General features: G+C 74.2%; 171 protein-coding genes and 1 riboswitch. Of the genes, 64 read left to right on the top strand and 107 right to left on the bottom strand.

The window, feature by feature from the left end:
* The first annotated feature begins 163 nt into the window (after positions 1-163).
* Positions 164-1,078, top strand: coding sequence for a DNA-3-methyladenine glycosylase 2 family protein (locus AB0F68_RS18325; RefSeq protein WP_357339398.1), 915 nt, complete (start codon positions 164-166; stop codon positions 1,076-1,078).
* Here AB0F68_RS18325 and AB0F68_RS18330 read toward each other — a convergent pair.
* Positions 1,072-1,626 carry a DUF1990 domain-containing protein gene (locus AB0F68_RS18330; protein ID WP_357339400.1) on the bottom strand — a complete coding sequence of 185 codons (555 nt, stop codon included), beginning with the start codon at positions 1,624-1,626 and terminating at the stop codon, positions 1,072-1,074. The two genes, AB0F68_RS18325 and AB0F68_RS18330, sit on opposite strands and share 7 nt — an antisense overlap.
* A gap of 67 nt (positions 1,627-1,693) precedes the next feature.
* Here AB0F68_RS18330 and AB0F68_RS18335 point away from each other — a divergent pair, with 67 nt between their 5' ends.
* The gene (locus tag AB0F68_RS18335) at positions 1,694-2,206 is read left to right on the top strand and encodes a GNAT family N-acetyltransferase (RefSeq protein ID WP_357339405.1); all 513 of its coding nucleotides are present in this window, start codon (positions 1,694-1,696) and stop codon (positions 2,204-2,206) included.
* Here AB0F68_RS18335 and AB0F68_RS18340 read toward each other — a convergent pair.
* Together AB0F68_RS18340 and AB0F68_RS18345 are read right to left on the bottom strand one after the other, a co-directional pair.
* Positions 2,181-2,603: an SRPBCC family protein gene (locus AB0F68_RS18340; RefSeq protein WP_357339410.1), complete on the bottom strand. Its 423-nt coding sequence runs from the start codon at positions 2,601-2,603 to the stop codon at positions 2,181-2,183. The genes AB0F68_RS18335 and AB0F68_RS18340 overlap by 26 nt on opposite strands.
* A 70-nt stretch (positions 2,604-2,673) precedes the next feature.
* Complete coding sequence (locus tag AB0F68_RS18345; protein WP_357339412.1) at positions 2,674-2,886, bottom strand: hypothetical protein; 213 nt, start codon at positions 2,884-2,886, stop codon at positions 2,674-2,676.
* Positions 2,887-3,021: 135 nt separating this feature from the next.
* Here AB0F68_RS18345 and AB0F68_RS18350 point away from each other — a divergent pair, with 135 nt between their 5' ends.
* Positions 3,022-4,134: an ATP-dependent DNA ligase gene (locus tag AB0F68_RS18350; protein WP_357339414.1), complete on the top strand. Its 1,113-nt coding sequence runs from the start codon at positions 3,022-3,024 to the stop codon at positions 4,132-4,134.
* Between the two features lie 34 nt (positions 4,135-4,168).
* Positions 4,169-5,755, top strand: coding sequence for an alpha/beta hydrolase (locus tag AB0F68_RS18355; protein WP_357339417.1), 1,587 nt, complete (start codon positions 4,169-4,171; stop codon positions 5,753-5,755).
* Between the two features lie 16 nt (positions 5,756-5,771).
* Here AB0F68_RS18355 and AB0F68_RS18360 read toward each other — a convergent pair whose 3' ends face one another.
* Positions 5,772-7,049, bottom strand: coding sequence for a YncE family protein (locus tag AB0F68_RS18360; RefSeq protein ID WP_357339419.1), 1,278 nt, complete (start codon positions 7,047-7,049; stop codon positions 5,772-5,774).
* A gap of 172 nt (positions 7,050-7,221) precedes the next feature.
* On the opposite strand from AB0F68_RS18360, the gene AB0F68_RS18365 reads away from it, so the two are divergent.
* Entirely contained in the window at positions 7,222-8,370 is a 1,149-nt protein-coding gene (locus AB0F68_RS18365) for a helix-turn-helix domain-containing protein (RefSeq protein WP_357339421.1), read from the top strand.
* Between the two features lie 13 nt (positions 8,371-8,383).
* Here the strand turns inward: AB0F68_RS18365 and AB0F68_RS18370 are convergent, their stop codons facing one another.
* Positions 8,384-8,887, bottom strand: a complete 504-nt coding sequence (locus AB0F68_RS18370; protein ID WP_357339423.1) for a potassium channel family protein — start codon at positions 8,885-8,887, stop codon at positions 8,384-8,386.
* A gap of 73 nt (positions 8,888-8,960) precedes the next feature.
* On the opposite strand from AB0F68_RS18370, the gene AB0F68_RS18375 reads away from it, so the two are divergent.
* Both AB0F68_RS18375 and AB0F68_RS18380 read left to right on the top strand, forming a co-directional pair.
* Entirely contained in the window at positions 8,961-9,413 is a 453-nt protein-coding gene (locus AB0F68_RS18375; protein ID WP_357339425.1) for a GNAT family N-acetyltransferase, read from the top strand.
* 17 nt (positions 9,414-9,430) lie between these two features.
* Complete coding sequence (locus tag AB0F68_RS18380; protein WP_357339427.1) at positions 9,431-9,940, top strand: hypothetical protein; 510 nt, start codon at positions 9,431-9,433, stop codon at positions 9,938-9,940.
* 23 nt (positions 9,941-9,963) lie between these two features.
* Here AB0F68_RS18380 and AB0F68_RS18385 read toward each other — a convergent pair whose 3' ends face one another.
* The 5 genes from AB0F68_RS18385 to ligD all read right to left on the bottom strand — a co-directional run bounded on the left by AB0F68_RS18385 (position 9,964) and on the right by ligD (position 18,747).
* Positions 9,964-10,680 (bottom strand): ABC transporter ATP-binding protein, encoded by a 717-nt coding sequence (locus AB0F68_RS18385; protein WP_357339429.1) that lies wholly within the window; start codon positions 10,678-10,680, stop codon positions 9,964-9,966.
* Complete coding sequence (locus tag AB0F68_RS18390; protein ID WP_357339432.1) at positions 10,680-11,720, bottom strand: ABC transporter ATP-binding protein; 1,041 nt, start codon at positions 11,718-11,720, stop codon at positions 10,680-10,682. Before AB0F68_RS18390 ends, AB0F68_RS18385 begins: the two co-directional genes overlap by 1 nt.
* A gap of 1 nt (position 11,721) precedes the next feature.
* Positions 11,722-14,451, bottom strand: coding sequence for an FtsX-like permease family protein (locus AB0F68_RS18395; protein ID WP_357339434.1), 2,730 nt, complete (start codon positions 14,449-14,451; stop codon positions 11,722-11,724).
* On the bottom strand, positions 14,448-17,630 hold the full coding sequence (locus tag AB0F68_RS18400) for an FtsX-like permease family protein (protein ID WP_357339436.1): 3,183 nt from the start codon (positions 17,628-17,630) through the stop codon (positions 14,448-14,450). The genes AB0F68_RS18395 and AB0F68_RS18400 overlap by 4 nt, the downstream gene beginning before the upstream one ends.
* A gap of 88 nt (positions 17,631-17,718) precedes the next feature.
* Positions 17,719-18,747, bottom strand: a complete 1,029-nt coding sequence (ligD, locus tag AB0F68_RS18405; RefSeq protein WP_357339438.1) for a non-homologous end-joining DNA ligase — start codon at positions 18,745-18,747, stop codon at positions 17,719-17,721.
* A gap of 226 nt (positions 18,748-18,973) precedes the next feature.
* On the opposite strand from ligD, the gene AB0F68_RS18410 reads away from it, so the two are divergent.
* From AB0F68_RS18410 to AB0F68_RS18420, 3 genes are all read left to right on the top strand, one after another.
* Complete coding sequence (locus AB0F68_RS18410) at positions 18,974-20,149, top strand: transposase (protein ID WP_357339440.1); 1,176 nt, start codon at positions 18,974-18,976, stop codon at positions 20,147-20,149.
* Positions 20,150-20,229: 80 nt separating this feature from the next.
* Entirely contained in the window at positions 20,230-20,640 is a 411-nt protein-coding gene (gene msrB / locus AB0F68_RS18415; RefSeq protein WP_357339450.1) for a peptide-methionine (R)-S-oxide reductase MsrB, read from the top strand.
* Positions 20,641-20,676: 36 nt separating this feature from the next.
* Positions 20,677-21,048: a hypothetical protein gene (locus AB0F68_RS18420; protein WP_357339455.1), complete on the top strand. Its 372-nt coding sequence runs from the start codon at positions 20,677-20,679 to the stop codon at positions 21,046-21,048.
* Between the two features lie 7 nt (positions 21,049-21,055).
* Here the strand turns inward: AB0F68_RS18420 and AB0F68_RS18425 are convergent, their stop codons facing one another.
* A complete protein-coding gene (locus AB0F68_RS18425) occupies positions 21,056-21,331 on the bottom strand; it encodes an isoamylase early set domain-containing protein (RefSeq protein WP_357339462.1) in 276 nt (91 codons plus the stop codon).
* Positions 21,332-21,487: 156 nt separating this feature from the next.
* Between AB0F68_RS18425 and AB0F68_RS18430 the strand changes: the two genes are divergently transcribed.
* Together AB0F68_RS18430 and AB0F68_RS18435 are read left to right on the top strand one after the other, a co-directional pair.
* Positions 21,488-21,748 carry a Prokaryotic metallothionein gene (locus AB0F68_RS18430; protein WP_357339464.1) on the top strand — a complete coding sequence of 87 codons (261 nt, stop codon included), beginning with the start codon at positions 21,488-21,490 and terminating at the stop codon, positions 21,746-21,748.
* Between the two features lie 31 nt (positions 21,749-21,779).
* Positions 21,780-22,229 carry a GNAT family N-acetyltransferase gene (locus tag AB0F68_RS18435; protein WP_357339466.1) on the top strand — a complete coding sequence of 150 codons (450 nt, stop codon included), beginning with the start codon at positions 21,780-21,782 and terminating at the stop codon, positions 22,227-22,229.
* Between the two features lie 62 nt (positions 22,230-22,291).
* On the opposite strand, the gene hemQ is transcribed toward AB0F68_RS18435, so the two are convergent.
* Genes hemQ through hemE form a run of 3 tightly spaced genes read right to left on the bottom strand, consistent with a single transcriptional unit; the run spans position 22,292 to position 25,504 of the window.
* Positions 22,292-22,993, bottom strand: coding sequence for a hydrogen peroxide-dependent heme synthase (hemQ, locus tag AB0F68_RS18440; protein WP_357339468.1), 702 nt, complete (start codon positions 22,991-22,993; stop codon positions 22,292-22,294).
* Entirely contained in the window at positions 22,990-24,399 is a 1,410-nt protein-coding gene (hemG, locus tag AB0F68_RS18445) for a protoporphyrinogen oxidase (RefSeq protein WP_357339470.1), read from the bottom strand. The genes hemQ and hemG overlap by 4 nt, the downstream gene beginning before the upstream one ends.
* 13 nt (positions 24,400-24,412) lie before the next feature.
* On the bottom strand, positions 24,413-25,504 hold the full coding sequence (gene hemE / locus AB0F68_RS18450) for a uroporphyrinogen decarboxylase (protein WP_357339472.1): 1,092 nt from the start codon (positions 25,502-25,504) through the stop codon (positions 24,413-24,415).
* 158 nt (positions 25,505-25,662) lie between these two features.
* Between hemE and AB0F68_RS18455 the strand changes: the two genes are divergently transcribed.
* A complete protein-coding gene (locus AB0F68_RS18455) occupies positions 25,663-26,235 on the top strand; it encodes a DUF3000 domain-containing protein (protein WP_357339474.1) in 573 nt (190 codons plus the stop codon).
* A gap of 121 nt (positions 26,236-26,356) precedes the next feature.
* Here AB0F68_RS18455 and AB0F68_RS18460 read toward each other — a convergent pair whose 3' ends face one another.
* Both AB0F68_RS18460 and AB0F68_RS18465 read right to left on the bottom strand, forming a co-directional pair.
* Positions 26,357-27,352 (bottom strand): hypothetical protein, encoded by a 996-nt coding sequence (locus AB0F68_RS18460; protein WP_357339476.1) that lies wholly within the window; start codon positions 27,350-27,352, stop codon positions 26,357-26,359.
* Positions 27,353-27,477: 125 nt separating this feature from the next.
* Entirely contained in the window at positions 27,478-28,983 is a 1,506-nt protein-coding gene (locus AB0F68_RS18465) for a trypsin-like peptidase domain-containing protein (protein WP_357339478.1), read from the bottom strand.
* Positions 28,984-29,209: 226 nt separating this feature from the next.
* Between AB0F68_RS18465 and AB0F68_RS18470 the strand changes: the two genes are divergently transcribed.
* From AB0F68_RS18470 to AB0F68_RS18490, 5 genes are all read left to right on the top strand, one after another.
* A complete protein-coding gene (locus AB0F68_RS18470; RefSeq protein ID WP_357339485.1) occupies positions 29,210-30,532 on the top strand; it encodes an HRDC domain-containing protein in 1,323 nt (440 codons plus the stop codon).
* A 19-nt stretch (positions 30,533-30,551) separates the two neighbouring features.
* On the top strand, positions 30,552-30,680 hold the full coding sequence (locus AB0F68_RS18475; RefSeq protein ID WP_357339488.1) for a hypothetical protein: 129 nt from the start codon (positions 30,552-30,554) through the stop codon (positions 30,678-30,680).
* Positions 30,681-30,718: 38 nt separating this feature from the next.
* Positions 30,719-31,942, top strand: a complete 1,224-nt coding sequence (locus tag AB0F68_RS18480; protein ID WP_357339490.1) for a thiolase family protein — start codon at positions 30,719-30,721, stop codon at positions 31,940-31,942.
* Positions 31,939-34,002 carry a 3-hydroxyacyl-CoA dehydrogenase NAD-binding domain-containing protein gene (locus AB0F68_RS18485; RefSeq protein ID WP_357339491.1) on the top strand — a complete coding sequence of 688 codons (2,064 nt, stop codon included), beginning with the start codon at positions 31,939-31,941 and terminating at the stop codon, positions 34,000-34,002. The genes AB0F68_RS18480 and AB0F68_RS18485 overlap by 4 nt, the downstream gene beginning before the upstream one ends.
* A gap of 243 nt (positions 34,003-34,245) precedes the next feature.
* Entirely contained in the window at positions 34,246-35,148 is a 903-nt protein-coding gene (locus tag AB0F68_RS18490) for a hypothetical protein (RefSeq protein WP_357339493.1), read from the top strand.
* A gap of 62 nt (positions 35,149-35,210) precedes the next feature.
* Here AB0F68_RS18490 and AB0F68_RS18495 read toward each other — a convergent pair whose 3' ends face one another.
* The 4 genes from AB0F68_RS18495 to AB0F68_RS18510 all read right to left on the bottom strand — a co-directional run bounded on the left by AB0F68_RS18495 (position 35,211) and on the right by AB0F68_RS18510 (position 40,353).
* Positions 35,211-35,597, bottom strand: coding sequence for a VOC family protein (locus AB0F68_RS18495; protein ID WP_357339495.1), 387 nt, complete (start codon positions 35,595-35,597; stop codon positions 35,211-35,213).
* A 204-nt stretch (positions 35,598-35,801) separates the two neighbouring features.
* On the bottom strand, positions 35,802-38,342 hold the full coding sequence (locus AB0F68_RS18500) for a malectin domain-containing carbohydrate-binding protein (RefSeq protein WP_357339497.1): 2,541 nt from the start codon (positions 38,340-38,342) through the stop codon (positions 35,802-35,804).
* A gap of 185 nt (positions 38,343-38,527) precedes the next feature.
* Positions 38,528-39,688, bottom strand: a complete 1,161-nt coding sequence (locus AB0F68_RS18505) for a HAMP domain-containing sensor histidine kinase (protein WP_357339508.1) — start codon at positions 39,686-39,688, stop codon at positions 38,528-38,530.
* Positions 39,685-40,353 (bottom strand): response regulator transcription factor, encoded by a 669-nt coding sequence (locus AB0F68_RS18510; RefSeq protein ID WP_357339510.1) that lies wholly within the window; start codon positions 40,351-40,353, stop codon positions 39,685-39,687. The genes AB0F68_RS18505 and AB0F68_RS18510 overlap by 4 nt, the downstream gene beginning before the upstream one ends.
* 159 nt (positions 40,354-40,512) lie before the next feature.
* Here AB0F68_RS18510 and AB0F68_RS18515 point away from each other — a divergent pair, with 159 nt between their 5' ends.
* Entirely contained in the window at positions 40,513-41,760 is a 1,248-nt protein-coding gene (locus AB0F68_RS18515) for a peptidase C39 family protein (RefSeq protein WP_357339512.1), read from the top strand.
* A 1-nt stretch (position 41,761) separates the two neighbouring features.
* Here AB0F68_RS18515 and AB0F68_RS18520 read toward each other — a convergent pair whose 3' ends face one another.
* Both AB0F68_RS18520 and AB0F68_RS18525 read right to left on the bottom strand, forming a co-directional pair.
* The gene (locus tag AB0F68_RS18520) at positions 41,762-43,051 is read right to left on the bottom strand and encodes a PQQ-binding-like beta-propeller repeat protein (protein ID WP_357339517.1); all 1,290 of its coding nucleotides are present in this window, start codon (positions 43,049-43,051) and stop codon (positions 41,762-41,764) included.
* Positions 43,048-44,331 (bottom strand): PQQ-binding-like beta-propeller repeat protein, encoded by a 1,284-nt coding sequence (locus AB0F68_RS18525; RefSeq protein WP_357339520.1) that lies wholly within the window; start codon positions 44,329-44,331, stop codon positions 43,048-43,050. The genes AB0F68_RS18520 and AB0F68_RS18525 overlap by 4 nt, the downstream gene beginning before the upstream one ends.
* Positions 44,332-44,472: 141 nt before the next feature.
* Here AB0F68_RS18525 and AB0F68_RS18530 point away from each other — a divergent pair, with 141 nt between their 5' ends.
* A complete protein-coding gene (locus AB0F68_RS18530) occupies positions 44,473-46,266 on the top strand; it encodes a hypothetical protein (RefSeq protein WP_357339826.1) in 1,794 nt (597 codons plus the stop codon).
* A gap of 82 nt (positions 46,267-46,348) precedes the next feature.
* Here AB0F68_RS18530 and AB0F68_RS18535 read toward each other — a convergent pair whose 3' ends face one another.
* From AB0F68_RS18535 to AB0F68_RS18545, 3 genes are all read right to left on the bottom strand, one after another.
* The gene (locus AB0F68_RS18535) at positions 46,349-46,678 is read right to left on the bottom strand and encodes a nucleoside triphosphate pyrophosphohydrolase family protein (protein ID WP_357339527.1); all 330 of its coding nucleotides are present in this window, start codon (positions 46,676-46,678) and stop codon (positions 46,349-46,351) included.
* Between the two features lie 237 nt (positions 46,679-46,915).
* Positions 46,916-48,703, bottom strand: a complete 1,788-nt coding sequence (locus AB0F68_RS18540; protein ID WP_357339529.1) for a hypothetical protein — start codon at positions 48,701-48,703, stop codon at positions 46,916-46,918.
* Positions 48,661-50,469, bottom strand: a complete 1,809-nt coding sequence (locus AB0F68_RS18545; RefSeq protein ID WP_357339531.1) for a hypothetical protein — start codon at positions 50,467-50,469, stop codon at positions 48,661-48,663. The genes AB0F68_RS18540 and AB0F68_RS18545 overlap by 43 nt, the downstream gene beginning before the upstream one ends.
* 240 nt (positions 50,470-50,709) lie before the next feature.
* Here AB0F68_RS18545 and AB0F68_RS18550 point away from each other — a divergent pair, with 240 nt between their 5' ends.
* Positions 50,710-51,900: a hypothetical protein gene (locus AB0F68_RS18550; RefSeq protein ID WP_357339533.1), complete on the top strand. Its 1,191-nt coding sequence runs from the start codon at positions 50,710-50,712 to the stop codon at positions 51,898-51,900.
* A 273-nt stretch (positions 51,901-52,173) separates the two neighbouring features.
* Here the strand turns inward: AB0F68_RS18550 and AB0F68_RS18555 are convergent, their stop codons facing one another.
* The 6 genes from AB0F68_RS18555 to AB0F68_RS18580 all read right to left on the bottom strand — a co-directional run bounded on the left by AB0F68_RS18555 (position 52,174) and on the right by AB0F68_RS18580 (position 60,382).
* The gene (locus AB0F68_RS18555; RefSeq protein ID WP_357339535.1) at positions 52,174-52,722 is read right to left on the bottom strand and encodes a hypothetical protein; all 549 of its coding nucleotides are present in this window, start codon (positions 52,720-52,722) and stop codon (positions 52,174-52,176) included.
* A gap of 190 nt (positions 52,723-52,912) precedes the next feature.
* Entirely contained in the window at positions 52,913-53,608 is a 696-nt protein-coding gene (locus AB0F68_RS18560; RefSeq protein WP_357339538.1) for a hypothetical protein, read from the bottom strand.
* A 254-nt stretch (positions 53,609-53,862) separates the two neighbouring features.
* Entirely contained in the window at positions 53,863-55,806 is a 1,944-nt protein-coding gene (gene dxs, locus AB0F68_RS18565; RefSeq protein WP_357339541.1) for a 1-deoxy-D-xylulose-5-phosphate synthase, read from the bottom strand.
* Between the two features lie 70 nt (positions 55,807-55,876).
* Positions 55,877-57,070, bottom strand: coding sequence for an anhydro-N-acetylmuramic acid kinase (locus AB0F68_RS18570; protein WP_357339543.1), 1,194 nt, complete (start codon positions 57,068-57,070; stop codon positions 55,877-55,879).
* A gap of 13 nt (positions 57,071-57,083) precedes the next feature.
* Positions 57,084-58,322 carry a TRAM domain-containing protein gene (locus AB0F68_RS18575; RefSeq protein ID WP_357339546.1) on the bottom strand — a complete coding sequence of 413 codons (1,239 nt, stop codon included), beginning with the start codon at positions 58,320-58,322 and terminating at the stop codon, positions 57,084-57,086.
* A complete protein-coding gene (locus AB0F68_RS18580; protein ID WP_357339548.1) occupies positions 58,319-60,382 on the bottom strand; it encodes an APC family permease in 2,064 nt (687 codons plus the stop codon). The genes AB0F68_RS18575 and AB0F68_RS18580 overlap by 4 nt, the downstream gene beginning before the upstream one ends.
* 158 nt (positions 60,383-60,540) lie before the next feature.
* Here AB0F68_RS18580 and AB0F68_RS18585 point away from each other — a divergent pair, with 158 nt between their 5' ends.
* Together AB0F68_RS18585 and AB0F68_RS18590 are read left to right on the top strand one after the other, a co-directional pair.
* A complete protein-coding gene (locus AB0F68_RS18585) occupies positions 60,541-61,206 on the top strand; it encodes a TrkA family potassium uptake protein (RefSeq protein WP_357339550.1) in 666 nt (221 codons plus the stop codon).
* A 2-nt stretch (positions 61,207-61,208) separates the two neighbouring features.
* Positions 61,209-61,898, top strand: a complete 690-nt coding sequence (locus AB0F68_RS18590) for a TrkA family potassium uptake protein (protein ID WP_154225344.1) — start codon at positions 61,209-61,211, stop codon at positions 61,896-61,898.
* A 19-nt stretch (positions 61,899-61,917) separates the two neighbouring features.
* Here the strand turns inward: AB0F68_RS18590 and AB0F68_RS18595 are convergent, their stop codons facing one another.
* The 4 genes from AB0F68_RS18595 to dut all read right to left on the bottom strand — a co-directional run bounded on the left by AB0F68_RS18595 (position 61,918) and on the right by dut (position 64,350).
* Positions 61,918-62,592 (bottom strand): DUF3159 domain-containing protein, encoded by a 675-nt coding sequence (locus AB0F68_RS18595; RefSeq protein WP_357339552.1) that lies wholly within the window; start codon positions 62,590-62,592, stop codon positions 61,918-61,920.
* Positions 62,589-62,969 (bottom strand): OB-fold nucleic acid binding domain-containing protein, encoded by a 381-nt coding sequence (locus tag AB0F68_RS18600; protein WP_357339555.1) that lies wholly within the window; start codon positions 62,967-62,969, stop codon positions 62,589-62,591. The genes AB0F68_RS18595 and AB0F68_RS18600 overlap by 4 nt, the downstream gene beginning before the upstream one ends.
* Positions 62,970-63,173: 204 nt before the next feature.
* Positions 63,174-63,827 (bottom strand): DUF3710 domain-containing protein, encoded by a 654-nt coding sequence (locus tag AB0F68_RS18605; RefSeq protein WP_357339557.1) that lies wholly within the window; start codon positions 63,825-63,827, stop codon positions 63,174-63,176.
* A gap of 25 nt (positions 63,828-63,852) precedes the next feature.
* Positions 63,853-64,350, bottom strand: coding sequence for a dUTP diphosphatase (gene dut / locus AB0F68_RS18610; RefSeq protein ID WP_357339828.1), 498 nt, complete (start codon positions 64,348-64,350; stop codon positions 63,853-63,855).
* Positions 64,351-64,436: 86 nt separating this feature from the next.
* Between dut and AB0F68_RS18615 the strand changes: the two genes are divergently transcribed.
* A complete protein-coding gene (locus AB0F68_RS18615; protein ID WP_357339559.1) occupies positions 64,437-64,928 on the top strand; it encodes a DUF3093 domain-containing protein in 492 nt (163 codons plus the stop codon).
* Positions 64,929-64,955: 27 nt separating this feature from the next.
* Here the strand turns inward: AB0F68_RS18615 and AB0F68_RS18620 are convergent, their stop codons facing one another.
* Together AB0F68_RS18620 and AB0F68_RS18625 are read right to left on the bottom strand one after the other, a co-directional pair.
* Positions 64,956-65,744, bottom strand: a complete 789-nt coding sequence (locus tag AB0F68_RS18620; protein ID WP_357339830.1) for a hypothetical protein — start codon at positions 65,742-65,744, stop codon at positions 64,956-64,958.
* 213 nt (positions 65,745-65,957) lie between these two features.
* Positions 65,958-66,254 carry a DUF4193 domain-containing protein gene (locus AB0F68_RS18625; RefSeq protein ID WP_091269374.1) on the bottom strand — a complete coding sequence of 99 codons (297 nt, stop codon included), beginning with the start codon at positions 66,252-66,254 and terminating at the stop codon, positions 65,958-65,960.
* A gap of 436 nt (positions 66,255-66,690) precedes the next feature.
* On the opposite strand from AB0F68_RS18625, the gene AB0F68_RS18630 reads away from it, so the two are divergent.
* Positions 66,691-67,200, top strand: a complete 510-nt coding sequence (locus tag AB0F68_RS18630; protein WP_357339833.1) for a LytR C-terminal domain-containing protein — start codon at positions 66,691-66,693, stop codon at positions 67,198-67,200.
* Positions 67,201-67,302: 102 nt separating this feature from the next.
* Here the strand turns inward: AB0F68_RS18630 and AB0F68_RS18635 are convergent, their stop codons facing one another.
* Entirely contained in the window at positions 67,303-68,124 is an 822-nt protein-coding gene (locus AB0F68_RS18635) for an inositol monophosphatase family protein (protein ID WP_357339561.1), read from the bottom strand.
* Between the two features lie 287 nt (positions 68,125-68,411).
* On the opposite strand from AB0F68_RS18635, the gene AB0F68_RS18640 reads away from it, so the two are divergent.
* Positions 68,412-70,022 (top strand): RNA polymerase sigma factor, encoded by a 1,611-nt coding sequence (locus AB0F68_RS18640; RefSeq protein WP_357339564.1) that lies wholly within the window; start codon positions 68,412-68,414, stop codon positions 70,020-70,022.
* Between the two features lie 246 nt (positions 70,023-70,268).
* Positions 70,269-70,502, top strand: coding sequence for a hypothetical protein (locus AB0F68_RS18645; RefSeq protein WP_013284786.1), 234 nt, complete (start codon positions 70,269-70,271; stop codon positions 70,500-70,502).
* A gap of 179 nt (positions 70,503-70,681) precedes the next feature.
* Here AB0F68_RS18645 and AB0F68_RS18650 read toward each other — a convergent pair whose 3' ends face one another.
* From AB0F68_RS18650 to AB0F68_RS18660, 3 genes are all read right to left on the bottom strand, one after another.
* Positions 70,682-72,415 (bottom strand): DEAD/DEAH box helicase, encoded by a 1,734-nt coding sequence (locus AB0F68_RS18650; RefSeq protein ID WP_357339566.1) that lies wholly within the window; start codon positions 72,413-72,415, stop codon positions 70,682-70,684.
* A 179-nt stretch (positions 72,416-72,594) separates the two neighbouring features.
* Positions 72,595-73,236, bottom strand: coding sequence for a TRIC cation channel family protein (locus AB0F68_RS18655; protein ID WP_357339568.1), 642 nt, complete (start codon positions 73,234-73,236; stop codon positions 72,595-72,597).
* 40 nt (positions 73,237-73,276) lie between these two features.
* Positions 73,277-73,495, bottom strand: coding sequence for a DUF3039 domain-containing protein (locus tag AB0F68_RS18660; protein WP_107074832.1), 219 nt, complete (start codon positions 73,493-73,495; stop codon positions 73,277-73,279).
* 88 nt (positions 73,496-73,583) lie between these two features.
* Here AB0F68_RS18660 and AB0F68_RS18665 point away from each other — a divergent pair, with 88 nt between their 5' ends.
* Complete coding sequence (locus AB0F68_RS18665; protein ID WP_357339571.1) at positions 73,584-74,519, top strand: pseudouridine-5'-phosphate glycosidase; 936 nt, start codon at positions 73,584-73,586, stop codon at positions 74,517-74,519.
* Positions 74,516-75,412 carry a PfkB family carbohydrate kinase gene (locus AB0F68_RS18670; protein ID WP_357339573.1) on the top strand — a complete coding sequence of 299 codons (897 nt, stop codon included), beginning with the start codon at positions 74,516-74,518 and terminating at the stop codon, positions 75,410-75,412. The genes AB0F68_RS18665 and AB0F68_RS18670 overlap by 4 nt, the downstream gene beginning before the upstream one ends.
* Before the next feature lie 36 nt (positions 75,413-75,448).
* Here AB0F68_RS18670 and AB0F68_RS18675 read toward each other — a convergent pair whose 3' ends face one another.
* Positions 75,449-75,805, bottom strand: coding sequence for a DUF3099 domain-containing protein (locus AB0F68_RS18675; protein ID WP_357339835.1), 357 nt, complete (start codon positions 75,803-75,805; stop codon positions 75,449-75,451).
* Positions 75,806-75,912: 107 nt separating this feature from the next.
* Between AB0F68_RS18675 and AB0F68_RS18680 the strand changes: the two genes are divergently transcribed.
* Complete coding sequence (locus AB0F68_RS18680) at positions 75,913-76,224, top strand: hypothetical protein (RefSeq protein ID WP_244167872.1); 312 nt, start codon at positions 75,913-75,915, stop codon at positions 76,222-76,224.
* A complete protein-coding gene (locus AB0F68_RS18685) occupies positions 76,214-76,525 on the top strand; it encodes a hypothetical protein (protein WP_357339576.1) in 312 nt (103 codons plus the stop codon). The genes AB0F68_RS18680 and AB0F68_RS18685 overlap by 11 nt, the downstream gene beginning before the upstream one ends.
* Before the next feature lie 3 nt (positions 76,526-76,528).
* Here the strand turns inward: AB0F68_RS18685 and AB0F68_RS18690 are convergent, their stop codons facing one another.
* From AB0F68_RS18690 to AB0F68_RS18705, 4 genes are all read right to left on the bottom strand, one after another.
* Positions 76,529-77,761 carry a low temperature requirement protein A gene (locus tag AB0F68_RS18690; protein WP_357339578.1) on the bottom strand — a complete coding sequence of 411 codons (1,233 nt, stop codon included), beginning with the start codon at positions 77,759-77,761 and terminating at the stop codon, positions 76,529-76,531.
* A 72-nt stretch (positions 77,762-77,833) separates the two neighbouring features.
* A complete protein-coding gene (locus AB0F68_RS18695) occupies positions 77,834-79,033 on the bottom strand; it encodes a low temperature requirement protein A (protein ID WP_357339580.1) in 1,200 nt (399 codons plus the stop codon).
* Positions 79,034-79,095: 62 nt separating this feature from the next.
* Positions 79,096-79,671 (bottom strand): HhH-GPD-type base excision DNA repair protein, encoded by a 576-nt coding sequence (locus tag AB0F68_RS18700; protein ID WP_357339582.1) that lies wholly within the window; start codon positions 79,669-79,671, stop codon positions 79,096-79,098.
* A 111-nt stretch (positions 79,672-79,782) separates the two neighbouring features.
* Positions 79,783-81,006, bottom strand: coding sequence for a S8 family peptidase (locus AB0F68_RS18705; protein ID WP_357339584.1), 1,224 nt, complete (start codon positions 81,004-81,006; stop codon positions 79,783-79,785).
* A gap of 185 nt (positions 81,007-81,191) precedes the next feature.
* On the opposite strand from AB0F68_RS18705, the gene AB0F68_RS18710 reads away from it, so the two are divergent.
* Together AB0F68_RS18710 and dtd are read left to right on the top strand one after the other, a co-directional pair.
* Positions 81,192-82,676, top strand: coding sequence for a methyltransferase (locus tag AB0F68_RS18710; protein WP_357339587.1), 1,485 nt, complete (start codon positions 81,192-81,194; stop codon positions 82,674-82,676).
* The gene (gene dtd, locus AB0F68_RS18715; protein WP_357339590.1) at positions 82,676-83,098 is read left to right on the top strand and encodes a D-aminoacyl-tRNA deacylase; all 423 of its coding nucleotides are present in this window, start codon (positions 82,676-82,678) and stop codon (positions 83,096-83,098) included. The genes AB0F68_RS18710 and dtd overlap by 1 nt, the downstream gene beginning before the upstream one ends.
* A gap of 97 nt (positions 83,099-83,195) precedes the next feature.
* On the opposite strand, the gene AB0F68_RS18720 is transcribed toward dtd, so the two are convergent.
* Positions 83,196-83,984: a sporulation protein gene (locus AB0F68_RS18720; RefSeq protein ID WP_357339837.1), complete on the bottom strand. Its 789-nt coding sequence runs from the start codon at positions 83,982-83,984 to the stop codon at positions 83,196-83,198.
* 225 nt (positions 83,985-84,209) lie between these two features.
* On the opposite strand from AB0F68_RS18720, the gene sigB reads away from it, so the two are divergent.
* Together sigB and AB0F68_RS18730 are read left to right on the top strand one after the other, a co-directional pair.
* A complete protein-coding gene (sigB, locus tag AB0F68_RS18725; protein ID WP_357339592.1) occupies positions 84,210-85,196 on the top strand; it encodes an RNA polymerase sigma factor SigB in 987 nt (328 codons plus the stop codon).
* A gap of 82 nt (positions 85,197-85,278) precedes the next feature.
* Entirely contained in the window at positions 85,279-85,686 is a 408-nt protein-coding gene (locus tag AB0F68_RS18730; protein WP_357339594.1) for a VOC family protein, read from the top strand.
* 3 nt (positions 85,687-85,689) lie between these two features.
* On the opposite strand, the gene AB0F68_RS18735 is transcribed toward AB0F68_RS18730, so the two are convergent.
* The 3 genes from AB0F68_RS18735 to AB0F68_RS18745 are packed head-to-tail and all read right to left on the bottom strand — an operon-like array spanning position 85,690 to position 90,336.
* Positions 85,690-88,245 carry a GNAT family N-acetyltransferase gene (locus tag AB0F68_RS18735; RefSeq protein ID WP_357339596.1) on the bottom strand — a complete coding sequence of 852 codons (2,556 nt, stop codon included), beginning with the start codon at positions 88,243-88,245 and terminating at the stop codon, positions 85,690-85,692.
* A 3-nt stretch (positions 88,246-88,248) separates the two neighbouring features.
* A complete protein-coding gene (locus tag AB0F68_RS18740; protein ID WP_357339599.1) occupies positions 88,249-89,430 on the bottom strand; it encodes an acetoin utilization protein AcuC in 1,182 nt (393 codons plus the stop codon).
* Positions 89,431-89,478: 48 nt separating this feature from the next.
* Positions 89,479-90,336: a sulfurtransferase gene (locus AB0F68_RS18745; protein WP_357339602.1), complete on the bottom strand. Its 858-nt coding sequence runs from the start codon at positions 90,334-90,336 to the stop codon at positions 89,479-89,481.
* A 98-nt stretch (positions 90,337-90,434) separates the two neighbouring features.
* On the opposite strand from AB0F68_RS18745, the gene AB0F68_RS18750 reads away from it, so the two are divergent.
* Positions 90,435-91,121, top strand: coding sequence for a metal-dependent transcriptional regulator (locus tag AB0F68_RS18750; RefSeq protein WP_357339604.1), 687 nt, complete (start codon positions 90,435-90,437; stop codon positions 91,119-91,121).
* A 21-nt stretch (positions 91,122-91,142) separates the two neighbouring features.
* Here AB0F68_RS18750 and AB0F68_RS18755 read toward each other — a convergent pair whose 3' ends face one another.
* The 4 genes from AB0F68_RS18755 to AB0F68_RS18770 all read right to left on the bottom strand — a co-directional run bounded on the left by AB0F68_RS18755 (position 91,143) and on the right by AB0F68_RS18770 (position 93,666).
* Positions 91,143-91,691 (bottom strand): hypothetical protein, encoded by a 549-nt coding sequence (locus AB0F68_RS18755; protein WP_357339606.1) that lies wholly within the window; start codon positions 91,689-91,691, stop codon positions 91,143-91,145.
* An 86-nt stretch (positions 91,692-91,777) separates the two neighbouring features.
* A complete protein-coding gene (locus AB0F68_RS18760; protein WP_357339608.1) occupies positions 91,778-92,020 on the bottom strand; it encodes a DUF5522 domain-containing protein in 243 nt (80 codons plus the stop codon).
* A 30-nt stretch (positions 92,021-92,050) separates the two neighbouring features.
* Positions 92,051-93,028 carry an asparaginase gene (locus AB0F68_RS18765; protein ID WP_357339610.1) on the bottom strand — a complete coding sequence of 326 codons (978 nt, stop codon included), beginning with the start codon at positions 93,026-93,028 and terminating at the stop codon, positions 92,051-92,053.
* Positions 93,025-93,666 carry a methyltransferase domain-containing protein gene (locus AB0F68_RS18770; protein ID WP_357339613.1) on the bottom strand — a complete coding sequence of 214 codons (642 nt, stop codon included), beginning with the start codon at positions 93,664-93,666 and terminating at the stop codon, positions 93,025-93,027. The genes AB0F68_RS18765 and AB0F68_RS18770 overlap by 4 nt, the downstream gene beginning before the upstream one ends.
* Positions 93,667-93,798: 132 nt before the next feature.
* Here AB0F68_RS18770 and AB0F68_RS18775 point away from each other — a divergent pair, with 132 nt between their 5' ends.
* The 3 genes from AB0F68_RS18775 (at position 93,799) to AB0F68_RS18785 (ending at position 96,745) form a co-directional block, all read left to right on the top strand.
* Positions 93,799-95,055, top strand: coding sequence for an MFS transporter (locus tag AB0F68_RS18775; RefSeq protein WP_357339615.1), 1,257 nt, complete (start codon positions 93,799-93,801; stop codon positions 95,053-95,055).
* 95 nt (positions 95,056-95,150) lie between these two features.
* Positions 95,151-95,492 carry a YciI family protein gene (locus tag AB0F68_RS18780; RefSeq protein ID WP_357339618.1) on the top strand — a complete coding sequence of 114 codons (342 nt, stop codon included), beginning with the start codon at positions 95,151-95,153 and terminating at the stop codon, positions 95,490-95,492.
* A gap of 65 nt (positions 95,493-95,557) precedes the next feature.
* Positions 95,558-96,745, top strand: coding sequence for a DUF6596 domain-containing protein (locus tag AB0F68_RS18785; protein WP_357339839.1), 1,188 nt, complete (start codon positions 95,558-95,560; stop codon positions 96,743-96,745).
* Positions 96,746-96,776: 31 nt separating this feature from the next.
* Here AB0F68_RS18785 and AB0F68_RS18790 read toward each other — a convergent pair whose 3' ends face one another.
* The 4 genes from AB0F68_RS18790 to nrdR form a co-directional block, all read right to left on the bottom strand.
* Positions 96,777-97,514 (bottom strand): nucleotidyltransferase domain-containing protein, encoded by a 738-nt coding sequence (locus AB0F68_RS18790; protein ID WP_357339842.1) that lies wholly within the window; start codon positions 97,512-97,514, stop codon positions 96,777-96,779.
* Between the two features lie 115 nt (positions 97,515-97,629).
* Positions 97,630-98,565 (bottom strand): DUF2332 domain-containing protein, encoded by a 936-nt coding sequence (locus tag AB0F68_RS18795; RefSeq protein WP_357339620.1) that lies wholly within the window; start codon positions 98,563-98,565, stop codon positions 97,630-97,632.
* A gap of 119 nt (positions 98,566-98,684) precedes the next feature.
* Positions 98,685-101,543, bottom strand: coding sequence for a vitamin B12-dependent ribonucleotide reductase (locus tag AB0F68_RS18800; protein ID WP_357339622.1), 2,859 nt, complete (start codon positions 101,541-101,543; stop codon positions 98,685-98,687).
* A gap of 66 nt (positions 101,544-101,609) precedes the next feature.
* Positions 101,610-102,104: a transcriptional regulator NrdR gene (nrdR, locus tag AB0F68_RS18805; RefSeq protein ID WP_357339625.1), complete on the bottom strand. Its 495-nt coding sequence runs from the start codon at positions 102,102-102,104 to the stop codon at positions 101,610-101,612.
* 544 nt (positions 102,105-102,648) lie between these two features.
* On the opposite strand from nrdR, the gene lexA reads away from it, so the two are divergent.
* Positions 102,649-103,431: a transcriptional repressor LexA gene (gene lexA, locus AB0F68_RS18810; protein ID WP_357339627.1), complete on the top strand. Its 783-nt coding sequence runs from the start codon at positions 102,649-102,651 to the stop codon at positions 103,429-103,431.
* Positions 103,432-103,487: 56 nt separating this feature from the next.
* Here lexA and AB0F68_RS18815 read toward each other — a convergent pair whose 3' ends face one another.
* Both AB0F68_RS18815 and hflX read right to left on the bottom strand, forming a co-directional pair.
* Positions 103,488-105,080, bottom strand: coding sequence for a hypothetical protein (locus tag AB0F68_RS18815; RefSeq protein WP_357339629.1), 1,593 nt, complete (start codon positions 105,078-105,080; stop codon positions 103,488-103,490).
* A gap of 50 nt (positions 105,081-105,130) precedes the next feature.
* Positions 105,131-106,651 (bottom strand): GTPase HflX, encoded by a 1,521-nt coding sequence (hflX, locus tag AB0F68_RS18820; RefSeq protein ID WP_357339631.1) that lies wholly within the window; start codon positions 106,649-106,651, stop codon positions 105,131-105,133.
* Positions 106,652-106,790: 139 nt separating this feature from the next.
* Here hflX and AB0F68_RS18825 point away from each other — a divergent pair, with 139 nt between their 5' ends.
* Positions 106,791-108,263, top strand: a complete 1,473-nt coding sequence (locus AB0F68_RS18825; protein WP_357339633.1) for an NAD-dependent malic enzyme — start codon at positions 106,791-106,793, stop codon at positions 108,261-108,263.
* A gap of 126 nt (positions 108,264-108,389) precedes the next feature.
* Here the strand turns inward: AB0F68_RS18825 and dapF are convergent, their stop codons facing one another.
* From dapF to AB0F68_RS18840, 3 genes are all read right to left on the bottom strand, one after another.
* The gene (dapF, locus tag AB0F68_RS18830) at positions 108,390-109,235 is read right to left on the bottom strand and encodes a diaminopimelate epimerase (RefSeq protein WP_357339636.1); all 846 of its coding nucleotides are present in this window, start codon (positions 109,233-109,235) and stop codon (positions 108,390-108,392) included.
* 7 nt (positions 109,236-109,242) lie between these two features.
* Positions 109,243-110,154, bottom strand: a complete 912-nt coding sequence (gene miaA, locus AB0F68_RS18835) for a tRNA (adenosine(37)-N6)-dimethylallyltransferase MiaA (protein ID WP_357339638.1) — start codon at positions 110,152-110,154, stop codon at positions 109,243-109,245.
* A 102-nt stretch (positions 110,155-110,256) separates the two neighbouring features.
* Positions 110,257-110,976: a class III extradiol dioxygenase subunit B-like domain-containing protein gene (locus tag AB0F68_RS18840; protein WP_357339640.1), complete on the bottom strand. Its 720-nt coding sequence runs from the start codon at positions 110,974-110,976 to the stop codon at positions 110,257-110,259.
* Between the two features lie 203 nt (positions 110,977-111,179).
* Between AB0F68_RS18840 and AB0F68_RS18845 the strand changes: the two genes are divergently transcribed.
* Positions 111,180-112,388: a DUF349 domain-containing protein gene (locus tag AB0F68_RS18845; RefSeq protein WP_357339642.1), complete on the top strand. Its 1,209-nt coding sequence runs from the start codon at positions 111,180-111,182 to the stop codon at positions 112,386-112,388.
* Positions 112,389-112,733: 345 nt separating this feature from the next.
* A complete protein-coding gene (locus AB0F68_RS18850) occupies positions 112,734-114,350 on the top strand; it encodes a cellulase family glycosylhydrolase (RefSeq protein ID WP_357339645.1) in 1,617 nt (538 codons plus the stop codon).
* Positions 114,351-114,400: 50 nt separating this feature from the next.
* Here AB0F68_RS18850 and miaB read toward each other — a convergent pair whose 3' ends face one another.
* The 3 genes from miaB to selD all read right to left on the bottom strand — a co-directional run bounded on the left by miaB (position 114,401) and on the right by selD (position 117,736).
* Positions 114,401-115,900, bottom strand: a complete 1,500-nt coding sequence (gene miaB, locus AB0F68_RS18855) for a tRNA (N6-isopentenyl adenosine(37)-C2)-methylthiotransferase MiaB (RefSeq protein ID WP_357339647.1) — start codon at positions 115,898-115,900, stop codon at positions 114,401-114,403.
* 130 nt (positions 115,901-116,030) lie between these two features.
* A complete protein-coding gene (locus tag AB0F68_RS18860; RefSeq protein ID WP_357339649.1) occupies positions 116,031-116,510 on the bottom strand; it encodes a hypothetical protein in 480 nt (159 codons plus the stop codon).
* Positions 116,511-116,746: 236 nt separating this feature from the next.
* Entirely contained in the window at positions 116,747-117,736 is a 990-nt protein-coding gene (selD, locus tag AB0F68_RS18865) for a selenide, water dikinase SelD (protein ID WP_357339655.1), read from the bottom strand.
* 197 nt (positions 117,737-117,933) lie between these two features.
* Here selD and AB0F68_RS18870 point away from each other — a divergent pair, with 197 nt between their 5' ends.
* The 4 genes from AB0F68_RS18870 (at position 117,934) to AB0F68_RS18885 (ending at position 121,253) form a co-directional block, all read left to right on the top strand.
* A complete protein-coding gene (locus tag AB0F68_RS18870) occupies positions 117,934-118,689 on the top strand; it encodes an amino acid ABC transporter ATP-binding protein (RefSeq protein ID WP_357339657.1) in 756 nt (251 codons plus the stop codon).
* A 56-nt stretch (positions 118,690-118,745) separates the two neighbouring features.
* Positions 118,746-119,612, top strand: a complete 867-nt coding sequence (locus AB0F68_RS18875; protein WP_357339659.1) for a glutamate ABC transporter substrate-binding protein — start codon at positions 118,746-118,748, stop codon at positions 119,610-119,612.
* A gap of 79 nt (positions 119,613-119,691) precedes the next feature.
* Positions 119,692-120,366 carry an amino acid ABC transporter permease gene (locus AB0F68_RS18880; protein WP_357339661.1) on the top strand — a complete coding sequence of 225 codons (675 nt, stop codon included), beginning with the start codon at positions 119,692-119,694 and terminating at the stop codon, positions 120,364-120,366.
* Positions 120,366-121,253 (top strand): amino acid ABC transporter permease, encoded by an 888-nt coding sequence (locus AB0F68_RS18885; protein ID WP_357339663.1) that lies wholly within the window; start codon positions 120,366-120,368, stop codon positions 121,251-121,253. Before AB0F68_RS18880 ends, AB0F68_RS18885 begins: the two co-directional genes overlap by 1 nt.
* A 68-nt stretch (positions 121,254-121,321) precedes the next feature.
* On the opposite strand, the gene rny is transcribed toward AB0F68_RS18885, so the two are convergent.
* The 8 genes from rny to AB0F68_RS18925 form a co-directional block, all read right to left on the bottom strand.
* Positions 121,322-123,088, bottom strand: coding sequence for a ribonuclease Y (gene rny / locus AB0F68_RS18890; protein WP_357339670.1), 1,767 nt, complete (start codon positions 123,086-123,088; stop codon positions 121,322-121,324).
* Between the two features lie 823 nt (positions 123,089-123,911).
* The gene (locus AB0F68_RS18895) at positions 123,912-124,616 is read right to left on the bottom strand and encodes a 3-keto-5-aminohexanoate cleavage protein (protein WP_357339685.1); all 705 of its coding nucleotides are present in this window, start codon (positions 124,614-124,616) and stop codon (positions 123,912-123,914) included.
* A gap of 73 nt (positions 124,617-124,689) precedes the next feature.
* Complete coding sequence (locus tag AB0F68_RS18900) at positions 124,690-125,388, bottom strand: regulatory protein RecX (RefSeq protein WP_357339699.1); 699 nt, start codon at positions 125,386-125,388, stop codon at positions 124,690-124,692.
* Between the two features lie 14 nt (positions 125,389-125,402).
* The gene (gene recA, locus AB0F68_RS18905; RefSeq protein ID WP_091269420.1) at positions 125,403-126,449 is read right to left on the bottom strand and encodes a recombinase RecA; all 1,047 of its coding nucleotides are present in this window, start codon (positions 126,447-126,449) and stop codon (positions 125,403-125,405) included.
* Positions 126,450-126,633: 184 nt separating this feature from the next.
* Entirely contained in the window at positions 126,634-126,834 is a 201-nt protein-coding gene (locus tag AB0F68_RS18910) for a DUF3046 domain-containing protein (protein WP_357339716.1), read from the bottom strand.
* A gap of 3 nt (positions 126,835-126,837) precedes the next feature.
* Positions 126,838-128,181: an MFS transporter gene (locus tag AB0F68_RS18915; RefSeq protein WP_357339719.1), complete on the bottom strand. Its 1,344-nt coding sequence runs from the start codon at positions 128,179-128,181 to the stop codon at positions 126,838-126,840.
* Between the two features lie 71 nt (positions 128,182-128,252).
* On the bottom strand, positions 128,253-129,395 hold the full coding sequence (locus AB0F68_RS18920; protein WP_357339721.1) for an acyl-CoA dehydrogenase family protein: 1,143 nt from the start codon (positions 129,393-129,395) through the stop codon (positions 128,253-128,255).
* A gap of 49 nt (positions 129,396-129,444) precedes the next feature.
* On the bottom strand, positions 129,445-130,161 hold the full coding sequence (locus AB0F68_RS18925) for a GNAT family N-acetyltransferase (protein ID WP_357339723.1): 717 nt from the start codon (positions 130,159-130,161) through the stop codon (positions 129,445-129,447).
* Positions 130,162-130,254: 93 nt separating this feature from the next.
* On the opposite strand from AB0F68_RS18925, the gene AB0F68_RS18930 reads away from it, so the two are divergent.
* Positions 130,255-130,908 carry a 4a-hydroxytetrahydrobiopterin dehydratase gene (locus AB0F68_RS18930; RefSeq protein WP_357339725.1) on the top strand — a complete coding sequence of 218 codons (654 nt, stop codon included), beginning with the start codon at positions 130,255-130,257 and terminating at the stop codon, positions 130,906-130,908.
* Between the two features lie 6 nt (positions 130,909-130,914).
* Here AB0F68_RS18930 and AB0F68_RS18935 read toward each other — a convergent pair whose 3' ends face one another.
* Genes AB0F68_RS18935 through AB0F68_RS18945 form a run of 3 tightly spaced genes read right to left on the bottom strand, consistent with a single transcriptional unit; the run spans position 130,915 to position 133,181 of the window.
* Positions 130,915-131,613, bottom strand: coding sequence for a UdgX family uracil-DNA binding protein (locus AB0F68_RS18935; protein ID WP_357339727.1), 699 nt, complete (start codon positions 131,611-131,613; stop codon positions 130,915-130,917).
* A gap of 54 nt (positions 131,614-131,667) precedes the next feature.
* Positions 131,668-131,790, bottom strand: coding sequence for a hypothetical protein (locus AB0F68_RS18940; RefSeq protein WP_357339729.1), 123 nt, complete (start codon positions 131,788-131,790; stop codon positions 131,668-131,670).
* 53 nt (positions 131,791-131,843) lie between these two features.
* Entirely contained in the window at positions 131,844-133,181 is a 1,338-nt protein-coding gene (locus tag AB0F68_RS18945) for an aminotransferase class I/II-fold pyridoxal phosphate-dependent enzyme (protein ID WP_357339731.1), read from the bottom strand.
* A 38-nt stretch (positions 133,182-133,219) separates the two neighbouring features.
* Here AB0F68_RS18945 and AB0F68_RS18950 point away from each other — a divergent pair, with 38 nt between their 5' ends.
* On the top strand, positions 133,220-134,467 hold the full coding sequence (locus AB0F68_RS18950; protein ID WP_357339734.1) for a bifunctional pyridoxamine 5'-phosphate oxidase family protein/GNAT family N-acetyltransferase: 1,248 nt from the start codon (positions 133,220-133,222) through the stop codon (positions 134,465-134,467).
* On the top strand, positions 134,464-135,132 hold the full coding sequence (gene leuE / locus AB0F68_RS18955) for a leucine efflux protein LeuE (RefSeq protein ID WP_357339736.1): 669 nt from the start codon (positions 134,464-134,466) through the stop codon (positions 135,130-135,132). Before AB0F68_RS18950 ends, leuE begins: the two co-directional genes overlap by 4 nt.
* A gap of 41 nt (positions 135,133-135,173) precedes the next feature.
* On the opposite strand, the gene AB0F68_RS18960 is transcribed toward leuE, so the two are convergent.
* The 10 genes from AB0F68_RS18960 to AB0F68_RS19005 form a co-directional block, all read right to left on the bottom strand.
* A complete protein-coding gene (locus tag AB0F68_RS18960) occupies positions 135,174-136,103 on the bottom strand; it encodes a sporulation protein (protein ID WP_357339738.1) in 930 nt (309 codons plus the stop codon).
* A gap of 119 nt (positions 136,104-136,222) precedes the next feature.
* Positions 136,223-137,287 (bottom strand): hemolysin family protein, encoded by a 1,065-nt coding sequence (locus AB0F68_RS18965; RefSeq protein WP_357339740.1) that lies wholly within the window; start codon positions 137,285-137,287, stop codon positions 136,223-136,225.
* Entirely contained in the window at positions 137,284-138,636 is a 1,353-nt protein-coding gene (locus AB0F68_RS18970; RefSeq protein ID WP_357339742.1) for a hemolysin family protein, read from the bottom strand. The genes AB0F68_RS18965 and AB0F68_RS18970 overlap by 4 nt, the downstream gene beginning before the upstream one ends.
* Before the next feature lie 161 nt (positions 138,637-138,797).
* Entirely contained in the window at positions 138,798-139,130 is a 333-nt protein-coding gene (gene mnhG, locus AB0F68_RS18975) for a monovalent cation/H(+) antiporter subunit G (protein ID WP_357339745.1), read from the bottom strand.
* A 34-nt stretch (positions 139,131-139,164) separates the two neighbouring features.
* A complete protein-coding gene (locus AB0F68_RS18980; RefSeq protein WP_357339747.1) occupies positions 139,165-139,428 on the bottom strand; it encodes a monovalent cation/H+ antiporter complex subunit F in 264 nt (87 codons plus the stop codon).
* A complete protein-coding gene (locus AB0F68_RS18985) occupies positions 139,425-140,081 on the bottom strand; it encodes a Na+/H+ antiporter subunit E (RefSeq protein WP_357339749.1) in 657 nt (218 codons plus the stop codon). Before AB0F68_RS18985 ends, AB0F68_RS18980 begins: the two co-directional genes overlap by 4 nt.
* The gene (locus tag AB0F68_RS18990) at positions 140,078-141,583 is read right to left on the bottom strand and encodes a Na+/H+ antiporter subunit D (RefSeq protein ID WP_357339751.1); all 1,506 of its coding nucleotides are present in this window, start codon (positions 141,581-141,583) and stop codon (positions 140,078-140,080) included. The genes AB0F68_RS18985 and AB0F68_RS18990 overlap by 4 nt, the downstream gene beginning before the upstream one ends.
* A 55-nt stretch (positions 141,584-141,638) precedes the next feature.
* Complete coding sequence (locus tag AB0F68_RS18995) at positions 141,639-142,121, bottom strand: Na(+)/H(+) antiporter subunit C (RefSeq protein WP_357339753.1); 483 nt, start codon at positions 142,119-142,121, stop codon at positions 141,639-141,641.
* Between the two features lie 55 nt (positions 142,122-142,176).
* Complete coding sequence (locus AB0F68_RS19000; protein ID WP_357339755.1) at positions 142,177-145,011, bottom strand: Na+/H+ antiporter subunit A; 2,835 nt, start codon at positions 145,009-145,011, stop codon at positions 142,177-142,179.
* Between the two features lie 115 nt (positions 145,012-145,126).
* On the bottom strand, positions 145,127-145,495 hold the full coding sequence (locus AB0F68_RS19005; protein WP_357339757.1) for a hypothetical protein: 369 nt from the start codon (positions 145,493-145,495) through the stop codon (positions 145,127-145,129).
* 171 nt (positions 145,496-145,666) lie between these two features.
* Between AB0F68_RS19005 and AB0F68_RS19010 the strand changes: the two genes are divergently transcribed.
* The 5 genes from AB0F68_RS19010 (at position 145,667) to AB0F68_RS19030 (ending at position 156,433) form a co-directional block, all read left to right on the top strand.
* On the top strand, positions 145,667-150,271 hold the full coding sequence (locus AB0F68_RS19010) for an ATP-dependent helicase (protein ID WP_357339759.1): 4,605 nt from the start codon (positions 145,667-145,669) through the stop codon (positions 150,269-150,271).
* A gap of 188 nt (positions 150,272-150,459) precedes the next feature.
* The gene (locus AB0F68_RS19015) at positions 150,460-150,993 is read left to right on the top strand and encodes a GNAT family N-acetyltransferase (protein ID WP_357339761.1); all 534 of its coding nucleotides are present in this window, start codon (positions 150,460-150,462) and stop codon (positions 150,991-150,993) included.
* The gene (locus AB0F68_RS19020) at positions 150,990-151,796 is read left to right on the top strand and encodes an SAM-dependent chlorinase/fluorinase (protein WP_357339763.1); all 807 of its coding nucleotides are present in this window, start codon (positions 150,990-150,992) and stop codon (positions 151,794-151,796) included. The genes AB0F68_RS19015 and AB0F68_RS19020 overlap by 4 nt, the downstream gene beginning before the upstream one ends.
* A gap of 46 nt (positions 151,797-151,842) precedes the next feature.
* Positions 151,843-152,640 (top strand): DNA-formamidopyrimidine glycosylase family protein, encoded by a 798-nt coding sequence (locus AB0F68_RS19025; RefSeq protein WP_357339765.1) that lies wholly within the window; start codon positions 151,843-151,845, stop codon positions 152,638-152,640.
* A gap of 181 nt (positions 152,641-152,821) precedes the next feature.
* Positions 152,822-156,433 (top strand): multicopper oxidase domain-containing protein, encoded by a 3,612-nt coding sequence (locus AB0F68_RS19030; RefSeq protein WP_357339767.1) that lies wholly within the window; start codon positions 152,822-152,824, stop codon positions 156,431-156,433.
* 86 nt (positions 156,434-156,519) lie between these two features.
* Here the strand turns inward: AB0F68_RS19030 and AB0F68_RS19035 are convergent, their stop codons facing one another.
* From AB0F68_RS19035 to AB0F68_RS19065, 7 genes are all read right to left on the bottom strand, one after another.
* Positions 156,520-157,299, bottom strand: coding sequence for a hypothetical protein (locus AB0F68_RS19035; RefSeq protein WP_357339769.1), 780 nt, complete (start codon positions 157,297-157,299; stop codon positions 156,520-156,522).
* 16 nt (positions 157,300-157,315) lie between these two features.
* Positions 157,316-158,167 carry a PspA/IM30 family protein gene (locus tag AB0F68_RS19040; RefSeq protein ID WP_357339771.1) on the bottom strand — a complete coding sequence of 284 codons (852 nt, stop codon included), beginning with the start codon at positions 158,165-158,167 and terminating at the stop codon, positions 157,316-157,318.
* Positions 158,168-158,333: 166 nt separating this feature from the next.
* Complete coding sequence (locus tag AB0F68_RS19045; RefSeq protein ID WP_357339773.1) at positions 158,334-158,783, bottom strand: helix-turn-helix transcriptional regulator; 450 nt, start codon at positions 158,781-158,783, stop codon at positions 158,334-158,336.
* A 226-nt stretch (positions 158,784-159,009) separates the two neighbouring features.
* Positions 159,010-159,582: a CinA family protein gene (locus tag AB0F68_RS19050; RefSeq protein WP_357339844.1), complete on the bottom strand. Its 573-nt coding sequence runs from the start codon at positions 159,580-159,582 to the stop codon at positions 159,010-159,012.
* A 98-nt stretch (positions 159,583-159,680) separates the two neighbouring features.
* Entirely contained in the window at positions 159,681-160,262 is a 582-nt protein-coding gene (pgsA, locus tag AB0F68_RS19055) for a CDP-diacylglycerol--glycerol-3-phosphate 3-phosphatidyltransferase (protein ID WP_357339775.1), read from the bottom strand.
* A gap of 47 nt (positions 160,263-160,309) precedes the next feature.
* On the bottom strand, positions 160,310-161,860 hold the full coding sequence (rimO, locus tag AB0F68_RS19060; protein ID WP_357339777.1) for a 30S ribosomal protein S12 methylthiotransferase RimO: 1,551 nt from the start codon (positions 161,858-161,860) through the stop codon (positions 160,310-160,312).
* 76 nt (positions 161,861-161,936) lie between these two features.
* On the bottom strand, positions 161,937-162,860 hold the full coding sequence (locus AB0F68_RS19065; RefSeq protein ID WP_357339846.1) for an ornithine cyclodeaminase family protein: 924 nt from the start codon (positions 162,858-162,860) through the stop codon (positions 161,937-161,939).
* 96 nt (positions 162,861-162,956) lie between these two features.
* Positions 162,957-163,020, top strand: a riboswitch (guanidine-III (ykkC-III) riboswitch).
* A gap of 54 nt (positions 163,021-163,074) precedes the next feature.
* Here AB0F68_RS19065 and AB0F68_RS19070 point away from each other — a divergent pair.
* A complete protein-coding gene (locus AB0F68_RS19070) occupies positions 163,075-163,389 on the top strand; it encodes an SMR family transporter (RefSeq protein ID WP_357339779.1) in 315 nt (104 codons plus the stop codon).
* Positions 163,390-163,483: 94 nt separating this feature from the next.
* Positions 163,484-163,729: a hypothetical protein gene (locus tag AB0F68_RS19075; protein WP_357339781.1), complete on the top strand. Its 246-nt coding sequence runs from the start codon at positions 163,484-163,486 to the stop codon at positions 163,727-163,729.
* Positions 163,730-163,802: 73 nt separating this feature from the next.
* On the opposite strand, the gene AB0F68_RS19080 is transcribed toward AB0F68_RS19075, so the two are convergent.
* Complete coding sequence (locus AB0F68_RS19080) at positions 163,803-165,230, bottom strand: MFS transporter (RefSeq protein WP_357339783.1); 1,428 nt, start codon at positions 165,228-165,230, stop codon at positions 163,803-163,805.
* 132 nt (positions 165,231-165,362) lie between these two features.
* On the opposite strand from AB0F68_RS19080, the gene AB0F68_RS19085 reads away from it, so the two are divergent.
* On the top strand, positions 165,363-165,959 hold the full coding sequence (locus AB0F68_RS19085) for a TetR/AcrR family transcriptional regulator (RefSeq protein WP_357339786.1): 597 nt from the start codon (positions 165,363-165,365) through the stop codon (positions 165,957-165,959).
* A 24-nt stretch (positions 165,960-165,983) separates the two neighbouring features.
* Here AB0F68_RS19085 and AB0F68_RS19090 read toward each other — a convergent pair whose 3' ends face one another.
* Complete coding sequence (locus tag AB0F68_RS19090; RefSeq protein WP_357339788.1) at positions 165,984-168,428, bottom strand: DNA translocase FtsK 4TM domain-containing protein; 2,445 nt, start codon at positions 168,426-168,428, stop codon at positions 165,984-165,986.
* A gap of 113 nt (positions 168,429-168,541) precedes the next feature.
* On the opposite strand from AB0F68_RS19090, the gene AB0F68_RS19095 reads away from it, so the two are divergent.
* Both AB0F68_RS19095 and AB0F68_RS19100 read left to right on the top strand, forming a co-directional pair.
* Complete coding sequence (locus AB0F68_RS19095; RefSeq protein WP_357339791.1) at positions 168,542-169,021, top strand: YbjN domain-containing protein; 480 nt, start codon at positions 168,542-168,544, stop codon at positions 169,019-169,021.
* The gene (locus AB0F68_RS19100; RefSeq protein ID WP_357339792.1) at positions 169,018-170,598 is read left to right on the top strand and encodes a YbjN domain-containing protein; all 1,581 of its coding nucleotides are present in this window, start codon (positions 169,018-169,020) and stop codon (positions 170,596-170,598) included. Before AB0F68_RS19095 ends, AB0F68_RS19100 begins: the two co-directional genes overlap by 4 nt.
* Positions 170,599-170,686: 88 nt before the next feature.
* Here the strand turns inward: AB0F68_RS19100 and AB0F68_RS19105 are convergent, their stop codons facing one another.
* From AB0F68_RS19105 to AB0F68_RS19130, 6 genes are all read right to left on the bottom strand, one after another.
* Positions 170,687-172,249 carry a S1 family peptidase gene (locus tag AB0F68_RS19105; protein WP_357339794.1) on the bottom strand — a complete coding sequence of 521 codons (1,563 nt, stop codon included), beginning with the start codon at positions 172,247-172,249 and terminating at the stop codon, positions 170,687-170,689.
* A gap of 184 nt (positions 172,250-172,433) precedes the next feature.
* Complete coding sequence (locus tag AB0F68_RS19110; RefSeq protein ID WP_357339796.1) at positions 172,434-174,122, bottom strand: ribonuclease J; 1,689 nt, start codon at positions 174,120-174,122, stop codon at positions 172,434-172,436.
* A gap of 51 nt (positions 174,123-174,173) precedes the next feature.
* Positions 174,174-175,100 (bottom strand): 4-hydroxy-tetrahydrodipicolinate synthase, encoded by a 927-nt coding sequence (gene dapA / locus AB0F68_RS19115; RefSeq protein WP_357339798.1) that lies wholly within the window; start codon positions 175,098-175,100, stop codon positions 174,174-174,176.
* Positions 175,101-175,152: 52 nt separating this feature from the next.
* The gene (gene thyX / locus AB0F68_RS19120; RefSeq protein WP_357339848.1) at positions 175,153-175,890 is read right to left on the bottom strand and encodes an FAD-dependent thymidylate synthase; all 738 of its coding nucleotides are present in this window, start codon (positions 175,888-175,890) and stop codon (positions 175,153-175,155) included.
* Between the two features lie 140 nt (positions 175,891-176,030).
* Positions 176,031-176,744, bottom strand: a complete 714-nt coding sequence (locus tag AB0F68_RS19125; RefSeq protein WP_357339800.1) for a DUF2752 domain-containing protein — start codon at positions 176,742-176,744, stop codon at positions 176,031-176,033.
* A 4-nt stretch (positions 176,745-176,748) separates the two neighbouring features.
* On the bottom strand, positions 176,749-177,978 hold the full coding sequence (locus AB0F68_RS19130; RefSeq protein ID WP_357339802.1) for a crosslink repair DNA glycosylase YcaQ family protein: 1,230 nt from the start codon (positions 177,976-177,978) through the stop codon (positions 176,749-176,751).
* Between the two features lie 78 nt (positions 177,979-178,056).
* Here AB0F68_RS19130 and AB0F68_RS19135 point away from each other — a divergent pair, with 78 nt between their 5' ends.
* Positions 178,057-178,608: a GNAT family N-acetyltransferase gene (locus AB0F68_RS19135; protein ID WP_357339805.1), complete on the top strand. Its 552-nt coding sequence runs from the start codon at positions 178,057-178,059 to the stop codon at positions 178,606-178,608.
* On the opposite strand, the gene AB0F68_RS19140 is transcribed toward AB0F68_RS19135, so the two are convergent.
* On the bottom strand, positions 178,507-179,817 hold the full coding sequence (locus tag AB0F68_RS19140; RefSeq protein WP_357339807.1) for a glycosyltransferase family 87 protein: 1,311 nt from the start codon (positions 179,815-179,817) through the stop codon (positions 178,507-178,509). The two genes, AB0F68_RS19135 and AB0F68_RS19140, sit on opposite strands and share 102 nt — an antisense overlap.
* 35 nt (positions 179,818-179,852) lie before the next feature.
* Here AB0F68_RS19140 and AB0F68_RS19145 point away from each other — a divergent pair, with 35 nt between their 5' ends.
* The 3 genes from AB0F68_RS19145 to AB0F68_RS19155 all read left to right on the top strand — a co-directional run bounded on the left by AB0F68_RS19145 (position 179,853) and on the right by AB0F68_RS19155 (position 181,890).
* A complete protein-coding gene (locus AB0F68_RS19145) occupies positions 179,853-180,431 on the top strand; it encodes a GNAT family N-acetyltransferase (protein ID WP_357339809.1) in 579 nt (192 codons plus the stop codon).
* Between the two features lie 36 nt (positions 180,432-180,467).
* A complete protein-coding gene (locus AB0F68_RS19150; RefSeq protein WP_357339811.1) occupies positions 180,468-181,424 on the top strand; it encodes a sigma-70 family RNA polymerase sigma factor in 957 nt (318 codons plus the stop codon).
* An 85-nt stretch (positions 181,425-181,509) separates the two neighbouring features.
* Positions 181,510-181,890 (top strand): VOC family protein, encoded by a 381-nt coding sequence (locus AB0F68_RS19155; RefSeq protein WP_357339814.1) that lies wholly within the window; start codon positions 181,510-181,512, stop codon positions 181,888-181,890.
* A gap of 280 nt (positions 181,891-182,170) precedes the next feature.
* Here the strand turns inward: AB0F68_RS19155 and AB0F68_RS19160 are convergent, their stop codons facing one another.
* The 4 genes from AB0F68_RS19160 to AB0F68_RS19175 all read right to left on the bottom strand — a co-directional run bounded on the left by AB0F68_RS19160 (position 182,171) and on the right by AB0F68_RS19175 (position 186,068).
* Positions 182,171-182,659, bottom strand: coding sequence for a GNAT family N-acetyltransferase (locus AB0F68_RS19160; RefSeq protein ID WP_357339816.1), 489 nt, complete (start codon positions 182,657-182,659; stop codon positions 182,171-182,173).
* A 164-nt stretch (positions 182,660-182,823) separates the two neighbouring features.
* Positions 182,824-183,759 carry an AraC family transcriptional regulator gene (locus AB0F68_RS19165; protein WP_357339818.1) on the bottom strand — a complete coding sequence of 312 codons (936 nt, stop codon included), beginning with the start codon at positions 183,757-183,759 and terminating at the stop codon, positions 182,824-182,826.
* A 113-nt stretch (positions 183,760-183,872) separates the two neighbouring features.
* On the bottom strand, positions 183,873-184,646 hold the full coding sequence (dapB, locus tag AB0F68_RS19170; RefSeq protein ID WP_357339820.1) for a 4-hydroxy-tetrahydrodipicolinate reductase: 774 nt from the start codon (positions 184,644-184,646) through the stop codon (positions 183,873-183,875).
* A 72-nt stretch (positions 184,647-184,718) separates the two neighbouring features.
* The gene (locus AB0F68_RS19175; protein ID WP_357339823.1) at positions 184,719-186,068 is read right to left on the bottom strand and encodes a pitrilysin family protein; all 1,350 of its coding nucleotides are present in this window, start codon (positions 186,066-186,068) and stop codon (positions 184,719-184,721) included.
* Positions 186,069-186,301 lie beyond the last annotated feature (233 nt).

Below are 186,301 nucleotides of genomic sequence, written 5' to 3' on the forward strand. Positions count from 1 at the left end.
GCGCGGGCGGGGGGGGGGGGCGCCCCCCCCGGGCGGCCCCCGGGCCCGGCCCCCCCCCCCCCCCCCCCCCCGCCCCCGCCCCCCCCCCCCCGCCCCCCCCCCCCGCCGCTCCCCTCGCGGCGGTGTGCGTGGTCACCGGGGGCGCGCGTGGCAGAGTGAGCGGGTGACCTCCCCCGCCGCCCGCCGGACGCTGCGCCCTCCGGCCGGCTACCGACTGGCCGCCTCGGTCCGCGCCCTCACCTTCAGCCCCTACGACCCGTGCGCCCGGATCGCCGCCGGCAGCTTCTGGTGGGCCACCCGCACGCCGGCCGGTCCGGCCACCCTCGCGCTGCGCCCGGACGCCGGCGAACTGGTCGCCGAGGGCTACGGCCCCGGTGCGGACTGGGTGGTCGAGCGGGCCGACGCGGTGGCCGGGCTCCGCGACGACCTGACCGGGTTCGCCGCGCTGGCCGGCGCGCACCCGCTGGTGGCCCGGCTGGCCCGCGAGCACCACGGGCTGCGGATGCCCGCCACCGGCCAGGTCTTTCCCCGGCTGCTGCGCGCCGTCTTCGAGCAGAAGGTCACCGGCAAGGAGGCGTACCGGGCGTACGCGGCGACCGTGCGGCACTTCCGGGAGCCCGCGCCGGGGCCGCTGCAACCGCTGCTGCTGCCGCCCGAGGCGGCCGCGGTGGCGGCCACGCCGTACTGGGTCTTCCACCCGTTCGGGGTGGAGCAGCGGCGGGCCGACACGCTGCGCCGGGCGGCCGCCGTCGCGGACCGGCTGGAACGCTGCGCCGACTCCGCCGAGGCCACCCGCCGGCTCACGGCGATCGCCGGCATCGGGCCGTGGACCGCCGCTGAGGTGGTCCGGATCGCGTACGGGGACCCGGACGCGGTCAGCGTCGGCGACTACCACGTCCCCAACACGGTGGCCTGGGCGCTGGCCGGGGAGCCGCGCGGCGACGACGCCCGGATGCTGGCCCTGCTGGAGCCGTTCCGGGGTCACCGCGGGCGGGTCTGCGTGCTGTTCGAGGCCGCCGGCATCCAGGCGCCGAAGTACGGGCCGCGCGCCCCGATCCGCTCCTTCGCCGGCTACTGAACCCGGTCGGCCGGCGAGGCCGGCCGGTGACCCGCGCAGAGCCGCCGCAGGGTCCGCCCCAGCCACCACGCGTACGCCTTCTGGAAGGCCAGGGTGAGGGGACCGGCGGCGCGGACGTACCAGCGGGCCGGCCGGCTGAACGCGGTCACCTCGAACCAGAGCTCGCCGGCCGTGCGGGTGATCAGGAACGCCTCCTCGCCGACCTCCGGGTGCCCGGGCAGGGTGCCGTAGCCGAACCCGGCCCGGTCCGGCTCGTCCACCGCCCAGACCACCTCGGTCGGGCCCCAGATCCGCAGCGGGCCGACCCCGAGCCCCGGGGTGACCCGCACACCCGCGGCGGCGCGCGGCGCGTCGGTGCGCATGACGACGCCCGCGGCCCGGTGCAGCCGCCAGCCGAGCACCGCGTCCGCCGCGACCCGGAAGCCGTCGTCCGGCAGCCGGACCCGGTGGCGCAGGTGGTGGTAGCCGGCCGGCAGGCGTCCGTCGCGGGTCGCCCCCACCTCGGGGTACGTCAGCTCGGGCACCTCGGCCTCCTCCTCGCGGGACACCGCCAGGGTACGGCCGGCATGGTGGCCCGCCCGACATCGGTCCGGCGGGCTGTGGTGGGCTTGCCGGGTGACCGAGGAGCTGACCGTCGCCCCGGCCGGTGTCGCGGACGCCGGCGAGATCCTCACCGTGCAGCGCGCCGCGTACCTGGTGGAGGCGCAGCGCTACCGGGACCTGTTCCTGCCGCCGCTGACCGAGACCCTGGACGAGGTCCGCGCCGCCCTGGCCGGCCCGGCCGTGGTGCTCGCCGCCCGGCTCGGACCCCGCCTCGTGGGCTCGGTCCGCGCCCGGATCGACGGCGACACCGCCCGTCTGGGCCGGCTCGCGGTCGCCCCCGACCAGCAGGGGCGCGGCATCGGCGGCCTGCTGCTGGGCGCCGTGGAGGCCGCCTGCGCCGGCCGGGTGACCCGGTTCGCCCTGTTCACCGGCGCGGAGAGCGCCGAGAACCTGGGCCTGTACGCGCGGCGCGGTTACCGGGTGGTGGCGCACCGGCCGGACGAGAACGGCAACCGCCTGGCGGTGCTGGAGAAGACCGTGGCGGGCGAGCCCGGCGCGGTCAGCCCTGCTCGCAGCGGCGCCTGAGCCCGTCGGCCTCCTGCCGGAGGTAGCGGCGGATGGTGCGGCCGGCGAGCAGCCCGACCAGCCCGGCGAGGGGGCCGGTCTGCGCCATCACCAGCTCGGCGCGGACCCGGCCGTCGGCCAGCGGCACCAGCCGGTGCTCGCCGCGGCTGTGCACACCCGGGCTGTCGGACTCCCAGACGAAGACGTGCGGCGCATCGAACTCGGTGACCCGCCAGACCGCCGGGCGCAGCCGGGGCTGCGCCAGCCGGGCCGTCGCGCCGAGGGTGAGCGGCCCGGGCTCCAGCCGCCGGGCGGCGGTGACCGAGGGCGTCCACTCCGGCCAGCGCTCCACGTCGGTCTGCACGGCCCAGACCCGGTCGGCGTCGGCGGCGATCTCCACGGACTCGACGAATCGCATGGCCCTCCCTCCCCCGGATGCCCGGGGTCAGGTTACGCCGATGATCGACGGCCGGTGATCCCGCCGGCGGTCAGGCCGCCTCGCGCAGGTCGGCCAGGCCGACCGGGGCGTACCGGCGGAGCAGCCCCTCCAGCTCGGCCACCGAGGCCACCTCGCCGACCACGTTCGCGCCGCCGCCGTGCTCGGCCGGGTAGCGGTGCACCAGCCGGTAGCGGTAGCGCCCCCGGATCAGTTCCACGCTGACCCGCCAGCGCCCGCAGCATCCGCAGCTCCACTCCGGCACGCCGCGAACCTAGCTCTGACCTGCGGTTTCACCATCCGGTCGCGGGTGACGAACGGGCCGGGGACGGGACACGCCGCCAAGCACCGCCGGTGATCTGCCTCACGACCGTCGGTGGGGTCTGATTGACTGGTCGCCGTGGACCTGCCGATCAATCCGCCGGTCGAGCCGATGCTGGCCAAGAGCGTGCCCCAACTACCCACCGATCCCGGCCTGACCTACGAACCCAAGTGGGACGGCTTCCGCTGCATCGTCTTCCGCGACGGCGACGAGGTCGAGCTGGCCAGTCGCGGCGGCAAGACGATGACCCGCTACTTCCCCGAGGTGGTCGAACAGGCGCGCCGCCAGCTCCCGGAGCGGTGCGCGGTCGACGGCGAGCTGATCGTGATCCGCCGGGACGGCCCCGACGGCAAGCCGCGGCTCGACTTCGAGCTGCTGGCCCAGCGGATCCACCCGGCCGCCTCCCGGGTGAAGCTGCTCGCCGAGACGACCCCCGCCGACTTCGTCGCCTTCGACCTGCTCGCCCTCGATGACGAGCTGCTGACCGACCAGCCCTACCCGGAGCGCCGGGCCCGCCTGGAGAAGGCGCTGGCCAAGGTCCGGCCGCCGGTGCACGTCACCCAGGTGACCACCGACCCGGCGACGGCCCGGCGCTGGTTCGACGTGTTCGAGGGGGCCGGGCTGGACGGGCTCATCGTCAAGCCCGCCGACCTGCCCTACGAGCCGGGTAAGCGGCTGATGTTCAAGGTCAAGCACGCCCGCACCGCCGACGCGGTGGTGGCCGGCTTCCGCTGGCACAAGTCCGGCCCGGTGGTCGGCTCGCTGCTGCTCGGCCTCTACGACGAGGCCGGGGTGCTGCACCACATCGGCGTCAGCTCGTCGTTCAGCGCGGCCCGGCGCAAGGAGCTGCTGGACGAGCTGGAGCCCTACCGGGAGGTCGGCGGCGACCACCCGTGGGTGCACGGCGACCACGAGCGGGGGCAGCGGATCCCGGGCGGGGTGAGCCGGTGGACCGGCGGCAAGAACCTCGAGTGGGAGCCGCTGCGCCCGGAGCTGGTGGTCGAGGTGGGCTACGACGCCATGGAGGGCGATCGGCTGCGGCACACCGCCCAGTTCGTCCGCTGGCGCCCCGACCGCGATCCCCGCTCCTGCACCTACGAGCAGCTGGAACGCCCGATCCGCTACGACGTCGACCAGGTGCTGCGCGGCGACCCGGCGGCGACCGTCGGCGACGGGACGGACCGGGCGTAGCCTGGCGGTCCACACGATCATGGAGGGCTCCCACGTGACCCGCTTCTCCGACCGGATCCGCCGGCGGCCCACGCTGGCCGGGTTCGTCGCGGCGCTGGTGCTCACCGCCGGCTGCACGCTGCCGGCGTTCGCCCCGCGGGCCGAGAGCCAGGGCGAGGCGGCCGCCCCGGGCGCCGCGCCGACCTGGCGCCCCTGCCCGGAGGTGCCGGACGAGCTGGTCGGGCGGGGCGCGGCGGGCATGCGTTACGACTGCGCCCGGATCGCCGTACCGCGCAACTGGGGCACCGGGGCGGCGACCGGCGCGACCGCCGGGCCGGGCGCCGGGGAGACCTTCGAGATCGCGCTGATCCGGATCCGGTCGAACAAGCAGCACGACCGGATCGGGTCGCTGGTGGTGAATCCGGGCGGCCCCGGGGCGTCCGGCGTGGACACCGCGGTCTACCTCTCCTTCGGTCCGGGGTTCGGCGGGCTGCCGGCCGAGGTGACCGACCGGTTCGACGTCGTCGGCTTCGACCCGCGCGGGGTGGCCCGGTCCAGCCCGGTGAAGTGCATCGGCGACGCCGACCTCGACGCCAGCTTCGGCTACGACCCCGACCCGGAGAGCCAGGCGTCCTTCGACGGCTTCGTCGACCTCAACCGGCGGATCGGCCAGCGGTGCGGCGCGAAGTACGGCGACCAGCTGCCGCTCTACGGCACCGAGCAGGCCGCGCGGGACATGGACGCCGTGCGCGCGGCCGTCGGCGACGAGAAGCTGACGTATCTCGGCTACTCCTACGGCACCCTGCTCGGCGCCACGTACGCCCAGCTCTACCCGCAGCGGGTGCGGGCGCTGGTGCTCGACGGCGCGGTGGACCCGCGGCAGCAGCTCATGGCCGGCTCGGAGAGCCAGGCGAAGGGCTTCGAGCGGGCGTTCGACAACTTCTCCCGCTGGTGCGCGGCGAACGCCGGGCGCTGCCCGATCGCGCCGGACGCCCGGGCCGCGGTGACCACGGCCATCGACAAGGCCCGGGTCTCCCCGGTTCGCGGCCGGGACGGCCGGGAGGCCACCGCCGGCTGGGTGTTCTACGCGATCATCTCCTCCCTCTACACCGAGCAGGGTTGGCAGGAGCTGGCCCGGGCCATCGACGCCCTGCAGGGCGGCGACCCGACCGGCGTGTTCAAGCTCGCCGACGCCTACGCGGGCCGCGAGGACGACGGGCACTACTCCAACCTGTTCGACGCGAACATGGCGGTGAACTGCGCCGACGAGAGCGAGAAGCCGACCCGGGAGCGGATCCGGTCGCTCCAGTCGCAGTGGCGGCAGAAGTACCCGCTGTTCGGCCCGGCGCTGGCGGTCGGGATGCTCGGCTGCGTGGAGTGGCCCGGCGGGCGCGACCCGTACCCGACCGGGAAGGCGGCCGGCGCGCCGCCCATCCTGGTGGTCGGCACCACCGGCGACCCGGCCACGCCCTACGAGCAGACCGCCGCGCTGGCCTCGATGCTCGGCGTCGGCCGGGTGCTCACCTGGGAGGGCGAGGGGCACACGGCCTACCCGCAGACCGCCTGCGTGACCGCGGCCGTCGACGCCTACCTGCTCTCGCTCACCGTCCCCCGGGAGGGGCTGCGCTGCCCCGCCCGGTGACGGCGTGCGGGGGGGGTCAGCCGGCCGCCGGGGGCGTCCAGTCGAGCGGGAGGTGCCCGATGCGGACCCGCTGCGGGTGGTCGCCGACCGGCACGCTGGCCACCTTCTGCCCGGTGGCGAAGTCGATCGCGGTGACCCGGTCGGCGCCGGACTCGGAGATCACGCAGTCCCGGCCGTCCCCGCTGACCGTGGCCCAGTACGGCTTGCTGGCCGGCACCAGGGTGCCCTCGCGCAGGGTGGCCCGGTCGACCACGGTGGCGTAGTCGTCCATGGTGCCGGCGACGCAGAGCTTGGCGCCGTCCGGGCTGACCGACAGGCCGTGGTGGCGCGAGTCGTTCACCCAGGTGGTGCGGTCCTCGCTGGTGGCGGGGTTCGTCGGCAGGGTGGCGACCCGGGTGATCCGGTCGGCGGCGACGTCGTACTCGACCAGGCCGTTGAAGAACGAGACCTGGAAGTAGAGCCGGCTCCCGTCCGGGGTGAAGACCGCCGGGCGGACCGCGTCGGAGAGGTCACGGCGGCCGGCGGCGTCCAGCCGCGACCGCATGTCGATCACCTTGACCACGCCGAAGGTGGTGGTGTCGGCGACGGTGATCCGCCGGTCCCCCTTGGTCCAGTCCAGCCAGGGGGCGTCCAGGTCGGTGTTCACCTCGCCGATGGACATGTTCCACAGCAGGCGGCCGCCGTCGGTGAAGATGTTCTCGTGCGGCTTGTCCCCGGTGGGGAACGAGCCGACCTGCTGACCGGTGCGGATGTCGAGCACGTGCACGGTGTTGCCGGTCGAGGCGGAGACCGCCACCCGGCTGCCGTCCGGCGAGACGGCCATGTGGTCGGCGCGGTAGCCGGAGACCGGGAACCGCCAGCGGATCCGACCGGTGGCCAGGTCGACGGAGACCACGTCGGCGAAGCTGGGCCGGGACACCACGAGGGCCGTCCCGTCGGGGGTGGTGTACATGTCGTCGACGAACTGGTCGTGCCCCTCCCCCGGCCCCTGCCGAATGCCGAGGAAGAACGCCAGCCGGATCGGGTTCAGGTAGATCTCGCGCAGCCGCTCGTCGCGGTCGGGGATGACGTTGATCCGGCCGAGCCGGACGTAGTCCCCGCGGGACCGGATGACGTCGGCCGTCCCGTCCCAGTTGTTGCCGACGAACATCACCTCCTGCAGGCCGGCGGCAGCCGCGGCGGGGCGGGGAGCCGCCGCCACCGGGGCGGGTACGGCCACGGCGAGGGCGGCCAGCGCGGCGAGCACGGCGCGGCGGCCGCGGGGGCGGAGCGGACGGGGCGGGGCGGGAGTCATGGACGCCTCCTGAGGACCGGTTGCGGCATCGATGTTTCTCGGTGCGCCGAACGGTGTTACCTTGCGGTAACAATCAGGAGAACAACCCGCCGGCCGACCCTGATAGGGACCGGACGCCAACACCCGGCCGGTCGGGTTGTGCCCCGACGACAACGGGAGGCTGCGGGAGCCGATGACCCGGACCGGAAGCGCCCCCTCCTTCCCGGTAGTGCTGCGCGACCTGGCCGCCGACCCGGTCGCCGTCGAGGAGGTGGTCGAGGCCGCCCGCGCGCACTCGCCCGAGGTGGCCCGGCTTCCCCCGGCGGAGGTACGCCGCCAGGTCGTGCTCCTGCTCACCAGCGGGCTCGGCGCGCTGGAGCGGCGGGAGGACCCGGGTGAGCGCGACTTCGCCGAGGCGCGCCGGCTGGGCGCCGACCGGGCCGCGCAGGGCGTCTCCGTGGCCGGGCTGCTGTGCGGCGTGCAGGCCGGCCGGGACCGGGCGGTGGAGCTGGTGGTCCGGCACGGGCGGGCGGCCGGGATCCCCGACGAGGTGCTGCTGGAAGGGCTGCTCACCATCGGCCGGTACGCCGCAGCGGTGGAGCGTGCCGTGGTCGACGGTCACCGGGCGGCCGAGCGCGAGCTGGCTCCCACCGGCGCGCCGGCCCGCGCCCGGCTGCTGCGCCGGCTGCTGCTCGGCGGGCCGGCGGGCGCCTCGCCGGCCGAGCTGGCCCGGTTCGGGTTACACCCCGACGGGCGCTATCACTGCCTGGTCGCCGAGCAGCCCGACCCGGTCCGGGCGCACGCCCTGCACCGGCAGTTCTCCGGCTACGGCGGCGTGCTCGGCACGGTCGAGGACCGGCTGGCCGGCCTCACCCCCCGACTGCCGGCCGCAGCGCCGGCCGACCTGCTGATGGTGGTCGCCCCCGCCCAGCCACTGGACCGGGCCCCGGCCATGTACGCGCTCTGCCTGGCCGCGCTGGGGACCGCGGCGCACCGGCGGCTGCGCGGGCTGCACCTGCTGACGGACCTCGCCGTCCAGACCGCGCTGGCCGCCCAGCCGGCCCTCGCCGAGCTGCTCCGGGGCGCCCTGCTCGGCGGCCTCGACCCGGCCGACGAGTTCCACCGGGAGCTGGCCACGACCGCGCTGGCCTGGCTGGACCACGGCCAGCGGCTGGACCAGACCGCCGTGGCGCTGCACGTGCACCCGAACACCGTGCGCTACCGGCTGCGCCGGCTGCGGGAACTCACCGGTGGGCCGCCGGTCGAGGAGGGGGCGCGGTGCCCGGTGCGGGACACCGTCCGGTGGTGGTGGGCGCTGCGTACCTGGCTGGACCCGGGCTGACCACGCGACGGCGTCAGCGCCGCCGGCGGCGCCGGTGCCGCCGTTCCCAGGGCGGGGCCGGGCTGCCCGGCCCGCTGACCGGCTCGGCGCGCTCCGGCTCGGGCAGGTCGATGCCCTGCCGAGCGGCCATCTCCTCCACCAGCGCGCGCAGCCGCCGTACGTCCGCCTTCAGCTCCTCCTGCTCGGCGTGCTCGAAGGCGTCGTCGTCGACGATCAGCCGGCTGGCGAAGTGGGCGGTGATCAGCGGGATGACCAGCAGCACCATGGTGGAGATGAGCAGCGCGGCGAGGAACCGGCCGGCGAAGGAGGTCGGGGAGATGTCGCCGTAGCCGACGGTGGAGGCGGTCACCACGGCCCACCAGACCGAGTCGGCGGCGCTCTTGTGCTCGGCATGGCTGTACAGCACGCCGGCCACCACGATCATCAGCAGGTACGAGATGATCAGCGTGCGCGGCGAGTTGGCGAACCAGACCAGGCCCCGGTAGATCCAGCGGAACGGCAACAGCAGGGCGTCCATGGCGCACATGCTGCCCGGTGCGGGCAACCGGGACGACCACATCGTCCGGCGTGACTGTGCGAGGCTGCCCGGCGTGACCGATGTGACCTTCCGGGAGGCCGTCCGGGCCGACCTGCCCGCCGTCATCGCCCTGCTCGCCGACGACGTGCTGGGCAAGGCCCGCGACTTCACAGAGGTGGACGAGGCGTACGAGCGGGCGTTCGCCGCCATCGACGCCGACCCGCGCAACCACCTGATCGTCGCCGAGACCGGCGGTGAGCTGGTCGGCTGCCTCCAGATCACGTACATCCCGGGGCTGGGCCGGCACGGCGCCGAGCGGTCGCTGGTCGAGTCGGTCCGGGTCCGCTCCGACCTGCGCGGCCGGGGGCTGGGCCGGGAGATGATGATCTGGGCGATCGACCGGGCCCGGGAGCGGGGCTGCGCGCTGGTGCAGCTCACCACCGACAAGAGCCGCGCCGACGCGCACCGCTTCTACCGCAACCTCGGCTTCGTGGCCAGCCACGAGGGCATGAAGCTGCCCCTCTGACAATTAGACTGGCGGCGATGGCCGCACCCCGTGCTCCGCTGTCCCGCCGACGGCGGGCCGGGGTCGCCCTGCTCGGCGCCGGCCTGCTCGCCGTCCTCGCCGCGCCCACGCTGCCGGCCTGGCGCACTGTCTACCCGGACGGGGTCGACCTGCGGCCCGGGGGGCAGCTGACGTGGGTCGTGCTGCCGTGGGCGCTGGTGTCCGGCCTCGTCGCCGTGGTCTCGCTGGTCCGGGCCGGCCCGTCCCGGTGGCCGTGGCGCGACGCCAGCCGAGGGCTCCTGGTCTCGACCGTGCTCGCCGGCGGGGTCGTCACCGCCGCCCTGTGGTATTTCTCCGCCACCGACCCGTACGCCGAGGAGGACGGGATGGTGTCGACCGGCCCGGGCGCGGCGACGCTGCTGGCCCTGCTCGGCTGCCTGCTCATCCCGCTCGCCGGATCGCTGCCGGACGACCCTCCCGCACCCGTCCCGGTCGATCATGAGGTTGACGGCACGACACGCCGGAGCGGACTGCCGCCAACTTCATGATCGACGGGGTGCCGCCCCGGGGGTCAGTCGGTTACCAGGCGGCCGTCTCGGAGGGTGAGGGTGCGGTCGGCCATGTCGATAAGGGCCGGGTCGTGGGTGGCCACCAGGGCGGTCATGCCGCGGGCGTGCACCACGGCGCGGAGCAGGTCCATGATGGACCGCCCGGTCTCCGAGTCGAGCTGGCCGGTCGGCTCGTCGGCGATCAGCAGGTCCGGCTCGTTCGCCAGCGCCCGGGCCACCGCCACCCGCTGCTGCTGGCCGCCGGAGAGCTCGTACGGGCGCTGCGCGGCGTGCCCGCCCAGCCCGACCAGCTCCAGCAGCACGGCCACCCGCTGCTCCCGCTCCGCGGCGGGCACCTTGGCCAGCCGCAGCGGCACCCCGACGTTCTCCGCCGCCGACAGGATCGGCACCAGGCCGAAGGTCTGGAAGATGAACCCGACGGTGCCCCGGCGCAGCGCCAGCAGCTCCCGCTCGCCGGCGGCCGTCACCTCGTGCCCGGCCACCCGGACCCGCCCGCTGTCCGGCCGGTCCAGCCCGCCGACCAGGTTCAGCAGGGTGGTCTTGCCGGCCCCGGAGCGGCCCCGGACCGCGACCAGCTCACCCCGGCCGGCCGAGAAGGAGACGTCCCGCACGGCGTGGACGGCGTGCTCGCCCTTGCCGAAGGTGCGGCTCACCCCCTCGACCCGGACCACCTCGTCGACGGCGACGCGGGCCGGCGGCACGGTCAGCTGGTCGGTCATCACTCACTCTCCTCGGCGTGCGCCCGGTCGCCCGGCCGCACCTCGACGTGGTCGGGTTCCAGGTTGAGCCGGACCCGGTCGCGCAGGGACAGGGCGTCCACGAAGGACGCCGGCAGCTGCATCCGACCGGTCCGGTCGAGCACCGCGTACTCCTCGCTGACCAGCTCGGTGCTGCCGTCGGCGGCGGTCCGGGCGGTGCGGCGTACCTCGGAGGAGGTCCGGCCGTCGCGGATCGCGACGGTGCGGCGGACCTGGCCGGCCACGGCGTGGTCGTGGGTGACCACCACGATGGTGACGCCCAGCTCGGCGTTGATGGTGCGCAGCGCGGCGAACACCTCGGCGCCGGTGGCCTCGTCCAGCTCGCCGGTCGGCTCGTCGGCGAAGAGCACCTCCGGGTCGTTGGCCACCGCCACGGCCACCGCGCAGCGCTGCTGCTCGCCGCCGCTCAGCTGGCCCGGCCGGCGGTCCGCGCAGTAGCCGACCCCGACCAGGTCGAGCAGCTCGCGGGCCCGTTCCCGGCGGGCCCGCCGGGAACGGCCGCCGGCCAGCTTCATCGGCAGCTCGACGTTCTCCAGCGCGGTCAGGTACGGCAGCAGGTTCCGGCCGGTCTGCTGCCAGACGAAGCCGACCATCTGTCGGCGGTAGGCGAGCCGGCGCCGGTTCGACAGGGCGAGCAGGTCGTAGTCGGCGACCCGGGCGATGCCGGCGGTCGGGGTGTCCAGCCCGGAGAGGATGTTCAGCAGGGTCGACTTGCCGGACCCGGAAGCGCCGACGATCGCCACCAGCTCGCCCCGGTCGATGACCAGGTCGAGGCCCTGGAGGGCGACCACCTCCACCCCCTCGGTCTTGAAGATGCGGACCAGGCCGTCGCAGACGATGTGCCCGCGCAGCCGGTCCCGGCCGCCGGCCCGTTCGGCGGCGCGCTCCGCCGCGCGCTGCTGAAGGGCGGCCAGGTCCGGTACGGCGGACGCTGGCTGTCCGGGGTCGCTGCGCGGCGTCAGACGCGCCGAACCCGGATGGCCATAGTCGGTCGCGGTCATCTCAGCTCTCCTCTCCGAGCCGGAGCACCTCGCCGAGGCGCATCCGACGGTTGTTCACAGCCTCGACGGCGACCGCGAAGGCGAAGGCCAGTACGGCGAGGCCCAGCACCCCGGCAACCAGGCCGGGTTCGAAACGTGCCCGCACCGCCACCCCGCCGGTGAACGCGGGCAGGCCGAGCACCGGGGTGAGCAGCACCGGCAGCAGCGCGCCGACCACCGCGCCGGTGAGCACGGAGACCAGCACCAGCGGGGTCAGCTCCACCAGCAGCAGCCCGCGCCACTGCCGGCGGGACAAACCCATGGTGCGCAGCCGGGACAGCACCTGCCCGCGGCCCCGCGCCCCGGCCAGCACGGCGAAGGCGAGCGCGAGCAGGCCGAGCACGCCGCCACCGATCCCACCGATGGCGAAGCCGAAGACCAGCAGCCCGTTCACCCCGCTGCCGCCCAGCTCGGCGCGGACCGCCGACCGGGTGGTGACCACGGCCTCGCGGGGCCGCTCCCCGCCGGTCAGCGCCCCGGCGCGCTGGTAGCGCTCCTGCCCCTCGGCGACCACCCGGGCCACCGCGGCCGGGTCGACCCGGTCCCCCGCGAGCAGGAAGCCGGTGGGGACGATCGGGTGCGGGGCGTCCGCCGGCAGCGCAGGCCAGGGCAGCACCACGAACCGCGTCACGTCCCGGTCGACCAGCGGGAACTCGCCGACGGTGGCGGCGGTGCGCACCGGCAGCCGGTTGCCCTGCACGTCCAGCCAGGCGGGGCGCCGGCCGGCCGGATCGGCCAGCCCGGCGTCGGTGAACTCGTCGGCCAGCGCCGGGGAGACCAGCGCCGGCAGCGGTGCGGTGCCGGCACCGGTGGCGCGCAGCGGGTCGGGGACCGTCACCGGGACGCCCGCGCGCCGGGCCACCTCGGCGAACCGGGCGGTGTCGACCAGCAGCACCCGGGTCTCGCCGACCCCGCCGAACCGGCCGGCCTGGTCGGCGTACGGGCGCTGGCCGGTCTCCACCAGCAGCGGGGTGACGGCGCGGACGCCGGGCAGCGCGGCGAGCGCGTCGGTGGTGTCCGGGGCGAACCGCTCCCCCTCGACCAGGACGTCCCCGGGCACGGCGCGGACGGCGGCCCGGTCGCGGCCGTTCTCGATGCCGGCCGCGACCACCCCGCAGAACGCGGCGGTCGCCACGGCCAGCACCACCACGATCAGCGGGCCGGTGGCGGCGGCCCGGCCGGCGCGGGCGGTGCCGAGGAACGCGACGCTGCCCCGCGCCCGGGCGGCGGCCCGGCTGAGCAGCCGCAGCGGCCACGGGTACGCGCGCAGCGCCACCAGCGCCGCGGCGACGGCCAGCAGCACCGGCACCGAGACCAGCAGCGGGTCCACCGTCCCGTCCAGGGTGAGCCCGCGCCGGCGGAGCAGGAACGCCCCGAGCAGGGCGACCGCGAGCACGGTCACCTCGGCGGTGAGCCGCACGGCCGGGGACCGGCCGCCGACCAGGTCGCTCCGGCCGCCCCCGCCCCGGCCGGCGGTGAGCGCGGTCACCGGCGTCACCAGGGTGGCCAGCAGCGTGGCGAGCAGCACCCAGCGCAGCTCGACCCCGTCGCCGGGGAGCAGCCCGCCGAGCAGCCAGCCCACGCCGGCCGCGAGGGGCAGCACCAGCAGCGACTCGGCGAGCCCGCGGCCCAGCACCGTGCCGGTCGCCCCGCCCCGGGCGCGCAGCAGCGCGTACTCGCCCTGGCGGCGGCGCGCGGCGAGTCGGGCGGCGAGCAGGATCAGGCCGGCCAGCGTGGCGAGCAGCCCGGCCGCGATGACGGCGAGCAGCGTACGGGCGGCGGCGAGCGACTCGGCGAAGCGGCGCAGCGGGATGTCCACGCCCTGGGTCAGGGTGAGCCCGGCGGGACGGGTCCGCTCCAGCGCGGCGAGCCCGTCGACCAGGGCGGTGAGCTGCCCGGGGCTGATCCGGTCGGGGGCCACCCGGTAGCGCCAGGCGAAGCTGACCGGCCAGCCGGAGGTGGCGGCCGCGTCGAAGCCGGCCGCGGACGTGTACCCGACGGACAGGAACGGTTCCCCGTCCCCCTCGGGTGCGGCGAGCCGCAGCAGCGACGGCAGCGCGTCCCAGATCCCGGCCTTCGGGTCGGCCGGCCGGAACACCCCGACCAGGGCCACCGTCCGCTGCCGCACAGGCTTGTCGTCCTGGTCGAGGATGGACAGGTCGAAGGTGCTGCCGGCGCGGATGCCGAGCGGGCCGGCCACGGTCTCGGCGAGGGCCACCTCGATGGCGTCGCCGGCGCCGAGGCCTTCGGCCGGCCAGCGCCCGTCGACCAGGGTGGCCGCCTCGGGCAGCCCGGTCATGGTGCGCAGGCTGAGGTCGATCAGGCCCTTGCCGGTGCTGAGGGTCGGCCCGGTCAACCGGGAGAAACCGGTCTGCGCCGAGTACCACCGCTCGCCGACGGTCCGCCGCACGGCCGGGGGCATCCGCGCCTCGACGGTGGCCAGCTCGGCAGCGCGGCCAGCGGCGATCCGGGAGGCGGTCCGGGGCAGCACCGTCGGCTCGGTGGTGTACGTCAGGTCGCGCCGGGCCACCGGCTGGGCGGCCACGTACTCCCGCAGCCCCTGCGCGGTGAGCCGGTCGGCGACCCGGGGCACCGCCGTGATCAGCAGCGCGGTGACCAGGGTCAGGACGGCGAGCAGCAGGAAGTGCCCCCCGTACGCCCGGACCCGCCGCGGCGCACCTGACGGACTCATCGTTCTCCCCCGATCCGGAGCTGTGCGGCGGCCACCCGACGACGGATGCCGGTGGTGATGAGGGCGGCGAAGGCCAGCGCGGCCGCCAGCAGCCCGACGGCGGTCAGCCCGACCGGTGACCACGGCACCGTGAACACCGCCTCGGGCACCGGCCGGCCGGCGGCCGGGGTGAGGATCACCAGCGGCACCATGGTGGCCGCCACGCCGGCCCCGACCAGCAGCCCGACGCCGACGCCGATGCCGGCCAGGAAGGCCTGCTCGGCGAGGAGGGCGCGGGCCAACAGCCGGGCGTTGGCGCCGAGCGTGTGCAGCACGGCGAACTCGGCGAGCCGGTGCCGGGTGGTGGCCCAGACGTCCACGCCGAGGCCGACCAGGGCGAGCAGCACCGAGCCGAGCGCGGCCGCGAGCAGCCCCGTGCGGGCGCCCCGCCAGTACGGGTCCCGGGCGGCCTCGGCGGCCACCTGCCGCCGGTCGAGCAGGGTGGTCCCCGGCAGCTCCGCGAGGGTGCCCGCCGCGGCGGCGTGGCCCCCGGTGTCGGTGCGCAGCCACCACTCGGCCACCGGCCGGATCGTGCCCTGCTGGCGGAGCAGCAGGTTGGTGGCGGCGGGCAGGTCCAGCAGCACCCCGTCGGCGGCGGTGCCGGGGACGGCGGTCACCTGGCCGACCACCTTGACCGGCAGCGACACCCCGGACAGCGCCAGGGTCACGGTGTCGCCGGTGTGGACGTTCAGCGCGGCGGCGGCACCGGGGGTGACCAGGGCGGGCACCGGCGGGTCGTCCCCGGCGGGCACCACGGCGAACCGGGACGAGGGCTGGCGGGCGAACTGCAGGGCCCCGGCCGGCAGGTCGATCGAGTGGGTGGCCTCGACGCCGGTCGCGGCGACCTGGGCCGGACCGCGTGGCCCCTCCGCGGTGGTGACCCGCCAGTCGCCGTCGACCGGCAGTGGCAGCGGCGCACCGCCGGCGTCGGTGAGCCGGAGCCCGTCGACCTGCAGCCCGTAGGAGAAGCCGACCGCCGCGCCGCCGTCGGCCTCGAAGCCGGCCAGCCGCAGCGGGGCACCGCCGGTCCCGGGTAGCGGCACGGTGAAGCGCGCCCGGCGGCCGTCACCCTCGGTGACCGCCAGCGGCACCCGCCACGCGGCGCCGGAGTCGGTGGTGAGCAGCGCGGACACGGCCATCTGCGGGATCCCGAACGCGTCCTCGACCGGGGTGCGGACGGTGCCGGTGAGGGTGTGCGCGCCAGCCGGCAGCACCACCCCGGCGGGGGCGGCCCGCCCCTTGACCAGCCGGTCCAGCAGCGCGGCGGTGGACGCCCCGCCGGCCGCGTCGTCGAGGGTGAGCACCCCGGTCGCGGCGGCGGCGTCGAGGCTCACCACGCTGGCCGGCCGGTCGTCGCGGCCGAGCCGGACCTCGTCCCGCCAGGCCGGCAGCACCCGGTCCAACCCGGCCGTGGCGGCCAGCAGGGCGGCCCGGTCCGCGGGCGCGGTGCCGTTCCGCTCGACCAGCCGGAGGTCGGCGCCGACGGTGTGCCGGGCCTGGTCGCGCTGCGACCGTTCCCACGAGGCGACCAGCGACCAGGCCAGGGTGCTGCCGCCGACCGCGAGGGCGAGCAGCAGCACCGGACCGGCGTGCGGACGCCGGCCGGCCTGCCACATGCCGAACATGGTGGCCGTCCACGGCCGCCGGTCGACGAAGCGTTCGGCGACCCGGGTGGCCGGAGGCAGCAGCCGCAGCGCGATCACCGCGCCGGCCAGCACGCCGATGGTCGGCGCGGCGGCGAGCAGCGGGTCGATGCCGAGCCGCCCGCCGGCTCCGGCGAGCGGCGACGAGTACTGCCGCAACTGGGTCCAGGCGAGCACGGCCAGCGCGACCAGCGCCAGGTCGATGCTGGCCCGCTGCACGGCCGCGCCCCGGGTGGGACGGGACCGGGCCGCCATGTCGGCGACGTAGGTGCCGGCCCGGCGCAGCGCGGGCAGCACCATGGCGAGCAGGCAGCCGATCGCGGCGGCGACCGCGACGACCCAGATCCGGGCCACCCCGCCGTCCGCCAGCCGCAGGTCCCCGCCGAGCCGGTGCACGGCCTGCCCGGTCAGCGCCGGGGCGAGCAGCACGGCCGGTGCCACCACCAGCGTCGCCTCGCGGACGGCGAGCCCGGCGAGCTGGCCGCGCGCGGCGCCACGGGCGCGCAGCAGCGCCGTCTGCCCCCGGCGGTCCTCGTTGAGCAGCGCGGCGACCAGCACCAGCGCGTAGCCGCCGAGCACCACGATCAGCAGCAGCGGGGTGAGCAGGGCGGACCGGCCGACCAGGTCGGCCCGGCCGAGCCGGTCGACCAGCCGGTCCAGGTGGCTCACGGTCTGCGCGGAGGAGCCGAGGCCGGTGGCCTCGGGGATCTCCTCGGCGACGGTGGCGAGGGCCGCCGTGACCCCGGTCAGCCGGCTCGGCTCGACCACGGCCAGGTCGGGGGCGACCAGCCAGGCGGCCGAGGTCGAGCCCGGAAAGGTGCGCGCGAAGTCGGCCGGGTCCAGCGCGAACGGCCCGTACGAAGCGGCCGCGGAGTCGCCCTGGCTCTCGCCCACGCCCGGGGCGAGCCGCCAGTACGCGTCGGCCGGATCGCGGGGCCGCCAGGTGCCGGCCAGCACCACGGCCCCGGCCCGCTCGGCGCTGCGGTCGTAGAGCGGCACCCGCTCACCGACCCGCAGGCCGAGCTGGCCGGCGATCTTCTCGGGGAGGGTGACCTGCAACGGCGTCGCGCCCGGCGCCGGCCACGACCCGCCGGTCAGCTCGGCGTGCGCCGCCAGGTCGGTCAGCGTGCCGAGGGTGGCGAACATCGGGTCGTCGTCGGTGCGCGCCGGCCCGAGGTCCCCGGTCAACTCCCGCCCCGTGCCGTAGCGGGCCGCGGCAACGGTGACCGGCACGCCGCCCAGGCCGTCGGCGAACTGGGCGCGGACCGCCCTGTCCCGGTCGGCGTACGCGGTGGCGTCCCGCCCGCCGGAGCCGCTGACCAGCAGGCTGCGCTCCTCGGCGGGGGCGGCGTCGAGCACCGCCCGGGCGCCCGCGTCGACCGCCCGGCGGTTGTAGTCGGAGAGCCCGGTGACCAACGCGACCGCGACCAGGGCCGCGACCGCGGCGGCGAGCAGCAGTCCCCGAGCCTCGACCGCCCGCCTCCACACCAGCTTCATCCGATGCCCTCCCCTGGCCCCGGCGGGCCGATGACCAGGAAGAGGCGTCAGGGGGCGGGAAAGGTTCGCGCGCGTTACGTGATCGTTATCAGCTGCGGGGCCGGTCGCGGTCCTTGGAGGGCTGGACCCGCTTCGGCTCGCCGGGCATCTTCGGGTACTCCGGCGGATAGGGCATGTCCCCCTGCCCGGCGGCGGCGTCCCGCTCGGCCCACTCCAGCAGCGGGGTGATGTCCCACGGGGCGTCGTCGATGCCGGCGTGCGGGTCGCCCCGCTCGGCGAACCGGGCCGGCACGCTGCCCAGGTGGAAGTCGTCCGGGTCGACCTCGGTCAGCTCGTCCCACTCGACCGGGGTGGAGACGGTGGCCCGCGCGTTGGCCCGCAGCGAGTACGCGCAGGCGATGGTGCGGTCGCGGGCCATCTGGTTGAAGTCGACGAAGACCCGGGTGCCCCGCTCCTCCTTCCACCAGGCGGTGGTGACCAGTTCGGGGCGGCGCCGTTCCAGCTCCCGGGCCAGCGCGATGGTGGCCCGCCGCACCTCGACGAACGTCCAGCGCGGCTGGATGCGCAGGTAGACGTGCACGCCCCGGCCGCCGGAGGTCTTCGGCCAGCCGGCCACCCCCAGCTCGTCCAGCAGCCCGCGCAGCTCACCGGCGGCGGTGACCGCGTGGGTGAAGTCGGTGCCGGGCTGCGGGTCCAGGTCGATGCGCAGCTCGTCGGGGCGGTCGACGTCGGCGGCGCGCACCGGCCACGGGTGGAAGACCACCGTGCCCATCTGCGCGGCCCAGGCCACGTGCGCCAGGTCGGCCGGGCAGAGCTCGGCGGCCTTCCGGCCGCTGGGGAAGCTGATCTCCGCGGTCGCCACCCACGGGGGTACGCCCCGGGCCGGCACCCGCTTCTGGAAGAACGCCTCGCCCTCGATGCCCTCCGGAAAGCGCTGCAGGGTGGTGGGCCGGTCGCGCAGGGCGCGCATGATCCCCTCGCCGACCGACAGGTAGTAGTGGAAGACGTCCGCCTTGGTGAAGCCGCGCTGCGGGAAGATCACCCGGTCGGGGCTGCTCAGCCGTACGGTGTGCCCGGCGACCTCGATCTCCTCGACTGCGGCCTTGCTGCCAGCCATTTGTGTCACGCGGAGGTCCTGCCGTCCTCAGGCGGTGGGACCTCCGCGCTTCCTCCCTTCCCCTGATTGATAGGGCATTCGCATATAGTTTGAATGTGGCCGATGAGGTGCAGGCTCCGTCGGAGCGTACGACCTCGGTCACTACGTTCGGCTCAATGTCCGTCGCGACGGATCGCCGACATTTGGGCAGCCAACATGAAGGGCCGTGGTGCAAGGAGCAGCCGTCATGATGCGGACCTACCGCTTCCTGCTCCGTCCTACGGCACGTCAGGCGGCCGCTCTGGCCGCCTGCGTCGAGGACCATCGGCAGCTCTACAACGCCGCCCTTGCCGAGCGGCGCGAGGCGTACCGGCGCGCCCGTGTAAACGTTCGCTATGGCGACCAGTCCGCACAGCTCAAGGACATCCGCCGCGCGGACCCCGACCAGGGCCGCTGGTCGTTCTCCTCTCAACAGGCCACCCTGCGCCGCCTGGACAAGGCGTTCACCGCCTTCTTCCGGCGGATCAAGGCCGGCCAGAGGTCGGGATATCCGCGGTTCAAGGGTGCCGGCCGGTTCGACAGTGTGCAGTGGCCGAAGGACGGCGACGGCTGCCGCTGGGACTCCGCTCCCGAGTCGGGGCAGACGCGGGTGTACCTGCAGGGCGTGGGTCACATACGCGTGCATGCTCACCGCAGGGTCGACGGCCGAGTGAAGACGATCAGCATCAAGCGAGAGGGTCGACGCTGGCACGTCGCGCTGTCCTGCGCCGATGTACCGACGAAACCACTGACGGCCATCGGATCGGCGGTCGGAATCGACATGGGTGTGGCGTCGTTTCTCACCACCAGCGACGGTCGTAAGGCGGACAATCCCCGCTACCTCGCGGCGTCTGCCGATCGGCTGGCACAAGCGCAACGCACCCTGGCTCGGCGCAGGCGTGGCTCTAACCGGCGCCGAAAGGCCCGTGAGGGGGTCGCAGCACTGCAGGCCAAGCTGAGCCGGCAGCGACGCGATCATGCACACAAGATCGCGCTGTGGCTGGTGAGACATTACGACTTCATTGCGCACGAAGATCTGCGCATCTCCAACATGACCTGTTCGGCACGCGGCACGATCGACGTCCCAGGCGTCAACGTGGCCGCTAAGGCCGGACTGAACCGTTCGATTCTCGACGCGAGTTGGGGAATGTTTCTCGCGATCTTGTCTGCCAAGGCTGAAAGCGCCGGACGGACGATCATCGCAGTGAACCCCCGCAACACCTCTCGCACGTGCCCGCGCTGTAGGCACTGCGCGAAGGAAAACCGCGTCACCCAAGCCGACTTCCGATGTGTGCGCTGCGAGTTCGCCGCACACGCGGACGTGGTCGGCGCCAGCAACGTACTCCGGGCAAGGCTTGCCCGTCAGGCCGCGAGTTCGGCCTGAGAAGCTGATGCTCCCGAGCATCAGAGGAGTCACTGGGCGACCCTATGCGATGCCACCGACGGCCGACGTACCGTTGACCGGTGAGTCTTTCCGACAATGAAGTGCCCCGCACCGAGGACGAGTGGCGGGTTCGGCTGAGCCCGGAGGAGTTCCGGGTGCTCCGCGAGGCCGGCACCGAACGGCCCTGGACCGGCGAGTACGTCGACACCAAGACCCCCGGCGTCTACCACTGCCGCGCCTGCGGGTTGGAGCTGTTCCGCAGCGAGGACAAGTTCGATTCGCACTGCGGCTGGCCGAGCTTCGACGACGCGATCCCCGGCGCGGTCAAGGAGATCCCCGACAACACCCTCGGCATGCGGCGGGTCGAGATCCGCTGCGCCCGCTGCGACAGCCACCTGGGGCACGTCTTCGAGGGCGAGGGCTTCACCCCGAAGGACACCCGGCACTGCGTGAACTCGATTTCCGTCCGGCTGGAGCCGAAGGGCGCCTGAGCGCGGCCCTTGCCCGGCCACGCTACTGCTGGAGTCATGCCCCACTTCGACGTACGGCGGCTCGCCGCCGTGGACATGCACGGTTCGGCCGGCTCGCCGGTCCGGCGACGGGTGATCCTGGTGGAGTTCGTCGTCGGCCTGGTGGGCTGCGTCGCTCTGGGACTCTGGGCGGCGCGCGGGGGCGGTCCGGTCCGGGCCGCCCTCGGCGGCTACCTGGCGCTGGTCGGTTTGAACTACGCCCCGCTCGCCCTGCACGCGGTGAGCCTGAGCCGCCGGGGTGCGCTGGAGCGGGAACTGGACGGCGTCGACGTGCCCGCCGAGCTGCGGTACTACACGCCGCGTCAACTCTGGATCTTCGTCCCGCTGGTGCCGGTCGTGCTCGCCGCCCGGCAGGCCCGCCGGCGCTGATCGGCCGTCAGAGCCGCAGGGTGCCGCCCCGTTCGTCGACCTGGTCGGCGGACTCATCGTCCAGCCACACCCCGCCGGTGGCCAGGTAGCGGAAGCGGTACTCGCCCGGGCCGAGCCGGACCGTCACCGTCCGGGTGCCGTCCCGGCGGGCGACCAGTTCGTGCCGGCCGGGCTGCCAGTCGTTGAAGCAGCCGACCACGCTGACCGTGCCGGGTGGGGTGTCCCGGGGGAGGCAGAAGGTGACCCGGATCTGGTTGCCGAAGAGCTTGTTGCGCTTGATCAAGGGGGTTCCTCCGAGGTTCGAGGCGGTCACCGGGTCTAACGCGCGACACGCCGGGGGCGACTCGCCGTCGAGCCGGATCAGGTTAGCCGGTTTCGGTTGCCGGGGCGTGTCCGCTCGTCGACCCTGGGATGACGGTCCATTTTCGGGGGGTTTCGTATGGCTACCTGTGAGGTCTGCGGCAACGACTACTGGATGGCGTTCGAGGTGCGCACGGTCAACGGGGCCACGCACACCTTCGACTCCTTCGAGTGCGCCATCCACAAGATGGCGCCGATCTGCGAGCACTGCCAGATCAAGATCGTCGGGCACGGCGTGGAGGTCTCCGGCCGCTTCTTCTGCGGCGCGCACTGCGCCCGGGCGGTCGAGGGCGAACAGGGCGCCGAGGTCCGCGACGCGGTGGGTGCCCGCCCCGCCTGAGCACGTCCGGGGGCCGGCCTACCATCGCGGGATGCCCATCGAGTCCCACCTGGCCGGCTTCGCGGAGCTGGACGCGCGCACGTTCCACGACCTGCTCCGGCTGCGCATCGACGTGTTCGTGGTCGAGCAGTCCTGCCCGTACCCGGAGCTGGACGGCCGGGACGTCGAACCCGGCACCCGGCACCTCTGGCTGACCCGGGACGGCGACGTGGTGGCGTACCTGCGGATCCTGGCCGACCCGGACGGCACGGCGCGGATCGGCCGGGTGGTGGTGGCGCCGACGGCCCGCGGCGCGGGCCTGGCCGGCGCGCTGATGACCGAGGCCCTCGCCGTGGTGGGCGACCGGCCGTGCGTGCTGGAGGCGCAGACCCACCTGGTCGACTTCTACGCCGGCCACGGCTTCGCGGTCAGCGGCCCCGGCTACGTCGAGGACGGCATCCCGCACACCCCCATGCGCCGGGAGACCCGGCCCGCCGCCTGAGCGGACGTCGGTGGAGACGGTGGCCGGACCGGGGTCGCGCGCGCGGCCCCGGCCGGCGCGGGTCAGACCAGGCAGGTGACGAAGTCGGCGATCGAGCGGCGGCGGCCGGTGTAGAAGGGGATCTCCTCGCGGACGTGCCGGCGGGCCCCGGAAGCCCGGAGGTCGCGCATCAGGTCGACGATCCGGTGCAGCTCGTCGGCCTCGAAGGCGAGCATCCACTCGTAGTCACCCAGGGCGAACGAGGCCACCGTGTTGGCCCGCACGTCCGGGTAGCCGCGGGCCAACTTGCCGTGCTCGGCCAGCAGCTCACGCCGCTCGGCGTCGGGCAGCAGGTACCACTCGTAGGACCGGACGAACGGGTAGACGCAGAGGTAGGCGCGGGCCTCCTCGTTGGCCAGGAACGCCGGGATGTGGCTCTTGTTGAACTCGGCCGGCCGGTGCAGCGCCATCTGCGACCAGACCGGGGTCAGTGCCCGGCCCAGCGTGGTGCGCCGGAACCGCAGGTAGGCGTCCTGGAGCGCGTCGCTGGAGGACGAGTGCCACCAGATCATCAGGTCCGCGTCGGCGCGCAGGCCGGCCACGTCGTAGGTGCCGCGGATGGTGACGTCCTTGCCGGCCAGTTCCTCGAAGAGGGACTCGACCTCGTCGACGACGTTCTCGCGCAGCGACGGGAGGGGGCTGGTGGCCCGGTACACCGACCACATGGTGTAGCGGATGGTCTCGTTGAGCTCCCGCAGCCGGGCCGCGTTGGTCTGCTCCGTCATGCTGCCGATCCTCCCAGTGCAGTGATGATCTCTTCGGCCGCCGTCTCGCCGGAGCGGACGCAGACCGGGATGCCGACGCCGTCGTAACCGGCCCCGGCCAGGGCCAGCGTCGGGTGGGCGGCGCGCAGCGCCGCCCGGGCCGCCGCCACCCGGCCGAGGTGGCCGGGGGTGTACTGCGGCAGGGCCCCGCCCCACCGCTGCACGTGCCGGGCCACCGGGGCGGGCAGCGGCGCGCCGAGCACCTTCGACAGCTCCCGGTGCACGGTGGCGACCAGGTCGTCGTCGGTGAGCTGGAGCGCGGTCTCGTCGCCGTACCGGCCGACCGAGGCGCGCACCAGGGCGAGCCCGTCCGGCCGGCGCAGGTGGCCCCACTTGGTGGTGAAGAAGGTGGACGCCTTGATCAGCAGTCCCTCGCCGGCCGGCACCAGGAAGCCGGAGAGCTCCGGCAGCTCCGGCTCGGGCAGGGCCATGGTGACCAGCGCGACGCTGGCGTAGTCCAGCCCGCCGACGGTCGCCGCCACCTCGGGGGCCGGGCCGGCGAGCAGCCGGGCGGCCGGGCGGGCCGGCACGGCGAGCAGCACCGCGTCGGCCTCGACGAACTCTGGTTCGCGGGTGGGCCCGACGGTGAGGCGCCAGCCGGTCGGGGTGCGGTGCAGCTCGCGGACCGCGGCGTCCCGGCGGATCGTCGCCCCGCTCTCCCGGGCCGCCGCCTCGACCAGCGTGCTCAGCCCGCCGGCCAGGGTGCCGAAGACAGGGGCGCCCGGAGCGCGGGGCGCGGCGGCCTGCGCGGCGCGGACCGCACCGACCAGGGTGTGCTCGACCCGGGCCGCCCGGGCCAGCGCCGGCATGGTGGTGACCAGCGAGAGGTCGTCGGCCCGGCCGGCGTAGACGCCGCCGAGCATCGGGTCGACCAACCGGTCCACCACCTCGTCGCCGAGCCGGTCGCGGACCAGCGCGCCCACCGACACGTCGGCGTCCGGCGGGAGCAGCGGCGCGCCGCCGTCCCGGTCGGCCGCCGCGGTCGGGTGCGCCACCGCCGCCACCCTGTCCAGATCCCCGGGTACGCCCACCAGGGTGCCGCCCGGGACCGGGCGCAGCCCGCCGTCGACCACCAGCGCGGCCTGCCCGACGGTGGGGTGCACGATCGCCCCGGTCAGGCCGAGCCGGCCGAGCAGGGTCACCACGGCCGACTCCCCGCCGGCCGGGTCGCGCATCAGGAACGACTCGGCGCCGAACTCGACCGGCCCGCCGGCCAGCTCACCGGTGCGCAGCTTGCCGCCGAGGCGGCCGGACTGCTCGTACACGGTGATCTCGGTGCCGGCGGGGGCGCGGTCGCGCAACCGGACGGCGGCGGCCAGCCCGGTGATCCCGCCACCGACGATCGCCACCCGCCACGGTCGCGCCATGGTCGTCCCTCCCTTACGCCGCCGGCCGCGCGGACAGCTCGTGCACCAGCGCGACCACCCGGGTCAGCACCTCGGGGTCGGTTTCCGGCAGCACGCCGTGACCGAGGTTGAACACGTGACCGGGGGTGGCCCGCCCCTCGTCGAGGATCCGGCGCACCTCGGCCTCCACCACCGGCCAGGGGGCCAGCAGCACGGCCGGGTCGAGGTTGCCCTGCACGGCCCGGTCCGGGCCGATCCGGCGGGTCGCGACGTCCAGCGGGGTACGCCAGTCCACGCCGACCACGTCGGCGCCGGCCTCGCCCATCGCGCCGAGCAGCTCCGCGGTGCCCACCCCGAAGTGGATCCGGGGCACGCCCGCGTCGGCCAGGCCGGCGAGCACGTGCGCCGAGTGCGGCAGCACGTAGCGGCGGTAGTCGGCCTCGGAGAGCGCCCCGGCCCAGGAGTCGAAGAGCTGCACCGCGGAGACCCCGGCGTCGACCTGCACCCGCAGGAACGCCAGCGTCACCTCGGCCAGCCGGGCGCAGAGCGCGTGCCACAGGTCCGGGTCGCCGTACATCAGCGCCTTCGTCTTGGCGTGGGTCCGCGACGGGCCGCCCTCGACCAGGTAGCTGGCCAGGGTGAACGGCGCGCCCGCGAAGCCGATCAGCGGGGTGTCGCCCAGCTCAGCGACGAGCAGCCGCACGGCCTCGTCCACGTAGGACACCTCGTCGCGGCCGATCGGGTTGATCCGCGCGACGTCGGCGGCGGTGCGGACCGGCTCGGCCACGACCGGGCCGGTGCCGGGCACGATGTCCAGGTCGACCCCGGCGGCGGCCACCGGCACCACGATGTCGCTGAACAGGATGGCCGCGTCGACGCCGTGCCGGCGGACCGGCTGGAGGGTGATCTCCCGGACCAGCTCGGGGCGGCGGCACGAGTCCAGCATCGGCACGTTGGCCCGGATGTCGCGGTACTCCGGCAGCGACCGGCCGGCCTGGCGCATGAACCAGACCGGGGTGTGCGGGCCCGGCTCGCGCCGGCAGGCGCGGACGAAGGGCGAGTCGGCCGGCCCGCCGCGGCGGGGTTCTCCGTCTCGGGCGGCAGTGCCCGTGGTGTCGGTGGTCATCGCGGCAATCGTGCCACGCGCCCGGGCGGCCCCCGCCGCCACCGTCACCTTTTGTGACCGGCCACCCTCGGGTGCCCGGCGCGGCCCGGCGCATGATCATGAACGTCCGCCCGGCGCGCCGTCACACCGTGCCGGACGGCGCGGCATAGGCTGCCGTCATGGCCCCCCCGATCGCGCTCCCGGAAACCTTCGCCCGCGCGGTCGCGGGGCTGCGATCGGTGACATGCCGCCCGGAGATCGTGCTGGAGGAGGTCGGCGCCCCGCAGCGCCTGGCCCCGTACGCGTTCGCGCTCTCCGCCGCGGTGCTGCGTGACGGCGACGAGGTGGCCGCCGGCCGGCTCATCCTGCTGCACGACCCGGCCGGGCACGAGGCGTGGCAGGGCACCCTGCGGCTGGTCACGTACGTGACCGCCGAGCTGGAGGTCGACCTGGCCAGCGACCCGATGCTGCCCGGCGTGGGCTGGACCTGGCTGACCGACGCACTCGACGCGCAGAAGGCCCGCTACCGGGCGATCGGCGGCACCGTCACCCAGACGCTCTCCACCCGGTTCGGCGAGCTGGCCGGGCCGCCCGCCGCGGGCGACATCGAGATCCGCGCCTCCTGGACGCCGCTCGCCGCCGACCTGGCCCCGCACCTGCTCGGCTGGTGCACGCTGCTGGCGTCGACCGCCGGCCTGCCCCCACCCGGCGTGACCGCGCTCCCCACCCGCCGCCCCGCCGGCGCCGCCTGAGCTTCCGGCCTTCCCGGGCGAGTTGCCGTTCGCGCTGACCGGCAACCGGCCAGGAATCGGGTGACCCCGGCACGGCGACGGGCCGCCCCGAGCGCTCGGAGCGGCCCGTTCGTGAGCCGGGTCAGACGTAGTCCTCGGCCTCGTCGCAGACCTTGTCCAGCCCCTTGTTCGCGGCGTCGAAGGCCGCCTTGTCGCCGCGGGACGCCGCCGCGATGGCCGCGGTCAGCTTGTCCAGGCAGCTCGCGATGACCTTCTTCTGCCGGGCCTGCTCGTCCCGGTCGTTCTTGGTGCCGGTCAGGTCCTGCTCGGTGTCGGCGAGCTTGTCCCGGACCGTCTGGAGGTCGCCCTTGAGCTTGTCGATCTCCTGCCGGTTCGCCGTGATCGTGCCGTCGCGCTGGCTGACCTGCTGCTCGGCCTTGTCCAGCTTGCCGTTGGTGGTGACGTAGAGGCCGGTCATCACGCCGCCGAGGACGAGGAGCAGCCCGGCGACGATGCCCAGGATCAGGGCGGCCCGCCCCTTGCCACCGCCCGCTGCCGGCGCCCCGTACGGCGGGACCGGGCCGGGCGGCGCCGACATCGGGTAGCCCGGCGGGGCCGACATCGGCTGCGGGTAGCCCGGCACGGAGCCGGCGCCGGAGACCGGCGGGACCGAGGTCGGCGGGGCCGACATGGGCTGCGGGTAGCCCGGTGCGGAGCCGGCGCCCGAGACCGGCGGGACCGAGGTCGGCGGGGCCGACATGGGCTGCGGGTAGCCCGGCGCGGAGACCGGCGCGCCCGGCGGCGGGACCGGGGCGGCGCCCGGCGCGTACTGCCCGGGCATCGGCGTGGTGGGCTGCGGCAGGGTGGGCTGGGGCTGGGCCGCGCCGTACTGCGGAGGCTCGGGCTGGGCGGGCCGGTACTGCGCGGGCTCGTGCTGGGCCGCGCCGTACTGCGGGGGCTCCGGCGGGGCGGGGCGGTACTGCTGGGTCTCCGGCTGGGCCGGCTCGTACTGCTGGGGCTCCGGCTGGGCCGGCTCGTACTGCTGGGGTGCGGGCTGGCCCCCGTACGGGCTGCCGTACACGGTGCCCCCCGGCGGCTGGGGCGGGTAGCCGCCCGCTCCGGTCGGTGGCTGGGACATGTCTCTTCCTCCAGGTTTGCTGGTCCCCCGCGGGGTGGCCCGTAGGGCCGGGGTCTGCGGTCGGCGTGGTCGGGCCTACGCCTCGACGGTGCGGGACGGGGTCAAGCCCACCGGCGGCGCGCCGGTCAGCAGAGCTTGAACCGGTCGCACGCGGTCTTGATCGGCACCGCCAGGCCGATGCCCTCGGCGTCCCGGGCCTTGGCCGTGGCGATCCCGACCACCTCCTTGGACCCGTTGATCACCGGCCCGCCCGAGTTGCCGGGGTTGATCGGCGCGTCGAACTGGATCACCGGACCGGAGCCGCCCTCGTCCTTGCGGAACGCGCTCACCACGCCGGTGGTGACGCTGTCCTGGAGGCCGAGCGGCGCGCCGACCACCACGATCTGCTGTCCGGACTTGACCGGCGTGCGCGCCGCGACCAGGCCGGTGAACTTGGCCGTGGTGCGCAGGTGGGCGAGGTCCTTGTCCTTGTCGACCTCGACGATCGTCGCCTCGAACCGCTGGTCCGTGCGCTCCAGGAAGACCTTGCGGTCGCCGGCCGCGTAGACCGCCTCCACCACGTGGAAGTTGGTGAGCAGCGTGGTGCCGCCCCCGGCGGGAGCCTTGCCGATGGCGAAGGCCGTGCCGGTGAACTGGCCGGCCCGCACCCGGAACACGCTGGGCAGCACGGCGCTCGCCACGGCCTCCGGGTTGAACGTGGCGCCGGCCTGCTTCTCCAGCACCCCCGCCCGCTCCTCCAGGCCGTCGAGCCGGCCGGCGTCCGCACCCTGCGCCTCGGCCAGCCGCCGGTCGGTGGCGGCGAGCCGGTCGTCCAGCCGGTGGACCTGATACGCCTGCACGCCCGCGACCAGGGCCAGGATCCCGGCCAGGACGAGCGCCACCACCGGCAGCCTGCGCCCCCGCCCGGACCCGCCGGGGTGACCGGTGGGCTGTCCCGGCAACGCCGGCCCGGCGGCGGGCTGCCCGGGGTAGGCCGGCCCGGACGTGGGCTGCCCGGGATAGGCCGGGCCGGAAGTGGGCTGGCTCGGGAACGACGGACCTGACGTCGGCTGGCCCGGGTAGGCCGGGCCCGACGCCGGTGGCGGATAGGCCGGGCCGGACGCCGGTGCCGGATAGGCCGGGCCCGACGCCGGTGCCGGGTAGGCCGCGCCGGGAGTCTGCTGAGTCGTATAGCCGGCGGAGGCCGGCTGGCCCAGATGTGTGGGCGGAGCGACGGAGTTCGGGGCCGGGTGGTCGGTGCCGCCGGGCTGGCCGGGGAACTGTCCGGGGGCGGTCGGCTGTGCGGGCGGCCAGCCGCCGGGGGTGCGCGGGGTGGGTGCGGCGCCGCCACCCCACTGGCCGCTGTTCGGCGGCGGCGACCAGGCCGCCGAGGCGCCCGGCTGGTCGGCGCCCGCGCCGGGTCCGGCCGGCGCGCTGCCCGGGGGCGACGGGAAGCCCTCGGCGGGCGCGCCCGGCAGGTTCGGGGTCGGATAGCCGGACGGCTGACCGGGGACGGTGGCGTGGCCGGTCGGCGGGACGATGCGCGGCGGCAGCGGCCCCGGCCGGTCGCCTCGGGCCCGCGCCTGCGCGGCCGTCTCGTCGCCGCCGCCCTGCCCCGGCACACCGTCACCGGCCCCGTAAGCGCCCGTCATGATCGCCCTGTCCTCCCCCGTGACCGCCCCACCGACCCCCACCGACGGCCTCCCGGCCGTCCGCGGCTCATGGACCGTACCTGCGTGAAAGGGGTTTGTCTTCCCCGTTGTCCGACCCTGCCACCCCGGCGCAACCCGACCCTGTCACGACATCTTCGGGACACCCCGCCGACACGCGCCCGACCGGCTGCGCACACCGGATCGCCCGGCGCACTAGGGTTGTCAGGTGACCGACGAACCACCCCTGCGCCGTCGGGCCGCCGAAAGCCGTACGGGAGAGGCCTCGCCGCATCCGCCCTCGGCCGCGCCGGAGCCGGCGGACGCGGGGACCGAACCCACCGCCGGCGGGCCCGTTCCCCTGACCGCCCCGCGCGACGGCACGCCCGCCCCGGCGGCCACCGCGCGCGAGCTCGACGAGGTCGTGGCCCGTTTCGCGGCCGGCACCGGCCCGGTGGCCCTGGACGCCGAGCGCGCCTCGGGCTACCGCTACAGCCAGCGCGCCTACCTGGTGCAGCTGCGCCGGGCGGGCTCCGGCACGGCGCTGATCGACCCGCTGCCGCTGCCCGACCTCACCGCCCTCGACTCGGTGATCGCCGGGGCCGAGTGGGTGCTGCACGCCGCCAGCCAGGATCTCGCCTGCCTGGCCGAGGTGGGGCTGCGCCCGCGCCGCCTGTTCGACACCGAGCTGGCCGCCCGGCTGGCCGGCTTCGAGCGGGTAGGCCTGGCCGCGCTGACCGAGCAGGTGCTCGGTTACAGCCTGGAGAAGCACCACTCCGCGGCGGACTGGTCGAGCCGGCCGCTGCCGGAGTCCTGGCTCACGTACGCGGCGCTGGACGTGGAGCTGCTGGTCGACCTGCGCGACGCGCTCGACGAGGAGCTGGAGAAGCAGGGCAAGTCGGCGTGGGCGGCGGAGGAGTTCGCCGCGCTGGTCCGCAACGGCGCGCGCCCGCCTCGCGTACGGGCCGAGCCCTGGCGCCGCACCTCGGGCATCCACCGGGTGCGCGGCGCGCGGGCCCAGGCCCGCGTCCGCTCGCTGTGGTACGCGCGGGACCAGATCGCCGCACGACGGGACGCCGCCCCGGGCCGGGTGCTGCCGGACTCGGCCATCGTGGCCGCCGCCGAGCTGGACCCGAAGGACGAGAAGACCCTGCTCACCCTCCCCGGTTTCGGGGGCCGCTCGGTGCGCCGGTTGGCGCGTACCTGGCTGGCGGCCCTGGACGACGCCCGCCAGCTGCCGGATGACGCCCTGCCGGTGAATCCGGTGGTGGAGGGGCCGCCCCCGCCGCACCGGTGGGCGGAGCGGGACCCGGTGGCGGCCGGCCGGCTGGCCCGCTGCCGGGAGGTCGTGGTCGGCACGGCCGGCGCGCACAACCTGCCGCCGGAGAACCTGATCGCCCCGGACTACGTACGCCGCCTGGCCTGGCAGCCCCCCGAGGAGATCACCGACGACACGGTCGCCGAAACCCTCCGCACCTTCGGCGCGAGGGAGTGGCAGATCACCCTCCTCCTCCCGGCCCTGACGGAGGCCCTCCACCTCCCGGCGTCCTGACCGGACCCCAGCGTCGATCATGAAGTTGGCGGCAGTTCTGGAGATCGACATCGCCGTCAACTTCATGATCGACAGGGCGACCGCGCTCGCGGCGGGTGTGGGGTTGGCCACATGGGGGGTGGTGTCGCCGTTGGTTACTGGCGAGTAGCATCCGGGGAAACGCCAGTGCCGGCTAGGAGGCTCCAAGTGCCCCGTGAAGTTCGGGATGTCGTCTTCGTCGACGGCGTCCGCACCCCGTTCGGCAAGGCGGGTGGCATGTACGCCAACACCCGCGCCGACGACCTGGTGATCCGCTGCATCCGCGAGCTGATGCGGCGCAACCCGCAGTTGCCGCCGGAGAAGGTGGAGGAGGTCGCCATCGCGGCCACCACCCAGATCGGCGACCAGGGCCTGACCATCGGCCGCACCGCCGCCCTGCTGGCCGGCCTGCCCAAGACGGTGCCCGGCTTCGCCATCGACCGGATGTGCGCCGGCGCGATGACCGCGGTCACCACCGTGGCCAGCGGCATCGCCGTGGGGGCGTACGACGTCGCCATCGCCGGTGGCGTCGAGCACATGGGCCGCCACCCGATGGGCGAGGGCGTCGACCCCAACCCGCGGATCATCGCGGAGAAGCTGGTCGACCCGTCCGCGCTGGTCATGGGCGCCACCGCGGAGAACCTGCACGACCGGGTCCCGCACATCACCAAGCAGCGCACCGACGCCTTCGCGCTCGCCTCGCAGCAGAAGACCGCCAAGGCGTACGCCAACGGCAAGCTCCAGGGCGACCTGGTGCCGGTGGCGATCCGCGACCCGGAGGCCGGCTGGGGCCTGGCCACCACCGACGAGGCTCCCCGGGAGACCTCGCTGGAGAAGCTCGCCACCCTCAAGACCCCGTTCCGCCCGCACGGCAAGGTCACCGCGGGCAACGCGGCGGGCCTGAACGACGGCGCCACCGCGGCCCTGCTGGTCGCCGAGGAGACCGCCCGCGAGCTGGGCCTGCCGATCGGCATGCGGCTGGTGTCCTTCGGCTTCGTCGGCGTCGAGCCCGAGGTGATGGGCGTCGGCCCGATCCCGTCGACGGAGAAGGCGCTGCGCATCGCCGGCCTGAGCATCGACGACATCGGCCTGTTCGAGTTGAACGAGGCGTTCGCGGTGCAGGTGCTGGCCTTCCTCGACCACTTCGGCATCGCCGACGACGACCCGCGGGTCAACCCGTGGGGCGGTGCGATCGCCATCGGTCACCCGCTCGCCTCCTCCGGCGTCCGGCTGATGACCCAGCTCGCCCGGCAGTTCGCCGAGCACCCCGAGGTCCGCTACGGCCTCACCGCCATGTGCATCGGCATCGGCATGGGCGGCACCGTGATCTGGGAGAACCCACACTGGACGGAGTCCAGCAAGTCCGCGCAGGGGGAGGGTGGAGACAAGTGAGCCTCGCCGCACCGAACGAGGTCGTCACCAAGGCGCTGCTGCGCCAGGTGAACGTACCGGGGCTGGACCGGCCCGCCGCCCTCATCACCCTCGACAACGGCTTCGACCACACCAAGCCGAACACCTTCGGGCCGGCCGGTCTGACCAGCCTGGACGAGGCGATCACCGCCGCGCTCGCGGCGAAGCCGGCGTTCATCGCGGTCACCGGCAAGCCGTACATCTTCTGCGTCGGCGCGGACATCGTCGGCCTGCCGGCGCTGGAGAACCGCGAGCAGGCGCTGGAGATCGGCCGGCTCGGCCACCGGGTCTTCGCCCGGCTCAAGGACAGCGAGATCCCGACCTTCGCCTTCGTCAACGGCGCGGCGATGGGCGGCGGCCTGGAGCTGGCCCTGCACTGCCACTACCGGACCCTGTCGGCGGGCGCGGCGGCTCTGGCGCTGCCCGAGGTCTCGCTCGGCCTGGTCCCCGGCTGGGGCGGCACCCAACTCCTGCCGAACCTGATCGGCATCCCCGCGGCGACGCAGGTGATCTTGCAGAACCCGCTGATGCAGAACAAGATGCTCAAGCCGAAGCAGGCCGCGGAGATGGGCATCGCGGACGTGCTGCTGGAGCCGGCCGACTTCCTGGAGCGGTCGCTGGAGTGGGCCGCCGGCGTCGTCTCCGGCGAGGTCACCGTGACCCGGCCAGAGGTCGACAAGGACATGTGGGCGGGCGTGCTCTACTTCGCCCGGCAGACCCTCGACCAGCGGCTGCACGGAGCGGTCCCGGCCGCCTACAAGGCGCTGGACCTGCTGGAGACCGCCAAGGACGCCGACTTCGCGGCCGGCACCGCGGCCGAGGACGAGGCCCTGGCCGACCTGGTCTTCTCCGAGGAGCTGCGCAGCGGCCTGTACGCCTTCGACCTGGTGCAGCGGCGGGCCAAGCGGCCGGCCGGCGCGCCGGACAAGGGCCTGGCCCGCCCGGTCACCAAGGTGGGCATCGTGGGCGCCGGCCTGATGGCCAGCCAGCTCGCCCTGCTCTTCGCCCGCCGACTCCAGGTGCCGGTCGTCATGACCGACCTGGACCAGTCCCGGGTGGACAAGGGCGTCGGCTACGTGCACACCCAGATCGAGAAGGCCGTCAGCAAGGGCCGGATGGACAAGGGCACCGCGGCCAAGCTGTACGGCCTGGTCAGCGGCTCGGTCGACAAGTCCGTCTTCGCCGACGCCGACTTCGTCATCGAGGCGGTCTTCGAGGACCTGAACGTCAAGAAGCAGGTCTGGGCCGAACTGGAGAAGATCGTCAAGCCGGAGGCGGTGCTCGCCACCAACACCTCCAGCCTGTCGATCAGCGAGATGGCCGCCGACCTGGAGCACCCGGAGCGGGTGGTCGGCTTCCACTTCTTCAACCCGGTCGCCGTGCTGCCGCTGCTGGAGATCGTCCGCGGCGAGCGGACCGACGACGCGACCCTGGCCACCGCGTTCGCGGTCGGCAAGCAGCTGAAGAAGTCGAGCGTGCTGGTCAAGGACGCCCCGGCGTTCGTGGTCAACCGGCTGCTGACCCGCTTCCTCGGCACCGTCTTCGCCGCCGTCGACCAGGGCACCCCGCTGGACGTGGCGAACAGCGCGCTGGACCCGCTGGGCCTGCCGATGCGCCCGCTCGCCCTGCTCCAGCTGGTCGGCCCGGCCGTGGCCTACCACGTGGGCGGCACCCTGCACGCCGCCTTCCCGGACCGGTTCGGGGTCAGCGAGAACCTCAAGCGGATCGCCGACTCGGGCCAGCCGATCGTGGTCGACGACCAGGTCAACGAGGAGGTCGCCAAGCTGCTCGTGGTCGGCGACCAGCCGCTCACCGCCGAGCAGGTCCGGCAGAACGCGCTGGACGCGCTGGCCCAGGAGATCCGGCTCATGCTCGACGAGGGCGTCGTCGCCGAGGCGCAGGACATCGACCTGTGCATGATCCTCGGCGCCGGCTGGCCGTTCCACCTGGGCGGCGTCACGCCGTACCTGGACCGGACCGGCACCGCCGAGCGGGTCACCGGCCGGCGGTTCCTGCCGCGCGGGGTCGCCAGCCTCCGCTGACAGCCACCGCCGCTCCCCCACGATCGCGGTGGCCGGCCGTCCCTCGCGGACGGTCCGGCCACCGCGATCGGCGTTTCCCCGCCGGTCACCGGCCGGACACCCTGCGCATACTTCCCCGACATCGCCCGGGCGTCCCGGTCACGAGCCGGTTCCGGTTTCGTCACGTCGGCAGCGGCCGGACACCGCCGTGTCGGTGCGGCTCGCTACGATCACGCGTCCGGATTTAACTCAGGAGCTGACACCATGTCCCAGCCGCCGTCCAGTCCCTACCCCGGTTCCTACCCCCCGCCCCACCAGCAGCCCGGTGGCTACCAGCCCCCGCAGCAGCCCCAGTACGGCGGCGGCTACCCACCGGCTCCGCAGCAGCAGCCCCAGTACGGCGGCGGCTACCCGGAGAGCAACCAGCCCGGCCAGCAGTACGGCGGCGGCTACCCGGAGAGCAACCAGCCCGGCCAGCAGTACGGGGGCGGCTACCCCAGCGCGGCGCAGCCCGGCCAGCAGTACGGCGGCTACCCGGAGACCGGCCAGCCCGGCTACGGCGCCCCGGCCCCGCTGCCGCCGAAGAAGAAGTCGAGCGCCGGCAAGATCGTGCTGATCGTGCTGGCCGTCGTGCTGGTGCTCTGCGTCGGCGGTGGCGCCGCCATCTGGTTCGCCGCCAAGGACGAGGTCGGCGAGGTGGTCACGGCCACCAAGACCCGCCTGGTCGAGCCCACCACGCTGGCCGGCCGGGCGAAGGTGGACCAGCCGGAGCTCCAGTCGGCCGCGGTCCAGATGAAGTCGGAGATCAGCAAGGACGTCCCGAACGCGACCAGCACGGTCGGCGCGTTCTACGGCGATCCGGCGAAGAAGGACCTGGTCATGATCGCCGGCGCGTCCGGCGTCATCGCCGACCCGCAGAAGGAGATGGCGGACGCCATCACGGCGATCACCCCCGAGCTGGGCGCCAAGGAGTTCAAGACGGTCGACGCCGGCCCGCTGGGCGGCGAGGCCAAGTGCGGCGACGGGAAGGCCGAGGACGTGCCGGTGGCCGTCTGCATGTGGGCCGACAAGGGCAGCCTCGGCATGGTGGTGGTCTACTTCAAGTCCGCCGCCGAGATCCAGTCGGAGTTCGTCACCATGCGCGGCGAGATCGAGAAGCAGGGCTGACCTCCCGCAGACCCGGTGGACCGGGCCCCCGCCCTGCGGCGGGGGCCCGGTCCCGTTTCGGATCAGGCCGAGGCGGCGCGCTCCGCCGGGCTGCGGCAGACGCAGAACTCATTCCCCTCGGGGTCGGCGAGCACCACCCAGCCGGTGCCGTCCGGCCGGCGGCGGTCGTCGACCAGGGTGGCCCCGAGGTCGCGCAGCCGCGCCACCTCCTCGTCCCGGGTCCCCTCGGCCGCGTGCACGTCGAGGTGGAACGCGCCCTTGCCGTGCCGCTCCCCCACCGAGACGAAGAGCAGGTCGGGGCCGTGGCCGCCGGGCGCGGCGAGGACCGCCTCCGGGTCGCCCGGGTGGTCGTCGTCGTTCAGCTTCCGGTCGAGAACCCGGGCCCACCAGCTGGCCAGGGTGAACGGGTCGTCGCTCTCGACGGTGACGCAGTGGATCTGTGCACTCACGGTGCTTTCCTCCTGGATCGGAGTGCGCCCCGCCGGAGTGAGGGAGTCAGCGGCGACTGCGGGGCGCGGGACGGTTCATGGTGAACATCGACCACACCCCCTTCCACGTCTCGGGCTGACGCCGTTGATCATGTCACCAACCGGCGGCGGGAACAAGCCCGGCCCGGCCCCGAGAGCGGGACCGGGCCGGACGAGTACCCAAGGTCACGGACCGACGAAGACCGCCTTCGCCCGCCAGTCGACGCCGTCCACGGCGGGGCCGCTGCGCACGGTGAACGCCGCGACCGGCGCACCGCCCGCCCAGTCCGTGGCCGACAGCTCGCCGGTGCTCCGGTTGACCTTGTAGAGGGTGCTGCCGGCCAGGAAGACCGACCCGGCGTCGGCGAAGCCGCTCGCCCCGGCGACGGTGAACCTCTCCGCGCCCACCACGCCGCTGTCCGGGGTGAACCAGCGCCAGAACAGGCCGCCCTGCCCGGCGAGGGTGTAGTAGAGCCGGCCGCCGCTGTAGAACATGCCGGTGACGTTGGGGATCTCCGGATAGAAGGTGTTGGTCACCCCGGCGTACGTCTGGCCGGCCGGGCCGGAGTCCGTCTCCACCGCGTCCCAGTAGGCGTCGTGGTACGGGTCGACCGCCGAGGCGGCGCCGAAGGTGGACCCGTTGAAGGTGCGCCGCCACAGCGACCCGTTCATCCCGTAGAAGAGCGTGCCGCCGACCCAGAACGCGCCCCGCGCGGTGGACCACGCGGTGCCGTCCGGGACGGCCACCGGGCCGACCGCGCCGACGGTGGTGACCCCGTCGTACGACCGGACCTGCACCTCGTCGCCGGTGCCGGCGGGCGGGGCGTCGGTCTTGACGATCTCGATGCCGTCGACCAGCGGATTCTCCACCACGTGCCGGAACTCGAGGTCGATCGAGCCGTCGCTGACCACGGTGAACGCCCGCATGGTGCCCACGTTGTGCCCGACGCTGGCGGAGAGGTCGAGGTCGTCCAGGACGGTGGCGCCCTCCAGGGCCAGGTCGAAGACCCGGGAACCGGCCGCGGCGGTGCCGTCGTACCGGTTGGCCAGGTAGAGCCGGACCTGAACCTCGGTGCCCGCCGGCACCGGGAACTGCCAGCTCAGCTCCGGGTCGCCGGCCGGGTCCCAGCGCTCGTCGCTGTAGAGGGCGGCCGGGGTGCCGGCCGGCACGGTGGCGTCCACGCCGCCCACCGGCGCGAAGCCGGCCGTGCTGCTGCCGGCGTTGTGGTACGGGCTGGGGTTGCCGCCGTCGTCGGCCGCCCAGTCCGGTCCACTGTCCGTCGAGGCGACCAGCGGGCCGCCGGCGTTGACCCGGTGCAGCACGTTCGTCGGCGCCGGCACACCGGCCTGGTACACGTGCCCCGGGAGGGTGGCCGTGGTGGTCGGGTGCGGCGCCGCGCCGCCGGTCAGCGGGAAGAACGCGATCCGCTCCCGGCGGTACTGGAAGTTGCCGATCCACGAGGTGTCCGAGCCGACCCAGAGGCCGGCCGGGGTGACCAGCATCTCCGAGGCGCCGATGCCGCGGGGGTGCCGGCCCGGGTTCCAGGACAGTGGCAGGCCGGTACGCGGGTCGAGGGCCGCGATGCTGGCCCGGCCGACCGCGCCGGCCTGGGCCGAGTCGCCGCCGAAGCTGTTGTTCAGCCAGCGGAAGTGACCGCCGACGTAGACCGCCTGCTCGCTGATGCCGACCGAGAGGTAGGTGTCGCCGCCGGTGTAGTCGACCCAGGTGGGCTGGAGGCCCGCGCCGGTGGCGCCGGCCTCCCAGCGGGCGGCGGCGTCGCAGAGCGTGCCACCGTTCGGCGCGCCGGTGGTCACCACCACGAAGTAGCTGCCGTCCGGGGCGAAGGCGAGGTCCCGCATGTACGAGTCGAACGCCCACCAGGCGCAGCGCGGGGTGTACCGGCTGGTGTTCCAGTCGGCCACGGTGGCCGACGTGGGGCCCAGGTCGAGTTTGACGATCTGGTCGTGCAGCACCCCGTCGGCCTTCTTGAAGTTGCCGATCACCACGAGTTTCGTGCCGTCCGGGGACACGGCCAGCTTCTCGGCCCCGACGCCGCCGTTCGCGCCGCTGACCCCGTCGTAGTTGTGGTGCTCGGTGAGCGCGGTGGTGAGGTAGCCGTCCAGCGCGCCGGTGCTCGCGTTGAGCGAGGCGAGGCCGCCGCGCGGGTTGGCGTTGCCGGCCGTGGTGAAGATGCCGCCCACCAGCAGCCGCCCGCCGACCAGGGCGACGTCGTTGACCAGCCCGTTGAACGCCGGAGGGGCGAAGCTGGTGACCAGAGCCCCGGTGGCGACGTTGAGCAGGGCCACCTTGCGCCGGGTCACGCCGTTGACGGTGTTGAACTTGCCGGCGACGAAGACCGTCCCGGCGGTGGGCCCGGCGACCACCGCATACACCTCGTTGTCGACGGTCGGCGCGAAGGCGGTGTCCACCGTGCCGGTGGCCTTGTCGAAGGCGAGCAGGTAGTTGCGGGTGATGTCGGCGTCGGACCCACGGTTCTGCACCCGGGTGAACGAGCCGGCCACGATGATCTTCGTGCCGGCGTCGTGGATCGCGTTGGCCTTTCCGTCCATGATGTCCGGCGAGGCGGTGGAGGGGGTCGCCTTGACCAGGGTGGTGTGGTCGGGCGCGGCGGCGGCGGGGCCGGCCGGGGCCAGTCCGGCGGCGGTGAGCGCGACGGCGGCGAGGGCCACGAGGACACGGCGTGTGCGGGCCGAGGGGTGGGTCACGGGCAGCTCCGGAGGCTCATGTGGACAGGCGTGTCGCAGCACTCACCCTGGGCCACCCGTCACACCCCGTCCAGCACCGGCCACGCTTTCTGCCCGACCACCGCTGCGCTCCCCCCGACCACCCGGAGCGGCCGGACGGGACAGCCGGGCCCGGCCGCACGAACAGGTGACCGCCGATCGGCCCCTCAGGTGGCCGCGGGGGCGTCGGCCGACGGCAGGGTGACGGTGACCTCCAGGCCGCCGCCCGGCTGGGCGACCGCCTTCACCGTGCCGCCGTGCGCGTCGCAGACCGCGCGCACGATGGACAGTCCGAGGCCGGAGCCGCGGGCACCGGTGCGTTCCTGCCCGCCGCGACGGAACGGCTCGAACAGCCCCGGCACGTCAGCCGGGGCGACCTCGAACCCGGTGTTGCCGACCACCAGCCAGGACCGCTGCCCGTCGGTGCCGGTCCGCACCCAGAGCCGGCCGTGCAGGTGGTTGTAGCGGACCGCGTTCTCCACCAGGTTGCCGGCGAGCCGGTCGAGCAGGCCCGGGTCGCCGACCACCGGTGCGGAGCGCAGGGAGGTGTGCACCTTCAGGCCGATCCGCTCCACCTCGCGGGCCATCGCGGAGAGCGCGTTGGCGGTGCCGACGGCGAGGTCGAACTCGGTGCGCCGGGCCAGCCGGCCGCCGGTCTGCGCCTCGCTGCGGGCCAGCACCAGCAGCGCGTCGACCAGCCCGTTGGCGCGTTCCGAGGCGTCCCGGACCACGCTGGCCATCCGGCGGTATTCGGCGAGGTCCGCCTCGTCGTCGCTGAGCGTCACGTCGATCTCGGTACGCATCACCGCGAGCGGCGTCCGCAGCTCGTGCGAGGCGTTGGCCACGAACCGCCGCTGCGCCTCGAAGGCGGCGCTGATCCGGTCCAGCATGGCGTCGAAGGTCTCGGCCAGCTCGGCCACCTCGTCGTCCGCGCCGGACCAGCCGATCCGCTCGTCGAGGGTGGTCTCGCCGAGCCGGCGCGCGGTGGCAGTGACCTGGTGCAGCGGGCGCAGCGCCCGGCCGGCCACCGCGTACGCCCCGGCGACCCCGACCATGCCGATCGCCGCCAGCGCCACCAGGCCCTTCACCAGCAGCTCCCGCGAGGCGGCGTCGATCAGTTGCCGCTGCCAGTGCCCGGCGTCGAGGGTGCGGCCGTCGGCGAGCACCACCGTGGAGCCGGGCAGCAGCTCGTCGGTGGGGCGCAGCGCGTCCCGGACCAGCAGCCAGGCCAGCAGCACCAGGAGCGCGCCGGCCCCGACCAGCAGCACGCCGTTGAGCAGGGTGAGCCGCAGCCGCAGGGTGGGCCGCAGCCGGGACCGGCCGGTCACGCGGAGGCCTCGCCGATTCGGTAGCCCGCGCCGACCACCGTCTCGATCAGCGGTGGGTCGCCGAGCTTCTTGCGCAGCGTCATCACGGTGACCCGGACGATGGTGGTGAACGGGTCGGTGTTGGCGTCCCAGACCCGCTCCAGCAGCTCCTCGCTGGAGACCACCGCGCCGCGCGCCTTGAGCAGCTCGGCCAGCACGCCGAACTCCTTGTTGGTGAGGTCGACCGGCTCGCCCCCGCGGGTGACCACCCGGCGGGCCGGGTCGAGCACCAGGTCGGCCAGCTCCAGCACCGGCGGGGCGGCCGGGGTGGCCCGCCGTCCCAGCGCCTGCACCCGGGCGACCAGCTCGTCGAAGGCGAACGGCTTGGGCAGGTAGTCGTCGGCGCCGAGCTGCAACCCCTCCACCCGGTCGGCCACCGTGCCGCTCGCGGTCAGCATCAGCACCCGGGTCAGCGCGCCGGAGGCGGCCAGGTCGGCGCAGATCCGGTCGCCGTGCACGCCGGGCAGGTCCCGGTCCAGGATCACCACGTCGTAGCGGGTGACGAAGGCGGCCTCGTGCCCGGCGTCGCCGTCGTAGGCGACGTCCACGGCCATCCCGCGCTTGCGCAGCCCGCGCGCGATCGCGTCGGCGAGGTTCCGCTCGTCCTCGACCACCAGTACCCGCATCCCGGCCTCCCACCTCGTGACCTCCCACAACCTAGTGCGGGCCGCCAAGCGTCCCGCGCCGGCCGTCATTGCAAAAAATCTTCGGGTACGCGATGCTCGCCGGCAGGTAGCGACAACCGCCCCGGCCACCGGCCCGGGTCCGAGCCGACGGGAGCCCGCATGACCGCTGTCGACCCTGGCCGGGACGTGACGTACCACCGCTTCCGCTTCCCGGCGGACCTGCACCTGGGCACCGCGGACGGTCTGGCCGGCGGCCCGGACGGGCTGGTGCTCGCCGCGCCGGCCGACCGGGTCGAGCACACCGACCCGCACTCCGGCGACACCGCCGGCTACGACGCGGCGACCTGGACCTCTCCGGTGGTGCCGGTCGACTTCGCGGTCGCCGAACTGGTCCCCTCCTGGACCGCCGACGCCCCGCCCGGCTGCTGGCTCCGGGTGGAGTTGCGCGGCTGGGCCGGTGGAGTCGCCACCACCGGCTGGTACGACCTGGGCCGGTGGGCCGCCGACGAGACGACCATCCACCGCTCCTCGGTGCCGGGCCAGGCCGACGAGGCGGCCCGGGTCGCGGCCGACACCCTGCGCGTGACGGGCGCGACGGTCACCGGCTGGCAGGCCCGGATCACCCTGCTCCGGCGCCCCGACGCCCCGGCCGGGCCGGTGCTGCGCACGCTCGGCGTGGTCGCCTCGGCCGGCGACACGCCCGGCCCGCCGGCCACCCGGACAGGCGCGCCGGGGGCTGCGGACGGCGGGCCGACCACCGCGCCGGCCCCGGTCGACGGGACGCCCGGCCACGCGCTCGGGCGGGTGCTGGACGTGCCCCGCTACGCGCAGCGGCTGCACGCCGGCGGGGAGACCCGCTGGGGCGGCGGCGGTGACTCCTGGTGCAGCCCCACCTGCGTGTCGATGGTGCTCGACTACTGGGGCGCCGGCCCCACCCCCGACCGGTACGCCTGGGTCACCCCGCCCGGTCCCCGGCCGGTGGTGGTGCACGCCGCCCGGCACTGCTACGACCACGCCTACTCCGGGGCCGGGAACTGGGCGTTCAACGCCGCGTACGCGGGGCTGCACGGGGTGGACGCCTTCGTCACCCGGCTGCGCTCGCTGGCCGAGGCGGAACGGTTCGTGGCCGTCGGCATCCCGCTGATCGTCTCGGCCGCCTTCCAGCGGGGGCAGGTGCCCGGGCTGGACTACGACACCCGGGGGCACCTGATCGTGCTGGTCGGTTTCACCGCCGACGGCGACCCGGTGCTCAACGACCCGTACGCCCCGGACGACGAGGGGGTCCGCCGGACGGTGCCCCGGGCGGCGTTCGAGGCGGCTTGGCAGCGCGGCAGCGGCGGGGTCGTCTACGTGGTGCGACCGGAGTCGGTGCCGCTGCCGCCGGCACCCGCGCAGGCCAACTGGTGACTCACCGGCCCACCGGCCAGATCGTCAGCCCGCCCGACGGGCGCAGGCAGACCAGTGCCGTGCCCGAGTCGGCGCACTCGTCCCAAGAGCCCGGAAGCACCGCCCGGATCCGGACCTCCCCGGCCGCGACATCCAGCGCGCCGACCAGCGTCCGGTCGCCGGGCATGCGGCGCAGCCCGAGCAGCCGGGTCGGGTCCCTCACGATGCCGGTGGTACGCCACCGGCCGAGCCGGGCGAGGGCGCGCCCGGTGGCCGGGTCGAGCACCGACAGCTCCAGCTCCAGCCCGACGCCGGGCTCGGCGCCGAGTAGCCGGTCGCCGACCGGCGCCATCCCGATCCACTGGTCGTCCACCCAGCTCGGCCGCCCGGTGGCCGGGTCGAGAGCCCGTACCCCGCCGACCTGGTCGCGGATGCACACCATCCCGGCGCACTCGACGAACCAGACCCCGGCGCGGGGCTCCACCGGTACGTCCCAGCGCCGGTCTAGCCGGTCCAGCCCGTACGCGGTGACCGTGCCCGGCGCGCCGTCGACCAGCAGCAGGTCGGCCAGCACCTGGGTGAACCGGTAGGAGACCCGGTCCGCGGCCGGCGGCACCCGGCCGGCGTGCACCAGGGCGCCGGAGTCGGCGTCGTGCACCTCCACCCGGCCGTCCGGGGTGATCAGCACGATCTGGGTCACCCCCCGATCGTCCTCCCGGTACCCCACCCCGTTGCCGGGCAGCGGCAACGACCAGCGCACCGCGCCCGAGACCGGGTCGACGGCCAGCACGGTGCCGGTCCCGGCCGCGCGTGGGGTCTCGAACAGCACCCCGCCGGACCGGGTCGACACCGGGTAGCCCGACTGCCGCCAGCGCACCGCGCCGGTGGCCGGGTCGAGCAGGGTCGAGACCGTGTCGCCGGCCCCGGCCGGGCTGCTCGTCACCAGCAGCCCGCCGGCCACCGTGCCCAGCCCGAGCAGGTGGTCGCCGACCGGCAGGGTGAACCGCCAGAGCGGCTCCCCGCCGGGCAGCCGGTGCCCGGTGACCACCCGGCCGCCCCGGCCGATCGTGCCCGGACCGTCGGCCACCATGAGCCGGCCCGCCAGGACCAGGAAGATGGCGCCCTGCGGGGCGGGCACCCGGATCCCCACCGGCTGCCGGGCCGGCCCGGCGGCGCCCGCCAGGGTCAGCAGGGCGAGGCAACAGGCGGCCACCGCCCGGGCCACCCGGCCCGGCGGCCGGACCGGCGAGGTCTCCGGCTCGTCGGCCTCCTCGCCGTGCCGCATCTCCCCCAGCTCGATGACCGGGCTCACGACAGCCGCCACAGCCCGAAGTCGCCGTCGGTGCGGCGGCAGACGAGCAGCTTCGCGCCCATCCGGCAGTCGCCGACGGCGCCGATCATCACCTGGCGGACCTCGGCGCGGCCGCCGGCCGGGTCCAGCTCGGCGAGGAGCAGGCGGCTGTTGCTCACCCGCCGGACGCCGAACAGCCGGCCGTCGAACTCGTCCTGCGGGATCACGTCCCACTCGCCGAGGTCGGCCACCAGCCGGCCGGTGGCCTCCTCGACCACCGCCAGGGCGGTTCCGGTGCCCGTGGTCATGCCCACGGCGACCAGGAGCCGGCCGCCGGCGGCCAACAGCGTCCCCGTCCACCGGTCGTCGGTCCACCGCACGGCGCCGGTGGCGGGGTCGAGCGCCCACATCCCGCCGGTCTGCCCGGTGGCGCAGAGCAGGCTGCCGCACCGCTCCGCGAAGCCGACCAGCGGGAGATCGGCCGTCCAGCGGCGCTGGAGGGTGTCGAGGTCGTAACCCGTGACGGTGCCACCGGCGTCCCCGATCACCAACAGCATCCCGGCGGCGAGCAGGGTCCGCTGCCGGGTGGGCAGGTCGCCGGGGCGCAGGTCGCGGGCGACCAGCCGGGCGCCGGTGACGGCGTCGTAGACGGCGGTCTCGCCTGCGGCCGGCAGGTAGACCAGCCGGTCCACGCCGGCCGGGCCGAAGCTGAGTTCGAGGTTGTCCGGTGTGCCCGGGACCGACCACAGGGTCCGGCCGTCGCGCACCGCCACCCGGCGGATCGGCTGCCGGTCCGCCACCTCGGGGACCTGCATCAGAAGCGCCTCGCCGGCCGGGAAGCCCACCCCGGGCTGGCGCCAGCTCACCCGGCCGGTGTGCGCGTCGAAGCCCATCGACTCCCACCCCGAGTCGCCGGCGGTCCGCCCGACCAGGAGCACGGTGCCGTCCTGCTCCCACACCGAGGCGGCGACGCCCGCCCCGGGCAGCGCGGTCCGCCAGAGTGTCCGGGGTGGACCCCCGGCCACCCGGTACGCGACGAGTCGGCGGCGGCCGTCGGCGTGCTGCGGGTCGAGCGGCTGCACCACGTACACCCGGTCGCCGGAGACGAAGGCGGTGGCCGCGGGGCCGCCCACCAGGGTGCGCGCGGCGGCACGCGGCGGCGGAGCCGCGGCGGCCAGCGTGACCAACGCCACCAGCAGCACCGCGACGGTCCGGAACGGACGGCCGGCGGCCCGCGGACGCCGGGTCGAGGGCTCCGGCACGGCGTCGTCGCGCACCTCACCCAGATCGATGACGGTCACGACGACCCCCTCCCCGCGCCGCCGCCCCGGCGGTCCCGGCCGAGACCGGTACGAGACGTGCCGCCTGTACGATGGCCCGTCGTGGCTGTGCCGGTGGTCGACCCTTCGCTGAACTCCTCGCGCGTCGAGGCCGAGCCCGTCGTGGCGGCTCCGCCACGCCGGCCCCGCCGCCGGCCGGCCCGCGCCGACGTGCTGGCCATCGGAGCCTATGCGGTGCTCGGCGTTCTCGTCTGCCTCAACTATTGGGGCGATGTGCAACACCGGGTCTCCTCGCACCTGCCGACCGACCACAGCTGGTTCGAGTGGCTCTTCGCACACGGCGCGTACTCGTTGCGTCACCTGGAGAACCCGCTCTTCACCGCCCGGCAGAACGCGCCGGACGGGGTGAACATGATGGCGAACACCTCGCTGCTCGGGGTCACCCTGCCGCTGGCGCCGCTCACCCTGCTGCTCGGCCCGCAGGTGATGTACGCGCTCTACCTCGGCGCGGCCCTGTCGGCGACCGCGGCCACCTCCTACTGGGTGCTGTCCCGGCACCTGGTCCGCTCGCGCGGGGCGGCCTTCGTGGGCGGCGCCTTCCTCGGCTTCGCCCCGGGCATCGTGCACCACGCCAACGGGCAGCCGAACTTCGTCTCGAACTTCCTGCTCCCGCTGATCGTGGCCCGGGTGCTGCGGCTCGGCGAGCCGGGCCGCTGGCGGTGCAACGGGATCGCGCTGGGCCTGCTGGTGGCGTACCAGATCTTCATCAACGAGGAGATGCTGCTGCTCACCGCGCTGGCCTGCCTGGTCGTCGTGGCGGCGTACGTGGTGCAGCGGCCGCGGGCGGCGCGCGAGCGGGCCGGCGCCTTCCTCGCCGCCGTCGGGGTGGGCGGCGGGCTGGCCCTGCTGCTGACCGCCTACCCGATCTGGTTCCAGTTCAACGGGCCGCAGTCCTACCGGGGTCTGCAGGGCGGGGTCTTCCACGACTGGGGCGAGGACCTGATGGCCTTCGTGACCTTCGCCCGGGACACCGTTGCCGGGGACGAGGCGGTGGAGAAAACCATCGGGCTGACCGAGCAGAACACCTGGTTCGGCTGGCCGCTGGTGCTGGTCGCGCTGGTCGCCCTGGTGCTGCTGGTGCGCCGCTCATTGCCCGCCCGGATCGTGGCGGTGCTGGTGGTGCTCTTCTCGGTCGCCGCGATCGGCCCGAAGGTGCGCTTCGACGGGGTGGAGACCGCCGTCGACGGCCCCTGGGCGTACGTGCCGGACGACCTGCCGCTGGTCGAGATGATGATGCCGACCCGGCTGAGCCTGGTGGTGGTCGCCGCGGTCGGCGTGCTGCTCGCGCTGGCCTGGGACGCCCTGTCGGGGCGCGGCCGCCCGCCGGTACCCGCCCAGCGCACCGGATCGTCCGATCCGGCCCCGCCGCGCCGCCGCTGGCTGCGCCTCGTCGGGTACGCCGCCATCGTGGCCGCGCTGCTCCCGCTGCTCCCCCGCCCGCTGCCGGCCCAGCGGATCGACCCGCCGCCGCACTTCATCACCGCCGGCGGCTGGCGGCCCTACGTGCCGGACGGCCGGACCCTGGTGCCGGTGCCGATCCCGAGCAACGTGCACGGCCTGCCCACGCTGCGCTGGAGCGCGCTGACCCGGCAGGAGTTCCCCATCCCCGGCGGCTACTTCATCGGCCCGAACGAGGTGGGCGAGGGGGTCTTCGGCGCGCCGAACCGGCCCACCAGCACGCTGATCTACTCCACCATGGACGCGGACAGGGTGCCGCCGCTCACCGACGAGAACCGCCGCCAGGCCCTCGACGACCTGCGCTTCTGGAAGGCGTCGGTGGTGGTGCTCGGCGCGAACCCCCGCGAGGGCGTGCTCCGTGAGTTGATGACCCAGTTGCTGGGCCCGCCGCAGCGCGTCGACGACGTGTGGGTCTGGGACGTCCGCGACCGCGTCTGACCAACTCTCCGGGCCCGCGCCGCCGGGTCCTGTCGGGTACCGCGGCGACCGGAGGCGGGGTGACTCCATTGCGCCTACCGGCTCAGCGGTTGTCGCCGCTGCCACCCAGCACGCCACGGCCCTGGCGGCTGGCGAGCTTGGCCAGGTTGGCCGTCGCGATGTCGTCCAGCGACAGGTCGAGGTAGTCGGCGAGCACCGCCACGTACCAGAGCACGTCACCGAGTTCCTTGGCGATGTCGGCCCGGTCGATCCGCGACTCCTCGCTGTCGAGGTCGCGGACCCACTTCTTGAACTTCTCGGCGATCTCCCCCGACTCACCGACCAGCCCGAGCACCAGGTGGAGCAGCTCGTTCCTCTTGTCACGCGGAGCGGCGGTACGGAGGGCGCCACGCTGATACTCATCCAGGTCCATGACGGGCCAGTATGGTCGAACCGGCCCCCGGCGTGAATCGCCTACGCCATCAAGTTCGTAGCGTCCTCCAACCCGTGACGACCCGGGCCGCCCGCGACCGCCGGCTCCGGTCGTGGCGTGCTTTCGACCATGACAACCCGGCCACCGAGAGCGCCCGTCGTGTCGCGGAGGGTCGACCGACGCCGGCCCTCTACCGAGGAGGGCGGCCCTGTCAACCGTCCGCGGCGAGGGAGCAGGTCAGCCGGTCAGGGGGCGGACGTCCCAGAGGTGGGCGCCGGGGACGTCGCGGCCGGGGCCGACCAGGGCGTCCACGGTGGCACGGACCGGGTCGCCCGGGGTCGAGTCGGCCTGCACCAGCACCGCCGCCCGCCAGTGCCGCAGGTCCGCGACGGCCTGGCGGCGTTCCGCGTCCCCGATCGGTGGCACCTGGCCGGTCTCGGCGGCCCGGCGCAGCAGCAGTGAGGTGGGCCGGTCGGGCGCGCCCCAGTGCGCGCTCGGGTCGCTGGCGGAGCGGGGGCCGATGAAGTAGCCGCCCGGCGCGTCGAAGGCCAGCCCGGTCCGCGCCGACCAGAAGGTGGCCGGGCTGACCCCGGACCCGGTGACCGGCGGAACCGGCACCAGCGTCCGCCCGGGCGGCACGTACGCCCGCCAGCCGCCGTCGGTCACGAAGGCCGGCACCGGCATGGCCGGCACGGTGCGGATCGGCGTCGGGGTGAGCGGCAGCAGCGCGGCGGCGACCGCTCCGGCCCACGGCGCCCAGGTGCGGACCGCGCGGTGCCGGACCCGGTCCAGAGCCAGGGCCAGCAGCACCCCGAGCACCGGTACGCAGACCAGCGCGAACCGGGCCGGCACCACCAGGTCGAGCAGCGGCACCCCGGCGAGCAGCCGGTACGGCCCGGGCAGCCCGGTGTCGTGCCGGTTCACCACCACGGTGGTGCCGAGGGAGAGCAGCGCGAAGAGCAGCCCGCAGGCGGCCAGGGCCCGGACCAGGGGCCGTCGCCACAGCCGGACCACCACCAGCACCGCCAGCGGGGGCAGGAACGGCCCGAAGAACGAGTTCTCCTCGGTGGCGTTCGGGGAGAGCAGCCCGGCGTGATAGCCGTCCCCGGCGACGGTCTGCCGGGCGGCGCCGGCGTACGAGGCCAGGTCCAGCCGGTAGCCCCGGGCGTAGAACGGCATCCCGCTGTAGTGGCCGGGGCCGTGGAACTGGACCCAGAGCGGGTACGCCAGCAGCACCCCGGCGACCAGCGCGCCGATACCGAGCCGGCGCGCCACCACGGGCGCCAACCGGCGCGCCCCGGCCCGGTCCGCAAGCGCGTACGCCCCGGCGAACACCCCGGCCGCGAGGGCCAGGAAGACCAGCACCTCCTCGCCGAGGAAGACCTGGTAGGTGACGGCCAGCCCGAGCAGCACCCCGTCCCGGCGGACCCGGTCGGTGGCCGGCCGGAACACCAGCCCGAGGATCACCGGGACCAGGAACTGAGCGGCCATGTGCAGGTGCGCCCCGGCCTGCGACACCAGGCCGGGGGCGAAGCCGCAGAACAGTCCGCCCACCGCCGCGGCGGCCCGGGACCGGACCAGCCGGCGGGCGAGCAGCGCGTACCAGGCGGTGGCGGTGCCCGCGAGGCAGAGCACCACGGCGACGAGGAAGGCCACCTGGGAGCCGAACAGCGCGGTGACCGGGGTGAGCGGCACGCCCAGCCCGAGCACCGAGGTGTTGGCCATCAGGTTGACCCCGTCCGGCACGTTCAGCGCGGTGCTGTGCAGCGGGTTCTGCCCGCCGGTCACCGCCCGGGCGGCCCGGGCCAGCATCCACTCGAAGAGCATCTGGTCGCCGGCCTGGTGGAACAGCCGGTCCGGCCGGCGCCACTGCCCGGCGGTGAGCAGCACGGCCAGGCCCAGATAGCCGGCGACCACGAGCGCGTCGACCGGGCGCGGCCGCCACCGGCGCCGCGGCGCGGGCTCGGGGCGGTCCGGGCCGGTCAGGCCGACTGGCTGGTCAGTGTCCGGACGTCCCACAACCACACGTCCAGCTCCTGCCGGGCGGGCCCGACCAGCTGCTCCACGCTCCGGCGCAGCGGCTCGGCGTTCTGCTCGTTCAGCGGCAGCACCACGATCGCGGCCCGCCAGTGTCGCAGCTCGTCGAGGAAGCGGCGGCGCTGTCGGTCGTCGAGTTTCGGCGTACGCCCGGTGGCCTCGACCTCGGCGAGCAGCTCGCCGATGCCGCTGGGCCGGCCACCGAAGCGGCCCGGGTCGCCGGTGACCCCGTTGCGGGGGGCGAGGAAGTAGCCACCGGGGATCTTGAAGGCCAGGTCGGTGCTGGCCGCCCAGCGCATCGGGTCGGTGTTGCCCATGGCCGGCACAGGCACGGACACCAGCGTCTGGTCCGGCCCGACGTACTGCCGCCACCGGTCGGCGGTGATGAACTTCGGCACCGCCGGGCGGGTGGTGACCCGCAACGGCATCGGCGCGATGGGCAGCAGCGCGAACACCAGGCCGGCGGCGGTCAGGGTACGCACGGTGCGCCGCTCCACGACCCGCCACGCCGCCGCCCGCTCGACGGCCAGGGCCAGCAGCACCCCGAGGACCACGGTGGTGATCAGGCCGAACCGGGTCGGCACCACGGCGTCCAGCAGCGGCAGCTTGACCAGCAGCTCCCACGGGCCGGTGACCAGGTCCCGGTCCCACCAGGAGACCCGCTCGCCGAGGGAGAGCACGGCGAAGAACAGCCCGGTCGCCGCCAGCGCCCGGACGACGACCTCCCGGCGCAGCCACACCACGATGCCGACCGCGAGGAGCGACAGGCTCCAGCCGAAGAAGGCGTTCTCCTCGGAGTAGTTCGGGGCGAGGTTGACGTTGGCCCGCTCGTTGCCGCCGAGGGTGGTCGAGCCGGGGGTGAAGAACGCGGCGATGTCGTTGCCGTAGTCGCGGACCGTGTCGCTGAGCCCGTGGTAGGCCATCGGCCCGGCGAACTGCACCCAGAGCGGGTACGCCAGCAGCGCCCCGGCGAGCACCGCGCAGACCGCCAGCCCGACGCCGAGCGGTCGCCAGGCGGTGGCCCACCGCTCGCGCTGCTGCACCACCACGGCGAACAGGAACACCCCGCAGGCCAGCGCCGTGAAGAGCAGGATCTCCTCGTTGACGAACGCCTGCACGGCGACCAGCAGGGCGAGCAGCGCGCCGTCGCGGACCGGCCGGGCGGATCGGGTCAGCACCAGCACCCGCCAGACGATGAACGGCAGCAGGAACTGGCTGATGATGTTCGGATGCCAGTTGGCGTGCGACAGCATGGCCGGTGAGAACCCGCAGAACCAGCCGCCCACGGCGGCGGCCAGCCGGTTGCGCACCAGGTGTCGGGAGAGCACCCGGTACCAGGCGGCGGCCGTGCCGGCGAGACCGAGCGTGACCAGGGTGACGAAGGAGACCGCCGGTCCGAACAGGAGGGTCACCGGCACCATCGGGATGCCGAGGGCCAGGATGGCGGTGTTCGCCATCAGGTTGACCCCGTCCGGATAGTTGAACTGGTCGGTGTAGAACGGGTACTCGCCGTGCAGCACGACCCGCACCGAGTGGGCCAGGAAGAACTGCACCTGCGCCGGGTCGCTGCTGTAGAGCGCGGCCACCCGGCCGGCCGGATCGGCCCAGATCCCGCTGGTCACCCAGAGCGCGGCGAGCAGGAACACCCCGTACACGGCAAGGTGCTGCCGGCGCGGCGTCCACCGCCACCGCCGCCGGGCGGCCGGCGCGGCGCTCTCCGGGTCGCCCGTGGTGACCGGGGGTTCGTCCACCATGACGGAGAGCGGTCCGCCTGAGGCATCGGCGTCCGGCGTCGAGGCGCCACGGGGCTCGGCAGGCGTCACAGTCGGCGGAGTCTACCGGAGCCGGAAATTGGCGTACGAGTCGCACGTCCCACCGTCCTCTGTGGTCATCATCCGAAAGGGTGAGGCGGGCGCGGCCGGGTGACCGGACGTCTCGTACCATGTGGGCTTCCGGACACGACCGGTGAAGACGGGATTCAGGGGGCGTACAGGGTGGTTTCAGTCCGCCGACGCGGCACGACGGCCACCGCGCTGCTGGCGCTGCTGCTGGCCGGCTGCGGACCGGTCGCCGAGCGGCAGCCGGCGACGCTGCCGGTCGGCTACGACAGTCTGGACGGCACCCTGAAGGTCTGGCCGGCGCGGGGCAACCTGGCCCGCGACGCCGCCGCGACCGCCGGCATCACCGCCGCCGTGCGCGACTGGCGCTCACCGATCGACGACCGGGCCCACCTCTCCTCCTCCGGCATCCTCTTTTCCGGCGAGGTCGCCGGGTCACCGCTCGCCCTGGTCGCCGCCGACGTGCCCGGTGAGGCCGCCTCCTGGCTGCTGCAACTCGACGGGGACGGGGACGGGGAACGCTGGCGGGTGGCCCACGCCACCGAGTACACCGACCCCGGCTACCTGGTTTACTCCGACGTGCTGCCGGTCCAGCAGCCCACCGGCCGCCGCTACCTCACCTCCGCCCGCGTCGAGCGGCTGCTCGGCCCCGACGGCAAGGCGCTCCCCGCGGTCGACGGCATCACCGAGCCGGTCGCCGTGCCCGCCTGCCAGGCCGTGGCGGTGACCGCGACGCTGCGGGCCACCCGCTCGCTGCCGCGCGGCCGGGCCGCGGACCGCGTCCTCGACCTGGGTACGGCGACTCTGGCGCCTCGTTATCCCTTGGTGCGCGACGAGACGGGCTCGGGGAAGCGGGCGCTGACCGGGCTGGACACGTGCGTGCTCGGCGGGGAGCGGGGGCCGTTCGGGAGCGTGCCGCGGCGGATCGGGGACCGTGCGGCTCCTCGGTCGGCGCCGGAGTCGTGGCCGATGGCGAAGATCGCGGTGCGGTCGCTGGGGTCGGTGGCTCTTGGTGGTGGCGAGCCGGGTGAGTTGGAGCAGCTCACCTGGGAGAGCGCCACCGGGACGATGACTGCCGTGGTCTACCGGCCGGCTGGCGGTGGGGCGCCGGTGGTCTCTCCTGCCGACCGGTCCACGACTTTGCAGGCGTATTACCTGCCGGTGCCGGGGCAGCCGCTTGCCGTGCTGAGCTGGCGGACGCGGGATGCGTCGTTCGCCGCGCCGCCTGGGACGACGCGGCTGGTGGACCGGCCCGGCCTTGTGGTGGTGGCGCAGCCGGATCGGAAGCAGACGTTCAGCCTGGCTGGTACGGAGAAGACCTGGTACCGGTCCGTGGGCGGGCGCTGAGTCCGCTTTTCCTTGCGGGTGGTGGGGTTCGGGGCAGCCCGACCCGTCCCGGGCGGTCAGGCTTGATCCCTGCGCGGGCCCGACTGCCCCGAACCCCGCGCTGGTGCCGGTCCGTACGTGGGTTGCGGCTTCCTTCACCCGCTGGCGATCTTGGTGCCAAATGGCCCCTATAGGGGCCGTTTGCTTCCAAGATCTCCTCCAGGCCTGTCTAGACGAGGCGGTGGAGGCGGATTTTCGGGGCGCTCGTTTGTCAGGTGGGTCGCGGCGTGTCGTTCAGCTCTGCGGAGGATTCAGCCAGCTTTCGAGATCGTAGGCGACCGCGCAGTACTCGTCGTTGCGATCGGTGATGGGCTCGTACAGCTCGCCGTCGTTACCTAGCTTCATCGTCAGTTCAAGCTCGAAGCTCGCGGCCATCCCGGCGATGGAACGGCCGCCGGCGCGCTGTAGTGGGACGTCCAGTCCGTACGAGGTGCCGCTGTCGGCCAAGCTGACGTAGATTCGACAGCTTTCATCGGCCCGGAGCATGAAGCCGGTGAACCAGAAGACGTCTTTGACCGAGGGGAGAATCGGGCCGCGCTGCATGAGCTGGAAAACCGTCAACAGCTCCTGCTCGGATGCGATTCGGATCGAGGGCGCCGCGAGCCCTTCGGCGGCAAGCGTGACCAGCCGGTTGCCGTGGACATCCCGCGGTAGGGCCACGTCCCGCTTCAGCCGGTCGATGTCGTCGATGGAAATAGATCGCAGATGGGCGAGAACCCTGTCGACCTCGAATGGATTTCCGCCGTCGTGGTGCAGGGCCTCGTGCGACACCTCGAAAGCCACACCGGACCCCATTGCCAGGTCGTCGGTGAGAGCGACTCGGGATCGTTTCTCGTCAACTCGGACGACTCCTCGGAGCCGGGGTCGGGGAACAGAGGCGGAACCTAGAGGAGGTAGCAGCAGCGGCAGCACAGCACCGAGGAGAAGCCGGTGTGCATGGTCCACGTCCTCCAGGTTCCTCACCACGCCGTCCTCAGCTGACTCTGACGCGATTGACCGCGTTCGGGCATTTGCTCTTGCCTTTACAGTAACCGGTGATCACTCCGATGTACGCACCGTCCGGGCTGACGTAACGACCGTCCGACGTGCGAGTAGCCATCTGGACGCCGAAGACCACTGTCTCCCGGACGCCGAGGTTGCTGTCCACCAGGAGAGCCGTGTAGTTGCTCTGCGCATTTGGGCCGTGCGCCTTCAAGGCGGCCTTGAAGGGGTCGATGGAGGTGAGATTGTGCCTGACGTTGTAGTGCCGGTAACCGAGATCAGCGTTGCCCAGGCGCAGCGGGACGTAGGTGGCGTTCCAGTCCCGACCACCCCAGACGACGCTCCACCACTTTCCGTCGTTGCCGCCACCCGGGTCCAGGTCCGGCAGCGATCCGGCTGTGTGGTCGCCGCCGAACTCCTCGCTCGACAGCACGTCGGAGACGGACCCGTCGTCAGCTCGCACCCGGAACTTGTCCGGAAGCTTCATGTCGGGCATGGAGACAACTTCCTCTTCCGATATTCCTGCCGCCGACGAATACTCCTCGATGGAGGCCCAATGCAGCGTCTCCACTTCGGAATCTGCAGGTGCGGCAGCCGCGCCTGTGGCGGCTGAGCCCGTCATCGCCAGTGCCACCACCGTGACCCCGAACAGCGATCGCAGGCTTCGACGCTGCTGCACGGCTTTCATAAGCGGAATGCCTCCCCTTCATTGGCGACCCTTGTCACCTGATGATCACGATAGGTAAGGCAAGTTCCCACCACAGCCCCGGTTCGCATGGCCATGCTCACAGCGCCGACTCACATCGATTCACGCCTTGGTCATATTCGACGAGCATGACCGGGCTTGAAGCGGGAACCGCGGGCTGTCGCAAGCGAGCAGGGCATGAGACGCCGAACGGGCGGCCCTGCATACAGCAGGGCCGCCCGTTGGCGTAGCTGAGATCAGTTCTTCGCGGTGGCCTCGTCGGCCGCCGGCTCGACGGACTGCGCGTCCAGCCCCGAGATCCACCCGGTGACGTCCCGAGCCACGTCCTGCGCAGTCAGCCCGAGGTCGGCCAGGATCTGCGCCCGAGTCCCGTGCGGGTGCCAGTCCGCCGGCACCCCCAGGTCCTTCACCGGCACCCGGACATCAGCGTCCCGCATCGCCTGAGCAAGGGCGGAACCCACGCCCCCGACCCGGACGCCGTCCTCGACGGTGACCACGAGCCGGTGCCCGGCCGCCAGCTCGACCAGCTCGGCCGGCACGGGCCGCACCCACCGCGGGTCGACCACGGTCACCCCGTACCCCTGCTCGGCGACCCGGGTCGCGACCTCCATGCCGAGGCCGGCGAAGGAGCCGACCGCGACGAGCAGCACGTCGGTACGCGCCGACTCGGCCAGCACGTCGACCGGGCCGACCCGGCGCACGGCCGGCAGGTCGGCGGCGACGGTGCCGGTCGGGAAGCGCAGGATGGTCGGGCCGTCGTCCACGGCGATCGCCTCGCGCAGCTCCTCGCGGAGGGTGGCCGAGTCGCGGGGCGCGGCGATCCGCAGGCCGGGCACCACGCCGAAGACCGACATGTCCCAGATGCCGTAGTGACTGGGCCCGTCGGGGCCGGTGATGCCGGCCCGGTCCAGCACGAAGGTGACCGGCAGCTTGTGCATGGCCACGTCCAGCAGGACCTGGTCGAAGGCCCGGTTGAGGAAGGTGGCGTAGACGGCGACCACGGGGTGCAGGCCGCCCAGGGCCAGGCCGGCGGCCGAGGTGGCGGCGTGCTGCTCGGCGATGCCCACGTCGTACACCCGGTTGGGGTACTTGCGGGCCAGGGTGGCGATGCCGGTGGGCTCGGCCATGGCGGCGGTGATGCCGACCACGTCGGGGCGGTCGTCGGCGATGGCGACCAGCTCGTCGGCGAAGACGTTGGTCCACTTCACCGAGGGGACGGCGAGCAGCTTGCCGGTCTCGGCGTCGAACGCGCCGGGGCCGTGCAGGCAGTCCGCCTCGTCCTCCTCGGCCGGGCGGTAGCCGTAGCCCTTGCGGGTGACCGCGTGCACTATCACCGGGCCGCCGAAGTTCTTGGCGGCGCGCAGCGCCGACTCGACCGCGGCGACGTCGTGGCCGTCGACCGGGCCGACGTACTTGATGCCGAGGTCCTCGAACATGGCCTGCGGGGCGACGGCGTCCTTGATGCCCTTCTTGACCGCGTGCAGCACCTCGTACATCGGCTTGCCGACCAGCGGGGTGGAGCCGAGGGCGTCCTTGACGGTGTCGAGCACCTTCTCGTAGCTCGGGTTGAGCCGCAGCGACGACAGGTGGTCGGCGAGGCCGCCGATGGTCGGCGAGTAGGACCGGCCGTTGTCGTTGACCACGATCACCAGCGGGTTGCCCGCGGTGGCGATGTTGTTCAGCGCCTCCCAGCACATGCCGCCGGTGAGCGCGCCGTCGCCGACCACGGCCACCACGCTGCGCTTCTCGCCGCGCAGCGCGTACGCCTTGGCGAGGCCGTCGGCGTAGGAGAGGGCGGTGGAGGCGTGCGAGTTCTCAATGAGGTCGTGCTCGCTCTCCGCCTGGCTCGGGTAGCCGGAGAGGCCACCGCGCTGGCGGAGCTTGTCGAAGCCCTCCTGCCGGCCGGTGACGATCTTGTGTACGTAGGCCTGGTGGCCGGTGTCGAACAGGAGGCGGTCGCGCGGCGAGTCGAAGACCCGGTGCATGGCCAGGGTGATCTCGACCACACCCAGGTTGGGGCCAACGTGCCCACCGGTGCGGGAGACCTTGGCGATCAGGAAGTCCCGGATCTCGGCGGCGAGGATGTCCAGCTGCTCGGCCGTCATCCGCTTCACGTCCTGCGGGCCGCGGACGGTGCCCAGCAGCCGACCGTGGTTGGCCGTGCCCTCTTCAACGCTCATGACCGAAGAGTCTATCGGCCACCCGACAGCCCGCAGCCCGGCCGTGGATCTTCGCAGGTCAGACCCCCGATCAGGGGGTGACGACCAGCCGGCGCGGCGGATCGGCCTGCGTCGCGGTGAATGGCGGGCCGGACGGGGTCCAGGAGCCCAGCACGGCCGCCCGGGACGCCCCGGTGACCGAGGGGATGGCTCCGGGCAGCCCGTGCCAGGAGAGCCAGCCCAGCAGGGCGAACGCGTACGCCTCCTTGGCCTGCGCCGGCACCCCCAGCTCGTCGGTGGTGCGCAGCCGCCAGCGCCCCTCCCCGAGCGCGGCGAGCCGGGCCCGCAGGGTGGGGTTGCGCACGCCCCCGCCGGCGGCGATGACCTCGGTCACCCCGTGCCGGTCACAGGCGTCGGCGACGGTTCGGGCGGTCAGCTCGGTGAGCGTGGCGAGCACGTCGTCGGAAGCCACCGGCTCGCCCAGGGCGGCCAGCCGGTCGTCCAGGTAGCCGCCGTGGAACAGCTCCTTGCCGGTGGACTTGGGCGGGGCTGCGGCGTAGTAGGGCTCCGCGAGCAGCAGCGCCAGCAGCCCCTGGTGCACCCGGCCGGCCGCCGCCCGGGCCCCGTCCAGGTCGCACGGGCGGTCCAGGAAGCGCCGGGCCGCGGCGTCCAGCAGGGCGTTCGCCGGGCCCACGTCGTACCCGAGGACCGGCGCCCCGGGGGCGACCAGGGTGAGGTTCGCGATGCCACCCAAATTGAGCGCCGCACGCGGCGCTGTGCCGCCCGAGCCGATCGCCGTCCGCGGCCCGCCGGCCGCGTCGAGCAGCAGCGCGTCGAAGGCCGGGACCAGCGGCGCGCCCTGGCCGCCGGCCGCCACGTCCGCCGAACGCAGGTCGTGCAACACGGGTACGCCCACCCGGGCGGCCACCCGGGCCGGCGCGCCGAGCTGGAGGGTGCCCCGCACCCGGCCCGCCTCGACCCAGTGGAAGACGGTCTGCCCGGGCGAGACCACCGCGTCGGCCACACCCCCGGCCAGCTCGACGCCGAGCGCCGCCGCCTCGGCGAAGACCTCGCCGAGGCGGTTGTCCAGCCGGCAGACCGCCTCGATGGTGGTGGCCGCCGGCGGCAGCAGCGCGCCGATCTCGGCCCGCAGGTCGTCCGGGTAGTCGAGGCTGCGGTGCCCGAGCGGACGCAGCCGCAGCGTCTCGCCCTCCCGGGTGAACTCGGCCGCCACCACGTCCACCCCGTCGTAGGAGGTGCCCGACATCAGCCCGACGATCTTCATCGGGCCAGGCTAGTCACTCTTCCGGTGGCAGGAACAGCCCGACCAGCTCGACATGCTGGGTCATCGGAAACAGGTCGAAGCCGCGCAGCGCGGCGAGCCGCCACCCGGCCCCGGTGAAGGTGCGCACGTCGCGGGCGAAGGCGGCCGGGTCGCAGGCCACGTACGCGACGGCGCGCGGGCCGGCGGCGACGATGTCCCGCACCACCGGGGCGCCCGCGCCGGAGCGCGGCGGGTCGAGCACCACCAGGTCGACCGGGCCGGTGACCCGGCGGCGGGCCAGCGCGGTCTCCACCCGGGCGGCGACCACCTCGACCCGGGGCAGGTCGGCCAGGTTGGCCCGGGCCGCGTCCACCCCGTCCTGGCTGGACTCGACCAGGGTGACCCGGGCGTCGCCGACCCGGCCGGCGAGGGCCGCGGCGAACAGCCCGGCGCCGCCGTAGAGGTCCCAGGCGGTCTCGCCAGGGCGCGGGTCGAGCAGGTCGAGGACCGCCCCGACCAGGGTGTCCGCCGCGGCCGGGTGCACCTGCCAGAAGCCGGACGCGGGCAACGTCCAGTCCCGGCCGGCGGCCACCTCGCGGACCTCGGCCGAGCCGCTCACCGGGGTGGGGACCCCCTCGGCGAAGGCCACCACGCTGACGTCGCCGCCGGTGGAGGCGACCGTCTCGACCGCGTCGGCGTCCGCCCAGCGGGCCCCGTTGGGCGCCAGCACCGGCAGGTCCTGGATGGCCGGGTGGGCGATCAGGCAGCGGTCGATCGGCACCACCTCGTGCGAGCGGTGCTTGAGCAGGCCGGCCCGGCCGGCGGCGTCGACCGCGTAGCGGACCCGGGAGCGCCAGCCCAGCGGCCCGCCGGGCAGCGGCTCGACCCGGACGCCGAGCGCGTCGATCTGGTCGTCGGTGAGCCCGCCCAGCCGGGTGAGCTGCTCGCGCACCACGGTGGCCTTCCAGTCGAGCTGGGCGGCCGGGGTGACGTGCTGGAGGTCGCAGCCCCCGCACCGGCCGGGCTTCGCGTACGGGCAGGGCTGCTCGACCCGGTCCGGCGACGCGGTCAGGATCTCCACGGCGTCGGCCCGGGCGAAGCCCCGGTGCAGCTCGGTCACCTCGGCCACCACCCGCTCGCCGGGCAGCGCGTGCCGGACGAAGACCACCTGGCCGTCGACCCGGGCCACGCAGTGCCCGCCCGGGGCGACCGCGTCCACGGTCAGCTCGACCCGCTCGGCCTCCTCCAGCCCGGTACGGGCGGGCGCGGTCACGGGCGCTCCCCCGAACCGCTCTCGCCGGGCGGCGCGGAGACCACCGGCGGGACGCTGGGCGGCAGGGTGCTGCGCGGCACCACCCGGGGGCCGCGCGCCGGGCCACGGGTGAGCGTGGCGTCCAGCCGGTCCAGGTTCTTGCTGGCCGTCGAGGCGAGCTGCCAGGGCACGCTGGTGACCATCACGCCCGGCTCGAAGAGCAGCCGCCCCTTGAGCCGCAACGCGCTCTGGTTGTGCAGGAGGTTCTCCCACCAGCGGCCCACCACGTACTCCGGGATGAAGACGGTGACCACGTCGCGGGGCGACTCCCGGCGGGTCGAGGCGACGAAGTTGAGGATCGGCCGGGTGATCTCCCGGTACGGGGAGTCGATCACGGTCAGCGGCACCGGCAGCTCGCGCCGCTCCCACTCGGCCTGGAGGTCCCGGGTGTCCTTGTCGTCCACGTTCACCGTCACCGCGGTGAGCGTGTCCGGCCGGGTGGCCCGGGCGTACGCGATGGCCCGCAGCGTGGGCTGGTGCAGCTTGCTGACCAGCACGATGGCGTGGTTGCGGGCGGGCAGCACGGCCCGCTGCTCGGTCGGCTCCAGCTCGGCGGCGATCCGGTCGTAGTGCCGGCGGATGGCCAGCATGAGCAGGTAGATCACCGCCATCGCGGCGATCGCGATCCAGGCGCCGAGCAGGAACTTGGTGACCAGCACGATGACCAGCACCACCCCGGTCAGCACCATGCCGAACGCGTTGATCGCCCGGGAGCGGATCATCCGGGCGCGTGCCTCCGGGTCCCGCTCGGTGCGCAGGTGCCGGTTCCAGTGCCGGATCATGCCGGCCTGGGACAGGGTGAACGAGACGAACACCCCGACGATGTAGAGCTGGATGAGCCGGGTCACCTCGGCCTGGAAGCCGATGATCAGCACCACCGCGAAGACGGCCAGGAAGACGATGCCGTTGGAGAAGGCCAGCCGGTCGCCCCGGGTGTGCAGCTGGCGGGGCAGATAGCGGTCCTGGGCCAGGATCGAGCCGAGCACCGGGAAGCCGTTGAAGGCGGTGTTCGCGGCCAGGAACAGGATCAGCGCGGTCATCCCGGCGACCACGTAGAGCAGCACCGAACCGTCGCCGAACACGGTCTGGCCGAGCTGGGTGGTGACGGTCTTCTGCACGTAGCCGTCCGGCCCGGAGACGATCTGCGCCGGGTCCTCGACGAACTGTAGGCGGGTCAGCTTGGCCAGCCAGATGATGCCGACCAGCATGCTGACCGCGATGGTGCCGAGCAGCAGCAGGGTGGTGGCCGCGTTCTTCGACTTCGGGGTCTTGAACGCCGGCACGCCGTTGGAGATCGCCTCGACGCCGGTGAGCGCGGCGCAGCCCGAGGAGAAGGTGCGCAGCAGCAGGAAGATCAACGCGAAGCCGGTCACGCTGTGCTCGGCGTGGATCTCCAGCCCGGCGCTGGGCGCCCGCAGGTCGTGGCCGAGGATGAAGATCCGGACCAGGCCGGTCAGCAGCATGCCGCCGATGACGATCACGAAGCCGTAGGTGGGGACGGCGAACGCGGTGCCCGACTCGCGCAGGCCGCGCAGGTTCATGGCGGTGAGCAGCACCACCGCGCTGACCGCGATGAGGACCTTGTGGGTGGCCACGAACGGCACCACCGAGCCGAGGTTCGCCACGCCGGAGGAGACCGACACCGCCACGGTGAGCACGTAGTCGACCAGCAGGGCGCTGGCCACCGCGAGCCCGGCCCGCGGTCCGAGGTTGACCGTGGCCACCTCGTAGTCGCCGCCGCCCGAGGGGTAGGCGTGCACGTTCTGCCGGTAGCTGGCCACCACGGTGAGCATCACCACGACGACCGCGAGCGCGATCCACGGGGAGAAGACGAAGGCCGACGCGCCCGCGATGGAGAGCGTCAGGAGGATCTCGTCGGGGGCGTAGGCGACGCTGGAGAGAGCGTCGGAGGCGAAGACCGGCAGCGCGATGCGCTTCGGCAGGAGGGTGTGCTGGAGACGGTCGGACCGGAACGGTCGACCGACGAGGAGTCGCTTCAGCAGCGAGGTGGGTCGGGCCACAACCGCCAAGAGTACGACCACCCCGCGCCGGGCGGTGGGGGTGGCTGATCGTCTCGCGCACGCCCGCGGGGTACCGTTCGGTCGCCCGCTGGCGGCGGGGACGTGGCAGGCTCGCAGACGACGAGCCAGCGGGCGGCACCGGAGGAGGAGCGGACACCGTGCATGTCGTGATCATGGGCTGCGGCCGGGTCGGGTCGACCCTGGCCCACAGCCTGGAGTCCCGGGGGCACTCGGTGGCGGTGATCGACCAGGACGCGGACGCGTTCCGCCGTCTCGGGCCGGACTTCGCCGGCATCACGGTCACCGGCGCCGGCTTCGACGGCGAGGTGCTGCGGCAGGCCGGCATCGAGCGCGCCGACGCCTTCGCCGCGGTCTCCAGCGGCGACAACTCCAACATCATCTCGGCCCGGCTGGCCCGGGAGACCTTCGGCGTGTCCCGGGTGGCCGCCCGGATCTACGACCAGCGCCGCGCCCAGGTCTACGAGCGCCTCGGCATTCCCACCGTGGCCACCGTCCGGTGGACCGCCGACCGGATGCTGCGCCACCTGGTCCCCGAGGGCAACGTGGAGATCTTCCGTGACCCGACCAGCACCGTCTCGATCATCGAGGTGCCGGTGCACAAGGACTGGATCGGCCGGTCGCTGCGGCAACTGGAGGAGTCCACCGGCGCCCGGGTGGCCTACCTGATCCGGTTCGGGATCGGCACGCTGCCCACCGCCTCCACCGTGGTGCAGGAGGGCGACCAGGTCTTCATGTTGGTGACCGACGACATCACCGCCGCGGTCACCTCGGTGGCGGCGGCGCCGCCCGAAGGGGGGCAGTGAGCATGCGCATCGCCATCGCCGGCGCGGGCAACGTGGGGCGGTCGATCGCCCAGGAGCTGATCGACAACGGCCACCAGGTGATGCTGATCGAGCGGCAGCCCAAGATGCTCCGCCCCGACCGGGTGCCGGCCGCCGACTGGGTGCTCGCCGACGCCTGCGAGCTGGCCAGCCTGGAGGAGGCCAACGTGGCCGGCTGCGAGGTGGTCGTGGCCGCTACCGGCGACGACAAGGTCAACCTGGTGGTGTCGCTGCTGGCCAAGACCGAGTTCGCGGTGCCCCGCGTGGTGGCCCGGGTCAACCGGGCGGAGAACGAGTGGCTCTTCACCGAGCAGTGGGGCGTCGACGTCGCGGTGAGCAAGCCGCGGGTGATGGCCGCGCTGGTCGAGGAGGCGGTCACGGTTGGCGACCTGGTCCGGCTGATGACGTTCCGGCAGGGCGAGGCGAACCTGGTCGAGATCACCCTGCCGCCCACCGCGCCCTACGTCGGGCAGCCGATCCACGCGGTGCCGATCCCCCGGGACGCCGCCCTGGTGGCGATCCTGCGCGGCAAGCGGGTGCTGGTGCCGAGCCCGGACGACCCGATCGAGGCCGGCGACGAGCTGATCTTCGTGTGCACGGCCGCGGTGGAGGACGAGGTCCGGGCCGTGATCCTCGGCCCGGACAGCGTCGAGCGCAACCGCGAACGCCCCTGACCGACCGCTGCTCGGGGGCTCAGGCCCCCGGCAGCGGCGCCGGCGCGTTCTCCCGGGTCACCCGGCGCACCACCCAGACGGTGATCAGCAGCAGCAGCGCGTAGGGCGGGTAGCCCAGGGCCAGCCGGGCCACGCCCAGCGCGGTGTCCTGGTGGGCCAGGTAGAGCCCGGCCTGCACGCCGACCTTGGCCAGCCACACCACGCCCCAGAGCACGGTGAGCTGGGTGAACGTGCGCACCAGCTTCGGGTCGTCCCGCCACTCGGAGCGACCCTTGGCCACCAGCACCGACCAGATCCAGCCGACCAACGGCTGCCGGATCGCCGCCGAGAGCAGCAGGGCCAGGCCGTAGCCGATGCCGTAGAGGATGCCGGGGAGGTAGAAGTCGCGCTCGTTGCCGGTGCGCCAGGCGATGGCCGCGCCGATGGCGACGCCGAACAGGCCGTTGACCGCGTGCCGCACCGGCCGGCGCTGGGCCAGCCGCAGGCCGGCGATCAGCAGCGCCACCGCCACCGAGGCGATCACCGCGGGACGCAGGTCGCCCACCACGTTGGCGATCACGAAGACCACCACGGGGATGCTCGACTCGACCAGACCCCGCCAGCCGCCGAGCTGGTCGGCCATCTGCTCGGCGATGCTGGGCAGCGGCGCGTCCTCCGGTCCGAGTTCCGGCTCGGTGTGCTGTCCCGTCGTCACTTCGGCGACTCCAGCTCGTAGTACGGGTTGTAGATCACCTTGCGGTCGTCCCGTACGGCCACCCGGCCGCGGGCGGTGAGGTGCCGGCCCGGCTCGATACCGGCGATGTGCCGCCGGCCCAGCCAGACCAGGGTGACCACGTCGCTGCCGTCGTAGAGGTCGGCCTCCAGCGTGGGCAGGTTGGTCCGGGGCGTGTAGACCACCGTGCGCAGCCGCCCGGCCACCGAGACCACCTGGCCCCGCATGCACTGGCGGGCGGGCATCCCGCCGGACTCGGCGCTCTCCCGCTGCAGCTCCTGCGCCTCGATCTCGGCCTCGCTCGCGGTGAGCCGCTGCAGGAGCCGCCGCAGCGACACCCGGCTCTCGTCGGTCGTCATGACCTCCGCGTCACCCTCTCCACGCCCGCCGGCTCGCGCCGGCTCCTGGGTGGCCCCGGGTTGCCGGAACCGTCCCGCCAGCGTACGCCGATCCGACCCGTCGGCGGGACCGGCGTCGGCAGGCGTACCGCCGCCGGGACCGGACAGCGGCGGGCCCGGCACCGCCGACGTCACGCCGACGGGACCGGGCCCGGATCGCGGTGCTCAGGCCTCCCGCTGCTGCGGCGCGCCCTCCTGCTCGGCCTGCTGCTCGGCCATCTCGCGGGGCAGCCGCAGCGGCAGCGGCTCGCGGACCGGCTTGGCCTCCTGGCCGCGGTCGACGACCAGGCCGTCCAGGCAGGCCGCGAGAGGGCCGGCGGCGACCGGGTTGGTGGCGGCCTCGCCCTGGTAGACCCCGCGCACCATCCAGCGCGGCCCGTCAATGCCGACGAAGCGCAGGTCGGTGATGCCGTCCGGGGTGCGGACGCGGGCGCGCAGCTCGGTGCCGTACTCCCCCTCGACCTCCTGGGCGGCCGCGCCGTCGTTGAACAGCGACTGCCGGATCTCCTCGCGCACCTCGTCCCAGATGCCCTCGGAGCGGGGCGCGGCGAAGACGCCGAGCTGCAGGGCGTTCTGGCCGTGCACCAGCACCACCTGCTGGATCACGCCCTGCGGGTCGGCCTGCACCCGCACCTCGACCTCCGGCACCGCCGGGATCTGCAGGCTGCCCAGGTCGAGCCGGGGCGCGTCGGGCGCCTCCGCCGCGTCGTAGGGGCCGCGGGCCGGCGACTGCGGGGTCTCCTCGGCGTCGAGGACCCCGGCGTCCCGCTCGTCACGCGCGTGCCGCGCGCCCTCGGCCCGCTTACGGGAGAAGATCACTGCGCCCACCCTCCGCTGTTCGCACTCACCCTGCCACCTCTTCCGTCCGCCCACCCGCCGGAGCCGGGACCAGCCCGGCGTGCCCGCCGGTGGAGCCGTGCCCGCCGCTCCCGCGCCGGGACGCGGGCAGCTCGACCGCCGGCTGGAACTCGGCCCGGGCGACCCGCTGGACCACGAGCTGCGCGATCCGGTCGCCCCGGCTGATCTTCGCCGGTGTCTCCCGATCATGATTGATCAGGTTGACCAGGATCTCACCCCGGTAGCCGGCGTCGACCGTACCGGGCGCGTTGAGCACCGTCACGCCGAGCCTGGCCGCCAGCCCCGATCGGGGGTGCACCAGCCCGACGTACCCCTCCGGCAGCGCGATCGCCACGCCGGTCGGCACCAGGGCCCGCCCGCCGGGGGGCAGCTCCACGTCCGCGGCGGCCACCAGGTCCGCGCCGGCGTCGCCGGGATGGGCGTACGCCGGCAGTGGCAGCTCCGGATCGAGCTGCCGTACGGGCACGGGTACGACGTCTGTCACAGTCATCCTCTTCCGTCCGGTCCTTGCGGGGGTGACCCTGCCATCCTGCCGGTTCACCGGTCCCCCGCGCGCCGTACCCTCGGACTGTGCGTCAGTCGTCATCCTCGGCCGCCCCCGTCACCGCCGCTCCGGAGTACTCGGAGCGCCTCGGGCTGCCCTGGTGGGCCTGGCCGATCGGCCTGGCCGCCGCCGGGCTGCTCGCCGCCGAGCTGTGGATGGGCGCGACCGGCGTCCGCGCCTGGCTGCCGTTCGTGCTGCTGATCCCGGCGGCGGTGGCCACGCTCTGGTGGCTGGGCCGGATCCGGGTCACGGTCCGCGCCGGCGAGCTGCGGGTCGACGACGCGCACCTACCGGTGCGCCACATCGCGGACGCGGTGCCGTTGGACACGGCCGGCCGGGGCGAGGTGCTGGGCGTCGGCGCCGACCCGCTCGCCTTCGTGGTGCAGCGGCCCTGGGTCGGCGGCGCGGTGCAGGTGGTGCTGGACGATCCCGACGACCCCACCCCGTTCTGGGTGATCAGCTCCCGCCGCCCGGTCGAGCTGGCCGCGGCCCTGATCGCCGCCCGCGACGCCGCCTGACCCGCTCCGACCGGGGGTTGTCCGGGGTCAGGGGTTCTTGCGGGGCAGCGCGCGGGCCTGGAAGTGGAGGTCCTTGCGGAGCTGGTCGCCGAGGGTACGGGTGGCCCGCCGGTTGAGGTAGCCGGCCACGGCGGCGCCGGTCAGGAACGGCCCGAGCGTGGTGAGGTTGCGCCCGAAGCGCCGCAGCAGGCTGTCGCGCAGCTCGCGGCGGGCGGCGGTGCCCAGCACCGCGCTGACCCCGACCCCCGGCATCATCGGGTTGATTCCCCGCTGGGTGGCCCAGGAGTGCATCAGGGCCACCGCCCGCTGGGCGCCACCGGGGGGCAGTGGCACCCGGTGGACCTGGTGCAGCTCGCCGATCAGCTTCAGTTCGACGGCCACCACGGCGACCGTCTCGGCGGCCAGCAGCACCGGCGCGGAGAGCAGGGTCGGCGTGACCGCCCACTCCACCGCGGCCACCCCGCCTCCGGCCGCGCCGACCCCGGCGGTCGTCCGGGCTGCGTTGCGGATGAGCCGCTCCGCGAGCGCCTCGTCGTCCAGACCGGGGAAGTGCTTGCGGAGGGTCGCCAGGTCGCGAATCGGCACGCGCGGGGCGACCTCGGCAACGGTGTCCGTCATCCAGCGGATCGCCGCCTTCGGCTTGTACAGGTCGGCGATGCCGCGGGCGCGGGTCTGGGCCACCAGCCGGGTGAGCAGTTGCCGGCGGCGGGCGGGGCCGATGTCGTCCTCGGTCAGCGCCGCGACGGTCGCGCCGAGCTGCTCGGCGTCGGCGTCGGGTTCCTCCGGCCGGCCGGCATCGGCGCCCCCGCCGGGCAGGATCACGTTCTTCTCGGTCGGTCGGTCCGCGCCGGTTCCCTCGACGCCCGGCCCCCCGGCCCGTTCGCTGCGCTCGCTCACCCGTCCGCCCTCCTGCCCCGCGCGGCGTGACAGCCGCCCGTACGAGTCAAGCAGCTTCCCGCCACCAGCGCATGGCGGCTCGATAAGCGGCGGCCCCGTCGAGGAGGCCGCCGCCGGTGTCTCGGTTCGGGGTCAGACGCACTCGCGGCAGATCAGCTCGCCGTTGCGCTCGACCGCCAGCTGGCTGCGGTGGTGGACCAGGAAGCAGCGGGCACACCTGAACTCGTCCTGCTGCATCGGTAGCACCTTGACCGTGAGCTCCTCGTCGGCCAGGTCGGCGCCGGGCAGCTCGAAGCTCTCGGCCACCTCGGCCTCGTCGACGTCCACGGCGCCCGACTGTGTGTCGACGCGCCGGGCCTTGAGCTCTTCCAGGCTGTCCTCGCCGAGGTCGACCTCGTCGCGACGCGGGGCGTCGTAGTCGGTGGCCATCGGTTTCACTCTCCCATATCGATATGGTCGCTTCCGGTTGTAACGCCGGACGACGCTGTTTCGGTTCCGCTGGCCGGCCACCAAATGTGTCGGTCACCCGACCCGACCGTCGTGGGCCGGGACCGCCAGGAAGGAACTCCCCAGCGAGCGCGGAACCTTACCCCCCCTTTGGGCGAGGCATGTATACCGCCCTCGCGGCAGAGATGTACGCCCCTGCGCCCGAAGTTGTTCCCAATGTGACTCAGGCGACACGAAGATAGGGGTAGTAGTACCCGTTCCTCTGGTGGCGCGCCGGTATGTCGGACTGTTTCCACGCGACAGCCGGACAAGCGTTAACCTCAGCGGCGTACTCGACCGCCGGCGGGGCGGACCGACCGCCGGCGGCCGCCGCCACCCAATCACCGTCCGGGGAGCGCCCAGAATGAGTTTTGCGCGAGTGCGGGCACTCGTTGTCGTCGGACTGCTGGCGGTCACCGCCCTGGTCTTCGTCGTGGTCGCGGTGGTGCGCGACACCCAGAGCTCGGCGGGCATCGCCGAGGACTGCCCCGAGGGCTGGCCGGTGGCCGACGTGCGCCTGCGCGAGCAGAAGGACGTCAAGATCAACGTCTACAACGGCACCGACGAGGTGGGGCTGGCCGGCGGCGTCGCGGACGACTTCCGCAACCGCAACTTCCAGGTCAAGAAGGAGGGCAACGCCCCCAAGACCGACCAGGTGGCGGTGCTGCGCTACGGCCCCAAGGGCGTCGGCTCCGCACACCTGCTGCGGGCCTACTTCCTCAACAACGCCAAGCTGGAACCCGACCTGAAGCGCAAGGACGACACGGTCGACGTGATCCTCGGCAACGGTTTCCAGCAGTTGGCCACCACCACCGAGGTCAACCAGTCCCTCGGCGACCTCGGCTCGCCGGAGGCGCCGGCCGGCACCTGCGCGGGGCCGGTCAAGTAACGGCCGATCGGCCGACCCGTTCTCGTGAAAAGAGTGGCCCTCCCCCGGCGGGGCGGCCACTCTTTCCGTATCCACCCGGCTCGTATCCGCCCGGCGGACCGGTCACGGGCCGCCGGAGGCGTCCAGGGCGGTGAGCCGGGTGTCCAGCGGCTCGTGGAGCGCGGGCGGCGCGGCGAGCACCAGGTCCGGGCCGGGCGGCCGGCCCGACAGCCCGGTCACCAGCAGCCCGGCCTCCCGGGCGACCAGCCCGCCCGCGGCGAGGTCCCAGGCGGCCAGCCCCTTCTCGTAGTAGGCGTCCACCCGGCCCTCGGCGGCCAGGCAGAGGTCGAGCGCGGCGGCGCCCATCCGGCGGATGTCCCGCACCTGCGGGATCAGCTCGGCCACCACCCGGGCCTGGTGCGCCCGGCGCCCGGCGTCGTAGCCGAACCCGGTGGCGACCAGCGCCTGCCCCAGGTCGGTCTCGGCGGAGCAGCGCAGCCGCTGCCCGTCCCGCCAGGCGCCGCCGCCCGCGGTGGCGGTCCACTCCTCGCCGGTGGCCACGTTGCGCACCACCCCGGCGACCACCTCGCCGGCCACCTCGGCGGCCAGGGAGACCGCGCAGTACGGCAGCCCGTAGAGATAGTTGACGGTGCCGTCGATCGGGTCGACGATCCAGCGCACCCCGCCCTCGGCGGCCGGGCCGGTCTCCCCCGCGCCGTACTCCTCGCCCAGCACCGCGTCGCCGGGGCGCAGCGTCCGCAGCGCCGCCACCACCTGCCGTTCCACCGCCCGGTCGGCGGCGGTGACCACGTCGGTGACCGTGCTCTTGGTCGCGGCCACCGAGACCCCCTCGGCCCGCATCCGGTGCGCGGTGGCCGCGGCGTCCCGGGCCACCTCGACGGCGATCGTGAGCAGTTCCTGCGGCGTGGGCGCCGAGGCGATCATGTTCGTCCCCTTCCGGCACGATCCGGACCGGCCGGTTCGCGCGCGGGTATCATCCTTACAAAGTCCACAACTGCGCCTAATCGGTGGTCCGTACGGCCGGTCCACCGTGCGGCGCAGGATGATCGCCGCAGACGGCGTTACAATTCACCCTGCCCCACGCGCCACGGACCGCCAGCGACCGGTCGGACCGGGACACGGGGGTCCCTCAACGACATCGCCCGGCACGGCGTTCCGTGCTGCGCCGGACGACCCGGCCGTGCTCGCTCTTCGCCTCCGGAAGGTCATTCGTGACAGAACCCCGCCAGACCGGCGCCGACGTTCGCTCGCTCACCGACACCCTGATCGCCCACGCGCAGAGCGCCGGCGGCCAGCTCACGTCGGCCCAGCTCGCGCGCACCGTCGAGTCCGCTGAGGTGACCCCGGCCCAGGCCAAGAAGATCCTCCGTGCGCTCTCCGAGGCGGGCGTGACGGTGGTCGTGGACGGCTCCGCGAGCACCCGCCGCCGGGTCGCCGCCGCCCGGTCCGCCACTCCGGCCTCCCGGGCCACCACGGCCAAGACCACCAAGAAGGCCGCCGCGCCCGCCCCGAAGCAGGCGCCGGCCGCCGAGGAGGCCCCGGCCCCCGCCCCGCGGAAGGCGACGGCGCGCAAGGCCGCCGGCACCACCGCCGAGGTGGCCGCCAAGGCCGCCGCCCCGGCGAAGGCCACCAAGACGACCCGGGCCACCAAGGCCACCGTGGCCGCCAAGAACGCCGCCGCGAAGCCGGCCAAGGACGCCCCGAAGGGCGAGGGCGCCGAGGGCGAGATCGATCCGGAGGAACTGGCCGCCGAGATCGAGGACGTGGTGGTCGAGGAGCCGGCCGAGCTGACCCAGGCCGCCGAGGCCGACGCGGCCAGCTCCGCCACGGACAACGACTTCGAGTGGGACGACGAAGAGTCCGAGGCGCTCAAGCAGGCGCGCCGGGACGCCGAGTTGACCGCCTCCGCCGACTCCGTCCGGGCCTACCTGAAGCAGATCGGCAAGGTGCCGCTGCTCAACGCCGAGCAGGAGGTCGAGCTCGCCAAGCGGATCGAGGCCGGCCTCTACGCCGCCGAGCGGCTGCGCGCCGCCGACGAGGGCGAGGAGAAGCTCACCCGCGACATGCAGCGCGACCTGATGTGGATCTCCCGGGACGGCGAGCGGGCCAAGAACCACCTGCTGGAGGCGAACCTCCGGCTGGTCGTCTCGCTGGCCAAGCGCTACACCGGTCGTGGCATGGCCTTCCTCGACCTCATCCAGGAGGGCAACCTCGGCCTGATCCGCGCGGTCGAGAAGTTCGACTACACCAAGGGCTACAAGTTCTCCACCTACGCCACCTGGTGGATCCGCCAGGCCATCACCCGCGCCATGGCCGACCAGGCCCGCACCATCCGCATCCCGGTGCACATGGTCGAGGTGATCAACAAGCTCGGTCGGATCCAGCGCGAGCTGCTCCAGGACCTGGGCCGCGAGCCCACCCCGGAGGAGCTGGCGAAGGAGATGGACATCACACCGGAGAAGGTGCTGGAGATCCAGCAGTACGCCCGGGAGCCCATCTCGCTCGACCAGACCATCGGTGACGAGGGTGACAGCCAGCTCGGTGACTTCATCGAGGACTCCGAGGCGGTCGTCGCGGTCGACGCGGTGTCGTTCTCGCTGCTCCAGGACCAGCTCCAGCAGGTCCTCCAGACGCTGTCCGAGCGCGAGGCGGGCGTGGTACGCCTGCGCTTCGGCCTCACCGACGGCCAGCCGCGGACCCTGGACGAGATCGGCCAGGTCTACGGCGTGACCCGGGAGCGCATCCGGCAGATCGAATCCAAGACCATGTCCAAGTTGCGGCACCCCTCGCGTTCCCAGGTGCTCCGCGACTACCTGGACTGACCGTCACGCGTCAACCACGCCGTGTCGGTTTGATCACCAGCCGTAGAACACTCTCCGGTGACCTGACGGTTGCCGGTTTGTGATCGTTGACGTGGCACCCTTGGTGCACGGCACACTGTCTTCCACGCCAGGTGTGACCTCCGTCCCCGACGGGCACACAGGGAAGGCAGGGCCCGAGAAGGGTGTTGCACGATAGGTGAGCAACCGAAGAGAGTGTTCATCGGTGACGACCAGAGGAGGAAGGCGATGACCCCGACCCTCACGCCGCCGCCCGAGACGGTGAGCCCCCCGGCCGCCGATGAACGGTGCGACCGCTGCAATGCTGCCGGCAAGCTCCGGATCACTCTGGCGGGTGGGAGCGAGCTGGTGTTCTGTGGGCACCACGCGAACAAGTACGCGGAGGATCTCGTGAAGATCACCGTGCGCTACGCGTCGGACCCGGAGTTCAGCTGGCGTGGCGCCGATCTGATGGCGAACTGAGTACGAGGAATCCGCAACTAGACATAAGCCGGCCGGAGGTCCCCAGGGACCTCCGGCCGGCTTTTGCGCACCCCCACCCACCCCACCCCAAACCCCGTCGATCATGAGGTTGGCGGCAGTTTTGGAGATCCACTTCGCCGCCAACCTCATCATCACCCGGGGCCGGGTGAGGGGGCGGGTCAGAGGGTCTGGACGGTGGCGATGCGCTCTTCCAGCTGCTCGATGGTGGCCTGGGCGCTGGGCGGGCCGCCGCAGAGCCGGCGCAGCTCGGCGTGGATTTTGCCGTGCGGCTGGCCGGTGCGGTGGTGGCGGGCGGCCACCAGGGCGTTCAGTTGCCGCCGGAGGGCCACCCGGCGCTGGGCCGCACTCATCGGGGGCGGGGCCGCCGCCGGGGCCGCAGCGGCCGGCTCAGCGGTCCGCTGGGCGGCCCGGCGTCGCTGCGCGGCGAGCTGCTCGGCCTGCCGCTTGGTCAGCAGCATCGAGACCTGGTCGGCGGTGAGCAGCCCGGGCAGGCCGAGGTATTCCTCCTCCTCGGGCGTGCCCGCCTGGGCGGCGGTGCCGAACGAGGCGCCGTCGAAGATCACCTGGTCCAGCTCGGCGGTGGCGGAGAGCGCGGCGAACCGCTTCTCCAGCTCGCCGCTGGCCTGGTCGTCCCGCTGGGCACGCTCCAGCAGGTCGTCGTCGAGGCCGTCGGAGTCCTTCGGCTTGCCCAGCACGTGGTCCCGCTCGGCCTCCATCTCGCTGGCCAGCCCGAGCAGGTGCGGCACGCTGGGCAGGAAGACCGAGGCGGTCTCCCCGGGCCGGCGGGCCCGGACGAACCGGCCGATCGCCTGCGCGAAATAGAGCGGGGTGCTGGCGCTCGTCGCGTAGACCCCGACGGCCAGCCGGGGGATGTCCACGCCCTCGGACACCATCCGGACCGCGACCAGCCAGCGCTGCTCGGAGGCCGCGAACGTCGCGATCCGCGCGGACGCGCCCTGGTCGTCGGAGAGCACCACGACGGCCTTCTCACCGGTCACCTGCTCCAGCAGCTTGGCGTAGGAGCGGGCCACCTGCTGGTCGCTGGCGATCACCAGACCACCGGCGTCGGGCATGCCGTTGTTGCGCAGCACGGTCAGCCGGGCGTCGGCGGCGCGCAGCACCTGCGGCATCCAGTCGCCGGCCGGGTCCAGCGCGGTCCGCCAGGCCTGCGCGATGAGGTCCTGGGTCATCGGCTCGCCCAGCCGGGCGGCCAGTTCCTCGCCGGCGTTGGTGCGCCACCGGGTCTCCCCCGAGTACGCCAGGAAGAGCACCGGCCGGACCACGCCCTCGCGCAGCGCGTCGGAGTAGCCGTAGACCGAGTCGGCGCGGGAGCGGAGCAGCCCGTCCCCGCCCCGCTCGTAGCTGACGAACGGGATCGGGTTGTCGTCGGAGCGGAACGGCGTGCCGGTGAGCATCAGCCGGCGCACCGCGGGCTCGAAGGCCGCCTTGACGCCGTCGCCCCAGGTCCGGGAGTCGCCGGCGTGGTGGATCTCGTCGAGGATGACGAGGGTGCGCCGGGTCATGGTGCGCCGCCGGTGCACCTGGGGCGCCATGCCGACCTGGGCGTAGGTGACGACCGCGCCGTGGAAGTCGGCCGCGGAGTGCAGGTCGGCGTTGCGGAAGGCGGCGTCGAGCTGGATGCCGACCCGGGCGGCGGACTCGGCCCACTGGGTCTTCAGGTGCTCGGTCGGGGCGACCACGGTGACCGCCTCGACGGTGCCGTCGTTCAGGAGCTCGGCGGCGATCCGCAGGGCGAAGGTGGTCTTGCCGGCGCCGGGCGTGGCGACCGCCGTGAAGTCCTCGGTCCGGCGGCGCAGGTACTCCACCATCGCCTTGCGTTGCCAGGCACGCAGGGGTGGGAACGTGTCGAGCCCCGGCAACCGCGGTGCCACGCGTAGCTCCTCTCCGACCGCACGACGGCGGACCCCGGCCGAGGGCCACGGGTTACGCCGCCCATGAAAACGCCCTCGCGCATCCGGTGCCGCGAAGGCCGACTCAGCATAACCAGCGGGGCCGTTCCGCCCCACTCGACGCCACGCTGGTCACATCCGCCCACCCCGCCGTGCGGGGCTCAGACCTGCGGCCCCCGGACGCCGGTGCGGGGCGTCGGCACCGGGGCGGACCAGCGCCGCCGCAGTGCCACCAGGCGCAGCCCGAAGACGAAGACGGCCGCGGCGGTCAGCGGCATCGCGGTCGCCGCCCCGTACGCCGACAGCAGCGCCACCGCGATCGACCCGGCGAGCGCGGCCACGGCGTAGATCTCCCGGCGCAGCACCACCGGGATCTCGCCGGTCAGCAGGTCGCGGCCCAGCCCGCCGCCGATCGCGGTGAGCATGCCGATCATGCAGGCGCCGACGGCCGGCACGTGGGCGTCGAGGGCCTTGAGCGTGCCGGTGACGGTGAACAGGGCGAGACCGGCCGCGTCGAGCACCAGCACGGTGGTGCGCAGCCGGGCGAACTGGGGATGCAGCCAGAAGATGGCGGCGGCGGTGACCGCCGCGGTGACCGCGTACCGCCAGTCGGCGAAGGCCAGCGGCGGCACCTCGTCGATGACCAGGTCGCGGAAGATCCCGCCGCCGAGGGCGGCGACGACGCCGACGAAGACCACCCCGAAGAGGTCGAGCCGTTTTGCCACCGCCGCGGAGGCGCCGGAGGCAGCGAAGACCGCCACGCCGGTGAGGTCGGCGAAGAGCAGGGCGGTGGAGGTGGTCACCGCCGCAGGTTACGTGGGCGGCCGGGGCGGCCGCCCGGCATCACGCGGCGTACGAGTCGTAGATCTCCTTGCACTTCGGGCAGACCGGGGAACCGGGCTTGGCCGCCTTGGTCACCGGAAAGGTCTCGCCACAGAGCGCCACCACGAAGGTGCCCATCACGGCACTCTCCGCGATCTTCTCCTTGCGGACGTAGTGGAACATCTCCGGGCCGGTGTCGGCGTCCTTCAGCTCGGGACGCTCGAGAACCTCTGTACTCACGACTACACCTCCAACGGTCCAGTTTTGCAGGTCGATCCGGCCCGGTCCACCTGGGCCCGCGCCGAGAGCGGCCCGTACCGTAGCCGAAGTGACCAACTTTCACATCAGTCTCGGCACCGAGGTGGCCGACGCCCTGCGCGACGGCCGTCCGGTCGTCGCCCTGGAGAGCACCATCGTCTCGCACGGCCTGCCCCGGCCGGACAATCTTCGCGTCGCGCGACAGATCGAGCAGGCGGTCCGGGACGCGGGGGCCGTCCCGGCCACCATCGGCATGGTCGCCGGTGAACTGATCGTGGGGCTGGACGACGCCCAGCTCACCCGGCTCGCCACGGTCGACGGGGTGAGCAAGCTCTCGGTACGCGATCTCGCCGTCGCGGCGGCCACCGGCGCGGACGGCGCCACCACGGTGGCGGCGACCAGCGCGGTGGCCGCGGCGGCCGGCATCGGCGTCTTCGCCACCGGCGGCCTCGGCGGGGTGCACCGGGAGGCCGCGCAGACCTTCGACGAGTCCGCCGACCTGGTCACCCTGGCCCGGACCCCGATCGCGGTGGTCTGCGCCGGGGTCAAGTCGATCCTCGACGTGGGCGCCACCCTGGAGCGGCTGGAGACCCTCGGGGTCAGCGTGGTCGGCTACCGCACCCGCCGCTTCCCGGGCTTCTACCTCACCGACGCCGGCTTCGACCTGGACTGGTCGGTGGAGTCGCCGGAACAGGCCGCCGACGTGCTGGTCGCCCGCCGGGAGCAGGGCGTGCACCACGGCGGGCTGATCGTGGCGAACCCGCTGCCGGTGGACGAGCAGCTGGACCCGGCGCTGCACGACCGCACCCTCGCCACGGGCCTGGCCATGCTGGCCCGCGACGGGGTGACCGGCAAGGCGGTGACCCCGTTCCTGCTGGCCCACTTCCACTCCGCCACCGAGGGCGCCAGCCTGGCGGTGAACGTCCGGATCATCCTGCGCAACGCCGACCTGGCGGCGCGGATAGCGGTCGCCGTGGCGGCCCGCCGCACCGCCCCCTCGGCATGATCCCCGTGCCCCGCATCGTCGTCGTCGGCGACGTGATCACCGACGTGCTCGCGGTGCTCTCCGGCCCCCTCGCCACCGGCTCGGACACCGCGGCCGGGATCCGGTTCAGCGGCGGCGGCCAGGCGGCCAACACGGCGGCCTGGCTCGCCGGCCAGGGGGCGGACGTCACCCTGGTCGCCGCGGTCGGCGACGACGAGACGGGCCGCGAGCGGGTCGCCGAGCTGGAGCGGGTCGGGGTGACCTGCGCGGTGGAGCGGCACGAGGGCTACCCCACCGGCACGGTCATCGTGCTCGCCCACGACGGGGAGCGGACCATGGTGAGCCAGCGGGGGGCGAACCTGCGGCTGACCGCCGGGCACGTCGACCGGACCGTCGCGGCGGCGCCCGACGCCGGGCACCTGCACCTGTCCGCGTACACCCTGCTGGACGTCGGGTCGCGCGGCGCGGGCCTGCGCGCGCTGGCCGCCGCCCGCGAGCGCGGGCTGACCACCAGCGTCGACGCGGCGTCCGCGGCCCCGCTGCGGCGGGTCGGCGCGGCCTTCCTGACCTGGGTACGCGACGTCGACCTGCTGCTGGTCAACACCGACGAGGCGACGGTGCTGGCCGGTGGGCTGGACCCGGCGGCGCAGGCCCGGGCGCTGACCTCGGTGGCCCGGCGGGTGGTGGTGAAGCGGGGCGCCGCCGGCGCGGTCTGGGTGGACCGGGCCGGGCTGGTCGAGACGGCCCCGGCGCGCGGGGTGGCCGTGGTGGACGTGACCGGCGCGGGAGACGCCTTCGCCGCCGGCCTGCTCACCGCCTGGCTGGCCGGCGCCGACCCGCGCACGGCCCTGGCCCGAGCCGGCGACCTGGGCGCCCTCGCGGTAACCACGGTAGGCGCCCGCCCCACCCCCTGACGCCTGACCGGTCCGGGCGGTTGGCGCCCGGGCCGGTCAGGGTTCGGCGTCGATGACCTTGTGGGGGCGCTCCTCGGCGGAGAGCGCCATGGGCGGGGTCTCGTCGCGGTGGCGGGGCTGGAACTTCCCGGCCAGCCGGTGCTGCTCCTTGGGCGGACGGTCGTTGGCCAGCAGCACGGCCAGCCACGGGATGAGCACCATCCCGAGACCGCAGAGCGGCAGCCAGAGCCAGAGCAGCGGTGCGTTGACACCCACCAGGACCGCACCGAGCACCAGGCACGCGACCCGGATTCCCATCATCAGCACGTAGCGCTTCTGGCGGCTGGTGAGCTGGTCGTCCTGGCTGCGCGAGGCGTCGGTGATCAGGATCGGCTGGTACGCCTGACGCTTCACCACGGACCTCCTCGAGGGGATTACGACCCATCCTGTCACCCGGGACGGTTGATCGGCGAAAATCGTGACAAGGACGGCGCGTGTTACGTCCGTGGTACGCTCGGCCCGTGGGCAACCGGTTCAGCTTCTCCGATGAGGCGTTGGCCAACCTGCGGGTCTACGACGTCACGCCCGGGGAAGTCTGGGAGGCCCTGCACAGCACGCGACGGGTCATCCGTCACCTCGGGGACGACGTCATGGTGGTCTACGCGACCGACCACCGGGGGCGACGCCTCGCGGTGCTGCTGGCCGAGGCCGACGGCACCGACAACGACTGGGACATCCTCTCCGCCCGCGAACTGAGCGACGTCGAGGCCAAGCGCTACGACGACGCGGTGCGGAGGTCACGCCGACGAGGAGGCGGTCACGATGCACCGTAACGAGGCGACCAAGCGGTTCCACGACAGCGGCGACGCGCTCGCCGACCTGATCGACGAGAGCCAGCCCGCGGAACTGCCCATCCCCGACACCGACGTGCCGATGGTCAGCCGCTCGGTGCGCCTGCCGCTGGACACGTACGAACGGGTCCGGGCGGCCGCCGAGACGCGCGGCATCGGGGTGACCACGCTCATGCGGCAGTGGATCGAGGCCGGCCTGGCCGACCTCGACGACTCCGCCACGGTCTCCCTGGCCGACGTGCGCCGGGCGCTGGCCGCGCTGTCCCGCCCCACCGCCGCCTGACCGTCAGGCCTCCGGGCCGCTGCTGTCCGGCCCCCGCCGCCCGATCGGGGAGGCCGACATCTCCGGCGGGCGGCCCCGGCTGCGCATCGCGTCCGCCAGCGCCACCCCGGCCAGCACGGCGGCCACCAGGGACAGGGCCAGCACGGCGGGAGCGTGCGCCAGCAGCGGGACGAGCAGCACCAGCACGCCCGCGCCGAGCACCCGGGGAACCGAGATCCGGCCGAAGATCTCGTACTCGAAGCGGGCCCGGCCGGCGAGGAAGAGCAGCGGTCCACCCACCACGAAGAGCAGCAGGGCCGCCTCGGACCGGTGGAACGGCTCGGCGATGGCCACCTCGTAGCCGACCGCCGCGGTGAGCACGCCGAGCACGAGGACCAGGTGGGTGACAGTGGCCGACGTGCCCAGCCGGCCCGGCATGCGTGCCAGCCGCAGCGCCTCGGCGAGCAGGTGCCCGGCCCGGTGGAAGTAGATCCGCCAGAGCAGCGCGGTGGTGACGAAGGCGACCACGAAGGCGGCGGCGCCCTCGCCGGAGAACTCCTCGCCGCTGTAGGTCACCCCGATGACCAGGATCGACTCGCCGAGCGCGATGAGGAAGATCTGCTGGTAACGCTCGGCGAGATGCTCGCCGGCGATCCGCCAGCCGAGGACCGGCGCGGACCCGACCCGCGGCACCGGCCAACCGGTGAAGAGGGCTCCGTAGTCCACGGCCAGCGCGAGGGCCCAGAGCGGGAGGCGCAGGTCGTCCGGGCCCAGCGCGCCGCCCAGCCAGAGCGGCGCGGTCGCCGCGGCCCAGACGGCCAGCCGGAGCGGGACCAGCCGCCGCGGATGGCCGTGCAGCGCGGCCGCGACGACCAGGGGCCGGCCGAGCATCACCGCCACGTACGCGAGGGCGAACGGCAGCGCCCGCTCCTCCAAGGCGCGCGGCAGCGCCACCCCCATCACGAGGCTGGCGAACATCGTGCCGACCACGACGGCCTGGATGACCGTCCGCTCCGGCTCGTACCGGCTGGTCACCCAGACGGTGATCGTCCAGATCAGCCACAGCGCCAGGAAGAGCAGCACGGTACGGCCGACCGCGGCGGCCAGCGTCCACCCGGCGGCGGGCAGGCTGCCGATCAGCCGCTGGGAGACCCGGGTCAGCGCGAAGACGAAGACCAGGTCGAAGAAGAGCTCCAGGAAGGTGGCACGCCCGGAACTGTCCGGCGGGCGCAGCAGTTCCGCACCCCGTTCGTACACCACCTCACCCCCGTCCGCCGTCCTGGCTCCCAACGACGGGGCTGCCGCCCCGGTTGCGTGTCCCCCGGCGGGTCACATCGGCGAGGCGGGGCGCTCGGGCGGGCGGCCCCGGGCCCGCAGCGCGTCCGCCACCGCCATCCCGGTCAGCACCACGGTGACGGCGAGGGCGAGGGCGAGCAGCGGCAGCCGGCCCAGCAGCGGCACGCCGAGGACCAGGAGCAGCAGGCCGACCAGGCGGGACCGGGAGACCCGGCCGAACACCTCGTACTCGAAGCGGGCCCGGCCGACCACGAAGAGCGCCGGGCCGCCGACGATGGCCGCCACCCGGACCACGTCGGCGTGCCCGGCGGGCTCGGTGATCGCCACCTCGTAGCCGACCGCCGTGGTGACGATGCCGGCGATCATGGTCAGGTGGGTCCAGGTGGCCGACCGCCCCAACCGGGCCGGCTGCCGCGCCTCGGCCACGGCCTCGGCCAGCACGGAGCCGGCCCGGTGGAAGTAGATCCGCCAGAGCAGCACGGTGGTGGCGAAGGCGTCCACGAAGGCGATCCAGCGCGGCAGCGAGAAGTGGGTGCCGCTGAACCCGACGCCGGCCACGAAGATCATCTCGCCGAGCGCGATGATGGTGAACTGCTGGTACCGCTCGGCCAGGTGCTCGCCGGTCACCGTCCACGCCGTGGCCGTCGCCCGGCCCAGCCGGGGCGCCGGCCAGCCGGTGATCAGGCCCAGGTAGTCGATCAGCAGGGCGATCCCCCAGCAGAGCAGCCGCACGTCCTCCCCGAGCAGGCCACCGACGAGCCAGGGCACGGCCGAGACGGCCGACCAGACCAGGATCCGGGCGGACAGGTGCCGCTGGACGTGCCGGCGCAGCGCCACCGTCAGGTAGATCGAGCGACCCAGTTGGATGGAGACGTAGCCGGCGGCGAAGCTCAGCCCGTGCGGCCCGTACGCGTCCGGCACCGACACCGCCATCACCAGGCTGCCGAACATCGACCCGACCATCACCGCCTGGATGGGCGGCTGCTCCGGGTCGTAGTGGCTGGTGGCCCAGGCGGTCAGCGACCAGACCATCCAGAGCGCGAGCAGCAGGAACAGCGTCTGCGCCAGCTCCAGCGGGAGGCGGTCGCCGCCCGTCGCCACGTCGGTGATCAGGCGCTGCGAGACCCGGGTGAAGGCGAAGACGAAGACGACGTCGAGGAAGAGCTCCAGGAAGGTCGCGCGGTAGGGCCCACCGCCCCGGCGCAGGAGTTCCGCCCCCCGCTCGTCCGTCATCACCCGCCCGTCGTCGCCGCCTTGACGATCATGACAACGAGCCAGGGTGGACGCCGGTTGCGTCAGCCCTTGGCGGCCTTCGCCTCCGCCTTCATCCGCTGCTTGTACTCGCGGACCCGGCGCAGCGACTCGGGATCGGTCACGTCGGCCACCGAGCGGTACGCGTCCGCGTCGCCGTAGCCGCCGGCCGCCTCGCGCCAGCCGTCCGGGGCGATCCCGAACCGCTTGCCGAGGAGGGCGACGAAGATCTGCGCCTTCTGCCGGCCGAAGCCGGGCAGGTCGCCGACCCGGCGCAGCAGTTCCCGGCCGTCGGCCACCTCGGACCAGAGCCGGGCCGGGTCGCCGTCGTAGCGCTCGACCAGGGCCCGGCACACCTCCTGCACCCGGGCGGCCATGGCCTTGGGGAACCGATGCAGCGCCGGCGGTCGGGCGAAGATCTCGACCAGGGCCTCCGGGGAGTAGCCGGCCAGCTCCCGGGCGTCCGGCTCGTGGCCCAGCCGCTGGGCCAGCACGTACGGGGAGGAGAACGCCTTCTCCATCGGCACCTGCTGGTCCAGCACCATGCCGAGGAGCAGCGCCAGCGGGCTGCGCGCCAGCAGCTCGTTGGCCTGCGGGTCGATGGGCAGCGAGAGCGTCATGCCTCCATCCTGCCGCGCCCGCCGCCGCCCGCCACGCCGACTCCCCGGCGGCACGCGACACGGCCCGGTGGACAGGGGTGGGGTCCACCGGGCCGCGCGGCCGCGCGATCGTCAGTTGACGACGAACAGCAGCCGGTTCGGTGAGCCGGATCCGGGGTTGGTCACCTTGCCGGTGGTGGCGTTGGTGGTCAGGTAGCTGGCCACCTGCGCCGGGCTGTAGGACGAGTTGGCGCCGAGCACCAGCGCGGCCGCGCCGGCCACGTGCGGCGAGGCCATCGAGGTGCCGCTCAGCGTGCTGCTGGCGGTGTCGCTAGTGCGGTACGCGGAGACGATGCTCGACCCGGGGGCGAAGATGTCCACGCAGGAGCCGTAGTTGGAGAAGGACGAGCGCGCGTCGCTGCTGGTGGTCGAGCCGACGGTGATCGCGGCGGCGGCCCGGGCCGGCGAGTAGTTGCAGGCGTTGGCGCTGGAGTTGCCGGCCGCGACCGCGTACGTGACGCCGGAGTTGACCGAGTTGGTCACCGCGTTGTCGATCGAGCTGCTGGCGCCGCCGCCGAGGCTCATGTTGGCCACCGCCGGCTTCACCGCGTTGGAGGTGACCCAGTTGATGCCGCTCACCACGCCGGTGGTGCTGCCGCTGCCGGAGCAGTTGAGCACCTTAACGGCGACCAGCCGGACGCCCTTGGCCACGCCGTACCGGGTGCCGCCGACCGTGCCGGCCACGTGGGTGCCGTGGCCGTTGCAGTCGGTGTTGTTGGTGTCGACGGTGTTGGTGCCCCAGGTGGCCCGGCCACCGAAGTCGGTGTGGGTGGTCCGGATGCCGGTGTCGATGATGTACGCCCGCACGTTCGAGGCCGTGTTCGGGTAGGTGTAGCTGGCGTTCAGCGGCAGGTTGCGCTGGTCGATCCGGTCCAGGCCCCAGGACGGCGGGTTGGTCTGGGTGGCCTGGCCGGTCACCACCCGGTCCTGCTCGACGTACGCGACGGCCGGGTCGGCGGCCAGCCGGCGGGCCTGGGCGGGGCTCAGCTTCGCGCTGTAGCCGGTGAGCGCCGCGCTCCACACCGTGCCGACGCTGCCGCCGTAGCGCCTGGCCAGGCCGGCGGCCCGGTCCGGCACGGCGGTCCGGGCGGCGAGGCTGTTCGCGGCGCCGACCGCGTCGCTCTTCAGCACCACCAGGTAGCTGCCGCCGATGGCGTCGGGGGCGGAGGCGTAGCGGACGTCGCCGGTCGGTGCGGCGAGGGCGGGGGTGGAGGCGGCGGCGGCGAGGGCCGCGGCGGCTGCCGTGACGGCGAGGACGCGCAGCGCGCGCCGCCGGGGAACGGACACGTCGGACATCGTCTGGCTCCCTACCGGGCACGCCCGGGCTCGTGACCACCGGGTACGCCCATCGACGAACGTTGGGGCAGATGCTAGCCATACATCGATGAGCGTGAAAGAGATAACAATCGATACAGTGGGTCGGTGGTATGGATGTCCCGGGTGCCCGCCGGGCGGGCGCCGCGGCGAGGCAGGATGACGACGTGGACCGTCACGACATGCTGCTCTCCCCCGCCGGGGTCGACGCGCTGCGCGCCGCGCTGACCCGGGCGCGCTTCACCGCCAACGGCATCGCCGACCGGCTCGGCGCGCAGGCCACCGGCGGGGTGGCCCGCAACGACTACCGGGCGGCCCTGCGCGCCACCGAGGACCGCGACCCGCTCGGCACGCTGATCCGGGTCTTCATCTGCGAGCAGACCGAGCCGGAGCCGGTGGTGGCCGCCGCGCTCGCCCCGTTGACCGTCGAGGAGGCGCTGGCCGGGGGCCTCGTCGAGCGGCACGACGACGGACTGCGCGCCGGCGTCGATCTGGAGCCGTACGGGGACGACTGGTGGGTGCTCGCCGACGTGCCGGCCAGCGCCCGGCCCGGCCGCCCGCTGCACGCCGAGCACGTGCTGGGCATCGGCGGGGCCACCCAGACGCTGATCGGCGCGACCGTGCGCCGGCCGGTGGAGACCGCGCTGGACCTGGGCACCGGCTCCGGTGTGCAGGCCCTGCACCTGTCCACCCACGCCCGGCGGGTGACCGCCACCGACGTCTCCGAGCGGGCGCTGCGCTTCGCCGCGACCACCGCCGCCCTCAACGGGCAGGACTGGGAACTGCTCCGCGGCGACATGGTCGCCCCGGTCGCCGGCCGCCGATTCGACCTGGTGGTCAGCAACCCGCCGTTCGTGGTCGGGCCCGGCACCACCACCCACGTCTACCGCGACTCCGGCCGGGTCGGCGACGCGATGGGCGCCGAGCTGGCCGCCGCCGCCCCGCACCTGCTCACCGAGGGCGGGACGATGCAGTACCTGGCCAACTGGGTGCACGTCACGGGCGAGGACTGGGGCGAGCGGGTGACCGGCTGGTTCGCCGGCACCGGGCTGGACGCCTGGGTGATCCAGCGCGAGGTGGCCGACCCGATGGCGTACGTCGACCTCTGGCTCACCGACGTCGGCGAGCGGGCCGACCCGCAGCGGATGGCGGCCTGGCTGGACTGGTTCGACGCGCACAAGGTGGAGGCGATCGGGTTCGGCATCGTCTCGCTGCGCCGGGCCGGCCACGACGAGCCGATCGTCCGGGTCGAGGACCTGCGCCAGCGGGTGGAGCCGCCGCTGGGCGACCGGGTCGGCGAGTGGTTCGACCGGCAGGACTGGCTGCGCGCCCGGGACGCCGACGGGCTGCTCGCCGCCCGCTACCGGGCCGCCGACGGGCTCCAGCTGCGTCAGGAGGCCACCATGGGCGACGAGGGCTGGGCGGTGGACCGGCAGGTACTCGCCATGCCGCACGGGCTGCGCTGGTCGGAGGAGATCGACCCGCTGGTGCTCGCCCTGGTCGGCGGCGCGGACGGCCGGCTGCCGCTGCGCGACCAGCTAGCCCTGCTGGCCGCCGCGCACGACGTGGCCCCGGACGAGCTGGCCGAGGCAGCCGGGCCGATCGTGGCGCACCTGGTCGAGCGGGGCCTCGTCGAGCCGGTGGCGGACTGATGCGAGCGGTGGTGCAGACGGTCGGCCGGGCCGCCGTGACCGTCGACGGCGAGGTGGTCGGCGAGATCACCGACGGGCTGCTGGTGCTGCTCGGGGTCACGCACACCGACACCCCGCAGGTGGCCGCCACCATGGCCCGCAAGATCCACGAACTGCGCATCCTGGACGACGAGCGGTGCGCCGCCGACACCGGCGCCCCCGTCCTCGTGGTCAGCCAGTTCACCCTCTACGGCGACGCCCGCAAGGGCCGGCGCCCGAGCTGGACCGCCGCCGCCCCGGCCGAGGTGGCCGAACCACTGGTCGACGCGCTGGTCGAGGAGTTACGCGCCCGCGGCGCCAAGGTCGAAACGGGCCGCTTCCGCGCACACATGCTGGTGGAGAGCGTCAACGTCGGCCCCCGCACCATCCTCCTGGACCTCTGAACCCCCGAACCCCGTCGGTGATCATGAAGTTAGCGGCACTTTCGGAGATCCGCATCGCCGCTAACTCCATGATCGACGGGAGGGGAGAGATAGGGGCTTAGAAGAAGAGGCCGCGGCGGGAGAGGGACTGGCGGAGCCAGCCGTCGAGCTGGGCGGTCCAGTCGGTGCGGTCCGCCGTCGCGTGGTCGACCGTGAAGCGGCCGAAGGCGTCGCGGCCCTCGGTGAACAGGCCGCCACGCTTGTCCAGCTCCAGCACCACGTGCACCTGTTGCGGGTCGGTGACGAAGGTGAGTTCGAGCTGGTTCATCGCGCGGGCGTACTGGGGCGCCGGGTGGAACTCGATCTCCTGGTAGAACGGCAGGCTCTGCCGTAGGCCGTAGATGTGGCCGCGCTCGACGTCGGCCCGGGCGAACCGGAAGCCCAGCCGCAGCAACGCCTCCAGCAGCCGCTCCTGGGCGGGCAGCGGGTGCACCGCCACCGCGTCCAGGTCGCCCTTGTCGACCGCCCGGGCCACCTCCAGCTCGGTCCGCAGGCCCATGGTCATCCCGTGCAGGTGCTGCCCGTACAGGTCGGTGAGCGGGGTCTCCCAGGGCACCTGGAAGCGGAACGGCACGTCGTACCGCTGCCCCGGGTCCAGCCGGAACGCGCCGGTCACCTGGGCCCGGCCGAACTCCTGGGTGGTGTCGTACTCCGAGTCGCCGCTCTCCACCTCCACCCGGGTCACCAGGCCGAGCGCGACGTAGCTCACATCGACCGGGTGCTCCCCGCCGACCACCTGGACCCGGCCCTCCAACTGGCCACCGGGACGGCAGTTCGGGTTGGCCAGCACCGTCTCCACCGACGGTCCACCCACACCCATCGCCTGCATGAGCCGCTTGAAGACCACCACGTCCTCCGATCGCCTGTGCGCGCCGAGCCCCGGTGGCCGGCCGCTGGCACGGTAACCGGGTCCGGCAAGGCACAGCCGACGTTCCGCCCGGATTGCTGTCGGGTCCCCGATCGCCTCACTCCCGTTTCACGCCCCGCCCGCCAAGCTGTTCCTCACCGGCACCGCCGCGCCGACGAACGGCACGGAACCGGTACGGCACGACGGACACGGGGAGAGACAGAGATGGCCCAGCAGATGATCGAGCACCAGGAACTGGATGTCACCCTGACCGACCTGGACGCCACCGACGAGCGCGGCGTCTCCACGGACCTGGTCCGGGCGTACCTGAACGGCATCGGCCGCACCAAGCTGCTCACCGCGGCGCAGGAGGTCGAGCTGAGCAAGCGGATCGAGGCCGGCCTCTTCGCCGAGGAGAAGCTCTCCACCTGCACCCCGGTCTCCGCCGAGCTGCGCGCCGACCTGGCGCTGATCGTGGCCGAGGGCCGCGCCGCCAAGAACCACCTGCTGGAGGCGAACCTGCGACTGGTGGTGAGCATCGCCAAGCGCTACACGGGTCGCGGCATGGCCTTCCTCGACCTGATCCAGGAGGGCAACCTCGGCCTGATCCGCGCGGTCGAGAAGTTCGACTACACCAAGGGCTACAAGTTCTCCACCTACGCCACCTGGTGGATCCGCCAGGCCATCACCCGCGCCATGGCCGACCAGGCCCGCACCATCCGCATCCCGGTGCACATGGTCGAGCAGGTCAACCGGATGGTCCGGGTCCGCCGCGAGCTGTCGGTCACGCTGGGCCGGGAGCCCACCGTCGCCGAGGTGGCCACCGCGCTGGACATCCCGGAGTTCCAGGTGATCGAGCTGATCTCCTACGACCGGGAGCCGGTGAGCCTGGACCAGACGGTCGGCGAGGACGGCGAGAGCGCGCTGGGCGACTTCGTCGCCGCGGTGGCCCCCGGCGCCGACCCGGGCGACGCCGCCGGCAACGGCGAACTGCGCAACGAGGTACGCATCGTGCTGGCCACCCTCTCCCAGCGGGAGCAGGCGGTGATCCGGCTGCGGTTCGGCCTGGACGACGGCCGGCAGCGCACCCTCGACGAGGTGGGCCGCGAGTTCGGGCTGTCCCGGGAGCGGATCCGGCAGATCGAGAAGGTGACCCTGCTCAAGCTGCGCGACCCGGAGCGGGCCAACCGGCTGGAGGCGTACGCCTGCTGAGCTGACTCCCGCGACAGGCCTGGGCGGTTCGCCCGGGCCTGTCGCGCTTGAAGCGGCGGCCCGGGACCGTCACCCTGGGGTGATGAACTGGACACTGGAAGTGGTGGTCGTGCCGGTCTCCGATGTGGACCGGGCCAAGGAGTTCTACGCCGAACGGCTCGGCTTCGCCGTCGACCACGACACCGACCTGGGGGCCACCGGGCGGGTCGTCCAACTCACGCCACCGGGCTCCGGATGCTCGATCGTCATCGGCCGGGGCGTCGTGCCGGACATCCCGCCGGGCTCGGTCAGGGGGCTGCAGCTCGTCGTGCCGAACCTGGAGAAGGCCCGCGCGGAGCTGGTCGAGCGGGGCGTCGCGGTCAGCGAGATCAAGGTGGTCGGGGAGAACCCGAGCCTCGTGCCGCACCCGCTGGACAACGTCGCTTTCGTGTTCTTCGCCGACCCGGACGGCAACGCCTGGGCGGTGCAGCAGATCTCCAGCCGGGGCTGAGCCTCACAGCCGGCGCGGGCCGGTGTCCGGACGGGGCGCCTCGGCGCCGGTGCGGACGGTGGCGTGCAGCACCGAGATGCCGTCCGGCCGGGCCAGCACCGGGTTGAGGGTGAGCGACCGGACCCGGGGCTGCTCGTCGGCGAGCCGCCCGACCCGCAGCAGCAGGTCGACCAGGGCCGCCCGGTCCACCGGCGCGGCGCCCCGGTGGCCGCGCAGCAGGGGCGCGGCCCGAGGCTCGTCGACCAGCTCGGCGGCGTCCCGGTCGGTCAGCGGCACCGCCCGCCACGCCCGGTCGCCGAGCAGCTCGGTGGCGACGCCGCCCAGGCCGAAGCCGACCACTGGCCCGAACGCCGGATCCTCCACCAACTCCACCACGCAGGCCACCCCGGGCGGCACCATCGGCTGGACCAGGACGTCCGCGCCGAAGACCGGGGCCATCTCGGCGTACGCGCGGCGCAGCGCGGCGGCGTCGGCCAGGTCGAGCCGGACCGCGCCCAGGTCGAGGCGGTGCCGCAGCCCCGGGGCGGCCGCCTTGAGCGCGACCGGCCAGCCGAGCCGCCCGGCCGCCGCCACCGCCTCCTCGGCCGAGTGCGCCGGCACCGACTCCACCACGTCGATCCCGTACCCGCGCAGCAACGCCGCCGCGTCCGCGCCGTCGGGCCGCAGCGCGGCCTGCCCGGCCGACCGGTCGACCCGGTCCAGCTCGGGCAGCACGCCGGGCGGGCGGCGCAGCCAGTCGGCGTACGCGGTGACCCGGGCCAGGGCCCGGACCGCCTCCTCCACGCTCGGGTACGCGGGCACCCCGGCGGGCACCCGGCCGGCGAGGAAGGTGGCCACCACCGGCTTGCCGGCGGCCCGCGCGTCGGGCAGGGCCGCGGTGAAGTCGGCCTCCGGGTCGGTGAGCTGGCCGGGCAGCGGCGGGGCGAAGACCGCCACCACGGCGTCCACCCGCTCGTCGGCCGCGGAGGCGGCGAGCGCGGCGGCGTACTCGGCGGCGGTGGCCCGGGGGCCGACGTCGTGCGGGTAGCCGTCGGCCACGGTGAGGCCCTGGCCCGCGCAGGCGGTGGCGGCCAGCCCGGTCAGCGCCGAGGAGTTGCCGACCACGGCGACCCGGCGACCGGCCGGCAGCGGCTGGTGGGCCAGGAGCACGCCGACGTCAAGCAGTTCGGCGACGGTGTCCACCCGGATCACCCCGGACTGGGCGAAGAGCGCGCTGACCGCGGCGGCGTCCAGGGCCGGGGCGTCGCCGACCCCCGGCGGGCGGGCCAGCGAGGCGAGCGCCACCACCGGCTTGCTCCGGCCGATCCGCCGGGCCAGCCGGGCGAACTTGCGCGGGTTGCCGAAGGTCTCCAGGTAGAGCGTGATGACGTCGGTGCCCGGATCGTCCTGCCAGTACTGGAGCAGGTCGTTGCCGGAGACGTCGGCCCGGTTGCCGGCGGAGACGAAGCTGGACAGGCCGAGCCCGCGCCGGGACGCCTCGGCGAGCAGGGCCACCCCGAACGCGCCGGACTGGCTGAACACGCCGACGCGGCCGGGGGCGGGCAGCACCGGGGCGAGGGTGGCGTTGAGGCGTACCGCGGGGTCGGTGTTGGCCACGCCGAGGCAGTTCGGGCCGACCACCCGCATGCCGGCCAGGTGGGCGGCGCGGACCAGGGCACGCTGGGCGGCCGCCCCGGCCGGGCCGGACTCGGCGAACCCGGCGGAGATCACGACCAGCCCGTGCGCGCCGGCCTTCGCGGCGTCGGCGACCACCTCGGTCACCGCCGTGGGGGCGACGGCCACCACGGCCAGGTCGATGTCGAGGCCGGCGTCGGCCGCCGACGGGTAGGCGGGCAGCCCGGCCACAGTCGCCGCGGTCGGGTGCACCGGAACGATCGCGCCGGTGAACCCGCCGTCGCGCAGGTGCCCGAGCAGGGCCGCGCCGACGCCCTGGCCGGTGGTGCTGGCGCCGTAGACGGCGATGCCGCGCGGGGCGAGCAGCCGGGCGATCGAGCGGGCCTCGGTCCGGTGCTCCCGGCCGCGCTGCACCTCCAGGGTCGCCTCGGTGGGGGCGATTGGGAAGTTCAGGTGCACCACGCCGTCGGCGAACTGCCGCTGGACCTGGTAGCCGAAGTCGGAGAAGACCCGCAGCATCGCCCCGTTGGCCGGGAGCACCTCGGCGACGAAGTGCACGATGCCGTACCGCCGGGCCGCGTCGGCCAGGTGCTCCAGCAGCACCGAGCCGATGCCCCGGCCCTGGTACGCGTCCTCCACCACGAAGGCCACCTCGGCCTCCGGCGAGCCGGGGCCGAGCCGCTCGTAACGGCCGACGGCGACGATCCGGTCGCCGGCCAGCACCACGAACGCCTCCCGGTCGCGGTGGTCGACGGTGACGAACCGCTGCAGGTCCCGCTCCGGAATCCGCGGGTACGGCGAGAAGTAGCGCAGGTAGCGGGTGCGCTCGGAGAAGCGGGAGTGCATCGCCACGATCGCCGCGGCGTCGTCCGGACGGATCTGCCGCAGCTGGACGGTCGTGCCGTCGCTGAGCAGCACGTCCACCGGTTGCGCGACGGTGGTCACCGGTCAGTCGCGGGGATCGTGCGGGTCGAGCCCGAGCAGCGGGAAGACCGCCTTGCGGGTCGCCGCGATCGCCCGGTCCACCGCGGTCGGCTCGCCGCTCGGCTGCCACGACTGGTACGACGGGTCGACGTCGTCGGTCATCCGCAGCGGGATCTCGTGCCCGGGCCGCCGTCGCGCCGCCAGGTCCCGCCACGCCGGCGGGGTCAGCGTGGCCGGGTCGAGGGGGTCCCCGGTGGCCACCGCGAGCAGGTGCGTCCAGGCCCGGGGCACCACCTCGACCAGCGCGTACCCGCCGCCCCCCAGGGCGACCCAGCGGCCGTCGCAGAGCTCGTCGGCGAGCGCGCGCAGCGCCTGGTAGGTGGCCCGCTGCCCGTCGACGGAGAGGTGCAGGTCCGCCAGCGGGTCGAGCCGGTGCCCGTCCGCCCCGCACTGGGTGACCAGCACCTGCGGCCGGAACGCCCGCAGCACCGACGGCACGATCGCGTGGAACGCCCGCTGCCAGCCCGGGTCGCCGGCCCCCGGCGGCAGCGGCACGTTGACCGCGGACCCCTCCGCGCCCGGGCCGCCGGTCTCGTCGGGGAACCCGGTGCCGGGGAAGAGCGCCAGCGGGGTCTCGTGCAGGCTGACCGTGAGCACCCGCGGGTCCCGGTAGAAGATCTCCTGCACCCCGTCGCCGTGGTGCACGTCCACGTCGACGTACGCGATCCGCTCCGCGCCGAGGTCGAGCAGGCGGGCGATGGCCACCGCCGGGTCGTTGTAGACGCAGAACCCGGCCGCCCGGGCCGGCATGGCGTGGTGCAGCCCGCCGGCCACGTTGACCGCCCGGCGGGCCCCGCCGCGCCAGACCGCCTCGGCCGCGGCGGCGCTCGCCCCGGCGATCAGCGCGCTCGACTCGTGCATGCCGTCGAAGACCGGGTTGTCCGAGGTGCCGAGGCCGAAGCCGGCGAAGAGCGGGTCCCGGGGCGCGGCCCGTACGGCGTCCAGGTAGCGCGTGTCGTGCACCCGGGTCAGCAGCGCGTCGTCGGCCGGTTCCGGCTTCACCAGCCGGACCCCGGGCCGGTCCAGCACCCCCAGCTCGCGGGCGAGCGCCATGGTCAACTCGACCCGGACCGGGTCGAGGGGATGGTCGCCCATGTCGTACCCGAGCAGGGCCTCGTCCCACACCACCACCGTGTCGTCGGCCATGGGGCCATCGTCGCACGCGCGCCAGGTGGACCCACCGCACGCGCGGCCTCAGCGGCCGGACGTCTCCCCGGTGGCGACCGGACGGTCCGGGTCGGCCACCCAGTTGCTCCACGAGCCGACGTACAGGGCGGCGTCGGGGCGGCCGGCCAGGTGCAGCGCCAGCACCGCCTGGGCGGCGGTCACCCCCGAGCCGCAGTACGCGCCGACCGGCGCTCCCTCGGCCACCCCGGCGGCGGCGAACCGCTCGCGCAGCGCCTCGGCGGCCGGGAAGCGTCCCTCGGCGACGTACTCGGGAGCGGGCAGGTTGACCGCGCCCGGGACGTGCCCGGCGACCGGGTCGATCGGCTCGGTATCGCCCCGGTAGCGCGGGGCGGCCCGCACGTCGAGCAGCACCCCGGCGTCGGCGGCGGCCAGCCGGGCGGCCTCCCGCGCGTCCAGCACCGGCAGCTCGCCGGGAGTGACCGTGACGTCCCCGGGCGCGGGCGCCGGCGCCTCGGTACTGACGGGCCGGCCGGCCGCGACCCAGGCCGGGAAGCCGCCGTGCAGCACCCGGACCGGCCGGTGGCCGGCCCAGCGCAGGGTCCACCAGGCGCGGGCGGCCGACATGCCGTCGCCGCCGTCGTACACCACCACGGGGTGGCCGGCGCGGACGCCGGCGGCCCGCAGCGCGGCCTGGAGCGCGGCGGGGTCGGGCAGCGGGTGCCGGCCGGCGGCGCCGGGCCGGCCGCAGAGTTCGGTGTCCAGGTCGACGAAGACGGCGCCGGGCAGGTGACCGGCCAGGTAGTCCGCCCGGCCGGGCTCGCCGGCGAGCCGCCAGCGGACGTCGAGCAGGGTGGGCGGGTCGGCACGGTCGAGTTCGGCGGCGAGCCGGTCGGGCTCGACCAGCAGGTCTTCGGTTCCGGACATGCGGTCCAGTCAACACCATCCCGGCAGCGATCCCCCGGTTCGGCGTCCGTAGATCGTCGGGGGTCCGGGGTAGCATCGAACGCCGGGAGGCCGCTGACGTGAAGCATGACCTGGTCGACACGACCGAGATGTACCTGCGCACCATCCTCGAGCTGGAAGAGGAGGGGGTGCCGCCGCTGCGTGCCCGGATCGCGGAGCGGCTGAAGCAGAGCGGTCCCACCGTCAGCCAGACGGTCGCCCGGATGGAGCGGGACGGCCTGCTCACCGTCGAGGGCGACCGCCACCTGACGCTCACCGAGCGGGGCCGCAACTCGGCGGTTTCGGTCATGCGCAAGCACCGGCTGGCCGAGCTGCTGCTGGTGAACGTGATCGGGATGCCCTACGAGGAGGCCCACGAGGAGGCCTGCCGGTGGGAGCACGTGATGAGCGACGCGGTCGAGAAGCGGGTCTACGACCTGCTCAACCGCCCGACCCGCTCGCCCTACGGCAACCCGATCCCGGGCCTGGAGGAGCTGGGCGACCCGGGCCTGCTGGAGGCCGAGACCGTGGAGGGCGAGCGCAACCTGGCCTTCCCGGGCCTCTCCGGGCCGGTCGTGGTGCGGCGGATCTGCGAGAGCGTGCAGACCGACGCCGACGTGCTCCGGCAGCTGCACGCCGCGGGCGTCGACCCGGGTGCCACGGTGACCGTGGCCCAGGAGCGCGACGGCGTCTCCATCGACCGCTCCGGCGACCGCGTCCGGCTGCCCCGCGAGGTGGCTTCCCGGGTCTTCGTCGCGGCCCACTGACCCGTCCGGTCCACCCGGTGGTCAGAGCTGCCGGGTGTCGATCACCTTGGCGAGGCTGACCAGCTTGCCGGCCATCTTCTCGGCCTCGGCCGTGGCGGTGCCACGGGGGCTGGCCCAGCGCAGCGTGGCCAGCCGCCCCTCGGCGGCCAGCCAGCCCACCTCCGCCGCCGCGCCGTTCTTCGCGGTCTTCGGCAGCGTGTGCCGGTAGCCGATCTTCCCCAGCTTGGTGACCTTCTTCGCGCCCCGGGGCAGCACGTCCAGGGTGAAGCTCGACGTGTCGATCGACGTGTCGGTCACCGTGAGCGTCAACTCCGGCAGGACGGCCTGCTCGGCGCGGACCACGCAGGTGTGGGTGTCGCCCTTGTCCGTGGCGGCGGCCACGTCGAACCGGCCGCCGGTGTGCTTGGCGATCACCGCGAAGTCGAGCAGCCGGCACGCCCCGCCCGACGAGGCCGCGGCGACCTCGACCGCCCGCGGCTCCGCCGCCGGCACGGCCACCGGCGCGGCCTCCTTGGCGCAGCCGGCGGTCAGCAGTACGGCCGAAGCGGCCAGCCAGGTCCGGGCGCGCACGTGGAGACCTCCGCAGTCGTCGGCGGGAGGCGCCCGCCGGATATCCGTCGGACACCGTACGGGCTGCTCGTCGGGGACGGAAGTCCTCAATCGTCCACATACGGACAGTGCCGGCATCCTCGCCCGCAGCACGTGCCCCGGCGGGCCAGGAAGCCGGCGCTGAGCACGAAGAGCCCGGTGGCCGGGTCGAGGTAGCCGGCCTCCCCGGCGGCCAGGGCGGCGGCGTGCGCGGCCAGGACCCGCTCCCGGTCCGGATGGTCGGGCGACAGCCGCGACGGGTGCGGCTCGGTCAACGGCCGGTCCGCCAGAGGTCGTCGCTCTCCGGTCACCGGGCGAGTCTACGGAGCGACCCCGCCGCCTCAGCCGTGCCGGGTGAACGCCTCGGCGACCGCCGTCCCGTCCGCGCCCCCGGCCAGCAGCATCCGGAGCAGCACCTTGGCCTTGTACGGGTCGAGCAGCCCACCGCAGACCAGCCCGCGCCGCCGCAGGTCGGTCTCCGAGCCGACCGCGCCGTAGGTGTTCCGCAGCACCGACCCGGCCCCGGTGCGCGAGGCGAGCACCACCGGCATCCGCGCGGCCAGCGCGCCCAGCGCCGGGGCGAGATCCGGCGGCACGTGCCCCACCCCGAAGCCGGCGACCACCAGCCCGTCCAGACCCGGGGCGAGCGCGTCGAGCAGCGCCAGGTCGTCGTCGAGGGTGACGGTGTGCAGCGCCACCCGGGTGGCGGCGAGCCGGTCGCCGTCCACCGGCGGCAGCGGGGCGTGCCGGGGCGGGCAGGTGAGCAGGCGTACCGCGCCCTCGATCACGTGCCCGAGCGGGCCGGCGTTGGGCGAGGCGAAGGTGGCCGTACTGGTGCTGTGGGTCTTGCGGACGAAGCGGGCGGCGTGGATCTCGTCGTTGAACGCCACCAGCACGCCGAGGTCCCGCGCGGCCGGCGCGGCGGCGACCCGGACGGCGGCCAGCAGGTTGGCGGGGCCGTCCGGGCCGGCCAGGGTGGGGTTGCGCATCGCGCCGGTGAACACCAGCGGCGCCGGGTGCGGCCAGACCAGGTCGGCCAGGAACGCGGTCTCCTCCAGGGTGTCGGTGCCCTGGGTGACCACCACGCCGGTCGCCCCCTCGGCGACCGCCGCGCCAGCCGCGTCCACCAGGTCCAGGATCTGCCGGTACGCCAGCGCGGCGCTGGGCACCGCCTCGACGTCCCGCACGTCGAGCGGGATGTCGGCGAGCCCGGGTACGGCGGCGGTGAGGTCGGCGCCGGTGAGCCGGCTGACCGCTCCCCCGGCCCGGGTGCCGGCCATCGCGATCGTGCCGCCGAGGGTGAAGAGCGCGACGGTCACCGGGCGGCCTTCCGGGCGAGCAGGAACGCCTGCGGTCCCCGGTCGAGTTCCTCCGCTTCGCGGACCAGCGTGGCGTGCACGGCCAGACCGGCCGCCGTGAGCTGCTCGGCCAGCCGTTCCGGCGGCAGCCAGTGCACGTCGTACGAGACGGTGTGGCCGTACGCCTGCTCCAGCCGGATCCGCTGGTCGCCGGCCTTGACCGCGATCAGCAGGTGACCGCCCGGGGCGAGCACCCGGTGGAACTCGGCGAACACCTCGGGCAGCAGCTCCGGCGGCAGGTGGATGATCGAGTACCAGGCCACGAGGCCGGCCAGCGTCGCGTCGGGGACGTCCAGCGCGGTCATCGAGCCGACCTCGAAGCGCAGCTCCGGATGGTTCCGGCGGGCCACCTCGAGCATGCCCGGGGACAGGTCGACCCCGGAGATGTCGAGCCCGAGACCGCGCAGGTGGGCGGTGATCCGGCCGGTCCCGCAGCCCGCCTCCAGCACTGGCCGGCCGGGCCCCACCAGCTCGGCGAACGCGGCCAGCATCCCCCGGTCGAGCGGGCCCTCCAGCACGTCGGGGATAAGCCGTGCGTAGTCCACGGCCACCGTGTCGTAGGCAGCGCGCGTCTCGGTGAGCCAGTTCGGTTCGATCATGAAGCCGACCCTAGTCGCCGGCCGGCCCCGCGTCCGTCCGCATCCTGGCCGGAAAAACGCCGCGCCCGGCGGCGGGCCGGCGGGATACCGTGCCGGGTCGCGACCCGTGACCCCGACGGACAGGCCCCAGCGGTGACCCAGCAACTGACGCCCCCGACCACCGGAACCCGCGCCTCGCTGTGGCGGAACCGGAACTTCCTGCTGCTCTGGAGCGGTCAGACGGTCAGCGAGGTGGGCACCCGGATCTCCGGGCTGGCGGTGCCGCTGCTCGCCGCGGACGTGCTCGACGCCACCGTCTTCCAGGTCTCCCTGCTCACCTTCCTGGCCTGGCTGCCGTACCTCTTCTTCTCGCTGCCGGCCGGGATGCTGGCCGACCGGGTCGACCAGCGGCGGCTGATGGTCGTGTGCGACCTGGGTCGTGCGGCGCTGCTGCTGTCGGTGCCGGTGGTCGCCCTGGTCGGCCACCTCACGCTGGCCTACCTGTACGCGGTGGTCGGGCTCTCCGGCGTGCTGACCGTCGCGTTCACCGTGGCGTACCGGAGCCTGCTGCCCGCGCTCGTCCCGGCGGACCACCTCACCTCGGCCAACGCGCGACTGGAGGTGAGCGAGAACCTGGCCCAACTGGCCGGGCCGAGCACCGGCGGCGTGCTCGTCGGGCTGCTCGGCGCGGCGCGGACCTTCGTCGCCGACGCCGCCAGCTTCCTGGCCAGCGCGGTCACGCTGCTGCTCGTCCGGCACCGCCCGGCGCCGCGCACCGAGGGCCGGGTGCCGGTCCGGGCGGCGCTGACCGAGGGGCTCGGCTTCATCCGCCGGCAGCGGATCCTCGCCCTGGTGCTCGCCTGCACGGCCACCTCGAACTTCTTCGTGATGGCCGCCCAGGCCATCGAGGTGCCGTACCTGCTGCGCGTGCTGCACGCCGCCCCGGCCACCATCGGCCTCCTGTTCAGCCTGGGTTCGGTGGGTGGGTTGCTCGCCGGCGTGCTGGCCGGACGGGTGACCGCGCTGCTCGGCGGCGCCCGGACCATCTGGGTGTCGATGACCGCGCCCGGCCCGCTCTATCTGCTGATGCCGCTGGCCCGGCCCGGCTGGGGCACCCTGCTCTACGGGATCGGCATGGCGGCCTTCGCGGCCAACGCGGTCCTGTTCAACGTGGCGGCCATGTCCTACCGGCAGCGGGTCACCCCGGCCCGGCTGCTCGGCCGGGTCAACGCGGCGTTCCTGTGGATCTGCTACGGCGTGATCCCGCTCGGCGCCCTGCTCGGTGGCGCCCTCGGCACCCGGCTCGGGCTGCGCCCGGCGCTGCTGGTCTGCGTGCTCGGCATGTGGAGCGCGGCCCTGTTCGTGGTCTGCTCCCCGCTGCGCCGGATGCGGGACTTCCCGACTCAATAAAAAGAGGCAAGATTTTCCGGGGCCGCTGTCGAATCCGGCCGCGCCCGTCCGTCGGTGAGACGGAAGAGGGAAACGACAACCCCAAGGAGAGACCGATGGCCCAGTACGCAGTCCTCGTCTACTCGCCCGCGCCGGCCGACCCGATGGACCTGAGCCCCGACTACGTGGCCCTGCTGGAGCGGTACGGGACCCAGGTCGCCGAGCTGGGCGGCCAGATCCTCACCGGGTTCGCGCTCCAGCCGAGCACCACCGCCACGGCGATCCGCGGCGACGTGGTCACCGACGGCCCGTTCATCGAGGCCAAGGAGGTCGTCGCCGGGTTCTTCATCCTGGAGGCGCCCGACCTGGATGTGGCCCTGAAGATCGCCAAGCTGAACCCCGCGACCATCGACGGCGGCGTCGAGGTCCGGCCGCTGTTCCAGCCGCCGGCCGAGTGAGCGACACCGCCACCGTCGCCGCCGAACGCGCCGTGGCGGACGCGCACCGTCGCGAGTGGGCCTTCGTGCTCGCCGCGACGGCGCGCGTCGCCGGCGACCTCGACGTGGCCGAGGAGTGCGTGCAGGAGGCCTACCTGGCCGCGCTGGCCGCCTGGGCGCGCGACGGCGTACCCGACAAACCGGGCGCCTGGCTGACCGCCACCGCGAAGCGCAAGGCGCTCGACGTGCTGCGCCGGGAGAAGGTGTTCCGGTCGAAGATGCCCCTGCTCGTCGAACCGGCGGAGGCCGACATGACGGACGAGTCCGCCGGAGACGCGGTCCCCGACGACCGGCTGCGCCTGGTGTTCACCTGCTGCCACCCGGCGCTCGCCCGGGAGGCGCAGGTGGCGCTCACCCTGCGCCTGGTCTGCGGGGTGGCCACCGGCGACATCGCCCGCGCCTTCCTGGTCACCGAGACGACCATGGCGGCCCGGGTCACCCGGGCCAAGAAGAAGATCGCGGCCGCCCGCATCCCGTACCGGGTGCCGGAGGCCGCCGAGCTGCCCGAACGGCTCGACGCCGTGCTCACCGTCATCCACTTGCTCTTCACCACCGGGCACACCGCGCCGACCGGGGCCGACCTGGTCCGCGCCGACCTGGTCGACCGGGCGGTGCACCTGACCCGGATGCTGCTCGCCCTGATGCCCGACGAGCCGGAGGTACGCGGCCTGCTCGCCCTGCTGCTGCTCACCGATGCCCGCCGGGCCACCCGCACCGACCGTGCCGGTCGCCTGCTCCGGCTGGAGGACCAGGACCGCTCGGCGTGGGATCGGGCCGCCATCGCGGAGGGCAACCAGCTGGTCCTGGGCGCGTTCCGCACCGGCCGGGTCGGCCGGTACGCCCTCCAGGCCGCCATCGCCTCGCTGCACGCGGTCGCCCCCAGCTACGCCGCCACCGACTGGCCCCAGGTGGTACGCCTCTACGACGAGCTGCTGAAACGCTGGCCGTCCCCGGTGGTCGCGCTGAACCGGGCGGTGGCGGTGTCCATGGTCGACGGACCGGCGGCGGCCCTGGCGGAGGTGGATCTTCTCGCCGAGGACGCCCGGCTGGCCGGCTACCACTACGTGCCGGCGATCCGCGCGGACCTGCTCCGCCGCCTCGACCGCCCCGCCGAGGCCGCGGGCGCCTACCGGACGGCGCTGGAGCTGGTCGACAACGACGCCGAACGCGCCTTCCTCACCACCCGCCTCGCCGAGGTCGACTCCGAGCATTAGTTGTTGCCCGCCACTCCGGCGTCTCGGGACATCAACTTCGTGGTTGACCGATGGCACGGGCCTGCCTGCGTGCCTGGGTGACGGTGCGGCGGGCGTCGCGCCAGGCGATCAGGGCCGTGCGGAGGCGGGGCGACGTGACCGGCTCGCCGCGACGGCGGGCCGCCAGCTGACCGATCAGCCAGGCCGGGGCGGCGGCCGCCTCGACGGCGCGAGTCTTGCTGAGCAGGTCGCCGTGGTGGAGCGCGTGCCGGCCGCGGGCCATCGAGGTGAGGCCGAGGTCGGCGAGGCCGGGGTCCAGCCACAGCCACGGCCGCCGGACGGCCCAGGCCCAGTAGCCGGTGAGTTCGGCGCGGGCGGCGGCGCGTACGTCGTCGTCGCTCATCGGCGGGAACACCTCGCCGGGCGGGCGGCCGAAGACCGCGTACCCGTGCCGGACCAGCTCCGCCCGGGTGATGCCGGACAGGATGCGCTGGACGAGCTGCCCATGGGTCCACGTCGGATGCTTCCGGTGCACGTCCGGGACGGTGGCGCTGTCGACGTAGACGCAGCCCAGGTGCAGTCCCGCGGCAGTGCCCGCGTCGAGGCGCCGGTGCACGGCGGCAAGGGTTGCCTCCCGCCCGGCGTCGACCGGGCCGTCGGTCAGCGCCACCAGGTCGAGATCGCTCACGCCAGGCCGGTAGTCGCCGGTCGCCAGCGACCCGGCGACCAGCAGGTCGGTGACCCCGCCGAGCGCCGCGAGCTCACGGGCGAACTCCTCGACGACCGGCAGCCTCACCAGGACCTCCCCGTCGGCTCGAACGGTGAATCTTGGAGAGTCTCTGTTCCTGTCGAACAGTAAATCTCCAAGATCTGCCGCCGCGACCGCGGCGGTGCGACGCGAGCGCCTACCCGAACCACGTGATCGCCTGGCCGTGGCCCCGGGTCCAGGCCAGCGGCTTTCCGTCGAGCGCGAGCACGTTGTGGAACCCGCCCGGCGGTTGCTCCGGCAGCGCCGCGTACGGCAGCACGTCGGGGTCCTCGTTGGCGATCCAGTGCCCGGGCAGCGCGCGGACCACCTCGGTGAACGCCTCCCGGCGGGGTGGCGGCACCTGGTAGAGCACCGAGGTGTGGAACACCACCAGGGTCGCGTCCCGGGGTGCCCGAGCGGCCAGCGCCGGCAGGTCGTCCACCAGGTCACCCCGCACCAGCAGCGGTGGGTCGGCCGCGGCGACGGCCGCCGCGGCCCGCAACCGCTCGCGACGGTGCCCGTGCTCCGGCCAGATGAGCGCGTCGAGCCACGCCAGGTCGGCTGGAGCGGTCACGTCGAGCGGGTTGAGGTCGAGGCCGGCCCGCCACACCACCTCGGGCCGGCGGGCCGGGGGCGCCGTCCCGGCGATCTCGCAGTCGAGGACCGGTTCGCCCGCCCCGAGCAGGTGGTTGCCGTAGCGGTAGGCGTACCGGTCGGGGTAGAGACACAGGCCCGCGGAGGCGCCGACCTCCAGCAGCGCCAAGGGCTGCGGCAGCGACGCCAGCACCGGCAGGAGTACGGCACACCGGCCCGGCTCGTTGGTCTGCGTGGCCCGGGCCCGAAGCTCCGCCTCGACGGCCGGCCAGTTCGCCAGCACGTACTCGTGGAAGGCCGCCGGGTCCTCGACCGGGCCGCCGAGCAGCCGGACCACGGCGAAGAGCAGGTTCGGCTGGCGCTTCGCCGGCGGCAGCGTGTCGATCCGGCCCAGCAGCTCGTCGTCGCGGGCGACCGCCTCCGACAGCCGCTCGTACGCGGGCGACACCCCGCGCGCCTCCCGGGCGGCGAAGGTGGCGTAGCGGTCCGCAGTGGTCATGGCCCGAGCATCCCAGCCGGAGGCCGTCGCCTGCGACGTGAGATTCGTCCCCGGAGTCGGCCTCAGACGCCGCGAGCGCGGCAGGGAAATCCCCTGCCGCGCTCGCGAACGGTCGTACGTCAGCTGCAGCCGCTGGTGGAGCCGCAGCCCTCGCAGACGTAGCAGCTACCGGCGGGCCGCATCTTGGTGCCGCAGGTGAAGCAGAGCGGCGCGTCCGCGGCCTTGCCGATCACGGCCTCCAGCAGTTCGGTGCTGGAACCCACCGACGGCGCCGGCTTGACGGCGGCCACCTCGGCCATCTCCTGCTTCGGCTGGGCGACCGCCTTCGGCTCGGGCGCCTCGACCGGGGCGGAGGCGGCCATCGCGGTGAGGTCCGCACCGCTCGCCTCCGCCTCCGCCTCGGCCGCGAGCTGGGCGGCCCGCTCCTTGGCGGTGAAGATGCCCAGCTCGGCGCGGCGCTCGTACGGCAGGAAATCCAGGGCCAGGCGACGGAAGATGTAGTCCATCACCGAGGCCGCCATCCGCACGTCCGGGTCGTCGGTCATGCCGGCCGGCTCGAAGCGCATGTTGGTGAACTTGCTGACGTACGTCTCCAGCGGGACGCCGTACTGGAGACCGATGGAGATGGCCACCGAGAAGGCGTCCATCACGCCGGCCAGGGTCGAGCCCTGCTTCGACATCTTGAGGAAGACCTCGCCGAGGCCGTCGTCCGGGTACGACGAGGCGGTGAGGTAACCCTCGGCGCCGCCGACCGAGAACGAGATGGTCTCCGACGGGCGCTTCTTCGGCAGCCGCTTGCGGACCGGCCGGTACTCGACGACCTTCTCCACGACCTTCTCGACCTCGGCTGCCGGGGCCTGGGTCTCGGCGGCGGTCTTGTTGGACTTGGCCACCGAGAGCGGCTGGCCGACCTTGCAGTTGTCCCGGTAGATCGCCAGCGCCTTGAGGCCGAGCTTCCAGCCCTCGAAGTAGATCTTCTCGACGTCCTCGACGGTGGCCTGCTCGGGCATGTTGACCGTCTTGGAGATCGCGCCGGAGACGAACGGCTGGATTGCCGCCATCATCCGCACGTGGCCCATCGGGGCAATCGACCGCTCGCCCATGGCGCAGTCGAAGACCGGGTAGTGCTCCGGCTTGAGGCCCGGGGCGTCCACCACGTGGCCGTGGTCGGCGATGTGCTCGACGATCGCCTCGACCTGCTCCTCGGGGTAGCCGAGGCTGCGCAATGCGCGCGGCACGGTCTGGTTGACGATCTGCATCGAGCCGCCGCCGACCAGCTTCTTGAACTTGACCAGCGCCAGGTCCGGCTCCACGCCGGTCGTGTCGCAGTCCATCATGAAGCCGATGGTGCCGGTCGGCGCGAGGACGCTGGCCTGCGAGTTGCGCCAGCCGTTCTTGTCACCGATCTTGTTGCCGAGCGTCCACTGCCTGGTGGCCTCGCGCTGGACGGCGGTGGCCACGGTGCCGGTCGGCTTGATGGCGTCGTTGGCGGCAGCGTGCTTGCGCATGACCCGCTTGTGCGGCTCCGCGTTGCGGGCGTAGCCGTCGTACGGGCCGACGACGCCGGCCAGCTCGGCGGAGCGGCGGTAGGCGGTGCCGGTCATCAGCGAGGTGATCGCCGCGGCGACCTCCCGGCCCTGCTCCGAGTCGTACGGAAGGCCGGAGGCCATCAGCAGGGCGCCGAGGTTGGCGTAGCCGATGCCGAGCTGCCGGTAGGCGCGGCTGGTCTCACCGATCTTCTCGGTCGGGAAGTCGGCGAAGCAGATCGAGATGTCCATCGCGGTGATGACGAACTCGACCGACTTGACGAACTTCTCCACCTCGAAGCCGCCGTCGGCGCGCATGAACTTCATGAGGTTCAGCGAGGCCAGGTTGCACGAGGAGTTGTCCAGGTGCAGGTACTCCGAGCACGGGTTCGACGCGGTGATCCGCCCGGTCTCCGGGCAGGTGTGCCAGTCGTTGATGGTGTCGTCGTACTGCAGGCCGGGGTCGGCACACTCCCAGGCCGCCTGGGAGATGCTGCGGAACAACTTCTTGGCGTCGATCGTTTCGATGACCTGGCCGTCGAGCCGGCCGCGCAGGTCGAAGCCGCCGCCGTTCTCCACCGCGGTCATGAACTCGTCGGAGACCCGGACCGAGTTGTTGGCGTTCTGGTACTGCACGCTGACGATGTCTGCGCCGCCCAGGTCCATGTCGAAGCCGGCGTCCCGCAGCGCGCGGATCTTGTCCTCCTCGCGCGCCTTGGTGACCACGAACTCCTGGATGTCCGGGTGGTCCACGTCGAGGATGACCATCTTGGCCGCCCGCCGGGTGGCGCCGCCGGACTTGATGGTGCCGGCGGAGGCGTCCGCGCCGCGCATGAAGCTGACCGGGCCGGAGGCGTTGCCGCCGGAGGACAGCAGCTCCCGGGAGGAGCGGATCCGGGACAGGTTGACGCCGGACCCGGAGCCGCCCTTGAAGATCAGCCCCTCCTCCTTGTACCAGTCGAGGATGGAGTCCATCGAGTCGTCGACGGCCAGGATGAAGCAGGCGCTGACCTGCTGCGGCGACGGCGTGCCGACGTTGAACCAGACCGGCGAGTTGAAGCTGAACACCTGGTGCAGCAGCATCCAGGTCAGCTCGTGCGCGAACACCTCGGCGTCGGCCGGGGTGGCGAAGTAGCCGTACTCCTCACCGGCGGTGCGGTAGGTGCCGACCACCCGGTCGATCAGCTGCTTGAGCGACCACTCCCGCTCCGGGGTCCCCACCGCGCCCCGGAAGTACTTGGTGGTCACGATGTTGGCCGCGTTGACCGACCAGGACTCGGGGAACTCCACCCCGCGCTGCTCGAAGTTGATCGAACCGTCCCGCCAGTTCGTCATCACGACGTCGCGGCGCTCCCAGGTGACCTCGTCGTAGGGATGCACCCCCTCGGTCGTCCAGACGCGCTCGATCTTCAGCCCGGTCCCGGCCTTGTTCCGTGACTTGCTGGTCGTCACGCCTCGCCCCCCTCGTCAGCGCGGTCACCCACCGCGCGTCGTCAAACTGTCAGAAATCCGTGAAACTCAACTGGTCGCGCCGGCGGCCTCGACGGCCCCGGCACCCTCCCGGGCGCGCGCGGCGGCCCGCAGCGTCTCGATCTCGCGCTCGAAGTCGGCGAGCGAGTCGAAGGAGCGGTAGACGCTCGCGAACCGCAGGTAGGCCACCTCGTCGAGGTCGCGCAGCGGCCCGAGGATGGCCAGCCCGACCTCGTGGCTGGGCAGCTCGGCGGCCCCCTTGGCCCGGACGGTCTCCTCGACCTTCTGCGCGAGCAGCGCGATGGAGTCGTCGTCGACCGGCCGGCCCTGGCACGCCTTGCGCACCCCACCGATGATCTTGGTGCGGCTGAACGGCTCGGTCACCCCGCTGCGCTTGACCACCGCGAGCACCGCCTCCTCGACGGTGGTGAACCGCTTGCCGCACTCCGGGCAGGACCGCCGCCGCCGGATGAGCTGGCCGTCGTCGGCCTCCCGCGAGTCGACCACCCGGGAGTCGGCGTGCCGGCAGTACGGACACCGCATCGCCTGACCTCCTTCTTTCGACCGCGGTCCACCGGCCGCCTCCGGGCACGCCTCAGCGCGGCGGTGCCACCTCTCGATGGCCCCCGCCGGGTCGGAGGTGCGGGAGTGCGGTCGGTAACCGGACCCAACCTGTAGGCGACTTACGCCCATGTAACCACAACATCTAGGGGTCGACCGTATGCCGTCGCACTAGCGAGGTCAAGTTGAACCGCGTGTCCGGCGCGTCATCAGAATCACTCACCCGTGCCACCCCGTCCCCGCGTACCGAGGAACCCAACGGCCGGCGGCCGGCGGGGTCACGGGACGCCGGGATAGAACATTCGTTCGAGAGCGACGTACCATTTATCAGAACAGGCGTTCGGAAATCCAGGATTTCGGCACGACACGCCGACAACACGTCGTACAGATGTTTGAAAATGGCCGATCTCACCTATACGGTCAACAACGACCGGACGCGGCGGATCGCGGCGGACCGGTCGCCAGCACCACCTGAGCACGCACCACGAGCCGACGAGGCACCCAGCGCCGACCAGGGAGGACGGACGTGACCGAGGACCGGGCCAGCCGGCAGAAGAACCCGCAGCCGATCGACGGGGCGGGTCCGCCGGCGACCCGTCGATCCCGCACCGCGCGCAGCCGGGCGGCCCAGCCCGCCGTGCGCCCGGTCACCCCGGTGGTCAGCAGCTTCCCCGACCCGGCGACGGTCGACCTGACGGCCCGCCAGCGCCGGATCCTGGAGTTCATCCGCACCTGGGTGGAGCGGCACGGCTACCCGCCGAGCGTGCGCGAGATCGGCGAGGCGGTCGGCCTGGTCTCCCCGTCCAGCGTCGCCTACCAGCTGAAGGAGCTGGAGAAGAAGGGCTTCCTGCGCCGCGACCCGAACCGGCCGCGCGCCGTGGACGTCCGGGCCCCCGGCGACGTCGACGACGAGGCGGCCCGCGCCCAGCGCCCCGCACCGGCCTACGTGCCGATGCTGGGCCGGATCGCCGCCGGTGGCCCGATCCTGGCCGAGCAGGCGGTGGAGGACATCTTCCCCCTTCCCCGCGAGCTGGTCGGTGAGGGCGAGGTCTTCATGCTCCAGGTCAAGGGCGACTCGATGCTCGACGCGGCGATCTGCGACGGCGACTGGGTGGTGGTCCGGCAGCAGCCGACCGCCGAGGTGGGCGACATCGTGGCGGCCATGCTCGACGGCGAGGCGACGGTGAAGACCTATCGGCGGCGCGACGGGCACGTCTGGCTGATGCCGCAGAACCCGGCCTTCGACCCGATCCCGGGCGACGACGCCACCATCATGGGTCGCGTGGTCGCCGTGCTGCGCCGCATCTGAGACGAGAAGAAAGGGGGTGACCGCCGGTTCCGGCGGTCACCCCCTTTTTCGTGCGCTCAGTAGCGGTCGCCCCGGTACTCCCGGCCGCCACCGGAGACCTGGCCGTACTGCTGGCCCCGGTCGCCGTAGCCGTTGTCGCGGCGGCCTCCGCGCGGGTCGGGTTCGCGGCGCGGCGGTTCGCCCCGGCCCGGACCGTAGCCTCCGCCGCCCGGCCGGCCGCCGCCGTAGCCGCCACCGCCCGGGGCTCCGCCGCCGCCGTAGACGCCGCCGCCCTGGGGGTGACCACCGCCCTGCGGGCCGCCGCCGTAGACCCCGCCACCGCGACCGCCGCCCTGCGGGCGACCACCGCCGTAGACCCCGCCGGCCGGGCGGGCGCCGTTCGCCGGGGCGCCGCCGTAGACCCCACCCTGGCCGCCACCGCCGCCGTAGACCCCACCGCGCGGCGGGGCGTCGGGCCGGTTGCCCGGTGGCGGGAAGCCGGAGCCGGCCGGGAACGCGTCGCCGGGCCCGTCGGTCGGCCCGGCGGACGGCGCCGGCTTGCGCCGGGCCCGCAGGATGCCGAAGATGCCCGCGCCGACCAGGAGCGCGCCGAGCACGCCCACCGCCGCGATCAGGTACGTGATCTCGTCGAGGGTGAGGCCCTCGATCCAGGACTTCTCCGCGGCCGGCTTGGTCACGTCGTTGCCGGCGTTGGGCAGCGCCTCGACCCCGGTGGTGGCCGGGGTGTAGTTGAGGATGTCGATCGGGTCCGCGGCGTCCAGCAGGCCGCCGTCGGAGACGGTGAGGAAGGTCTTCCCGTCGGGCGTGTAGGCGATGGCCTCGCCGAACGGGTCCGCGAGCGGGGTGACCCGGGGCTTGCCGGTGGTCAGCGCGGCGACGATGTTGCCGCCGGTCACGTCGAACTCGAAGGCGTCGCCGTAGGTGCGCAGCACGACCTTGCTGCCGTCGGGCGAGCGGGCCGCGCCGGTGACCAGCAGCCGGCCCGGCGCGCCCAGCTTGTTCTCGGTGTTGGTCTTCGGGAGGGTGACCTCGCCGACCTTCTTCATCGGGATGGCCTCGAGGTCACCGCTGCTCTTGAACTTCGCCGTCGGCGTGAAGATCTCCGACTTGCCGGACAGGTCCTTGGTGATGACCAGCGGCAGGTTGTCGTCGCCGACGAGCAGCGCCTCGGAGTCGTGCGGCTCGTTGCCCGGGTAGGTCAGCCGGTGCAGCACCGGCTGCTTGGACCCGCTCAGCGGCATGGTCCAGATCGCGACCCGATCCCGTCGGGTCTTGGCCTCGACGTTGTCGCCGGTGTCGGCGATCCAGAGGGTCTTCTTGTCCGGCCCGACGGCCAGGTCCTCGGTGTCGCGGGGCCCGGGATCCGAGTAGCGGACCGGGTCCTTGGCGATCTTGCACTTGGTGTCGAGGAAGAAGATCCGCTCGCGGCTCTCGATCTCGCTGCCGTCGTTGATCACGACGTAGCCGGTGCTGGTGGCGACGAGGCCGGACAGCTCCCGGAGGTGCTCGTCCTCGACGGTGCACTTCTTCTTGGGAGCCGCGGCCAGCACGGGGGCCGCGGCGGGAGCCGCCAGGGCGAGCCCGGCCGGCGCCACGACCGCGCCGACGAGGCTCAGCGCGATCGTGACCGAGGAGACAGCGTGCCGCATGGCGCCAAGTGTCGCACGGCCCGGGTTTCGGGCGGGTGACGCCGGACGGCTTACCGCCCGGCGCCCACCCGTTCGTCGCTGGTGAGCCGGTCCCCCGCGCGGTACGGCGCGAGCTCGGCGGCCAGCGCCTGGCCCACCCGGACGTGCAGCAGCGTGCCCTCGGGCAGGTGCGCCGTGCTGAGCACCTCGCCCTGCCGGTGCACCCGGGCCACCAGGTCGCCCCGGTCGTACGGGAGCACCGCCCGGACCTCGACGGCCGGCCGGGGCAGCCGCTTCTCGATCGCCTCGCGCAGCCCGTCGATCCCGCGCCCGTTGTGCGCGGAGACCAGGACCGCCTCCGGCCAGAGCCGCTTGAGCCGCAGCAGCGTCTCCTCGTCGGTGGCGTCGGTCTTGTTGACCACCAGCAGCTCGGGCAGCCGGTCGGCGCCCACCTCGGCGAGCACCTCGCGGACCGCCCGGACCTGCTCCTCCGGGTCCGGGTGGGTGCCGTCGACCACGTGCACCACCAGGTCGGCGTCGGCGACCTCCTCCAGCGTCGAGCGGAACGCCTCGACGATCTGGTGCGGCAGGTGCCGGACGAACCCGACCGTGTCGGAGAGGGTGTAGAGCCGGCCGTCGGAGGTGGTGGCCCGGCGGGTGGTCGGGTCCAGGGTGGCGAACAGGGCGTTCTCCACCAGCACGCCCGCCCCGGTGAGGCGGTTGAGCAGGCTGGACTTGCCGGCGTTGGTGTAGCCGGCGATGGCCACCGCGGGCACCGCGTTGCGGGACCGGCGGGCACGCTTGGTCTGGCGTACCGTCGTCATGCTCTTGATCTCGCGGCGCAGCCGCGCGATGCGGTGCCGGATCCGGCGCCGGTCGGTCTCGAGCTTGGTCTCACCGGGACCGCGCAGGCCCACGCCGCCGCCGGCGCCACCGCCGCGGCCGCTACCACCGGTCTGCCGGGAGAGGGTCTCACCCCAACCGCGCAGTCGCGGCAGCAGGTATTCGAGCTGAGCCAGCTCGACCTGCGCCTTGCCCTCGCGGCTCTTGGCGTGCTGGGCGAAGATGTCGAGGATCAGGGCAGTCCGGTCGACCACCTTGACCTTGGTGCGCTGCTCCAGGTTGCGCAGCTGCGAGGGAGACAGCTCACCGTCGCAGATGACCGTGTCGGCGCCGGTGGCGAGCACCACCGCGCCCAGGTCGTCGACCTTGCCCCGACCGATGTACGTCGCCGGGTCCGGCCGGTTGCGCCGCTGGATCAGCCCCTCGAGCACCTGCGAGCCGGCCGTCTCAGCCAGCGCCGCGAGCTCGGTGAGGCTGTTGTCCGCGTCGTCCTGGGTCCCCTCGGTCCAGACGCCCACGAGGACGACCCGCTCCAGCCGGAGCTGGCGGTATTCGACCTCGGTGATGTCGGTGAGTTCGGTGGAGAGGCCGGGGACCCGCCGCAGCGCCTGCCGCTCCGACAGCTCGTATTCACCGGTGGTGGCCTCGAGCTCGTCGTCCTCGTAGGGAAGGAAGGTCTCCTGCTCTCGCAAACCGCGACTCCTGTCCGTTATGTCTTTTGTCGGGGCATTTCCCGTTCGCATGAGCATCCTGACATGTCCCAACGCCCGACGCACCCGCTATATGCCCGTGGCGCTACTAACCGGTAGCGGGGTCGGATGCCGACCGACCTGGGCGGGCGAGTAGAAATGCCAGGCGAGCCGCTCAGCGCCGACGGAGGAGTTCTACGTGGCCAACACCCGACTGCCGAGTGCCGGATTCTCGATCACGATCCGGATCGCGGTACCCGCGGACGCCTCCTCCATCGGGCGGCTGACCACCGCGGCGGGCGAGGCGGGCGCCATCGTCACCGCGCTGGACGTGGTCGACTCCGACCCGGCCCACGTGATCGTCGACCTCACCTGCGACACCGCCGACGCCGGCCACGCCGACCAGGTGGTCGACGCCCTGACCGCGCTCGACGGGGTGGACGTCCGCAAGGTCTCCGACCGGACCTTCCTGCTGCACCTGGGCGGCAAGATCGAGGTCAACTCGAAGGTCGCGCTGCGCAACCGTGACGAACTGTCCCGGGCGTACACCCCGGGGGTGGCCCGGGTCTGCATGGCGATCGCCGAGAACCCGGCCGACGCCCGCCGGCTCACCATCAAGCGCAACACGGTCGCCGTGGTCAGCGACGGCTCGGCCGTGCTCGGCCTGGGCAACCTCGGGCCGGCCGCCTCGCTGCCCGTGATGGAGGGCAAGGCCGCGCTGTTCAAGCGCTTCGGCGGGGTGGACGCCTGGCCGGTGGTGCTGGACACCCAGGACACCGACGAGATCGTGCAGATCGTCAAGGCGATCGCGCCCGCGTACGGGGGCATCAACCTGGAGGACATCGCCGCGCCGCGCTGCTTCGAGATCGAGGCCCGGCTCCGCGAGGCGCTGGACATCCCGGTCTTCCACGACGACCAGCACGGCACCGCGATCTGCGTGCTGGCCGCGCTGACCAACGCGCTGCGCGTCGTGGGCAAGCAGCTCTCGGACGTCCGGGTCGTGGTCTCCGGCGCCGGCGCGGCCGGCACCGCGATCATGAAGCTGCTGCTGCGGCAGGGCGTGGGCGACATCATCGCGTACGACCGGCAGGGCGCCCTGCACCGCGGGCTGCCCGACCTCAACCCGGCCTGGCAGTGGCTGGCCGACCACACCAACAAGGAGAACTACTCCGGCGACCTGCCCGGGGCCGTACGCGGCGCGGACGTCTTCATCGGGGTGAGCGCGCCGAACCTGCTCACCGGCGAGGACATCGCCACCATGGCCAAGGACGCGATCGTCTTCGCGCTGGCCAACCCCGACCCGGAGGTGGACCCGCGGGAGGCGCGCAAGTACGCCGCCGTGGTCGCCACCGGCCGGTCCGACCAGCCGAACCAGATCAACAACGTGCTCGCCTTCCCGGGCGTCTTCCGCGGCATGCTCGACGCGCACGCCGAGGAGTTCACCGAGGAGATGGCGATCGCGGCGGCCCGCGCCATCGCGGACGTGGTCGGCGAAGACAAGATCAACCCGACGGTGATCGTGCCCAGCGTCTTCGACTCCCGGGTCGCCCCCGCGGTGGCGGCCGCGGTGCGCGCCGCCGCCCAGAACCCGACCGCGACGCCCGCGCCGGCCGCCGACCCCGGCCCGGCCGACCTCCCCGAGATCGCCGCCAACGCCAGCGCCACGCCCTGACGGCCCTCCGGGTGCGTCCGTCGTCGCCGCGCCAGCGCCAGCCGGGTGGGACACACGTTCCACCCTCGGATGCCGGGTTGAGGCTGGTCGGGCGGTTGGCGATGGAGTGGGCGCGCGCTCGAACGGTCAGGTTGCGAGGGTCGTCGCGGTGATCTCGCCGGTGGCGACCAGGACGGCCGGGCCGGAGAGCCAGCAGGTCTCGTCGGTGACCGTGACGGTGAGGCGGCCGCCGGAAACGTCGACGGTCATCGTGCCGGTCTCCCGGCCGGCGTCGCGCAGCGCCACCGCGGCCACCGCGCAGGCGCCGGTGCCGCAGGAGAGCGTCTCGGCCGAGCCCCGCTCGTAGACCCGCATGAGCACGTGCCCGTCGGTGCCCTCGACCGGCTCGGCCGGGGTGGTGAACTCGACGTTCACCCCCGACGGGAAAACGGACGGGTCGACGTCGGGCGCCCGGCTGAGGTCCAGGCCGCCCAGGTCCAGGCTGGCGGGCAGCGCGCAGACCAGGTGCGGGTTGCCCACGTCCACCGCCGCGCCGGTCAGGGTGAGCCCGCCCACCGTGGCGGTGGCCGTGTCGTAGAGCCGGGGGCGGCGCATCTCGACGGCCACATCGGCCCCCTCGACCCGGGCGCGGACCAGGCCGGCCCGGGTGGCCACCGGCAGCGCCGCGCCGGACGGGGCGGCCAACCCGGTCTCCAGCAGGTAGCGGACGAAGACCCGGGCCCCGTTGCCGCACATCTCGGCCACCGAGCCGTCGGAGTTCCAGTAGTCCATGAACCACTCGGCCTCGCCGGCCAGCGCGACGCCCTCCGGGTGCTTGGCGGCGCGTACCACGCGCAGCACGCCGTCGCCGCCGAGGCCGCGCCGCCGGTCGCAGAGCGCGGCGACCAGGCCGGGCGTCAGGTCGAGCGCCCCGTCCGGGTCGGGCAGGATGACGAAGTCGTTGCCGGTGCCGTGGCCCTTGGTGAACTCCACGCCTCCATCATTCCCGATGCTCGGCGACCACCCGCAGCGCAGTGTCGACAAACCCGGGCGAGGCCGAGTCCAGCCAGTGGATCCGCGGGTCACGGCGGAACCAGGAGCGCTGCCGGCGCACGAACCGCCGGGTGGCCCGGATGGTCTCCTCGTACGCCTCGGTCTCGGTCAACTCCCCGGCCAGGAAGCGCAGCACCTGCTGGTAGCCGAGCGCCCGGCTGGCCGTACGCCCCTCGGGCAGGCCCGCACCGACCAGGGTCCGCGTCTCGGCGACCAGGCCGTCGGCCCACATCCGGTCCACCCGCAGCGCGATCCGCTCGTCGAGCAGCGCGGTGTCCAGGTCGACGCCAAGCTGCACCGACGGGTAGTACGGCGTCGGCTCGGGCAGCGACGCGGTGAACGGCGCGCCGGTCAGCTCGACGACCTCCAGGGCCCGGACGATGCGCCGGCCGTTGCTCGGCAGGATGCCCGCCGCGGCCACCGGGTCGGCCTCGGCGAGCCGGGCGTGCAGCGGGGCCGGGCCGACCGCGGCCAGCTCCGCCTCCAGCCGCTCCCGCACCGCCGGGTCGGTGCCGGGGAACTCGAACTGCTCCAGCACCGCCCGCACGTAGAGCCCGGAGCCGCCGACCAGCAGCGGCACCTTCCCCCGCGCCAGGATGTCGTCGACCGCCGCGCGGGCCAGCTTCTGGTATTCGGCCACGCTGGCCGGCTCGGTCACCGGCCAGATGTCGAGCAGGTGGTGCGGCACGCCCTCCCGCTCGGCCGGGGTCAGCTTGGCGGTGCCGATGTCCATGCCCCGGTAGAGCTGCATCGAGTCGGCGTTGACCACCTCGCCGTCGAGGGCGTGCGCCAGGGCGATGCTCAGCGCCGACTTGCCCGCCGCGGTCGGCCCGACCACGGCCACCACGGTCCGGGTCACTGCGGTTCCCAGTTCGCGACTGCGGGGCTCGCAAGCTCACTCCTCGCGCTCACAGCCACTCTCCGTTCGCGACTGCGGGGCTCGCAAGCTCACTCCTCGCGCTCACACCCGCTCCCAGTTCGCCACGAAGTAGGCAACGCCGTAGGGGGCCTCCTGGTAGCCGAGGTCGCCGCGCCAGTCGCCGCCCGCCCCCCGGACCGCGCCGGCCAGCACCTGCCACGGCGCCCGCCCGGCGACCTTCAGCTCCGCCGACAGCACCGGGTCCAGGCCGAGCAGGGCCTCGACGTCCGCGCCGGCCAGGGCCGCGGCGACCCCCTCGTCGTACGCGGGCGCGCGCGGATCGTCGTAGCCGGGCGCCTTCACCCCCCGGCAGGCCGACCCGTCCCCGAGCACCAGCAGCGCGCTCCGCCCGTCCGGCTCGGCGACCAGGTCGGCGCCGAGGGCGGCGCACTCGGCCGGGGATGCGTCGGCGGCGACCGCCCGGGCCAGCCGGGGCAGCTCGGTGCCGGAGCGGTTCACCAGCCAGGCGCCGATGGTCAGGCTCAGTGGCAGCACCTCGGCCCCGGAGCAGGCCACCTTCCACAAGCGCACCGGCCGGTCGAGTCCGTAGCCACGCAGCGAGCCGGAGTCGGCGGCGCCGAAAGCCCTGCTCTGCGGCCCGGCCCCGAGCAGCAGGATCACCTCCGGGTCGGCGGCGAGCAGCCGGGCCACGGCCGCGTCGGCGGCGGCGCGGAGGTCGTCCAGCTCGGGCGCGGCGGCGCCGGCCAGCTCGGGCACGATCAGGGGCGGGTGGGGGCAGACGGCGGCGGCGACCAGAGGCACCGGTCCAACCTATCCGTATCCCCCGGTGCGTCCCCGCGCCGATCCGGTCATCGAGGCGCTACGACACCGTATGGTCACGGTCGACGACAGGCGCTCGACACGGACCGGGTCGGACCTGTGACAATGCCGGGAGAAACTTTGCTGCGCCGTGGCGGCGATCGCGGGAGGTGTCCCGTCGACGCCGGGAGAACGAGGATGGGCACATGAGCGACTGGACTGCCTTCGGACGGGTGGACGAGGACGGCACCGTCTACGTCAAGACCGCCGAGGGTGAGCGGGTGGTCGGATCCTGGCAGGCAGGGGCACCGGAGGAAGGGCTCGCACACTTCGCCCGGCGCTTCGCCGACCTGGTGACGGAGGTGGACCTGACCGAGGCCCGGCTCAACTCGGGCGCGGCGGACGCCGGCCACTCGCTGACCACGATCCGCCGGATCCGCGCCTCCCTGCCCGAGGCGCACGTCGTCGGGGACATCGACGCCCTGGCCGCCCGCCTGGACAAACTGGCCGCGGTGGCCGAGGAGAAGGCCGGCGAGGCGCGGGCCGCCCGGGACGCCGCCCGCGGTGAGGCGCTCGCCCGCAAGACCGCCCTGGTCGAGGAGGCGGAGAAGCTGGCCGCCGAGTCGACCGGCTGGAAGACCGCCGGCGACCGGCTCAAGGAGATCCTCGACGAGTGGAAGACCATTCGCGGGGTCGACAAGAAGGCCGACGGTGAGCTGTGGAAGCGGTTCGCGGCCGCGCGCGACGGCTTCACCCGCCGCCGGGGCGCTCACTTCGCCTCCCTGGATCAGCAGCGCAAGCAGGCGCAGGGGATCAAGGAGGAGCTGGTCGCCGAGGCCGAGAAGCTCAAGGAGTCGACCGACTGGGGCGTCACCGCCAACCAGCTCAAGGACCTGATGGCCCAGTGGAAGGCCGCGCCGCGCGCCTCCAAGGAGGCCGAGCAGAAGCTCTGGGAACGGTTCCGGGCGGCGCAGGACGACTTCTTCACCCGGCGCAGCGAGGTCTTCTCGGCGCGTGACAACGAGCAGCGCGCCAACCTGGAGCGCAAGCAGGCGCTGCTCGCCGAGGCGGAGGCGCTCGACGTCGACGGCGACCCGAAGGGCGCCCAGGCGAAGCTGCGGGAGATCCAGGCGCAGTGGCACGAGGCCGGCCGGGTGCCCCGTGAGGCCGCCGCCGGGCTGGAGCGCCGGCTGCGCGCCGTGGACGACAAGGTCCGTGAGGTCATGGACTCGGCGTGGCGGCGTACCTCCAAGGAGGACAACCCGCTGCTGGCCCAGATGCGTGCCCAGGTCGCCGAGGCCGAGGACCGGCTCGCCCGGGCGCAGACGGCCGGCGACGCCCGCCGGATCAAGGAGGCCGAGCAGGCGCTCGCCTCGAAGCGGCAGTTCCTCCAGCTGGCCGAGCAGGCCGGCTGACTCGAGCTTCACCGGGAGCCCCCGGTCCCGCCTCGGGACCGGGGGCTCCTCCGTGTCCGCCGCCGGGCACGGGAAAGCGCCTTCTCGGCGCGCCCTCGGGTCGACCGGTTGACGCATGGAGGCGGGCTGATCAAAATGGGCGGCAGAGCCAGGTTCCGCACCGGCGCGAGGGCACGACGGCACGACCCGCCGTCGGGATTCGCCGGTGCCTTTCTCCGCGAGTGGCCGTCCACACGACACGGCCCGGCGCGCGCTGTCCGCGTACTCGATGACGAGCGGGCCGTCTCCCTTGGTCTTTCCGCCCGCGGCGCTCGCTCGGCGCGGGCATCCGAAGTGGAGCTCGCCATGCACCGACCCACCGCCCTCGGCGGCGCCCTCGCGGCGCTCGCCACCGCCGCGGCCGGCGTCCTCGTCGCCGCCGCCGTCAGCACCACCCCGGCCGCCGCCGCCACCGGCGGCACCGGCACCGGCTACCTGCACACCAGCGGCAACAAGATCGTCGACAGCACGGGGGCCACGGTCCGGCTCACCGGCATCAACTGGTTCGGCATGGAGACCGACAACAAGACCTTCCACGGTCTGTGGTCGAGCAACCCGTGGCGCGGCCAGCTCGACACCATGGCCCGGCTGGGCTACAACACGCTGCGCATCCCCTACTCGAACGACGCGCTGAAGCCGGGCGCGACGGCCACCGGCATCAACGACTTCGTCAACCCGGACCTGGTCGGGCTCTCCCCGTTGCAGATCCTCGACAAGGTCATCGACTACGCCGGCAGCAAGGGGATGCGGGTGATCCTCGACCGGCACCGCCCCACCTCGGCCGGTCAGTCGCCGCTCTGGTACACCTCGACGGTCTCGGAGGCGACGTGGATCGCCGACTGGAAGATGCTCGCCCAGCGGTACGCGAACAACCCCACGGTGATCGGGGCGGACCTGCACAACGAGCCGCACGCCGAGGGCACCAACCCGGCGGCCACCGGCGCCTGCTGGGGCTGCGGCGACACCGCCCGGGACTGGCGGCTGGCCGCCGAGCGGGCCGGCAACGCCATCCTCGGGGTGCAGCCGAACTGGCTGATCTTCGTGGAGGGGGTCAGCTGCCCGAGCGGCGGCCTGTCGAACGTCTGGGACAACGACACCAGCAACGACGAGGACTGCGGCTGGTGGGGCGGCAACCTGTCGAAGGCCGGGCAGTTCCCGGTCCGGCTGAACGTGGCCAACCGGCTGGTCTACTCCCCGCACGAGTACGCCACCTCGGTCTACCACCAGACCTGGTTCGACGACCCGAGCTACCCGGCGAACATGCCGGCCATCTGGGACAAGTACTGGGGCTACCTCTACAAGCAGAACCTCGCGCCGATCATGATGGGCGAGTTCGGCAGCACTCTTCAGGACCCGAAGGACAAGGTCTGGCTGCAGAACCTGATGGCCTACACGGGGACCGGGGTGACCGGGATGTCCTTCACCTACTGGTCGTGGAACCCGAACTCGGGTGACACCGGCGGCATCGCCAACGACGACTGGACCACCATCAACCAGGCCAAGCAGGACATCCTCCAGCCCTACCTGATCCCGCCGGTGGGTGGGGGCGGCACCAGCAGCCCGTCGCCGACCGGCACCCCGAACACGTCGCCCGCGCCCACCACGCCGGCCCCGACCGGCGGCTGCACCGCGACCTACAAGCAGACCAACGCCTGGCAGGGCGGTTTCCAGGGCGAGCTGACGGTGAAGAACAGCGGCACCGGCACGGTGAACCCGTGGTCGGTTACCTGGACCTGGCCGTCCGGGGTCACCCTGGGCAGCGGCTGGAACGCGACCGTCACCCAGTCCGGCGGCACGGTCACCGCGGCCGCGCCGACCTGGGCGCCGTCGCTCGCACCGGGCGCCTCGGTGACCATCGGCTTCACCGCGAACGGCGCCGCCTCCGCGCCCGCGTCGGTGAAGCTCAACGGCACCGCCTGCTGACCCGCGACGGCCGGGGCCTCCGCGTGGAGGCCCCGGCCGTCGGCGGTCGGTCAGTGCGCGGCGCAGCCGCCGGTGGGCGCGGGCACCGCGGCCGGCGCGCCGATCGTCGGCAGCCCGAGCAGGACCCCCGGGGTACGCGGGGCGCGCCCCGCCTCGGCCGCGTCGCCGGCCCGGGTACGCCGGTGCGACAGCGGCTCCCCGTCGGCGTTGAGGTGGTGCGGGGCGGCGTAGGTGACCGTGGTGTGCACGATGTCGCCGGGGCGGACCTGCCCGGCGAGCGAGCCGGCGTCGAAGTGCACGAGGCGGCCGTCCCGGGCCCGGCCGGACAGCCGGCCGGTGCGCTCGTCCTTGCGCCCCTCGCCGACCGCGACCAGCACCTCGACGGTCTCCCCGACCAGCTTCCGGTTCTCCGCCCAGGTGATCTCCTCCACGCAGGCGATCAGCCGCTCGTACCGCTCCTGCACGACCTGCTTGGGCAGCTGGCCGTCCATGGTCGCGGCCGGGGTGCCGGGGCGCTTGGAGTACTGGAAGGTGAACGCCGACGAGAAGCGGGCCGCGCGGACCACGTCGAGGGTGCGCTCGAAGTCGGCGTCGGTCTCACCGGGGAAGCCGACGATGATGTCGGTGGTGATCGCCGCGTCCGGCATCGCGGCCCGGACCTTCTCGATGATCCCCAGGTACTTCTCGGAGCGGTACGAGCGGCGCATGGCCCGCAGCACGTCGTCGGAGCCGGACTGGAGCGGCATGTGCAGCGAGTGGCAGACGTTGGGCGTCTCGGCCATCGCGGCGATCACGTCGTCGGTGAAGTCCTTCGGGTGCGGGCTGGTGAACCGGACCCGCTCCAGACCCTCGACGTCGCCGCAGGCGCGCAGCAGCTTGCCGAAGGCGTACCGGTCGCCGAACTCGACGCCGTAGGAGTTGACGTTCTGCCCGAGCAGGGTCACCTCCAGCACGCCCTCGTCGACCAGGGCGCGCACCTCGGAGAGGATGTCGCCGGGGCGGCGGTCCTTCTCCTTGCCGCGCAGCGACGGCACGATGCAGAACGTGCAGGTGTTGTTGCAGCCCACCGAGATCGACACCCAGCCGGCGTACGTCGACTCGCGCCGGGTCGGCAGCGTGGACGGGAAGACGTCGAGGGATTCGAGGATCTCCACCTCGGCGGCGGTGTTGTGCCGGGCCCGCTCCAGCAGCACCGGCAGCGAGCCGATGTTGTGCGTGCCGAAGACGACATCCACCCAGGGCGCCTTGCGGACGATCTCGCCGCGGTCCTTCTGGGCCAGGCAGCCGCCCACGGCGATCTGCATCCCGGGGTGCTTGTCCTTCACGGGGCGCAGGTGACCCAGGTTGCCGTAGAGCCGGTTGTCGGCGTTCTCCCGGACGGCGCAGGTGTTGAACACCACCACGTCGGGCTGCTCGTCGGCCTCGGCGGCGCGCACGTAACCGGCCTGTTCGAGCAGGCCGGAAATGCGCTCGGAGTCGTGCACGTTCATCTGGCAGCCGTACGTGCGCACCTGGTAGGTGCGCGGGCTGCCCGCGGCTGCGGTAGTCATGACCCGGACAGCGTATCCGGCCACCGCCATGCTCCTGAACCAGCTGGTGGTCCCCGGCAGCAGTCGGCGGCCCGGGCCTGAGCCCGGGGCCGGCCCGGGCCTGAGCCCGGGGCCGGCCCCTCGCCGCCGGTCAGGCGGCGGCGAGGGCCGGGGCGACCGAGTCGGGCGCCCACCGGGAGCGGTGACACTGCGACCAGCCCCGGCAGCGGGGGTCCGCCACGGTGCAGAGCCGCTGGTCGCTGAGGACCTCGCCGTCGTCGGTCTCGACCACGTCGAAGTGCACCGGCCGGATCGTGCCGTCCGGGGCGACCAGCAGGTGCCGCCCGGCGTCGAGGGTGTCGTCGCGCATCAGGCAGTTGCGGTCCAGCAGCCGGGCCAGCGCCGCGATGCTGGGCAGCTCGGGCAGGCGCTCGGGCACGCCGTAACAGTCGACCATGGTGCCGTACACGCCGGGCGCCTCCCACACGTCGCAGACCACCGCGTACGCGGGAAGTCGGACCGGGTCGGCGACGGCGAGGGGCATCACCACCCGGCCGAGCGCCTCGGCCAGCGCCGGGTAGACCTCCACCGGCGCCGCGCCGTCGATTCTCCAGTTCCACAGCTCGGTCATGCCGCCTCCTCGCTGCGCTCGTCCCACCGGCCTCCGGATCGGGCCTTACTGACGATGGTGGGGTGCATATGACCTCAGCCAGGTGCAAGTTACCGGTCTGTGACCATTCCGGGCAGAATTTCCTCGGGCGACGTTGCCCAGAGTAGCGGGAAGATGACAGTTTATCGGGTATCGTGCCGCCTTCGCGGCAGTAATCACCGGGGATCGCGCGCGGCGCGGGAACCCGACACCGCTCGTCAGCGGACCCGGATCAGGTGCTCGCTCGCCGGCAGCAGCTCACCGACCACCGTGCCGCCCGGGACCTCGCCCGCGACCAGCAGCCCGCCCGAGGTCTGCGCGTCGGCCAGCAGCAGCCGCTCCCCCTCGTCCACCCCGCCGAAGTCCGTCCACGGGGTCACCCAGTCGAGGTTGCGCCGGGTGCCGCCACTCACGTACCCGTCGCGCAGCGCCTCCCGGGCGCCGGGCAGGTAGGGCACCGCGGCCGCGTCGATCGCCACGGTGAGGCGGCTGGCCCGGGCCAGCTTCGAGGCGTGCCCGAGCAGCCCGAACCCGGTGATGTCGGTGCCGCAGCGGATCCCGGCCGCGACGGCCGCCCGTGCCGCGTCCCGGTTGAGCCGGGCCATCGAGGCGACCGCCTCCGGAAACCGCTCGCCGGTCCGCTTGTGCCGGGTGTTCAGCACGCCGACGCCGAGCGGCTTGGTCAGCGACAGCGGCAGGCCGGCCCGGCCGGCGTCCAGGGTGATCAGCTCCTCGGGCCGGACCACCCCGGTGACCGCCAGGCCGTACTTCGGGCCGTCGTCGTCCACGCTGTGCCCGCCGGCCAGGTGGCAGCCGGCCTCCCGGGCCACGTCCTGACCGCCGCGCAGCACCTCCCGGGCCAGCTCCAGCGGCAGCACCTCGCGGGGCCAGCAGAGCAGGTTGAGCGCCACGAGCGGGGTGCCGCCCATGGCGTACACGTCGGAGAGCGCGTTGGCGGCGGCGATCCGCCCCCAGTCGTACGCGTCGTCGACCACCGGGGTGAAGAAGTCGGCGGTGCTGACCAGGCCGGTGCGCTCGTCGAGCCGGACCACCGCGGCGTCGTCGCCGTGCTCCAGACCGACCAGCAGTTCGGCGGCGCCGGTGGCCGGCGCGAGCCCGGCGACCATCGTCTCCAGCTCGCCCGGCGGGATCTTGCAGGCGCAGCCGCCACCGCGGGCGTAATCGGTCAGCCGGAGCCGGTCAGTCATCCCCACATGATCTCCGTGAACCGCGGTGGCCGCCACCCGTACGCCCCGTTCCGTGACGGAATTCGGACTCACGGGTACGGCCGTGACCGGTGTTACCGCTCCGTGACCATTCGAGTTGCGTTCCGCCACTTCACCCCGCCTACAGTGGCCCAACCGGGGGTCTCGCGACCCCGCTTTCCGTATGGACGACAGGGACGGTGAACGACGTGACGACGGGCGAACCGCTGATCGTGCTCGACGGGGTGAACAAGTGGTTCGGCCCGCTGCACGTGCTGGACGACGTCTCGCTCTCCGTCGGCCGGGGCGAGGTGGTCGTGGTGATCGGCCCGTCCGGCTCCGGCAAGTCGACGCTCTGCCGGACGATCAACCGGCTGGAGCCGATCAACTCGGGCACCATCACCTTCGACGGCACCCCGCTGCCGGCCGAGGGGAAGGCGCTGGCCAAGCTGCGCAGCGAGGTCGGCATGGTGTTCCAGTCGTTCAACCTCTTCGCGCACAAGACCATCCTGGAGAACGTCACGCTGGGCCCGGTCAAGGTACGCCGGGAGAAGCCGGCCGCCGCCCGCGAGCGCGGCCTGGCCCTGCTCGACCGGGTCGGCATCGCCAACCAGGCGGACAAGTACCCGGCGCAGCTCTCCGGCGGCCAGCAGCAGCGGGCCGCGATCGCCCGCGCGCTGGCCATGCAGCCCAAGGCGATGCTCTTCGACGAGCCGACCAGCGCGCTCGACCCGGAGATGGTCGGCGAGGTGCTGGAGGTGATGACCTCGCTGGCCCGCGACGGCATGACCATGGTCGTGGTCACCCACGAGATGGGCTTTGCCCGGCACGCGGCCAACCGGGTGATCTTCATGGCCGACGGCAGGCTCGTCGAGGACGCGCCGCCGGCGGAGTTCTTCGCCAACCCGCGCAGTGAGCGGGCCAAGGACTTCCTCTCCAAGATCCTCACGCACTGAGCGTCCGTAGTGGAGCGCGCCGTCCCCCGGCGGCTCTTTCGAAGAAGGAGAAGAGTATGCGTATGAAGCGCGTGGCGGCGGTCGCCGCGGCGGCGACCTTGGCGCTCGGCATGAGCGCCTGCGGCGGCGACGGGGACGGCGGCTCCGGCAGCGGCGGGGCCAAGGGCATCATCGGCAAGGCGCAGAGCCAGAAGAAGCTGGTCATCGGCGTGAAGGCCGACCAGCCGGGCCTGGGCATCCAGACCGGCAGCCAGTACGAGGGCTTCGACATCGAGATCGCCAAGATCGTGGCCAAGGGCCTCGGCGTGGACGCGAACAACATCGAGTGGAAGACCACCGTCTCGGCCAACCGCGAGCCCTTCATCCAGCAGGGCACCGTCGACCTGGTGGTGGCCACCTACACCATCAACGACGAGCGCAAGCAGAAGGTCAACTTCGCCGGCCCGTACTTCATCGCCGGCCAGGACCTGCTGGTCAAGGCGGACTCCACCATCACCGGGCCCGAGGGGCTGGACGGCAAGAAGGTCTGCTCGGCGCAGGGCTCCACCCCGGCCAAGCGGATCCAGACCGACTACCCGAAGGCCAAGCTCCAGCAGTTCGACGCGTACTCGAAGTGCATCACCGCTCTTGAGGGCGGCCAGGTCGACGCGGTGACGACCGACGACATCATCCTCGCCGGCTACGCCGCGCAGTCCCAGTACGCCGGCAAGTTCAAGGTGGTCGGCAAGACCTTCTCCACCGAGCCCTACGGCATCGGCCTGAAGAAGGACGACAAGGACGGCTGCGAGAAGGTCAACGAGATCCTCAAGGCCGCCGCCTCGGACGGCTCCTACAAGGCCGCCTGGGACGCCACCCTGGGCAAGAGCGGCAAGGCCGCGCCCGAGCTGGACACCACCAAGCTGACCAACTGCGGCAGCGTCTGACCGGTTCCGGGGCCGGCATCCGTGAGGGTGCCGGCCCCGGCCTGTCGCGACGCCGACGACGTGCCCCGGGAGTCGACGCATGCACGTATTCGCTGATCCGACCAACCTCGACGCCTACCTGTCGGGCTTTCTCTGGATCCTCAAGCTGACCGGCGCGTCGGCGGTCCTCGCGCTGGTGCTCGGCGTGCTCCTCGCCGCGTTCCGGGTCTCCCCGGTGCCGGTGCTGCGGGGCTTCGGCGCGGCCTGGGTCAACATCTTCCGCAACACGCCGCTGACGCTGATCATCTTCTTCTGCTACTTCGGCCTGTATTCGACCCTCGGACTGACCCTCTCCGAGGACCTCGACCTCAACAACTTCTGGCTCGGGGTGGTCGGCCTGTCGGTCTACACCGCCGCGTTCGTCTGCGAGTCGGTCCGCTCCGGCATCAACACCGTGCCGGCCGGTCAGGCGGAGGCAGCCCGGGCCATCGGGCTGACCTTCTTCCAGACCCTCCGGATCGTGATCCTGCCGCAGGCCGGGCGGGCCGTGGTGGCCCCGCTGGGCAGCGTGCTCATCGCGCTGTGCAAGAACGCCACGATCGTCGGCACCATCGGTCTGATCGAGGCGTCCAGCGTGATGAAGCAGTTGATCAACGACAACGGCGACGCGGTGATCCCGATCTTCCTGGTCTTCGCCGGCACCTTCGCCGCGATCCTCGTCCCGACCGGCTACTTCTTCGGCTGGCTGGCCAACCGACTGGCGGTGAAGCGCTGATGAGCACCACCACCGTTCTCTACGACCACCCGGGGCCGCGGGCGCGCGTGCGCAACGCGGTGCTCAGCGTGGTCTTCGGCGTCGGCCTGGCCGCGCTGCTCTGGTGGGTCTACGCCAAGTTCGACCAGGCCGGGCAGTGGGAGGGCAGCCTCTGGAAGCCGTTCGCCGAGGCGCCGACCTGGACCCAGTTCATCGTGCCCGGCCTGCGGCAGACCCTGCTCGCCGCCGCCACCGGCATGGTGCTGTCGCTGGCGTTCGGCATCCTGTTCGCGGTCGGCCGGCTCTCCGACCACCGGTGGGTCCGGGTCCCGGCCGGCGTGGTGGTGGAGTTCTTCCGCGCCGTCCCGCTGCTCCTCATGATCTTCTTCATCTTCTACGGCGTGCCGTTCCTGATCCAGGCGCCGGTGCCGGCGTTCTGGTCAGTGGTCGTCGGCCTGACCCTCTACAACGGGTCGGTCCTGGCCGAGGCGTTCCGGGCCGGCATCCGCTCGATCCCGTTCGGGCAGTCCGAGGCCGCATACGCCGTGGGCATGCGGAAGAACCAGGTGATGCAGCTGATCCTGGTGCCGCAGGCCGCCCGGGCCATGCTGCCGGTGATCGTCAGCCAGCTCGTCGTGCTGCTCAAGGACACCGCGCTCGGCTACATCGTGGCCTTCCCCGAGCTGCTCCAACGTGGCGTCAACGACCTCGCGGCCAACCGGGGCAACGTGGTCGCCGCCGCCATCGTGGTGGGCGCCATCTACATCGTGATCAACTCGCTGCTCACCACGCTGGCGAACTGGCTGGACCGGCGCACCCGGCGGCAGGGCTTCCGGATCCCGAAGCAGGCCGCGACGCCGGACTCGAACCCGGCCGGCGGCGCCACGGTGGCCGAGCCGCAGGGCTGACCGCCCGCCCGTCGCGAAGGGCCGGCCCGGTCATCCGGGCCGGCCCTTCGTCGCTCTCGCCGTCGTCGTCAGCGGGCGATCTCGGTGACCCGGGACTCGCGGACCACGGTCACCCGGATCTGACCGGGGTAGGTCAGCTCCTCCTCGATCTGCTTGGCCACGTCCCGGGCCAGGACCGCCGCGCCGATGTCGTCCACGTCCTCCGGCTTGACCATCACCCGGATCTCCCGGCCCGCCTGCATGGCGAAGACCTTGTCGACGCCGAGCTTGCCGGCCGCGATCTCCTCGATCCGCTCCAGCCGCTTGACGTACGCCTCGAGGCTCTCCCGCCGCGCGCCCGGCCGGCCGCCCGAGCAGGCGTCCGACGCCTGCGTGAGCACCGCCTCGATGGTCTGCGGCGGCACCTCGTTGTGGTGCGCCTCGATGGCGTGCACCACGTCCTCGCTCTCCCCGTACTTGCGGGCCAGGTCGGCGCCGATGATGGCGTGGCTGCCCTCCACCTCGTGGGTGAGCGCCTTGCCGATGTCGTGCAGGAACGCGCACCGCTTGATGGTCGGCACGTCCAGCCGCAGCTCGGCGGCCATGATGCCGGCGATGTGCGCGGTCTCGACCAGGTGCTTGAGCACGTTCTGCCCGTACGACGTCCGGTAGCGCAGCCGGCCGAGCAGGGTGACCAGCTCCGGGTGGATCTCGGTGATGCCGACCTCGACCAGGGCGTCCTCGGCGGCCCGGTGGCAGAGCTCCTCCACCTCGTGCCGGGCCAGGTCGTAGACCTCCTCGATCCGGTGCGGGTGGATCCGGCCGTCCAGCACCAGCTTCTCGAGCGTGAGCCGGCCGACCTCCCGGCGCACCGGGTCGAAGCAGGAGAGCAGGACCGCCTCGGGGGTGTCGTCGATGATCAGATTGACCCCGGTGACCGACTCGAAGGCGCGGATGTTGCGGCCCTCCCGGCCGATGATCCGCCCCTTCATCTCGTCCCCGGGCAGGTGCAGGACGCTGACCACGCTCTCCGCGGTCTGCTCGCTGGCCACCCGCTGGATGGCGTCGACCACGATGTGCCGCGCCCGCTGCTCAGCGGTGCCGCGCGCGTCGGCCTCGATCTCCCGGACCAGCAGCGCGGCCTCCCGCTTGGCCTGCCCCTCGATCGACTCGACCAGCTCGGCCCGGGCCGTGTCGGCGGTCAGTCCGGCGACCCGCTCCAGCTCGCGGCGGCGCTGCTCCTCCGCCTCGGCGAGCGCCTGCTCCCGCTCCACCAGGCCGGCCTCCCGGGCGGCGAGCGCGGCGCTGGCGGCGGTGAGCTGCCGCTCCCGCTCGGCGAGCCGCTCCACCTCCTCGGTGTGCAGCCGCTCCCGCTCATCCATCCGGGCCGCCCGCCGCTCGACCTCCGCGGCCTGCTCCCGGGTGGTCGCGGCGAGCACCGCCACCTCCCGCTCGCCGCTGCGCCGGGCCGTGGCGCGAAGCTGCTCGGCGTCGGCCTCGGCCTGCTTGTGCGCCCGCTCCAGCACCGTGTCGGCCTCGGCCCGGGCGTCGTCGAGCACCCGCCGGGCCTCGGCCCGGGCCGCCTTCGCCTCGGCCTTGGCGGCGGCCGCCTCGGTCCGGGCCGCGGCGGCGGCGGACTTCGCCACGTCGATCGTGCTGTTCGCCTCGTCGGCGGCGTTGCGCAGGGCCGCCAGGGACTGCTCCTGCCGGTCCTTCTCGGCGATGAAGGCCGGATCCTCGGGGGCGGGCGCGAGACTGAGCCGGCGCACGGTACGCACGCCGAACAGGACGGCACCGACCACCACCACGACGAGCAGCAGGACCACCGCGAGGATGACGACGTCGAAGGCGCTCATCCGGCCGCTCCGAGCCGGGGCGCGCCCACTCCGGCCTGGCCCGGGCAGCCGCCCGGCGAAGAGCGGTCGGCAGCACGTGGAAGACCGCCGGTGATCCTTTGCCGCCCCGCCATGGCCGCCTCCCCTGAACGTCGGCGCCGCAGGCGGCGTGCGGGTGAGCACGTACCTGCGACTCTGGACGCCCGACCGGAGCGGCTGGCTGTGGGTAGCTTTCCGTCGGCGGTGCCCACGTCGGGGCATCGCCGGCGGCCGGTTGCAGTTGTCGGGTCGGCTCCGGACCGGCCGTCCGGAGCTTGCCGTCAAAGGCCGGTGAAGCTGGCCAAAGTGATGCTGTTCTGTTACGAGATCTATGTTGTGCGCTTAGCCTGCGCTGGTCGGGCAAAGTGAGCCTGTATGGCGAGGCTAGGTCGCCAGGGGCCGTTCGGTCAAGAACTCATGATCAAACCACCCGGACGGAGAGAAGTTGGAGGATCACGCAGCGCTGTCCAGATGCCGGACACGGGCGGACAAATTTCACCCGTCAGGGCCGCCTCCGTCACCTTCCCGACCTGCTCAGAGCCACGACGCGACCGTCACCGGGGCCGCTGCGGGGCGTGCCGTCACCGCCGCCGGCGGGCCGACAACTTTCACAAGGGTGACTCGCGTTGCACCCCGCCGATCGCTCGCCCGGTTCTCTCCTGCCGGCTACGAACGTGATGACGTGAACGACTCACCGCGCGCCGGCGCGCTCCGCTCGGCCGTGCGTGACGGATCTTGGAGAGTTGCTGTTCGTCACGAACAGCAACTCTCCAAGATCTCGAAGCGGCGAGGGGCAGGCGGAGGTTCAGTGGGCGCCGAGGGTGCGGGCCGCCCGCACCAGAGCCACGTTGTCCGGTGCGGCGTTGCCGTCCGGCAGCACCAGGGTGTCCTCCAGGCCGATCCGGGTGTGCAGGCCACGGCGTACCGCCTCGGCGAGCACCGGCCAGGTCGCCGGGCCCTCGCCGTGCAGCAGCACCGGCGGGCGGGCGGCGGGGAGCGCCGCGAGGATGGCGGCGGCGTCGGCGACGGCCACGTCGACCTGTTCGGCCAGGCACTCGACGAGAACCCGCCCGGTCGGCGCCGGCCAGCGGCGCCAGGCGTCGACCGCCGCCACGGTCCAGAGGCCCGCCTCGACCAGGACGCCCCGCTCGTGCAGGGCGGCCGCCACGGCGGCCGCGCCGGGTTCGTGGGCGTTGACCGAGGCGAAGTCGGGCAGCACCGTCCAGGCGCGTACGGCGGCGACCCGGTCGGCGGGCTCGGGGGCGATCCAGGCGCCGGTGCTCACCCCGACGGGCAGGCCCGGCCGGGCGGCCCGGATCGCGGTGACCGCCGCAGCGATCACGGCCGGGTCGAGTGACTCGGCGCCGGCGGCGTCGCGCGGGTGCACGTGCACCGCCGCCACCCCGGCCGCCGCACACCGGACCGCCTCGGCCGCCAACTGCTCCGGCGTCACCGGCACCGCCGGATGCTCCTCCCGCCGCCGCCCGCCGTTCAGGCACGCCTTCAACACCGCACACCTCCCCAGGAATCGATCATGACCAGGCAGCCCGGCGCGCACCTCATGATCGCGAGACCGGCCGGGGTCAGTCGAGGGGACGGGCGGCGGGGTCGAGGTCGTTCTCGGCGTCGGCCAGAGCGTCGGCGTCGATGTGCTCGGCGAACTCGGCCGCCTCGGCGCTCTGCGCGGCCAGCGCGTCCTTGACGGCGCGGATGGCCACGCCGGCCGGGTAGCCCTTGCGGGCCAGCATGCCGACCAGGCGACGGAACACCGCGTCGGGCTCGCCCCGGGACGAGCGCAGCTTCCGCTCCACCAGGGCCCGGGCGGTCTCCGCCTCGGTCTCCTCGTCGAGCTCGTCGAGGGCCTCGCTGGCCACCTCGCCGTCGACGCCGCGCTGGCGCAGCTCGTTGGCGAGCGCCCGGCGGGCCAGCCCGCGGCCGGTGTGCCGGCTGCTCACCCAGGCCCGGGCGAAGGCGGCGTCGTCCACGAGGCCGACCTCGTCGTAGCGGTCGAGGACCTGCTCGGCAACCTCCTCGGAGACGCCTCGCTTCGCCAGGGCGCCGGCCAGCTCGGCCCGGGTACGCGGCCGGACCGCGAGCTGCCGCAGGCAGATCTCCCGCGCCAGTTCGGCCTCGTCGCGAGGCGGCGCGGGAGGCGCCTCGGCATCGGGCTCCTCGGCCCGGCCCCGGCGACCGCGGCGCGGCCGGGGTGGAGTGGTGGCGTCACCCGTGCGGGGCGGGCTGGCATCCCAGCCCCGCCCCGTACGAGCGCGTCGTCCTGCCACGGGTCAGCCGGGGATCAGAAGTCGACCGGCGGCAGCTCCGGGCCGCCGGCGGCGTCGCCCGCGCCGGTGCCGACGCCGAGCTTCTCCAGGATCTTCTTCTCGATCTCGGCCGCCACGTCCGGGTTCTCCCGGAGGAACTCGCGGGCCTTCTCCTTGCCCTGGCCGAGCTGGTCACCGTCGTAGGTGTACCAGGCGCCGGACTTGCGGATGATCGCCTGCTCCACGCCGACGTCGATCAGCGAGCCCTCGCGGGAGATGCCCTTGCCGTACATGATGTCGAACTCGGCCTGCTTGAACGGCGCGGCGACCTTGTTCTTCACGACCTTGACCCGGGTGCGGTTACCGACCACGTCGGTGCCGTCCTTGAGGCTCTCGATGCGGCGCACGTCGAGCCGGACCGAGGCGTAGAACTTCAGCGCCCGACCACCGGTGGTGGTCTCCGGGCTGCCGAACATCACGCCGATCTTCTCGCGGAGCTGGTTGATGAAGATCGCCGTGGTGCCGGTGTTGTTGAGCACACCGGTGATCTTCCGGAGCGCCTGGCTCATCAGCCGGGCCTGGAGACCCACGTGGCTGTCGCCCATCTCGCCCTCGATCTCGGCGCGCGGCACCAGGGCCGCGACCGAGTCGATCACGATGATGTCGATCGCGCCGGAGCGGACCAGCATGTCGGCGATCTCCAGCGCCTGCTCGCCGGTGTCCGGCTGGGAGACCAGCAGGGCGTCGGTGTCGACGCCGAGGGCCTTCGCGTATTCCGGGTCGAGCGCGTGCTCGGCGTCGATGAAGGCGGCGATGCCGCCGGCCCGCTGCGCGTTGGCCACCGCGTGCAGGGCCACCGTGGTCTTACCGCTGGACTCGGGACCGTAGATCTCGACGACCCGGCCGCGCGGCAGACCGCCCACGCCGAGCGCCACGTCGAGCGCGATGGAGCTGGTCGGGATGACCGCCGTCTGGACGACGGGCCGCTCCCCCAGCCGCATCACCGAACCCTTGCCGAACTGCTTGTCGATCTGAGCGAGAGCAAGGTCGAGTGCCTTCTCCCGGTCGGGCCCTGCCGCCATCGTTGCCACCCCTGCCTTCGCCGGCGTCTTTCCTGAGCTTCGCGTCACGCGGACACGCTAGGCGCTGGGTCCGACAGAAAACCAGCCGACGGGCCGCGAGCTGTGGACGAGCACCCCGCTGTGGACAATAGCCGAACAGGTGTACGACTCGACAAGCGACACGCGGAACCGGCGAAAAGGCTGCTCAGCGTAGTCGCGCGGGCACCCGGTCGGGATACGCGGCGACGACCGCGCGCCACACCACATGCGTCTCCTCACCCGCCGCGAAGGCCTGCTCGATGGTCCGCCCGCCGAGCTGGGGCAGCACCTGGTCGCTGGCCATGCTGGCCGCGTAGCCCGGCCCGAACGCCTCCTCCAGCCGCGCCCAGAAGTCGGTCAGCCGCACGTGTCACTCCTCCTCGTCGGGCAGGTCGTCCGAAGGACGCCGGAGTCCGTCCGGCTCCGCGACCGGCGCCGGACGCAACGCTAGCGCCACCAGTGGCACCACCGCGATCGCCGACAGCAGGGTCAGCGTCGGATAACCCACGGCCCGCATGACAAACCCGCTCGCCGCCGCCGCGGCCGCCCCGGCCAGCCCCATGACCAGGTCGGAGAGGCCCTGCACGCCGGGCCGGTCGGCGGTGGGCACCGACTCGGACAGCAGGGTGGAGCCGGCCACCATGGTGCCCGACCAGCCCAGCCCGAGCAGGGCCAGACCCACCGAGAGCAGCGGGGTGTGGTGCCCGGCGGTGCCGGCGACCGCGCACGCGGCCAGCAGCAGGGCCACGCCGCCGAGGATCACCGGACGCCGGCCCAGCCGGTCGGTGAGCCAGCCGACCAGCGGGGAGAGCGCGTACATGCCGGCGATGTGCAGGCTGAGCACGATGCCGACCACCCGCAGCACGTCCGCGTCGGCGTGCGACTCGCCGAGGCGTACCGGGGTCATCGACATCACGGCGACCATCACCAGGTGGCCCATGGCCACCGCGGCGATGCCGAGGCGGGCGGCGGGCCGCTCGCGTACCGTGCGCCAGGCCGACCGCATGCCCGCGCGGCGCCGGGCCGTCCCACCCGGCGCCGCGACCGGGTCGGCCGGGGTCTCGGCCGCCGCCAGCCGGCGGGCGGTGAGCAGCGGGTCGGGCCGGAGCAACCCCGCCAGTACGACGGCGGCCAGCACGAACGCGGCGGCGCTGAAGGCGAACGGGCCGGCCAGCGCCGGCAGGCCCCAGCCGCGGGTGGTGGCGTCGGCGAGCGCGGCGAAGTTCGGCGCGGCCACCGCGCCGATGGTGGTGGCCCAGACGACCAGCGAGAGCTGGCGCCCCCGGCGGGCCGGCTCGGCCAGGTCCACGGCCGTGTAGCGGGCCTGGAGGTTGGCCGCGGTCCCGCCGCCGAAGAGCAGCATGCCGACGAAGAGCAGCGGCACCAGGTGCAGCACGGTGGAGACCACCACGAGCACGCCCCCGACGGCCCCGACCAGGTACGCGGTGACCAGCCCCGGCCGCCGACCGCGGGCCGCCATGATCCGGGTGACCGGCACGGCGAGCAGCGCGGCGCCGACCACCCCGGCGCTCTGCGCCACCCCGGCCAGGGCGGTGCCCGCGACCCGGGCGGCCAGCAGCGCGCCGACCGAGATGCCGATGGTGACGCCGATGCCGCCGATGATCTGGGTGAGGAAGAGCAGCCGGACGGTGCGCCGCTGGATCGGGGCGACGTCGAGCCGGCCCGGTGCGGGCGTGGTCAGGTCGGTGGCCATGGCGGATGCTCCTGGGGGTAAGGGGTGACCCATCCTCCCGCACCCGACCGGGTCGCCGGGACCCCGTTCAGCTACAGGCCGAGTCCCCGACCGATGATCTCCTTCATGATCTCGGTGGTGCCGCCGTAGATGGTCTGCACCCGGCTGTCCAGCCAGGCCTTCGCCACCGGGTACTCCAGCATGAAGCCGTAGCCGCCGTGCAGCTGCACGCAGCGGTCGGCCACCTTGTTCTGCAGCTCGGTGGTCCACCACTTGGCCTTCGCCGCGTCGGTCACCGAGAGCCGGCCGGCGTTGTACTCGGCCACGCAGTGGTTGACGAAGGTCCGCGCGATGGTGACCTCGGTGTCCAGCTCGGCCAGGAGAAAGCGGTTGTGCTGGAACCGCCCGATCGGCCGGCCGAACGCCTCCCGCGAACGGGCGTAGTCGAGGGTGAGCGCGAGCAGCTTCTCCGCCGCCGCCACCGCGGCGACCGCGATGCTCAGCCGCTCGCGGGGCAGGTTGGCCATCAGATGGTAGAAGCCGTGGTTCTCGGTGCCGACCAGGTTCTCCGCCGGCACCCGGCAGTCGTCGAAGAACAATTCGGCGGTGTCGTTGGCCTTCAGGCCGACCTTGGCCAGCCGCCGGCCCCGGCCGAAGCCGGGCGTGCCGGTCTCCACCACGATCAGGCTCACCCCGTGCGCGCCCTGGTCGGGGGCGGTCTTGGCGACCACCACCACGAGGTCGGCCAGCTCGCCGTTGGTGATGAACGTCTTCTGCCCGTTGAGCACCCAGCTGTCGCCGTCGCGCACCGCGCTCGTGCGGATGCCGGCCAGGTCGCTGCCCGCGCCCGGCTCGCTCATCGCGATGGCGGTGACCAGGTCGCCGGAGCAGAAGCCCGGCAGCCAGCGCTTGCGCTGGTCGTCGGTGGTCAGCTCGGCCAGGTACGGGGCCACCACGTCGTTGTGCAGCCCGAAGCCCAGCCCGGTGCAGCCGGCCGCGATGATCTCCTCGTCGAGCACCGCGTTGAACCGGAAGTCGCGCTGCCCGCCGCCGCCGTGCTCGGGGTCCACGTCCATGCCGAGCAGCCCGGCTGCGCCCGCCCGGCGCCACACCTCCCGGTCGACGATCCCGTCGGCCTCCCAGCGCTCGTGGTGCGGCACGGCCTCCCGGGCGAGGAACTGACGGCACAGGTCCCGGAACTCTTCGTGGACGGGCTCGTAGAGATGCTGCTCCATGGCGGCCAGTGTGGCACCGCCCCCCCCGCTGCCCAGGGGCGAACCCTGCTCAGCTCCACCAGGTGGCGTCGGTGACCGGGACGAAGCCGAGCGAGTCGTAGAGCGGGCGGCCGGCGCGCGCCGCGGTGAGCGTCATCGGCACCTCACCGAGCCGGCCGAGGACGCCGTGCAGCAGGTTCCGCCCCACGCCCCGGGAGCGGTGCTCGGGCAGGCTGGTCATCCAGTACAGGCCGACGCCCTCGTCCCGCACGGTCAGGCAGGCGCCAGCCGCCGCGCCGCCCGAGTGGATCAGGAAGAACCCCACCTCGGGCCGGTCCAGCAGGGCGGCCGGGAACGCCTCGCCGGGACGGCGCGGTTGCAGTGGCTCCAGGGGGAAGCCGCGCACCACGACGTCCTCGGCCACGTCGAGCTGGTCGGGGCGCTCGACCGGGGTGACCGGCAGGGACGGGTCGGGCACCGGCGCCGGGCGCCGGACCAGCACCGGCAGACTGCGCGGGGTGAGGCCGAGGTCGGTGAGATCCACGGAGGCGTACTGGTCCTCGACGGTGACCGGGCCGACCCGCCGGCGGACCAGGTCGGCCAGCGCGGCCCGGTCGTCGGGGGCCGGGTCCGGGGTGCGCAGCAGGATCCGCAGCCCGGTGCGTCGGCCGCCGGTCACCGCGAGGAAGCCGGGCCGGCGCAGCAGCGCGTGGCCCCGGGCCTCGGCGAGGGCGGTCCAGAGCGCGGCGGCGTTGCGCACGGACCGGTCAAGATCAGCGGCGGTCATGCCGCGACGCTACGGCCCGGGCCGCCCGCCGCGCAGGTCCATTCCGCCGCCGTCGCACTGGTCCAAAGCCCCGGAGTACGCCAGCATGGCGGGATGAGCACGCTGACCGGGAAGCAGATCGCCGACGCCGCCCTGGACGGGTGGACCTACCTGCTCGGCGCCCTGCACACCCGCATCCGTACGCCGAACTTCGCCGCCGGACTGTCGCTGGTGGACGCCATCGGCGCCGAGGCCGAACGGCGGGACCACCATCCCGACCTGGACCTGCGCTACACCCACGTCGACGTGCGACTCTGGTCGCACGACGCGCGCGGCGTCACCGACCGCGACGTCCGGCTGGCCCGGGCCATCTCGGCGCTCGCCGCCGAGGCCGGCCTGTCCCCGGCGCACGCCGGCGTCGCCCGGCTCGAACTCGCCCTGGACAGCCCGGATTTCGCCGCCGTGCTGCCGTTCTGGCGGGCGGTGCTGGCCGTGGAGCACCTGGCCGGGCCCGGGTTCGGCGACGAGATGCGCGATCCGGCCGGCGCGCTGCCCACCGTGTGGTTCCAGGAGTCCGGCCGCGACGAGCCCCGCCAGCGCTGGCACCCGGACGTGTGGGTGGACCCGGCGGAGGTGGGGCCGCGGATTCAGGCGGCGCTGGCCGCCGGCGGGACGCTGGTCAGTGACGAGGCGGCGCCGCACTTCTGGGTGCTCGCCGACTCCGACGGCAACCGGGTCTGCCTCTGCACCTGGCAGGGGCGCGACTGACCCGCCTCAGCGCAGCGCGCGGCCGGCCACCTTCAGGTCCTTGACCAGCCCCTCGTACGCGACGTCGTGGTTGTCGGCGCGGAGCACCGCGGAGGGGTGGATGGTGGCCAGCAGCCGGGCCTCCGGGGCGTCGGCGACCTTGCCGGCGTTGTCCACCGGGACCCGGGCGAAGTCCTCCGGGTGCTGCGCGGCGGCCGGCCACGGCAGCAGCTCGCCGCGCTGCTTGGTCACCCGGAACGTCGGGCCGAGCAGCGCCTTGGCGGCGGTGGCGCCGAGCACCACCACGATCTCCGGGTGGAGCCGGGCGAACTCGGCCACCAGCCAGGGCCGGCACGCGGTGATGTGCACCCGGTCCGGCGTCTGGTGGATCCGCCGCTTGCCGCGCAGCTCGAAGCGGAAGTGCTTGACGGCGTTGGTGAGGTAGATGTGGCCGGGGTCGATGCCGGCGTCGTCCACCGCCTTGCGCAGCAGCCGGCCGGCCGGGCCGACGAACGGCAGCCCCTTCTGGTCCTCCATGTCGCCGGGCTGCTCCCCGACGAAGACCACCCGGGCGCTCTCGTCGCCCCGGCCGAACACGGTCTGCGAGGCGTCCCGGTAGAGCTCGCAGCCCCGGCAGCCGACCGCGGCGGCGCGCAGCTCGTCGATGGTGTCCGCCTGCGGCGGGATGAACTTCTGGGCTCCGGGGGCGCTCTCGGTCTCGGCCATGCCAGCTTTATATACCGGTTTCGACACCGACGCCGGATGCGCCCGGGACCCGGGTCAGTATCCGGAGCCGCCGCCGCCACCGCCGCGCGAGGCCAGCGCGATCGCGATGATCACCAGGATGATCACCACCACCGCCACGCCGATCCAGAGACCGGTCCGGGACTTGTTCGAAGCCATGCCACCCACCTCCGGGCCGCGGTTACCCGCCGGCGGCCGGGACATGCGGCGGTTCAGGTGGTGAAGCCGGCCGGCGCCGGCCGGACCGCCCGGGCCGCCGCGTCGGCGAGCGGGCCGAGGTCGGCCTCGTCGAGCGAACTCACGGTGATCCGCACGCCGGGCGCGGCGGCGATCCGGTTCAGCGCGCCGGGGGCCACCGACCAGCCGGCGTCCCGCAGGGCGGTGACCGCGACCGTCTCGTCCGGCACCGGCACCCAGACGTTGATCCCGGTCCGCCCGTGGGCGGCCAGGCCCCGCGCCGCCAGGGCGTCGACCAGCCCGTCGCGCCGCCGCTCGTAGCTCTCCGCCGCGCCGCGTACCAGGTCAGCGGTGGCCGGGTCGCGCCAGAGCGCCAGGACCAGGCGTTGCAGCACGGTGGAGACCCAGCCGGCGCCGACCCGGGCCCGGCCGGCCACCCGGGCCACGGTGGCCTCGTCGCCGGCGAGCACCGCGAGCCGCAGGTCCGGGCCGTAGGGCTTGCTCACCGACCGGACGAAGGCCCACGCCGGGGTCGCCCCGGCGAGCGGGTGCAGGGGTACGCGGGCCAGCTCGGCGGCGTGGTCGTCCTCGATCAGCAGCAGGTCGGACCGGCCGGCGAGGAGCGTACGCAGCTCGGCGGCCCGGTCGGCGGAGACCGCGGCGCCGGTGGGGTTCTGGGCCCGGCTGGTCACGATCAGCGCGCGGGCGCCGGCGGCCAGCGCGGCCCGGACGCCCGGCGCGGTGGGGCCCTCGTCGTCCACCGGCACCCCGATGGCGCGCAGCCCGAGCGCGGCGAGCAGGTCGAGCAGGTTGGCCCAGCCGGGGTCCTCGACGGCGACCGCGTCGCCGGGGCGCAGGTGGGCGGCGAGCAGGCGTTCGATGCCGTCGAGCGCGCCACCGGTCACGGTGATCTCGTCGGCCGGCACCCCGTCGGCGGCGAGCCTGTCCCGGGCGGCGGCGGCCAGTTCGGGCAGGACGGCGGCCGCCGCGTACCCGCCGGGCACGCCGAGCTGGGCGGCGAGTTCGGCGAGGTGCGGACCGAGCGGCGGCAGCAGGCGGCCGTCGGGCTCACCGGCGGAGAGGTTGCGCGTGCCGGGCAGCGGCCGGGGCATCAGCGCGGACCGGCGGGTGGCCACCGGCGGGCGGGGACGCACCCTGGTGCCGTGCCGGCCGGCGGTGGCCACCAGACCACGCTGCCGCAGCTCCTGGTACGCCTTCGCGACGGTGGCCGGGCTGACGCCCAGCTCGGCGGCGAGGGCGCGGACCGCGGGCAGGGCGTCACCCGGGGCGAGGTCGCCGGCCCGGATGCCGGTTTCCACGCACGCCGAAATCGCCGCCGACGAGGAACCGCTGATCTGATAACGTGCTGCCACAGTTTGGCTATTGTACTAGAACAAAGGTGGGATGTCGCATGTACCCCCCGACCGAACGGACCACCGCCACCCGCATGCGGGGCCGGATGAGCTACGACGAGGCCGCCGCGCACGCCGTCCTGGACGAGGCGTACCACTGCACGCTCGGGTTCACCGTGGACGGCGAGCCGCGACTGCTGCCCACCCTGCACGTCCGCGTCGGCGACACCCTCTACCTGCACGGCTCCACCGGCAGCCGGCCGCTGCTCGCCGCCCGCGACGACGCCGGGCTGCCCATCTGCGTCGCGGTGACCCACCTCGACGGGCTGGTCTTCGCCCGTTCGCAGTTCAACCACAGCGCCAACTACCGGTCCGTGGTCGCCCACGGCACCGCCCGCCTGGTCACCGACGAGCGGGAGAAGCTCGCCGTGCTGACGGCGTTGGTCGAGAAGGTGGCCGCCGGCCGCAGCACCGACAGCCGGCCGCCGAGCCGCCGGGAGCTGGCCGAGACGGCCGTGCTGGCGCTGCCGCTTCGCGAGGTGTCGGTCCGCGCTCGGGCCGCCGGGGTCAACGACGAGCCGGCCGACCACGAGCTGCCGTACTGGGCCGGGGTCGTGCCGCTGCGGGTGACCAGGGGACTGCCCGAGCCGGACGCCGGAGTGACCGCGCCGGTGCCGGCGTACCTGCGGCCGGCCCCGTCACCCTGGCTGGAGCCGGTGGTGCTGCGCGGCGAGCACGTCGTGCTGGAGCCGCTCGACCAGTCCCACGCCGAGGAGTTGTACGCCGCCCTCGACGACGAGGAGGTCTGGCGATACGTCGGCACGCCGCGCCCGGCCGGCGTCGAGGAGATGGCGGACTACGTCCGGGCCTCGCTCGACGCCCACCGGCGCGGGGTGCGGATGCCCTGGGTGCAGCGCTGCGCGGTGACCGGCGCGGTGGTCGGCACCACCTCCTACTACCAGCCCGACCCCGAGCTGCGGACCGTCGAGATCGGCTACACCCAGCTCGGCCGGCCCTGGTGGCGCACCGGGATCAACACCGAGGCGAAGCTGCTGCTGCTCACCCGGGCGTTCGAGGAACTGGACGCGATCCGGGTCACCTGGCAGACCAGCTCCCTCAACGAGCGCTCGCAGCGAGCCATCGAACGGCTCGGCGCGGTCCGGGAGGGGACGCTGCGGTCCAACCGCCGGCGCGCCGACGGCACCTGGCGGGAGTCCGCGCTCTACTCGATGCTCGCGGAGGAGTGGCCAAACGCACAGGTCAGGCTGCGGGAACGGCTTCGCCCCGCGGTGCCCGCGGCGTCATGATGACCGGCGTGCTGGGGATCACCGACATCTGGACGTACGTGCTGGGCACCGTGGCGATCGTGCTGCTGCCCGGGCCGAACTCGCTCTTCGTGCTCTCCACGGCGGCCCGCCGTGGGGTGGCGGCCGGTTACCGGGCCGCCGGAGGCGTGTTCGTCGGCGACTCGGTGCTGATGATCCTCTCCGCCGCCGGGGTGGCGTCGCTGCTCAAGGCGTACCCGGCGCTCTTCCTGGTGGTCAAGTACACCGGCGCCGCGTACCTCGCGTGGTTGGGGCTGGGCATGCTGCGCGGCGCCTGGCGGCGCTGGCGCGACCGCAACGACCCCGCGACGCCGCGGCTCATCGACGCCGCGGAGCCGGCGGCCGTGCGCGACCCGTTCCGGCGGGCGCTGGTGATCAGCCTGCTCAACCCGAAGGCGATCCTCTTTTTCATCTCCTTCTTCATCCAGTTCGTCGACCCCGGCTACGCCTGGCCTGCGCTGTCGTTCCTGCTGCTCGGGCTGATCGCGCAGGTGACCAGCGCGCTCTACCTGACCGCGCTGATCCTCACCGGCACCTTCCTGGCCGCCCAGTTCCACCGCCGGCGGCGGCTCGCCGCCACCGGCACCACGGCCATCGCCGTGCTGTTCCTCGGCTTCAGCCTGAAGCTGGCCACCGCCTCGGTCTGACCCGTCGCCTTCTCACTGCCTCGGGGTGGCGGCGGCCAGCGTCAGGTGCCGTCGCCACCGCCACCACCGCCACCGACGCCCGCGCCCCCGGCGGTGCCGCCGAGGCCGTAGCCGGGCGCGACCGGCTCGTCGGGGTGGCGGCTGACGTGCGCGGATTCGCTGATCCTGGCGGACCAGTCGGCGTGCGCGGCGGCCGCGGCGTGCCGGTCGATGGCGTGCCGCAGCCAGCCGTCCACCGTGGCGACCCAGTCCCGCCGGTCCGCTCCCGCGTGCCAGGCTCGGAACCGGCTGATGCTCTGGTGGGTGATCCCGGCCAGGGAGAGCCGGCGGTCCATCCAGAGCAGCACCTCCAGCCCCGCCGCGTTGGTCACGAAGATCACCTCCAGCTCGGTGATCGGGCCGGCGTAGAGCGGGGCGACCCAGTAACCCAACCGCTGGTGGAACGGCAGCCCCTGCTCCACGCCGGGCAGCCGCCCGTGCTGGAGCCCGGCCTGCCGCATCACGAAACCCAGGGTTTCCAGCGCGGCGAGGACGTGCTGCTGAGTGGGGATCGGATGGACGAAGACCGGCACCATGGCGCCCTGGTCCAGGTCCGGGTCGACCGACACCTCGGTACGCAGCCCGGTGCGCAGGCTCATCAGCGGCACCCCGCCGAAGATGGTCACCGGCGTCTCCCAGGGCAGCGGGATCGCGAAGTCCACCGCCCGCCGCCGCTCCGCCGGCACCACGAACCGGCCGGCGATCGGCACCTGGTGGTACTGCACCAGCCGGCGGGGTGACTCCGGATCCTCCGGCTCGACCTGGGCGACGAGCCCGAGCCGGATGTGCCGGACGGCGACGTCGGTGCCGCCGGCCGCGAGGGTGACGCGGCCGGGGAGGCGCAGGCCGGGGCGGGTGCTCGGGTTGGGCAACGTGGTGCTCACCGACAGCCCGGTCCACACGGACTCCGACGACACCCCGGTCAACCGCATGCGGCGGGCATTCCCGCTGCCCGCGGCGGCATGCGCCGGCCGTGGCGGGTCCGCCCGGATCCGGGTGCGTCCGTTGTTGCCGGAGCGACAACAGACGCACCCGAAGAGAGGCCAGCGCGTCAGCGCAGGCGGCGGCCGCGCGGCACCGGGTCGGTCTCGTCGTCGAACTCGCCGATGACCTCCTCGAGGAGGTCCTCCAGCGCCACGAAGCCGATCGGCCGGGTCGGGCCGCCGCCGTTGCGGACCAGCGCCAGCTGGGCCTGGCGGCCGCGCATGGCGGCCACCGCCTCGGTGACCGACGCCTCGCCGGGCAGGGTGAACGCCGGGGTCATCAGCTCCTCGGCGGTCGCCGGCCGGCCGGTGGTGACCGCGCGGACCGCCTCGCGGACGTGGACGAGGCCGCAGACCTCGCCGCCGGCGTCGACCACGGCCAGCCGGGACCGGCCGCTGTCGCGGGAGACGTGCTCGATCCGGTCGGCGGTGTCGTTCCGGCGTACCGTGACGATCCGGTCGAACGGCTCCATCACCTGCGCCACGGTGGTGCCCTGCAGCTCCAGCATGCTGGTCAGCATCTGGTGCTGCTCGGCGCCGAGCAGCCCGTGTTCGCGGGACTGCTCCAGCAGGATGCGCAGCTCGTCCGGGCCGTGTGCCTGGGCGAGCTGATCCTGCTGGCGGACGCCGACCAGCCGCAGCACGGCGTTGGCCAGCGCGTTGAGCGCGGAGAGCACCGGGCGGGCGACCCGGGCGAAGGCCCGGAACGGCAGCGCCAGCAGCATGGCCGAACGTTCCGCGTCGGTGATCGCCCAGGACTTCGGCGCCATCTCGCCGACCACCAGGTGCAGGAAGGTCACCAGGGCCAGGGCGAAGAGCAGCCCGACCAGGTGGCTGACCGCGTCGGGCAGCCCGACCGTGTGCAGCAGCGGGCTCAGCAGGTGCTCGAGGGCCGGCTCGGCCAGCGCGCCGAGCCCCAGGGTGCACAGGGTGATGCCGAGCTGGGCACCGGCCAGCATGAGGCTCAGCTCGCGGACGCCGTCCAGCGCCGCGCGGGCCGCCCGGCCGCCGCCGACGGCCATCTGTTCCAGGCGGTACCGCTTCGCCGCGACCAGCGCGAACTCGGCCGCCACGAAGAAGCCGTTCAGCGCCAGGAGCACCGCGGAGAAGAAGAGCGCGAACCCCGGGCTCATGCCGCCTCCTCCCGGTGCACGCCGGCCGTCGTCCGGAGCCGGACGGAGTCCGCCACGTGCCGGTCCACGGCGAGCACCTCGACCAGAGCGCGCGGCTCGTCCGGCTCGTCGCCGTCGACGGCCAGGGCGATCTCCAGCCGGTCGCCGACCTCCGGCACCCGGCCCAGCTCCCGCATGACCAGGCCGGAGAGGGTGTCGTACTCGGGGGCCTCGGGCAGCGCGATGCCGGTGCTGTCGGCGACCTCGTCGATCCGCCAGCGGGCGGGCACCACCCAGGAGCCGTCATCCTGCCGGGCCGGGGCCCGCTCCGGCGGGTCGTCCTCGTCGCGGATCGGCCCGACCAACTCCTCGGCGATGTCCTCCAGCGTGATCACGCCGGCGAAGCCGCCGTACTCGTCGACCACGCAGGCGAGCTGGCGGTGCCCGACCCGGAGCCGGTCCAGCACCGTCGGCAGCGGCAGTGTCTCCGGCACCAGCAACGGGGGTACGGCGACCGCGGCGACCCGGGTGGTCGCCCGCTCGGCCGGCGGCACCCCGAGCACGTCGGCGATGCCGACCACGCCGACCAGGTCGTCGACGCCCTCGGCGCCGCGCACCGGGAACCGGGAGTGGCCGGTGTCGAGCAGCTCGACGACCCGGCTGACCGGCTCGTCGGCCCGTACGGTGTGCACGTCGACCCGGGGAACCATGGCCTCCCCGGCCGTGAGCTCCCGGAAGTCGAGCCCCCGGTCCAGCAGGTCGGACATCGCGGCGTCGAGGCGCCCCTCCTCCCGGGACTCGGCGATGATCTGCTCCAGGTCCTCCGGGGTGGCGCCGCTGGGCAGCTCCTCGATCGGTTCGATGCCGGCCCGGCGGAGCAGCCGCACGGCGGCCCGGTCGAAGAGGGTGATCACCGGTCCGAAGATCCGCAGGTACATGAGGGTGGACCCGGCCAGCGCCCGGGCGAGCGGCTCGGCGCGGACGATGGCCAGGTTCTTCGGGGCCAGCTCACCGAGGACCATCTGCACCACGGTGGCGATGAGCAGGGCGAGCGCCACCGACAGCGGCAGGGCCACCCCGCTGGAGACGCCGGCGAGGCCGAGCAGGTCGGCCAGCCCGGCGCCCAGGTACGGCTCGGCGGCGTAACCGACCAGCAGGGCGGTCACGGTGATGCCGAGCTGGGCGCCGGAGAGCATGAACGAGAGCCGGCCGGTCACCTCGAGGGCCCGGGCGGCGGCCTGGTCGCCACCGTCGGCGAGCTGCTTGAGCTTGCCCCGGTCCACGGCGACGTAACCGAACTCCTGGGCCACGAAGTAACCGGTGGCGGCGGTGAGCACGATGATGAGAACAAGGCCGACGAGGATCAGCACGGGAGGTTCAGGGCTCCCGGGGCCGTCGGGTCCAGAGATTGCCGGGCACGACCCGGCTGGCTACTGCTGCCCTCCTGGGCAGAGGAGTCGATCATGTGGCCATTTTATCGGGGGCGGCTGGACGTTCGCTGAGGGTGCCGGAAGCCTCCCCGCTGTCCGGTTCACCGCCCGGCCAGCTCGTCGGCGTCCAGCAGTTTCCGGTCGATCCGCCCCGAGCGGTAGGCGGACCGCCCGATCATCTGCGCGGCGACCGGCGCGGTGGCCAGCTGGAAGACCGCCACCAGCGCGATCATGCCCAGGTCCGACACCGTACGCAGGCGCAGCGCCAGGCCGGCCAGGAGTAGCAGCACCCCGAGCACCTGCGGCTTGGTGGCGGCGTGCATCCGGCCCAGCACGTCCGGGAAGCGCAGCACGCCGATCCCGGCGACCAGGCTGAGCAGCGCCCCGCCCAGCAGGCAGGCGCCGCCGAGCCAGTCGGCGACGGTCCCGATCATGGGGTGCCGCCCGTCGTTCGCGGGCGCCGGGCGCTCATGTTTCCTCCCGGACGGCGAAGCGGACCAGGGACACCGAGCCGACGAAGCCGAGCAGGGAGAGCACCACCAGCACGGGCAGCGTGGTGGCGTGCCCGTTGACCGCCGCCTCCGCGCCCACCGCGCCGAGCATGGTGGAGAGCAGCAGGTCGGCGGCGACGACCCGGTCGAGCAGGGACGGGCCGCGGTAGATCCGGGCCAGGGCGAGCAGCGCGGTGACCGAGAGCAGCACGGTCAGCGCGACGGCGAGGAGCGCGGTCACGGGTGGTTCCTCCGATCGACGGGTTCGGGACTGAGCCGGCGTACCTCCGCGGCGGAGCCGACGGCGCGGACGATGCGCCGTTCGACGGCGAGGACCCGCTCCCGGCTGCCGGTCAGATCCTCCGGGCCGCGGACGTCGAGGACGTGCACGTAGAGCACCCCCCGGTCGCGGTCCACCTCGAGGATCAGGGTCCCCGGCACCAGGGAGATCACCTCGGCGGTGAGGGCCAGGTTGAGGTCGGTGCGGACCCGCAGCGGCACCGCGATGATCGCGCCGCGCGGGCGGTAGCCGGGGCGCAGCGCGACGGCGGCGACGTGCAGGCTGGCGCTGACCAGCTCGCCGACGAAGGTGACCGCGAGGACCAGCAGCGGGCCGGGGCGCAGCCGCCCGCCGAAGGTGACCGGCGGGAGCGGGAAGAAGAGCAGCACGGCCGCGCCGATCACCAGGCCGGCGAGCAGGTTGCCCCAGGACAGGTCACCCCAGAGCAGCAGCCAGATGGCGACCAGCCAGCCCAGCGCCACGGCCTGGTCGCGCCGCCGCCCGCCCCGGCCCACGGCGGGCGGGAGGGCTTCGGGCGCCAGGTGGGCGGCCGACGGGTCGCCGGTCGGCTCCCCGTCGCCGGCCGCCCGGCCCGGGGGCAGGTCGTCGGTCACGGCACGTCCACCGGCAGGACCGAACGGATGTACGGGGTGCGCTGGCGCAGGTCGGTGGCGGCGTCCGTGGTGACCCGGAACAGCGGCCCGGCGGCCAGGGTGAGCACCAGGCCGAGCAGCACCAGGGCGGCGGTGGCCCCGACCATCAGCCCGGGCAGCCGTACGGCCGGGCCGGCGGTGGCCAGCCGGGGCGCCCGCCAGAACGCGATGTTCCACACCCGGGAGGCGGCGTAGAGGGTGAGCAGGCTTGTCAGGGCGCCCGCCCCGACCAGCACGGCGGGCAGTGTCCCGCCGGCCGCCACCCCGGCCTGGAGCAGGCCGAGCTTGCCGAGGAAACCGGAGAACGGCGGAATGCCGGCCAGGTTCATGGCCGGGACGAAGAAGAGCACGGCGAGCAGCGGGGCGATCCGGGCCAGCCCGCCGAGCCGGCGCAGGTCGGTGCTGCCGGCGCGCTCCTCGACCAGGCCGGCGACCAGGAAGAGGGTGGTCTGGATGGTGATGTGGTGCACCACGTAGAAGATCGCCCCGGCCAGGCCGGCGATGCTGCTCAACGCCACCCCGAAGATCATGTAGCCGATGTGGCTGACCAGGGTGAACGAGAAGAGCCGCTTCATGTCGGACTGGGCCGCCGCGCCGAGGATGCCGACCACCATGGTCAGGCCGGCCACCACCATGAGCAGGCCGGAGACCTGGCCGCCGGGGAAGAGCAGGGTCTCGGTGCGGATGATCGCGTACACGCCGACCTTGGTGAGCAGGCCGGCGAAGACCGCGGTGACCGGGGCGGGCGCGGTCGGGTAGCTGTCCGGCAGCCAGGCGGAGACCGGGAACACCGCGGCCTTGATGCCGAAGGCCAGCAGCAGGGTGAGCTGCAACGCCAGGCGTACGCCGGACGGCAGGGCGTCCAGGCGGCCGGCGAGCTGCGCCATGTTGACGGTGCCGGTGGCCGCGTACACCAGCCCCATCGCGGCCAGGAAGATCATCGACGACAGGATGCTGACCACCACGTACGTCGAGCCGGTGCGGATCCGGGTCTCGGTGCCGCCCAGGGTGATCAGCACGAAGCTCGCGGCCAGCAGGATCTCGAAGCCGACGAAGAGGTTGAACAGGTCCCCGGCGAGGAACGCGTTGGTCACGCCAGCGGTGAGCACCAGGTAGGTGGGGTGGTAGATGCTCACCGGCGCGGTCTCGCCGGTCTCCCCCCGCCCCTGGCCGATCGAGTAGAGCAGCACGCAGAGGGTGACCGCCGAGGAGACCACCAGCATCAGCGCGGCCAACTGGTCGGCGACCAGCACGATGCCGACCGGCGCCGGCCAGCCGCCCACCCGGACCACCACCGGCCCGTGCCGGTACGCCTCGACCAGCAGCACCACCGCCACCACCAGGGTGGTGGTCAGTCCGATCAGGCTGACCGAGCGCTGCAACCCGGGCCGGTTGGCCAGGATCAGGGTGAGCGCCGCGCCGAGCAGCGGCACCACCACCGGCAGCGGCACCAGGCCGGTCATGCGCCCGTCCCCGTTCCCGACCGCGGGGCTCGCGGCACCGGCGCACTCCTCGCGCTCACCGCTGCTCCCCCCGCCGGCGCAGGCGGCGCAGCGCCGGTTCCGGGTCCACCTGCTCCGGGTCGTTGTCCGGCCCCTCGCCGCCGAGGTCCGCGGTGGCCACCTCGTTGCGTTCGGCGAGCCGGACGATCTGCCGGTCCTCCAGGTCGTCCTGCACCTCGTCGTCGCCGGTGAGATACCAGCTCCGGTAGGCGACCGCGAGCAGGAACGCGGTCAGCCCGAACGTGATCACCACGGCGGTGAGCACCATGGCCTGCGGCAGCGCGTCGCTCATCGCCGCGGGCGGCGCGGTGCCCACCAGCGGCGCGGCCCCGGACCGGCCGCCGAGCAGGATCAGCAGGTTCACCCCGTTGCCGAGCAGGATGACGCCGAGCAGGATCCGGGTCAGGCTGCGCTCCAGCAGCAGGATGACCCCGGTGGCGACGAGCACCCCGACGGCGATCACCAGCACCAGGGTCGGCCCGGCCGCGCCCCGGGTCACCGCGGCACCTCCGGTCGCGACCGCGGGGCTCGCCGGACCGGCCCGCTCCTCGCGCTCACGGACCCTCCCCCTCGCGCTGGACGGCGAGCCCGCGGGCCGGTTCGCCGGCCGCCTCGACGTGCCGGTCCACCTCCGCGCCGAGGCTGCGCAGGATGTCCAGCACCAGCCCGACCACGATCAGATAGACGCCGATGTCGAAGAAGAGCGACGTGACCAGGTAGAAGTGGCCGACCAGCGGCAGCCAGAGGTTGACCTTCACGCTCTCCAGCACCTGGCCGGTGAGGAGCAGCCCGAGCACGCCGCCGCCGACCGAGACGGCCAGTCCGGCGCCGAGCACCATGCCCGCACCGACCGGCGCCGCCTCGGCCAGCTCGTACCGGCCGCCGGCCAGGTAGCGGACGGTCAGCGCGAGGCCGGCGACCAGGCCGCCCGAGAAGCCGCCGCCCGGGGCGTTGTGCCCGGAGAAGAGGAGGAACAGCGAGAAGAGCAGCACGGTGTGGAAGATCAGCCGGGTGACCACCTCGAAGACGAGCGAGCGGCGGCGCTCGTGCAGGGTGGCCCCGCCGCGCAGCCACACCGTCCGCGGGTCGCGGCGTGACGGGACCGGGCCGGGGCGGCGCGGCCGGGGCCCGGTGCGGGACCGCTCGAAGATCAGGCTGGCCACCCCGGTCGCGGCCACCACCAGCACCGAGATCTCCCCCATGGTGTCCCAGGCCCGGATGTCGACCAGGGTCACGTTGACCACGTTGCGGCCGTAGCCCTGCGCCACGGCGAGGTCGGGGAAGGCCGCCGAGATCGACGGGGTACGCCGGGCGCCCGCCGCGGCCAGCGCCAGGCCGGCCATGACCAGGCCCGCAGCCACCCCGATGCCGCGGCGTACCCAGCGGCTGCGGCGCAGCGGACGGGCCGAGAAGCGTTCCGGCAGCCGGCGCAGCACCAGCACGAAGACCGCGATGGTGACGGTCTCCACCAGGAACTGGGTGAGCGCCAGGTCGGGCGCGCCGTAGAGGACGAACATCATCGCAGTGCCGTAGCCGGTGACGCCGACCAGCAGCATGGCGGTGAGCCGGCGCCGGGCACCCACCGCGAGCAGTGCAGCCACCGCGATCACCACGCAGACCACCAGCTGGGTCGGGTTGTCCCAGACGGCGATCTCGGTGCGCCAGGGCCGGGTGGCCAGCATCGCGCTGCCCGGCACCAGCACCAGGACGACCAGCACGGTGCCGAGATACTGCGGCAGGGCGCCGCGCTGGGTGGCGCCGGTGACCTCGATGGCGAACCGATCGAACCAGTGGGTGACCCACTCGTACCCCTGGTTGCCGCCGACCGGCGCGCGCAGCCGGGTCAGCGCGGGGGCGAGCGGGCCGCGGACCAGGTGGAGCACCACCCCGCCGGCGATCACCACGGCGGAGAGGCCGAGCGCCGCGGTCGGTCCGTGCCAGAGCGCCAGTTTCTCCTCGACCCGGCCGAACAGCTCGGCGTACGGGCGGAGCAGGCCGCCCAGCCAGCCGGCGGCCGGGCCGGCGGCGAGCCCGGCGACGGCGAGCAGGGCCGGGGGTACGAGCATCGCGGCGGGCGGCCGCTCCACGTCGGTGGCCGGGACGCCCGGCCGGGAGGCGAACGCGCCCCAGAGGAACCGGATGCTGTACGCGACGGTCAGCGCGCTCCCCACGACCAGCACGGCGAGCACCACCGGCTGCCCGGTGAACGCGCCCAGCACCGCCTCCTTTGCCACGAAGCCGAACAGCGGCGGCACCCCCGCCATCGAGGCGGCGGCCAGCGCGGCGACCGTGGCGAGCACCGGCGCGCTCCGGCCCACCCCGGACAGGTCGCGCAGGTCCCGGCTGCCGGCGCTGTGGTCGAGGATGCCGACGACGAGGAAGAGCGCCGCCTTGAACAGCGCGTGCGCCAGCAGCATGGCGACGCCGGCGAGGGCCGCCTTCGGGGTGCCCGCGCCGAGCACCACGGTGAGCAGGCCGAGCTGGCTGACCGTCCCGTACGCCAGCAGCAGCTTGAGGTCGGTCTGCCGCAGCGCCGCCCAGCCCCCGGCGACCAGGGTGACCAGCCCGGCGACCACGGTGACCGGCCGCCACGGTCCGGCCGGCGCGAGCGCCGGTCCGAGCAGCCCGACGAGGAAGATCCCGGCCTTCACCATGGCCGCCGCGTGCAGGTAGGCGCTGACCGGGGTGGGTGCCGCCATCGCCACCGGCAGCCAGGAGTTGAACGGGAAGACCGCGGACTTGGCGAGGGCGCCGGTGAGGACGAGCAGCACCGCGACCACCAGGTAACCGCCGCCGGGCAGCGGCGCGGCGGTGACGACGGACCAGCGGTAGCTCCCGACGTGGTGGCCGAGCAGCAGGAAGCCGACCAGCATGGCCAGCCCGCCGAGGGTGGTGACGGTCAGCGCCTGGGCGGCCGCCCACCGGCTGGACCGCCGCTCGGTGCTGTGCCCGATCAGCAGATAGGAGAAGACCGTGGTCAGCTCCCAGAAGACGTAGAGCAGCAGCAGGTCGTCGGAGACCACCAGGCCGACCATCGCCCCGGCGAAGGCGACCATGACGGCCGCGAACCGGGCCAGGCCCGCCGAGCCGGCGTGGAAGTAGCGGGCGGAGTAGACCAGCACCAGCGCGCCGACGCCGCCGACCAGCAGCAGCATCAGCCAGGACAGGGTGGTGACCCGCAGCGCCACGTCCAGCTGGAGCTCCGCCACCCACGGGTACGTCTCGACCACCGCCCCGCCGGCGCCGACCGCGCCGGTGTGGGCCACCGCCCAGCCGAAGGTGGCGGCCGGGGCGAGCGCGAGCAGCAGACAGGCGCGGGAGCCGTACCGGTGGACCAGCAGCGGGGCGGACAGGGCCGCCACCAGGTGCAGGATCAGCAGGACGAGCACGCGCACTCCCGGTCGAGGTGACAGCGTGCCGGGGCACGCTGCGGCGACCGATGAGACGCCACATTCCCGCCCAGCTGGGCGGTTTTCGGGAAACCCGCCCGGCGGCGGGGCCCGGTCAGCGCAGGGCGGGGTCGACGGCCGTGCGGTCCCGGCGGGGCGTCTCGACCAGCAGGTCGGGCCGGCCGAGCTGGCGGACCGCCTTGTTCACCACCCGCTGGGCGGCGGCGAGGGAGCGCACCGGCAGCAGCTTGCCGCGGCTCTCCCGGCGCAGGACGAAGTAGGGCACCGCGGCGCGGACCAGCCCTCGGTCGGCGGCGCTGGAGTGGGCGGTGGCGACGACCAGCTCGCGGAGGCAGCGGGCCAGTTCCTCGGCCAGCTCCAGCTCGGGGCCCTGCAGGCCGGTGCGGAGCGCGGCGAGATGGCTGTCGACCTTGCGGATGAGCACGTCGGTCCCGGACCCGGAGCCTCGCCCCTGCACGGTCATCCAAGCCCTCCACCCCACGCTGCGTTGCGGGTGAAGTTACTTTATGTTGCGCGGTAGAAGCAAGCAGTTAAGTGAGACTTAACGCATTCAAGGCCGCATCCGTCGCTTAAGGCCCCGTCCCTGGACAGAACAGCGTCCGCCGAGGACTGGTTGTCACACCGACCAGGCAGGATGGAAGGCGTGGCGGACGAGGTGACCCAGGGCGCGGCGGTCCTGGCAGAATTCGGCGCGGCGACCCGGGAGTGGTTCGCCGCGGCCTTCGCGGCGCCCACCGCCGCCCAGACCGGCGCCTGGCGGTCGGTCTCCGCCGGGCGCAACGCCCTCGTCGTCGCCCCGACCGGCTCCGGCAAGACGCTCGCGGCGTTCCTCTGGTCGCTGGACCGGCTGGCCAAGGAGCCGCCGCCGGCCGAGGCGCGGCAGCGCTGCCGGGTGCTCTACGTCAGCCCGCTCAAGGCACTCGCCGTCGACGTGGAACGCAACCTGCGCGCCCCGCTCACCGGCATCCGGCAGGCCGCCACCCGCCTCGGCCTCACCCCGCCGGACATCACGGTCGGCATGCGCACCGGCGACACGCCGGCCGACGAGCGGCGGGCCTTCGCCCGGACCCCGCCGGACATCCTCATCACCACCCCCGAGTCGCTGTTCCTGCTGCTCACCTCCGCCGCCCGCGACTCGTTGCGCGGGGTCCGCACGGTGATCGTCGACGAGGTGCACGCGGTCGCCGGCACCAAGCGCGGCGCCCACCTGGCGCTCTCCCTGGAACGCCTCGACGCCCTGCTGGAGACGCCGGCGCAACGGATCGGGCTCTCCGCCACCGTCCGGCCGATCGACGTCTGCGCCCGCTTCCTCGGCGGGGCCCGCCCGGTCGACGTGGTGCAGCCGCCCACCAGCAAGACCATCGAGGTCAGCGTTCAGGTGCCGGTGGAGGACATGACCCGCCTCGACGAGCAGGAGCCGCCGGAGGACGCGCTGGGCGGGCTTGGCCCGCGCCGGGCGTCGATCTGGCCGGCCGTCGAGGAGCGGGTCTTCTCGCTAATCCGGTCACACCGTTCGACCATCGTCTTCACCAACTCCCGGCGCAGCGCCGAGCGGCTCTGCGCCCGGCTGAACGAGCTGGCCGCCGAGGAGCTGGAGGCGGCGAGCGGTCCGGCGGCCGGCGACGGCGGGCCGGTGGGTCCGCTGCGCGCGCCCCGGCAGCCGGCGGAGGTGATGGCGCAGTCCGGGGCGGCGGCCGGCGCGCCGCCGGTCATCGCCCGGGCCCACCACGGCAGCGTCTCCCGCGAGGAGCGCAAGCACATCGAGGAGGCGCTGAAGTCCGGGCAGCTCCCGGCCGTGGTCGCCACCTCCAGCCTGGAGCTGGGCATCGACATGGGCGCGGTCGACCTGGTCGTGCAGATCGAGGCCCCGCCGAGTGTCGCCGCCGGCCTGCAACGGGTCGGCCGGGCCGGGCACCAGGTCGGCGCGGTCTCCCGGGGCGTGGTCTTCCCGAAGCACCGCGGTGACCTGCTCTCCTGCACCGTGGTCGCCGAGCGGATGGGCGTGGGCGCGATCGAGGAGCTGCACTACCCGCGCAATCCGCTCGACGTGCTGGCCCAGCAGATCGTGGCCATGGTGGCCCTGGAGCCGTGGCGGCTCGGCGACCTCGCCGTGCTGGTCCGCCGGGCCGCCCCCTTCGCCGAGCTGCCCGACTCGGCGCTGCACGCGGTGCTCGACATGCTCTCCGGGCGCTACCCGTCGACCGCCTTCGCCGAGCTGCGACCCCGGCTGGTCTGGGACCGGGCCGCCGACGTGCTCACCGGCCGGCCCGGCGCGCAGCGGCTCGCCGTCACCAGCGGCGGCACCATCCCCGACCGGGGCCTGTTCGGGGTCTTCCTGGCCGGCGCCGAGCGGGCCGCCCGCGTCGGCGAGCTGGACGAGGAGATGGTCTACGAGTCCCGGGTCGGCGACGTCTTCCTGCTCGGCTCGTCGTCCTGGCGGATCGAGGAGATCACCCCCGACCGGGTGCTGGTCTCCCCCGCCCCGGGCCAGGCCGCCCGGATGCCGTTCTGGAAGGGCGACCAGCTCGGCCGCCCGGTCGAGCTGGGCCGGGCCATCGGTGCCCGGGTCCGGGCGCTGCTGCGCCAGTCCGACGCCGACGCCGTGGCGGCGCTGCGCGCCGGCGGGTTGGACGACTGGGCCGCCGGCAACCTGATGACCTACCTGCGCGAGCAGAAGGAGGCCACCCGGTCCCTGCCCGACGACCGCACCGTGGTGGTCGAGCGGTTCCGCGACGAGCTGGGCGACTGGCGGCTCGCCGTGCACTCGGTGCTCGGCGCCCGGGTCAACGGCCCGTGGGCGCTCGCCATCGGCCGCCGGCTCGCCGAGCGCTACGGGGTGGACGCCCAGGTGATGCCCTCCGACGACGGCATCGTGGTCCGGCTGCCCGACACCGCCGACGAGCCGCCCGGCGCCGACGTGGTGGTCTTCGACCCGGAGGAGATCGCGCAGCTGGTCGAGGAGTCCGTCGGCACCTCGGCGCTGTTCGCCGCCCGGTTCCGCGAGTGCGCGGCCCGGTCCCTGCTGCTGCCCCGCCGCGACCCGCGCCGCCGGCAGCCGCTCTGGCAGCAACGCCAGCGCGCCGCCCAACTCCTCGACGTGGCCCGCGAGTACGCCGACTTCCCGGTCACCCTGGAGGCCGCCCGGGAGTGCCTCCAGGACGTCTTCGACCAGCCCGCGCTGGCCGAGCTGATGCGCGACCTGGGAGCCCGCAAGGTCCGCCTGGTCGAGGTGGAGTCCGAGCGCCCGTCGCCGTTCGCCCGCTCGCTGCTGTTCGGCTACGTCGGTGCGTTCCTCTACGAGGGCGACGCGCCGCTGGCCGAGCGCCGGGCCGCCGCCCTGGCACTCGACTCCGGGCTCCTCGGCGAGCTGCTCGGCCGGGTCGACCTGCGGGAGCTGCTCGACCCCGCGGTGCTGGCCGAGACCGAACGACAACTGCGCTGGCGCACCGAGCAACGCCGCCCCCGCGACGCCGAGGACGTGATCGAGCTGCTCCGGGTGGTCGGTGACCTGAGCGAGGCCGAGCTGGCCGAGCGGGGCGTACCGGCCGGGTGGCTGGGCGAGCTGGAGGCGGCCCGCCGGGCGCTGCGGGTGCGCATAGCCGGCGAGGACCGCTGGGTGATCGTCGAGGACGCCGCCCGGCTGCGCGACGCGCTCGGCGTGGCGCTGCCCGTCGGGGTGGCCGAGGCCTACCTGGCGCCGGTGGCCGACCCGCTCGGCGACCTGGTGGCCCGCTACGCCCGCACCCACGGCCCGTTCGCCGCGGCCACCTGCGCCGCCCGGCTCGGGCTCGGGGTGTTCATCGTCGAGCAGGCCCTGCGCCGGCTCGCCGCCACCGGGCGGGTGGTCTCCGGTGAGTTCGCCCCGGACAGCGTCGGCACCCAGTGGTGCGACGCCGAGGTGCTGCGGCTGCTGCGCCGCCGGTCCCTCGCCGCGCTGCGCCGGGAGATCGAGCCGGTGCCGCCCCGGGCGCTCGCCGCGTTCCTGCCCCGCTGGCAGCAGGTCGGCTCGTCGGCCCGCGGCGTGGAGGCGGTCGCCGCCACCGTCGAGCAGTTGCAGGGCGTGGCCGTGCCGGCGTCCGCGCTGGAACGCCTCGTGCTGCCCGCCCGCATCGCCGACTACTCCCCCGCCCAGCTCGACGAGCTCTGCGCCAGCGGGGAGGTGGTCTGGGCCGGGTCCGGGGCGATCTCCGGCGGCGACGGCTGGGTCACCCTGGCGTACACGGACGTCGCGCCGCTGCTGCTGCCCCCGCCGGACGAGGCGCTGGCCCTGACCCCGCTGCACGAGGCGGTGCTCGACGCGCTCGCCGACGGCCAGGCGCTCTTCTTCCGCTCGCTCTCCGACCGGGTCGGCTCCACCGACGACACCGCCCTGGCGGCGGCGGTGTGGGACCTGGTCTGGGCCGGTCACCTCACCAACGACACCCTGGCGCCGCTGCGGGCGGCGGTCGGCGGCGGCGGGGCACACCGGTCCCGGCCGACCGCCCCGCGCACCCGCTACCGCCGCCCCGGCCGGGTGGCGCTGCCCAGCCGCGGTGGCCCGCCCACCGTGGCCGGCCGCTGGTCCCTGCTGCCCGACCGCGACCTCGACCCCACCCGGCGGGCCGCCGCCCTCGCCGACCTGCTGCTCGAACGGCACGGCGTGGTGACCCGGGGCGCGGTGATGGCCGAGCAGGTGACCGGCGGCTTCGCGGCGGTCTACCCGGTGCTCTCCGCGCTCGAGGAACGCGGGGCGGCCCGGCGCGGCTACTTCGTCGAAGGGCTGGGCGCGGCCCAGTTCGCCGTGCCGGGGGCGGTGGACCGGATCCGCGCCCTCGCCGACCCCGCCGACGACAGCCGGGGCCGGGGCGGGCCGACCACGGTGCTCGCCGCCACCGACCCGGCCAACCCCTACGGCGCGGCCCTGCCCTGGCCCGACCGGGTGGTCGACTCCGGCGACGGGGTGGCCCCGGCCACCGGGCACCGGGCCGGGCGCAAGGCCGGGGCGCTGGTCGTGCTGGTCGGCGGCGACCTGGTGCTCTACGTCGAGCGGGGCGGGCGGACCATCCTCTCGTTCACCGACGACACCGACACGCTGGCCGCAGCCGGCAAGGCGCTCGCCGACGCGGTGCACTCCGGCGCGCTGGGCGCGATCTCGGTGGAACGCGCCGACGGCGAGGCCGTGCACTCGTCGCCACTGCGCGACGCGCTCACCGCCGCCGGCTTCCGCGCCACCCCGCGCGGCCTACGCCTCCGCGGCTGACCACCCGGCCCAGGCACCGCACCCTCACACGCGCGCCACCCACGTCCGGCCTCACGCGCCCGCCTGCCGCGGCGGGGCGCGGCGGGGCGCCCCAGAGATCTTGGACGGAAATGGCCCCCACAGGGGCCGTTTGGCACCAAGATCTTTCCGGCGTTCCGGAATGTGGATGAGCCGGCCTGCTCGCTAGGGTGTTCCGCGACGACGAGGGGGACGACATGGCCTCGATCCAGGTACGACCCGTCGAACCGGGCGACCAGGCCGACCTCGCGGCCCTGCACCGGCGCGAGTGGGGCGGCCCGTACGTGGTGGTCCACGACACCCGCTACGACCTGCGGGAACTGCCCACCCTGGTGGCGGTGGACGGAGCGGGCGGGTTCGCCGTGGCGCTGGTGCACCGGCTCGCCGACGACGGGCTGGAGGTGGTCAGCCTCGCCGCCACGGCCCCCGGCAACGGCGCCGGCAGCGCCCTGCTGGCCGCCGCCGAGGCGGTCGCCGCGGCCGCCGGGGCGGACCGGCTCTGGCTGGTCACCACCAACGACAACCTGCGGGCGCTCCGCTTCTACCAGCGCCGAGGGCTGCGGATCGTGGCGGTGGACGCCGGCGCGGTGGACCGGGCGCGGGCGGTCAAGCCGAGCATCCCGTACCTGGGCGAGGACGACATCCCGCTCCACGACGAGCTGCGGCTGGAGCGACGGCTCATTGCGTCGGCGGCCCGGCCATGAGCGGCACCGACGCGGCGCCGGGCGGCGGGCCCTGGATCTCGCTGACCACCGACTACGGCCTGGCCGACGGTTTCGTGGCGGCCTGCCACGGGGTGCTGGCCCGGCTCGCCCCGGCCGCCCGGGTGATCGACGTGACCCACCTGGTGCCGCCGGCCGACGTACGCCGGGGCGCGGCGGTGCTCGCGCAGGCCGTGCCGTACCTGCCGGTGGGGGTGCACGTGGCGGTGGTCGATCCGGGCGTGGGCACCGCCCGGCGGGGCGTCGCGCTGGCCACGCCGGGCGGGCTGCTGGTCGGCCCGGACAACGGGCTGCTGCTGGACGCCGCCGAGGCCCTCGGCGGGATCACCGGGGCGGTGGAGCTGACCAACCCGGCCTGGCTCGCCCCGACGGTCTCCCGCACCTTCCACGGGCGGGACGTGTTCGCCCCGGTCGCCGCGCGGCTGGCGCTCGGCGCGCCGCTCGCCGAGGCGGGCCCGGCCGTGGACCCGGCGACGCTGGTTCGGCTGCCGGCGCCGGTGGTGCGCGCCGACGACACGGGCTTCACGGCCGAGGTGCTGACCGTCGACCACTTCGGCAACGTCCAGCTCGCCGCTCCCGGCGCGCTGCTCGACGGGCTGCCGGAGCGGGTCCGGGTGGCGGGCCGGGCGGCGGTGCGCGGAAGCACCTTCGGCGACGCCCCGCCCGGCGGGCTGGTCGCCTACGTGGACTCGGCCGGCCTGGTGGCGCTGGCGGTCAACACCGGCCGTGCGGTCGACCTGCTCGGCGTACGCCCCGGCGAGGTGGTGACGGTGACCGCCGGCTGACCCCGCCGACCAGGCGAAACGGGCGGGGGCGAGGGAGGATGGCAGGGTGCCCGAAGGCGACACCGTCTGGAACACCGCCCGCGTCCTCCAGCGCGCCCTGGCCGGCGCCCGGCTCACCGGCTCCGACTTCCGCGTGCCGCAGCTCGCGGCGACCGACCTGACCGGCTGGACCGTGCGCGAGTCGACCAGCCGCGGCAAGCACCTGCTCCTCCGGCTCACCGCGCCCCCCGACGCCGCCGGGCGGGACTGGACGTTGCACTCGCACCTGCGGATGGACGGCGCCTGGCGGGCGTACGGCCCGGGCGAGCGGTGGGCGGCCCGCCCGGCGCACCTGATCCGGGTGGTGCTCCGCTCCCCCGGCGCGGTCGCGGTCGGCTACCACCTGCACGAGCTGGCCCTGATCCCGACCGCCGAGGAGGAGTCGCTGGTCGGCCACCTGGGCCCGGACCTGCTCGGCCCCGACTGGGACCCGGACGAGGCGGTCCGCCGGCTGGCCACCCACCCGGACGAGACGATCGGCGAGGCACTGCTGGACCAGCGGAACCTGGCCGGGGTGGGCAACCTCTACAAGTGCGAGGTGCTGTTCCTGCGCGGGGTCTCCCCGTGGACGCCGGTCCGCGCGGTGCCCGACCTGGCCGGCACGGTCACCCTCGCCCAGCGGCTGCTCGCCGCCAACCGGGGTCGCTGGACGCAGAGCACCACCGGTTCGCTGCACCGCGGGCAGACCAACTACGTCTACGGCCGCCGGGCGCAGCCCTGCCGGCGCTGCGGCACGGCGATCCGCAAGGAGGAGCTGGGCGAGCGGGTGACGTACTGGTGCCCGGCCTGCCAACCGGACCGCTGATTGGGACGGCGCGTGGAACTTCCACGAACCACCCAAGATCGCCCGAGATAGGGACGATTGGGTAGTTCCCCGCTGCGCCTCCGGCGTCGCATGCTGCGGTGGAGTGCTCACCGATCGTCAGCAGCGCGTACGCCCGCCACGTCGGGGTGGCGGCAGGCGCGCCCGGACCCCGGGGAGAGCCATGGTGCTGTTCCGCAGACGCCGGCCGGGATGGACGGACCGGGCCGCCCGGACCGCCGAGGACCACGCGCCGACGGTGCCCGCCGCCCGCGCCGCCGAGGAGGAGACCGGGCCTACCCCGGCCAGCCTCGACCCGGCCGCCGTGCCGCGCTGCTTCGGCCCGGTGCCGAACTTCGCCGCCAGCCCGCTGCCCGCGCTCGACCGGGACGGCCGGCCGGTGCCCGGCACCGGCATCCGCAAGTTCGTCGACCCGCTGCCGGTGCCCGGCCCGCTGGCCACCGCCGGGCTGGGCGCCCGCCTGCCGGTCGCGGTGCCCGACACGATCACCTGGCCGGGCTGCGACTACTACGAGATCGGCCTCCAGGAGTACGCGCAACGCCTGCACCGCGACCTGCCGGCCACCCGGCTGCGCGGCTACCGCCAGCTCAACCTGGGCACCGACGCGTCCGGGCACAACACGGTCAGCCCGCCGGACCGGCCCTGGCACCTCGGCCCGATGATCGTCGCCCGGCGCGGCCGGCCGGTCCGGATCAAGTTCATCAACCAGCTTCCCACCGGCCGGGCCGGCGAACTCTTCCTGCCGGTCGACGAGACGGTCGACGGGGCGGGGACCGGCCCGCTGGACGGGCCCGCGCCGTACCCGGGGAACCGGGCCGTGCCGCACCTGGCCGGGGCGCAGACGGCGTGGATCAGCGCCGGCAACCCGTGGCAGTGGGTCACCCCGGCCGGCGAGATCACCCCGTACCCGACCGGGGTGGGGGTGACCCCGGTGCCCGACATGCCGCCGCCCGGCGGGGGCGCCACCACGCTCTACTTCCCCAACGAGCAGAGCGGCCGGCTCATGTGGCTGCACGACAACACCCTCGGCCTGTCCCGCCTCACCGTCTACTCCGGACAACTGGCGCTCTACCTGCTCACCGACCCGGCCGAGGAGCGGCTGGTCGACGACGGCGTGCTCCCCGCCGACCAGCTCCCCCTGGTGATCGAGGACAAGACCTTCGTGCCGGACGACGCCCAGCTCGCCGCCCAGGACCCCACCTGGGACCGGGACCGCTGGGGCGCGAAGGGCAGCCTCTGGCACCCGCACGTCTACCAGCCCCGGCAGAACCCCTACGGGACGACCGGCGGCAATCCGACCGGCCGCTGGGACTACGGCCCGTGGACCCATGACCCGGACGGCGGGGCCAGCCCCTGGGTCGCCCCGGTGCCGAACCCGCACCACGACCCGGTCGCCGAGCCGGACGAGCCGCCGCTGGCGCCGGGCGTGCCGCACCCGTCGGCCGTGCCCGAGGCGTACGGGGACACCCCGCTGGTCAACGGGGTGGCCTACCCGTACCTGGAGGTCGCGCCGCGGGCATACCGGTTCCGCATCCTCAACGCCTGCCCGGACCGCACGCTGAACCTCCAGCTCTACCGGGCCGGCTCGGACCAGCCGATGTGGACCGACACCGGCGGACCGGGCGACCCGCGAGCCGGGGAGGTGCCGATGGTCGCGGCGGCCCGGGCCGCCGGGCGGCCGGCGCACTGGCCGGTCGACGGACGCGACGGCGGGGTGCCCGACCCGGCCGCCGCCGGACCGGAGCTGATCCAGATCGGCAACGAGGGCGGCCTGCTGCCGGCCCCCGTGGTGATGGCCAACCGCCCGATCGGCTACCGGTACGACCGCCAGGACCCGACCGTGCTCAACGTGGACGGGCACACCCTGCTGCTCGCCCCCGGCGAGCGCGCCGACGTGGTGGTGGACTTCGCGACCGTCCCGCCGGGCAGCACCCTGATCATCTACAACGACTGCCCGGCCCCGCTGCCCCGGTTCGACCCGCGCTACGACCACCACACCGACGCCCCGGACCGCACCGCCACCGGCGGCCTCCCCGCCGCCCGCCCCGGCTACGGCCCGAACACCCGTACCCTGCTTCAGATCCGGGTCACCGGCAGCCCGGCGGCGCCGTACGACCGGGACCTGCTGGCCGCCCGTTTGCCCGGCGCGTACGCGGAGAGCCAGCGGCCGCCGATCGTGCCGCAACCGGCCTACGACGCGGCCTTCGGCACCCGTACCCCCGGGGAGACGCTGGTGTCGGCGCGCGCCACCTCGGTCACGTTCACCCCGCCCGGCGCGGCCGCCCCGGTCACCCTGCCGCTGGCGGTGAAGTCGGTCGGCCAGGTCTTCGAACCCCGGCACGGCCGGGCGGTGGGGCGGCTCGGGGTGGGCCACCCGAACGCCGGGCCGCGGACCCCGGCCACCCTGCCGCTCGGCCCGGTCGACCCGGCCACCGAGGTGCTGTACGCGACCGACCCGACCGTGCCGGTGGGCGGGCCGGCCGACGGCACCCAGCTGTGGCGGATCGTCGGCGACGCGCCCCGCACCCACCCGGTGCACATCGAGGGCTGCGACGTGCAGCTGGTCAACCGGGTCGGCTGGGACGGCACGGTCCGCCCGCCGGACGCGGGCGAACTGGGCTGGAAGGACACCGTCCGGGTCAACCCGCGGGAGGACGTGATCGTCGCCCTGCGCCCGGTCCCGCCCACCCTGCCCTTCAAGATCGGCGACAGCGTACGCCTGCTCGACCCGACCCGGCCGCCTGGCGCCCGGCTGGACGCCAGCCCGGTCAGCCCGGTCGACGGGCGGCCCGCCGTGGTGGTCAACCAGCTGGTGAACCTGGGCTGGGAGTACCGCTGGCAGACCCGCTCGGCGGGCCTGCGCGACCAGGGCATGAGCCGGCCGCTGGTGCTGCGGGTGGCGCCTAAGGCGCCGACCGGGCTGACCCCCACCCCGGCGCCCGGCTCGGCCACCGCGCTGCCCGCCATCGCGCTGGCCTGGACCGGAAACGGCAGCCGCCCGCCGGCCACCAGCCACCGCCTGCAACGGGCCACCGACGCGGCCTTCACCGCCGGGCTCACCGAGATCACCGTGGCCGCCACCGCCACCCGGTACACCGACGCGTCCGTCACCCCCGGGGTCACCTACCACTACCGGATCCGGGCCGAGAACGCGGTGAGCTGCTCGGCCTGGTCGAACAGCGTCCCCGCCTCGGTGCAGCTGACCGCGCCGGCCAAGCTGGCGGCCGTGGTGCCGCCGGCCGCTCCGCTGCGGATCGCGCTGCGCTGGGCCAACCGGTCGTTCGCGACCGGGGTGGACGTGCAGCGGGCCACCAACCCGACGTTCACCAGCGGGCCGGGCACCACCGCCATCGCCGTCGGCGAGGCCCACCTCGACCCGGCGGTCGCCCCGGACACCACCTACTACTACCGGGTACGCACCACCTACCTCGGCGCGGCGTCACCCTGGTCGACGGTGGCCACGGTGACCACCCCGCCCCGCCCCGGCGTGCCGACCGGCGTCCTCGCCACCGCCACCGCGCCCGCTCCGGACACCGCCACGGTGATCCTGAACTGGTCGGCCAGCACGCCGACCGGGTCGGGCGCCGGCTTCGTGGTGCAGCGCGCCACCGACGCCGCCTTCACCCACGAGCTGGCCACGTTCAGCGTCACCGGCCGGGGCTTCACCAACACCGGCCTCGCCCGGGGCGTCACCTACCACTACCGGATCCGCTCGGTCAACGTCGTCGGCGCCTCCCCCTGGACCACCCCCACCCAGGTGACCACCCCCGACTGACCATGTTGATCAAGAGATTTGCGTCAGGAACCGCCGCCGCGTTTCTGCGCAAGCTTCTTGATCAACACTGCGAGGGAGTGCGGGGGTCAGGGGGTGCGGAGAGGGGTGTGGGCGGTGCGGAGTTCGGCGAGGGCGCCAGCGACGCCGTGCAGCAGGTCGGTGGCCTCGGTGAGGCGGGTGGCCGAAGGGTGCTCGGTGCTCGGGCGGGCGTCCTCGGCCACGTAGCCGGCGGCGGCCACCACCAGCCGCTCGTACGCGGCCACCCCGCTCTCCAGCTGGCCCACCAGCGTGGCGTGCGCCTCGGCGAGCGACCCGCGCGCCTCGGCCGGGGCGAGCTTCAGGGCTCGTTCGACGCCGGCCACCCGGTTGGCCAGGTCGCGCAGGGAGCGGTCGGCCTCGGCCGCTTCACGGACCGCCGGCTCGGCCAGCCCGGTGAGCCGGCCGGCCAGCCCGGCCAGGGTCAGCGCGGCCCGGTCCAGCCGGGCCCACGCCTCGGCGGCCGTGGTGCCGCGCAGCGCGAGGCGGGAGCGGACCCGGCGTACCTCGGCGAGGACGCCGGGGCCGACAGGCAGCCGCTCGACGGCGGCGACCAGCCGGGCTCGGGAGCGGGCGGCGGCCTCGGCCGGGCCGAGGGCCGGCGGGGCCGGCACGGCGGCGAGGGCGCGCAGGTCCACCCAGCGCCAAGCGGCGACGGCGATCGCGCTGCCCGCGGCGCCGGCCCAGGCCGCGTCGGGCAGGCCCAGCCCCGCGTACGGGGTCAGCACGGCGGCGGCGCCGCCCAGCCCACCGGCCAGGACGCTCCAGCGCCGCGCGGACCGGCGCAACCTGCGCAGCCGGCGGAAGTGCCGCGCCCGCTCGTCCACCATGGGTCTCCCCCGTCTCCTAGCTCGTGGTGCTCTCCCCGGTGCCGCGCTCCCGGCTCATGCTCGCCCGGATCTCGTCGAGCCGGGCGGCGGCCGCCGGGTCGGTGGGCTGCCCCACGGCGGGGCGCTCCTGCCGGCCGCCGAGCTGCTCGCCGGCCATGCTCGACCGGATCTGCTCCAGTCTGGCCGACCCGGCCGAGTCGAGGGTGGCCTTCTGGATCTCCAGCATCCGGCCCTCGACGGAGTTGCCGGCCAGTTCGGCCCGGCCCATCGCGTCGGCGTAGCGGCGCTCGATCCGGTCCCGGACCTCGTTGAGCGACGGGGTGGTGCCGGGGGCGGTGATAGCTGACATCGACTCCAGCGAGCGGGCCACCGTCTCCTGCATCCTGGCCTGCTCGAGCTGGCTGAGCAGCTTGGTGCGCTCGGCCAGCTTCTGCTGGAGGATCATCGAGTTGTTCTCGACCGCCTTGCGGGCCTGCGCTGCCGCGCCGAGCGCCTGGTCGTGCAGGGTCTTGAGGTCCTCGGTCGCCTGCTCGGCGGAGACCAGCTGGGTGGCGAGCAGCTGCGCGGATTGCTCGTAGCGCCCGGCCTCGGTCTCGTCGCCGCGGCCCCGGGCCTGGTCGGCAAGGACGAGGGCCTGCCGGGCGTTGGCCTGGAGCTGCTCGACCTCGGTCATCTGCCGGGAGAGCTTCATCTCCAGCTGGCGCTGGTTGCCGATGACCGCGGCCGCCTGCTGGACCAGCGCCTGGTGCTGCCGCTGGGCCTCCTCGATGGCCTGCTGGATCTGCACCTTCGGGTCGGCGTGCTCGTCGATCTTCGCGCCGAAGAGCGCCATCAGGTATTTCCAACCCTTGACGAACGGGTTCGCCATCTCCGCCTTGCCCCCTCAGTAGCGTCGCGTCGCCTCGACCGGGGTCGACCGGCGGGCCGCGCGGTGTGCCTCCATCGTCCCAGTCGGACGCCAACACGGCACCCGTACGACCCTGATCAACACTACGACGCGGTCGCCACCGGCGCCCATGGCGCGACGGGCGGGATCAGGCGGCGCAGACCACGTCGCGGTCGGCGGGGCGGACCCGGGTGCTGCGCAGCGTCGCCTTGAGCGGCGAGTCCTGGCGGACCTGGACGGCCACCGAGCCGTCGGAGGTGACGTGGCGGACGCCCCGGTTGGTCGCCTTGCGCACGGCGGCCGCTGCCACCGGCGTCGACTCGACCGGCTCGTCAGCCAACGGGACCAGCACCCCGGGCATCTGCTCGGCCAGCGCGACGGTGTCGCTGACCTCGCGGAGCAGCTCGGAGAGGCGGGCGCCGAGCGCGTCGCAGATCGCGGCCAGCAGCTCGCTGGAGGGTTCCTTGTGGCCGCGCTCGATCTCGGAGAGGTAGCCGAGGCTCACGTTGGCGGCGGAGGAGACCTCGCGCAGGGTGCGGTGCTGCCCCTGCCGGCGCGCCCGCAGTGCGTCACCGATCACTCGGCGTAGCAGGACCATCGCACCTCCCCCTGGACGGGATCATCATCTCGGGCCGGACGTGCCGCGCCGGACGCGGCGGACCGCGCCGGCGCCGGCGTCGTCCGCCGGAGCCTTCCCGCAACCGTACCCGTTGGTCGCCCCGGCGACATCCCACCCCGCCTCTCCAATCCTGCGGAACCCGCCGCGCGGGCCGGTCGGCGGCCCCGCGCCGGCCCCGCCGTCGTCGGGCGTGTCGCGGGCCGGCTCACCGCTGGCCGGCCCCCGCCCGGTCGACGTCGTCCGCCTCGTCCGCGGATTCCGCCTCGTCGGCCTCGACCGCGGCGTGGATCTGGTCGGCGAGCAGGCGCAGCGCCTCGATCACCGCCGCCGAGCGGATGTGGTCCCGGCCACCGTCGAGGTGCAGCTCACGTACCTCGGTGCCGCCCGGCCCGGTCGCGGCGACGTAGACCAGGCCGACCGGCTTGCCGTCCTGCGGCTCCGGCCCGGCCACGCCCGTGGTGGCCAGCCCCCAGTCGGCGCCGCAGCGCCGCCGCCCGCCCTCGGCGAGGGCGGCGGCCACGTCCGGATCGACCGGTCCGCGCTCGGCCAGCAGATCCTCCGGTACGCCGGCCAGCTCCGACTTCAGCTCGGTGGCGTAGACCACCAGGCCGCCCCGGAAGACCCCGCTCACCCCGGCGATCTCCACGATCGCGGCGGAGAGCAGCCCGCCGGTCAGCGACTCGACGGTGGCCAGGGTCTCCCCGCGCTCGTGCAGGCTGTGCACCACCGAGGCCGCCGGACTGCCGGCGGGCCGCTCATGATTCGCATCCGTCCCCATGCCGGCCCTCTCTTCCCGCACCGCCGCAACCTACTCATCCTGCGCACGGATTCGCCGATCATGAGGTCATCCCCGACGGCGCGCCGCACCGGCCGGGGTCAGTGGGCGGGGCGGCGCAGGCGGAGGGCCTGGGCGATGTAGTCGAAGCCGGTGATCACGGTGACCACCACGGCCGCGCCCATGATCCAGGGGCCGACCGGGGCCAGCGCGGCGGGCATCGGCCAGAGGTACCAGGTGATCGCCAGGATCTGGAGGGCAGTCTTGATCTTGCCGCCCCGGCTGGCCGCGATCACGCCGTGCCGGATCACCCAGAAGCGCAGCGCGGTGATGCCCAGCTCGCGGGCGAGGATCACCGCGGTCACCCACCAGGGCAGCCGGTCGTACCAGGAGAGCAGCACCAGGGCGGCGCCGGTGAGCGCCTTGTCGGCGATCGGGTCGGCCACCTTGCCGAGCGAGGTGACCAGCCCGAACCGACGGGCGATCCAGCCGTCCACCAGGTCGGTCGCCGAGGCGACCACGAAGATCAGGCAGGCGGCCATCCGCCAGCCGGCGTGGCTCATCGCGGAGGCGACCACGGTGACCGCGAAGACCGGAACCAGCACCAGCCGCACCGCGGTCAGCATGTTCGCCGCGTTCAGCAGTGGCACCGGGGCCGCCACCGTCGACTCCGCCCCGGTCATGTCCGGCACCGCCTCACGTGGCTCTCCCGTCCTGTCCGGGCCCGTCGTCACCGTGCCGCGCCGGGCGCCGCCGAGATCATCTCATCCGGTACGGCGATCAGGTCGACACCCTCGGTCGCGGTGACCGTGGCCCGGACCAGGTCGCCGGGGCGCAGTGCGGCCAGGTCCACCCCGCCGCCCTGCGGGGCGACCAGGGTCGTCGAGCCGTCGACCTCGGGCGCCTGGTGGGCGGCCCGCCCCTCGACCACGCCGTCGGCGACCGAGTCGACCAGCACCTCCACGGTCGAGCCGAGCCGCTCCTCGGCCCGCTGCGAGCAGAGTTCGTCGGCCAGTGCGGCGAGCTTGTCGTAGCGCCGCTTGATCGTCGCGGCGGAGACCTTGCCGGGCAGGCCGGCGGCCTCGGTGCCGTCCTCGTCGCTGTAGTCGAACACGCCGATCGCGTCGAGGCGCGCCTCGGTCAGGAACCGGACCAGCTCGGCCACGTCCTGCTTGGTCTCCCCGGGGAAGCCGACGATGAAGTTGCTCCGCGCGCCCGCCGCCGGCGCCAGCTCGCGGGCGGAGGCCAGCAGCTCCAGGAACCGGTCGGTGGAGCCGAACCGGCGCATCCGGCGCAGCACCGGCTCGCTGGAGTGCTGGAACGACAGGTCGAAGTAGGCGGCCACACCCGGCGTGGTGGCGATCACCTCGACCAGGCCCGGCCGGGTCTCGGCGGGCTGGAGGTAGCTGGCCCGCACCCGCACGATGCCGTCGATCGCGGCGAGCTGCGGCAGCAGCTTCTCCAGCGCCCGCGGGTCGCCCAGGTCCTTGCCGTACGAGGTGGAGTTCTCGCTGACCAGCACCAGCTCGCGCACGCCGGTCTTGGCCAGCCACTCCGCCTCGGCGAGCAGCTCGTCCGGCGTGCGCGAGACGAACGCCCCGCGGAACGCCGGGATGGCGCAGAACGCGCACCGCCGGTCGCAGCCGCTGGCCAGCTTGAGCGAGGCCACCGGCCCGGTGTCGAGCCGGTGCCGCAGCACCTGCCGCAGGTGCGCCGGGGTGTGCTCGTCGGCCTCGGCGGTGACCCGGGTCGGGGTGCCGTGACCGGGCAGCGACACCGCCGCCTCGCGGCGCTTGACCGGGGTGAGCGGGAGCAGCTCGCGCCGGTCGCGCGGGGTGTGCGCGCCCAGCGCCTCGCCGGCCATCACGGCGTCCAGCCGGGCCGAGATGTCCGGATAGTCGTCGAAGCTGAGCACCGCCTGCGCCTCGGGGAGGCTGTCGGCCAGCTCGCGGCCGTAGCGCTCGGCCATGCAGCCGGCGGCGACCACCTTGGCGCCGGTGTCGGCGGCGGCCAGCAGCGTCTGGATCGAGTCCTGCTTGGCCTTCTCCACGAACCCGCAGGTGTTCACGACCACCACGTCGGCGCCCTCGCCGTCGGTGGTCACCTTCCAGCCGTCGGCGTGCAGCCGGGCGGCCAGCTCCTCCGAGTCGACCTCGTTACGGGCGCACCCCAGGGTCAGCAGGGCGACGCGACGGTTGTCGGAGGACGACGGCTCCGGGTCGCGGCGCGGCGTCGGACGCGCCGGGCTGGAGTTGTCGTAAGGGGAGGTGGCAGACACCATCCGAGGGTACCGGGCCGCGGCGGGATCGCCGCGCCGCCCGGCCGGGGCATCGGCCGGCTCACAGTTGAGCCGCGGGTCAGCGGGCCGCGGCGCCGACCCGGGCCAGGCGGTCGAGGAGGAAGACCTCGGTGCCGGCCAGGCCGGTGGAGCAGAAGACCGAGATCTGGTCCGCGCCGGTCCGCCCCGGGGCCGCCCCGGCCAGCACCGCGCCCAGGTCGCGCAGCCGGTTCGCGTACGGCTCGACGGCGGCGAGCATCGGCGGGGCGTACGCGGCCGCCTGGGCGGGCGAGTCGGTGACCAGCAGGTCGGCGGCGTCCAGCAGGTCGGGCCCGAACTCGTGCCGGTCGACCTGCTTGAAGCCGACCGTGTTGACGTGGGTGCCCGGGGCGAGGTCGGTGGCGTCCAGCACCGGGCAGGTGCTGGTGGTGGCGAGCACCACGAGGTCCCGGTCGCGCACCGCCGCGGCGGCCGAGTCGACGGCGCGGGCCGGCACGCCCAGCTCGGCCCGGACCCGGGTGGCGAACGCCTCACGGCGGGCCGCCGAGCGGCTGTGCACGGTCACCTCGCTCAGCGGGCGGACCGCGGCGGCGGCCCAGACCTGGGTCCACGCCTGGCGGCCCGAGCCGACCACGCCGAGGGTGGCCGCGTCGGGGCGGGCCAGCGCGTCCACGGCCACCCCGCCCAGCCCTCCGGTGCGCCGCGAGCCCAGCTCCTCGCCGACCGCGATGGCGCGTACCGCCCCGGTGGTGGCGTCGTGCAGCACCACGAGCTGCGCGCTCTCCGGGTGCCCGAAGGTGTCGTACGAGCGGAAGCCGTACCACTCGCCGGTGAGGTGCCCGGCGGTGAGCACCATCCGGCCGCCGCCGAGCGGGGCGGACGCCCGGGGCGGGGCGATCAGCCGGCCCTCGTACGCGGCCAGCAGCGCGTCCCGCATGGCGGCGACGGTGAACGGGGCGTCCACGGTGACGGCGACGTCCTCGTCGGAGAAGAGCACGGTCATGCCGACCATGGTGCAACCTGAAGTTGACGTGAACTCCAGCCATGGTGGGATTCCTCACCGCGCCGGACCGTCGGCTGCGGCGGTGCTAGCGTCGGCCTCGGCGGCCCCGCGCCGCCCCGGACGAGTGGTGGGCGTACCCGGTCAGGCCAAGACGCCCCGCGTGACCGCCCGTCCCGGCCCCGGTGGCCGGGCCCGCCCCGTCAGAGGTGACCCGATGGCCTGGCTCGTACTGGTGCTCTCCGGACTGCTGGAGACCGCGTGGGCGATCGCCCTCGACCGCAGCGCCGGCTTCACCCGCCCGCTCCCCTCCCTGGTCTTCGTCGTCGCGCTGGTGGCCAGCATGGCCGGCCTGGCATACGCGCTGCGGGACATCCCGGTCGGCACCGGCTACGCCGTCTGGGTCGGCATCGGCGCGGCCGGAACGGCCGGAGTCGGCATGCTGGCGCTGGGCGAGTCGGCCAGCCTGCCCCGGATCGCCTGCCTGCTGCTGGTGGTCGCCGGCGTGGTCGGCCTCAAGCTCTTCCACTGAGCCTCCGGCCGGTCCGGCGTCCCGTTTGGACGGCATGCCGGCGCGGGTATCTCCTCCTCGCCCCACCCGAGAGGAACCACTGACGGAGGACATCATGGCCGACATCCACGCCACCGCCCGCCCGCGCAGCAGCGCGGCACGCGTCTGCACGATTCTCGCGTTCGTCTTCGCGGTCATCGCGATCTTCTTCCTACCGCCGCTGTTCGGGCTGATCGGCCTGGTGCTCGGCATCGTCGGCGCGGTGCTCGGCGACAAGCCGCTCGGCTGGTACGCCGCCGCCGCCAGCGTGGTCGGCGCCGTCATCGGCATGATCCTCAGCTACGCCATCTACAACTCCTGACCCGGTACGCGTCAGGGCCCGCCGGGAGCACCGGCGGGCCCTCGTCGCGGTCTCTGGCGAAGGCAGGCGGACCCTAGTGCAGGCGCGCCGATGCCCCGGCCGGCGGCCGACCGGCCGGCACCAGGACCAGTGACACCAGCGCGGCCAGGGCGGCGGCGACCGCGCTGAAGTCGAAGGCGTGCGTGAAGCCGGTGGCCACCACCCCGCCGGAGGACAGACTCGCGGCGGCGACCGTGGAGACGACCGCCACGCCGACCGAACCGCCGAGTTCGTGGAACGTGTTGACGATGCCCGAGGTGACGCCTGCCTCCCCGGGTGCCACCTCGGCGAGCGCGGTGGTGGTGGCCGCCACGAACGTCATCCCCAGCCCGGCCGCGGCGACGCTGATCCCGATGACCACCGACCCGGACGTCGGCCCCATGGCGGGGATCGCGGCACCCAGTGCGGCGACGGCAAGTCCCACGGTGGCCGTCGTACGGGGACCGAGGTGCCCGACTCCGCGGCTGGCCAGGTGGGCGCCGACGACGGTGCCGAGCGCCACCGGCAGGAAGAGCAGTCCAGTGGTCAGCGCCCCGTGTCCGCGCACCTGCTGCAGATAGAACGAACCGAGGAAGAAGCTCGCGATCAATAGCCCGGTCGCCACCAGCATCAGGAACGAACCCGCGGCGACCCGGCGGCGGGCGAGGATCGAGAGGTCCACCAGCGGCGCCGGGACGGCCCGTTCGACCAGCACGAAGCCCGCGTAGAGCGCAGCGGCGACCGCGAGCGGGCCGAGGGTGGACATGGCGGTCCAACCGTGGTCGCCGGAGCTGATCAGCCCGTAGAGCGCCGCCGCGGTGGCGAGCGTGACGATGAGCGCCCCGGGCAGATCCAGCTTCCGATCCGCGCGCCGTGGTCCCGGCCCGGGCAGGACGACCAGCAGCAGCGCGAGCACGGCGACCCCGATCGGCACGTTGACGTAGAAGATCCATTGCCAGCCCGGGCCGGCGGTGAGCAGGCCACCGACCAGCACGCCGACGGCCGCTCCGGTGCCGCCCAGGGCGCCCCAGACGCCCAGCGCCCGGTGCCGCTCCGGGCCTTGGAACAGCGTGGTGACCAGGGAGAGTGCGGCGGGAGAAAGGAGTGCGGCACCGACGCCCTGACCGATCCGACCGCCGATGAGCATCGTGGCGTTGACCGACAGCCCCGCCACCAGCGACGACGCGGTGAAGAACGCCAGGCCGGCGAGCACGGTCCGGCGGGCCTCGAACAGGTCGGCGGCGCGACCGCCGAGGAGCATCAGGCCACCGAAGACCAGGGTGTACGCAGTGACGACCCAGGTCAGCGCCGCGCGGTCGAGACCAAGGTCGACACCGATGCTCGGCAGCGCGATGGTGACCACTGTGATGTCGAGGATGAGCATGAACTGGGCGAGGCTGAGCAGCGCCAAAGCCCGCCATCGGCGCGGGACGGGCGTGGCCGGCGCGGCGTCGTGCGGTGACGATGTGACGTGGACGTTCATGTGGCTCTCCCGAAGACGGACGGCCGGGCAGCCGGCGGGAATCGTCCCGGGCCGCCCATTAAGTCGTACGCGGGTGTACGACTTACTGTCTCACGGTAACCTGAACACCGGTGTCTGACAAAGGAGGACGTGGTGGACCGGACAACCGACGCCGTCGGGCAGCGCGGCAAGCGCGCGGACGCGCAGCGGAACATCACCGCGATCCTTGACGCGGCACTGGAGTGCCTGGTCCGAGATCCGGACGCCAACATCGCCGAGATCGCCCGGCGCGCCGGGGTCGGCCGGGTGACTCTCTACGGCCACTTCTCGTCCCGCGACGACCTCATCGACCAGCTGTTCACCCGCACTGTGGACCGGGCGGACCGGGCGTTGGAGACGGTCGACCTGACCGGTGACCCTCGGGCGGCCCTCAGCCGCCTCGTCGCATCGAGCTGGCAGATCGTCGACCAGTTCCGGCACCTGCTCGATGTCGCCCAACGGTCACTGCCACCCGCCCGCATCCGGGCCGCGCACGAGGGGCCGATGCGCCGCATCGCCGGCCTCATCGAGCGCGGCCGGGCCGAGGGCGTGTTCCGCACCGACCTGCCCGCGACCTGGCTGGTCGCGCTCGTCCACACCGTGGTGCACGCGGCGGCGGACGAACTCAGCGGAGGGCGCCTCGCCGAGCAGGACGCGCCCTTCGTCATCGACGCGACCCTGCAGGCCGCGTACGCGCCACCGGCCGGGTGACCCGACCGGTCACCGCTCGGCGCCCTACTCCTCGCCGCCGCGCAGGCCGGCCAGGACCTCCTCAAGCTCGTCCGGCTTGACCAGCACGTCGCGAGCCTTGGACCCCTCGGACGGGCCGACCACGCCCCGGGTCTCCATGAGGTCCATGAGCCGGCCCGCCTTGGCGAAGCCGACCCGCAGCTTGCGCTGGAGCATCGAGGTCGAGCCGAACTGCGAGGTGACCACCAGCTCCACCGCCTGCACGAGCAGGTCCAGGTCGTCGCCGATGTCCTCGTCGATCTTCTTCTTGCTGTCCTGCGCGGGGGCGAGCACGTCCGGACGGAAGTCCGGCTCGCGCTGGTCCTTGCAGAACTTCACCACGTCGTGGATCTCGCGCTCGGTCACCCAGGCGCCCTGGATCCGGATCGGCTTCGACGCGCCCATCGGCAGGAACAGCCCGTCGCCGCGGCCGAGCAGCTTCTCCGCGCCGGGCTGGTCGAGGATGACCCGGGAGTCGGCCAGCGAGGAGGTGGCGAAGGCGAGCCGGGACGGCACGTTCGCCTTGATCAGGCCGGTGACCACGTCCACCGAGGGACGCTGGGTGGCCAGCACCAGGTGGATGCCGGCGGCCCGCGCCAGCTGGGTGATCCGGACGACCGAGTCCTCCACGTCGCGCGGCGCGACCATCATGAGGTCCGCCAGCTCGTCCACGATCACCAGCAGGTACGGGTACGGCCGGATCTCCCGCTCGCTGCCCGGCGGGGCCTTGATCTCGCCGTTGCGTACCTTGCGGTTGTAGTCGTCGATGTGCCGGACCCCGTTGGCGGCGAGGTCGTCGTAGCGCATGTCCATCTCGCGGACGACCCACTCCAGCGAGTCGGCCGCCTTCTTCGGGTTGGTCACGATCGGGGTGACCAGGTGCGGGATGCCCTCGTAGCCGGTCATCTCGACCCGCTTCGGGTCGATCAGCAGCAGCCGCACCTCGTCCGGGGTGGCCCGGGTGAGCACCGACACCAGCAGCGAGTTGAGGCAGGACGACTTGCCCGCGCCGGTCGCGCCGGCGATCAGGATGTGCGGCATCTTGGCCAGGTTGGCCACCACGTAGCCGCCCTCGATGTCCTTGCCGAGCGCCACCACCATCGGGTGGTGGTCACTGGTGGCGGCACGCGAGCGCAGCACGTCACCGAGCGCCACGTTCTCCGGGTCGGTGTTGGGGATCTCCACGCCGACCGCGCTCTTGCCCGGAATCGGGCTGAGGATCCGCACGTCCGGCGACTTCACCGCGTAGGCGATGTTGCGGGAGAGCTGGGTGATCCGCTCGACCTTGACGCCCGGCCCCAGCTCGACCTCGTAGCGGGTGACCGTCGGGCCGCGGGTGAAGCCGGTGACCGCGGCGTCCACGTCGAACTGGTCGAAGACGCCGGTCAGCGCGGCGATCACCTCGTCGTTGGCCTTGCTCCGCGTCTTCGGCGCGGCCCCGCTGCCCAGCATGTTGGCCGGCGGCAGGGTGTAGTCGCCCGCCAGCCCGGTGAGCGCGAGCTGCTCGGCCCGGGTGGGCAGCGGTGAGTGCTCAGGGGGCTCGACGGGCTTGCGGCTGGCCGGCACCCGCTTGCGCGGCAGCACGAGGGTTTCCTGGAGGTCGGCGCCGTCGAGGTCGTCGTCCGGGTCGAGCGGGTCGACCGGCGGCGGGAGGCGCTTGGCCGCCCGCTTCCGGGCCGGCTTCGTCGCCGCCTCGGCCGCCTCGGCCTCCTCGGCGTCCGGCGGCACCGGGGCGACCCGCAGCCCGAGCCGCTCCGGGATCTTGTTGATCGGGGTCGCGGTGATCACCAGCAGGCCGAAGACCAGCAGCAGGAGCAGCAGCGGCATGGCCACCCAGGCGGTGACCGCGGACTTGAGGAGGTCGCCCAGGCCGGCGCCGATCAGGCCGCCGGCATAGTCGCGCTGGACCTCGTCGACCGGGTCCTGTCCGATGTGCAGCATGGCCGCCGTGGCGAGCAGCATGGAGCCCCAGCCGACCAGGCCGCGGCCGCGGTGCGCGGGATCGGCCGGGGTGCGCATCAGCCGCCAGGCGCCCACCATGAGCAGCACCGGCAGCACGATGGCGATCGCCCCGACGAAGAGGCGCACGGTGTCCGCGAGATGCCGGCCCACCGGCCCCGCGCCGCCGGACCAGATGCCCACGGCACTGAGGATGGCCAGGCCGAACAGGAGCAGCCCGGCGCCGTCGCGGCGGTGCTCCGGGTCCAGCTCGCGGGTGGTGGCGGCCTGCCGGCCGGCCGCCCGGAACACCCAGCCCACGCTGTGCGCCAGCCCCATCCACAGGGCACCCAGCGCGCGGCCGAGGAAGGCCGCCGGGCTCGGCCCGGGCGCCGGGCGCCGCCGAGCGCTCGCCCGGCTGGCCTTCTTGGCCGGCTGGCGGGCACGGCTGTTCGTGGTTCCGCGCGACGACGCGCCGCGCCGCCGGCTCGCCTGAGAGGTACGGCCCGCCATACAGTCACCGTAACGGCGGGACCCGGCAGATCGCCGCTTTTCCGGGTCGTGTCCGCGCGTCGCGGCACGGATCCGCCGCCCGTTGTGTTATTCGCCTCAGAAGGGATGCCCTCATGGCGTCGCCGGAGATCGAGGACGGTCCGGACGGCCCCCTGGCCGGACACCCGCAGGCGCTACGACCGCTGACCGGCGAGCTGATCGCCGCCGTGCTGGCCAACCGGGGGTACGCGGTGACCGAGGACGCCGACGGCGACCTGGTGGGCCGCTGGGACCAGAGCCTCATCTGGTTCTTCCGCCGCGGCGCCGCCGGGGAGGTGCTCCAGGTACGCACCGTCGCGGCGCACCGGTTCGGCATCGAACACGTGCCCGGCCTGCACGCCTTCTGCAACGCCTGGAACCACGACCGGCTCTGGCCCAAGGCGTTCGTGCACGTGGCCGACGACGGGCTGGCCCAGGTCTGCGGCGAGGTGACCACCGACCTGGAACGCGGCGTCACCCCGCACCAGCTCGACCAACTCGTCGACTGTGGCGTCACCACCGGCTGCCAGCTCGCCGCCGCCGTGGCGGACCTGCCCGGCGGGACGGTCCGGTGACCACCTCCCGGGACCGGGGGCTGGCCGACGCGCTCGCCGAAGCCCGGGACCTGCCCGACGGCGAGGCCCGCTGCGCCGAGCTGGAGCGGATCGCCGCCCGGGCCGACGCCACCGGCGATCCGCGTACCGGGCTGGCGGCGCGGTTCGCGCTGGTCGAGGCGTACCTGCACCTGGGCGAGCGGTGGCGGATGGTGGAGCCGGTACGCCGCTGCGTGGCCACGGTGGACCGGCAGCCCGAGCTGCTCGACAGCCGTCCCGGCGAGGCCGAGCGGCTGCGCCGGCACCAGCGGCAGGCCGTGGAGGCGCTCTTCGGCACCCCCCGGGTGGCCCTGGACCAGGCCCGCTCCCTGTTGGACGATCTCGCCGACCGGCTGGGCCCGGCCGCCGAGCCGGTGGCCGAGCTGCGCTGCCGGCTCGCCGACCACCTCGGGGACGAGCCGACCGCCCGCCGCGAGTACGACCGCTGGTCCGCCGGCGACCCGTCCGACCCGGTGGCCGGCTGCGCCGGCTGCGCCCCGGCGCGCCGGGCGGAGCTGCTGGCCGGCTGGGGCGAGCCGGCGGCCGCGCTGGCCGCGCTGGAGCCGGCACTCGACGGCGAGCCGGGCTGCACCGACCAGCCGGAGCGGGCCCTGGCCGCCGGGCTGCTGCCCTGGCTGCGCACCGGCGAGCCGGCGCGTGCCGCGCGGGCGCACGTGCGGGCGTACCGCCGGCACCGCGGGGAGCGGACGGCGTTCCCGCAGCTCGCCGCACACCTGCGGTTCTGCGCGCTGGGCGGGCACCTGGCGCACGGGCTGGACGTGCTGGCCGAGCAGCTGCCCCGGCTGGACCACCCCGCCGACGACCTCTCCGCGATGGAGTTCGCCGCGGCGGGCGCGCTGCTCTGCGGGCTGGCCGTCGAGGCCGGTCTCGGCGGGCGGCGGATCCACCGTCCCGGGCACGGGCCCCGGCCGGCCGCCGAGGTGGACGTGGCGGCGCTCGGCGGCCAGCTCCAGGCCCTCGCCACCGCGCTCGCCGGCAGCTTCGACGCCCGCAACGGCACCGGCCACCAGTCCGGCCGGATCGCCTCCTGGCTGGCCGAGCGACCGCTCGCCGAGCCGGTGCCGCTGCCCGCCGAGGACGACGTGGAACCCGCCGACGACCCGGCCGAGCCCGGGCCGCCCGGTGAGGAGGAGGTCGCCCCGCTGAGCCTGCGGCTGCTCACCGCCGCCCTCGACGCGCGCGGCGACGCGTACACGCTGGAGCCGGACGGCACCGTGGTGGGGCGCTGGGGCGAGGCGGTGGTCCAGTTCCGCCGGCTCGGGCCGCAGGGCGAGGTGCTGCACGCCCGGGCCGTGGCGCTGCGCCGGCTGCCGGCCGCCCGCCGCGCCGAGGCGTACGCGTTCTGCAACGCCTGGAACCACGACCGGCTGCTGCCGGCGGCGTACGTGCACGACCCGGGCGACGGGACGCTGCTGCTGGCCGCCGACGTCACCACCGACCTGGCGTACGGGGTGGCCCCGGCGCAACTCGTCGTGCTGGTCACCGCGGCGGTCAGCACCGGGGCCGCGTACGCCGACGCGGTCGCCGCACTGCCCTGATCCCGGACGCGGCGCGGCCCCCGGCCACCGGGCGGTGGTGGACGGGGGCCGCGGTCCTCCGGCCGCCGGGTTCGACCCCGGCGGCGGCTCAGCGGGCGGAGAACGCCAGGGTGTACTCGCCGGCCCCGGCCAGGCCGACCACCCGGTAGCGGTAGGCGCCGGCCGGGGTGTCCGCGGTCAGCCGGGCCAGCCCGTCGGCGCTGTCGGCGCGGGCCACGGTGCGGAACGCGCTTCCGGTGAAGCGTTGCAGTTCCAGCGCCACCCGGCCACCCGCGGGCGCGGAGACACAGGCCTCCTGGGCGCCGCCGGACACCCGGAAGAACCGGCCGTCCGGCTGGACCTGCGCCCGCCCGGCGGCGATCCGGCCGGTCCGGCTCACCTGCCCGGTGCAGGCCGCCGCATCGCCGGCCGGCGGGGTGGCCGGCGCGGTGCTCGCCGGCGGCGCGGTGGCCCCGCCCCCGGCCGGCGGCGCGGAGGGGGCCGGCTGGTTACCCGCGGTGACCAGGGTCAGGTTGTTGCGCTGGAGGATCTCGTTGACCGGCTGGAAGAAGGTGACCCCACCCCGCGTGCAGTCGCCGGAGCCGCCGGAGGTGACGCCCTGCGCCTGGTCGCCGGAGAGCCAGGCGCCGCCCGAGTCGCCCGGCTCGGCGCAGACGTTCGTCCGGGTCAGCCCGGTGACCGTTCCCTCCGGATAGTTCACCGTGGCGTTCCTGGCCTGGATCACCCCGCAGCGGGTGCCGGTGGTCGAGCCGGAGCGGCACACCGAGGCGCCGACCGGGGCCTCGGTGGAGCCGTTCACCGGCACCGTGCCGCCGTTGAAGTCGTTGACCACGCCCTGCGGCGTCCACTCGCCGTTGACCTCGACGACGGCCCAGTCGTCGCCGGGGAACGAGGAGGCGGCGAAGGTGCCCTGGGCGACCCGGTTCGCGCCGGCGGTGCGGTCCCCCGGCCGGCCGCAGTGCCCGGCCGTGACGAAGCCGCCGACCACCGAGAAGCCGACCGAGCAGCGCCCGGCGCCGTTGATGAAGTAGGCGTCACCGCCCCGCACGTCGAACAGCGGCCGGGGCGCCTCGTCGGCGGTCTTCACCCGCACCGCGCCGGCGGGCACCCCGCCGGCCTCGGCGAACCGGCGGCCGGCCGCCTCCGCGCCGGGCCGGGCGAACACCACCACCGAGTTGGTGGGCACGTCGACGTACCAGCCGGCGACGTCCGGGGTGGCCTCGCCGGCGGCCGCGTCGAGGCGGGTCTTCACCGCGTCCAGTTCGGCGACCCCGCGGTCGACCCGCTTCGGCACCGCGCCCGCGGCGGTCACCCGGGCCGCCCGCGCCGGGTCGGCCACCGCCACGTTCAGCGTCGCGCCGTCGGCGCCGAGCCAGCTGCCGCCGTAGTCGGCGCCGAGTTCGGTACGGAGCTTCGAGACCGTGCCGGACGCCCACCGCTCGGTCTTCAGTCGCCGGACCGCCTGGTCCCGGGTGAGCGAGAGGTCGCGGCTCAGCGCGTCCAGCACCTCGGGCGCGACGCCGTCGGCCGCCGCCGGGGCGCTCCGCCGGGCCGCCGGGTTCTCGCCGGCGAAGGACGGCAGGGTCACCGCCGCCGCCGTGCCCGCCGCCGCCACCAGTACGCCGATGGCTGTCATCCGTCTGCGGTCCATCCGCCACGCTCCTCCCGGCCGGCGTGGGGTACGCCTGCCGGAGCGGTATACGGAGACGGACGCCGATCGGTTGAACGCGACCGGTCAGCATGGCGGAGCGTGGCGGGACGGCTTCGGGGCGTACCCGGGAACGGCGACGCCGGTCCACCGCGGACGGTGGACCGGCGTGCGGCGTGTGCGGCGGTCAGACCTCGACGACCGTCGGCACGATCATCGGCCGGCGGCGGTACGCGTCGTTGACCCAGCGCCCGACGGTGCGCCGGACGATCTGCTGGAGCTGGTGCGGGTCGGTGATGCCGTCCGCGGCGGCCCGGTTGAGCGCCTCGGTGACCAGCGGGATGACCGGGTTGAACGCCTCCGGGTCCTCGGAGAAGCCCTTCGCCGAGAGGGTCGGCCCGCCGACCACCTTGCCGGTGACCGAGTCGACCACCACGGTGGTGGCGATGAAGCCGCCGTCGCCGAGGATCCGGCGCTCGGTGAGCAGCGACTCGCTGACGTCGCCGACGGCGAGGCCGTCGACGTAGACGTACCGGCTCTTCACGTGGCCGACCAGGCTGGCCCGCCCGTCGACCAGGTCGACCACGTCGCCGTCCTCGCAGAGCACCACCCGGTCCGGCGCGACACCGGACTCGATGCCGAGTCGGGCGTGCGCCCGCAGGTGCCGCCACTCGCCGTGCACCGGCATGAGGTTGCTCGGGCGCGTGACGTTGAGCAGGTAGAGCAGCTCGCCGGCGGGAGCGTGACCGGAGACGTGCACCTTCGCCACGTCCTTGTGGATCACGGTCGCGCCGGCCCGGGCCAGCCGGTTGATCACCCGGTAGACCGAGGTCTCGTTGCCGGGCACCAGCGAGGAGGCGAGCACCACGGTGTCCCCGGGGGCGATGGTGATGTGCCGGTGGTCGCCGCTGGCCATCCGGCCCAGCGCGCTCATCGGCTCGCCCTGCGAGCCGGTCGACATCAGCACGATCTGCTCGGGCGGCAGCGTGGTGGCCTCCTCCAGCCCGACCACCAGGCCCGGCGGGATGTTCAGCAGGCCCAGGTCGCGGGCGATGCCCATGTTGCGCACCATGGACCGGCCGATCAGCGCCACCTTGCGGCCGTGCTCGACCGCCGAGTCGAAGACCTGCTGCACGCGGTGCACGTGCGAGGCGAACGAGGCCACGATGATCCGGCCGCGCGCCTTCTGGAAGATCGAGTCGAGCACCGGCCCGATCTCCCGCTCCGGGGTGACGAAGCCGGGGATCTCCGCGTTGGTGGAGTCGGAGAGCAGCAGGTCCACGCCCTCGGCGCCGAGCCGGGCGAAGCCGGCCAGGTCGGTGATCCGGCCGTCCAGCGGGAGCTGGTCCATCTTGAAGTCGCCGGTGTGCAGCACCAGGCCGGCGCCCGTGCGGATGGCCACCGCGAGTGCGTCGGGGATCGAGTGGTTCACCGCGAAGAACTCGCACTCGAACGGGCCGAGCCGCTCGCGCCGCCCCTCGGCGACGGTCAGCGTGTAGGGCTGGATCCGCCGCTCGGCCAGCTTCGCCTCGACCAGGGCCAGGGTGAACTGCGAGCCGACCAGCGGGATGTCGGGCTTGTGGGCGAGCAGGTACGGCACCGCGCCGATGTGGTCCTCGTGGCCGTGGGTGAGCACGATCGCCTGCACGTCGCCGAGCCGGTCCAGGATCGGCCCGAAGTCGGGCAGGATCAGGTCCACGCCCGGCTGCTCGACGTCGGGGAAGAGCACCCCGCAGTCGACGATCAGCAGCTTGCCGTCGTACTCGAAGACCGTCATGTTCCGGCCGATGGCGCCGAGTCCGCCGAGCGGGATGATCCGCAGGCCGCCCTCCGGCAGCGGCGGGGGCAGCTCACCCTCGATGTGCGCCTCGGTCACGCGTCACCTCATTCTGCGACGCCGTCATGCGGCGTCCGTCGTGTCGTTCGATCATTCGGGAAGGGGTAGGCCCGCCGCGGCGCAGTCGGCGCGCAGCTGGGCCAGTTCGTCGCCGGTGGCGTCCACCAGCGGCGGGCGCACCGGGCCGGCCGGCAGCCCCTTGGCCGCCAGGCCGGCCTTCACCAGGATCACGCCCTGGGTCCGGAAGATGCCGGTGTACAGCGGCAGCAGCCGCCGGTGCAGGGCGAGCGCCGTGGCGGTGTCGCCCGCCTCGTAGGCCTCGATCATCTGCTTCGTCTGCACGCCGGTGAAGTGGGTGGAGGTGCCGACCACGCCGACCGAGCCGACCGCCATGGCGGGCAGGGTCAGCGCGTCCTCACCGCTGTAGAAGGCCAGGTCGCTGCGGGCCAGCACCCACGAGGTGGCGGTGAGGTCGCCCTTGGCGTCCTTGACCGCCACGATCCGGCCGTGCTCGGCCAGCCTTACCAGGGTCTCGGTGGCGATCTCGGTGCCGGTCCGGTGCGGGATGTCGTACAGCATGATCGGCAGCCCGCTGGCGTCGGCGACCGCGGTGAAGTGGCGCAACAGCCCGCTCTGCGGCGGCTTGTTGTAGTACGGCGTGACCACCAGCAGGCCGTGCGCGCCGGCCTTCTCCGCCTGCGCGGCCAGCTCGATCGTGTGCCGGGTGTCGTTGGTGCCCACCCCGGCGACGATCCGGGCCCGGTCGCCGACCGCCTCCGCGACGGCGCGGATCAGCGCCTCCTGCTCGGCGTCGGTGGTGGTCGGTGACTCACCGGTGGTGCCGTTGAGCACCAGCGCGTCGTTGCCCTGCTCGTCGACGAGATGGCTCGCGAGCCGTACGGCGCCGTCGAGATCGAGCGACCCGTCGGCGGTGAACGGGGTCACCATGGCCGTGATCAGTCGCCCGAACGGGCGCGACGTGCCCCGGTCCGGGCCGGCAGGGAGGTCGTGCGTCATGTTCACAACCTAGCGGACGACCACCGGGGGCCCGGCGGCGAAGGGCGATGACTCACTCGGCGTGCGGAGAGGCCGCCACCTCGGTGCCGTCGGGCAACTGGGAGATCACGAAGTCGGCGAACACGTTCGGCGCGACCCCCTGGAGCTGCCGCAGGCACTCCACGGCCAGCTCGCGGATCTCCACGTCGGCGTGCTCGGTGGCGCGCATCTTGACGAAGTGCCGCCACGCCCGGTAGTTGCCGGTCACCACGATCCGGGTCTCGGTGGCGTTGGGCAGCACCGCGCGGGCCGCCTGCCGGGCCTGCTTGCGGCGCAGCGTCGGGTTGGGCTCGTCGGTGAACCGGGCCTCCAGCCCCTCCAGCAGCTCGGTGTACGCCCGCACCGCCGCCTCGCTCGCCTCGACGAACCTCTTGTGCAGCTCCGGGTCCTCGGCGATCACCGCCGGCTCGACCATGGCCGCGTCGCGCTCCGGGACATAGCGCTGGGAGAGCTGCGAGTAGGAGAAATGCCGGTGCCGGATCAGCTCGTGGGTGAAGGACCGGGAGACCCCGCTGAAGTAGAAACTCACCGAGCCGTGCTCCAGCACGGAGAGGTGACCCACGTCCAGGATGTGCGCCAGGTAGCCGGCGTTGGTCGCGGTGGCCGGGTTCGGCTTCTTCCAGCTCTGGTAGCAGGCCCGGCCGGCGAACTCGGCGAGCGCCTGACCGCCCTCCGCGTCGGTCGACCACGGCACGTCGTCCGGGGCCTGGAACTGGGTCCACGCGATCAGTTTGACCTGGGGCTGCACCATCTCCGGCATTCCTGCGACTGTAGTGGCCGGTGGGCCGGCCGCGAAAGTTGGGCGCGCGGACGTGAACCAACGCACCAGCGGCGAATCTCGGACACTTCCCGTCCGCGCCGGACGTCAGGTGTCCAAGATCTCGGTGCGGGTCAGACGTAGAGCGAGGTGAACGGGGCCCAGGGCAGGTTGCGGGCCACCGAGAAGGCGAGCCAGAGGGCCAGGAAGCCGCCGATCACCTTCGGGCTGATCCGCAGCTCCGGCAGCCGCCAGCCGAACGCCCGGTTCCCCGCCCAGCTGACGAAGAGCCAGGCCAGGAAGGGCAGCGAGAAGACGAAGAGGAAGTGGTGCCGGGCGGCGGCGGGCAGGTCGGCGTGCAGCACGTACCAGAGGGCGCGGGTGCCGCCGCAGCCCGGGCAGTCCAGCCCGGTGGTGAGCTTGAGCAGGCAGGTCGGCCGGGCGTCCGGGTCGCTGTGGGTGGGGTTGCTGAGCAGCGCGTACGCCATGCCCAGGCCGACGCAGCCGAGCGCCGCGAGGGGTACCGCCCAGCGCGGGGCGCGGGCGTGCAGCCGCAGCACCAGGCGGGTGAACCGGTCCGGCTCGACGGCCGGGTAGGTCACCCCGGCGGGCCAGACCTCCGGCCCGGCGGCGGGCGGCCCGAAGTGGGCGTGCGGCCCTGCGGCGTGCTCCGCGTGCGCCCCGGCGTGCTCCGCGTGCGCCCCGGCGTGCTCCGCGTGCGGCCCGGTGGCGACAGCGTGCGGCCCGGTGATGGTGGCGGGTGGTCCGGCCGGGGCCGGTCCGGGGGGACCGGCGGGCGGGGCCGGGTGCGGGTCGGGCGCGGCGGCCGGCCGGTCAACGCTCGTCACGCGCTTACCGTACACCCGCCACGCCCAGCAGGGCGGCGGCCAGCGGGGCGGCCAGGTCGCCGGCGGCGGGCGGGGCGACGGCGTCCAGGCCGAGCCAGCCGGCGAGCCGGTAGAGCTCGGCGGCGAGCGCCACCGCGGTCTCCCCCGGGTCGGCGCCCGGCTCAACCCAGGCCGCCGGCACCAGCAGCACCCCGGCCTTCCGGTCGGCCTTGAGGTCGACCCGGGCGGTGAACCGCTCGCCCTGGAGGAAGGGGAGCACGTAGTAGCCGTAGACCCGCTGCGGCGCCGGCACGTAGATCTCGATCCGGTAGCTGAAGTCGAAGAGCCGCTCGGCGCGGGCCCGCTCCCAGACCAGCGGGTCGAACGGGCTGACCAGGGTGTTGCCGCGCACCCAGCGGGGCAGCCGCGCCTGGGCGTGCAGGTAGGCCGGCTGCCGCCAGCCGGCCACGGTGACCGGGATCAGCTCGCCGGCCTCGACCAGCTCGGCGATCGCCTGCCGGGCGCCGGCCACCGGCAGCCGGAAGTAGTCGCGCAGCTCCGGCTCGGCGGCCACGCCCAGCGACCGGCCGGCGATCGCCACCAGCGTGCGGTGGGCGTCGGCGTCGCTCGGGGTGGGCGCGTCCAGCACGGCGGCCGGCAGCACCCGCTCGGGCAGGTCGTAGCGGCGGGCGAAGGAGGTGGTGCGATCCGCGGCGGCCACCTCGCCGGCCCAGAACAGGAACTCCAGCGCCCGCTTGACCGTGGACCAGTTCCACCCCCAGTTGCCCGTCTCCCGGGGCGCGTCGTGCTCGATCTCGGCGGCGGTGAGCGGGCCCCGGGCGGCCACCTCGTCGCGCACCCAGGCGACCAGTTCGGGCTGCTCCTGGGCGATCCGGCGCATCCCGCCCCAGGCCTCGTCGTGGGCCTTGGCCATCCGCCAGCGCAGCGCCGGGTGCAGCCCCACCGGGACCAGCGACGCCTCGTGCGCCCAGTATTCGAACAGCTCGCGGGGGCGCCGGTAGGCCGCGGTGTCGAGCAGGGTGGTCGGGTAGGGCCCGAGCCGGCTGTAGAGCGGCAGGTAGTGCGCGCGTTGCAGGACGTTGACCGAGTCCATCTGGATCAGCCCGACCCGGTCGAGCACCCGGCGCAGGTGCCGGCGGGTGGGCACGCCGGTGGGCGCCGGGTCGGCGAAGCCCTGGGCGGCCAGGGCGATCCGGCGGGCCTGGGCGAGGGAGAGCGATTCCGGTGCAGCCATCGTCGGGCACCCTATTGCACCGGTACGACACCTGTGTGGCGGCTGGACCGATCGCCCGGAGCGGCATAGAACGGACGGGTGCGCACCATCCGTCGGGAGGAACCGGACGACGCCGAGGCGATCGCCCGGGTGCACATCCACGGCTGGCAGGCCGGGTACGCCGGCTTCATGCCGGACGAGGTGCTGAACCGGCTGAACCCGGCCGCCTGGGCGCAGCGCCGCCGCGACCTCGGCACGGCCGACCCGGAGCACCCGTTCACCACGCTGGTCGCCGAGGTCGACGGGGTGGTCGTCGGGTTCACCACCTTCGGGCCGTACCGGAACGACCAGGACCGGGGCGACCTGGACCCGCGGTACGGCGAGGTCCTGGCGCTCTACCTGGAACCGGCGCACTGGAGCACCGGGATCGGGCGGGCACTTCACGCCGCGGCCCGGGCCGGGCTGGCGGAGCGGGCGTGGACGGAGTACCGGCTCTGGGTGCTCGCCGACAACGTCCGGGCCCGCCGCTTCTACGAGCGGGCCGGGTTGTCACCCGACGGGGAGGAGTCCACCTACCCGGTCCCGCTGCACGGCGGGCGCGACCCGGTCCGGCTCGTCGAGCTGCGTTACACCGCCCGGCTCGACGGCTGAGCCGGCCGGCCCGCCCCGCTCCGCGAGGCCGCCGCCGGTCGGCGTGGCCCAGCCGCGGATCGGCAGGGCGAGCAGCAGCGCCAGGCTGATCCAGACGTAGGTGTTGCTGCCCAGGAAGCCGTCCACGCCGGTGAAGTCCTTCTCCCAGGCCCAGACGATCCGGCTGGTCAGGAAGGCGTACCCGACGAGCGCGGCGGCCAGCAGCAGTCGGCGCCGGCGGCTGCGCGCGGGGGCCGCCATGCCGTTGTCGACCAGCAGGATCAGCCCCGGCAGCAGCCAGACCAGGTGGTGCACCCAGGTCACCGGGCTGACCAGGCACATGGTGGCGCCGGTCAGCGCCAGGCCGGTGGCCTCGTCGCCGGCGGCCACCGCGGCCCGGGAACGCCAGCCCCAGACCACCAGGGTGGCGAGGACCAGCACCAGCCAGGCGACGGTGCTCGGGTGTTCCGGATCGAGCCGGGCCACCATCCCGCGCAGCGACTGGTTGGAGACGAAGGCCAGCTCGCCCACCCGGTCGGTGTTCCACAGCGCCTCGGTCCAGAACTCCCGGGATGCGTCCGGGAAGAGCGCGGCGGCCACCAGCGTCGCCGCGGCCGCCGCGCCGATGGCGGTGAACGCGGCCCGCCAGCGGCCGGTGACCAGCAGGTAGACGATGAAGATGCCCGGGGTCAGCTTGATCGCGGTGGCCAGCCCGATGCCCACCCCGGCCCACCGGCTGCGCGCGGGCAGCAGCCGGAGCAGGTCCATCGCCACCAGGAACAGCAGCAGCATGTTGACCTGGCCGAAGTTCACCGTCTCGCGCATCGGCTCGTACGCGGCGGCCAGGCAGAGCGCCACGGCGAGGACGAACCAGCGGGTCCAGCCGGCGCGGCGGGCGACCGGGTCGAGCAGCCACCAGATGACCACCGCGCTGACCACCACGGTGGCGGCCACGCTCACCGTGATCGCGGCCGGCCACGGCAGGTACGCCATCGGCAGCATGACCAGCGCGGCGAACGGCGGGTAGGTGAAGCCGTACTGGGTGCCGGCCTTGAGGAAGTCGTAGATCTCCCCGCCGTCGTGCACCCAGAAGGTCAGCGCGCCGTAGTAGACCTTGAGGTCGAAGAAGCCGTGCCGGACGGCCGCCACCGAGAGGAACGCGGTCACCGCGACGGCGAGCGCCAGCACGGCGACGACCTGCAGGAGCGTCCGCCTGGCACCCTGCGCCACCGTCGCCCTCCTCGCCCTGCGTAGGCTCTCGTGCCATGGCTCTCGGGTACGTCCGCCCCGCGCGTCCGGAGGATGCCGGCGAGATCGCACGCCTCCAGCTCGCCACCTGGCGGGCCGCGTACCGCCGGATCCTGCCCCGACACGTGCTCGACAACCTGGACGAGGCCTACCTCGCCCGGCGGTGGAGCGCCGCGGTGCAGGAGCCGCCCTCGGGCGCGCACCGCGTGCTGGTCGCCGTCGAACAGGCCGAGCAATCGTATCTGGTGGGGTTCGTCGCCTCCGGTCCGGCCGACGCCGAGGCGCTCGCTCCGGGCGAGCCGGCCGACGCGCTCGCCGACGGCGTGGCGGCGGTGACCGACCTGCTGGTCGAGCCGCGCTGGGGCCGGCGCGGGCACGGCAGCCGACTGCTCGCCGCCATGGTCGACCACTGGCGGGAGGACGGCTTCACCCGGGCGGTGGCCTGGACGTTCGACGCCGACGCGGCGACCCGGAAGTTCCTCACCTCGACGGGCTGGGAGCCGGACGGCGCGGGCCGCGCGCTGGACGTGGACGACATGCTGGTCCCCCAGGTCCGCCTGCACGTCGGCGTCCCCGCCGAGCGGGCCGCCTCCTGACTACCCGCTGTCGGGGGTAGCGCCTACCGTGGCGGCATGACGACCGCACCGGCGCCGGCGACGAATGACCTGGAACCGTTCCGGGTCGAGCTGACCGGCTACGCCTACCGGATGCTCGGCTCGGTGTTCGACGCCGAGGACGCGGTGCAGGAGACCCTGCTACGGGCCTGGCGCGCCCGGGACGGCTTCGACGGCCGGTCCAGCCTGCGCACCTGGCTCTACCGGATCGCCACCAACGTCTGCCTCGACCTGCTGCGCGGGCGCGGCCGGCGGGCCCTGCCGGTCGACCTGGGCGGCCCGGTCGCGCCGGTGGCCGAGTCGCTCGGCGCGCCGGCCGGCGACTGGGTCGAGCCGGTGCCGGACGCGGCGGTGCTCCCGACCGACCCGGCGGAGCTGGCGGTGGCGCGGGAGTCGGTGCGGCTGGCGTTCGTGGCCGCCCTCCAGCACCTGCCGCCCCGGCAGCGCGCCGTGCTGATCCTGCGGGACGTGCTGCGCTGGCGCGCCGACGAGGTCGCCGACCTGCTCGACGCCACCGTGCCGGCGGTCAACAGCGCGCTCCAGCGGGCCCGGGCGACCCTGGCCGGGGTGCGCGCCGACCGGCGCGCCGGGCCGGATCTCGACCCGGTCGACCGCGACCTGCTCGACCGTTACGTGGACGCCTTCGCACGCTACGACATCGACGCCCTGGTCGCGCTGCTGCGCGCGGACGCCGTGCAGAGCATGCCGCCCTACCCGATGTGGCTGCGCGGCGCGGCCGACATCGGCCGGTGGCTGGCCGGGCCGGGCGCCGGCTGCCGGGGCTCCCGGCTGGTCCGGGTGGCCGCGAACGGCGTCCCGGCGCTGGCGCAATACCGAGTCGACCCGGCCGGCGGCCACCGGGCCTTCTCGATCAGCCTGCTGGAGTGCGCCGAGGGGCGGATCGCCCGGCTCACCCACTTCCTGGAGCCCCGGCTCTTCCCGCGCTTCGGGCTTCCGGACCGGCTCGATCCCTGACCGGCCGATGAGTTTCCGCCCGGCGCACCGTCCACCCCTGGTAGGCACGACGGAGGCGGCGCACCGGCGGAGTGAGGAGCGGGTCATGTTCAGGGACACGAAGGCGTTCAGCGGATTCTCGGTCGACGACCCGGACCGCGCGGAGCGGTTCTACACCGACGTCCTGGAGTTGCGGGTGTCCCGGGACGACGCGATGGGCGGCCTGCTGACCCTGCACCTGGCCGGGGACCGGCCGGTGCTGGTCTACCCGAAGCGCGACCACCGGCCGGCCACCTACACGGTGCTCAACTTTTCGGTCCCGGACATCGACCGGGCGGTGGACGAGCTGATCTCGCGCGGGGTGCGGTTCGAGCGCTACGAGGGCATGCCGCAGGACGACAAGGGGGTCATGCGGGGCAACGGCCCGTCGATCGCCTGGTTCACCGACCCGGCCGGCAACGTGTTCTCGGTGCTCCAGGAGAGCTGAGCCGGGGCCGGCGGTCCCGGCACGGGGCGGGACCGCCGGCCGCCGGTCAGCCCTTGTCGGCGCCCTCGTTCGCGCCGCGGACGAAATAACGCTGGAAGATCACGAAGAGCACCGCCACCGGGATGGTGGCGAGCAACGCGGCGCCCAGCTTGAGCGGATTCCGGGTGCCTTCGGCCGCCCCGGCGCCGACCGCTGGCGCGGCTACGCCGACCGCTCCCCGGACGGTCGATCATGAAGTTGACGGCGGAGTCGATCTCCTCGACTGCCGCCAACCTCATGATCAACGGGGTGGGGCGGCGGGGCGGGTGGGGGTGAGTTCGGCGACCAGTTCGTCGTCCTCCATGGCGCCGGTGGGGTGGAAGCCGAGGGAGCGGTAGAGGGTGGCGGCGGCGGTGTTGTCCGGGTGGTAGCTGAGGCGGATCGGTTGTCCGGCCTTGGCGAGCCAGTCGGTGAGGGTCCGGACGACGGCGCGGCCGACGCCGTGGTCCTGCTCGGCGGCGTCGATCAACATGCCGCCGATCCAGCGGGAGCCGTCGTCGTCCACGCCCCACATCACGTGCCCGACCACCGTCTCGTCCGCGTGGACGGCGAGCGAGGTCCAGACGTCCGAGCGCATGGTCAGCACCAGGTAGCGGGCGGCCAGCGCCGGCACGAAGGCGCGCTGGTCGTCGCGGGGCGCCACGTCGGCCACCGCCCGCCAGTTGTCGTCGTCCACCGGCCGCAGGGTCACCCGGCGGCCGGCGCGGTCACGCAGCCCGGAATCGATCACGGCGGTCAGCCTAGGTCCGGCCCGCCCACCGAGCCATGGCTTTCCCCGAGCCATCGCTTTCCCCGGAGCCCCGGAGCCGCCCCAGAATCCGGATCGCCGAGGTGGCGTGTGTCGGCCTCCGCCACCCCGGCGCGCCGGAGTCGATCAAGGTCCGGCACGGGTCGTCAGCCGGCGGGCGCGGTCGCGGCGGCGTCCAGGTAGGGGCGGGGGTCGCCGGCGCCGAGGTCGGTGATCCCGGCGCTGTGCAGGGCACCGATGGCCAGGGTGCGGCGCACGGCGGCGAAGGTGATCACGTGGCCGATCGTGCCGCCCAGCGTGTGGGTGGTCGGCGGCGAGCAGGTGGTGTCCACGAAGGTGTCGGCGAGGGTGCCGGCGGCCAGCGTCCGGGCCACGAAGGCCCGCCAGTCCCGGCCGGCGACCTCGTGCCGGGCGGCCAGCCCGGACACCGACCGGTCGCTCTCGTCGGGCCACTCGCCGCCGCGCAGCGCCGAGAGCCAGTGCTCCTCCTGGGTGACCATGGCGTTGATCAGCGAGCGGAGGGTGGGCCCCTCGTCGATGGTCTCCACGGACACGGTGACGGGCCGGTCGAGCACCTCGTCGTCGAGGGCGCCGGCGCGGTCGATGATCGCGGTGAGGGTCTCGACGTGGTGGTCGACCAGGTGTTGGAGAACGTTCATCGGAGTCTCCTGACGTGCCGCCGGTAGCCGCAGGCCACCGGGCGGTTGGAAGTGGACGCCGCTGGGGCAGGGCAGCTCCAGCTCGCGGAAGGTCAACGGCGGGCGCCGCCGGACCGCGGTCGGGGCGATGCCGTACGACCGCTGGAAGGCGCGGGTGAACGCCTCGTGCGAGCCGTACCCGGCCTCGACGGCGATGTCGAGGACGGTCCGGTCGCTGGTGGTGAGCCGGTGTGCCGCGCGCTCCAGGAGCAGCCGGCGGCGCAGCGCGCCCGGCGGTTCCCCGGTGGCCGCGGCGACCAGCCGGTCGAAGTGGAACCGGGACAGGTGGGCCCGGGCGGCCAGACCGGCCGGGCCGGCCTCCGGATCGTCGAGCGCGACCTGGAGCCAGTCGAGGAGGCCGGTGAGTCCGTCCGTCTGGGTCATGTGGACAGCCTGCACCCACCGGCGGCCGCGCCGCTTGATCGCCGTTGCGCACCTGCGGCCCGCCCGCGGGCGGCCGCCGTCAGGGGCACGACCGGCCGGGGGCGCGGCGGGAGTCAGTCGAGCAGGGCGTCCAGGCCGACGGTGAGGCCCGGCCGGCGGCGCACCTCGCGGACCGCCAGCAGCACGCCGGGCATGAACGAGGCCCGGTCGTAGGAGTCGTGCCGGATGGTCAGCGTCTCGCCGGTGGTGCCGAAGAGCACCTCCTGGTGGGCGACCAGGCCGGTGGCGCGGACGGCGTGCACGCGTACCCCGTCGATCTCGGCGCCGCGGGCGCCGGGCACCTCGTCCCTGGTGGCGTCCGGTGTGGGGCCCAGCCCCGCCTCGGCGCGGGCCTGCGCGACGAGCCGGGCGGTGTGGGTGGCGGTGCCGCTGGGCGCGTCCAGCTTGCGCGGGTGGTGCTGCTCGATGATCTCGACCGACTCGAAGTGCCGGGCCGCGCGGGCGGCGAACTGCATCATCAGCACCGCGCCGATGCCGAAGTTGGGGGCGATCACCACGCCGACGCCGGGCCTGCCGGCCAGCCAGCCGCGCACCTGCTCGAGCCGCTGCTCGGTGAAGCCGGTGGTGCCGACCACCGCGCTGATGCCCTGGTCGATGCACCACTGCAGGTTGTCCATGACGACGTCAGGGGTGGTGAAGTCGACGACCACCTCGGCGCCGGCGTCGGAGACCGCGGAGAGGCCGTCGCCCTGGTCGACCGTCGCCACCAGGTCCAGGTCGCCGGCCGCGTCGACCGCCTTGCAGACCTCCATGCCCATCCGGCCGTGGGCGCCCAGCACGCCGACCCGGATCGCCTCGGCCGGGTTCTTCTCCTGCTCGTCAGTCACGGGGGACAACCTATCCCAATCGGGACGCGGCCACCCCTACGGACCGGGGAGCGGGACGGGAGTCCCGGCCGGTCAGCGCGTGGCGAAGGCCGACTCGTCGAACGGGCCGACCACGGCGAGGGACATCGGCCGGCCGAGCAGCTCGGCGGCGAGGCCGTTGACGTCGTCCAGGGTTACCGCGTCGACCCGGGCCAGCAGTTCGTCCACCGGCATCAGGTTGCCGTAGAGCAGCTCGCCCTTGGCCAGCCGGCTCATCCGGGAGCCGGTATCCTCCAGGCCGAGGACGAAGGAGCCCTTGCTCATCCCCTTGCCCCGGGCCAGCTCGGCCTCGGTGATCCCGGTGGCGGCCACCCGGTGCAGCTCGGCCCGGGTCAGGTCCAGCACCTCGTCCACCTTGCCCGGCGCGCAGCCGGCGTAGACGGCGAACAGGCCGCTGTCGGCGTACTGGCTGGCGTAGGAGTAGACCGAGTAGGCCAGGCCGCGCTGCTCGCGGATCTCCTGGAACAGCCGGCTGGACATGCCGCCGCCGAGCACGTTGTTGAGCACCCCGAGGGCGAAGCGCCGCTCGTCGAGGCGGTCGATGCCGGGGCAGCCGAGGATGACGTGCGCCTGCTCGGTCTCCTTCGGCTCCACCAGGGTGGCGGCCGGCTCGGTGCGTACCGCCGGGGTGGCCGACCGGTACGGGGCCGGCGTGGCCGCGTCGGTGTCCAGCGGGGTGCCGCGCAGCGCCTGCCGGACCAGCTTGACCACGGCGGCGTGGTCGAGGTTGCCGGCGGCGGCGATGACGATCTGCGGCGCGGTGTAGTGGCGGCGGTAGAAGCTCTGGATCTGCCGCCGGGTCATCGGGGTGACCGTCTCCTCGGTGCCGGAGATCAGCCGGCCGAGGGGGTGGTCGCCGTAGACGGCGCGGGCGAAGAGGTCGTGCACCTCGTCGCCGGGCTCGTCGTCGTGCATGGCGATCTCTTCGAGGATGACCCCGCGCTCGGTCTCCACGTCGGCGGCGGCCAGCACCGAGTCGGCGACCAGGTCGCACATGACGTCGATGGCCAGCGGCAGGTCCTCGTCCAGCACCCGCGCGTAGTAGCAGGTGTATTCCTTGGTGGTGAAGGCGTTGGTCTCGCCGCCCACCGCCTCGATCTCCGAGGAGATCTCCAGCGCACCGCGCTTGTTGGTGCCCTTGAAGAGCAGGTGCTCCAGGAAGTGCGCGGCGCCGGCCTGCGGCCCGGTCTCGTCGCGGGAGCCGACCGCCACCCAGACGCCGAACGAGACGCTGCGCATCGCCGGGATCGCCTCGGTGAGCACGCGCAGGCCGCTGGGAAGCACGGTGCGGCGGACGGTGCCGCCCAGCGGGTCGTCGCTGAGCGTACGGGTGACCGCCCGGGCCGCTCCGCCCGCGGGGCGCGCGACCCCGGACGACGTCACCCCCCGTCGAGCCGCAGGGGAGGACGAACGCCGGGTCCGACTCACGAGGAACCTGCTCTCAGTTCGACGAGGGGTGGGTGGTGCGGGGGTGACGAACGACGGCTCCAGCGCGTCTCCGACAACTCCAGCTCGGCGCGGCTGACGCCGCGCGGCGACCTGGAGCCGTCGCTGGAGCAGTCACCGGCCGGGGGGGCGCCGAGGGCTGACCCCGCCCGGGCGTGGGATACGCAGGC

It is taken from the genome of Micromonospora sp. NPDC023966 (assembly GCF_040639095.1).
GTDB lineage: Bacteria > Actinomycetota > Actinomycetes > Mycobacteriales > Micromonosporaceae > Micromonospora.

Bases quoted from the DNA above. Each gene is read 5' to 3' on its own strand.
- recA (WP_091269420.1), bottom strand. From the start codon at position 126,449: ATGGCGGCAGGGCCCGACCGGGAGAAGGCACTCGACCTTGCTCTCGCT.
- leuE (WP_357339736.1), top strand. From the start codon at position 134,464: ATGATGACCGGCGTGCTGGGGATCACCGACATCTGGACGTACGTGCTG.
- AB0F68_RS18745 (WP_357339602.1), bottom strand. From the start codon at position 90,336: ATGTCCGGAACCGAAGACCTGCTGGTCGAGCCCGACCGGCTCGCCGCC.
- rimO (WP_357339777.1), bottom strand. From the start codon at position 161,860: ATGGTGTCTGCCACCTCCCCTTACGACAACTCCAGCCCGGCGCGTCCG.
- AB0F68_RS18915 (WP_357339719.1), bottom strand. From the start codon at position 128,181: ATGGCCACCGACCTGACCACGCCCGCACCGGGCCGGCTCGACGTCGCC.
- rny (WP_357339670.1), bottom strand. From the start codon at position 123,088: ATGAGCGCCTTCGACGTCGTCATCCTCGCGGTGGTCCTGCTGCTCGTC.
- AB0F68_RS19010 (WP_357339759.1), top strand. From the start codon at position 145,667: ATGGAAGGCGTGGCGGACGAGGTGACCCAGGGCGCGGCGGTCCTGGCA.
- AB0F68_RS19150 (WP_357339811.1), top strand. From the start codon at position 180,468: ATGACGACCGCACCGGCGCCGGCGACGAATGACCTGGAACCGTTCCGG.
- dtd (WP_357339590.1), top strand. From the start codon at position 82,676: ATGCGAGCGGTGGTGCAGACGGTCGGCCGGGCCGCCGTGACCGTCGAC.
- sigB (WP_357339592.1), top strand. From the start codon at position 84,210: ATGGCCCAGCAGATGATCGAGCACCAGGAACTGGATGTCACCCTGACC.
- hemQ (WP_357339468.1), bottom strand. From the start codon at position 22,993: ATGACGGAGCAGACCAACGCGGCCCGGCTGCGGGAGCTCAACGAGACC.
- selD (WP_357339655.1), bottom strand. From the start codon at position 117,736: ATGACTGACCGGCTCCGGCTGACCGATTACGCCCGCGGTGGCGGCTGC.
- AB0F68_RS18515 (WP_357339512.1), top strand. From the start codon at position 40,513: ATGACCGCTGTCGACCCTGGCCGGGACGTGACGTACCACCGCTTCCGC.
- AB0F68_RS18370 (WP_357339423.1), bottom strand. From the start codon at position 8,887: ATGGACGCCCTGCTGTTGCCGTTCCGCTGGATCTACCGGGGCCTGGTC.
- AB0F68_RS18475 (WP_357339488.1), top strand. From the start codon at position 30,552: ATGAAGTTGGCGGCAGTTCTGGAGATCGACATCGCCGTCAACTTCATG.
- AB0F68_RS18400 (WP_357339436.1), bottom strand. From the start codon at position 17,630: ATGAAGCTGGTGTGGAGGCGGGCGGTCGAGGCTCGGGGACTGCTGCTC.
- AB0F68_RS19050 (WP_357339844.1), bottom strand. From the start codon at position 159,582: ATGGGGACGGATGCGAATCATGAGCGGCCCGCCGGCAGTCCGGCGGCC.
- AB0F68_RS18645 (WP_013284786.1), top strand. From the start codon at position 70,269: ATGACCCCGACCCTCACGCCGCCGCCCGAGACGGTGAGCCCCCCGGCC.
- AB0F68_RS18360 (WP_357339419.1), bottom strand. From the start codon at position 7,049: ATGACTCCCGCCCCGCCCCGTCCGCTCCGCCCCCGCGGCCGCCGCGCC.
- miaB (WP_357339647.1), bottom strand. From the start codon at position 115,900: ATGACTACCGCAGCCGCGGGCAGCCCGCGCACCTACCAGGTGCGCACG.
- AB0F68_RS18795 (WP_357339620.1), bottom strand. From the start codon at position 98,565: ATGACCACTGCGGACCGCTACGCCACCTTCGCCGCCCGGGAGGCGCGC.
- AB0F68_RS19145 (WP_357339809.1), top strand. From the start codon at position 179,853: ATGGCTCTCGGGTACGTCCGCCCCGCGCGTCCGGAGGATGCCGGCGAG.
- AB0F68_RS18435 (WP_357339466.1), top strand. From the start codon at position 21,780: ATGCCCATCGAGTCCCACCTGGCCGGCTTCGCGGAGCTGGACGCGCGC.
- ligD (WP_357339438.1), bottom strand. From the start codon at position 18,747: ATGGCTGGCAGCAAGGCCGCAGTCGAGGAGATCGAGGTCGCCGGGCAC.
- AB0F68_RS18600 (WP_357339555.1), bottom strand. From the start codon at position 62,969: ATGACGACCGACGAGAGCCGGGTGTCGCTGCGGCGGCTCCTGCAGCGG.
- AB0F68_RS18340 (WP_357339410.1), bottom strand. From the start codon at position 2,603: ATGCGATTCGTCGAGTCCGTGGAGATCGCCGCCGACGCCGACCGGGTC.
- AB0F68_RS18590 (WP_154225344.1), top strand. From the start codon at position 61,209: ATGCGCATCGCCATCGCCGGCGCGGGCAACGTGGGGCGGTCGATCGCC.
- AB0F68_RS18670 (WP_357339573.1), top strand. From the start codon at position 74,516: ATGATCCCCGTGCCCCGCATCGTCGTCGTCGGCGACGTGATCACCGAC.
- AB0F68_RS18930 (WP_357339725.1), top strand. From the start codon at position 130,255: ATGAGCACGCTGACCGGGAAGCAGATCGCCGACGCCGCCCTGGACGGG.
- hemE (WP_357339472.1), bottom strand. From the start codon at position 25,504: ATGACCACCGACACCACGGGCACTGCCGCCCGAGACGGAGAACCCCGC.
- AB0F68_RS19020 (WP_357339763.1), top strand. From the start codon at position 150,990: ATGAGCGGCACCGACGCGGCGCCGGGCGGCGGGCCCTGGATCTCGCTG.
- AB0F68_RS18460 (WP_357339476.1), bottom strand. From the start codon at position 27,352: ATGTCCCAGCCACCGACCGGAGCGGGCGGCTACCCGCCCCAGCCGCCG.
- AB0F68_RS19045 (WP_357339773.1), bottom strand. From the start codon at position 158,783: ATGGTCCTGCTACGCCGAGTGATCGGTGACGCACTGCGGGCGCGCCGG.
- AB0F68_RS18695 (WP_357339580.1), bottom strand. From the start codon at position 79,033: ATGACGGACGAGCGGGGGGCGGAACTCCTGCGCCGGGGCGGTGGGCCC.
- hflX (WP_357339631.1), bottom strand. From the start codon at position 106,651: ATGCTCATGCGAACGGGAAATGCCCCGACAAAAGACATAACGGACAGG.
- AB0F68_RS19130 (WP_357339802.1), bottom strand. From the start codon at position 177,978: ATGGCTGCACCGGAATCGCTCTCCCTCGCCCAGGCCCGCCGGATCGCC.
- AB0F68_RS18535 (WP_357339527.1), bottom strand. From the start codon at position 46,678: ATGGACCTGGATGAGTATCAGCGTGGCGCCCTCCGTACCGCCGCTCCG.
- AB0F68_RS18635 (WP_357339561.1), bottom strand. From the start codon at position 68,124: ATGATCGCCTCGGCGCCCACGCCGCAGGAACTGCTCACGATCGCCGTC.
- AB0F68_RS18740 (WP_357339599.1), bottom strand. From the start codon at position 89,430: ATGGCCGACGACACGGTGGTGGTGTGGGACGAGGCCCTGCTCGGGTAC.
- AB0F68_RS18940 (WP_357339729.1), bottom strand. From the start codon at position 131,790: ATGGCTTCGAACAAGTCCCGGACCGGTCTCTGGATCGGCGTGGCGGTG.
- AB0F68_RS18770 (WP_357339613.1), bottom strand. From the start codon at position 93,666: ATGATCGAACCGAACTGGCTCACCGAGACGCGCGCTGCCTACGACACG.
- AB0F68_RS19065 (WP_357339846.1), bottom strand. From the start codon at position 162,860: ATGACCGTGCTCTTCTCCGACGAGGACGTCGCCGTCACCGTGGACGCC.
- AB0F68_RS18950 (WP_357339734.1), top strand. From the start codon at position 133,220: ATGTACCCCCCGACCGAACGGACCACCGCCACCCGCATGCGGGGCCGG.
- AB0F68_RS18365 (WP_357339421.1), top strand. From the start codon at position 7,222: ATGACCCGGACCGGAAGCGCCCCCTCCTTCCCGGTAGTGCTGCGCGAC.
- AB0F68_RS18965 (WP_357339740.1), bottom strand. From the start codon at position 137,287: ATGAGCCCGGGGTTCGCGCTCTTCTTCTCCGCGGTGCTCCTGGCGCTG.
- AB0F68_RS18730 (WP_357339594.1), top strand. From the start codon at position 85,279: ATGAACTGGACACTGGAAGTGGTGGTCGTGCCGGTCTCCGATGTGGAC.
- AB0F68_RS19080 (WP_357339783.1), bottom strand. From the start codon at position 165,230: ATGAACGTCCACGTCACATCGTCACCGCACGACGCCGCGCCGGCCACG.
- AB0F68_RS18560 (WP_357339538.1), bottom strand. From the start codon at position 53,608: ATGAAAGCCGTGCAGCAGCGTCGAAGCCTGCGATCGCTGTTCGGGGTC.
- AB0F68_RS18935 (WP_357339727.1), bottom strand. From the start codon at position 131,613: ATGGCCGAGACCGAGAGCGCCCCCGGAGCCCAGAAGTTCATCCCGCCG.
- AB0F68_RS18685 (WP_357339576.1), top strand. From the start codon at position 76,214: ATGCACCGTAACGAGGCGACCAAGCGGTTCCACGACAGCGGCGACGCG.
- AB0F68_RS19035 (WP_357339769.1), bottom strand. From the start codon at position 157,299: ATGGTGGACGAGCGGGCGCGGCACTTCCGCCGGCTGCGCAGGTTGCGC.
- AB0F68_RS19095 (WP_357339791.1), top strand. From the start codon at position 168,542: ATGGCGTCGCCGGAGATCGAGGACGGTCCGGACGGCCCCCTGGCCGGA.
- thyX (WP_357339848.1), bottom strand. From the start codon at position 175,890: ATGGTGCAGCCCCAGGTCAAACTGATCGCGTGGACCCAGTTCCAGGCC.
- AB0F68_RS18430 (WP_357339464.1), top strand. From the start codon at position 21,488: ATGGCTACCTGTGAGGTCTGCGGCAACGACTACTGGATGGCGTTCGAG.
- AB0F68_RS19090 (WP_357339788.1), bottom strand. From the start codon at position 168,428: ATGGCGGGCCGTACCTCTCAGGCGAGCCGGCGGCGCGGCGCGTCGTCG.
- AB0F68_RS18780 (WP_357339618.1), top strand. From the start codon at position 95,151: ATGGCCCAGTACGCAGTCCTCGTCTACTCGCCCGCGCCGGCCGACCCG.
- AB0F68_RS18700 (WP_357339582.1), bottom strand. From the start codon at position 79,671: ATGACGCTCTCGCTGCCCATCGACCCGCAGGCCAACGAGCTGCTGGCG.
- AB0F68_RS18545 (WP_357339531.1), bottom strand. From the start codon at position 50,469: ATGGTGGACGAACCCCCGGTCACCACGGGCGACCCGGAGAGCGCCGCG.
- AB0F68_RS18395 (WP_357339434.1), bottom strand. From the start codon at position 14,451: ATGAGTCCGTCAGGTGCGCCGCGGCGGGTCCGGGCGTACGGGGGGCAC.
- AB0F68_RS18455 (WP_357339474.1), top strand. From the start codon at position 25,663: ATGGCCCCCCCGATCGCGCTCCCGGAAACCTTCGCCCGCGCGGTCGCG.
- nrdR (WP_357339625.1), bottom strand. From the start codon at position 102,104: ATGCGGTGTCCGTACTGCCGGCACGCCGACTCCCGGGTGGTCGACTCG.
- dxs (WP_357339541.1), bottom strand. From the start codon at position 55,806: ATGAGCGTTGAAGAGGGCACGGCCAACCACGGTCGGCTGCTGGGCACC.
- AB0F68_RS18570 (WP_357339543.1), bottom strand. From the start codon at position 57,070: ATGAAGATCGTCGGGCTGATGTCGGGCACCTCCTACGACGGGGTGGAC.
- AB0F68_RS18390 (WP_357339432.1), bottom strand. From the start codon at position 11,720: ATGACCGCGACCGACTATGGCCATCCGGGTTCGGCGCGTCTGACGCCG.
- AB0F68_RS18920 (WP_357339721.1), bottom strand. From the start codon at position 129,395: ATGGAGCAGCATCTCTACGAGCCCGTCCACGAAGAGTTCCGGGACCTG.
- AB0F68_RS18990 (WP_357339751.1), bottom strand. From the start codon at position 141,583: ATGACCGGCCTGGTGCCGCTGCCGGTGGTGGTGCCGCTGCTCGGCGCG.
- AB0F68_RS18845 (WP_357339642.1), top strand. From the start codon at position 111,180: ATGAGCGACTGGACTGCCTTCGGACGGGTGGACGAGGACGGCACCGTC.
- AB0F68_RS18860 (WP_357339649.1), bottom strand. From the start codon at position 116,510: ATGACCGAGCTGTGGAACTGGAGAATCGACGGCGCGGCGCCGGTGGAG.
- pgsA (WP_357339775.1), bottom strand. From the start codon at position 160,262: ATGACCGGGGCGGAGTCGACGGTGGCGGCCCCGGTGCCACTGCTGAAC.
- AB0F68_RS18410 (WP_357339440.1), top strand. From the start codon at position 18,974: ATGATGCGGACCTACCGCTTCCTGCTCCGTCCTACGGCACGTCAGGCG.
- AB0F68_RS18420 (WP_357339455.1), top strand. From the start codon at position 20,677: ATGCCCCACTTCGACGTACGGCGGCTCGCCGCCGTGGACATGCACGGT.
- AB0F68_RS18815 (WP_357339629.1), bottom strand. From the start codon at position 105,080: ATGCGGCACGCTGTCTCCTCGGTCACGATCGCGCTGAGCCTCGTCGGC.
- AB0F68_RS18380 (WP_357339427.1), top strand. From the start codon at position 9,431: ATGGCCGCACCCCGTGCTCCGCTGTCCCGCCGACGGCGGGCCGGGGTC.
- AB0F68_RS18885 (WP_357339663.1), top strand. From the start codon at position 120,366: ATGAGCACCACCACCGTTCTCTACGACCACCCGGGGCCGCGGGCGCGC.
- AB0F68_RS19005 (WP_357339757.1), bottom strand. From the start codon at position 145,495: ATGACCGTGCAGGGGCGAGGCTCCGGGTCCGGGACCGACGTGCTCATC.
- AB0F68_RS19070 (WP_357339779.1), top strand. From the start codon at position 163,075: ATGGCCTGGCTCGTACTGGTGCTCTCCGGACTGCTGGAGACCGCGTGG.
- AB0F68_RS19105 (WP_357339794.1), bottom strand. From the start codon at position 172,249: ATGGACCGCAGACGGATGACAGCCATCGGCGTACTGGTGGCGGCGGCG.
- AB0F68_RS19155 (WP_357339814.1), top strand. From the start codon at position 181,510: ATGTTCAGGGACACGAAGGCGTTCAGCGGATTCTCGGTCGACGACCCG.
- AB0F68_RS18705 (WP_357339584.1), bottom strand. From the start codon at position 81,006: ATGTCCGACGTGTCCGTTCCCCGGCGGCGCGCGCTGCGCGTCCTCGCC.
- AB0F68_RS19040 (WP_357339771.1), bottom strand. From the start codon at position 158,167: ATGGCGAACCCGTTCGTCAAGGGTTGGAAATACCTGATGGCGCTCTTC.
- AB0F68_RS19165 (WP_357339818.1), bottom strand. From the start codon at position 183,759: ATGACCCAGACGGACGGACTCACCGGCCTCCTCGACTGGCTCCAGGTC.
- AB0F68_RS19075 (WP_357339781.1), top strand. From the start codon at position 163,484: ATGGCCGACATCCACGCCACCGCCCGCCCGCGCAGCAGCGCGGCACGC.
- AB0F68_RS18490 (WP_357339493.1), top strand. From the start codon at position 34,246: ATGTCCCAGCCGCCGTCCAGTCCCTACCCCGGTTCCTACCCCCCGCCC.
- AB0F68_RS18880 (WP_357339661.1), top strand. From the start codon at position 119,692: ATGCACGTATTCGCTGATCCGACCAACCTCGACGCCTACCTGTCGGGC.
- AB0F68_RS18385 (WP_357339429.1), bottom strand. From the start codon at position 10,680: ATGACCGACCAGCTGACCGTGCCGCCGGCCCGCGTCGCCGTCGACGAG.
- AB0F68_RS18925 (WP_357339723.1), bottom strand. From the start codon at position 130,161: ATGACCGCCGCTGATCTTGACCGGTCCGTGCGCAACGCCGCCGCGCTC.
- AB0F68_RS18510 (WP_357339510.1), bottom strand. From the start codon at position 40,353: ATGCGGGTACTGGTGGTCGAGGACGAGCGGAACCTCGCCGACGCGATC.
- dapA (WP_357339798.1), bottom strand. From the start codon at position 175,100: ATGACGCACGACCTCCCTGCCGGCCCGGACCGGGGCACGTCGCGCCCG.
- AB0F68_RS18875 (WP_357339659.1), top strand. From the start codon at position 118,746: ATGCGTATGAAGCGCGTGGCGGCGGTCGCCGCGGCGGCGACCTTGGCG.
- AB0F68_RS18960 (WP_357339738.1), bottom strand. From the start codon at position 136,103: ATGCGGTTGACCGGGGTGTCGTCGGAGTCCGTGTGGACCGGGCTGTCG.
- AB0F68_RS18850 (WP_357339645.1), top strand. From the start codon at position 112,734: ATGCACCGACCCACCGCCCTCGGCGGCGCCCTCGCGGCGCTCGCCACC.
- AB0F68_RS19030 (WP_357339767.1), top strand. From the start codon at position 152,822: ATGGTGCTGTTCCGCAGACGCCGGCCGGGATGGACGGACCGGGCCGCC.
- mnhG (WP_357339745.1), bottom strand. From the start codon at position 139,130: ATGATCGGGACCGTCGCCGACTGGCTCGGCGGCGCCTGCCTGCTGGGC.
- AB0F68_RS18625 (WP_091269374.1), bottom strand. From the start codon at position 66,254: ATGGCCACCGACTACGACGCCCCGCGTCGCGACGAGGTCGACCTCGGC.
- AB0F68_RS18465 (WP_357339478.1), bottom strand. From the start codon at position 28,983: ATGACGGGCGCTTACGGGGCCGGTGACGGTGTGCCGGGGCAGGGCGGC.
- hemG (WP_357339470.1), bottom strand. From the start codon at position 24,399: ATGGCGCGACCGTGGCGGGTGGCGATCGTCGGTGGCGGGATCACCGGG.